Below are 228,348 nucleotides of genomic sequence, written 5' to 3' on the forward strand. Positions count from 1 at the left end.
GGAGGCGCGCAGGATCCGCTCGCGGACGGAGCGATCGCGCAGGCGGGCGAGCCACGGGTGCCCGGAGTAGAGCGGCAGCGTCACGAGGTAGCCGTCGGCACCGCGGTCCGCGGCGGCCCGAGCGGCGGCGGAGACCTCGGACGCGTCGAGGCCGTCGAGCTGCTCGGCGCGCTCCAGCAGGACGGCCCGCTCGTTGGTGTCGGCGAGCAGGTTCTTGTCGAACCGGGTGGTCAGGCTCGACAGCCGCTCGTTCAGCGCGCTGAGCCGGGTCTTGCCGGCGTCGTCGAGGAGGGCGCCCGCGCGCTCGAAGCGCAGGAGGACGCGCTCGAGCAGGTAGGCGGTCTCGTCGTCCAGGTCGAGCATCGCTGCCCGGTCGGCGAGGGACCGGACGCGTGCGTAGAGGCGCGGGTCGAGGGTGATCGCGTCGTCGTGCGCGGAGAGCAGGGGAGCGAGCTCCTCCTCCACCGCGTCGGTGAGCGGCGTGCGATCGGAGGCGCCGACGGTGAAGAAGACCGCACTGACCCGGCGCAGCTCCCGCCCGGAGCGCTCGAGCGCCACCAGCGTGTTCTCGACCGTCGGCTCGTCGGGGGAGGAGGCGATCGCCTCGATCTCGGCCCGGTGGCGGCGCAGCGCCTCGTCGAAGGCAGGGCGGTACGCCTCCGGCTCGACCGCCGCGAAGTCGGGCAGCCCGTGCGGCAGCCCGCTCGGCTCGATCAGGACGGCGACGGCGGCGGAAGTGCTCATCCAGCGAGCCTAGGGGCGCCGCCGCTGCGCGCTGCATCCGCAGTCCCACCCTGCTGGAGACGGTGGGTCTCGATACGCCGCTGCGCGGCTACTCGACCAGCATGGAACGTCATGCTGATCGAGCAGCCCGCGCAGCGGCCCACTCATGCTGATCGAGCAGCCCGCGCAGCGGGCCACAAATGCTGATCGAGTAGCGCGCGCAGCGCGCGTATCGAGATCGACGCCGTCAGCGGCTCAGCCCCAGTCGTCGTCCTCGCCCTCGACGCGGCCCTGCGGCTGGGTGATGTAGGCGGCGTCCTCGTCCGGGCGGTAGGTGATGGTGGTGCCGTCGTCGAGCTCGAGCACGGGCTTGCCCTCGAGCCAGGTCAGGGTCCAGCGCCAGGCGGAGCTGTCGGTGCCGGCGGAGGCGAGCTCGCCCTCCACGTCGCGGACGGCGGTGACGACGATCTCGGGCAGGGTGGACGGCGTGTCTCCGCCGACCGGCCAGCGCGTTCCGAGCTGCATGGGGTGTTCCTCTCGAGAGAAGGCAAGCGGAGCGGACCATCGCCCGCTCCCCGGGTGATCAGGCGGTCGGCTCGGTCTCGAGCTCGATCTGGACGGCCAGCGCGTCGCCCTCGGCGAAGTCGAGCGCCGCGATCCGGCCGACGGCCGCGAGGTCGCCCGCGGCGAGCCGCAGCGACGCCACCAGCTCGGCCGGTGCGGTGACGACGGCGGAGCGGGCCGGCGTCTTCTGCGAGGCCTTCGCGTCGGTCTTCGCCCGGCGGATCGCGGTCAGCACGGTGCTGGCCGCGCTGAGAACGGCCGGGTCGCCGCCGAGAGCGGCCTGCTCCGGCCAGGGCTGCACGTGCACCGAGCCGTCGTGCGACCAGGACCAGGTCTCCTCGACCGCGAACGGGATGAACGGCGCGAACAGCCGCTGCAGCACGTCGAGCGCGCGGTGCAGGGCGGCGGCCGCGGAGGCCCCGTCCTCGCCGTAGGCGCGCTCCTTCACCAGCTCCAGGTAGTCGTCGCAGAACGTCCAGAAGAACGCCTCGGTGGTCTCGAGCGCCCGGGCGTGGTCGTAGTTCTCCAGCGCGGTCGTGGCGTCCGCCACCACACCGTCGAGCGCGGCGAGCATGCTCAGGTCGAGCGGGTCGCTGACCGTCGCGCCCTCCGGCAGCGGGAAGCCGTGGATGAACTTCGCCGCGTTCAGCACCTTGATCGCCAGGCGGCGGCCGATCTTGATCTGCGTCGGGTTCTGCGGGTCGAACGCCGCGTCCGTGCCCAGGCGCGAGGAGGCCGCCCAGTAGCGCACCGCGTCCGAGCCGTGCTGCTCGAGCATGCCGGCCGGCGTGACGACGTTGCCCTTCGACTTCGACATCTTCTTCCGGTCGGGGTCGACGATGAAGCCGGAGACCGTCGCGGTGCTCCACGGCGCGCGGCCGTCCTCGAGCTGCGAGCGCAGCAGGGTCGAGAAGAGCCAGGTGCGGATGATGTCCTGTCCCTGGGGGCGCAGGTCGTAGGGCGCGACTAGCTGCCAGAGCTCGTCGTCGCGCTCCCAGCCGCCGGCGAGCTGCGGGGTGAGCGAGGAGGTCGCCCAGGTGTCCATCACGTCGAGCTCGCCCTGGAAGCCGCCGGCCACGCCGCGCTGGTCCTCCGAGTAGCCGGGGGCGGCGTCCGAGGACGGGTCGACGGGCAGCGCCGACTCGTCGGGCACGATCGGCGCGTCGAAGACCGGGTTGCCGTCGCCGTCGAGCGGGTACCAGACCGGGATCGGCACGCCGAAGAAGCGCTGGCGCGAGATCAGCCAGTCGCCGGCGAGGCCGTTCACCCAGTTCTCGTAGCGGACGCGCATGAACTCGGGCACGAACCGCACGTCGCGGCCGAGCTCCAGCAGGCGCTCCTTGAGCGCCGCGTCGCGGGCGCCGTTGACGATGTACCACTGGCGGGTCGAGACGATCTCGAGCGGCTTGTCGCCCTTCTCGAAGAACTTCACCGGGTGCACGATCGGGCGGGGCTCGCCGACCATCTCGCCCGACTCGGTGAGCAGCGCGACCACGGTCTGCTTCGCGGAGAACACGGTCTTGCCGGCGAGCTGCGCGTACGCGGCCCGGCCGGCCTCGCTCTCGATGGCGGCGGGCGCCTCGGAGATCAGGCGGCCGTCGAAGCCGATGACCGCGCGATTGGGCAGGTCGAGCTCGCGCCACCAGACGACGTCGGTCAGGTCGCCGAAGGTGCAGATCATCGCGATGCCCGAGCCCTTGTCCTTCTGCGCGAGGTGGTGCGCGAGCACCGGCACCTCGACGTCGAAGAGCGGGGTGCGCACGGTCGTGCCGAAGAGCGCCTGGTAGCGCTCGTCGTCCGGGTGCGCGACGAGGGCGACGCAGGCGGGCAGCAGCTCGGGGCGGGTCGTCTCGATGAAGACGTCCTCCGCGCCGTCGCGGTGGAAGCCGATGCGGTGGTAGGCGCCGGGCTGGTCCTTGTCCTCCAGCTCGGCCTGCGCGACCGCGGTCCGGAAGGTGATGTCCCAGAGGGTCGGCGCCTGCGCCTGGTAGGCCTCGCCGCGCGCCAGGTTGCGGAGGAAGGCGCGCTGCGACGCGGCCTGCGACTCCTCGCCGATGGTGCGGTAGCTCTGCGTCCAGTCGACCGAGAGGCCGAGGGTGCGCCAGAGGTCCTCGAACTGCTTCTCGTCCTCGACGGTGAGGCGCTCGCACAGCTCGATGAAGTTGCGGCGCGAGATCGGCTTCTGGTCGGCCGCCTTGCTGCTCTTGTTGTCGCCGCCCTCGAACGGCGGCACGAAGTCCGGCGTGTAGGGGAGGGTCGGGTCGCAGCGGACGCCGTAGTAGTTCTGCACGCGGCGCTCGGTGGGCAGGCCGTTGTCGTCCCAGCCCATCGGGTAGAAGACGCTCTTGCCGCGCATGCGCTGGAAGCGCGCGACGACGTCGGTGTGCGTGTAGGAGAAGACGTGCCCGATGTGCAGCGAGCCGGAGGCGGTCGGCGGCGGGGTGTCGATCGAGTAGACGTCCGCGCGGGAGAGGCCGGTGCGATCGAACCGGTAGGTGCCGTCCGTCTGCCAGACGAGGCCCCACTTGCTCTCGAGGCCCTCGAGGGCGGGCTTGGCGGGGAGGCGGTCGGCGACGGTCATGGTTCTCCGGTTCGATATGGGCGGCACCGCGTCGGTGGTGATGATGCCTGGGTGGGGGCTCTCGGAGCGTGTCGCTCACCGGCCGCGACGATCCTACCGCGGGGCCGGGAAGCCGTGACGGGCGGGCGCGGTCAGCCGACGACGGGCGCGAATCCGCGGCAGACCGGCGTCAGCGCCTCGTCGAGATAGGGCACCAGCTCCCCGCGGGTCGGCCCCGCGGCCGCCCAGGCCTGCACCGCGGCGACCGCCGCCCCGACGCTCGCGTAGGCGATCGCGTGCGCCACGTGGGCCGGCAGCGGACGCCCGGCGCGGGCGCGCACGAATGCCGCGACGATCGCCGCCTGCCGAGCGAGCCGCGAGAGAGCCGACGCCTGCAGCTCGTGCACGCTCCCGATCAGCTCGGTCTGGGTCAGCGCCCACGGCACGCTCGACGGACCGAAGCCCGCGCCGACCGCGAGCAGCGCGCCGCGCAGAGCGTCCATCGTCGACGCGTCCGGGGAGGCCGCCTCGAGCGCCGCCGGCAGCTCGGCCAGCCGGTCGTCGACCAGCACCCAGAAGACGTCGCTCTTCGAGGCGAAGTAGTTGAAGAAGGTGTTGCGCGAGACGCCGGCGCGCTGGGCGATCTGCTCGACCGTCGTGCCCGCGTAGCTCTGCTCCACGAAGAGATCGAGAGCCGCGTCCTCGAGCATGGAGCGCGACGACGCCCGCGGCCGTCCGCGACCCGCTCCCGCTGTCCGCGCCATGACCGCCTCCGCCCCTGTCCGGCGACCGCCGACGCGCTAGGATAACGGCTGGACGACTTCGACCCGGCCATCACCGGTGAGTCTCCGGAAGAACAGCCCGGCCCCGGCCGCGGCCCAGTAGACCCGGACGGGTACGGCCCGTGACAGCCGATCGAGTGGGAGCGACCAGGGAGAGCCCGTGAGGGCCGGTCCTGGGCGGTTCAAGCGAGGTGGTACCGCGACCCGGCCCGGGGTCTGAGATCCGGGCGGGCCGTCCTCGTGCAGACCAGCAGCACTGCCAGGAGACCGCACGTGACCTACCCCCTGACCCCGCCCACCCCCCGCGACGCCGAGAGCGCCGGAGACGACCCGAGCACCGGCGTCCCCGAGAGCACCGGCTCCGCCTTCGGCCGCGGCGTCCCCGCGTCGCCGCGGTTCCCGCAGATCGAGGAGAAGGTCCTCGCCTACTGGAAGGCCGACGACACCTTCCAGGAGTCGATCCGCTCCCGCGAGGGCGCCCAGGAGTGGGTGTTCTACGACGGCCCGCCCTTCGCCAACGGTCTGCCGCACTACGGGCACCTGCTGACCGGCTACGCCAAGGACGTCTTCCCCCGCTTCCAGACGATGCGCGGCAAGCAGGTGCACCGCCGCTTCGGCTGGGACACCCACGGCCTCCCCGCCGAGCTCGAGGCGGAGCGGCAGCTCGGCATCACCGACAAGTCGCAGATCGAGGAGATGGGCGTCGCCGCCTTCAACGCGGCCGCCAAGGAGTCGGTGCTGCGCTACACGGGGGAGTGGCAGGACTACGTCACCCGCCAGGCGCGCTGGGTCGACTTCGACAACGACTACAAGACCCTCGACCCCACCTTCATGGAGTCCGTGATCTGGGCCTTCAAGCGGCTCTACGACAAGGGCCTCGCCTACGAGGGCCACCGCGTGCTGCCCTACTGCTGGCGCGACCAGACGCCGCTCTCGAACCACGAGCTGCGGATGGACGACGACGTCTACAAGATGCGCCAGGACCAGACGGTCACGGTCACCTTCCCCCTCGTCGGCGAGACCGCCGAGGCGCTGAACCTCACCGCCGTCCGCGCCCTCGCCTGGACGACGACCCCGTGGACCCTGCCCACCAACGCCGCGCTCGCCGTCGGCCCCGACATCGAGTACGCCGTGCTGGCGGCCGGCCCGAACGGCGCCGCCGACGGCAAGGGCGAGCCGGAGGAGCGCGAGCTCTCGGCCGAGTACCTGCTCGCCATCGACCAGGTCGGCGCCTACGCGAAGGACCTCGGCTACGAGGACGCGGAGTCGGCGCTGGCCGCGGTCTCGCGCACGCACCGCGGCAGCGAGCTCGAGGGCATCAGCTACGACCGCCTCTGGGACCACTACGCCGACACCGAGCAGTGGGGCACGCAGAACGCGTGGCGCATCCTCGTCGCCGACTACGTGACCACCAGCGAGGGCACCGGCATCGTGCACCAGGCGCCGGCCTACGGCGAGGACGACCAGAAGGTCTGCGAGGCGGCGGGGATCCCCGTCATCATCTCCGTCGACGACGGCGGTCGCTTCCTGCCGCAGATCAGCGAGGTCGCCGGCCTGCAGGTCTTCGAGGCCAACAAGCCGCTGACGCAGCTCCTCAAGGCGCAGCACCGCCTGCTCCGCCAGGCCAGCTACGAGCACAGCTACCCGCACTGCTGGCGCTGCCGCAACCCGCTGATCTACAAGGCCGTCTCGAGCTGGTTCGTCCGCGTCACCGCGATCCGCGACCGGATGGAGGAGCTGAACCAGGAGATCACCTGGGTGCCCGAGAACGTCAAGGACGGCCAGTTCGGCAAGTGGCTCTCCGGAGCGCGCGACTGGTCGATCAGCCGCAACCGCTACTTCGGCTCGCCGATCCCGGTCTGGAAGAGCGACGACCCCGACTACCCGCGCATCGACGTCTACGGCTCGCTCGACGAGCTCGAGCGCGACTTCGGCGTGCGTCCGGAGGACCTGCACCGTCCGTACATCGACGAGCTCACCCGCCCGAACCCCGACGACCCGACCGGCCGCTCGACGATGCGCCGCATCAGCGACGTGCTCGACGTCTGGTTCGACTCCGGCTCGATGCCGTTCGCGCAGGTGCACTACCCGTTCGAGAACTCCGACTGGTTCGACTCGCACAACCCGGCCGACTTCATCGTCGAGTACATCGGGCAGACCCGAGGCTGGTTCTACACGCTGCACGTGCTCTCGACCGCGCTCTTCGACCGCCCGGCCTTCCGCAACGTCGTCAGCCACGGCATCGTCCTCGGCAACGACGGGCAGAAGATGTCCAAGTCGCTGCGCAACTACCCGGACGTCGCCGAGGTCTTCGACCGCGACGGCTCCGACGCCATGCGCTGGTTCCTGATGTCGAGCCCGGTGCTGCGCGGCGGCAACCTCGTCGTCACCGAGGAGGGGATCCGCGAGGGCGTGCGCCAGGTGCTGCTGCCGCTCTGGAACACCTGGTACTTCTTCTCGCTCTACGCGAACGCCTCCGTCGACGCCGCGGGCGAGGGCTACAGCGCGACCCGCCGCACCGACTCCGAGGATGTGCTCGACCGCTATCTGCTGGCCAAGACGCACGACCTGATCGAGACCGTCACCGGCCACCTCGAGGCGCTCGACTCGACCCTCGCGGCGGCGGCGCTCCGCGACTTCGCCGACGTGCTGACCAACTGGTACGTCCGCCGCTCGCGCGACCGCTTCTGGCAGGGCGTCGACGCCGAGGGCCGCGGCACGGAGGCGTTCGACACGCTCTTCACCGTGCTCGAGACCGTCTGCCGGGTCGCCGCGCCGCTGCTCCCGCTGATGACCGAGGAGATCTGGCAGGGCCTGACCGGCGGCCGGAGCGTGCACCTGGCCGACTGGCCGGACGCCGCCGAGTTCCCGGTCGACGAGTCGCTCGTGCACGCGATGGACGCCGTCCGCGGCATCTCGTCCACGGCACTGTCGCTGCGCAAGCAGGCCGGCCTCCGGGTCCGCCTGCCGCTCGCGCGGCTCACGGTCGTCGTCGACGACGCCGCCGAGCTGGCGCTGTTCGAGGCGATCCTGCGCGACGAGCTGAACGTCAAGGAGGTGTCGCTGGTCCCGCTGGTCGAGTCGAGCGCCGCCGACTACGGCGTCACCTCGCGCCTCTCCGTCAACGCGCGCGCCGCGGGCCCCCGCCTCGGCAAGGGCGTGCAGACCGTCATCAAGGCCGCGAAGGCCGGCGACTGGAGCGAGACCGACGGCGTCGTCACCGCCGGCGGCGTCGAGCTGGTCGAGGGCGAGTACGAGCTGACCCTGGAGGTCGGCGGTTCGGGAGCCGACGACCGCGCGATCGCGCTGCTGCCGCGCGGCGGCTTCGTGCTGCTCGACACGGCGACCACGCCGGAGCTGGAGGCCGAGGGCCTGGCCCGCGACCTGATCCGCGCCGTGCAGGACGCTCGCAAGGCCGCCGGCTTCGAGGTCAGCGACCGCATCGAGCTCGAGATCGTCCTCGACGAGATGAGCATGGCGGCCCTCGAGCCGCACGCGCTCTGGATCGCCGAGGAGACCCTCGCGACCGGCTTCGGGTTCGCCGCGCTCACCACTGCGCTGGAGGGCGGCGAGGGTGCGATCACCTTCGGGCCCGCCGGCACCGCCATCATCCGCGTCGAGAAGGTGGAGGCCTCCGATGTCTGACAAGGACCGCTACTCCGAGGAGGACGCCCGGCTCGCGCGTGAGGCGGCCGACGCCGTCTACGCGAAACTGTTGAAGCGGCTCGGCGAGGCGAGCCCCCGCCCGCGGCTCGCACCGACGCGGCGGGCCGTCGACTACATGGGCGACCCGCAGCAGGCCTACCCCGTCATCCAGGTCGCCGGCACCAACGGCAAGACCTCGACCAGCCGGATGATCGAGAGCCTGCTCCGCGCCCACGGGCTGCGCGTCGGCCTCTTCACCAGCCCCCACCTCGAGCGCTTCAACGAGCGGATCGTCATCGACGGCGCGCCGATCTCCGACCTCAGCCTCGCCACGAACTGGCTCGACGTCGAGCCCTACCTCACCATGACCGACGCCGAGCTCGTCGGCCGGGGCGAGAGCACGCTCTCGTTCTTCGAGGCGCTCACCGTGCTGGCCTACGCGGCCTTCGCGGACGCTCCCGTCGACGTCGCGGTCATCGAGGTCGGCATGGGCGGCGAGTGGGACTCGACGAACGTCGCGGACGCGCAGGTCGCGGTCTTCACGCCGATCGCGCTCGACCACACCCGGCAGCTCGGAGCGACGATCGAGGAGATCGCGCGCACCAAGTCCGGCATCGTGAAGCCCGCGGCCGCCGTGGTGTCGGCGAAGCAGACCCCGGAGGCGGAGGCGGTGCTGCGGCAGGCGGCCGAGCTGACCGAGTCGACGATCGTCTTCGAGGGCGCCGACTTCGACGTCGAGTCGACCACGGTCGCCGTGGGCGGCCAGCTCGTCTCCGTCCGCGGTCTCGTCACCCGCTACGAGCAGCTTCTGCTGCCGTTCTTCGGCGACCACCAGGCCGAGAACGCGGCGGTCGCGATCGCCGCGGTCGAGACGTTCCTCGGCGGCGGCACGCAGGAGCTGACCGGGAACGTCCTCGAGGAGGGCTTCGCCGCGGCGACCTCCCCGGGCCGCCTCCAGATCGTCGGCCAGTCGCCGCGCACGGTCGTCGATGCGGCGCACAACCCGCACGGCGCGGCCTCCCTGGCCTCCGCGATCGAGCGCTACTTCGACTTCGACCGCGTCACCGCGGTCCTCGGCGTCCTCGCCGAGAAGGACGCGGAGGGCATCCTGCGCGCGCTCCTGCCGGTCGTCGACGAGCTCATCGTCACGACCGCTCCGAGCGAACGCGGAGTCCCGGCCGAGGAGCTCGCCGAGCTGGCCCGCACCGTCTTCCCCGCGGAGTCGGTCCGCGTCGCCGAGGATCCGGACGGCGCGCTCACCGCCGGCCGCCTCCTCGCCGCCCGCACGGACAAGGGCGCACTGCTCGTGACCGGATCGATCACCCTCGTCGGACGGACGATGACGGTCGCGCGCGACGAGAACTGGCTCGGCGCGTGAGGGCCGGCCGCCCGCGCCGGAACCGGACTGTCCGCGAGAGCCTCGGCTCGATCGTCCTCGGCTTCGAGGCCGTCATCGTCTTCCTCGCGACGCTCGTCGCCTTCGGCCTGAAGGCCGCCGATCCGGTGATCGTCCTGGTCGGGGGAGCGGTCGTCTGCCTCGCCCTCGTCGCGACGCTCGGCCTGCTCAACCGGCCGGTCGGCTTCCGGATCGGCTGGGTCCTCCAGTTCGTTATCGTGGCCACCGGTGTCCTGGTGCCGATCATGTTCGTCATCGGCGCGGCGTTCGTCGCGCTGTGGACGTACTGCATGGTCACCGGCACCAAGCTCGACACCCAGGACCGCCGCGCGGCGGACGGGCCCACCGACCCCACCCCCACCTAAGGAGACCGCTGAACCATGGCCATCCAGGAGACCCTCGTCCTCGTCAAGCCCGACGGCGTCGCCCGCAACCTCACCGGCGAGATCCTCCGCCGCATCGAGGCGAAGGGCTACTCGCTCGTCGACATCAAGCTCGTCGAGGCCGACCGCGAGCTGCTCGCCGCCCACTACGCCGAGCACGAGGGCAAGCCGTTCTACGAGCCCCTCGTCGAGTTCATGGAGAGCGGCCCCATCGTCGCCCTCCGCATCGCCGGCGACCGCGTCATCGAGGGCTTCCGCTCCCTCGCCGGCACGACCGACCCCACCACCGCCGCTCCCGGCACCATCCGCGGCGACCTCGGCCGCGACTGGGGCCTCAAGGTCCAGCAGAACCTCGTGCACGGCAGCGACTCCGCTGAATCCGCGGAGCGCGAGCTCTCGCTCTGGTTCGCGTAGCGAACCGCCGCGGTGCCGTCTTGCGCCGCGGTAATCCGCGACGCCGCGGTCGGCTCTCGTAGGCGGGCGCGTTCCGCAGAGCGTCCTGCGTTCGGCGACGGGAAAGCGCTGACACGCGCTTTCCCGGATGCGCCTCCGAGGCGGTCCATGCTGATCGAGTAGCCCTCGGAGAGGGCGTATCGAGATCCACCGGGTCGGCAGGCGGGTCTGCAAACTCCTGTCCTGACGACGGTGCGTCTCGATACGCCGCTGTGCGGCTACTCGACCAGCAATGAACGGCGCGCCCCGCGGCCCGGGATTCCGTGCATGCTGTCGGCAGTGGGCTGGCCCCCACGCATGCTGATCGAGTAGCCCGCGGAGCGGGCGTATCGAGATCCTCCCCTCCCGGGGGCGGCGTCGGCCGTCAGCGTCAGAGGTAGGACAGCACGTCCAGGCGCACCTGGGCCATCACGGCGATCGCCAGGTAGCAGACGATCGTGATGAACGGCACCCAGCCGTACGCGGCGCCGGCGAAGCGGCGGACCGCGGCAGGGACCGGGAAGACGCCCTCGCGGAGGTTGCGCAGGGTCACCAGCCAGAAGCCGGGGATGACGACGGCCCAGGTGAGCATGCACCAGGGGCAGAGCGTTCCGAGGGCGAAGATGCTCGTCGCGATCAGCCAGCCGACGAAGGCGAGGGCGAAGACGAAGCCGAGGTTGAACAGCGCCCAGAACCAGCGGTCGAAGCGCGCCCCCGCGAGCAGCCCGGCACCGACGACGATCGGGGCGATCCATGCGGCGACGCCGATCAGCGGATTCGGAAAGCCGAAGATCGCGCCCTGCGCCGACTTGAGGTTGGCGCTGCACTGCACGAGCAGGCTGAAGTCGCAGCCGAGGGCCTCCGACGATCCGCTGAGCGACGTGAACTTGTCGAGCGTCAGCGTGAACGCGGCGATCCAGCCGACCACGCCGAGAACGATCAGGAGCACCGCGAAGAGGACCGGACGCTGCTGGGTGGGGGCGCTCGGCACCTCGGGATCGCTGGACACCGGGGGATTATGGCACGCGGCGAATCGGCGGCTCTGGGAATGCGTGCGATAATCGGAGCCGTCGGCCCGGAAGATCCCGCACCGACGCGAAGAAGGTTTACCGGGCGAGCACCGGGCCACAGGAGATCGACAGCGTTCCGCGAATGAGCGCGACGCATCTCCACGTGTCGGATAGTCAGTTCCGAGGAGAAGCTGCAACCGGAGTCCTGCGCCACGTGAGCGACGGGACCGGGGGAGCGGAAGGATTCGCGGCGGGCCGAGGCCCGTCGCTCGAGAACAGCATCCGGGTCGACGGCGCGGCGCACGACCCGGCCGAGGAGTGCACCAGGAATGGTGGAAGACAACAGCACGGGCGGATCCGAACCGGACCGCGACGAGCCCCGCAGCGGGGCCAGGAAGATCAGTCGCCTCTTCGGTGGCCGTCGGACGAACCGACGGGCCGGATCGAGCGCATCAGCGACAGGGGAAACGATCATCGACACGAACGACGCCGAGCAGAACGGGTCGGACACCGCCGCCCCGGACACGGCCGCCCAGGACACCGAGCAGACCACCGCGCCGGACGCGAGCGCCGAGCCCGGCGAGACGGAAGGGCCGGCCTCGACCGGTGCCGCCTTCTTCACCGCCGGCCCGGAGTCGCCGGCCGACGCCGAGCAATCCGCGACGGAGGAGTCCGCTCCCCGCCGCCCGCCGCTGCCGAGCACGTCGCTGCTCTTCCAGGCGCCGATCCTGCCGGACTACGTCCAGCTGACCCCGCTGCCGCCTCGAGGCGCCCCGCTCGGCGTCCGCGAGGAGCGCGACGAGCCGGAGGAGGAGCAGGGCTCCGTCCGCCGCCGCTCGCGTCGCCGCAGCGGCGAGAGCGACCGCGGCGGCTCCGACGACCCCGAGAACACCGTCGTCCGGGTCCGTCAGCCGCGCGAGCAGCGCGAGCAGCGCGAGCCCCGCGAGGCCCGCGAGCCGGAGCTGATCACCGAGCCGCAGCGCATCAAGGGCTCGACCCGCCTCGAGGCCAAGAAGCAGCGCCGCCGCGACGGCCGCGACGCCGGCCGCCGCCGCACGGTGGTCACCGAGTCCGAGTTCCTCGCCCGCCGGGAGGCCGTCGACCGCGTCATGGTCGTCCGCTCGAAGGAGGACAGCATCCGCATCGGCGTGCTCGAGGACGGCGTCCTCGCCGAGCACTACGTCGCCCGCTCGCAGGAGGCGTCGCTGATCGGCAACGTCTACCTCGGCCGCGTGCAGAACGTCCTCCCCAGCATGGAGGCGGCGTTCGTCGACATCGGGCGCGGCCGCAACGCCGTGCTCTACTCCGGCGAGGTCGACTGGGACGCGGCGAACAACGCCGGCGGCCCGCGCCGCATCGAGCTCGCCCTCAAGCCGGGCGACCGCGTGCTCGTCCAGGTGACCAAGGACCCGGTCGGCCACAAGGGCGCCCGCCTCACCAGCCAGATCTCGCTCCCGGGCCGCTACCTCGTCTACGTGCCGAACGGCTCGATGAACGGCATCTCCCGCAAGCTCCCGGACACCGAGCGCGCGCGCCTCAAGAAGATCCTCAAGGAGGTCCTCCCCGAGAACGTGGGCGTCATCGTCCGCACGGCCGCCGAGGGCGCCACGGAGGAGCAGCTCACCGTCGACGTCGAGCGCCTCACCGCGCAGTGGACCGCGCTCAGCACCAAGGCCGCCACCGGCCAGGCGCCCGCGCTCCTGCACAGCGAGCCCGACCTGCTGATCAAGATCGTCCGCGACGTCTTCAACGAGGACTTCGAGAAGATGGTGATCGCCGGCGACGACGCCCGCGAGACCATCGAGCTGTACCTCAGCCAGGTCGCCCCCGACCTGCTCGAGCGGGTCCAGGTCTACTCGGGCGAGCAGGACGCGTTCGACGAGTTCCGCATCACCGAGCAGATCGAGAAGGCCCTCGAGCGGAAGGTCTGGCTGCCCAGCGGCGGCTCGCTCGTGATCGACCGCACCGAGGCCATGACGGTCGTCGACGTGAACACCGGCAAGTTCGTCGGCTCCGGCGGCAACCTCGAGGAGACGGTCACCAAGAACAACCTCGAGGCGGCGGAGGAGATCGTCCGCCAGCTCCGGCTGCGCGACATCGGCGGCATCATCGTCGTCGACTTCATCGACATGGTCCTCGAGTCCAACCGCGACCTCGTGCTCCGGCGCCTGGTCGAGTGCCTGAGCCGCGACCGGACCAAGCACCAGGTCGCCGAGGTCACCTCGCTCGGCCTCGTGCAGATGACCCGCAAGAAGCTCGGCCTCGGCCTCCTGGAGACCTTCAGCGAGAACTGCGAGGTCTGCGCGGGCCGCGGCGTGATCGTCCAGCACGACCCCGTGGTCAAGCACCGCTCGACGGCCGCCCCGCAGCAGGAGCGCCGCCGCGGCGGCAAGCCGGCGAACGAGCAGCCCTCGAACGGCCGCTCGGCGCAGAACGGCGCTACCGGGCAGAACGGCAACGGCTCCAAGCCGGTCAGCACCCACGCCATCACCGACGACGCCAAGAACGCGCTCGCGCAGATCGCCGCGAGCACGATCCACCCGGCCGCCGTCCGCCACGCGGCCGAGGAGGCCGTCGCGCTCGTCGACGACGCCACCACCACCGCGGCCGAGTCGGAGCCGACCGGGCAGTCCTCCGAGCGGGGCGAGCAGCCGGTCGAGCAGTCCGCGGAGCGTCAGGGTGACTCGTCCGGCCGCCGCGAGCGTCCCGCCCGGGGCGAGCGCCGTCGCCGCGGTCGCGACCGCGAGCCGCGCCAGGAGACGCCGGAGTCCGGCGAGCAGCAGGAGTCCGCTCCCGCCGCCCGCGAGGCGACGCAGGAGAGCGCACAGGAGCCCGCGCAGGCCCCCGCGGCTCAGGCCCCGGCTGCTCAGGCTCCGGTCGTCCCGATCCTCGACATCCCGATCCCGCCCGCGCCGGTCGTCGAGCGCCGGGTCCCGAGCGCGGTCGCCGAGCACCTGCTCGACTCCGTCCTGGATGCGCTGCCCGCGCCCAAGCAGCCCGGCCAGGGCCGTGCGAAGAGCCGTCGCGTCACCACGGCGGCGCTCACCGGGATCGCGGTCGTTCCCGAGCAGACGCCGCGCCGCGCGCAGTAGCGCGGTCCGCGAGGATCAGTGGGGCCCGGTGCCCGGCGAGAGCCGGCGCCGGGCCCTCTCCGCGTCCCGGTCGCGGCCTTTCACCCGCAGCCCGCTGTCGCGGAGCCGCTCGACGAGCTCCCGGCTGCTCACGGGCACAGCACCCGCCGCGAGCAGCTCCTCGCGACGCGCGGCGGGCACGTCGTAGTGATCGAGGTCGAAGCCGCGCTCCGGCAGCCCGACCCGGCGGGCGAAGGCGTGCAGCTCCTCCAGGGAGGAGTCGCTGACGAGGTGGGCCCAGAGCGTGTCGTGGGCGGGCCAGCGCGCCGCGTCGAGGAGGATCGCCATCCGTCGATCGTAGGCGGCGCGCCTGCCCGATCAGCGGCACGGCCTGCACTATCGTGACGGGGTCGTCGGTCGGACGGCACCCCCTCCGGGGCGGTGCGCGTTTGACCGGGGAGCACGGATCCCGTACTCTTGACCGTTGGTGTGGCGCGATCCATGTGCTCACGCAGATTTCCGTTGCCGCTCGGCCCCTCACGGGGTGCGAGCCGCGGTGCCGGTCTCCTCGTCTCGTACGAGAGACGGGTACGACCGGGAAGACCGGGGTCCGACCCCGTCCTTACAAGCCCCGGACAGCGCTCACGCGCCGTCCAGATGAGAAAACAGGTACGAGAAGTGGTTTACGCAGTTGTGCGCGCCGGTGGCCGGCAGGAGAAGGTCGAGGTCGGCACCATCGTGACGATGGACCGCATCAAGGCCGACGAGAACGGCACCGTGCAGCTGGCTGCCGTGCTCCTCGTCGACGGGGACTCCATCACCTCGGACGCCGCGGCGCTCGAGAAGGTGTCGGTCACGGCCGAGGTGCTCGAGGAGCTCCGCGGTCCGAAGATCATCATCCAGAAGTTCAAGAACAAGACCGGGTACAAGAAGCGCCAGGGGCACCGTCAGGACCTCACGCGCGTCAAGGTCACGGGCATCAAGTAACACCCACACTTCGCTGATCTGCGGCGGGAGCCATCGCTCCGCAGAGCATCAGCACGGGGCTGCGGCCCCCCGGTCTCGAGGAGATGAGAAATGGCACACAAGAAGGGCGCAAGCTCCACCCGCAACGGTCGCGACTCGAACGCGCAGCGCCTCGGCGTGAAGCGCTTCGGCGGTCAGGTCGTCAGCGCGGGCGAGATCATCGTCCGCCAGCGCGGCACCCACTTCCACCCCGGCGTCAACGTCGGCCGTGGCGGCGACGACACCCTGTTCGCCCTCTCGGCCGGTGCGGTCGAGTTCGGCCAGAAGGGCGGCCGCAAGGTCGTCAACATCGTGGTGGCCGCCGCTTAGGCAGCTCTCCTCGGCCGAGCAGGCACAGGACGCAAGGGGCGGGCTTCGGCTCGCCCCTTGCGCGTTGCTGCGGCACCCTCACCGCGAGCCCCGAGCTCGTGAGCGCCGCGCTCCTCGGCATCCGGCGTCGGACACTCCGACGCCGCAACCTCCCCATCGGACGGAACACACCATGGTCACCTTCGTCGACAACGTCACGCTGCACCTGCGCGCCGGGCACGGCGGCAACGGCTGCGTCTCCGTCCGCCGCGAGAAGTTCAAGCCGCTGGCCGGCCCGGACGGCGGCAACGGCGGTCACGGCGGCGACATCGTCCTCGTCGCCGATGCGCAGACCACCACGCTGCTCGCCTTCCACCGGCACCCGCACCGCTCCTCGGCCAACGGCGGCCCCGGGATGGGCGACCACCGCGCCGGCGGCAACGGCGACCTCCTCGAGCTGATGGTCCCGGTCGGGACCGTCGTCAAGTCGCCCACGGGCGAGGAGCTGCTCGACATGGACGAGCCGGGGCTCCGCTTCGTCATCGCCCCCGGCGGCCAGGGCGGCCTCGGCAACGCCTCGCTCGCGACCACCAAGCGCAAGGCCCCCGGCTTCGCGCTGCTCGGCACTCCCGGCTGGGAGGGCGACGTCATCCTCGAGCTGAAGACCGTCGCCGACGTCGCGCTCGTGGGCTTCCCCTCGGCCGGCAAGTCCAGCCTCGTCGCGGCCATCTCCGCGGCGAAGCCGAAGATCGCCGACTACCCGTTCACCACCCTCGCCCCCAACCTCGGCGTCGTCCAGGCGGGGGAGTCGCGCTACACCGTCGCCGACGTCCCCGGCCTGATCGAGGGCGCGAGCGAGGGCAAGGGCCTGGGCCTGGAGTTCCTCCGCCACGTCGAGCGCTGCACCGCTCTCGTGCACGTGCTCGACTGCGCCACGCTCGAGCCGGGCCGCGACCCGCTGACCGACCTCGACATCATCCTCGGCGAGCTGGCCGCGTACCCGGTCGGCGACGGCCAGGTGCCGCTCCTCGAGCGCCCGCAGCTGATCGCCCTGAACAAGGTCGACGTGCCGGAGGCCCAGGAGCTCGCCGACTTCGTCCGCGCCGACCTCGAGGCCCGCGGCTACCGCGTCTTCGAGATCTCGACCGTCTCCCACTCGGGACTGCGCCAGCTGACCTTCGCCCTCGGCGAGATCGTCGAGCAGCACCGTCTCGCCCTCGCGGCCGAGCCCAAGGTCGAGCGGATCACGATCCGCCCACGCGCGGTCGACGAGAAGGACTACGAGATCCGCGTCGAGGGCGGCTCCTACGGCAACGTCTACCGCGTGCTCGGCACCAAGCCGCAGCGCTGGGTCGCGCAGACCGACTTCACCAACGACGAGGCCGTCGGCTTCCTCGCCGACCGCCTCGCGAAGCTCGGCGTCGAGAACGGCCTCTTCTCGGCCGGGGCCGTCGCCGGCTCCACCGTCGTCATCGGCCCGGGCGACGGCGTCGTCTTCGACTGGGAGCCCACGCTCACCTCGACGGCGGAGCTGATCACCGCCCCGCGCGGCACCGACCTCCGCCTCGAGGAGAACAACCGCAAGACCCGCGCCGAGCGCCGCGACAACTACCTCGAGCGGATGGACGCCAAGGCGGCCGCCCGCGCCGAGCTGGACCGCGAGCGCCAGGGCGGCGTCTGGCGCGTCTCGGACGAGGACGACCTGGTGGGCGACGCCGAGGAGGTCTGACTCCTCGGCTCCGCCCTCGGTGAGGGGTCGTCGGCGAATACACTGGCCGGATGCCGCAGACGACCCTCGACAGCACCCCCCTCGACCAGACCGCCGGCCAGGCCGGGACGGTTCTGACCGAGCGCTTCGCCGCCTCCCGCACGGCCTCGCGGTCGCTGCGCAGCGCGACGACCGACCTCAAGAACCGCGCCCTGCTCGCGATCGCCGACGCCGTCCGCGGGTCCGTCGAGCGGATCGTCCCGGCGAACGAGCTGGACCTCGCGAACGGTCGCGAGAACGGCATGAGCACCGGCCTGCAGGACCGCCTCCGCCTCGACGAGGCGCGATTGGGCTCGCTGGCGGACGCCGTGGTCGCGGTCGCCGGTCTCGTCGACCCGGTCGGCCAGACGGTCCGCGGCTCGAACCTGCCCAACGGCGCCTCGCTCACTCAAGTGCGCGTGCCCTTCGGCGTCGTCGGCGCCATCTACGAGGCGCGCCCCAACGTCACGATCGACATCGCCGCCCTCGCCATCAAGAGCGGCAACGCGGTGATCCTCCGCGGTGGCAGCGCCGCGGAGAACACCAACCGCGTCCTGGTCGAGCTGCTGCAGGAGGCGGTCGCCTCGGTCGGCCTGCCCGCCGGGCTGATCCAGACGGTCGACGACTTCGGCCGCGAGGGCGCCAAGGCCCTGATGCGCGCCCGCGGCTACGTCGACGTGCTCGTGCCCCGCGGCAGCGCCGGCCTGATCGAGTCGGTCGTCACCGAGTCGACCGTGCCGGTCATCGAGACGGGTGCCGGAGTGGTGCACGTCTTCCTCGACGCCAGTGCGGACGAGCAGTGGGCCGTCGACATCGTGCACAACGCCAAGACCCAGCGCCCGAGCACCTGCAACGCCCTCGAGACGCTGCTCGTGCACCGCGACGCCGCCGAGCGTCTCCTGCCGCCGGTCCTCGGCCGCCTCGCCGCCGCCGGCGTGACCGTGCACGGCGACGAGCGGGTCCGCGCGATCATCGCGGACGCCGTACCGGCGACCGAGGAGGACTGGTCGGCCGAGTACTACTCGCTCGACATCGCGGTCGCCGTCGTCGACGACCTCGACGCGGCGATGGACCACATCGCCCGCTACTCCACCCACCACACCGAGTCGATCGTCACGAACGACCTGCGCAGCGCCGAGCGCTTCCTCGCCGAAGTCGACTCCGCGGTGGTGATGGTGAACGCGTCCACCCGCTTCACCGACGGCGGCGAGTTCGGCTTCGGCGCCGAGGTCGGAATCTCGACCCAGAAGCTGCACGCCCGCGGCCCGATGGGACTGCCCGAGCTGACGAGCACCAAGTGGCTCCTGCGCGGGTCCGGTCAGGTCCGCGCCTAGCCTCGCACCCGGCTCGCGGCGGTGTCCGGGTAGACTCGACGACGCCCTGAGTGGGCGATCCCGATTCCAAGGAGCACCGCATGTCCCTCGTGACGACCGTCCTCGCTGAAGCAGCGCACACCGAGCTGCCGATGCCGACCATCGTCTACGGGCTCATCGCCGTCGTCGCCTTCACCGCGCTCGGCTTCGTCACGTGGAGCTACCGCGACGTCGCCAACCGCCACTCGCACAAGACCGGCGCCGGCTCGCACGACTCCCACGGCCACGGCCACTAGTCCGGCGGCCCTGCGATCGTGACGTCCGCCGCGAGCGGAGACCCGCGGCGTCCGCGCATCGGCGTGATGGGTGGCACCTTCGACCCGATCCACCACGGACACCTCGTCGCCGCCTCCGAGGTGGCGCAGTCCTTCGACCTCGACGAGGTCGTCTTCGTGCCGACCGGCCGGCCGTGGCACAAGAAGACGGTCACGCCCCCGGAGCACCGCTATCTGATGACGGTCATCGCGACCGCGTCCAACCCGCGCTTCACCGTCAGCCGCGTCGACATCGACCGCATCGGAACGACTTACACGATCGACACGCTCCGCGACATCCACCTCGCGCACCCCGATGCCGAGCTCTTCTTCATCACGGGAGCCGACGCCGTCGAGCAGATCCTGAGCTGGAAGGACTACGACGAGCTCTGGGAGCTGGCGCACTTCGTCGCCGTCAGCCGGCCGGGTCACGCCCTGTCCGTTTCGGGATTGCCGGCTCAGGACGTATCCTTGTTGGAAATTCCGGCGCTAGCGATTTCCTCGACGGACTGTCGGAGCCGCGTGAACCGGGGTGATCCGGTCTGGTATCTGGTTCCCGACGGTGTCGTCCAGTACATCTCGAAGCACCACCTGTATCGGAGCACGCCATGACAGTTCAGCACGAGGGCGCGCCGCTCACCCGGCGCGAGATCCGCGAGCGCGAGCGAGCCGCGGCCGGCGCCGCGCCCGCCGCCGCACCAACGACCTCGCGCCGCGCCGCGACCGCGTCGGTCACCGCCGCGGGCGAGATGCCCGTGCTCACCGCGACCCAGGCCCTCCGCGTCCCCGTCGTCGCTCCGACCCCGGCCGCCGAGCCCGAGCTGAGCACCTCCGCCATCGAGGTGGTGCTCCCCGCGGGCGTCGACCGCAGCACGCTCACCCGTCGAGAGCTCCGTGCGCTGCTCGCGCAGCAGCAGGCCGAGCAGGTCGCCGCGACGCCCGAGGTCGCGCCGGCCGAGGCCGAGCAGGACGCCGAGCCCGCGGCCGTCGCCGAGGCGTCCGCTCCGGAGCCGACGGACGAGGTCGAGCCCGAGCAGCCGCTCGACGAGCCCGAGCAGCCGCTCGACGAGCCCGAGCAGCCCAAGCTCAACACCGCCCTCTTCGCCACCGTCGGCACGCTCGACATCGCGGACGAGAAGGCCACCGAGATCACCGGCAGCTTCCAGCCGCCGATCGAGCACCTCGCCATCACCGACGAGCTCGACAGCAAGTCCAAGGAGGAGGTCGACGCCTCCTTCGACTCCCTCATCGCGAGCGGAGTCGCCGCGACCGGCGCCGTCACCACGACGAACGCCCTCATCCTGCCGACCGCGGGCGACGCCTCACCCGTCCGCACGGACACGGGGGAGGTGCTCGTCACTGGCTCCTTCGACCTGCCGCGGAGCCTCGGCTCCACCGGTCAGCACCCGAACCTCTACGACTCGCCCGATGTCGACCGCTACGTCGACCGCATCGACCGCGAGCAGCCCGCCTCCGACTCGGAGCCCGTCCGGGCGTCGAGCGCCGTCTCCACCCACGCCGCGGGCACCGCGATGATCGCCCCGCAGAAGCGCCGCGCCGTCAGCGTCCCCGTCGTGCTGGCCATCACCGCCGCCGTGCTGCTGGTCGCCTCGATCGCGCTGTTCATCGGCGGCTTCGTCCTCAACATCTTCTGATCCACCACCGACACTGAAGGCTTCATGACTGCGACCGCTTCCGCCCGCGCCCTGCTCGACCTCGCGGCCACCGCCGCCGACTCCAAGGGCGGGGAGGACCTCGTCGCGCTGGACGTCTCGGGACCGCTGCCGCTCGTCGACATCTTCTTCCTGGTGACGGGGCGCTCCGAGCGCAACGTCGTCGCCATCGCCAACGAGATGGAGGACCGCCTCAACGAATCCGGCGCCAAGCTCCTGCGCCGCGAGGGCCGCGCCGAGGGGCGCTGGATCCTGCTCGACTTCGGCGACCTCGTCGTCCACGTCTTCCACGAGGAGGACCGGATGTACTACTCGCTGGAGCGCCTCTGGAAGGACTGCCCGGTCGTCCCGATCACGGTGGCGAACGCCGTTCCCGCCGACTCCGCGGCCTCCTCGAACTGAGGAACACGCCCGGCGGCGCCGCTCGATTTCACTCCACGCGCTTCGTGTTGTAGTTTATTCGAGTTGCTTCCGCCGGGCGGAGGAGCGGGCCGCAAGGTCGGTACCTCCCGTTCGAGAAGTGCACCAAGGGTCCGTGGCGCAGCTGGTAGCGCACCTGCATGGCATGCAGGGGGTCAGGGGTTCGAATCCCCTCGGATCCACCGCACGACAGAAAGCCCCGCACTTCTCCGGAAGCGCGGGGCTTCTCTCGTTTCCGCATGGCGCGCGAGCGGTATCGGCTGGCGCTGGAGAGCTGAGTGCTCCGCCAGAATGGCGGGATGCCGACTCCGACCGCGCCGCGCGGCCTCATCACCCAGTTCTCGATCGTCGACGCGCTGCTGGCAGGTCTGTTCGACGGCGTCGTCACGCGCGCCGAGGCCGACGAGGCCGGCGACTTCGGACTGGGCTGCGGCGACCACATGGAGGGCGAGCTGGTCGTGCTCGACGGCGTGCACCGGCTGTTCCGCGGCGACGGCTCGGTCGTCGTCCTCGAGCCGGAGGACACGATCGCCTTCGCCGAGCTGGCCCGGTTCGCTCCGGACAGCACGGAGACGGTCGAGGCGGTGCCGTCGCTCGACGCCCTGCTGACGGCGGTGCGGCGGACCGCGCCGAGCCCGAACGTGTTCGTCGGCGTCCGTCTCCGCGGCCGCGTCGAGCACCTGACGCTGCGGCAGCCGATCGCCCAGGTGAAGCCGTACCTCCGCCTGGCGGACGCGATGCGCGACCAGCGCGAGGTGCACCTGCACGACGTCGAGGGCACGATCGTCGGCTTCTACGGCCCGAAGCCGTTCCAGGGGATCAGCGTCGCAGGCCTGCACACCCACTTCGTCGACTCGAGCGGCACCGTCGGCGGCCACGTCCTCGCGGCGTCCGGGCTGAGCGGCGAGCTGGCGGTCGAGCAGTACGCCGGGCTGACCGTGCGCCTCCCCGAGTCGGAGGACTTCCTCGCCGCGGACCTCGACGACGAGGTCGGCAGCTCCGACGCCGCCATCCGCGCCGTCGAGACCGACCACGCGCACTGAGACGCGCACTGAGGCGCACTCCGGCGGGGGAGCGGCGGCCTACCCTGGAGCCATGCCCACGCTGCGCGACGTCCACGCCGTCATCGACCGTCTCTGGCCCGAGGGTGCCGCGGAGGACTGGGACGCCCCCGGTCTGGTCACCGGTGACCCGGCCGCGCAGGTCGAGCGGATCCTCCTCACGGTCGACGTCGTCGCCGACACCGTCTCCGAGGCCGTCGGCGGCGGCTACCAGCTCCTCCTGGCCCACCACCCGCTCCTGCTCCGCGGGGTCACCTCGATCGCGGAGGACGGCTACAAGGGCCGCCTGCTCGCCGAGCTGATCCGGCACGGCTGCGCCCTCGTCTCCGCGCACACCAACGCGGACATCGTCGCGGACGGGGTCTCCGACGTCATCGCGACCCGGCTCGGCCTCACCGGTACGACGCCCCTCGTCCCGGGTGAGGACCCGTCGGTCGGCCTCGGCCGCGTCGGCGACCTCGCCGAGGAGGTCACGCTCGGACGCCTGGCCCGCGCCGTCGCCGAGCTGCTGCCCGCCACCGCCGGGGGAGTGCGCGCCGCCGGCGACTACGAGGCGCCCGTGCGCCGGGTCTCGCTCTGCGGCGGAGCGGGGGACTCCCTCCTCGACAGCCCTGCCGTCCGCACGAGCGACGTCTACATCACGGCCGACCTCCGGCACCACCCGGCATCGGAGGCGCGCGAGAAGGCCCGCCACGGCACCGGACCGGCGCTCCTCGACGTCTCGCACTGGGCGAGCGAGTGGCTCTGGCTCGACGTCGCCGCCGCGGCGTTGCGCACGGCGCTGCCCGGGGTCGTCGTCGACGTCAGTGAGACCCGCACCGACCCCTGGGATTTCGCCATCGTCCACTGACGCTCCGCGAGCGCGCGAGAATGGAGCCGGCACGCCCACCCTCCGTGCCGGGAACGAGGACCGCGACGTGATTGCCAGCCCCGCCGACCAGCGAGAGCTCCTGACTCTGCAGAGTCTCGACACGAGGGGCAACCAGCTCCGTCACGCCGTCGCCACCCTGCCGCAGATCGCGGCGATCAAGGCGATGCAGACCCGCGACAACGAGACCCGCCGCACCCTCGCGGAGCGCAACGGGCGGCTGGAGGACGCCCGGACCGAGCTCGGCCGGATCGAGTCCGACGTCGAGGTCGTCGACAAGCGCCTCGCCCGCGACCGCGACCGGCTGCAGACCGCGTCGTCCGCGAAGGACATCGCCGCGCTCGAGGGCGAGATCACCTCGTTGGTCAAGCGCCGCGGCGACCTCGAGGACATCGAGCTGACGCTGATGGAGCGGATCGAGGGCATCGAGGCCGAGGTCGCCGCCGCCCAGGCCGAGCGCGACGAGGTCGTCGCGGGCATCGCGACCCTCGCCGAGGAGCGCGACGCCCAGGCGGAGAAGCTCGCCGGCAAGCAGGAGGCGCTCGCCCGCGACCGCGCCTCGCTCGTCGAGAAGATCCCGGCCGACCTGGTGGAGCTCTACGAGAAGCAGCGCGCCCGCTACGGCGTCGGCGCGGCGCTCCTGCGCGGCAAGGTGTCGGAGGGGAGCGGCGTCGCTCTCACCGAGTCCGACCTCGCCTGGATCCGCACCACCGCGCCCGACCAGGTCGTGCTCTGCCCCGACAGCGGCTGCATCCTCGTCCGCGGCGACGAGTCGACGCTCGCCTGACCCGGCCCGTACACTGGTTCCGCGAACGGGCCGGCAAGACGGTCGCGTCGCCGGGGTGAGAGCCCCGGCGCCGAGGAACGTCCGGGCTCCGCAGAGCAGGGCGGTGGGTAACACCCACCCGGGGCGACCCGCGAGACAGTGCCACAGAGAACAGACCGCCACGGGCTCCGGCCCGCGGTAAGGGTGAAACGGTGGTGTAAGAGACCACCAGGGGCCGGAGTGATCCGGTCCGCTCGGTAAACCTCGCCCGGAGCAAGGTCAGACAGAGGACGATGCGGCTGCTCGTCGGGTCCTCGGGTAGACCGCTGGAGGGTCACGGCGACGTGCCCCCGAGAGAGATGGCCGTCCAGCGCCCGCCGAGAGGCGCGGCGTGAACAGAACCCGGCGTAATAGCCGACCCCTTCGCCTAAAAAGGCCCCGCTCTGCGGGGCCTTTTTCGGCGATGCCCTTCTTGCGCCGCGGTCCCCGCCCGCCGCGCCGCGGTCGGCCTGGGTGCGTGGTCGCGTTCTGCAGAGCGTGTCGCGTCCGTCTCCGGAGAAACGCTGGCACGCGTTTCTCCGGCTCGCCTCGGCCCTGCTTCCGCATGCTCCTGAAGAGTGTCGTCCTGGCGCGCATGCTGATCGAGTAGCTCTCGCTGAGGGCGTATCGAGATCCGCCCCTGCTGGACGCGGGCTCGGGGCCGCCGTTCGGTGCCGTGGGTCTCGATACGCCGCTGCGCGGCTACTCGACCAGCGAAGAGTGGCGGGCCTGCTCAGGCGGGTGCGGCATCGCGCTGCTCATGCGGTAGGTGCGCCGTTGTCGCGCGCATGCTGATCGAGTAGCCCTCGTAGAGGGCGTATCGAGATCCGCCCCTGCTGGACGCGGGCTCGGGGTCGCCGTTCGGTGATGTGGGTCTCGATACGCCGCTGCGCGGTTACTCGACCACCAAGAAGGGGAGGGCACCCGATCGCAAGGGGGGGTGTCAGGGACGCGGGCCCTCCAGACCGCTCTCGCGCAGCGAGGCGAACCGGCGAAACGCGTGCCAGCGTTTCGTCGTAGCCGAAGGCGAGACGCTCTGCGGAACGCGGCCATCTGTCGGAGCCGACCGCGCCGCGGCGGGCGGGGACCGCCGCGGAATGGGCTCAGCGGCGCACGCCGCCGCCCGCCAGGGCCGCGGCGCCGAGGATGCCCGCGTTGTTGCGCAGGGCGGCCGGGACGATCGGGGTGCGCAGGTCGAGCAGGGGCAGGAACTCCTCGTGGTGCTTGGAGATGCCGCCGCCGACGATGATCAGGTCCGGCCAGAGGAGCGCCTCGAGGTGGGAGTAGTAGCGCTGCAGGCGCTTGGCCCAGTGCTTGTAGTCCAGGTCGTCCCGCTCCTTCGCGGCGAAGGACGCCTTCTTCTCGTAGTCGCCGCCGTGGATCTCGAGGTGGCCGAGCTCGGCGTTGGGGATGAGGACGCCGTCGTAGATCTGCGCGGTGCCGATGCCGGTGCCGAGCGTGGTCATCAGGACCAGGCCCTTCTTGTCCTTCGCCGCGCCGAAGCGCGATTCGGCGTAGCCGGCGGCGTCGGCGTCGTTCACGAAGAAGATGTCGCGGCCGATGGCGTCCTCGAACATCTTCTCGGCCTCGAGGCCGATCCACTCGTCCGAGACGTTCGCGGCGGACATGGTGCGTCCGTGCACCACGGCGGCCGGGAAGCAGATCCCGACGGGGGTGTCGGACGGTGCGTCCGGGAGCATGCCCAGGATCTGCTGCACCGTGGCGACGATGTCCTTCGGGCGTCCGCCCTCGGGGGTGGCGACCTTCATCCGGTCGCTGAGGAGGGCGCCCTCGCCGAGGTCGACGTACGCCCCCTTGATGCCGGTCCCTCCGATGTCGATTCCGATCGCGGTCGCAGCAGCAGTCATACCGGCCATGCTAGCGAGGCGCGAGGGGGAGCGACCGGCGACCGGCCCCGGCGTAGGATCGCGGCATGTCTGACGGTGATGCGAACTCCTGGTGGTACAACCTCAAGTCCGGCGCGGTGGAGCAGGGCTTCCAGTCCCCGTCCGTCGATCGCGCGGGCCCCTACTCGTCCCGCGAGGAGGCGTCCCACGCTCTCGAGAAGATGCGCGAGAACACCCGCCGCTGGGACGAGGAGGACGCGGAGGACCGCTGATCGCGCGCTGACCCGGGTCCCGCCCCGCTACTCGTAGCTGTGCTCGGCTCCGGGATACGCACCGGCCTCGACGTCCTCGCGGAACGCGGTCACCGCGCCGGTGAGGACACCGCGCAGGTCGGCGTACTGCTTGACGAAGCGCGGCACTCGGCCGGTGGTCAGCCCGGCGAAGTCGGTCCACACGAGCAGCTGACCGTCCACGTGCGGGCCGGCACCGACGCCGATCGTCGGGATGCTGAGCTCCTCGGTGACTCGGCGGGCGGCCTCGCTCGGCACCATCTCGAGGACGACGGCGAACGCTCCCGCCTCCTGCACCGCGCGGGCGTCGGCGAGCAGCTGCTCGATCCCCTCGCCGCGGCCCTGGATCATGTGCCCGCCGAGGCCGTGCTCGCTCTGCGGGGTGAAGCCGATGTGCGCCATCACCGGGATGCCGGCCTCGACGATCCGCCGGATCTGCTCCGCGGAGCGGACGCCGCCCTCGAGCTTCACCGCGTGGGCGTGCGTCTCCTTCATGAAGCGGAAGGCGGTGTGCAGTGCGTCGTCCGCGCCCGACTCGTAGGACCCGAAGGGCAGGTCGGCGACGACGAACGCGCGCTCGACGGCGCCCGCGACGGCCCGGGCCAGCGGGATCAGCTCGTCCACGGTGACCGGCAGGGTCGTGTCGTAGCCCAGCACCGTGTTGCCGGCGGAGTCGCCCACGAGCAGGAAGTCGATGCCCGCCTGGTCGAAGATGCGGGCCGTGAGCACGTCGTAGCTGGTGAGCCCGGTGATCCGCACCCCCGAGTCCTTCGCGGTCTGGAAGTGGCGGGTTCTCACGCGTTTCACGGGCTGCGCTGACATGCGGTCGAGTCTATCCGCGCCCCGTCGGGGCTCAGCGGGGAACGGCCGGGCGCCCAGCAGGGGAGGGGCGGAGCCACTAGCCTGGGAGCGAAACAGGAAGGGCCTTGATGGACAAGCAACGGGACTTCGTTCTTCGCACCATTGAAGAGCGAGGGATCAAATTCGTTCGCCTCTGGTTCACGGACGTCGTCGGCACGCTCAAGTCGGTCGCGATCGCTCCGGCCGAGGTCGAGGGGGCGTTCGCCGAGGGTCTCGGCTTCGACGGCTCGGCCATCGAGGGACTCACTCGCTCGTTCGAGGCCGATGTCCTCGCGCACCCGGACCCGTCGACCTTCCAGATCCTGCCGTGGCGCGGCGAGATCGACCCGACGGCGCGGATGTTCTGCGACATCACCACTCCGGACGGCCAGCCCGCCGTCGCCGACCCGCGGAACGTGCTCAAGCGCACGCTCGCGAAGGCGGCCGAGCGCGGCTTCACGTTCTACACGCACCCCGAGATCGAGTTCTACCTGCTGAAGTCGTCGACCTTCGGCGCCGAGGGCCCCGAGCCCGTCGACTCCGCCGGCTACTTCGACAACGTCCCCGGCGGCACGGCGCACGACTTCCGCCGCCGCTCGGTCCGGATGCTCGAGGACCTCGGCATCTCGGTCGAGTTCAGCCACCACGAGGCGGGCCCCGGCCAGAACGAGATCGACCTCCGCTACGCGGACGCGCTGACCACGGCCGACAACATCATGACCTTCCGCACGGTCATCAAGGAGGTGGCGATCGAGCAGGGCGTCTACGCGACCTTCATGCCCAAGCCGCTCTCCGGCCACCCCGGCTCGGGTATGCACACGCACCTCTCGCTCTTCGAGGGCGACATGAACGTGTTCTACGAGCAGGGCGCGCAGTACCAGCTGTCCAAGCTCGGCCGCCAGTTCATCGCCGGTCTGCTCAAGCACGCCCCCGAGATCACCGCGGTGACGAACCAGTTCGTCAACTCGTACAAGCGCCTCTGGGGCGGCGACGAGGCGCCCAGCTACGTGTCCTGGGGCCACAACAACCGCTCCGCGCTCGTCCGCGTGCCACTGTACAAGCCCAACAAGGGCCAGTCCTCGCGCATCGAGTACCGCGCGCTCGACTCGGCAGCCAACCCCTACCTCGCCTACTCGCTGCTGCTGGCCGCGGGACTCAAGGGCATCGAGGAGGGCTACGAGCTCCCCGCCGAGGCCGAGGACAACGTCTGGACGCTGTCGGACGCCGAGCGCCGCGCCCTGGGCTACAGCCCGCTGCCGGCGAGCCTCGACCGCGCGATCTCGCTGATGGAGGAGTCGGAGCTCGTCGCCGAGACCCTCGGCGAGCAGGTGTTCAACTTCGTGCTGCTCAACAAGCGGAAGGACTGGGCCGAGTACCGCGCCCAGGTCACCCCGTACGAGCTGCGCAGCAACCTCGAGATGCTCTGACCCCTCCCGCCATGCCCCGCGAACGCACGCTGAGCGAGGTCGCCCGCCTCGGTTTCGCCGCCCTCGGCGAGACCGGGGCACGGCTCGCGGAGGCGGAGGAGCTCGCGGGCCGGTCGCTCGAGTCGGTCGTCCCGGCGTTCGCGTCGGTGGCCGATCCGGATGCGGCGCTCGGCGCGCTGCTCGATCTGCTGCGCAGCCATCGCGACCGGATGGACGCCGTCCTCGCGGACGACGCCGCGATCACGCGCCTGCTGCTCGTGCTGGGGGCGTCCTCCGGTCTCGCGGACTTCCTGCAGCGCCGGCCCGACGAGCTCGCCGGCTTCCTCGAGCCGGTCCGCGTTCTTCCGGGTCGCGGTGAGCTCAAGCAGGAGCTGCTCGACTCGGTCGGCGCCGTCGACGGCGTCGCGGCGCTGCACGAGGAGGACGGCTGGACGGCCCTGCGGGTCCGCTACCGCCGACTGCTCACCCGCGTCGTCGTGCACGATCTCGGCCAGGCGGATCCTGTCGCGGCGATCGATAGGGTGGCCCGGACCCTCGCCGACCTGGCGGGGGCGGCCCTGGAGGCGTCGCTCGCGGTGGCGCGAGCCGACCTGATCGCGGGGTCCGGTCCCGGTCGCTTCTCCCGCGAGGAGGTCGTGGCGACCCGTTTCGCGGTCATCGGGATGGGCAAGGCCGGCGCCTCCGAGCTCAACTACGTCAGTGACGTCGACGTCATCTTCGTGGCCGAGGGCGACCCCGAGCACGGCCTCTCGAACGCCCGCGCGATCGACATCGCGACCCGGCTCGCGGTCCTGCTGATGCGCGGCACCTCCGCGCTCGCGCTCGAGCCGGAGCTCTGGGAGGTCGACCCCAACCTGCGGCCGGAGGGGAAGCAGGGGGCGCTCGTGCGGACCCTGGAGTCGCACATCACCTACTACGACCGCTGGGCGAAGAGCTGGGAGTTCCAGGCCCTGCTGAAGGCCCGCCCGCTCGCGGGAGACCTCGAGCTCGGCCGCGCCTACGTCGACGCCGTCGCGCCGAAGGTCTGGTCGAGCGCCTCGCGGGAGAACTTCGTCGAGTCGGTGCAGCGGATGCGCGAGCGGGTCACCGAGAACATCCCGCAGAACGACGTGCATTACCAGATCAAGCTCGGGCCGGGCGGGCTGCGCGACATCGAGTTCACGGTCCAGCTGCTCCAGCTCGTGCACGGCCAGACCGACGACGAGATCCACATGCCCGGCACGCTGCTGGCCCTGGGCGCTCTCGCCGACCGCGGCTACATCGGCCGCGCGGCGGCGGAGGAGTTCGCGCAGGACTACCGGGCGCTGCGCCTGCTCGAGCACCGGCTCCAGCTGCGCAGGCTCCGGCGCACCCACCTGATGCCGCGGGACGAGCACGAGCTGCGGACCCTGGCGCGGGCCAGCGGTCTCGCCCGCAGCGCCGAGGAGCTCCTCACCGTCTGGAACTCGATCAAGCATCGCGTCCGAGGGCTGCACGAGCGGCTGTTCTACCGCCCGCTGCTCTCCGCGGTGGCGGCGCTGCCCGACGGCGGGATCGAGCTGTCGACCGGCCAGGCGGAGGCGCGGCTGGCGGCGATCGGCTTCGCGGACGCCCGCGGCGCCCTCGGCCACATCGCCGCGATGACCTCGGGCGTCTCGCGGCGCGCGAGCATCCAGCGCCACCTCGTCCCCGTCATGCTGCAGTGGTTCGCCGACGGGGCGGACCCCGACTACGGGCTCCTCGCCTTCCGGCGCCTCAGCGACACCCTCGGCGGCACGCCCTGGTTCCTCCGGATGCTGCGCGACTCCTCCGGGGCCGCGAAGCGCCTGACGACGGTCCTGTCGGGCTCGCGCTTCGTCGGCGAGCTGCTCGACCGCATCCCGGAGTCGGCGGCGTGGCTCGAGGACGACGACGCGCTGCGTCCGCGCAGTGCCGAGGGGCTGGCGGAGGAGGTGCGCGCGGTCCTCGCTCGCCACGACACTCCCGAGGCCGTCGCCACGGCGCTGCGGGGGATGCGCCGCCGGGAGGTGCTCCGCACCGCGATGGGCGGCGTCCTCGGTCTCAGCACCATCGAGGAGATCGCGACCAGCCTCTCCGACATCATCTCCGCGCTCCTGGGTGGCGTGCTCGCGGCCGTCCGCCGCTCGAGCACCGGTCGCCGCGGATCCGCCGCGGAGTTCGCCGTGATCGGCATGGGGCGCTACGGGGGAGCGGAGCTGGGCTTCGGCTCCGACGCGGACGTGATGTACGTGCAGCGACCGGGCGAGGCGGACCCGCACGAGGCGCAGCTCTACGCGCAGTTCCTGGTCGCCGAGCTCGTGCGCCTCACCGAGGACTCGCGCCTCCCGCTCGACCTCGACGCCGATCTGCGCCCCGAGGGCAAGAACGGCCCGCTGGTGCGCTCCCTCGACTCCTACCGCGCCTACTACGCCCGCTGGTCGCTGACGTGGGAGGCGCAGGCGCTTCTGCGCGCTCGAGGGGTGGCCGGCGATGCGGCGCTGATCGCCGCCTTCGAGGAGCTGGCCGACGGCGTCCGCTACCCGTCCGCGATCTCGGACCGCGACATCCGCGAGGTGAAGCGGATCAAGGCCCGCGTCGAGAGCGAGCGGCTGCCGCAGGGCGCCGACCCGAAGCGCCACCTCAAGCTCGGCCGCGGCTCGCTGAGCGACGTCGAGTGGCTGGTGCAGCTGCTGCAGCTGCAGCACGCGCGGACGATCCCCGCGCTGCGGACGACCTCGACATTGACCGCGCTGAGCGTGGCGGAGGAGGCGGAGCTGATCTCGCCGCCCGACGCCGAGCGCCTGCGCGCGGCCTGGCTCCTCGCGTCGCGGGTGCGCTCGGCGATGACCCTGTTCACCGACCGCACGGCCGACGTGCTGCCCGCCGACCGTCGCCAGCTGGACGGCGTCGCACGGCTCCTGGAGTATCCCGCCGACTCGGCGACGCAGCTCGAGGACGACTACCTCGGCGTCACCCGCCGGGCCCGCGCCGTCTTCGAGCGCCGCTTCTACGGCCCCGTCGAGGTCGACGCGCCGACCTACCGCTGACGCCCGCGGGTCCGCCCGGGAACGCGGAAGGGCCGCTCCTCCGGAGAGGAACGGCCCTTCGTGCAGTGCGCGAGCCCTGCGGTGCGTCGGATCAGACGCCGTAGTACAGCTCGAACTCTCCGTCCGGTGTTGTGCCCCGTTGGGGAGTGTCGGAATCCGCGTAATCCCGGCAATTCGATGATGGCTGGCGGTTGGCGCTGACGGTGCCTGATTGGACTTCTTGCGGACTGACTGCGGACTGAGGGCGAGGATCAAGGCCACCCCAGGCCGGGCCAATAGACACCCCTGGGGCGTGCAGAGCTCGCGCCCCCTCACGAGATCTCGGCCAGGCGAAGACCTCTTACAAGTGACCTCGCTGCTGTCCGTTCGTGGGAGAAAACGACACCTTCTCGTTGTCTACGAGACGGTGTCGGCCGGCGGCCAGGAAATATGCTCCGCGTCTCGCACTCTACCTCCTGGCCTGTGATGCTGTTCGGGTCTCGAACGAAACTCCGCTTGTAAGGGTTTTCGTCGGGGGGGACGACGCCTGCAGCCCCGCCATGTCTCCCGTGTCGGGTGGCCGATGCTCCCGTGCGATCTTCCAGTGGAGAAGTCCGGGCGTCTATTCTATGCCCTGGTCCCGTACCTCGGCTGGTTCGTCGTCGGCTTCTCCTGGCTGGTGGTCGCGCGAGCGGTCGCGATCATGCACCATATTAACAGGTACCTCTCCGGCTTCCTCCTCGTCCTGGGGCTCTGCCTGGTGGCCGGCCGGCGCATCGAGTCGACTTCGTAGCTCTGCGCCTCTCTGACGAGTCGGCCCACCTACGACGAGCATGGTGAGTTAATTTGCCCGCATGGACTACTCGGCGCCCGGCGAACGTGATGACCTCGAACTCGCACTTCGCGCGCTCGCGGCGCAGGTAATCGAGCTCGAGATGAGCTTGTGCCTGGCTCTAGACCCCGAGGGATGGCGCCACCCGGCGTCCGCATCCGAAAGGCTTTTTGAGGAGGGCGGTGACCCGAGCTTTGTCGAAGTGGTCAAGCGCCTGGAACAGCGTCTCCTCGCTTCTTGAACATCGGGTACATGCTCGTGCCTGCCACCTCCTCGCTTGGATGAGCCATCCGCCCCAGCAGTAGGCTCGAGATCCGGTTAATCTCTCGGATGAGATCGTTCATGTCTTCGATTAGCGGCCGGATCTCAGCCGGGCTGAGGACGGCAAGATCGGGGTCGAGCAGGTCTCCGAGGTTCGAGTACTCGCCATCAGGACCCTGAGCGAGAATGAGGTGCGTCAGCGAGTTTCGCCGCACCCGAACTGACTCGGTCCTATTCGCCCATGCCGTGAGTGCACCCGCCGTCGCGTCGTGTCTTGCAATTACCGACGGGAGTTTACTGATCGACCGCAGCTTGTTGACCACCTCCCCGAACCGCATGCGGGCGAGCGTGATTCGAACGATGTCCTGGTCTGAGTCTCGGAGGAAGACGACCAGCGTTGACAGGGCAGCGGTCTCGAGCCCGGAGAACGCGATCAACATACGACCGATCTCGGTGGCGATCTGGTCGAGAGACGCGTGCTCTTCGGCGGGGGGCATGCTCGGCACTCTATACACCTCGTCGACTGGACGCGGCCGTCGACACCCCCTCGTCCTTCGGAAGAAGCGGCGAAGGGCCGGCATTCGACGCGGTGGTTCAGTGGTGCGAGGCGCGGCCGGCCGCCGACAGGTTGCATGTCACGTGTTCGGGTCCTCGGTGCACGGTGCGGTTCGTGTGGTAGCGACCGAGGTGCCACGCCCCCGCGCATCTCAGACGGTTGAGGGCCGCAACAAGACTATCTTCTCGTTCGCGGCTTCGCGGAGCCAGTCCTTCGCCAGACTGTGCTCGTGTACCGATTGCCCTCGACTTTGAACGACAGGCAGGTGAAGACCCTTTGCTAGGTCATGGAGGGATGTCCGTCCGATCGCTACCGGGAGGACGACAACGGCTCCCGAATCGCGGCACGGGCGCTCGGGTGACCGGGCACGGAGAACAGGAGCACCACGGACTAGCTCGCGGTAGTCGGCACGTCAAGTCCACGTTCGAGATCGGTGGCCAGAAGAATCGAGACGGGGATTGGTCACCCTCGTGCTGGGTCAGGCCTTCGAGGAACGGCGTCTGGTGGCGGAGGCGGCGCTCTTCGCGTCGGTCGGCTGGTCGATAACGGTGTAGTTGTCGAGTCCGTCGAGGTCGACGGTGGGCTCGGTGTCGCTGTCGGTGGTGAAGCTGGCGTTGGTGAGGTACTCGGCAGCACCGGTGCTGACGTCGATGGTATGGCCGACGTCGTGTCCGCCGGTCTTCTTGGTAAGCGTGATCTCGGTCATGGTGACCGCTTCCGGGGTGGGCTTCTGTGGGTCTGCGCTAGATGCGTGCGTTGGCTGTGTTCCGCACGGCTGTCTCGCCTGCCGTCTTGGCGCGATGGCACGGTTCGCTGAGACACTGCAGATTGCCGAGTGAGTGGTCGTCACCTGCGTGGATGTCGTCAGCGTCGGAGCCCGTCCCATTGCAGCCGTCCACGTGAGTGGTGTACCCGCATCGCCCGTGAGCGCGCTGCTTAACGCGGCGGCGGATCTCGATCCAGTAGGAAGGCGGGCGCTCGCGGCGGTCAGATGTAGATCAGGCCATCGATTGGGCCTCACCGTCGTAGATCCGGTCGAGCAGCCGTTGTCGCGTGTCGACGTCGATGGCCCTTCGCGTATCGCGGGTTGATGGACACCATGGCTAACCGTTGAGGTTGGGTGTCTTGCGAATTTTCACCGCTGGCCTCCCCTACGCTCCAAGTGTGAGATTCGCCATTGACGAGGACTGGTACTGGCTACGGAGGATCTATGGATCTCTCGAAGATCCCGTTCTGGACGTGTGGTCTCTATTAGTCATCCCCTCGGCTGTCGGCGTGGCTTCTGTCGGCATCGCACTTGCTGCCGTCTTCGCCTCCCGGGAAGCAACGCACATTGCCCAGCGGTCCGAAGCTGCGCGTGTGCTGGCGGAAAATAGGCGAGACGCCCTGGAGGAGAGCCGACTGAAGGCGGAGGTTGATCGGCAGTACCAGGATAGGCTCGACGATTCGCTCGTTGTCATGTTTCGCGCTATTGGCGATCAACTTGATGAGCTCTCGCAATGGGACAGGGCAACGAGCGACGCGATCAGCTACGGTTCGCTCAATTCACTGACCGACCCGCCTGTTCTCGAACACTTTCCGCCGCTGAATCAAGTTCGAGCTTGCCTGGACGCCGTTCGATTGATTGCACGAGATGATGACCGCAGTGTTGCGTTGTCCGTCGAAAGGGCGCTAGGGCGCATACAGGCTCTCGAGCAGCCAAAAGCTGTTGCGAGCGTCAAGAGGTTGATAGTCAGTATCCGTCGATGGCGCGATGGGACAAAGCAACCGGACGCCGTTGTTGAGCAACTAGACAAAATCGGCCAGACCTTGAACGAGTAATCAGCTGCAACCGCGCAACGATGGCGGCACCTTGACCCGAGCGACCACCGAGGGTGTTGCCTCGTGCTCGCGTCGCGTGCGTGTGCGCGCGGCCGCTGTGTCGACGGCCGAGGCAAGTGTCAGAGCGATGGTGTACTGCGAACGGGGGATGCGGACCGGCGGCGGAGTTATGCGAGGGTGTCCCAATGCAGACCCAGTTAGAGATCTGGACTTCGAACGTTCAGGCGGCCAACAAACTTATCGACTACGAGGCCGTCACAGAAAAGGAGATCGCCGCGAGCATCGTGGCTTACACCAAGTCGGGCCCGAACGTGCAGAAGATCGCGAGGGCCAGGGTGGCGGCGGATCAGGTGCAATTCTCGTCGGGCGTCTCTGCCACCGTTTGGGCGACCGTGTCCGCAGTCTTGGCCGCCCTCATTGGTCTGGTGCTGAGCGACTCGGAGACTGCCGCCCCCTACGTACCCGTGGCAATTACAGCGACTGTCTTGGTCGCGGTCGCGGGTGCGATTGTCGCATTCCTCAATCTGAAGAAGCTGCGCAGGATCTCCTTCTGGCTCCGCTTATGCGAGGAGAACCTCTCGCAGGAGGTTCCTCAGGAATAAGTAAAAGTACGCAACCTGACCCTTCTGACGACGAAGGCGCCTCACCCCGAAACCGGGGAGGCGCCTTCTCGTGCGTTAGTGGGATGCACTTCGATGTCTGAGGACATCAGACACTTTTACAACCGCTTTGTAAGGCAACTCGGTACCGCCACAATCGAGTCAGCGCGTGAAGTGCTAGGTTCTCGTGCCGGAACAGCCAACGATCACCTCGTGGTGCGGGGCGAGCGGGCCGAGGAGTTCGCCGCCGATGAGGAGCTTGTAGCCGGGCATACCGTTCGCCCTGATGGCGGGGTCGATGCGCTTAAGCGTCCCGGCGATGCGCTTTCGCTCCTGCGTCACCGACGCGCGCGAAGCTGACCCGTGCGCCGATGTGCCCCTGCGTGAGTGTCGCGGCGGTAAAGCGTCGGGCGCTGGTTCGCACGGCTGGCATGGCCTCGAACTGAACCGTTGGTTCGTCGAGGATGAGCCACTCCGCGAGTGCGGCGGCGGCGGTGCCACTGCCACAGGGAGCGGCCTTGACGGGAGCCGAGAATCTCCGGCTGGTCGATCTTCTCGGTACAGCGGCGGGTACTGCAGGAACGTGGACGAAATTGCCCGCCCTGAGGACTCGTCCTTGTCCGCCCACATGTGGTCGTAGGTATCGAGGGTGGTCTTCGCTGACGCGTGCCGGAGGCGGGTCTGCACAACCTTCACGTCGAGCCCCGAAGCGATCAGCAGTGACGCGAAGTAGTGCCGGCAGTCTTCGATGCCGAAACCTTTGGGCAGCCCTGCGGTCGCGGTCCGCGGCCAACCCGTCCGCCGTGGCCGTGACCGTCGCGAATTCCTCCTAGTCCTGCGGTCCGCCGGACGACGCGAAAGAGCCCCCGAGCGCGATGCTCAGGGGGCTCTTTCGGTCTTCTTGCGGACTATCCGCGGGCTACACCCGCTTCTGGCCCGTGATCCGTCTAGACGCCGTAGTACAGCTCGAACTCGAAGGGGTGCGGGCGCTGCGCGAGGGGCTTGATCTCCTTCTCGCGCTTGTAGTCGATCCAGGTCTCGATGAGCTCCTGTGTGAACACGCCGCCCTGGAGCAGGAAGTCGTGGTCGGCCTCGAGGGCGGCCAGGGCCTCCTCGAGCGAGGCGGGGACCTGCGGGATGAGCTTGGCCTCCTCCGGGGGCAGCTCGTACAGGTCCTTGTCGACGGGCTCGTGCGGCTCGATGCGGTTCTTGATGCCGTCGAGGCCCGCCATCAGCTGCGCGGCGAACGCGAGGTACGGGTTGCCCGAGGCGTCGGGCGCGCGGAACTCGATGCGCTTGGCCTTCGGGTTCGTGCCGGTGATCGGGATGCGGATCGACGCGGAGCGGTTGCCGGCCGAGTAGACCAGGTTGACCGGCGCCTCGAAGCCCGGGATCAGGCGGTGGTACGAGTTGACCGTCGGGTTCGTGAACGCGAGGACCGCGGGGGCGTGCTTGAGCAGGCCGCCGATGTACCAGCGCGCGACGTCCGAGAGCCCGCCGTAGCCGTTCTCGTCGTAGAACAGGGGCTTGCCGTCGTTCCAGAGCGACTGGTGGGTGTGCATGCCCGAGCCGTTGTCGCCGAAGAGGGGCTTCGGCATGAACGTGGCGGTCTTGCCCCACTGCTCGGCCGTGTTCTTGACGATGTACTTGAACTTCAGGATGTCGTCCGCGGAGTGGACCATCGTGTCGAAGCGGTAGTTGATCTCCGCCTGGCCGCCGGTGCCCACCTCGTGGTGCGAGCGCTCGAGGATCAGGCCGGCGTCGATCAGCTTGAGGCAGATGTCGTCGCGGAGGTCGGCCTGCTTGTCGACCGGGCTGACCGGGAAGTAGCCGCCCTTGTAGGGGGTCTTGTTGCCGAGGTTGCCGCCCTCTTCGACGCGGCCCGAGTTCCAGGCGCCCTCGACGGAGTCGACGGAGTGGAACGCGGAGTTCTGGGTGACCTCGTAGCGCACGTCGTCGAAGATGTAGAACTCGGCCTCGGGGGCGAAGAACGCGGTGTCGGCGATGCCGGTCGACGCGAGGTACTTCTCGGCCTTCTTGGCGACCTGGCGGGGGTCCTTCGAGTAGATCTCGCCGTTGCGCGGGTTGTAGATGTCGAAGACGATGATCAGCGTGCGCTCCACGCGGAACGGGTCCACGTAGGCGGTGGTCACGTCAGGGATCAGCTGCATGTCCGATTCGTGGATGTTCGCGAATCCGCGGATCGAGGACCCGTCGAAGAGCTGGCCGACGGAGAAGAACTCCTCGTCGACCGTCGAGGCGGGGATGTTGAAGTGCTGCTGGACACCGGGGAGATCGGTGAACCGGATGTCGAGGAACTTGACGTCCGTGTCCTTGATGAACTTGAGCACCTCGGAAGAATCTTTAAACATGCAAAGGTCTCCAATGGCGTAACGGGTGGCTGCAGACGCAGCCGTTCCACAGTAGTCACCGGCGGTTACCCCGCCGTGTCCCTCGTGTTTCGGGCGTGTTACACGGGGTCCCGCCGAGCGGGTCGCAGCCGGCCTCCGCTCCCGGCGGGCGCGCGGGCGGCGCGGGTAGCATCGGAGGATGCCAGCACCCGAGCGCAGGACCTTCGCCGATGTCGCCCCGAGCACGCGGCCGGGGGAGCGGCTCGGGCTCCCCGAGACCGGCCGGATGTCGATCGCCCGGCCCGGACGCCGCTTCGCCGCCCTCGCCGTCGACTTCGCGATCGTCGCGCTGCTGTCCTTCGTCTTCTTCGGCTACGACCGCTGGGCGAGCATCGTCCTCTTCGTGGTGCTGCAGGCGGTCTTCATCCCGACCATCGGCGGGAGCATCGGCCACCGGCTGCTGGGCTTGCGCGTCGTCCGCCTCGGCGGCGGCTGGGTCGGCGTCTGGCGTCCGCTAGTGCGCTCGGTGCTCCTCGCCGTGCTCGTCCCGGCCCTCGTCTGGGACTCGGACCAGCGCGGCTTCCACGACAAGGTCGCGGGCACGGTGCTCGTCCGCTACTGATCGGGCAGCCGTCCGGGAACGACGAACGGGCCGGCGGGAGTGATCCCCCGACCGGCCCGTTCGTGTGCTCGTCCCGCGCGTCAGCGGGAGCGCTGCGGCCGCACCTTGAAGGGGTCGACGCCCTTGGGGATCGGCAGCGAGGTGTTCAGCGAGGCGAGGCGGTTCTTGACGGCGAGCACCTCCGCCTTGGTCAGCACCTTCTTCGTCTTCGCGAGGGCACGGGGAACCTTGTGCAGCGGAACGGCGCCCTCGTCCGGGCCGACGTTCACGAAGGTGACGGGGACGTTGGGGAGGATGCGGGTCACCTTGCGGCGCTCGTCCTCGAGCATGCGCTTGGTGCGGCCGGTCGGGCCCTCCGCGATCAGCACGACACCGCCGCGGCCGACGGCGCGGTAGACCGCGTCCTGCGTCTTGCCATTGACGGCGACCGGCATCTCGCCGCCGGTCCAGGTGCCGCGGAGGCCGCTGCGCAGGACGGCGCCGACGGCGCCCGGCTGCCCGGCGATCTGCCCGTAGGCGGCGCGCTCGGCGCGGCGGGAGAGCACCGCGAGGCCGGCGACGAGTCCGGCCATCACGCCGACGACGATCCAGAGCGCGATGACGAAGCCGTTGCCGTCCCCGAGGAGGACGCCGAGGAGGACGCCGATCAGGATCGGGACCAGCAGCGCCAGCAGGATGATCCAGACCGCGCTGCTGTCGTAGCGGCGGGTCATCTGGAACACCTGCCACATCTGCTTGAGACGTCCGGGTTCCTTGACCGCCTTCGTCGACGGTTCCGTGCTGCGTGCCATTCCTCCAGGATACCGAGCGGACCCGGTGGGGGAGACCGATCCGAGCGGATCCGCCGGACCTCCCCTCCTCCCCAGCGACAGGACGGCCGATCCGTCCACCGATCGGGCTTTCGCCGTCCCGGTGCGCCGGCTCGAGCGGCACCCTCGGAGCATGGCAGCGAGCGGTGAGAGCGAACGGGGCGGCGAGCGGCCGCTCGAGTGGATCGCCGGTCACGCCGTGGTGGGCTCCGGGGCGCTCGGGCCGGTCGTCCGCGACGGCGACGGCCGGCTCCTGAACGCTCTCCTGCTCTCGCAGGAGCGGGCGGAGTGCGCGCTGCGGTCGGGGATCGAGCGGCTCCTGCCGCACGAGCATCGGCAGCACCTCGTCGATGTCGGGCTGCACGCCGGCGGGGCCGTCCTCCTCACCACCCCGGCCGTCGTCTCGACACTCGAGCAGGTGCTCGAGTCCGGTGCGGTGCTGCCGCCGGGGGTCGTCGTCACTCTCCTCGCGCCGGTCGTCGGCGCCCTGCGGGATGCGACGGCGGCGGGAGTCCACCCGCTCCCCGGTGCGGAGGCGATCGGGCTGACGGAGGAGGGGCGTCCGGTGCTGCTGCTCACCGAGGCGTCGACGGGATCGGCCGAGGCCGACGTCGTGGCCGCGGTGATCGGACTCCTCGGCCGCTGCCGCAGGAGCTGCCCTGCCTGGCGGGGGAGCCCGCGGGACGACGACGACCTCGCGGCGCTGGAGGCGCTCCTCTACCGCTCCGCGGCGCCGTTGCCCCTCCGCGCGGTTCACCGGACAGAGACGGCGGCCGACCGGGAGCGGTCGAGCGGGGTCGTCGAGAGCCCGCCCGCACGACACCGCCGCACTCATCCGCTGGACGGCTGGCGCGATCGGGTGCGCACGTCGGCGGTCCGCCGCCGCGGCCCCCTCGTGACCGCGGCCGTCGTCCTCGTCGGCGCGCTGGTGATGACGGGTCTCGGTCCCGATCGGAGCACGGGAGCGGAGACGGCCGCATCGACGCGGACACCGGCGCCGAGTCCTGTCGCGCCGACGAGGGCGGCACCGGCGGCCGCGACCGCGCCGGCGACAGCGACAGCGACAGTGACGCCGCCGGCGACCGCCGTGGCGCTGCCTACAGGGTCATCGGCACCGGCGCCGCCGAGCGCCGCGCCGCCGACGGTCCGGCCGCCGGGCGCGGAGCTCGCGGCGGAGGAGGCGGCGACGGCCCTGCTCGCGGCGGCCCGGCACTGCTCCGGCTCGGACAGCGCCTGCGCGGAGGCGCTGACCACCCCCGACTCGCCGATCCGCGTCGACGGGGGCTCCGCGCTCGCGGCGCTCCGCACGCCGGCCTCCGCCGTCACCGCGGTACGCGTGGACGTGAACGGCGCCTCCGCCGTGGTCGCCGTCGGTCCGGATCCGGGAACGACGACGGCCTCCGTCCTGATGATCAGGACGGAGGCCGCATGGCTTCTCCGCGACGTCTTCACCGACGGCGGCCGCTAGTGCGGCGCGTCAGCGTGGCGGCGTCAGATGCCGAGGTCGTTCTCGAACGAGCCCTCCTCGAGGCGCTCCTTGATGGCCACCAGGAAGCGGGCCGCGTCGGCGCCGTCGACCGTGCGGTGGTCGTAGGAGAGGGCGAGGAACACGGTCGAGCGGATCGCGATCGCGTCGCTGCCGTCGACCTGCACGACGGCCGGCTTCTTCGTGACGATGCCGGTGCCGAGGATCGCGGTCTGCGGCAGGAACACGACGGGCGTGTCGAACAGCGCACCGCGCGAGCCGGTGTTCGTCAGGGTGAAGGTGCCGCCGGCCAGCTCATCGGGCTTGAGCTTGTTGTTGCGGGTGCGCTCCGCGAGGTCGCCGATGGTGCTGGCGATCTGGGCGAGGGTGAGCTCCGACGCGTTCTTCAGGACCGGCGTGAGCAGTCCGCGCTCGGTGTCGACCGCGATGCTGATGTTCTCGTGGTCCGGGTAGACGATCGAGTCGCCGTCGAGAGTCGAGTTGATCACCGGGTAGGCCTTGAGGGCCTCGGCGGCCGCGAGGGCGAAGAACGGCAGGAAGGACAGCTTGGCGCGGGTCTTCTCGTTGAAGGTCTTCTTGACCGAGTCGCGGAAGCGGGCGACGGCGGTGACGTCGACCTCGACGACCGAGGTGAGCTGGGCGGTCGACTGCATCGACTCGACGGCGCGCTGCGCGAGCACCTTGCGCAGGCGGGTCATCGGCTGCGTCGTGCCGCGCAGAGGCGAGGTCTCGAGCGGCGTGCGAGCGGCCTTCGCGGCGGCGGCGGCCGGAGCCGAGACCGGCGCGGGAGCCGACTTGGCGGCCTCGACGGCGTCGAGCACGTCCTGCTTGCGGATGCGCCCGCCGACACCGGTGCCGGTGAGGGTGGAGAGGTCGATGCCGTTCTCGCCGGCGAGCTTGCGCACCAGCGGGGTGACGTAGCCGGGGTTCGAGTCGGTGGGCTCGGGGGTCGCGGCCGGCGTGGGCGCGGCGGCAGCGGGGGCCGGGGAGGCGGGAGCCGGGACCGACGGAGCGGGGGCGGACGGCTCCGGAGCGGCGGGCTTCTCGGCGGCGGGGGCCGGCTCGGGCTCGGCGGGGGCCGGAGCCTCCTCCTCGGTCTCCGCGTCGACGGACGGGGTGACCTCGTCGGTCGGCTCGGTCTCGGCGGCCTCGGCCTCGGGCGACTCCTCGGCGGCCGGCTCCTCGGCGGGGGCCTCGGGCGCGGACGCGGCTCCGGAGCCGTCGCCGATGCGCACCAGCTCGGCGCCGACCTCGACGGTCTCGTCCTCCTGGACGAGGATCTCCTCGATGACACCGGCGACGGGCGAAGGGATCTCGGTGTCGACCTTGTCGGTCGAGACCTCGAGCAGCGGCTCGTCGACCTCGACGCGGTCGCCGACGTTCTTCAGCCAGCGGGTGACCGTTCCTTCCGTGACACTCTCTCCGAGTGCCGGGAGGCTGACGGATTCGCTCATGAGCCTGTCTCCTTAAGACGCTTGTGTACGTGGTTTCAGTTTAGTGAGGCGGGAACGGCCGGTCGCCGTCCCGCGATGGTCCTAGAGGGCGTGCAGCGGCTTCCCCGCCAGCGCGAGGTGCGCCTCGCCGAGCGCCTCGTTCTGGGTCGGGTGCGCGTGCACGAAGGGGGCGACGTCCTCGGGGTGCGCCTCCCAGTTCACGATGAGCTGGGCCTCGCCGATCAGCTCGCCGACGCGGGCGCCGATCATGTGCACGCCGACGACGGGCCCGTCGACGACGCGGACGACCTTGACGGAGCCGGCGGTGCCGATGATCGTGCTCTTCGCGTTGCCGCCCAGACCGTAGTCGTAGCTCGCGACACGCTCGGCGCCGTACTCGGCGACGGCCCGCGCCTCGGTCAGACCGACGGACGCCACCTCGGGGTCGCTGTAGGTGACCTTCGGGATGTTGAGGTCGGCCACCGTCTGCGGCTTCAGGCCGGCGATCTCCTCGGCGACGAAGACCCCCTGCTGGAAGCTGCGGTGCGCGAGCTGCAGGCCGGGCACGATGTCGCCGACGGCGTAGACGCCGGGAACCGAGGTCTGCAGGCGCTCGTCGGTGATCACGTAGCCGCGGTCGAGCGTGACGCCGATCTCCTCGAGGCCGAGCCCCGCGGTGACCGGGCCGCGGCCGACCGCGACGAGGAGGAGGTCGCCCTCGACGCTCGCCCCGCTCTCGAGCGAGACCGAGACGCCGTCGTCGGTCTGGACGACGCCGGTGACGCGCGAGCCGAGGGTGAAGGAGATGCCGCGCTTGCGGAAGGCGCGCTCGAACTGCTTGCTGACGCTCTCGTCCTCGTTCGGCACGAGGTGGGGGAGCGCCTCGACGATCGACACCTCGGCACCGAAGGAGCGCCAGACGCTGGCGAACTCGACTCCGATGACACCGCCGCCGAGCACGACGACCCGCTCCGGCACGTGATCCAGCTCGAGGGCCTGGTCGCTGGTGATCACGCGGCCGCCGATCTCGATGCCCGGGAGGGTGCGCGAGGCGGAGCCGGTCGCGACGACGATCGAGCCGCCGTGCAGCACGTGCTCGCCGACCGTGACGGTCGTCGGCCCGGTCAGCCGGCCCTCGCCGGAGACGACGGTGATGCCGCGGGCGGAGACGAGGCTCTGCAGTCCCTTGTACTTGCCGGCGACGACGCCCTCGCGGTAGCGCGTGACCCCGGGGACGTCGATGCCCTGGAAGCCGGCGAGGACGCCGTACTTCTGCGCGTCCCGGGCGCCGTCGGCGAGCTCGGCGGCGTGCAGGAGGGCCTTGGTCGGGACGCAGCCGCGGTGCAGGCAGGTGCCGCCGAGCTTGTCGCGCTCGACGATCGCCACGCTCATGCCGAGCTGGGTCGCGCGCAGAGCCGCCGCGTACCCGCCGCTGCCACCTCCGAGCACGACCAGGTCGTAGCGCTCTTCCGACACCCAGTGACTCCCTTGCGACGTGCGGTTCCCCTCGCCTCCGCGGATCTCCACGCCTGTGCGCGGGCCGGTCGGAGGGGGGACGAGGCGGGAGATCCCGCCCCGTCGACCCTACTACGCGCTCGCCAGGCCCTCGGCCAGGGCGAGGAGGGTGCGGACCGAGACCCCGGTGGGGCCGGTGCCGGTGAAGCCGTACCCGCCGCCGCCGTTGTTCGCCGGGCCGGCGATGTCGAGGTGCACCCAGGGGATGCGCGCCGCGTCCGGGCCCTCGCCACGGGTGCCGACGAACTCCTGGAGGAAGTGCGCGGCGATCAGCATGCCGCCGGCGGTGTTGCCCGGCTTGATGTTGGCGATGTCGGCGATCTCGGAGTTGAGCAGCGGGCGGAGCTCCGCGGGGAGCGGCATGTGCCAGAAGAGCTCGCCCGTGCTGCGCGCCGACTCCAGCACGGAGGCGACCAGCTCGTCGTCGCCGAACACGCCCGTGTAGCGGTTGCCGAGCGCGACGACGGCGGCGCCGGTCAGCGTCGCGACGTCGACGATCGCGTCGGGCTGCTCCTCGCTCGCGGCGACGAGGCCGTCGGCGAGCACGAGGCGGCCCTCGGCGTCCGTGTTGAGGACCTCGACGGTCTTCCCGCCGCGGATCGTGAGCACGTCGTTCGGGCGGATGGCCGTGCCGGAGGGCATGTTCTCGGCGATGCAGAGCCAGGCGGTGACCCGCACCGGCAGGCGGAGCTCGGCGACCGCGCGCACGACCGCGTAGACCGTCGCCGCGCCGGTCATGTCGTCCTTCATGCCGATCATCGAGGCCGGCGGCTTGAGGGAGAGTCCGCCGCTGTCGAAGGTGATGCCCTTGCCGACCAGCGCGAGGTGCTTCGGCGCCGTCCGCTCGTCCGTCCCCGCGGGGGAGGAGGCGCCATCGGGCGTGTAGGCGATCTTGACGAGGCGCGGCGGGCGGGACGAGCCGCTGCCGACGCCGAGGATGCCGCCGAAGCCGTCGCGCTCGAGCGCCGACTCGTCCCAGACCGTGACCTCGAGGGGGAGCCCTTCGACGCCCTCCTGCACGGCCTCGGCCAGGGTCTGCGGGTAGAGGTGCGACGGCGGGGCGTTGACCAGGTCCTTCACGGCGGACACGGCGCGACCGACGACCAGGGCGCGCTCGAGGACGGCCGCGTCGGCGGACTCGTCGGAGGTCACGAGGAGCACGCGCTCGACGGGAGCCTTCGCGGCGTCGAGGGTGCTGTGCCGGAAGGCGGTGTAGCTGTAGGAGCCGAGCGCGGCTCCCTCGGCGACGGCCGCGAGCGCGTCCTCGTCTCCGGTGGGCAGGGCGAGGGCGACCGAGGCGGTGCCGGCGAGGCTGCGGACCGCGAGTCCGGCGGCGGTGCGCAGCACGGTGGCGCTCGGCTCCGCGGAGCCCAGGCCGACGAGGACGACCACGCCGGCGCGGACGGAGGAGGGGACCCGCGTCAGCGACTCCGCGGAGCCGGTGACCCCGAGCGCGGGGAGCGCGGCGACCAGGTCGTCGAAGCCGTCGACCCCGACGAGACGGGGGCCGTCCGGTCCGGGCGCGACGCCGAGGACGAGAGCGCCGGTGTCGAGATCGGAGGCGGGGACGGTCGTGTACTCGAGAGAGGAGAGGGGCATGAGCGCAATGCTAAGCGCGGCCGGGACGGCGCTCGGCCGCCCCGTCGCGGCTGTTCGCTCAGGGCTCAGCGCCGCCGGGGAGCCGCCCGGGTGGGCCGTCTAGGCTGGATCGCATGCCGGATCCTGCAGACCTCTTCGCGATCGAGGGCGACCTCTCCGACGTCCCGCGGGGCCTCCACCTCGTGGCCGGCCTCACCGGATTCGCCGATGCCGGAGGTGCGGTCGGCCAGCTCGCCGAGCACCTGCACGGCACTCTCGAGCACCGGACCGTCGTCGAGTTCGATCCCGACCAGCTGCTCGACTACCGCGCACGCCGGCCGATCATCACCTTCGATCAGGACCACCTCACCGACTACACCCCGGCGAGCCTCCGCCTCTCGCTCGCGCACGACGAGCTGCACCAGCCGTTTCTCCTGCTCACCGGCTTCGAGCCGGACTACCAGTGGGAGCGTTTCACCCGGGCCGTGCTCGAGCTCATCGACCGGCTCGAGGTCGCGAGCACCACCTGGGTGCACGCGATCCCGATGCCCGTCCCGCACACCCGACCGGTCGGCGTGACCGTCAGCGGCAACCGCGAGGACCTGATCGAGGCCATGTCGGTCTGGAAGCCGGTCACCCAGGTGCCCGCGAACGTCCTGCACCTGCTCGAGCTCCGCCTCTACGACCGGGCGCTCCCGGCCGTCGGCTTCGCCCTGCTGATCCCGCACTACCTCTCCGACACCGCCTACCCCCAGGCGGCCGTCGCCGCGCTCGAGAGCATCTCGGCGTCGACCGGGCTGATCTTCCCGACCGACAGCCTCCGCGAGAGCGGCCGCGAGTTCCTCTCGAAGGTCGACGAGCAGGTCGGCTCGAACGAGGAGCTGCAGAAGCTCGTCGCGGCGCTCGAGTCGCGCCACGACACCTACATGGAGGGGACGAGCCTGCGCTCGCCGCTCACCGACGAGGACGGCTTCGTCCCGACCGCCGACGCGCTCGCGGCCGAGCTGGAGAAGTTCCTCGCGATCAAGCGCCCGGGCGAGGAGCCCACCGCTCCGTAGCAGGCGGGCGGCGCTTGGTAGTCTCTGCCGAGTGCGATCTCGTCGAGCCTGGTTCGTCTTCGGTGCCGGTGCCTTCGCGTACCTGGTGGCCGTCCTCGACCGCACGACGCTCGGAGTAGCGGGCGTCGACGCGGCGGAGCGGTTCGGCATCTCGGCCGCGATGCTCTCCTCGCTCGCCGTCGTCCAGCTGATCGTCTACGCCGGCATGCAGATCCCGGTCGGCATCCTGATCGACCGCTTCGGCCCGAAGACGCTGATCCTCAGCGGCACCGCTCTGATGATGGTCGGCCAGATCGTCCTGGCCTTCGCGCCGTCCCTCGGCGTCGCGATCGTCGGCCGGATCCTGGTGGGCGCGGGCGACGCGGCGATCTTCACCTCGGTGATCCGGCTGACCGTGACCTGGTTCAGCGGACCGATCGTCCCGCAGCTCTCGCAGTGGATCGGCAACATCGGCCAGGTCGGGCAGATCCTCTCCGCCCTGCCGTTCGCCGCGATCCTGCACGCGGCGGGCTGGACGCCGGCCTTCCTCTCCGTCGCCGGGATCGGCGCCGTCGCGTTCCTCGGCGTGCTCCTGCTGATCACCGACGTCCCCCCGCGGACCGAGCCGATCGTCCTGGTGCCGCCGACGCTCCGGGCGACGATCACGCAACTGGGCGTGAGCCTGCGCCGGCCGGGCACGCAGCTCGGCTTCTGGTCGCACTTCGTGACGCAGTCGTCCGGCACCGTGTTCACACTGCTCTGGGGCTACCCGTTCCTCGTGTACGCCATCGGCCTCGAGCCGGGCGTCGCCGCTCCGACGCTGACGATCGTCGTGGTCGCCGGCATCGTCGTCGGCCCGATCCTCGGCGTCCTCACCGCCCGGCACCCGATGCGGCGGAGCAACCTCGTGCTCGGCATCGTCTCGGCGATGGCGGTGGCGTGGACCGTCGTCCTGCTCTGGCCCGGCGTGCCGCCGTACTGGCTGATCGTCCTGCTGCTGATCGTCATCGGCGCCGGCGGGCCTGGCTCGATGATCGGCTTCGACTTCGCGCGCACCTTCAACCCGTCCCGGAGCCTCGGCGCCGCGAACGGCGTGGTGAACGTCGGCGGCTTCCTCGCGAGCTTCACGATGATGTTCCTGATGGGGCTGCTGCTCGACTCGCTGGCAGGGCCGGGCGCGGACTCCGCCCGGCTCTACTCGATGGACCACTTCCGGCTCGCCTGGTGCATCCAGTACGTCGTCGTCGGCGCGGGCGTGATCGGGCTGATCACGGCGCGCCGCAGGACCCGGCGCCGGCTCGCCGAGGACGAGGGAATAACGGTGGCCCCTCTGTGGGTTGCATTGAACGACCGTCTCCGTCGTGGCCGCGCAGGACGCTGACCGTCGGACCCGCCCTTCCCCGTCCTCCCGCGAGGCCCCGCATGGTCTCGCGTCGGACTCCTCCCGGAGTGCCGAAGCCCTGAGCGCACGGCCGCACTACTCAGGCGTGCAATAATTGTCAATAGGACCCGTTCGGGTCGAGGAGCACGGCGCCCACGTCGGGCGTGCGATCCCCTCGACTTGACATGGGTCCTCGTAATGCCCACCGACGGACGACGCCTCCCGGCCTCGCCCGCAGCCGGGACGCAACGGATGGAGAGGTGCCGCCATGGCCACCAGAGCTACCAAGACCGCAACGCTCGACGCCGTCGACGACGACGTGACGACGACCAAGAAGCCCGCCGCGCGCAAGCCGGCGGCGAAGACCACCCGCGCCCGCGCGACCACCAAGGCCGCGGCTCCCGCCGCGACGGAGGAGGAGCCCACCGAGCCCGAGGACGTCGACGGCGACGCCGACGCCGAGGAGGAGCCCGCGGTCGTGGTCGAGGAGACCGAGACCGAGGCCAAGGACGACACCGAGACGCCGGTCGTCGCGGCCGCCGCTCCGGCCGAGCCGCTGCCCAGCGGCGCGCTCGTCCTCTCCTTCGGCGGCGACGACGACGAGGTCCCCGTCTACTCGACGGCGATCACCGGCGCCACGGCCGACCCGGTCAAGGACTACCTGAAGCAGATCGGCAAGGTCGCGCTCCTGAACGCGGCCGAGGAGGTCGAGCTCGCGATGCGCATCGAGGCGGGCCTCTTCGCCGAGGACAAGCTCGCGAACTCGAGCGACCTCAGCCCCGAGCTCGTCCGCGAGCTGCGCTGGGTCGCGAAGGACGGGCAGCGCGCCAAGAGCCACCTGCTCGGCGCGAACCTCCGCCTCGTGGTCAGCCTCGCCAAGCGCTACACCGGCCGCGGCATGCAGTTCCTGGACCTGATCCAGGAGGGCAACCTCGGTCTGATCCGCGCGGTCGAGAAGTTCGACTACACCAAGGGCTTCAAGTTCTCGACCTACGCGACGTGGTGGATCCGCCAGGCGATCACCCGCGCGATGGCCGACCAGGCCCGCACCATCCGCATCCCGGTGCACATGGTCGAGGTCATCAACAAGCTCGCCCGCGTCCAGCGCCAGATGCTGCAGGACCTGGGCCGCGAGCCCACGCCCGAGGAGCTCTCCCGCGAGCTCGACATGACCCCCGAGAAGGTCATCGAGGTGCAGAAGTACGGCCGCGAGCCGATCTCGCTGCACACCCCCCTCGGTGAGGACGGCGACAGCGAGTTCGGCGACCTCATCGAGGACACCGAGGCGGTCGTGCCGGCCGACGCGGTGGGCTTCACGATGCTGCAGAAGCAGCTCGAGTCGCTGCTCGACTCCCTCTCCGAGCGCGAGGCCGGCGTGATCCGCATGCGCTTCGGCCTGGGCGACGGCATGCCCAAGACGCTCGACCAGATCGGCGACACCTTCGGCGTGACGCGCGAGCGCATCCGCCAGATCGAGTCCAAGACGATGGCCAAGCTCCGCCACCCGTCCCGCTCGCAGTCGCTCCGCGACTACCTCGAGTAAGCCGGTGATCCGCTACGCGCCGGCGGTCCTCCTCGGGAGGGCCGCCCGGTTCGCAGCGCGCGTCCGCAAGCCCGGCGGAGGCTCCGCCGTGCCCGGACTCGTCGTGAACCGCCTCGCGCCGGGCTTCCTCCCGGCCGTGCTCGACGGCTTCACCGACGGCCTCGTCGTCGTCACCGGCTCGGCCGGGAAGTCCACGACGACGAAGATGCTCGTCGCGGTCCTGCGTGCCCACGGGCTGCGCGTCTTCACCAACCCCTCGACCGCGAACATCGCGCAGGGGCTGACCTCGGCGCTGCTCGAGCGCACCGACCTCCGCGGGCGGATCGACGCCGACATCGCCGTCCTCGAGATGGACGAGGGCCACGGCGCCCGGCTCGCGCCGCGGATGAGTCCGCGCGTCGTGCTGCTCACCAACGTGGTCGTCGATCAGATCGACCGCTTCTTCGACCCGGCCATGGTCGCCCGCATGCTGGCGACCATCGCCAGCCGGGCCACGGGCCCCGTCGTCCTCAACGCGGACGACCGCCACGTCGCCGACATCGCGACGAGCCTGCCGAGCGATCGCCTCCGCTGGTACGGCACCTCGTCCGCCGTCCGCGGCGCGGCTGTCGGCGGGCTCGGCTACGCGGCCGATGCCGAGGGCCAGGAGGGTCGAGCGACGACCGTCGTCGAGACCACGGCCGGTGCCGCCGCGACGATCCGAAGCGACGCCGACGTCCTCGATGTCCGCCTCCCCGCCCGCGGTGTGCACTACGCGGTCGACGCCGCCTCGGCGGTCTCCGCGGCGCGCGCGATCCTCGGCACCCGCTTCCGCGCCGCGACCACCGCGGAGGCGCTCTCCTCGATCGACCCCGTCTTCGGGCGCGGCGAGATCGTGACGGTGCGCGGCCAGGAGGTCGAGTTCGTCCTGGTGCAGAACCCGGCGAGCTACCGCCTGAACATCGCGGAGATCCCCGAGGGCACCGAGCAGATCATGCTCGCCATCGGCTCCGACGTCCGCGACCCGTCCTACTTCTGGCCGGTCGACACCGCCCGCCTCGGGCGGGTCCGGGTCGTCTCCGGCTCGAAGGCGCACGAGGCCGCGCTGCAGCTGCGCTACGACGGGGTCGCGATCGACGCGGTCGACGACGACCTCGGTCGTGCGCTCGACGCCTTCCTCGCGCTGCCCGCTCCGAGCCACGGGCGGAAGACGATCGTCTTCTCCGCCGACTCGATGCGGCGCACCCGCGCCCACCTCCAGCTCGCCTCCAACCGCGAGGAGACCGCGTGACGACCCTGCTGATCGGCGTGCTCGCCCCCGACGTCCTGGACAGCAACGGCGACGCGGCGAACGCCCGCGTCCTCGCGGCACGCGCCGGCTGGGCCGGTCTCGACGCCCGGGTCCTGGCGCTGCGCGAGGAGGCCGACTTCGCCGAGCGCCCCGACGTGCTCGTGGCCGGCACGGGAGCGGACGAGGACCTGCCCGCCGTGCTCGACCTCCTCCGCGCCGTCGGCGACACGGTCCACGGCTGGGTGCGCGACGAGACCGAGGTCGTCGCCGTCGGCGCGGGCTGGGAGCTGCTCGCCGAGTCGTTCGCGACCCCTCAGGCCGTCATCGCGGGCATCGGGGTGCTGCCGGGTCGTGCGGTGACCGCCGAGCGGTCGACGGACGACCTCGTCGTCGAGTCGAGCGCGGGGATCCTCGTCGGCTTCGAGAACCACGCCCGGCGCTTCGACGGCATCGACCCCGCTCACGTCCTCGGCCGGGTGCTGCACGGCACCGGCGACGGCGGGGGAGTGGAAGGCTACGCCGCGGGGTCGTTGCTCGGCACGCACCTGCACGGTCCCATGCTGGCGAAGAACCCCGTCCTCGCCGACGCGATCCTGCACCGGGTGGTCGAGCGGCGCGGGCTGCTCTACTCGACCCGGGACGAGCGGATCCGCGCGGCGGATGAGACAGCTCGAGCCGCCCGCGAAGTGATCGCGAAGCGGCTCGGAGTCGGCCGGTAGGGAGTCCCGCTCCCCACCGGCGAGGTGAGCGGACTGACTAGGGGCGCTGCTCCTCGAAGAGGCGCGCCGACTCGTCGTGCCAGCTCTGGGCGATGCTGGAGAGCTTCTCCTGGTACTTCTTGCCGTGGTGCGCGCAGAACAGCAGTTCTCCGCTGTTCACCACGACACGGATGTAGGCCTGGGCTCCGCAGCTGTCGCAGCGGTCTGCCGCGGAGAGCTGCTGCGATCCAGCGAGCTCGTCCACGCCGTTCTGGGTTGCTGTGGTCGACATGACGTGGCCTCCTGCGCTCGGGTCTTCGACTTCGGTGGACTCGGCCTCTCGGCTCCGTCCTTCCCTTGGTCCAACCATCAAAGCACGCGGATGTTTCCCGGCAGAGTCGATCCCGTGGCATTTCGCTCTGCGCGTAGGTCCCCCGGCGCACTTCCCAGGCCCTGAGCACCGTGATCGCGCTCCGCCGCGCCGCGGCCGGGGTGTCGGCCCTCGAACCTAGACTGAGCGGATGGCCTCCACCGACTACTCCGCACGGCACCTCTCCGTCCTCGAGGGCCTCGAGGCGGTGCGCAAGCGCCCCGGCATGTACATCGGCTCGACGGACTCCCGCGGACTGATGCACTGCCTCTGGGAGGTCATCGACAACTCTGTCGACGAGGCCCTCGCCGGGCACGGCACCGAGATCAGCGTGGTGCTGCACAGGGACGACAGCGTCGAGGTCCGCGACCGCGCCCGCGGCATCCCGGTGGACATCGAGCCCAAGACCGGTCTCACCGGCGTCGAGGTCGTCTTCACCAAGCTGCACGCGGGCGGCAAGTTCGGCTCCGGCTCGTACGCCGCCTCGGGCGGCCTGCACGGCGTGGGCGCCTCGGTCGTGAACGCGCTGTCGGAGCGGCTGGACGTCGAGGTCGACCGCGACGGCCGCACCTACCGGATGTCCTTCCATCGCGGCGAGCCCGGCCGCTTCGCGGACTCGGGCGAGCCGACCCCGGACGCCCCGTTCTCGCCGTTCGAGAACGGCTCCGAGCTGGAGATCGTCGGCAAGGTGAAGAAGGGCGTCACCGGGACGCGGGTCCGCTACTGGGCCGACCGGCAGATCTTCACGAAGGGCGCCGCCTTCCAGACCGACGACCTCGTCACCCGCGCCCGGCAGACCGCCTTCCTGGTGCCGGGACTCACGATCGACATCGTCGACGACCGCGAGGAGGAGCGCCGCGCCGAGATGTTCCGCTACGACGGCGGCATCTCGGAGTTCGTCGAGTTCCTCGCTCCGGACGCGGCCGTCACCGACGTGCTGCGGCTCACCGGCAGCGGCACCTTCACCGAGACCGTGCCGGTGCTCACCGCCGGCGGCGCGATGGTGCCCACCGAGGTCGAGCGCACCTGCGAGGTCGACATCGCACTGCGCTGGGGCACGGGCTACGAGACGGTGCTGCGCAGCTTCGTCAACATCATCTCGACGCCCAAGGGCGGGACGCACCAGACCGGCTTCGAGCAGGGGCTGCTGAAGCTGCTCCGTGCGCAGGTCGAGGCGAACGCCCGGAAGCTCAAGGCCGGCTCGGACAAGCTGGAGAAGGACGACGCGCTCGCGGGTCTCACCGCGGTGCTGACCGTGCGCCTCCCCGAGCCGCAGTTCGAGGGGCAGACGAAGGAGATCCTCGGCACGCCGGCCGTCCGCGCGATCGTCGCGCAGACGATCACCTCGACGCTCGGCGCCGTGTTCGCCTCGACGAAGCGCGAGGACAAGGCGCAGATGTCGCAGCTGCTCGAGAAGCTCGTCGCCGAGATGAAGTCGCGGATCTCGGCGAGGGCGCACAAGGAGACCCAGCGCCGCAAGAACGCGCTCGAGTCCTCCTCGCTGCCGGCCAAGCTCGTCGACTGCCGCAGCAACGACGTCGAGAACAGCGAGCTGTTCATCGTCGAGGGCGACTCGGCGCTGGGCACCGCGAAGCTCGCCCGCAACAGCGAGTACCAGGCGCTGCTGCCGATCCGCGGCAAGATCCTCAACGTGCAGAAGGCGAGCATCGCCGACATGCTCTCGAACACCGAGTGCGCCTCGATGATCCAGGTGATCGGGGCGGGGTCGGGCCGCTCGTTCGAGCTGCCGGCGGCGCGCTACGGGAAGATCATCCTGATGAGCGACGCCGACGTCGACGGCGCGCACATCCGCACGCTGCTGCTCACCCTGTTCTTCCGCTACATGCGGCCGCTGGTCGAGGCCGGCCGCGTGTTCGCCGCCGTGCCGCCGCTGCACCGGGTCGTGGTGATGAACTCGGGGAAGAAGCCGAACGAGACGATCTACACCTACTCCGAGAAGGAGCTGCAGGGCGTCCTCGCCGGTCTGTCGAAGGCGAACCGGCGCTACCAGGACCCGATCCAGCGCTACAAAGGACTCGGCGAGATGGACGCCGACCAGCTCGCGCTGACGACGATGGACCGCTCGCGGCGGACGCTGCGCCGGGTGAAGGTCTCGGACGCCGAGAACGCGGGCCGGGTCTTCGAGCTGCTGATGGGCAACGAGGTGGCGCCGCGCAAGGAGTTCATCGTCCGCGGCTCCGAGACGCTCTCGCGCGACCGCATCGACGTCTGAGGCCCGTCCCGCGCCGGGGCGGCGCGGGACGACGGTCTAGAACTGCTCGGGAGCCGCGCCGATGCTGGCGACCGGGGCCGCGAGGGCGACGCCGGAGCCGTCGCGCTTCATCCCGGAGTCGGGCAGCGCGGCGACGCTGCCGTCGGCCTCGAGCGCGTGCGCCGGGCCGGGGCCGACCCAGGCGACGCCGAGGGCGGTCTCGCCCTTGAGGAAGCGCTGGGCGCGGACGCCGCCGGTCGCGCGGCCCTTCGGCGGGAACTCCGAGAACGCCGACACCTTGGCGCTGCCGGTGTCGGTGCCGGTCAGTGCCCAGCTGTCGACGGCGACGGTCGCGACGACCGTCTCGTCGCGCTCGGATTCCGGAACCACCGCGAAGGAGACGACCTCGTCGGTCTCGCTGATCTTGACGCCGGCCATGCCCGCCGCGGTCCGGCCCTGCGGACGCACCGCCGAGGCGGAGAAGCGCAGCAGCTGGGCCTCGCCGGTGACGAAGACGAGCTCGTCCTCGTCGGCCGACGGCGCGGCGCCGACGACCGCGTCCTTCGGCCGCAGGGCGATCAGCTCGATGTCCGGGCGGTTGGGCAGGTCGCCCGGGGCGACGCGCTTCACCGTGCCCTGCAGGGTGCCCAGCGCGATCGGGCGCGGGTCGTCGAGGGCGACCAGGGCGAGGACGCGCTCGTCCTTCGCGAGGTGGCTGAGGTAGTCGCTCATCCGCACGCCCGCGCCGAGCTGCACCGAGGAGGAGGGGACGGACGGGACGTCGACGGGGGAGAAGCGCAGCAGGCGGCCGGCGGTGGTCACCGCGCCGATCTCGGCGCGCGTGGTGGTGTCGATCGTGCTGAGCACCGCGTCGTGCTTGCTGCGGCGGGTCGCGCGCTCGGGGTGCGGCGCGGCCTCCGGGTCGCGGTCGATGCGCACCATCCGCCCGGTGGTGCTCAGCAGCACGCGGCAGGGCAGGTCGGCGATCTCGAGCACGGCGGCGGTCTTGCGGCCGGTCGTGGCGACGGAGGGACGCGCCTCGGTGAGCAGCGTCCGGCGCGGCGTGCCGAGGCGCTGCGCGACGTCGTCGAGCTCGTCGGACACGAGCGCCTCGAGGCGGCTGCGGCTGGCCAGCAGCGCCTCGAGCTCGGCGATCTCGGCGAGCAGGGTGTCGCGCTCGGTCTCGAGCTCGATCCGGGAGAACCTCGTCAGGCGGCGCAGCTGCAGCTCGAGGATGTAGTCGGCCTGGATCGTGCTGAGGTCGAAGACCTCGATCAGGCGGGCCCGAGCCGCGGCGGTGTCGTCGCTCGCGCGGATCAGCTGGATGACCTCGTCGATGTCGAGGATCGCGATCAGCAGTCCCTCGACCAGGTGCAGCCGCTCCTGGCGCTTGCGCAGCCGGTAGCGGGAGCGCCGGGTCACCACGGTCAGCCGGTGGCCGACGTAGACCTGCAGCAGCTCCTTGAGGCCGAGCGTGCGGGGCTGGCCGTCGACAAGGGCGACGTTGTTGATCGAGAAGGCGTCCTCGAGCGGGGTGTAGCGGTACAGCTGCTCGAGCACCGCCTCCGGGCTGAAGCCGGTCTTGATCCCGATCACGAGGCGCAGGCCGTTGTCGCGGTCGGTGAGATCGGTGACGTCGGCGATGCCGCTGAGCTTCTTGTTCTGGACGCCGTCCTTGATCTTGTCGATGACCTTCTCGGCGCCGACGAGGTAGGGCAGCTCGGTGACGACGAGGCCGGACTTGCGGGCGGTGATGCTCTCGACCGAGACGCGCGCGCGGGTCTTGAAGCTGCCGCGGCCGGTCGCGTAGGCGTCGCGGACGCCGGCGAGCCCGACGATCGTGCCGCCGCTGGGGAAGTCGGGGCCGGGGACGAACGACATCAGGTCGTCCAGCGAGGCGTCGGGGTGCGCGATCAGGTGCCGCGCCGCTCCGATGACCTCGATCAGGTTGTGCGGGGCCATGTTGGTGGCCATGCCGACCGCGATGCCGCTCGCACCGTTGACCAGGAGGTTCGGGAACGCGGCGGGGAGCACCTCGGGCTGGTCGTGCGAGTTGTCGTAGTTGGGGACGAAGTCGACGACGTCCTCGTCGAGGTGCTCGGTCATCGCCGTCGCCGCGGCGGCGAGGCGGGCCTCGGTGTAGCGGGCGGCGGCGGGGCCGTCGTCGAGCGAGCCGAAGTTGCCGTGGCCGTCGACGAGCGGGACCCGGAGCGTGAACGGCTGCGCGAGGCGCACGAGCGAGTCGTAGATGGAGGCGTCGCCGTGCGGGTGCAGCTTGCCCATCACCTCGCCGACGACGCGGGCCGACTTCACGTGGCCGCGATCGGGGCGCAGGCCCATCTCGCTCATCATGTAGAGGATGCGGCGCTGCACGGGCTTCAGGCCGTCACGGGCGTCGGGCAGGGCGCGGGAGTAGATCACCGAGTAGGCGTACTCGAGGAACGACCCCTCCATCTCGGCCGAGACGTCGACGTCCTCGATGCGCTCGGTCAGGGAGGATCCGGAGGGAGGGGGTGCAGCGTTCATGTCTCACTTCGGTAGCGGGCGCGGGCACGGCGGGGCACGCTCCGCGGAAGGGCGCAGCGTGCGAAACTGGGCGCGATGACCCCCATGCTACCGGCCGTCCCCGCCGGGCGGCGGAGCCTCGCCGACGTCCTCCCCGGCGCTCTCGACGCCCTCCTCGGCCGCCCGGGGACCTTCGGCTCGCCGCGCGTCGAGCGGATCGTCATCGTCCTGGTCGACGGGCTCGGAGCGGCCAACCTGCGCCAGCGCGCCGGGCACGCGCGCACGCTCGCGCCCGCGCTCACGAAGGCCACGACCCTCGTCTCCGGCTTCCCGACGACGACCGCGGCGGCCCTCGCGAGCCTCACCACGGGCCGGCGCCCGGGGGAGCACGGGATGGTCGGCTACCGCGTGCTCGATCGCGCGCACGACCGCCTGGTGAACCAGCTCTCCGGCTGGGACGACCGGATGGTCCCCGAGCAGTGGCAGCCGCACCCCACCGTCTTCGAGCGCGCCGTCGGGGCGGGTGTCGCGGCCAGCGTCATCGGCGCCGCCCGCTACGCGCACTCGGGGCTCACCCGGGCGATCCTGCGCGGCGCGGAGTACCGGGTCGCCGGGGGAGTCGCCGAGCGGTTCGCCGCGGCGCGCGATCTGCTCGACCGCGGCGGCCGGCAGCTGGTCTACCTCTACGTCCCCGAGCTCGACATGACCGCGCACACCCGCGGCTGGGAGTCGCCGGAGTGGACGACGGCCCTGGAGCAGCTCGACGGCGAGGTCGCGGCGTTCGTCCGCGGACTCTCCGGGCGCGAGGGCGTGCTCGTCACCGCCGACCACGGCGTGCTCGACGTGCCCGCCTCGTCGCATGTCCTCGTGCGGGAGCCCGCGCTGCTCGAGGGCGTCCGCCACCTGGCCGGGGAACCGCGCTGCCTGCAGCTGCACCTCGAGGCCGGGGTCGATCCCGCGGCGGTCGCGGCGCGCTGGAGCGAGGCGGAGGGCTCCCGGGCCTGGATCGCGACGCGCGACGAGGTCGCGGCGAGCGGCTGGTTCGGCGAGATCGGTGCGCCGGCGGCCGAGCGGATGGGCGACGTCTTCGTCGCCGCTCGGAAGGCGATCGCCTACTACTCGGCGGAGGACGCCTCCGGCCGGTCGATGATCGGCCAGCACGGCTCGCTCACCCCCGAGGAGACCCAGGTGCCGCTGCTCGGCTTCGGCGCGCTCTCCGGGATCTGAGTCCCGGGAGCGCGCTCGCCCGATCGGCCGCAGCTCGGTCAATCGTCGCTGCGGGCTCCGAAGACGATCTCGTCCCAGCTGGGGATGGCGGCGCGGCCGCGGCGCATCGAGGTGCGTCCGCTCGCGGCGGGGTGCTCGGCGGCGGGTGCCGCGGGGCGCTCGGGCTCGGGCGCCTTCGGGGCGACGACCGCGGGGGCCTCCGGCTGCGGCTCCTCGCGCACCCGCGCCGAGGAGGCGTGGTCGCGCTCGCCGCGCCGGCGCCGGAGCGCGTCGAGGAGATCGGCCGTGTCGTTCAGGTTGCGCTCGCGCTGCTCGGTCGTGCTGGTCACCGGGCGGGGGAGCGTCGAGACCGGACGCGGCGTGTCCGAGAGGGCCGGCTGCGGCTCGGTGTCGGAGGGCCGGGAGGCGGCGGGACGGGAGTGCGGGAGGCGCGAGGGCCCGGGGCGCTCGGAGCCCGCTCGCTCGGAGCCCGCACGCTCGGAGCCCGCTCGCTCGGGGCGCGACGGCTCCGCGGGCTTCGCGAACGCGTCGGTGTCGAAGCGGGTCGCCAGCTCGTCGACCGCGGCGGGGATGACGGCGCGCAGGCGCGGGATGAGCGTCGGCCGGATCTCGCCCTGCTGGGAGAGCGTGGTCGCCTCGGCGGTGAGGGGGGAGAGGAGCGCCTTCTTGGGGTCGAACCGCCAGCGGGCGTCGTGGTCGATCTCGTCGGAGCGGAAGAGGAGCTTGACGACCCAGCCCTCCTCCTCCTTCCAGCTCGACCACTGCTCGCCGTCGGCGCCGAGGGCGCCCAGGCGCTCGCGGATGACGTCGCCGAAGGGCGTGCCCTCCTCGAGCGGGTCGGGGTCGGCACTGGTGTAGACGCGGACCGCCAGGGCGGAGGCGACGATGTGCTCGCGCTCGGCCGTGACCGGGCCCTCGAAGCGCGCGACGTAGTCGAGGTCGGCGCCGGTGAGCTCGGCGACCTCCTCGGCGGAGAGGCCCGAGCGGATGTGCGACTGGATCTCGCGGGGGGACACGCGCTTCTCTCGCGGGGGCAGCGAGTGCACGCGCGGGCGCAGCTGGCTCTGCAGCGTCTCGTCGATGCGGACGGAGAACCGCTCACCGCCGTCCGAGACGAGGACGAGCGATCCGCTCTCGACGCCGATCACCTTCAGTTCCATCATCGTGCTGGACCTCCTTCTGGCCGCGGACGAGCCCGTGCCTGCCGCGAACCGGCTCAGGATCGCACGCCGACGGGCCGTTCCCCGGGAATACCGCGGGCGGGTCGAAAGTTGGTGCGGAGGAGGGCGCGGCAGCGGCTGTCAAGACGCGTTCGAAGCGGTTTGCGCATCGATACTTCTTGATGCACACTGTCCCCGCCGATTTGTTGAACGACTGAATTTAAGAAGTGGATGGGAATGGCTACGGACTACGACGCCCCCCGCAAGACCGATGACGACTCCGAGTCGATCGAGGCCCTGAAGGAGCGAGTCCCCGACAAGATGTCCGGTGTCGTCGACGTCGATGACGCCGACAACCCGGGCGGATTCGAACTGCCCGGTGCCGATCTGTCCGACCTCGATCTGGACGTCGTGGTCCTTCCGCCGCAGGCGGACGAGTTCACGTGCGTCAGCTGCTTCCTGGTGAAGCACCGCTCGCAGATCGACCACGAGGAGAAGCTCGGCCCGATCTGCCTGGAGTGCGCCGCCTAGGCCTCTCCCGGCTCCGAAAGACCAGCGCCCCGTCGCCGTGATCCCTCCCGGATCGCGGCGACGACGTCGTTGGGGCGCCTGCTCGACAGCAGCCAGTACGGCGTCGGGTCGGCGGGGTCCTCGATCGGGACCCGGACGACGTCGCGCACCCAGCCGCGGATGACGAGGAACGCCCTGGCGTCCAATCGCGGTCCGCGCTGAGCGAACGCCCGCTCGCCGGTGAAGGCGACCGCGTCGCCCACCAGCTCGAGCGGGATGTGCGCGCGGCCGGCCCGCAGCTCGCCGTCGACGACCTCGATGGTCGGCGACGTGGCCAGCAGCGTGCCGACGGTGCCGCCGTAGAGCACCAGCGCGACGAGGAAGCCGACGGACAGGTTGATCGGCGCGAAGACCAGGATGCTGGCGGGGATCACGAGGGCGGTGGAGACGAAGAGCCAGGGCGCGGGCCACAGCCTCTCTCGGTAGGACGGCATGTCCCTATTGCATCAGACGATTGGTCTACCCTCGTCACGTGAACGAAACCGTCGACGTCCCGATCCGCGCGGACGAGGTCCCGTTCTACGCCCACCCCGGTGACGCCGGAGCCGATCTGCGCTCCACGGAGGAGCTCGTGCTCGCTCCCGGCGAGCGGGCGAGCGTCGGCACCGGAGTCTCGATCGCCCTGCCCGACGGTCACGTCGGCTTCGTCGTGCCGCGCAGCGGGCTGGCCTTCAAGCACGGCCTCACGATCGTGAACGCGCCTGGCACCATCGACGCCGGCTACCGCGGCGAGATCCGCGTGGCGCTCCTGAACACCGACGCGCGCGAGCCGTACCGGATCGCCGCGGGCGACCGGATCGCACAGCTCGTCATCCTGCCCGTCGTCCGGGCCCGCTTCACCGCCGTCGAGGAGCTGCCGGACTCCGTCCGCGGCACCGGCGGCTTCGGCTCGACCGGCTACGCCACCGCAGCACCAGCAGACGCCCGCACCAACGAGGAGAACGCATGAGCGACATCCAGCCCGCCGGCACCGAGGACGCGGCCGTCGAGACCGCCGCGCAGGACTTCGAGAAGTCCGCGCCCGCCGACCGCGCCGAGGCCGGCCCGCTCGACGAGCGCGAGGCCAACCCGGTCCGCCCCTACATCGACCTCGGCGGGGTGAAGGTGCTGCCCCGCGAGGGCATGCACATCCGCCTCGAGGTCGAGGAGGCGACCAAGCGCGTCATCGCCGTCGGCCTCGACTACGCCGGGTCCACCCTCCAGGTGCAGCCGTTCGCGGCGCCGCGCTCCTCGGGCCTCTGGCACGAGATCCGCGGGCAGATCGCGGAGCAGATCGGCCGCCAGGGCGGCAGCACCGAGGAGCGCGAGGGCGTCTTCGGCCCGGAGATCGTCGCGCAGCTCCCGCTGGCCGGCGGCGGCGTGCGCGTCGCGCGCTTCGTCGGCGTCGACGGTCCGCGCTGGTTCCTCCGCGGCGTGATCGCCGGCGCGGGGGCCACCGACGAGCAGGCCGCGGCCGCCGTCGAGGACCTCTTCCGCAGTGTCGTCGTGGTGCGCGGCTCCGGCCCGATGCCCCCGCGCGACCTCATCCCGCTCAAGATGCCGGACAGCGGCCAGACCCAGCAGAGCGCGAGCTGAGCGGGATGGGCGCCGAGGGCGACCAGCAGCCCGAGCGCGCCGATCAGCCCGAGCGGCCCGAGCGTGCTGTCCAGCCGGAGGTCGGCGACGCGATCGCGAAGGCCGCCCGCCGCTCCGGACTCGGCGTGGTCGCCGACGGCGAGCCGTTCGACGGCCGCGCACTGCTCGGCTCGATGGGCGGCGTCCGCGGGATCCTCGAGGCCGTCGTGCCCGGGGTCGCCTTCGTCCTCCTCTTCACGATCACCGGCGAGCTGGTGCTCTCGCTCGTCGCCTCCGTCGGGATGGCCGTGCTGTTCACCGTCGCGCGGATCCTCGGGCGCACCCCGGTCATCCAGGCGGTCGGCGGTCTGCTCGGCGTCGTGATCTCTGCCGCCCTCGCGCTGATCACCGGCCGCGCGGTCGACAACTTCGTGCCCGGCCTGATCACCAACCTCGTCTACGGCCTCGTCTTCCTGGTGTCGGTGCTCGCGCGCTGGCCCCTGATCGGCGTCGCGGCCGGCTACCTGATGGGCGACGGCACGGCCTGGCGGGACGACCGCCGGAAGCGCCGGCTGTTCTCGCTGCTGACGCTCGCCTGGGCGGCGCTGTTCTTCGTCCGGCTCGCGGTGCAGTACCCGCTCTTCCTCGCCGGCGACGCGACGGCGCTGGGCACCTGGAAGCTCGTGCTCGGCCTGCCCCTCTACGCACCGCTGCTGGTGCTCACCGTCCTGGCCGTGCGCGCGGAGTACCGCGGCGCGGCGGAGCGGGACGACGCGGCTCCGCCCGCCGAACGCGCGTAGAGTTGTCTCGACGTCAAGATAAATAGTTAGGTCCTCCTTGGTGGCGGGGCGCTGTGCGCGGTCGCCAAGATGGAGACGGATATGTGGGTGCGCCCGTCGGCGGAGCCCACGTCAGCGAAGGAGAGGGCGACGTGTCCGCGGTAGACAGCTTTGGATCGAAAGACAACCTGAAGGTCGGCTCGACCGACTACGAGGTGTTCCGCATCGACCGGGTCCCCGGTCACGAGAAGCTCCCGTTCAGCCTCAAGGTGCTGCTCGAGAACCTGCTCCGCACGGAGGACGGCGCCAACATCACGGCCGACCACATCCGCGCCCTGGGCGAGTGGGTCCCGGAGTCGGAGCCCGACACCGAGATCCAGTTCACGCCCGCGCGCGTCGTGATGCAGGACTTCACCGGTGTGCCCTGCATCGTCGACCTCGCCACCATGCGCGAGGCCGTCGCGGCCCTCGGTGGAGATGCGAACCGGATCAACCCGCTCGCGCCCGCCGAGATGGTCATCGACCACTCGGTCATCGCGGACCTCTTCGGCACCCCCGACGCCCTCGAGCGCAACGTCGAGCTCGAGTACGAGCGGAACGGCGAGCGCTACCAGTTCCTCCGCTGGGGCCAGACCGCGTTCGACGACTTCAAGGTCGTCCCGCCCGGAACGGGCATCGTCCACCAGGTCAACATCGAGTACCTGGCGCGCGTCACCATGACCCGCGAGGTCGGCGGCGTCCTCCGCGCCTACCCCGACACCTGCGTCGGCACCGACTCGCACACCACCATGGTGAACGGCCTCGGCGTGCTCGGCTGGGGCGTCGGCGGCATCGAGGCCGAGGCGGCCATGCTCGGCCAGCCCGTCTCGATGCTCATCCCCAAGGTCGTCGGCTTCAAGCTCGCCGGGGCGATCCCGGCCGGCGTGACCGCCACCGACGTCGTCCTCACGATCACCGAGATGCTGCGCAAGCACGGCGTCGTCGGCAAGTTCGTCGAGTTCTACGGCGCCGGCGTCGCCCAGGTGCCGCTCGCCAACCGCGCGACCATCGGCAACATGAGCCCCGAGTTCGGCTCCACCGCCGCGATGTTCCCCATCGACGACGTGACCCTCGACTACCTGCGCCTCACCGGCCGCAGCGACGAGCAGATCGCCCTGGTCGAGCAGTACTCCAAGCTGCAGAAGCTCTGGCACGACCCCGCGGTCGAGCCGGTCTTCAGCGAGTACCTCGAGCTGGACCTCAGCACGGTCGTCCCCTCGATCGCCGGGCCGAAGCGCCCGCAGGACCGCATCGAGCTCACCTCGGCGAAGACGCAGTTCGAGTCGGACCTCAACAACTACACCGACGTCACCCACGACATCGTCGACCTCACCCTCGCCGAGTCGTTCCCCGCGTCGGACCCGGGCGAGCTCCAGCCGCAGGACGAGTACAGCTCGCACTCGCACACCCACCGCTCGCACGCGCCGACCACCGCGTCCAAGCCGACCACCGTCGAGCTGGGCGAGGGCCACGAGAGCTTCACCATCGACCACGGCGCCGTCGCGATCGCGGCGATCACCTCCTGCACCAACACGTCGAACCCCTCGGTGATGCTCGCGGCCGGCCTGCTGGCCCGCAACGCCGCTCAGAAGGGCCTCAAGGCCAAGCCGTGGGTCAAGACCACGCTGGCGCCGGGCTCGAAGGTCGTCACCGACTACTACGAGAAGGCCGGGCTCACCGAGTCGCTCGAGGCCCTCGGCTTCTTCACGGTCGGCTACGGCTGCACCACCTGCATCGGCAACTCCGGCCCGCTGCTCGAGGAGATCTCGACCGCCGTGCAGGAGAACGACCTCGCCGTCACGGCCGTCCTCTCGGGCAACCGCAACTTCGAGGGCCGCATCAACCCCGACGTGAAGATGAACTACCTGGCGAGCCCGCCGCTGGTCATCGCCTACGCGCTCGCCGGCTCGATGAACTTCGACTTCGAGGTCGACGCGCTCGGCACCGACACCGAGGGCAACGACGTCTTCCTCAAGGACATCTGGCCCGACGCGGCCGAGGTCCAGGCGACGATCGACTCCTCGATCGACAAGTCGATGTTCGACACGCAGTACGCCGGCGTGTTCGACGGCGACGAGCGCTGGCGCTCGCTGCAGACCCCCGAGGGCTCGATCTTCGAGTGGGACGAGGACTCCACCTACGTGCGGAAGCCCCCGTACTTCGACGGCATGACGATGGAGACGACCCCGGTCACCGACATCGCCGACGCCCGGGTGCTCGCCAAGCTGGGCGACTCGGTCACCACCGACCACATCAGCCCCGCCGGCTCGATCAAGGCGGACAGCCCGGCCGGCCAGTACCTCGCCGAGCACAGCGTGGACCGCAAGGACTACAACTCCTACGGCTCGCGCCGCGGCAACCACGAGGTGATGATCCGCGGCACGTTCGCGAACATCCGCCTGCGCAACCAGCTCCTGGACAACGTGGAGGGCGGCTACACCCGCGACTTCACGCAGGAGGGCGGCCCGCAGTCGTTCATCTACGACGCGTCGCAGAACTACCAGGCGCAGGGCACCCCGCTGGTGATCCTCGGCGGCAAGGAGTACGGCTCCGGGTCGTCGCGCGACTGGGCGGCCAAGGGCACCAGCCTCCTGGGCGTCAAGGCGGTCATCGTCGAGAGCTTCGAGCGGATCCACCGCTCGAACCTGATCGGCATGGGCGTCGTCCCGCTGCAGTTCCCGCAGGGCGAGACCTGGGCCTCGCTCGGGCTCGACGGCACCGAGTCGATCAGCATCTCGGGCATCGAGGCGCTGAACGAGGGCGTGACCCCGAAGACGGTGCACGTCGTCGCCTCGCCGACGTCCGACTCGCCCGAGGGCAAGCAGCCGATCGAGTTCGACGCGGTCGTCCGCATCGACACCCCCGGTGAGGCGGACTACTACCGCAACGGCGGGATCCTGCAGTACGTGCTGCGCTCCCTGGTCTGATTCCGAGCAGATCTGCGCGCCTCCCTGCAAGCCGGGGAGGCGCGCACCTGTTCCACCGGACCCCGTGCGTAGACTCGGGAGACGTCCACACCCCTCAGACATCCCCCGGAAAGGCGGCGCGAATGGCTGTTCTCGAGACCATCTCCGGACCGCGCGACCTCGACCGCCTGACCCGGACCGAGCTCGAGACGCTGGCGCTGGAGATCCGCGACTTCCTCGTGCGCGAGGTGTCCAAGACCGGCGGCCACCTCGGCCCGAACCTCGGCGTCGTCGAGACGACCATCGCGATCCACCGGGTCTTCGACTCGCCGCACGACGCGATCATCTTCGACACGGGGCACCAGTCCTACGTGCACAAGCTGCTGACGGGTCGCCAGGACTTCTCCGGCCTCCGCCAGCGCGGCGGTCTCGCCGGCTACCCGCAGCGCTCCGAGTCGCCGCACGACATCGTCGAGAGCTCGCACGCGTCGAGCTCGCTCTCCTGGGCGGACGGCATCTCCCGCGCCTTCACGATGACCGGCCAGACGGACCGCCACGTGGTCGCCGTCGTCGGCGACGGCGCGCTCACCGGCGGGATGACCTGGGAGGCGCTGAACAACATCAGCGACGACAACTCCCGCGGGCTCGTCATCGTCGTCAACGACAACGGCCGCTCCTACGCCCCGACCATCGGCGGCATGGCACGCTTCCTCAACGGCGTCCGCACCCGGCGCACCTATCGGACGCTGCACCGCGGCTCCCGCGCCGTCTCCGAGCGCCTGGGCGGCCCCGCGGCCGCGGTCTACCGCGGTGTGCGCGGCGGCCTGCACGGCTTCCTCAGCCGCTTCATCAACAACGAGGCGCTGTACTCCAACCTCGACATCAAGTACCTCGGCCCGATCGACGGACACGACCTCACCGCGATGGAGGAGGCGCTCCAGCAGGCCAAGGACTACGGCACGCCGGTGATCGTGCACGCGATCACGCAGAAGGGCAAGGGCTTCGAGCCCGCCGTCCAGGACCTCGCCGACCAGTTCCACGCGGTCGGCCAGATCGACCCGGAGACCGGCGAGCCGCTCAGCGCGAGCGGTGCCCGCTCCTGGACCTCGGTCTTCGCGGAGGAGATCGTCACCCTCGCGGACGAGGACCCGACGATCGTCGGCATCACCGCCGCGATGCTCCGCCCGGTCGGCCTCGATCGCCTCGCCGAGAAGTACCCGGACCGCGTGTTCGACGTCGGGATCGCCGAGCAGCACGCCGTGACCTCGGCCGCCGGCCTCGCCTTCGGCGGTCTGCACCCGGTCGTCGCGCTCTACGCGACCTTCGTGAACCGCGCCTTCGACCAGGTCCTGATGGACGTGGCGCTGCACCGCGCCGGCGTCACCTTCGTGCTCGACCGCGCCGGGGTCACCGGCCCCGACGGCCCGAGCCACCACGGCATGTGGGACCTCGCGATCCTCCAGGTCGTCCCGAACATCCGCCTCGCCGCGCCCCGCGACTCCGTCCGGCTGCGCGAGGAGCTGCGCGAGGCCGTCGGCGTGAAGGACGCTCCCACGGTCGTGCGCTTCTCCAAGGGCAACGTCGGCGACGAGATCGACGCGCTCGAGCGCCTCGACGACGGTGTGGACGTGCTGCTGCGCTCGGAGCGGCAGGACGTGCTGATCGTCACCGTCGGCCCGATGGCGGCGATGGGCCTCGACGTCGCGCAGCGGCTCGCCGCGCAGGGCATCGGCGCCACCGTCGTCGACCCGCGCTGGGTCGTGCCGGTCCCGCGCAGCGTCATCGACCTCGCGGCCGAGCACCGCCTCGTGATCTCGATCGAGGACGGCGTCCGCGTCGGCGGCATCGGCACCCGGATCCGCCAGGACCTCCGCGAGGCCGGCGTCGACACGGCCGTCACCGAGCTGGGGCTGCCGGACCAGTTCCTCGACCACGCCAAGCGCGAGGAGATCCTCGAGGACGTCGGACTGACTCCGCAGCACATCGCCCGCGACGTCGTCGCCCAGGTGCTCGGCAGCAAGATCCCGGTCGCGCGCCCGCTGCCCGAAGAGGTCGCGGCGCACGACGACGCGCGCAAGGACTGACCGCGCACCACGCACGGGAGAGGGCGCCCACCGGACCGGTGGGCGCCCTCCTGCGTTCTCGCCGTCCCTGCGGCTACTGGACCCCGCGGATGGCCGGGTCGTGGAACGTGCCGCCGAAGGCGCGCTCGCTCGCGCCGACGCGGTCGAGGTAGGGCGTCAGGCCGCCCATCTGGAACGGATAGCCGGCGCCGAGGATGAGGCAGAGGTCGATGTCCTCCGCGGCGTGCACCACGTCGTCGTCCAGCATCCGCTTCACCTCGTCGGCGAGGCCGGTCTCGACGCGCAGCCGCAGCTCCTCGGCCGTCATCGGGTCCGAGCCGCCCTTGACGATGGCGACGGCGCGCTTGTCCACGCCCTTCACCCGGCCCTTGGCGTCGCGCTCGAAGACGTGCCCGAGCTCCGCCAGGCGGTGCAGGTTGGCGCTGTCGTAGAAGCGGTCCGGGAAGGCGGCGTGGTGGGTGTCGAGCACGTGCGCACCGACCTTGAGGCCGACGAGCTCGAGCAGCTCGAACGGCGTCATCGGCAGGCCGAACGGCTCGAGCGACGCCTCGACGACCTCGAACGGGGTGCCGGTGTCGACGGCGTGCATCGCCTCGCCGAGGACCTTGGCCAGCACGCGGTTGACCACGAAGCCGGGGGTGTCGCGGGTGATGACCGCGTTCTTCTTCAGCTTCGCGGCCGTGACCATCGCCGTCGACAGCGTCTCGTCGTCGGTCTGCGGCGTGTTCACGACCTCGATCAGCGGCATCACCGCGACCGGGTTGAAGAAGTGGAAGCCGACCAGGCGCTCCGGGTGCTGCAGCCGCTCGCCGATCCGCTCGACCGAGAGCGAGGAGGTGTTGGTCGCGAGGACAGCGGTGGGGGAGACGTAGCGCTCGATGTCGGCGAAGACCTCCTGCTTGACGGAGAGCTCCTCGAAGACGGCCTCGATCACCCAGTCGGCGTCGGCGAAGTCGGCGCGGTCGGTGGTGCCGGTGACGAGACCGCGGAGGCGGTTCGCGTCGTCCGGCGAGAGGCGGCCCTTGGCGAGCAGGGTGTCGATCTCGCCGACGATGCTCGCGACGCCGCGGTCGACGCGCTCCTGGTCGAGGTCGGTGATGACGACCGGGACCTGGAGGCGGCGGACGAAGAGCAGCGCGAACTGCGTGGCCATGAGGCCCGCGCCGATGACGCCGACCTTGGTGACCGGCTTGGCGAGGCTCTTGTCCGGGGCGCCGGCGGGGCGCTTCGCCCGCTTCTGCACCAGGTCGAAGGCGTAGATGCTCGCGCGGAACTGATCCCCGGAGACGAGGTCGGCCAGCGCCTCGTCCTCGGCGGCGAAGCCCTCCTCGCGGGTGCTGGTCTTGGCGGCCTTCAGCAGGTCGAGCGCGCGGTAGGGCGACGCGGCGACGGTGCCGATCTTGGACTCGAGCTGCTTGCGGGCGATCGCGATCGCGGCGTCCCACTTGACCAGGCGCTCGATCTTCCCGGGGACGTTCGGCCGCTTCACCTCGACGGTCCCGCCGAGGACGCCGTCTGCCCAGACCAGCGAGTTCTCGAGGAAGCTCGCGGAGGGGAAGATCGCGTCGGCGATGCCGAGATCGAAGACGTCCTGGCCCTTGAGGGTCCGGTTGTTCTTCAGCGGGTTCTCGACGATCACCTTGAGGGCGTTCTCGATGCCGATCAGGTTCGGCAGCAGCCAGGCGCCGCCCCAGCCGGGGATGATGCCGAGGAAGACCTCGGGCAGCCCGAGCGCGGGGATCGAGGCGTCGACGGTGCGGTAGTCGGCGTTCAGCGCGATCTCGGTGCCGCCGCCGAGCGCGAGCCCGTTGATGAAGACGAACGAGGGGACGCCGAGCTCGGAGAGCAGGCCGAGGGTCCTGTGGCCCAGGCGAGCGAGCTGGCGGCCGGTCTCGTGACTCGGGATGCTGCCGACCTTGCTGAGGTCGGCGCCGGCGGCGAGGATGAACGGCTTGCCCGTCACTCCGACCGCCTGGATCTCGCCGGCCTTCGCGCGCGCCTGCTGGGCGAGCAGCACGTCGGCCAGCTCGAACAGCCCGGCGGGGCCGAAGGTGCTCGGCCGGGTGTGGTCGCGGTCGTTGTCGAGCGTGATCAGCGCCAGGACGCGGCCGCTCGGGAGCGGGACGTCGCGGACGTAGGAGTGGGTGACGACCTCGCCCTCGGCGAGTTCGACCAGGTCCTCGAATCCTTCGAGCATGGGTCAGCGTCCCTTCCGTCGTGCGCGCTTGCCGTCGAAGTGCGGGTTCTCCCAGATGACCGAGCCGCCCTGGCCGAGACCGACGCACATCGCGGTCAGGCCGTAGCGGACCTCGGGGTGCGCCTCGAACTGGCGGGCGAGCTGGATCATCAGCCGGACGCCGGAGGAGGCGAGTGGGTGGCCGATCGCGATCGCGCCGCCGTACTCGTTGACCCGCGGATCGTCGTCGTCGATGCCGAAGTGGTCGAGGAAGGAGAGCACCTGCACGGCGAACGCCTCGTTGAGCTCGAAGAGGCCGATGTCCTCGATGCCGAGCCCGGCCTTCTTCAGCGCCTTCTCGGTCGAGGGGACCGGACCGATGCCCATGATCTCGGGCTCGACGCCGGCGAAGGCGAAGCTGACGAGCCGCATCTTCTCGGGGAGGCCCAGCTCCTTCGCGGCGTCGGCGCTGGCGAGCAGCGAGACGGCGGCGCCGTCGTTCAGACCGGAGGAGTTGCCGGCGGTCACGCGGCCGTGCGGGCGGAACGGGGTGCGCAGGGTCGCCAGGCCCTCGAGCGTGGTCTCTGGGCGGGGCGCCTCGTCGGCGGTGGCGAGACCCCAGCCGGCGGCGCTGCGGGTGGCGACCGGGACGAGATCGGGCTGGATGTCGCCGTTCCGGTAGGCCTCGGCCAGCTTCTGCTGGCTGCGCAGGGCGTAGTGGTCGGAGCGGCTCTTGGTGAGCTGCGGGAAGCGGTCGTGGATCTTCTCCGCGGTCTTGCCCATGTTGAGGGCCTCCTCGCCGACCAGGCGCTCGGAGAGGAAGCGCGGGTTGGGGTCGGCGTTGAAGCCCATCGGGTGGCGGCCCATGTGCTCGACGCCGCCGGCGATCACGACGTCGTAGGCACCGAAGGCGATGCCGCCGGCGGTCGTGGTGACCGAGGTCATCGCTCCCGCGCACATCCGGTCGATCGCGTAGCCGGGGACCGAGCGCGGCAGGCCCGCGAGGAGCGCGGCGGTGCGGCCGAGGGTCAGGCCCTGGTCGCCCTGCTGGGTGGTCGCGGCGATGGCGACCTCGTCCACGCGCTCCTTGGGCAGGGCGGTGTTGCGCTCCAGCAGCCCGATCATGGCCTTGACGACGAGGTCGTCGGCCCGGGTCTGCCAGTACATGCCCTTCTCACCGGCTCGCCCGAACGGAGTACGGACTCCGTCGACGAACACGACTTCGGATCTCTCGGCCACAGTGCCTCCTGAAAACGGGACGCCCTCTTGGAAACCGGACGTCCTTCCGATCGTAGGAAGGCGGCGACGGGCGCCGGAATCCTTTGCTTCTTCCTACGAAGCGGGTTCCGTGCCCTCGACGGGTGCTTGCCCGGCTTCCACAAACGCGGTGGCGAGCGAGCCGGCGGTCGCGTCGATCTGCCAGGAGCGGGCGCCGGCGCGCTCCAGCTCGGCGGCGACGGAGTCCCGGTCGAGCGGCTCCGGCGGGTTCCAGGCGAGGCGGCGGACCAGCTCGGGCGTGAGCAGGTTCTCGACCGGGAGCGAGAGCAGCTCGGCGATCTCGCCGACGACGGCGCGCGCGGCCTTCAGCCTCGCGTCGGCGGCCGGGTTGCGGTCGCCCCAGGCGCGCGGCGGCGGCAGGGTGTCGGCGGCGGGACGGACGGGGCCGGGCAGGTCCTCGGTGCTCTGGCCGCGCTCGATCGCGGCCCACCAGCGCTCGACCTCGCCGCGGCTGGCGCGGCCGGTGAAGTCGCGGCGGCCGGAGAGCTGGCCGAGGCTCGTGGGGACGTTGCGAGCGACGGCGATGATCGAGGAGTCGGGGATCAGCCGGCCGGGCGCGATGTCGCGCTCGCGGGCGAAGGCGTCGCGGGTCAGCCAGAGCTCGCGGGCGATGGCGAGGGCGCGGGGTCCGCGCAGGGCGTGCATGCCGGAGAGGCGGCGCCAGGGCTCGGCCGGGACCGGCTTGGGCTGCCGGGCCAGGGTCGCCTCGAACTCCTCGCGGGCGATCCGGGTCTTGCGGGCCTCGACGAGCATCTCGGCCATCCGGTCGCGCAGGTCGGGCAGCAGCTCGACGTCCTTCGCGGCATAGACCAGCCAGCTCTGCGGGAGGGGGCGGGTCGACCAGTCGGCGGCCGAGTGCTCCTTGGCGAGGTGGATGCCGAGCAGGTCCTCGACGACGGCGCCGAGACCGACCTTGGGCAGGCCGAGCAGGCGGGCGGCGAGCTCGGTGTCGAAGATGCGCACCGGGTCGAGGCCGACCTCGCGCAGGCAGGCGAGGTCCTGGCTGGCGGCGTGCAGGATCCACTCCTCCTCGCCGATCACGGCCTGGAGGGCGTCCATCCGGCCGATCGCGGGCGGGTCGAAGAGGAACGCTCCGGCGCCGCGGCGGTAGACCTGGATCAGGTACGCGCGCTGCGAGTAGGTGAAGCCGGAGGCGCGCTCGGCGTCGACGGCGACGGGACCCTCGCCGGCGGCGAGGGCGTCGACCGCGGCGAGGAACTCGTCGGGGGTGGAGAGGACACGGTAATCAGTCACGGTTGTTCCGTCGGAAGGCGAGCGAGGTCACACCGTCGCCCGATACGGGCGGGAGGCCCGCGAGCATGCACAACAGCTCCCCCCAGCCTTCCACGTGGGGAGCGAGCTGCGCATCCTCGGGGCTCCAGGAGGCCCGGATCTCGATCTGCGCGCCGTCTCCCTGGGCGGCGAGCTCGCCGAATCCGGTGGAGAGGACCTTGGTCGCGGTGCCGGAGGCGGCGGTGTAGAAGGCGCCGCGGACCTCGAGGGCGTCCATCAGCCAGGACCAGGCGACCTCGGCGAGGAAGGGATCGGTGCCGATCTCGATCTCGAGCGGGGCCTGGGCGAAGCAGACGACCCGGAACGGGCCGCCCCACTGCTCCGGCTCCTCGGGGTCGTAGAGCAGGATGAACCGCCCGGTGCCCAGCTCGGAGTCGCGGCCGTGGGCGCGCGGCGAGACGTCGCCGGAGAGGGCGACGGCGTACGGCGCGAGTCCGGCCGGCGACGCGATCTCGGAGACGGTGAGCTCGGAGCGGGTCGTCGCCCGGCGCAGGGAGTCGACCGCGGCGCGGAACTCCTCCGGGAGCTGGGACGGCGCTGGGAATTCGGGCACGGTCGCAGACTAGAGTTCCCGCATGCTCGAAGCCCGCAGGCACGCCGCGGAGAGCGCGCACACCGGTGTCGTCCTCGCTGCGGTCCTCGCGGCCCCCGCCCTCGCCGCTCTGACGGCCCTCGGCGGGGCCGCGCTCGGGACGGCCTTCCTCCGCGGGGTGGTCACTCCGCCCTCCCGGCGTGCGCAGGACGTCCGGGTCCTCGCCGTGCGGCCGGACGTGCACGAGATCGAGCTGTCGGCCTCGGTCGACACGGCGGTCCGCGGCGGCTTCAGCCTCTGGTTCGACCACGGGCGCGGGCACGCGCGGATCGGGCGGCTGCTCGCGACCGGGCGCGGCCGGGTCGTGCGGGAGCTCGGCGCCGTCGATCGCGGGACGCTGCGGCCCGGCGCCCGCGGCCGGCTGAACGGGTGGCTGCTGCTCTCGCCGCGCGAGACCGGGCTGCCCTTCACGGCGGAGGAGGTGCCGACGCAGTTCGGCGCCGCTCCGGCCTGGCTCTTCCCGGCCGAGGAGGACGGCGGCGTCTGGGCGATCCACGTGCACGGCCGCGCGACGACCCGCGAGGAGACGCTGCGCGGGATCGCCGCGTTCCACCGGGCGGGGCTCACCTCGCTGGTGGTCTCGTACCGCAACGACGGCGACGCTCCGGAGAGCCCGGACCGGCGCTACGCGCTGGGGGAGACGGAGTGGCGCGACGTCGACGCCGCGATCCGGTTCGCCGAGCGGCGCGGCGCGCGCCGGGTCGTGCTCGTCGGCTGGTCGATGGGCGGCGCGATCGTCCTGCAGACCGCGCTGCGCTCGAGCCGCCGCGGGCTGATCGTGGGGCTGGTGCTCGACTCGCCGGTGATCGACTGGCGGGTGACCCTGCGGAAGCAGGCCCGGCTGAACCGGATCCCGGCGCCGATCGCGGCGCTCGCGCTCACGGCGATGCAGCGGCCGTGGTCGGCCGCGCTGACCGGCCAGAGCAGTCACGTCCCGCTGGCGGCGATGGACCTGGTCGAGCGGGCCGCCGAGCTGACCGTGCCGGTCCTGCTGCTGCACAGCGTCGACGACGACTTCGTGCCGAGCGGACCGTCCGAGGCCCTGGCGGCGGCGCGGCCCGATCTGGTCGAGCTCGTGCTCTTCCACGGGGCGGGGCACACCCGGCTCTGGAACGACGACCCGGAGCTCTGGGAGTCGTCGGTCGAGCGCTGGCTGGCGGAGCGGGCGCTCAGCCGGTCCGGGTCCAGCGCGCGTAGGTGAAGCCGGCGTCGTCCGCGGCGAGCGACGTCAGGGAGTAGGTGTCGTCGACCCGCTGGCCCATCGATGCGACGGGGAGGCCCGGCAGCACCACGCGGGGCGCGGTGGTCAGGCAGAGCTCGTCGACGCGGCCGGAGGCGAGGAACTGGCCCGAGAGCGAGGCGCCGCCCTCGCAGACCACGCGCTCGAGTCCGAGGGCGCGCAGGGCCGCGAGGATCGCGTCGACGCTCATCCGCCCGCCGGTCGCGGGCACCGGGACGACCTCGACGCCGCGGGGGAGGTCGCCCGGAGCCTCCCGCCCCTCCGGCAGCAGCAGGAGCACGCGGGCGCCCTCCTGCACCTCGAGGCGGTGGCCGGCCAGGTCGCCGGAGGAGGAGACGATGGCGAGCGGCGCGCGGTGGGGCACGCGGTAGCCCTCCGCGCGGACGCTCGCGGCGCCGACGAGGACGACGTCGGCCTGCGCGCGGATGACCCCGAGGATCGTGCGGTCGACGCGGTTGGTCAGCGTCTCGCTGGTGCCGTCGGAGCCGATGCTCGAGCCGTTGACGCTCGCGATCATGTTGAGCCGCACGCGGACACCGGCGCCGGGGAGGTAGGCCGCCTCGATCGCCGCTCGGGCGCCGTCGTCACCGAGGCGGATCGGCTCGCCGGCGGGGACGAGCGGCTGCAGGATCACGGTGCCGGGCTCTCGCGCGGGGCTCAGGCGGCCAGGTGGGCGCGGATCTGGCGCTTGGTGCGACCCAGCAGCGCGCTCATCCCGCGCAGCCGGAGCGGCGAGACCGCCTCGGACAGGCCGATGGTCTGCGGGAAGTCGTCGGGAACGGCGAGCACCTGCTCGGGCGTCAGACCGTCCAGGCCCTGGGCGAGGATCGAGGCGAAGCCGCGGGTGGTCGGCGCCTCGCGCGGCGCGGTCGCGTGCAGGTGGATCACGTCGCCGTCGAACTCGACGACGATGAAGACCGGCGACTGGCACTCCTCGACCCGCTCGAACAGGTCGGGGTGATCGCGGTAGCGCTCGGGCAGCTCGGGGAGGTCGTTCGAGAACTCGAGGAGGAGCTGGAGGCGCTCCGGCTTCTCGAGGGCGAGGAACTCGTCGCGGATCTCGCGGAGCGCGGGGCCGAGCAGGTCGGTGGCGGGGGTGTCGGTGGTCATCGCTTCCATTCTTCCCTACGCGGGGACGACGGGGCAGGACGCCGAGGGCCCCGGCACAGGTGTGCACGGGGCCCTCGGGTCACGGTCGGAGCGGGCCGGTCAGCGGGGCGCGGGGGCCTCGCCGGGCTCGGCGCCCTGGACGATCGGGACGCGGACGGCGCTGCCCCACTCGGTCCAGGAGCCGTCGTAGTTCTTGACGCCCTCGAAGCCGAGGAGGTGGGTGAGCACGAACCAGGTGTGCGAGGAGCGCTCGCCGATCCGGCAGTAGGCGATGACGGTGTCGCCGTCGGCGAGGCCCGCGCCGTCGCGGTAGATGCCGTTCAGCTCGTCGAGGGAGCGGAAGGTGCCGTCCTCCGCCGCGGCCTTGCCCCACGGCACGTTCTGCGCGCTGGGGATGTGGCCGGCGCGCAGGGCGCCCTCCTCCGGGTAGGCCGGCGCGGTCGTGCGGGCGCCGGAGAACTCCTCGGGCGAGCGGACGTCGATCAGCGGGTTGCCGAAGTGGGCGAGCACGTCCTCCTTGAAGGCGCGGATGTCGCCGTCGTGGCGCTCGACCGCCGGGTACTCGGCCGTGGCCGGGCTCGAGGCGTCGGTGGTGGTCGGCCGGCCGTCGGCGATCCACTTGTCGCGGCCGCCGTCGAGCAGGCGGACGTCCTCGTGGCCGAAGAGGGTGAAGACCCAGAGGGCGTAGGCGGCCCACCAGTTGTTCTTGTCGCCGTAGATGACGACGGTGCTGTCGCGGGCGATGCCCTTGGCGCCGACGAGCGCGGCGAAGGCGGCGCCGTCGATGTAGTCGCGCTGCACCGGGTCGTTGAGGTCGGTGTGCCAGTCGATCTTGACCGAGCCGGGGATGTGGCCGGTCTCGTAGAGCAGGACGTCCTCGTCGGACTCCACGACCACGAGGCCGGGGGTGCCGAGGCGCTGCTCGAGCCACTCGCCGCTGACGAGCCGTTCGGGGTGCGCGTAGGCGGCGAACTTCGGCGACGGATCGAGTTCAACGGGCAAGGGGGACCTCCAGGATGGTGCGCGGGGCGCAGACGTGGTTCTCGGATGGGCGGCGGTGCGGGCGGGCTACGCTGGAGACCGCCCTCAGCGACAGTACGCGCCCTCGTGCGCGGGTGCACGGACGGCCCCGTAAGAGTTCGACACAGTGCCGCCGGCGTCCGCCGCCGTGCGGCTCGACACAGTACTGCGACCCTGGATGCGAGACCGCGTGACCCCCGACGACGTCCGTTCGACGAGCAGCCTGACCGCGCGCTCGCCGCAGATCAGCGGCCACGAGATCGCCTCGACCCTGGTGCCGCCGCGGCAGTTCGAGGGCGCGACCTTCGAGAGCTACCGGCCGGACCCGGAGTACCCCTCGCAGGCGGAGGCCGTCGAGGCGCTGCGGGCGTTCGCGGCCGGTGGCGGCTCGAAGGGCGGCGGCGGCGGGTTCCTCGGCTTCGGCCGCAAGAAAGCGCCGGCCGTGAAGCCGGGCGTCTACCTCGACGGCGGCTTCGGCGTCGGCAAGACCCACCTGCTCGCGGCGATCTGGCACGCGGTGCCGGGCCGCACCTACTTCGGCACCTTCATCGAGTACACCGCCCTGGTCGGCGCCCTCGGCTACGCGGCGACCGTGTCCCTGCTCAAGGGCTCGGCGCTGCTCTGCATCGACGAGTTCGAGCTGGACGACCCGGGCGACACGATGCTGATGACCCGGCTGCTGGGCGAGCTGGTCGCCTCCGGCACCCGCATCGCGGCGACCTCGAACACCCCGCCGAACGCGCTGGGCGAGGGGCGCTTCGCCGCCGCGGACTTCCTCCGCGAGATCCACGCGATGGCCGAGCACTTCCAGACGATGCGGATCGACGGCACCGACTATCGCCGCCGCGACATCGAGGGCCACGCGGTCACCCGTTCGGACAGCGCGATCGACGAGCTCGTCGCAACGGCCCCCTCCGGTGCCGTCGTCACCGACGACTCCTTCCGCGCCGCGGTCGACCACCTCGGCTCCGTGCACCCCTCGCGCTACATCAAGGTGATCGACGGGGTCGACGCCATCGTGCTCCGCGACGTCGCCACGCTGACCGACCAGACGGACGCGCTGCGCCTCGTCGCCTTCATCGACCGCGTCTACGACGCGCAGATCCCGGTCCTCGCCTCCGGCGTCGCGCTCGACGAGGTCTTCGGCGGCGACATGCTCAGCGGCGGCTACCGCAAGAAGTACCTCCGCTCGATGTCGCGCCTGATCGCGCTGACCTCGATGCGGCCGTTCTCCTGACGACGGACCGGCTCCTGACGACGGACCGGCTCCTGACGACGGACCGGCTCCAGACGGCGGACCGGCGCCCGACGACGCGACGGCGCGCGGCGTCGGTCCTCCGCGGCATCTCCCCGGCTCGTGCGCGGGGGATCCGCGGCGCGCTGTAACGCACTGTTCACACGGGAGCCGCGCTCGTAACATCCGCGAAACCTCGTGCCGCACGGGTCGTAACGTCGCGCGGCCAGACTGTCGGCTACCCGAGGTGACCCGACACCCCGCGTCCTCCGAGACGCCGTGTCTTCGGGGTCGTGCAGCGACTGCCGGCCCGCATCGGGCTCTGCACTGCCCTCACTCACGACTCCTGCACGACTCTGCTTACTCACGAGAGGTTCAACAATGGATCAAGGCAATACCGCGTTCCTGCTCCTGGCGGCGGCGCTGGTCCTGCTCATGACCCCCGGGCTCGCCTTCTTCTACGGCGGTCTGGTCCGAGCGAAGAGCGTCATCAGCATGATGATGCTGAGCTTCGGCGCGATGGGCCTGATCGGCGTGCTGTGGGTGCTCTACGGCTACGCGATCACCTTCTCCAACGCCGGCGTGGGCGACTTCGTCGGCATCGACGGCGTCCTCGGCATCGACCTCAGCCAGCTCGGCCTCGCCGGTGCCTACGCCGAGGCCCGCGGTGACATCGAGTCCGCGTACCCGACGCTCGCCTTCGCGGCCTTCCAGGCCACCTTCGCGATCATCACCGTCGCGCTCATCTCGGGTGCCATCGCCGACCGCGCCAAGTTCGGCGCGTGGATGGTCTTCGCCGGCGTCTGGGCGACCATCGTCTACTTCCCGGTCGCCTCCTGGGTCTTCAACTTCGCCCTCGACCCCGAGACCGGCGCCACCTCGGACGGCGGCTGGATCGCCTACAACGTCGGTGCGATCGACTTCGCCGGCGGCACCGCGGTGCACATCAACGCCGGTGCGGCGGCCCTCGCCCTCGCCCTGGTCCTCGGCAAGCGCGTGAACTTCACCAAGGGCGCGCACCAGCCGCACAACCCGCCGTTCGTGCTCCTCGGCGCCGGCCTCCTCTGGTTCGGCTGGTTCGGCTTCAACGCCGGCTCCGAGCTCGCCGCCGACGGCATCGCCGCGATCGCCTTCCTCAACACCATCGCCGCACCGGCCGCCGCCATCATCGGCTGGCTGATCATCGAGAAGATCAAGGACGGCAAGCCCACCTCGATCGGCGCCGCCTCCGGTGCCGTCGCGGGTCTCGTCGCGATCACCCCGGCCTGCGCCGTGCTCTCGCCCTTCTGGGCGATCGTGCTCGGCCTGATCACCGGTGCCGTCTGCGCCCTGGCGATCGACCTCAAGTACAAGCTCGGCTACGACGACTCGCTCGACGTGGTCGGCGTGCACCTCGTCGGCGGTCTGATCGGAACGCTCTACATCGGCTTCTTCGGCACCGATGTCGGCCTCTTCCTCACCGGCGACGCCAGCCAGCTCGGCAAGCAGGCCCTCGCGGCCTTCACCGTCCTGATCTACTCCTTCGTCCTCACCTACGCGATCGGCTGGGTCATCCAGAAGACGATCGGCTTCCGCGTGAAGAACGAGGACGAGATCGCCGGCATCGACACCGCCATCCACGGCGAGGCGGGCTACGTCCTCGCGGACTAGTCCTCGCACGCCCCGTCGCGCTCGGCGCGACACCCCGGTGGAGCCGGCTCTTCGGAGCCGGCTCCTTCCGTTTCCGGGCTAGGGTCGTCGCGTGCCCTCCTCACGCTCCGTCGTGTCCCTGCTCCTCCGACTGCTCGGCCGCGCGAGCGCCCCGCGCGCCGACGCCGGCGCTCCGGCGCAGCGGCCGTACCTGAGCACCACGGCGCCCACTCCGGGCGCGAACGGGATCGGCAGGACCTCCGAGGTCGACCCGACCCGGCTGCGCGGCGTGCACCTCGGCTACGCGCCGACGCCGGACGGCGATCCCGATCCGGGCGAGGTCGTCTGGACCTGGGTGCCCTACGAGGAGGACGACGGCCGCGGCAAGGACCGCCCCGTCCTCGTCCTCGCGGTCGAGAAGGCCGGCACGGCGCTGGCGATCCGGTTGAGCTCGAAGGAGCACGACGGCTACCTCGCGGTCGGCGCAGGGCCCTGGGATCCGGAGGGGCGGCCGAGCTTCGCGGACCCGGAGCGGGTCTTCCGCGTGCACCCCGCGGGGATGCGGCGCGAGGGCGCGGCGCTCGAGCGCGCGCGGTTCGACGCGGTCGCGCGGGTCGTCTCGGCGCGGTACGGCTGGCGCTGAGCCGGCGCCGACCCCCGGCGGTCCCGCCTACGCGCTCGGGGCGATGCGCACGAGCTCCGGGTACTTGGCCGTCCGGCCGTCGCCGGAGGACGTCCCGGTGAGCCGGCGGCGCAGCCACGGCGCGACGTGGGTGCGGTAGTACTGCGCGGAGCCTCCGCTCGCTGCGGCGGTCCGCTCGGGCGCCTCTCGGGCGGCGGGCGGGACGGGGAGGCCGAGGGAGGAGAGCACGCGGGCGCTGACGCGGTGATGACCGCGCGGGCCGAGGTGCAGGCGGTCCTCGGACCAGAGCGACGGGTCGGCGAAGGCCGGATCGGTCCAGTTGTCGGCGACGACGATGTCCTGGCGCTGCCGCGTGCGGCGCAGGACGGCCGAGGTGAGGGCGTCGCCGCGACGCTTGATCAGGCGGCCTAGCGGCAGCCGCGCGGACGGGTCCGGGGCGGAGAGGGCGATCAGAACGACGCCCTCGGCGTCGCAGCGGGCGAGGACCTCGAGGTAGCGGTCGGCGATGCGTTCGATGTCGGCGCGCGGTCTGAGCATGTCGTTGCCACCTCCGTTGAAGGAGAGGTGCGTCGGCCGCAGGGCGAGCGCGGGCTCGAGCTGCTCGTCGACGATCGGGTCGATGAGGCGGCCGCGGATGGCGAGGTTGGCGTACTCGATCGGCTCGCCGAGCGCATCCGCCCAGCCCTGCGCGGTGAGGTCGGCCCAGCCGCGGGCGGTGCCGTCGGGGAGCTCGTCGCCGACGCCCTCCGAGAAGGAGTCGCCGATCGAGACGAAGCGGACGGCGGTCATCGGCGCGGCGATCGGGGCGGGGTTCCGGTGCGGGGCATCGTCGCACTGTAGCCCGGGAAAGCGTGTACCGTCGGCCGCATGGATCAGGACTCGCCGACCTCCGTCGAACTGCCGGACGGGGTCGGACGCCTCGTCCTCGTCGATCCGGACACGCCGCCGAAGGACTCGCCGCGGCCGTATCTGCATCCGCTGCGGACGCCCGCCGGGCGCGTCGTCAGCGATCTGCGGCCCGCGGACCACGACTGGCATCTCGGGCTGTCGCTCGCCGTGTCGAACATCACGATCGGCGAGGACGAGCGCGACACGAACCTGTGGGGCGGGCCGACCTGGCTGACCGGGACGGGCTACCGGCAGGTGGACAACAACGGCTCGCAGCGGCCGGAGGGCGTGGACCCGGGGGACCTCGCCCTCGGGTGGTTCGATGCGCGCGGGCGGCGCTTCCTCGACGAGCGGCGGCGGCTGAGCGTCCGGCGGCTCGGCGACGTGACGGTGCTGCGGATCGAGAGCCGCTGGCGCGCGCTCGGGGAGCGGCTGGTCTTCGGGTCGCCGACCACGGCGGGGCGGCCGGACGCGGGCTACGGCGGGCTGTTCCTGCGGCTGGACCCGTCGTTCGAGGGGAGTGCGGTGAGCGGGCCGGACGGCGCGGTCGCGGAGCCGATGGGGGTCGCGTCGCGCTGGCTCGCGGTGGCGGACGGGAGCGCGACGGTGGCGCTGCGGGCGGACGAGGGGAGTCCCGTCGATCCGTCGACGTGGTTCGTGCGGACGAGCGGGACGCCGATGCTGTGCGCGGCGCCGTTCTTCGGCGCGACGTGGACGCTGGACGCGGGGGCGGAGGCGAGCTGGAGCTGGCAGGTGCTGCTCGCGGACCGGGTACTGGGTGCGGAGGAGATCGAGGCGAGCTGGGGGCGGGGCGGCTGAGTGCTGGCGGGGCGGGTCTCGATACGCCGCTGCGCGGCTACTCGACCAGCATGAACGGCCGCTGCGCCGGTGGTCGGCCAGCATGAGTTGCGCGGGTGGTCGGCCAGCATGAGCCGAGGGGGCGGTGGCCCCGGGACGAGGAGGAGCGGACATGGAGCGGACCGGGAGGCGGGTGCTGCACGGCGCGCGGAAGGTCGACGCGGGCGGGACGGTCGAGGACTTCTGGCTGGTCGCGGACGACGGCGTGATCGTCGAGGTCGGGGCCGGGGGCGGCTGGGAGCGGGCGGCGGAGGGTGCGCGGGTGCACGACGCGGCCGGGCTGACGGCGACGCCCGGGTTCGTCGATCTGCACGTGCACGGCGGGGCGGGCCGCAGCTTCGACGAGGGCGCGGACGGGATGCGGGCGGGACTCGCTCTGCACCGCGCGCACGGGACGACGCGCTCGCTGGTGAGCCTGGTGTCGGCGCCGCTCGCGCAGCTGGAGGCGTCGCTCGACGTGGTCGCCTCGCTGGCGGCGGAGGATCCGCTCGTCCTCGGGGCGCACCTGGAGGGGCCGTTCCTCGCGCCGTCGCGCCGCGGGGCGCACGATCCGGACGCCCTGATCGCGCCGGCGCCAGAGGCGGTCGGGCGGCTGCTCGACGCGGCGCGCGGGAGCCTCCGGCAGATCACGATCGCTCCCGAGCTGCCGGGAGCCCTCGCGGCGATCGAGCGGCTGACCGGCGCGGGGGTCGTCGTCGCGGTCGGCCACACCGAGGCGGACGCGACGACGACGCGGGCGGCGATCGAGCGCGGGGCGCGGCTGGTCACCCACGCCTTCAACGCGATGCCGGGCATCGGGCACCGCGCGCCGGGGCCGATCCCGGTGGCGCTGGCCGACGAGCGGGTGGTGCTCGAGCTGATCCTGGACGGCGAGCACGTGGACGCGGACGTGGCGCGCATCGCATTCGCGTCGGCGCCCGGACGGATCGCGCTGGTCACCGACGCGATGGCGGCGGCGGGAGCGGGCGACGGCGCGCACCGGATCGGCCGGCTGCGCGTCGACGTGCGGGACGGCGTCGCCCGGCTGGAGGGCACGGAGACACTCGCCGGCTCCACGCTGACGCTCGACGCGGCACTCCGCCGCGCGGTCGCGTCGGTCGGTCTGGGGCTCGAGGCCGCGGTCGGCGCCGTCAGTGCGACGCCGGCGCGCGTGCTGGGCGCCGAGGGCGCGCTCGGCACACTCGCGGTCGGCCGGGCGGCCGACGTGGTCCTGCTGGACGACGCCCTGCAGGTGCGGGCGGTGTGGGCCGCGGGCGAGCCGGTGGTGACGGCCTAGAGCCTTCGCAGGGCGAGGTGCAGGTGCGCGCCGTGCCGCAGGTCCACCGACAGCGTGCGCGGGTCGATCTGGAGCGCTCCGGGCGTGCCCTCCTCGAGCTCGATGTCGAACGGCAGCCGCACGAGCACGCGCTCGCCCAGTCGCGCCGCCGCCGCGTCGAGGGGACTGCGGAGCAGGCACTCGACGGACTCCGGGCTCCAGGAGAGCGACTCGACCCGCAGGGCGCCGCGCAGGTGCAGGCCGGTGATCCGTCCCTCCGCCCAGCGGTCGGGCAGGGCGGGCAGCAGGTGCAGTGTCGTGCCGTCCGAGCGGGCGAGCATCTGCGCGACCAGGGCGGGCAGTCCGCCCGCGGCGTCGACGTTGACGATCGCGTCGGCGTCGTGGGTGGGCATCATGTTCGGGCGCCAGTGCAGGCGGGCGAGCCAGTCGACGCACTGCAGCGCCGCCTCGGCGTCGCCGAGCGTGGCGGCGGCGACGCCGGCCTGCACGAGTCCGAACGCCATCTCCATCCGGCCGGGCGGGGCGGTCGGCTCCTCGGCGCGCCAGCGCAGCCGGGCGCGGACCGCCTCCAGGGCCGCAGCGCCGAGGGCGGGGTCGGCGGTCGCCGGGTCGCCCTCGTACCACCAGGGGTGCAGGTGCGAGGCGTGCCGGTGCTCCGGCCGGTCGGAGAGCGCCGGGTCCTGCCACTCCGCCAGCTGCCCGTCGGGGCTGACGCGGTAGCCGGGGAGCCGGGAGGCGAGTGCCTCCCACTCGGCGGCGTCCTCGTCCGTGCCGAGCAGCCGCTCGATGCGCGCGGCGATCAGCAGCGCGTCCCGGATCATCGCGACCTCGGACGTGGCGTCGCGGGTGATCGGCGTCTCCTGGTCACCGGGGTGATTCTCGGGGGAGTAGCCGGGGGAGACGTGCGCGGTCCCGTCCGCGTCGATCACCAGGGCGTGCCGGTAGCAGGTGACGACCTCGTGGGCGAAGGGCCGGGCCCAGCCGCGCAGGAACTCCTCGTCGCCGGTGCTCGACCAGTGGTCCCAGGCGAGCCGGAGGATCCAGCCGCCGCCGCCGAGCCAGTACTGCAGCGGGTACTCGGCGGTGAAGTGGTTGGCGCGGCCGTGCCCGGAGATGCGGGTGGGCAGCAGGAAGCCGGGCGCGCCGAGGATCCGCTCGGCGTTGAGGCGGTAGTCGTCCTCGAACTCGGCGACGGCGGTGAAGAACGAGCGCAGCAGCTCGGGCGTGCCGGTCGTGCCGAGCGAGGCGACGCCGCCGTTCTGCACGTTCCCGTTGAGCGTGTAGTCGGAGGACCAGGCCGGCGCCCAGGAGCCGGCCCAGACGCCCTGCAGGCTGGCGGGCAGCTCGCCCGTCGCCGCGATGATCGCGTGCCGGCCGGCGGCGAAGGCGCGCTCGACGAGCTCGTCGCTCGCCGCGGGGTCGGCGCGCACCTCCTCGATGCTGCGCGGGGTCGCGGCGCCGAGGGAGAAGGAGCAGGCGCCGACGAGCCGCTCGTGCGGGGTGGTCGCGGCGGGGTAGCGGGCGAGGACCGGCGGAGTGACGGGCGCGGGCGCGGTCGAGGTCACCGAGACGCGCAGCTCCAGCTCCAGCTCGCGGGCGCCGGAGACGCGCCAGGCGGGCCAGGTCGCGTCGCGCTCCCTCACGGCGGACTCCTGGCCCCGCAGCAGGCGCGCGACGACGAGGGCGGAGCGGAAACCGGTGGGGCGCGGGTGGCGGGGCACGGTCTCGAGGGCGAGGGTCTCGCCGCCGTCGACGGCGCGGACGAGGGCGTGCTCGCGGTGGTCGCGCGGGGCGTCGGGGCCGAGATCGGGCTCGGTCGGCTCGTCGGCCGGGGCGAGCCGGAGCAGGCCGGAGAAGGGCGAGTCGGCGCGCACCGTGACGAGGAGCCGGTCGGCGCCGCGGTCGGCGCGGACGCTGACCGTGAGTCCCGTCGGAAGGGTCAGGGCAGCGGTGCCCGTCGGGTAGTCGACCGAGCGCTCGCGGATGCCGCCGGACGACCCGGTGGCCAGCTCGAGCCGGAGGACTCCCGCGGGCACCAGCGGGTCGGCGTCGAGGAGCGAGCCGTCGTGCCCCTCCTCGGCCCAGGCGCGGGTGTGCCACTCCTCGATCCGCTCCGCGTCCGCGTCGCTCACGGGCGCCCGGTCGAGCAGCGCGCGGATCGCCGGCAGCAGGGGAGCGAGCAGCGGCGGCCCGACCAGCGGGTCGACCGGCAGACGGAGCCGCTCGTGCGAGAGCGAGACGACCGCGCCGCCGCCGCCGTCTCCCTCGCCGCCGTCTCCCTCGCCGTCGGGGCCCTCGTACAGCGCCGCGCCGGTCGTCCCGGTGCCGACCATCACCCCGGTCTCCCATGTCCTGGCCTCGGTGCTGCCGTGGAAGCCTCCGGCGCCATCGGCGGTGCTCATCGGGTTGCTCATCGGGGCGCGATCGCGAGCCGCAGGCGGCGCGGCTCGGTCGTGGAGCCGCCGAGCAGGATCCGGGTGCCGGCGACGCGATCGGCGCCGCCGACGTACGTGAACATCTCGCCGTCGTCGAAGACCGGCGGAACGCCGTCGCCGGGATCGGTGTCGATCGAGAGCACGGCGGCGTCGGTGGCGACGGTCGCGACGGCTCCGTCGAGCCACCAGCCGTCCTCGAGCACCGCGGCGCCCGACACGAGTGCGTCGCCGTCGACGACGAGCTCCAGCGCGTAGCGCGTCTCGAGGCCGGTGAAGGAGACCGTGACGTCGATGCCCGTCTCGTCGATCTCGACCGCCACCTCCGTCCGCAGCTCGACGTCGAAGCGCTCACGCCGGGCGAAGTCCATCACCGAGAAGAAGCGGCCCTCGCTGTCCGGGACGGCGGTGGCCGCGGGCGCGTCGGCGCCGAGCGTGTCGTAGTAGCCCGAGACCCGCCGCTCGACGAGCACCGCGCCGCGCTCGGTCGGCTCGAGGGTCTGCGGTCGGGCGCAGCCGAGCGAGAAGAACGCGGGGGAGACGCGCAGCGAGCGGAGGACGAGCCCGTGCGCGCGCGCCCGGAGCAGGGTCGCGGAGTTGGCGAGGCCGGAGCCGATCCGGCCGGTGCTCGCGAAGTCGCTGCCGGCCGAGACGGACACGGAGAGCGCGCCCTCGCGGCGGCGGAGCAGCCGGCTGACCGGATAGCCGCGCGTGACCGAGCCGGGTGTCGCGGCCGGCTCGGGCAGGAGTCCGCCGATCTCCGGGCGGCGCAGCAGCTCGGCGAGGTGCCGCTCCGGCTCGCGCAGCGTGCGACCGAGGATCTGCCCGACGATCCGGGCGGCGTCGCCGTCGCCGTCCTCCAGCGCGAGCAGGCGGTAGGGCGAGAGCAGGTTCTCGACGTCGTAGGCAATGGTCTGGTCCTGCCGGCGGGAGTGCACGCACTCGATCTCGCCGTCGTCCTCGACCAGGCCGGCGATCGCGCGGAGGTTCCGCCGCACCGGCTCGAGCAGGGACGGCCGGTCGAGGCCGTGCGCCAGCGTCAGCAGGCTCGGGTTCGTGACCTCGGTGGCGTAGACGGCGCTGCGCTCGCTGTACTGCCCGTCGGCGTCGATGTCGATGCCCTCGGCCAGCCAGGCGTCGGCGCGGTCCAGCAGCGCGGCGGCGAGGGCCCCGGACGCGCCGTCCGCCGAGCGCCCGCCGTGCACGTGGACCGCGAGGGCGGCGAGGGCGCTCGCCAGCTCCCAGCGGTGGTTCGGCGTGTGCACGCCGCCGGCCAGCATCGCGGGCGAGGCGGCGACGGCGATCGCGGCGAGACCCTCCCGGACCGCGTCGAAACCGGCGGGCAGGTGGCGGTCGAGCAGCTCGACGCAGCCGCAGAGGTCGTTGATCGTGAACGCCGTGTCGGGCGGGGAGGCGAGGTTGCCGCTGCTCGAGAACAGACCGCTGTCGAGCTGCTGGGCGGCGAGGTGCCGGAGGTAGGTCTCGGCGGCGTCCCGCGATTCCGGACCCTCGTCGCCCTCGGCGATCGCCAGGGCGACCAGGGAGGTGATGGCGCGCATGGTGGGTCGCGGGCCGAGCCCGGTCAGCGGCCGCCGGGCGCGCGCGACGAACTCGTCGCCGCGCACGCGGGCGTCCGCGATCAGCCGGGCGGCGTAGGGGGCGTCGTCGACGGTGATCACGGGGTCTCCTCGGGGTAAGGAACGGAAGCGGGGGAGAGGCGCAGGCTCACGACCTCGAACGGCCGCAGCTCGAGCGCGATCCGGCCGGAGTCGACGCCCCGCAGCGCCGTCCCCTCGGCGTCGCGGTCGAGCAGGTCGACCTCGCAGACGCCGCTGAGCGGATGCGCGACGACCAGCGCCGTGCGGACGCGTCCGCCGAGCGCCTCGTGCAGCCGGACGATCACGTCGCCGCTGCGGTCGGCGGCGAGCGTGACCGTGTCGACGACCACGGCCGGGTCCTCGACGGTGACGAGCGCCTCCGGGATCGAGCCGCCGAGGACGACGCGCGGCGCCGTGCTCGCGGCGAAGCCGGCCCGGACGGCGTCGGCGATGCCGGGGGCGACCGTGAGCGTGCTGAGGAACTCGTGCTCGCCCTGGTCCGCCTCCGGATCGGGGAAGGTCGGCGCGCGCAGCAGCGACTGGCGGACCACGGTGCTCACGCGGCCGTCGTCGATCGTGCGCTGCACGTCGTAGCCGTAGACCGCGTCGGAGGCCACGGCGACGCCGAAGCCCGGCTCGCCGACGTGCAGCCAGCGGTGCGCGCAGATCTCGTACTTCGCCGCCTCCCAGCTGGTGTTGGTGTGCACCGGGCGGCGGACGTGGCCGAACTGCGTCTCGGCCGAGGACTGCTCGGCGTGCACGTCGAGCGGGAAGGCGAGCTTCAGCAGCTTCCGCCGCTCGTGCCAGTCGACGACCGTGCGGATCCGGACCGCGGGCTCGCGCGGATCGAGGGCGATCGTCTGGACGACCGAGCTGCCCCCGCGCCCGACGCTCCGGCGGACGACGACGCTCGCGCCGTCCTCGCCGAGCTCGACCGTGCCGTCGACGAGGTCGACGACGGTGTCGCGGTAGGCGGCGTCGAGGTCCCAGGCGTCCCACTGGTTGGGCTCGTCGCGGTGCAGCTGCAGCAGGTTCCCGACGCGACCCCTGGGCAGCAGCTCGCGCCCGGAGTCGCGGTCGAGGACGCTCGAGAGGAGCCCCTGCGCGGTGACGGCGACGACGAGGCGCGGCGACTCGAGCACGAAGCCCTCGCCGTCGGCGCGCACGGAGAGCCCCTCGGCAGCCTCCACGTCGGCCCCGCCCCGCGCCGGCACCCCGCCGACGACGACCGGCGCCGCGTTCAGCGCGATCCGCCGCTCGCCCGGCCCGACGAGCACCGCGAGCCGCTCGGCGATCATCCGCTCCAGCGCCGTGCTCACCTCGGCGTGCGTGCGCTCGGCCTCGCGGTGCACCCAGGCGATCGCGGTGCCGGGGAGGATGTCGTGGAACTGCAGCAGCAGCACCCGCCGCCAGAGCGCGTCGAGCTCGTCGAACGGGAACGGCACGCCGTGCCGCAGGAACGCGACGCTCGCCCAGTGCTCGGCCTCGGCCAGCAGCCGCTCGTTGCGGCGGTTGCCCTGCTTGGTGCGGGCCTGCGAGGTGAGGATGCCGCGGTGGAACTCGAGGTACATCTCGCCGGACCAGACCGGCGGGTCGGCGTACTCGGCCTCGGCGGCCGCGAAGAAGTCGTGCGCGGAGGAGAACTCGAGGCGCGGTGAGCCCTCGAGATCGGACTGCAGCCGGGCGAGCGCCATCATCTCGCGGGTCGGCCCGCCGCCGCCGTCGCCGTAGCCGAACGGCATCAGCGAGCGCGTCGCCCGCCCGTGCTCCTGGAAGTTGCGGACGATGCGCGCCAGCTCGGTCGGCCGCAGGTCGCCGCTGTAGGTGTTCGAGGGCGGGAAGTGGGTGAAGATCCGCGAGCCGTCGAGCCCCTCCCAGACGAAGGAGTGGTGCGGCATCGCATTGGTCTCGTTCCAGCACATCTTCTGCGTGAAGAACCAGCGCAGGCCCGCCTTCCGCAGCAGCTGCGGCAGCGCGGCCGGATAGCCGAACGAGTCCGGCAGCCAGCCGACCTCGCTGATCGCGCCGAACTCCTCCTGGAAGAACCGCGCGCCCTGCTGCAGCTGGCGCACCAGCGACTCGCCGGAGGGCATGGTGACGTCGGACTCGACCCACATGTTGCCGACCGGGACGAAGCGGCCCTCGCGGACCCGCTCGACGATGCGGGCGAAGATCCCGGGGTGGTGCTCCTTCATCCAGGCGAACTGCTGGGCGGAGGAGCAGGTGAAGACGGCGTCCGGGTCGCGGTCCATCAGATCGAGCACGTTGGAGAAGGTGCGCGCGCACTTGCGGACGGTCTCGCGGGTGGGCCAGAGCCAGGCGGAGTCGATGTGCGCGTGGCCGGTCGCCGAGATCCGGTGCGCGGAGTGCGCGGCCGGTGCGGCGAGCAGCGGCGCGATCACCGCGCGCGCGTCGGCGACGGTGCCGGCGAGGTCGTCGGGGTCCAGGGCGTTCAGGGCCCGGGTCAGCCCGGCGAGGATCTCGTGCCTCCGCGGTTCGGTGACCGGCAGCTCGTCGTGCAGCCCGCGGAGGACGCCGAGCTCGAGGCCGAGCCGCTCGGCGACGGTGTCGACCAGCACGACGCAGAAGCGGCCGAGCCGGTAGAGCGGCTCGACGGGCGCAGTGGCGCGGTCGCCGAACGGGGTGGGCGAGAAGCCGCCAGGGCCGGCGAAGTCGTTCCCGCCGGTGAGGTCCGGGTTCGAGGCGCCCTCCACCCAGACGAGGAACTCCTCGCCGGGAGCCGCGTCGAGCGGCACGTGATGGTTGCGCGGCTCGAGGCCCTTGAGCACCCGGCCGTCGGCGGCGCGGGCGAGGCCTTCGCACTGGAAGCCGGGCTTGGCCCGGTCGAAGCCGAGGTCGAGGGAGAGCTCGATCCGGAACCGATCGCCCGCCTCGACCCGGCCCGTGTGGCCCCACCTCTCCGGCACCGTCCCGGTCACCCGGAACCAGGTGGTGTCCCAGGCGGCGCCCCACGGCGCTCCCGGCTCGATCGTCTCGTACGTGTTCCGCGGGTCGGTCGCGGTCTCGACGCCGACCGGCTCGCCGACCGCCGTCCACGCGGCGACGGCGAGCGGGAGGTGCTCGGCCGTCACCGCGAGGGGGAGGCGCTCGGCGAGGAAGCGGTCGACGCGGGCGGCGGCCTTCAGGTCTTCGGGGCGCATCTCGTCGTGGTGCATCTCTAGTCGCGCAGCCCCGCATTGATGTCGGACCCGGTGATGTACTTCTGGAACACCAGGTAGATCGCCACCAGCGGCAGCATCGAGAGCACCGAGGCCGAGAGCAGGATCGCCCAGTCGATGTTCTGCGCGCCGATCAGCTGGCGCAGTGCGATCTGCAGGGTGAAGTTCTTCGGGTCGCTGAGGATGATCAGCGGGAAGATGTAGTCGTTCCAGCGCCACTGGAACGAGATGATCGACAGCGTCAGGATGATCGGCTTCGACAGCGGCAGCATGATCCGGAAGAAGATCGAGAGCTCGCGCGCCCCGTCGATCCGGGCGGCGTCGAGCAGCTCGTCCGGCACCGTGATGAAGAACTGCCGGAACATGAAGACGCCGGTCGGGGTGAGGATCGACGGCATGATGATGCCCATCAGCGTGTTGTACATGCCGAGGTCGCGGACCACGGTGAAGACCGGGTTGAGGATGACCTCGCCGGGCAGCATCGTCGTGGCGAGGATGCAGAGCGCCAGCACGCTCAGCCACGGCGACTTGTACTTCGCCAGGGCGTAGCCGGTCGTCGCGCTGAAGAAGACGGTGAGCAGCGTGGTCAGCGTCGCGACCACGAACGTGTTCGAGAAGTAGCGGACGAAGTCGACCCGCTCCAGCGCGCGCTGGTAGCCGTCGAGGGTCCACTCGCGCGGCAGCAGCGAGAGCGGGTAGGTGAAGAGGTCGCCGCCGCCCTTGAACGAGCTGAGCAGGAACCAGAGCAGTGGGAAGAGCGTGAGGATCGCGATCGCCCAGAGCATCGCGGTCGGGCCGATCGAGCGGCGGAACTCGCCGGTCTTCTTCCGGGTCATCGGCGCGGGCGCGGCCGGCGTGCGCTTCGGGCGGGTGGTGCGGGCGGGGGCGGGGGTCGTGGTCACCATGCCTGGCTCCTCTTGCTGATGGCGAGCTGAATGGCGGCGATGATCAGCAGGATCACCAGCAGCACCATCGAGGCGGCGCTGGCGTAGCCGACGTTCGACTGCGCGAATCCGGTCTGGAAGATGTACTGGACGATGAGCTGGTTCTCGGTGCCCGGGCCGCCGTTGTTGAGGGCCTGGATCATCGCGAACTCCTTCATATGGCCGAGCGTCGAGAGCAGGACCACGAGCAGCGTGGTCGGCGCGATGCCGGGGAGGGTGATCGAGACGAAGCGCTGCCAGGGGTTCGCGCCGTCGAGCTCGGCCGCCTCGTACTGCGAGACCGGCACGTTGTTCAGCGCCGCGATGAACAACAGCATGTTGAAGGCCGCGCCGCCCCAGGCGGAGGCGAGGATCACGACGAAGAGCGAGAGGTCGGCGTTCGAGGACCACGGCACGGCGCCGCCGCCGAGCGAGGTGATCGCGAAGTTGACGAAGCCGAAGCTCTCGCCGAACATCCAGCGCCAGATGACGCCCGCGACGATGGGGGAGACCAGCCAGGGCAGGAAGAAGATGATGCGGGCGCCGATCTTGCCCTTGGCCCGCGCGTTGTTCAGCGCGACGGCCATCAGCAGCGAGAGGCCGCAGGCGAACGGCACGGAGAACAGCGCGTAGACGAGCGTGCGGCCGACCGCGGCGTAGAACACCGGGTCCTGCGCGAGCGCCGTGTAGTTGTCGAGGCCGACGAACTCGATGTCGCCGAAGCCCCGGTACGAGGTGAAGGAGTACATCACGCCGAGGGCGCCGGGCCAGACGAAGAAGAGGGCGAAGAGGATCGCGACGCCGACCGTCAGCAGCACGGTGCTGACGACGTAGCGGGGGCGGCGCACGGGGCGCTTGCGCGAGCCCTTCGATCCGCGACCTGCGCCGGGGACCGTGAGGACCGTCTCCGGTGGTGAGGACGGAGTGACGAGCGGCTGGACGGTCATGATGCTCTCCTGATCGGGTGATCCTGCGAGGTGGAGGGCGGTGCGGGGAGAGGACCCCGCACCGCCGGGGGGACCTACTCGCCGAGAGCGGCCTGGGTCGTCGACAGGATGTTGTCGATGGTCTCGTCGACGCTCTGCTGGTCGTTGAGGTACTTGATCGTCTCGTCCTTGAGCGGCTCCGACTGGAGGAACTTGCCCTCGTAGCCGCCGATCAGCTGGTCGACGGTCTGCAGCGAGGAGACGGCGGGCGAGGCCGCGATCTCGGCGTTGTAGAGCGCGAACGCGTCCTGGTTGGCCGGGTAGTTCATCTCGAGGCCGGTGACGGCGGGCAGGCAGCCGGCGATCTCGCAGTATGCGGAGTACTGCTCGGGCTGGTAGAGCCAGTCGATGAACTTCTGGGCCTCCTCCTCCTGGCCGGTGCCGTCGAAGGCGACGATCCACGAGGCGGCGCCGTAGTTGGTCGCCTTGACGGGCTGCTGCGGGGTCGGCACCGAGGCCCACTCGAACTCGGTGATGTTGGACTGGAAGTCCGCGATCTGCCAGACGCCGGAGTAGTAGGAGACGACCTGGCCGCTCTTGAAGGTCGCGCTGGCGTCCTCGCCCGCGGTCCAGACCGACTTGGGCATGAAGCCGTCGTCGTTGAGCTTCTTGAAGTACTCCAGCGCCGTCTTCGTCTCGGCGTTGGCGGTGAAGGTGCCGCCGTCGTCGACGATGCCCTCGCTGCCGAACTCGTAGAGGAAGGAGCGGAGGCGGTGCGCGGAGTTGTCCATCACCATGCCGTACTGCGCGCCGGTGGCCGCCTGGACCTCCTCGGACTTGGCGACGAACTCGTCCCAGGTCCAGCTCTGCGTCGCATCGGTGGGGTACGAGACGCCCGCCTCGTCGAAGAGCGACTTGTTGATGAACATGCCGACCGAGGTGAGGCTGGTGGGCAGCGCCTTGACCTTGCCGTCCTCGGGGTCCGGCACGGCGAGCAGCGGCAGGATGTCCTGGTCGGTCGCGATCTGCGACAGGTCGAGGATCTGGTCCTTCCACAGCGGGTCGACGTTCGCCGCCGCGGCGAGGGCCGGCAGGTCGTTCGCCTGGGCGCTGTTGCGCAGGCGGGTCGTCAGGTCGTCGCCGGGCACATCGACGATCTCGACTTCGACACCGGTCTGCTCCTGGTAGAGATCGGCCATCTTCTGGTAGCCGCCGCCCTGGGTCCCGTCGCCGGAGAGGACGAACTGGAGCGGGTCGGAGGCGCCGGCTCCGGAGGAGCCGTTCGCGCACCCGGCGAGAGAAGCGATCAGCACTCCCGTGCCGAGGAGCGCCAGGGTGGCGCGTGCTGTCTTCTTCAACGGAACACCTTTCATGTGTCTGTCAGTCGACGAGGCGCGGGCGCTTCGTCGTCGAGGCGGTAGTGCTTTCTTATCAATACGACCCATATAGGTCAACAAGAATCTTCCGGGGGCCGGAAGTCGTGATCGGGCCGTAACTCGCGGAAACAGCGCCGTAACGCGGAGGTGTGCGAGGGGCTGCATCCCGCGCCAGCCGCCTTGTCCCGCGGGGCCGGAGATGCTTTCATGCCACTGTGACGCAAAATCCTCCGCAGGCCGCAGCCCATCTCGTCGGTGTCGACGTGGGCGGCACCAAGACCCACGTCCGCCTCCTCGACACGGTCGGGGCGGAGGAGGACCTGGTCCTCCCCTCGAGCGCCTGGCGCACGGGCGAGCTCTTCGCCGACCCCCAGAACCTGCCCCGGCTCGCCGACGTGCTGCTGCGCCTGCGCCCGCTCGCCGAGGACGCCGTGGTGGTCCTCGGCGTGCACGGCTGCGACACTCCGGGGCAGATGCGCGAGGCGACGGCGACGCTGTCGCTCCGCCTCGGCCGGCCCGTGACGGTCGTCAACGACGCCGAGCTGCTCGGCTTCGCGGAGCAGGAGGAACCGAGCATCCAGATGATCGTCGGCACCGGCGCCGTGATCTGCGGGACGACCGCGAGCGGCGTCCGGATCACCGTCGACGGCCACGGCTGGCCGCTCGGCGACCGCGGCAGCGCGCACGATCTCGTGTCGACGGCGCTGCGCGAGACCCTCGTGGCCTGCGACCGCGGCATCGCCCCCGGCGGTGGGGCGTCGGACCCGCTGATCGGCGCCGTCCTCACCGCGTTCGGCGCGAGCGACGCCGCGACCCTGGCCGCCGAGGCGACGCGCATCGCCGGCGGCGCGGCCTGGGGCGCATTCGCCCCGCTCGTCTTCGAGCAGGCGGCCGCCGGCTCGGCTCTCGCCGGGCGGATCGTCGAGGACGCCGCGCAGGCGCTCGCCACGGGCGTCGCCTCGCTGGTGCGCCGCGGCGCGATCGGCTCGCTCGTCGTCGCGGGCGGCGGCGTGATCGTGAACCAGCCCGCCTACGAGCGGCGGATCCGCGAGCGGCTGGCCGAGGAAGCGCCGCAGCTGGCCTTCGTCGTGGTGCGGCGGCCACCGGTGGTGGGCGCGATGGCGCACGCCAGGGCCCTCGCCGCCGCCGAGCGCACCCTCTCGGAGGTGGCCTCGTGAGCCTCACCGGAACGCGCGGGAGCACCGCGTTCGCGCCCGGCACCACCGTCCGCGTCTTCGACTCCTTCGCCGAGGCCTCGCACGCCGCGGCCGACCTCGTCGCCGAGCGCGTCCTCGCCGACCCGCGGGCGGTGCTCGGCGTCGCGACCGGCTCGACGCCCTCGCTGCTGTACCGCGAGCTCGCCGGCCGGGTCGCGGCGGACCGGATCGACGTCTCCGGGGTGAGCGCCTTCGCGCTCGACGAGTACGTCGGCATCGATTCCGGGCACCCCGAGAGCTACCGCGCGGTCCTCGACCGCGAGGTGCGCGTCCCCTTGCGGATGGGCGCCGTGCACGTGCCCGACGGCACCCGCGCGGACGGCGAGCAGGCGGGCCGGGACTACGACGCCGCGATCCGCGCGGCCGGCGGCGTCGAGCTGCAGATCCTCGGCATCGGCGGCAACGGCCACATCGGCTTCAACGAGCCCGGCACCCCGCACGACGTCGGCACGCACGTCGTCCGGCTCGAGCGGAGCACCCGCGAGGCGAACGCGCGCTTCTTCGACGGTCGTCTCGAGCTGGTGCCGGAGTCGGCGATCACGCAGGGGATCGCGACGATCCTCGCCGCGCGCTCGCTGGTGCTCCTCGCCTCGGGCGCGGCCAAGGCGGACGCCGTCGCCCGCGCGCTGCTCGGCCCGGTCGACGTCGACTGCCCGGCCTCGGCGCTGCAGGGCCATCCGGACGTCACGGTGCTGCTCGACCGCGAGGCGGCCTCGGCGTTCGAGCGGCCCCTCAGCTGAGGTAGGTCGCCGTCCGCGAGCGGGCGATGATCAGCTGCGCGACGCCGACGAGCGCCGCGTCGGTGCCCAGCTCGGCGGTGGCGATGCGCGGCGGGATGGTGATCCGGCCGACGAGGCGACGGGTCACCTCCTGGATCGCGTACTCGGGCTGGCGTGAGAGGTGGCCGGCCAGGACGATCAGCTCGGGGTCCAGCACGGTGCAGAGCGCGATGCAGGACAGGCCGATGTAGTCGAAGACCTCGGCGGCGGGCGCCCGGGCGGACTCCTCGCCGGCCGCGGCCGCGTCGAGCAGGGCGCCGAGCGGGTTCGCCGCATCGGCCGCGTGCTCCCGCGCGTAGCTCCGGGAGATCCCGGCGATCCGCGACTCCAGGTCACCCTGGGTCGTGTACGGCCGCTCCAGGTGCGAGCGCTCGGTGACCAGGTAGCCGATCTCGCCCGCGGCCGAGCGCGACCCGCGCAGCAGCACTCCGTCGTGCACGATGCCGGCGCCGACTCCGACGCCGAGGACGTAGGTGGCCAGGCTCTGCGCGCCGCGGCCGGCGCCGCGGGACCACTCGCCGAAGCCGATGGCGTTCGCATCGTTCTCGACCAGCACCGGCACGCCGACGCGGGCCTGGAGGATGCTGCCGAGCATGACGTCGCTCCAGCCGAGCTCGATCGTGTTGGTGACCCGGCCCTCCGGACCGTGCACGATGCCCGGGATGGTGACGCCGACGCCGGCGCAGGGCTTGCGGATCCGCTTCGACGCGGCCATCAGCAGGTCGACCATCTCGATGGTGCCGGCGAGGCGGCGGTCGGCGTCGGAGCCGTCGCCGGAGAGGTCGAAGGCGAGGACCTCGTCGCGCACGGTCTTGCCGTCGAAGTCGACGAGGCGGCCGTGCGCCTGCGTCTCGGAGACCTCGATCGCGGCGACCACGCGGGCGTCGCCGGCGTAGCGGTAGAGCGAGGACGGCCGGCCGCCGGAGGAGCGCTCGCGGCCGTCGAGCACGATGACGCCCTCGCCGAGCAGGGCCGAGCAGAGCCGCTCGACCGTGGCGGGGCTGAGGCCGGTGTGCCGGGCGATGGCGCTGCGGGAGGAGGGGCCGTGCAGGCGGAGGGCGTCGACGATCGCCGTCCGGTTGATCTCGGTGACGACGCGGGTCGTCGCGGTGCGCGGAACCTTCATCCGACCCTCCCTCGCGGAGTTTCCCAGCATAGTGATGCGGATCGGCGCGCTCGTGCGCGGAGCGGTCAGCGCCGGCGCCACCACCACCGGCGGCGGGGCCGCGCGGGCTCCTGCGGCTCGGGCGCTGCGAACCGCGCGTTCCGGCGCTCGGTCCAGGCGGAGACCTCCGCGTCGATGTCGCGGAGCGGCGTGACCACCGGCGGGCCGCCGAGCAGCTGGCGGCGCGCCTCGACGACGCGCTTGTTGAAGTCGGCGAGCACCGCGCGCACCTCGGACTCGCGGATCAGGCGGTCGAGCTGCTCGTCCAGCCGCCGGTCCTCGGCGCGGAGCAGGAAGGCGGCGGGACCGATGCCGGTGAGGTTCTCGCGCTCGATCTTGCGGCGGATCCACCAGTCCGGGTCGTGGTGCTCGCCGAGGCCCTCGAGCGGCTTGCCCGCGCCCGGCAGGCCGTCGAACTCGCCCCGGCGGATCGCCTGCTGGATCGACGTCTCGATGAACGCGGCACGGTCCTCGGGGTTCTCGGGGAGGGAGCCGGTGCTCTCGTCGCCGGTCTCCGGACGGCCACCGGCAGCGCGCTCCGCGGCGTACCGGGCGGCGCGATCCCTGGCTTCGGACATGGGGCCTCCTCTCCCTCCAGGCTAGAAGACCCCCGCCGACGAGGGGTACCGTGCGGTGGCATGCGCGACCTCGTCTACTACATCGCCACCTCGCTCGACGGCTTCCTCGCGGATCCCGAGGGGGACGTCTCCGCGTTCCCGACCGCGCCGGAGACCCTCGCCGACCTCTTCGAGCGCTATCCGGAGACCTGCCCGGCGCACCTGCGCGCGGCGCTCGGCGTCACGGCGTCGCCCCGCCGGTTCGACACCGTGCTGCTCGGCCGTCGGACGCACGCCCCGGCGGTGGACGCCGGGCTCGTCGACGGTGCGTACCCGCACCTGCGCCAGATCGTGGTGACCCACGGACGCCTGCCCACCTCCGACCGGGTGGAGACGATGGCGGGCGACGTGCGGGCGCAGGTCGCGGCGCTCAAGCGGGAGCCCGGGCGCGATGTCTGGCTCTGCGGCGGCGGCGACCTCGCCGCGCAGCTGATCGGGGAGATCGACGAGATCCAGGTGAAGATCTCGCCGCTGCTGCTGGGCGCGGGGGTCCCCCTCTTCGGCGGGCTCCCGCAGCCGGTGGCGCTCGAGGCCGTCGACCTGCGCGCGCTGCCCGGCGGAGTGGCGCTGGCGACCTACCGCAGGCGGGACAGCGGTCAGTTGTAGGACCGCACCGACACGTTCTGGCCGAGGGCCGTCCAGTCGAGACCGGGGGAGTCCTCCGGCACGACGCCGTCGGGATGCACCTGCACGACGACCGAGGTGCGCTGCGACACCTCCAGGTCGCCCGAACCGCTGCAGCCGCTCATGGGACCGTCGTCGCCGCCGTCGACGATGACGCAGTGGTCGTCGCCGCGGATCGACGAGCCGAGGTACACGTCGACGCCCTCGGCGGTGCCGACGAAGCGCACGGAGTCGGGATCGATTTGCTCGCTCACCACACCGAGATCCGGGAGCACGTCGCGGTCGTCCCGCGTCCGGTCGAAGTCCGAGTAGGGCGTCGGTCCCGCGCACCCGGCGAGCAGCGGCAGGGCGAGCAGAGCGATCGCCGCACCGATGGCGGCTCTTCGGCGGTTCCGTGGCATCGCGTCCCCCTCGTGCTGCGGTCTGCTCACCCTAGGCGCGCCGCACGGTGATCAGCCAGCCGGACAGCTCCTCGTCGCCCTCGCTCCGCCGCGCGAAGCCCATCGCGTAGGCGTGCCCCTCGGCGTCGGGCTCCGAGTGCGGCCCCCAGTCGATCTCGGGGACCGGCCTGCGCGTGTCCGCGGTGGAGCGCAGCGGCTCGAGCACCGCGGAGCCGGGCCGGACCGTCCAGACGCCGTCGTCGCGCCGGCTCATGCGGGTCCGGATCGCCGCGACGGACTCGACGACGCCCTCGATCCACACCGTGTCGGCGGCTCCGATCGCGTCGCCGTAGCGGTCGAGCATCCACGGCGTCTCGTCGAGGTCGCCGCCGAAGTAGCCGCCGCGGTGTGGGACGGCGAGCCGCCGGATCCGGTCGCCGACGGCGACGACCTCGCCGTCCTCGTCCAGCTCGGAGGTCGTGCAGAGCGCCTGGAGCAGCGCCTCGCCCTCGACGGGCTGCGCGTTCACGGGCCGCCGAGCCAGTGGTCGATGCGGTGGTGGTCGGGGGTGAAGCCGTGCTCGACGCCCCAGAGGACGGCCTGGGTGCGGCTGGAGGCGCCGATCTTGCCGTAGACGCTGCGGATGTAGGACTTGACCGTGTTGGGGCTGAGGTAGGTGAGGGCGGCGACGTCGGCGTTGCTCTTGCCCTGGGTGATCAGAGCGAGGATCTCGGACTCGCGGTCGGTGATGCCCTCGTGGCGCCCGGGCCAGTCGAGGCCGGGGGCGGTGCCGGCGCGGCGGGGCGGCTCGCTGACGACGAGCTCGCCGGAGCGCACGGCCTCGAGGGCGGCGACGAGCTCGCGGGCGGGCAGGGTCTTGGAGAGGTAGCCGCGCACGCCCTGGTCGAGGGCGTCGGCGACGAGGTCGGGGTGGAAGTTCCAGGTGTAGACGACGACGTGCTCGGCGCGCGGGTTGCGGACGAGGTCGGCGAGCTCCTGCAGGTCCGACTCCGGCTGGGCGAACGAGTCGTAGAGGACGATGTCGATGCGGTCGGAGAGCGCGGCGTTGGCGTCGATCTCGGCGACGACGACGCGGTCGCGGTAGTGGTCGAACATGTGCGCGAGGCCCTTGAGGACGACGTCGTAGTCGTCGACCAGGGCGACGGTCAGGGGCGCCGGCATGCTCTGTCCATCCACGGACCGTACCGCGCGACCGGACTCCGTGACTACACCCCCAGGGGTGTACCGGCCACCCCTCCGCGACTGCTTGGGTTGCTCATCGGCTCAGCGACCGCAGAGCCCCACCGCACGGTCCGCCGTGCTCGACAGGAAGGTGACTCCCGTGCTCGGACTCATCATCAGCCTCATCGTCGTCGGCCTCATCGCCGGCGCTCTCGCCCGCCTCATCGTCCCCGGGCGGCAGAACATCAGCATCCTGATGACCATCGTGCTGGGGATCGTCGGATCCTTCGTCGGCGGCTTCCTCGGCTTCCTGATCTTCCAGCACGACCCGATGGAGGGCTTCCTCCAGCCGGCCGGGATCATCGGCTCCATCATCGGCGCGATCATCGTGCTGTTCCTCTACACCCGCTTCGGCGGACGCGCCCGCAGCCGCGCCTGATCGGATGCGGAACGACACGACGCCGGCCCGGGAACGCTCCCGAGCCGGCGTCGTCGTGCGCGCTGAGCGCGAGCGGTGCCGCTACTCGAGCAGCTTGCCCGCGGTGGCGACCTCGCGGATCAGCGCCTGGATCTCCTCCGGGACCGCGGGGATCTCCTCGCGGGTGATGCCGGTGGACGGCGACCAGACCAGGTTCACCTGGAGCGCCGGGTCGATCTCCGGGTAGTCGCTGCGGTTGTGGCAGCCGCGGCTCTCGCGGCGCTCCAGCGCGGCCTCGAGGGTCGCCCGCGCGGCCATCGCGGCGGACTTCAGGTCGAAGGCGTGCGCCAGGTCCTGGAACCCCGCGATGTCCGGGTGGATGCCGATGCCGGCGATGCGCGCCTCGATCGCGTCCAGCTCGGCGAGACCGGCGAGCAGGCCCGCCTCGTCGCGGACGACGCCGGCGTGCTCGGTCATGGTGTTGCGGATCGCGCGCTGCAGGGCCCGCACGTTCTCCTCGCCGTCGGCGGCGAGCAGGTCGGCGATCTCGTCGCGGGCGACCTGCACCGACGCGGCGGAGCGGGTCTGCGCGGTCAGCGACGCGGAGTACTCCGCCGCCGCCTGGCCGACGATGCGGCCGAAGACGAGCAGCTCGATCAGCGAGTTGCCGCCGAGCCGGTTCGCGCCGTGCAGTCCGCTGGACGCCTCGCCGATGGCGTAGAGGCCGGGGACGTCGGTGCTGTGGTCGTCCGAGCGGACCCAGACGCCGCCCATCGAGTAGTGCGCGGTCGGCGCGATCTCGATCGGGTCCTTCGTGATGTCGAGCATCTGCAGCTCGAGCATCGTCTGGTAGACGCGGGGGAGGCGGGTCATGATCGTCTCGCGGGGAAGGTGCGAGACGTCGAGCCAGACGCCGCCGTTCGGCGTGCCGCGGCCCTCCTTGATCTCGGTGTAGCAGGCGAGCGCGACGCGGTCGCGAGTCGAGAGCTCCATCCGCTCCGGGTCGTACTTCCCCATGAAGCGCTCGCCGAGGCCGTTGCGGAGGATGCCGCCCTCGCCGCGGGCCGCCTCGGAGATCAGCGTGCCGGCCGCGTTCTCGGGCTCGATGATGCCCGACGGGTGGAACTGCACGAGCTCGGGGTCGCGGAGGCGCCCGCCGGCCTCGACGGCCAGGCGGAACGAGTCGCCGGTGTTCTCGTCGCGGCGCGAGGAGGTGCGGCGCCAGATGCGGTTGTGGCCGCCGGCGGCGAGGACGACCGCGTCGGCGTGGATGAGGTAGCGGGTGCCGTCGACGAGGTCGAAGCCGTAGGCGCCGAAGACGGCGCCGTCCTCGTTGACGAGGATGCGCGTGACGTAGACGGTGTCCAGGATCGGGACGTCGAGCTGCGCTGCCCGGTTGACCAGCGTGCGCTGGATCTCGAGGCCGGTGTAGTCGCCGGCGAAGGCGGTGCGGCGGTAGGTGTGCGCGCCGAAGAAGCGCTGCGAGATGCGGCCGTCGTCCTCGCGGGCGAACGGCATGCCGTAGCGCTCGAGGTCCTGGATGCCGCGGGCGGCGTTGGAGGTGACGATCTCGACCGTGTGCGGGTTGGCGAGCTGGTAGGACTCGGTGATGGTGTCGGCCGCGTGCTGCTGCCAGCTGTCGTCGGGGTCCATCGTGGCGAGGGCGGCGTTGATGCCGCCGGCGGCGAGCGAGGTGTGCGCGTCCGACTTCGAGCGCTTGCCCAGCGCGAGGACGTCGACGCCGGCCTCGGCCAGCTCGATCGCGGCGCGGAGGCCCGAGCCGCCGGTGCCGATGACGAGGACGGAGGTGGAGATCCGGCGCTCCGGGGTCGTGGTGGTCGCTGAAGGGGTCATGACTCCACGCTAGGCAGGGCGCTTCGATTACTCCAATGCATAATGCTGGGGCCGGTTATGCACTTACGCTATGGACATGAACTTCGAGCAGCTGGCCGGATTCGTCGAGGTCGCGCGCCTGGGCAGCTTCACCCGCGCTGCCGAGGAGCTGCACCTCGCGCAGCCCTCGCTGAGCCGGCAGATCTCCTCGCTCGAGCAGGACCTCGGCTCCGAGCTGTTCCAGCGGGCGCGCTCCGGCAGCACGCTCACCCCGGCCGGTGAGCTGCTGCTGCCGCTCGCGCGGCGCATGCTCGCCGACGCCGAATCGGTGCGCCGGGAGCTGGCCGAGCTCGCCGGGCTCGAGCGCGGGCGGGTCCGCTTCGGCGCGACGCCGACGCTCTGCATCAGCCTCGTGGCGGAGGTTCTGCACGCCTTCCACGCGGCGCACCCGGCGATCGAGCTGCACCTGGCCGAGGACGGCTCGCGCAGCCTGCTCGACCGGCTCGCGCGCGGCGAGCTCGACCTCGCGCTGGTGACGACCTCGACGGCGGCGGCCGTCGGTGCGTTCACGGTGACACCGCTGCTCGTCGAGGAGCTGGTGGTGGTCTCCTCCGCGGCCGAGCCGGCGCTCGCCGGCGGCGACGCCCTCGGACTGGCGGCCGTGGCGGGGCTCCCGCAGATCGTCTTCAACTCCAGCTACGACCTGCGCCGGACGACCGATGCCGCCTTCGCGGCCGCGGGCCTGGTGCCCGACGTGGTGCTCGAGGGCGCCGAGATGGACGCGGTGCTGCGCTTCGCCGAGCGCGGTCTCGGCGTCGCGATCGTACCGGCGATGGTGCTGCAGGGCCGCCCCGGGCTGCGCTCGGTCCGGCTCGAGGAGTCGACGCTCAGCCGGACGATCAGCCTCGCGCGCCCGGCGGACCTCGTGCCGACGGCGGCGGTGCGGGTCATGCAGCGCACGATCGCGGCGACGGCGCGGGCGTTCGCGGCGCGGGCGGGCGGCACGATGCGGCTGGCGGAGGGTCAGTCCCCGACGACTCCGGTCCGCGCGTAGCGGCGGCTGCGGATCGAGAGGACCGCCGCTCCCAGCACCGCGGCGATCACCGAGCCGGCCAGCACGCCGACCTTCACGTGCTCGTCGGCCTCGCTTCCGACGCCGAAGGACAGCTCGCCGACGAGCAGCGAGACGGTGAAGCCGATGCCGGCGAGCATCGACATGCCGACCAGGTCCGGCCAGCGCAGCGCGGGGTCGAGGCGGAGGCCGGGCAGACGGGTGATCAGGAAGGTGGTCGCGAGGATGCCGAGCGGCTTGCCGACCACCAGACCGACGACGATGCCGAGCGCGATGGAGTCCTGGAACGACTCGACGAGGCCGGTGAATCCGCCGATCGTCACTCCGGCCGAGAAGAAGGCGAAGACCGGGACGGCGACGCCGGCCGACACGCCGCTCCAGCGGTCGGCGAAGTGCGCGGCGAGTCCGTCGTACTCGGGCTCGCCGTCGCTGCCGGTTCCGGAGCGGACGCGGGCGCGGGCGGTCGCGACGACCGGGACCGCGAAGCCGAGCAGCACGCCGGCGACGGTCGCGTGGATGCCGGAGGCGTGCACGAGCGCCCAGGTGGCGACGCCGAGCGGGATGAGGATCCACCAGGTGCGGACGCCCCGCTGGACGAGGACGGCGAAGATCCCGAGCGGGACGAGTGCGAGCAGCAGCGGCAGGAAGGCGATGGCCGAGGTGTAGAAGACGGCGATGATCGTGATGGCGAGCAGGTCGTCGACGACGGCGAGGGTGAGCAGGAAGGTGCGCAGGGCGACCGGGAGGCTCTTGCCGACGACCGCGATCACGGCGACCGCGAAGGCGATGTCGGTGGCGACCGGGATCGCCCAGCCCTGCAGGGCGTCGGGGCCGGCGGTCGCGTTGATCGCGACGTAGATCAGGGCGGGGACGGCGACGCCGCCGAACGCGGCGGCGACCGGGAGTGCGGCGGTGCGCGGGTCGCGGAGCTTGCCGACGACGAACTCCTCCTTGAGCTCGAGGCCCACGACGAAGAAGAAGATCGCGAGCAGTCCGTCGGCCGCCCAGGCGCCGACGCTGAGGTTCAGGTGGAGCGCCTCGGGGCCGAACTCGTAGTCGCGGACGGTCTCGTAGAAGCCGGCCGCGGGCGAGTTGGCGAGCACGAGCGCGAGGACGGTCGCGCCGAGCAGCAGGGCGCCGCCGACGGCGTCGGAGCGCAACGTCTGGCGCAGGCCCCGCCAGATCGCGTGGGGTGCCTGGTGGACGGGCTCGGAGGCAGGAGTGTGGGGCACGGAGGGGCTTCCTTCGGGAGGTCGTCGGATCGCGTGAGAACGCGGCAGAGGGCCGCGTCCGCCGACCAGACTTCCCGGCACACCGCCGACCATCGTACCGGGCCGTCCTGACCGGCCGTCCGTGCAGGGTCCTTCCTCCCTACACTCGGACGATGCGACACGGCATCGTCATCCTCCCGCAGGAGCACTGGTCCACCGTCCGGCGCAAGTGGCAGTCCGCGGAGGGGCTCGGCTTCGACCACGCCTGGACCTACGACCACCTCTCCTGGCGCTCGCTCGCCGACCAGGTCTGGCACGCGACGATCCCGACGCTGACGGCCGCCGCGGTGGTCACCGAGACGCTGCGGCTGGGCACCTTCGTCGCCTCGCCGAACTTCCGGCACCCGGTGCCGTTCGCGAAGGAGATCGCGACGGTCGACGAGATCTCGGGCGGCCGCTTCGTCCTCGGGGTCGGCTCGGGCGGGACGGGCTTCGACGCGACGGTGCTGGGCCAGGAGCTGCACTCGCCGCGGGAGCGGCACGAGCGCTACGTCGAGTTCGTCACAGCGCTCGACGTGCTGCTGCGGCACGAGGAGCCGGGCTCGGGCGGGATCGACCTCGACGGCGCCTGGTTCACGGCGCGGGGCGCCCGGATGGTGGGAGAGCCGGTGCAGTCGCCGCGCGTGCCGTTCGTGCTCGCGGCGAACGGGCCGAAGGGCCTCGCGCTCGTGGCCGAGCGGGCGCAGGGCTGGGTGACGACGGGTCCGGAGGGGCGCAGCACCGAGGAGTGGTGGGCCGCGGTCGCCGATCTCTCGAAGCGCCTCGACGACGCGCTCGAGGCCGCCGGGCGCGACCCGCGCTCGATCGAGCGGCACCTCTCGCTCGATTCCGGGCCGGACTACTCGCTCGAGAGCGTCGACCGCTTCGCCGACTCGGCGGGCCGCGCCGAGGAGCTGGGCTTCACCGACGTGATCGCGCACTGGCCGCGGACGGAGGGCCTGTACGCCGGCGACGAGGACGTGCTCTACGAGGTCGCGGCGCGGTTCTAGCGCTCCCGGCGCTCGAAGACGAGGTGCACGACCCCGGACGGCGAGGGTGTCGCCTCGATGCGGAAGCGCTGCTCCAGGCCCTCGAGCCCGTCCCACAGCCGCTCGCCGCGGCCGAGGACGATCGGGACGAGCACGACGTGCATCCGGTCGACGAGATCGGCGGCGAGGAACTGCCGCACTGTCGCCGCGCCGCCGCCGATGCGCACGTCGCCGCCGCCGGCCAGCTCGCGGGCCCGCTCGAGGGCGGTCACCGGGTCGGCGTCGACGAAGTGGAAGCTGGTGCCGCCGGCCATCGTGACGGTCGGGCGCGGGTGGTGCGTGAGGACCACGACCGGCGTGTGGAAGACCGGGTCCTCGCCCCACCAGCCGGTCCACTCCTCGTCCTCCCAGGGACCGCGCTGCGGCCCGAACTTGTTGCGGCCCATGATCTCGGCGCCGATGCCGTCCGCCCAGGCGCTCGCGAACGCCTCGTCGACGCCCTGCGAGCCCTCGCCCGGACCTGGCATGCCCATCCTGCGGAAGGTGCGGGTCCCCATCGCCCACTCGACCAGCCGGGAGCCGGCGTGGCCGAACGGGGTCTCGAGCGACTGGCCCTCCCCGGCGGCGAAGCCGTCGAGCGAGACGGAGAAGTTGTGGACGCGGACCTTCGACACGGGGTCTCCTTCGGGCGGGCGGCGGTTCAGCCGAGCGTAGGCGCGGGCGGGCGTCGCAGTCCACGGGCCGCGAGCGCGACGCAGGCGAGGATCGCGAGCGCGGTCGCCGCGAGCAGCAGCGGCATCGGCAGGGCGACGGCCAGCGCCGCGAGGATCGCCGGCACGAGGAAGCCGGCGTAGGTGACGGAGTAGTAGACGGCGGTGACGCTCGCCAGGTCGCGCGTCTCGACGAGGGCCTGCGAGGCGGTCAGTCCGGAGACCATCGCGAGGCCGTAGCCGCAGCCGAAGACCGGCGCGGCGACGAGGACCGGCCAGAGCTGCTGTCCGACGGCGGCGGGGATCAGCAGCAGAGCGCCGAGGGCGGTGAGCGCGCCGCCGACGAGGGCGCCGCGGCCGCGCAGCAGCGCGAGAAGCGGGCCGGAGTAGAGCTGGGTGACCCAGCCGCAGCCGAGGGTGATCACGGTGACGAGGGTCGCGAAGCCTACTGTGACGCCGGGCAGGCGGTCGGCGACCAGGCTCGGTCCGACCGCGAAGGACAGGGCGGGTGCCGCGAACACCCAGGGGGCGAGCGGCAGGACGACGGCGGCGAAGCGGGCGCGGGCGGGGCGCGGGATGCTCAGCTCACCGGTCAGGCGGCCGGCGGACGGATCGTAGGCCCGGGTCTCGGGTGCGCGGAGGAGCACGAGGACGGCCGCGACGCAGGCGGCGGACTGGACGATGTAGGGGAGCACGGTCGGCCAGGGGCCGAACTGCGCAAGCGCACCGCCGACTCCCGCGCCGCCGCCGAAGCCGATGGTGAGCATCGCGGAGGCGCGGCGGGCGCCGGCCGAGGACGCTCCGGTCGCGATCGAGAGCTCCTTGATCCAGGCCGTGCCGACGACCATCCCCGCCGCGACGCTCAGCCCGCTGATGAAGCGGCCGACGCCGAGCCCGAGCACCGAGGCGGGGGAGCAGGCGAGCACGATGCTGCCGAGGATCCCCATGACGAGGCCGGCCAGCAGCACCGGGCGGCGGCCGAAGCGGTCGGACCAGCCGCCGGCCAGGGCGAAGCCGGGCACGATGCCGAGGACGTAGGCGGCGAGCAGGATCGTGACCTGCGTCTGCGTGTAGCCCTCGAGCTGGCGGTAGAGCTGCATCAGCGGCAGGAACTGGTTGCCGCCCCAGCCGAGGACGACGAGCGACGGCGCGACGAGGAGCCAGGAGCGCGCGGAGGGAGCGGACGGTCCGGCGGGGGAGGGGAGCGGCACGGTCCATAGTGGCGCACCCGAGCGGCTCGCGGTCAGAGCAGCACGACGAGCTTCCGCGCGGACACGCCCGCGTGCAGCCGGTCGAGCGCGCCCTGCACCGCGCCCAGACCGGTGCCGACGACCTCGGGCTCGGGCGCGCAGCGGTGACGGCCGTCGGCGAGCGCGCTCGGCAGGTGGTCGCGCCAGAGCATCGGCCCGACCTCGTTGCTCATCAGCGTGGCGCCCCAGACGTAGCGGGCGCGGATGCCGCGACGCCGGGCGGCGAGCTGGAGGCGGAGGTTCGCGCCGACCAGGCGCGACATCGTCCGCACGAAGGGGAGCGAGAGCCCCGCCCTGCGCGGCAGCGAGCCGAAGGAGACCGAGGGGCTGGCGAGGGCGACCCGGCGGGCTCCGGTGGCGGCCGCGACGGCCACGCAGGGCTCGGCGGAGCCGGTGCCGACCGCGAGGACGCCCGCCACCTCCGCGCCGCCGATCGCGGCGACGACGTCGGCGACCGCGCTCGGGCTGCGGTAGTCGACGACGACGTCGGCGCCGAGCTCTCGGAGGCGGGCGTGGTTGCCGGGCGAGGCGGTGGCGACCACGCGGTGGCCGGAGGCGACGGCGAGCTGGATCGCGTTGCTGCCGACGCTGGTGGCGCCGCCCCAGACGAGGACGGTCCGGCCGGTGGCGACCGGGTCGGCCGACGGGTGGGGCAGCGCCAGGTGGTCCTTCTGGAAGAGCGCGGTCGCGGCGGTGGAGACGGCGAGCGGCAGCACCACGGCCTGCTCGTCCGTCAGCTGCGGCGGGATCGGCGCGGCGAGGTCCGCGCGGACGACCGTGTACTCCTGGAAGCCGCCCTCGGCGTCGTGCCGGCGGCCGCGCTCCATGCCGACCGCGTAGGCGACGACGCGGTCGCCGACGGCGAAGCGGTCGACGCCGGGCCCGACGGCCGCGACCTCGCCGGCGACGTCCTCGCCGAGGATCGAGGGGTAGGGGAGCCAGCGGTACATCAGGTCGCCGGTCCACTGCTTGAGCTCGTCGAGCGGGTTCACGGCGACGGCGCGGTTGCGCACCAGCAGCTCGCCGGGCCCGGGCTCGTGCAGCGCCGCGGGACCGACGACCAGGTCGGCGCGGGCGGAGGGGAGGCGGGCGGCGGAGTTGGTGAGAGCGGCGGGGTTCGAGGGCAAGGGTTCTCCAGTGCTCGACGGCATGACGTGTCATCACTCTAGCCCTGATGACACGTCGTGTCATCAGCTAGCCTGGCTGCATGTCACGCTGGGCTCCCGACGCCGCACTGCGCCTCGAGCGCGCCGCGATGGAGCTGTTCACCGAGCACGGCTACTCCGCGACGACGGTGCCGTCGATCGCCGAGCGGGCCGGGCTCACGACCCGCACCTTCTTCCGGCACTTCGCCGACAAGCGCGACGTGCTGTTCCTCCGCGAGTGGGAGTTCCCGCAGGTGGTGGCGCGGCTGATCGCGGACGCTCCCGAGGGCCTCGCTCCGCTGGGCCTGCTGATGCACGGGCTCGAGACGGTCGCGGCCGGCGACCTGGAGGGCTGGCGCAGCGAGATCGCGGCGCGGCGGGCGGTCGTGCTGTCCGAGCCGGCGCTGCGCGAGCGCGAGCTGCTGAAGGCGGCGCTGCTCGCGGACGCGATGCGCGACGCGCTGCTGGACGCGGCGGTGCCGGCCGTCGAGGCGGCGCTCGCCGCGCGCACGGCGTCCGCGCTGTTCGACGCCGCGCTCGACGAGTGGCTCCGCGGCTCGGACGGGGTCGCGCTGGTCGTGGTGCTCCGCGAGCAGTGCGCGCTCCTGCGGAGCCTGGTGGCTGCGGCGGAGCAGGCGGGCTCGCCGGAGTAGGCGAGCCCGCCGCGACTCATGCCTTCGAGGTGGCCGTCGCGTTGCCGACGACGCCCTGGGGGGTGGACGTGGTGTCGGTCAGCACGAAGCGGATCTCCTGCGGGACGGCGGTGGGCTTGACGCGCACCCAGGTCGTCTCCGCCGCGCGGGTCAGGGTCCAGGAGTAGGTGTAGAGGCCGTCGGTCAGGACGCCCTGCACGCCCGGGGCGAGGCTGGTGGTGTCGTAGGTGATCGTGGACACCGGCTTCGCGGAGGTGATGACGTACGTCCAGCCGGTCTTGTACGAGGCGTACTCGCCGTCGTCGGGGACGGCAGTGAAGTCGGTGCGCGCGTAGCCGGTGTTGTTGGTCGCCTTGAGACTCGGGTCGCCGACCGACTGGCGGGTCGCGGAGAAGGTCGGGTTCGGGTAGGTGTCCGGCTGACCGGGGACGACCTCCACGGTGGAGGCGCTCGCGAGCGGCGCCGCGGCGGCGACGGCGATCACGGGCAGCGACCAGGCCGCGGCGACGGCGACGGAGCGACGGGAGGGGGAGAGGGGGGAGGTGGGAGACACGGGGTCCTTTCGAGGGGGAGTTTTCCGTGCAGAAATTAGCGACAGCCGCCCCGTCCTTCCGCGCCAGCGCCCGTCCCGCCACGGCCCCTCTCAGGGGGAGGAGGCACGCCGTTCCTGGGCTCCGGCTGACACGACCACGTAGAACCACCTAGTCCGGAAGAGGTCCTCGTTAGCCTGGTCCGCATGGCCAGAACCGTCTCCACCACCACCATCGTCGACCGCGACGGCATGCTCGACTTCGTGCGACCGCGGCACCGGATGCTCGTCGCGACGACCCGGGCGGACGGACGCCCGCAGATGTCGCCGGTGTCCGGCGGCGTCGACGCCGAGGGCCGCCTGGTGATCTCGACCTACCCCGGCCGGGCGAAGACCCGCAACGCCGAACGGCGCTCCGCGGCGTCGGTCCTCGTGCTCTCCGACGACTGGAACGACGCGTGGATCCAGGTCGACGGCGAGGCCGAGGTCCTGCACATGCCCGAGGCGGAGGACGCGCTCGTCGACTACTACCGCAGCATCTCGGGGGAGCACCCGGACTGGGACGAGTACCGCGCGGCGATGCGGCTGCAGGACAAGTCGCTGCTGCGCATCACGCCGACGCGCTGGAGCCCGATCGCGACCGGCGGCTTCCCGGCCGACGTCGCGGCGCGGCTCGACGCTCCGCGCCTCGACAGCCTGAACTCCGACAGCCAGGCGTGATCCGCCCCCGCCTCGCCCGGGCCGCCCGCGCCTGGCGCGACGCGGTCGCCGGCCCGCGGCTGCTGCTCGCGCTGAAGACCGCGGTGGCGGTGGGCATCGCCTGGGCCGTCGCGCCGCACGTGCCCGGCGTCGCCGAGCAGTACCCGTACTACGCGCCGCTCGGCGCGCTGGTCAGCATGTACCCGACGCTGATGGGCTCGGCGAAGACCGGGCTGCAGACGCTGCTGGGGCTCGCGGCCGGCATCGGGCTGGCGGTGCTGGTCGTGGTGACGGTCGGCCCGACCTGGTGGACGATCCCGCTGATCGTCGGCATCGGCGTGGTGCTCTCGGGGACCGGCTGGTTCGGTGCGGGGCGCGAGTACGTGCCGATGGCGGCGCTCTTCGTGCTGATCATCGGCGGTGCGAAGGCGGAGGACTACTCGCTCGGCTACCTCGTGCAGATGGCGGTCGGCGTCGTGGTCGGGCTGCTGGTCAACCTGCTGGTCGCGCCGGGGCTGACCTCCGAGGCGGCGTCCGCGCGGGTGGACGAGTTCGAGCGCCAGCTCGGGCGCCACCTGCACGACATGGGCGCGGCCCTCGAGGAGACCTGGCCGCCCGAGCACGAGGCCTGGTCGACCAACGGCGAGCAGTTGGCGGCGACCGCGACCGAGGTGCGGCGGGCGCTGGTCGACGGCGACGAGAGCCGGAAGGGCAACCCGCGCGCGCTGCTGCACCGGCACAGCTCGCAGACCGACCACCTCCGGCTGGCGACCCTGGACGGGTCGCTCTTCCACGTCCGGGACATGACGGCGGCGCTCGCCGACACGATCTGGAACCGACCGGGTGCCCTGCCGTTCGACGCGGAGCTCGCGGCGCCGCTGAGCGCGGCCTGCCACGCGGTCGGCGACGCGGTGGTGACGGGCGGCTCGCCCAATAGGCGCTCCCTGGAGCCGGCGGAGAGGGCGGTCGACGAGCTCGCGCGCGCCGTCGACGCCCGCGCTGCGGCGACCGGAACGAGCATGGGCCCGGGTGTGCTGGTCGCGATCCACCTGCGCCGCATCCTCGTGGAGCTGCGCAGGGACGACCCCCTGCGAGCTCCAGGGGCGAATGCTCAGGGATCGCGTGCGGAAGGATGAGGGGATGACTCCGGAGCTCCTCGACCGATTCGCGCACTGGTTCGACGAGGGGGCGCCGGTCGCGCCGTCGCTGAGCTGGGCGCTGTTCGACCGCGACGGGCTGATCGCCCGGCACGGTCGCGGGGAGCACCGGCTCGACGGTGCGACGCCCGGGGTCGGCACCGTGCACCGCATCGCCTCGATGTCGAAGAGCTTCGAGGCGGCGGCGGTGCTGATCCTCCGCGACCGCGGGCTCCTCGACCTCGACGACCGCGTCAGCGCGCACGTGCCCGAGTTCGCGGATCCGGTCGACGCCGCGGGCCGGGAGCTGCCGGTGACGCTCCGGATGCTGCTCAGCAACTGCTCGGGGCTGCCCGAGGACAACGGCTGGGCCGACCACGTGATGGCGATGCCGCGCGCCGAGTTCCTCGCGCTGATCGCGCGCGGGCTGACCTTCACCGAGCGGCCGGGCGAGGTCTACCAGTACTCGAACATCGGCTTCTGGCTGCTCGGGGTGATCGTCGAGAACGTCTCCGGCGAGGACTTCGTCGCCTTCGCGACCCGGACGATCCTCGAGCCGCTCGGCCTCGCGCACACGCGCTACGACGTGAACGCCTACCCCGAGGGCACCGACCTCGCGCAGGGCTTCAGCAGCTTCGACGAGGGCGCCACCTGGACCGCCCGCCCGTACACCGGCACCGGCGTGGGCGCCTGTGCCGCGAGCATGTACAGCACCGTCGGCGACATCGCGCGCTGGAGCGGCTGGCTGTCGTCGGCGTTCGAGGGCGCCGACGGCGGTACCGACGACGGGGACGCCGACGACGCCGTCCTCAGCCGCGCCTCCCGCCGCGAGATGCAGCGCGGCTGGACCCCGGTGCCCGCGCTCAGCCCGCGAGCCGGGGAGAGCACCCTGGACGGCTCCGCCTACGGGCTCGGCCTCGTGATCGAGCAGGACGTCCGCTTCGGCGCGATCGCGCACCACTCCGGCGGGCTGCCCGGCTGGTCCTCGAACATGCGCTGGCACCTCGAGTCGGGCCTGGGAGTCGTGGTCTTCGCGACCACGAACGGCGCCAAGCTCGCCGCCGCGGCCACGGGCCTGCTCCGCGCGGCGCTCGAGGACGCGGAGCCGCCGGCGCGCACCATCGCGGTGCACCCGTCGACGCTGGCGGCCGCGGCGGCCGTCGAGGCGGCGATCGTCGGTCCCGGCGACCCCGCGCGGGCCGAGGAGCTCTCCGGCGGCGTGCTGTTCAGCCCGAACCTCCTGAGCGACGTGCCCGCCGAGGTGCGCGCCCGCCGCGTCGCCGCGGTGCTGGCGGAGGTCGGCGGACTCGCGGAGGAGCCGACCGCGCGGCCCCTGCGCGAGCGGCTGCTCTGGAGCGCCTCCGCGGCCCAGGTCGCCTTCACGCTGCCCGGCCGGGACGGCGAGCTGGAGGTCCGGCTGGAGATGACGCCGACGCTCCCGGCGCTGCTGCAGCGCCTCGACGTCGTGAAGCGGGAGGCGCTCGCGTCGCCGCCGGTCGTCCGCGGGTACCGCCCCCTCCTGGACTGAGCGCACATCGGGACAGCGCGCATCGGGACAGGGCAGGCTGGTCCGATGACTGCGCGCACTCCCGACGACCACCGCCTCGACCGGGTCCGCGTCCGCGGCGCCCGCGAGAACAACCTCCGCGACGTGGACGTGGACATCCCGCGCGACGCGCTGGTCGCCTTCACCGGCGTCTCCGGCTCGGGCAAGAGCTCGCTCGCGTTCGGCACGCTCTACGCGGAGGCGCAGCGCCGCTACTTCGAGTCGGTCGCGCCGTACGCGCGGCGGCTGATCGACCAGGTCGGGGTGCCGGACGTCGACGCGATCGACGGACTGCCGCCCGCGGTCGCGCTGCCGCAGCGGCGCTCCGGTGGCTCGGCGCGCTCGACGCTCGGCAGCGCGACCACGCTCTCCTCCGTGGTGCGGATGGTCTTCTCCCGGGTCGGGACCTACCCCGAGGGCGCGCCGATGCTCCTCGCGGAGGACTTCTCCGCGAACACCGTCCAGGGCGCCTGCCCCGCCTGCCACGGGATCGGCCGCGTCTACGACGTGCCCGAGGAGCTGATGGTGCCGGACGACTCGCTCTCGATCCGCGACGGCGCGCTCGCGGCCTGGCCGACCGCCTGGCACGGCAAGCAGCTGCGCGACAGCCTGATCTCGCTGGGCTACGACATCGACGTGCCGTGGGCGACGCTGCCGGCCGAGGAGCGCGAGTGGATCCTGTACACGCAGGAGTCGCCGCAGGTGCCGGTCTGGACGGATCGCGGGCCGGCCGAGGTGCGGGCGGCCGTGGCGGCGGGGGCCGAGCCGAGGTACATGAGCACGTTCCTCGGGGTGAAGCGCTACGTGATGGACACCTTCGCGGGGTCCAAGAGCGCCCGGATGCGCGAGCGCGCGGCCACGTTCCTCGTCAGCGTCCCCTGCCCGGACTGCCACGGCAAGCGGGTGAAGCCCGAGGCGCTGGCGGTGAGCTTCGAGGGCTTCGACATCACGGAGCTCTCGGCGCTGCCGCTGGAGGAGCTCGCGGCGCTGCTGGCCCGCGTGCTCGAGCGGGACTGGGTGCCGGTGGGCGGCGCGCCCCTCCCTCCGGAGACCCGGCTCGCCGCCCAGCGCCTGGTCTCGGATCTGCTCGGCCGGATGGCGCCGATCGTCGACCTCGGCCTCGGCTACCTGTCGCTGGACCGCTCGACGCCGACGCTGTCCTCGGGCGAGCTGCAGCGGATGCGCCTCGCGACCCAGGTGCTCTCGCGCCTGTTCGGGGTGGTGTTCGTCCTGGACGAGCCGTCGACGGGGCTGCACCCGGCCGACACGGAGGCGCTGCTCGGCATCCTGCGCTCGCTGAAGGACAGCGGCAACACGGTCTTCTTCGTCGAGCACTCGCTCGACGTGATCCGCGAGGCCGACTGGATCGTCGACATCGGCCCGGCGGCCGGCTCGGGCGGCGGCACCGTCGTCTACTCGGGCGAGCTCGACGGGCTGCGCGAGGTGGGCGACTCGATCACCCGGCGCTACCTCTTCCCCGAGACCGCAGAGCCGACGCCGCCGCTGCCCGAGCGGCGGACGCCCGACGCGCGGGTCCGGCTGGTCGACGTGGCGCGCAACAACCTCCGCGGGCTCGACGTCGCGTTCCCGCTCGGCGCGCTGACCGCGGTGACGGGGGTGTCCGGGTCGGGGAAGTCCACGCTGGTCAATCAGGCGCTGCCCGATCTGCTCCGCGCGAGCCTGCAGGCGGATCTCGCGGGGGAGAGCCCGGAGCCGGACGAGTCGTCCTCCGACGACCCGCTGCTCGACGCCGACACCGCCGTCACCACCGGCAGCGCGACCGGGCCGGCGGAGCGGCTGCGCCGGGTGGTGCAGGTCGGCCAGACGCCGATCGGGCGCACCTCGCGCTCGAACGTCGCGACCTACACCGGGCTCTTCGACCGCGTCCGCGCGCTGTTCGCGGCGACTCCCGAGGCGAAGCGGCGCCGCTACGGGGCCGGCCGCTTCTCCTTCAACATGCCCAGCGGCCGCTGCCCGGTCTGCAAGGGCGAGGGGACCATGGAGGTCGAGCTGCTCTTCCTGCCGACGGTGCAGGCGCCGTGCACGGAGTGCGGCGGCACGCGCTACAACGCCGAGACCCTCGAGGTGACCTGGGGCGGGCGCTCGATCGCCGAGGTCCTCGCGCTGAGCGTGACGGAGGCGCGCGAGGTCTTCGCCGAGGAGACGGAGATCGGCCGGCACCTCGATGCGCTGCTCGACGTGGGCCTCGGCTACGTCGCGCTCGGGCAGCAGGCGCCGGAGCTGTCCGGCGGCGAGGCGCAGCGGGTGAAGCTCGCGTCGGAGCTGCGGCGGGCCCAGCGCGGCGACACGCTCTACCTGCTCGACGAGCCGACGTCGGGACTGCACCCGGCCGACGCGGACCGGCTGCTCGGCCACCTGCAGCACCTCGTCGACGCGGGCAACACGGTGATCGTCGTCGAGCACGACATGCGGATCGTCGCCGACGCGGACTGGGTGATCGACCTCGGGCCCGGCGCCGGGGACGCGGGCGGCGCGATCGTCGCGACCGGCACGCCGGAGCAGGTCGCGCGGGCGGAGGGCAGCCGGACGGCGCCGTACCTGCTGGCCGCGCTGGAGCGGCGCTCGTAGGGCTTCGACGGCTCTCGCCGCGAGGCGCGGGCCAGTACCGAGGCCGCGCTCGCGCGCCAGGGCGAGATCATCGACTACTTCACGGGTTCAACGGATGAGGTCGTGTCCTTCGGGATGCGCGGTGAGGTCTCCGCCAGAGCGCGGCGCGCGGCGGCCTCGGCATCGAACGCGTCGGTCTTGCCTCGCCGGCGGCGCTGCGCTTTGTCTCCCGGCGGGACCTCGATGACGTCCACGTTCTCGGCGAGCAGATACCGGGTCAGGGCCGCTCCATAGGAGCTGGTGCCCTCGACCCCGACGCGCACCAGCATCCCGAAGACGCCGACCCAGGACAGCAGCTCGATGAAACCGGCGCTCGTCGCGGGGAACGCCTTATCGCCGAGGAAGCGGCCCGCGGAGTCCAGGACAGCCACGTGGTGGCTGTTCTCGTGGGTGTCGATGCCCGCGACGATCTCCCGGTCGGGCTGGGCTTGGACCGTGTTCGTTGTCATGCTGGATGCATCCCTTCATCGGGTCACGCATCCGGCCAGTGGACAGACAAATCGGTGATGAGACCACAGGACGGTCAGGCTTCTATCAAGTCATGACCAGCCGACCGGATGCATACGGTGTCGCGGGGTTCGACAGTTCGAGATCCAGACAGCCCTGCCAGGCGTCAGATACGCAGACGAGTCAGAACCCCGCGACACACCAAGGCAATCACCGATACGCCCTCTGCGAGGGCTACCCGATCAGCATGAATCGGCCCGGGCGCAGAGCGTGCGTGAGCGGGCCTGCGCAGCATGAAGCGGCGCATGGGCAGGCGCAGGCGCGGGCGCGGGCGCGCTCATTTCATGCTGGTCGAGTAGCGCGGAGCGCGTATCGAGACCCACCCATCAGGTGACGGTGGATCTCGCTACGCCCTCTCCGAGGGCTACTCGATCAGCATGAATCTGCCCGGGCGCAGAGCATGCGTGTGCGTGCCGGCGCAGCCTGAAGCGCTGCAAGCGCATACCCATCCACATGTGCGGGCATGCGCAACCCATGCTGGTCGAGTAGCGCGGAGCGCGTATCGAGACCCACCCTCCGGACGGTGGTGGATCTCGATACGCCCTCTGCGAGGGCTACTCGATCAGCAGGGGCGGCGCGGGGTCAGACCCGCGTTCGTCAGAACGGGGGCGGTGCGTCCTCGAAGCGCGGGCCTGGCGGGGCGCCGGCGAGCGCGGGTGGGCGGATCGTGATGCGGCGGCCGGTGGGGGTGGTCCAGACGATGCTGCCGTCCGGGCGGGGGACGTAGGTCCAGCGGTCGCCGTGGCGGACGTGGTGGTGGGACGTGCAGAGGCAGACGAGGTTCTCCAGGGACGTCTCGCCGCCGTTGCGCCACTCGATGGTGTGGTCGGCCTCTGCTCGGGAGGCGGTGCGGGTGCAGCCGGGGAAGCGGCAGGTCTGGTCCCGGAGCTGCAGGTGCAGGCGCATCTGCGGCGGTGGGACTCGGTGGGTGCGGCCGACGGAGACGACGGCGCGGGTGTCCGGGTCGGTGAGCACGCGGGTGAACGACGCGCCGGTCGCGACCAGTTCGCGGGCGAGGTCGGCGGGGATGAGGCCGTAGCCGTCGAGGTCAGCGGGCGCGTCGTCGAGACCGACAGCAGTCGACGCGGCGAGCGTGAGGCGCACCTCGGCACGGATCCCGGGCACGAACGACGGAGACAGCTGCGGGCCATCTCCTGCGGGGGTGGTCCCGGCGATGTCGCCGTCGCGGAGGAGATCCGTGAGTACGTCCGCCTTCAGCTGGCTCAGGGTGCGCTCGTCGCCACCGTCGCGGAGGCTGCGGGCGATGCGGTCGACGCGCTCGGCGATGCCCATCGCGTCCGGCGCGGGCAGCAGCGCACAGAGCGTCGCCATCCCGTCGACCTCGGGGGAAACCCAGACGGCGCGGTCCTGCCGGGCGCGGACGTGCCGTTGGGCGAGGGGCTCCTCGTGGAGTTCGTCGCGGAGTCGGGCGACGATCCGCCTCAGCTGCGTCGGGGTCACGTCCGGGGCGACCTCCGCGGCGCGCTCGTCGAACCGGGCGCGGGAGGCGGGAGTCAGGGTGGCGGCGGTCGCGCAGACGATCTCGCTCGAGTCCCAGAGCAGCCGGCCCTCGGCCAGCAGGGCGCGGATGCAGGGGAGGTCCTCGACGAGCAGCCGGGCGTGCTCGAGGACCGTCTCGGTGGCCCGCTCGGACAGGCGGAGCCTCGCCGCGAACTCGGCCCGGATCGACCGCTCGACCAGGGCGCGCGCCTCGCTCTTCGCGAGCGACTTCCCGCGGGCGAACGCGTCCGGGACGGTGACGGCCGCGCGGTAGGCGAGGTGCAGGGTCTGCGCGCGGGTGAGGAGCAGCTGAGCGGAGGTGCGTCCGATCTCCGCGGCGATGTCGGTCAGCGCGTCGACGGCGGCGAGCGCGCTCGACGGTCCTGCCGCTCCCGGGTCGCTGTGGTCATCCATACGCGTATTGAACCAGGGACCACCGACACCCGAGCGGCCGTCGAGCGAAACCCTCGGACAACTCCGCGAGATCGGATCTGTGGAGGAGCTATGCCCCCACGTCGGTCGCCGCACCGGCGGTCCGCCCGCGCAGGGTGACGATCGGCGCCACCTCCGTCCAGCCGAGACTCGTGTAGAGCGCGCGCCCGCCGACGCTCGCCATCAGGAGTCCCGTGGTCGCGCCGTTCTCCGCCGCCCAGGCGCTGAGGCCGGTTATCACCAGGCCGCCGAGGCCGCGGCGGCGGAACCGCGTAGTCGTCTCGATCCGGTCGAAGACGGCGTCACCGCCGCTCAACGCCGCCTGCCCGCGCGCCGCGACCTCGCCCTCCGCCTCGATGCTGGCGTGCGCGACGCGACCGTTCACCGCGATCCGCACCTGCGCCGGCCTCGCCGACCTTCGGAGCCGGGTGGTCATCATCCGCTCGTCGCAGGTCACGGCGTCGAGGCCGGCCACCGCGTCGCGACCGCGCTCGTCGAGCTCGCCGACGATCGTCAGCCAGACGTCGGGCGCGGTGACGGCGGCGGCCAGGCGGTGCAGCTCGGGCAGCGACGGCTTCGGCGATCACGTACTCGCGGGAGCGGGTCTCCGCCGCGACCTCGACGAGCCGGCCGTCCCCGTCGCGCCGCGCGAGCATCCCGCGCGACTCGCACCACCCCGCCACCCAGCGGTCCACCAGCTCTCGCGACACGACCATCACGGCACCGTACCCGGACGCCCGGCGCTCCGGCCGGGCGCTCACCGGATCGAGACGACGAGAGCGAGGCCGACGAGGGTGACGGGCAGGGCGAGGAGGCTCCAGAGGATCTCCCACCCGTGACGGCGCTGCGGAGCGATCGCCAGGCGGACGAGGGTGAGGACCCAGACGGCGAGGGCGCTCGACAGCGCGACGACCCCCGCGGAGAGGAGGAGCGCGTCTCCTGCGGCGTCCTCCTCCTCTGTCGGCGACTCTCCGAAGAAGGTGAGCTTCGAGGCGAAGCCGAGGTACGCCAGCACCAGGGGTGCGGCGATCATCCCGAGGATGGCGATCGCCGCGATGATGAGGCGGAGGGGGAGTCGCGGGGTCGGCGGCCTGTGCGAGGTGGTGGGATCGCTCTGAGGGGGATCAATGGGGCGGGCGCGCGGCTGCTCCACGGTGTCCTCCTCGGGTCGGCGTCTCGGTTCGACGCGGCCCGAACCTAGCCGCCGCGGCGGGAGACCGTGCGGCTGGCGCGATCCGTCGCTCGGCGGGGTCCATCTCGTGGAGGAGGCACCAGCGGACCCCACGGTCGGGGGTGTGGCGAGGGCTGCCGTCGTTGCGTGCGTGGATCTCGATACGCCCTCTGCGAGGGCTACTCGATCAGCATGCTCGTGCGCGACGTCAGCAGGACGAAGTGGGCCCGCCCCATGCTGGTCGAGTAGCGCGCAGCGCGTATCGAGACCCACGCTGCGGGACGGTGGGTCTCGATGCGCCCTCTGCGGGGCTTGCTCGATCAGCGGGGAGCCCGGGTCACTCCTCCGGGGTGACGACGAGGCCGACGCCGCCGCCGCGGCGGACGGGCTCGGCGGCGGCGGTCATCAGGCCGGAGGGGCCGACCTCGATGGCGGCCACCGCGCCGATCTGCGCGGCCGAGGTGAAGGTGTCGCCGGAGGGCGTCAGCTGCTGGCCGAAGGGCGCGAGGTCGTCGGCGTAGGCCTCGATGAAGCCGGGCTCGGCCGAGGTGGACGCGGTGTTCCGCTGCGACGCCCGGGGCGCGGCCACCGCCTCCGGCAGCGTCATGCCGAGGTCGATGCGGTTGACCAGCGTCTGCAGCACGGTCGTGATGATCGTCGCTCCGCCCGGCGAGCCGACGACGAACTTCACCGCGCCGTCCTCGAGCACGATCGTCGGCGACATCGAGGAGCGCGGGCGCTTGCCGGGCTCGATCCGGTTCGGGTCGCCCTCGACGGGGGTCGCGGAGAAGTCGGTCAGCTCGTTGTTGAGCAGGAAGCCGCGGCCGGGGACGGTCATCGCCGAGCCGCCGGTCTGCTCGATCGTCAGCGTGTAGGACACCGCGTTGCCCCACTTGTCGACGACGGAGAGGTGCGTGGTCGAGACGTTCTCGGTGTCCGGCTGCTCCGCGGTGAGGGCGGTCGCGCAGCCGACTCCGTCGAGCGCGCCCGGGGCGACCGGCCGCGTGGAGGCGGCCGCCGGGTCGATGGTGCAGTCGCGGGAGTCCGCGAACTCCTGGCTGAGCAGCGTCTCGGTCGGCACGTCGACGAAGGCCGGGTCGCCGACGTACGCGCCGCGGTCGGCGAAGGCGCGGGCCGACGCCTCGAGATAGAGGTGCAGGGCGCTGCCGGTGTCCTCGGCGGCGAGGTCGTGGTTCTCGAGGATGTTCAGCGCCTCGCCGATCGCGATCCCGCCCGAGGAGGACGGCGCCATGCCGTAGACGTCGAGCCCGCGGTAGGAGGTGTGCGTGGGCGCCTGCTCGCCGACCGAGTAGCCGGCGAGGTCGTCCTCGGTCATCGAGCCGGCCGGGGCGGGGAGGGTCGAGCCCTCCGCGAGGCGCGGGTTCTGCACCGTGTCGGCGATCTCGGCCGCGAGCGGTCCGTCGTAGAACGCGCTCGGCCCGCGGGCGGCGATCCGGGCGAGGGTCTTCGCGAGGTCCGGGTTGCGGAAGGTGCTGCCGACCGCCGGGGCGTCGCCGCCGGGGAGGAACAGCTCCGCGGTGTCGGGGAACTGCTGGAAGCGCTCGAGGTTGTCGAGCGTCTGGCTGCGGAAGGTCTCGTCGACCGGGAAGCCCTTGGCCGCGAGCACGATCGACGGGGCCAGCACGACCGGGAGCGGGAGGGTGCCGAAGCGGTCGACCGCCGCGTCCCAGGTCGCGACGGTGCCGGGGACGCCGACCGCGACTCCGGACGAGACGAGCTGCGGGGTGAAGGGGTACGGGGCACCCGTCGCCGGGTCGAGGAAGGCGTCCGGAGTGATGCCGGCCGGCGCCGTCTCGCGGCCGTCGATGGTGCTCACCTCGCCCGTCTTCGCATCGAAGTAGACGAAGTAGCCGCCGCCGCCGATCCCGGTGCTGTACGGCTCGGTCACGCCGAGGGCCGACGCCGTCGCGACGGCGGCGTCCGCCGCGTTGCCGCCGCGCTTGAGCACCTCGAGGCCGACCCGGCTGGCGAGAGCGTCGACGGAGGAGACCGCGCCGCCGTAGCCGACCGAGGTCGACGGCGAGACGACCGGACCGCCGAGCGCGTCGCGGAGCTCCTGCGCCGTGGGGAGACCGCGGCTCGGGACGTCGGGGAACGGCCAGTCGAGCGCGGCGGCGGGAGCGGCGCCCGCCACTCCGAGGGAGGCGACGGCGACCAGCGCGAGCGCTGCCCGTCGGAGACTGCGGATCGTGGCCATGGGGTTCCTCCATCGGAACTCAGTGCGGGCGGAGCAGGTGCCTCCAACCTAGGCCGGAGGCGGGCCGAGGGGCCAGGGCTCCGCGCCTCCGAGAGGGGCGAGAAAGGGTCCGGGGACGGCGGAAGGGCCGCCCCGGCGGGGACGGCCCTTCTGCGATCAGTGCCCGAGGATCAGTGCCCGAGGATCAGCGCTTCACGGTGAAGGCGAGGGTGATCGCCTTGCCCGACTGCGCACCGGTGACCGTCACGCTGTAGTCCCCGGGGGTGGTGGGGGCCTTCGCGGTGGCGGTCAGCGCGCCGTCGTTGAGATCGCGCGTCGCCGTGCGCTCGGTGAAGAGCGGCGCCGAGCCGATGAGCTGCGTGTCGCCCTGGAAGCCCTCCGCCGTCAGGGTGATCCGGGCTCCGGGGGCGAAGGTGCTGCCCGAGAGCTCGGCGGTGGCGCCGAAGCTCAGGTTCCGGATGTCGCGGTCGAGGCCGAGCGCGTTCGAGATGGTGAAGAACGTGTCGGTCTGGTCGGTGAGGCCCGCGACGTTGGCCGCGCCGGGTCCGTAGGCCGCGATGCGGAGCTGTGTGCCGGTGTGCTGCTGCGAGCCGCCCTCGGCGGCCGTGCCGTAGGACACCTTCATCGTGCTGCCGTCGACCGTCTTCAGCGCGGTGCTGAGCGAGGTGGGCGGGGTGGAGTCGACGATCTGGCTGGAGTGCGCGTGGTCGGCGGTGACGATGACGAGGGTGTTCCCGTCCGCCTCGGCGAACGCGAGCGCGGCCTGGACGGCCTCGTCGAGGTCGACGGTCTCGCCGATCTGGCCGCAGGCGTTCGCGGCGTGGTCCTGCTTGTCGATGCTCGCGCCCTCGACCTGGAGGAAGAAGCCCTCGTCGCCGGTGTCGAGCAGGTCGATCGCCTTCTCGGTCATCGCGCGCAGGGTGGGCTGCTCGGCGGGACGCGCGGGGTTCGCCACGCAGGTCTGCGGCGCGGCGTCGGCGCCGCCGACGGTCGCGGGGGTCGGCGCGTAGCGCACGGGCAGGTTGCCGGAGTTGAACAGGCCGAGCACCGGCGCGTCCTGGTCGGCGACGGTCAGCGCGTCGAGCTGGTCCGCGGTGGCGGCCGTCGTCGCGTCGCCGAGCACCTGGTAGCCGCGCTCGTCGGCCTGCTGGAACAGGGTCTGGCCGGCCCAGTCGCCCGCCTTCGCGGTCTGCGCGAACGTGGCGGAGCCGCCGCCGAGGGTGAGGTCGGCGCGGGTGTCGAGGATCTGCTCGCTGATCGAGCCGAGCCCGCCGTTCTCGAGCGCGTCGTTGCCGCAGCTGGCGCTGTCGGGTCCGTAGCAGCTGCGCGCGTCGACGTGCGCGGTCTGCACGGCCGGGGTGGCGTCCTGGATCTCGGCGGTGGTGACGTTGCCGGTCTTCAGGCCGTTCGCCTTCGCGATCTCGAGGAGGGTGTCTTTGCGCTCCTGGTCGATGTCGACCGAGATCGCGTTGTCGTAGGTCTTGGTGCCGGTCGCCCAGGCGCTGCCGGTGGCGGCGGAGTCGGGCACGTAGTCCGGGGCGCCCTTGACGGCGCCGGTGGCGGGGTCGTCGGCGCGGTAGAGCGAGTAGGTCGTGTACTGACCGGTGATCGGCAGGGCGTCGATGCCGGGGAAGCGGCCGGCCGCGCCGTAGGCGTAGTTGCGGGCGACTGTGATCTCGGAGTCTCCCATGCCGTCGCCGATGAGGAGGATGACGTTCTTCGCGTCCTGCTCCTTCACGGCCGCGTGCAGCGAGTCGGAGAGGTCGGCGTCGACGGGGGAGATGCGGGCGGCGCCACCGGTGGCGGCGAGGTCGGCGGCGCCGATGGCGGTGGCCGCGCCGGGGGCGGCCAGCGCGGCGGCGCCGACCAGGGCGACGGCCGTGAGGGCCAGTGCGGTGCGTCCGCGGTGCGCGGAGCGGGGCAGTCGTGTCACGTCGGAGACTCCTTGGGGTGAGGGCCCCTGAGAAGGGGCTCACCCAGCACACTCCTGATTCCCGCTCCCGTGGGTGAACTGAGATGCATAGCCGGGTGAACTTTCCGCGCGCCGGTCCCCGTGGCGACCGCGTGCGGCGACCGCGTGCGGTGACCCCGTGCGGGGGGCAACTCTGGCGGATCCGGCACCGGCCTGACCGGCGGGCGCTAGCGTGACGCCCGGTGTCCCCCGCACCGCCGAACCCGCCGAGAGGACCCCATGACCACGCCCCGCCCCGTCTCGCGCCGCACCGCGACGACCGCCGCCCTGTGGAGCGCCCCGGTCCTCCTCGCCGCCTCCGCCGCCCCGCTCGCCGCGGCCTCCGGAGAGGTCGGCGCCGCGCTCGGCGTCTCCGGCGGCCTCTCGAACGGCGGCGGCGACCTCTACGCCGGCCAGTTCACCCCGGTGGTCTCGGCCTCGCAGGGCAGCGAGCCCGTGCGCGACATCGTCGCCCGGGTGACGTTCGACACGGGCGACAGCGATGTCGTGCTGTCCGACTTCGTCCTCGAGGAGGGCCCCTGGGTCGTCGTGGAGCCGCTCGGCTCCCGCACGCCGGGCGTCGTCGTCCTCGCCTGGTCGGACGCGACCGGCCTCCGCGACGGGGAGTCTCCGGTCCCGCCGCAGTTCAGCGTCCACGCGTCGGGCTACATCGTCAGCTGCCTCGTTGAGCTGTCGAGCACCTCGGCCGCTCCGGCCAGCGACTACCTGATCATCGCGGTCGTCTGACCGGCGGCCCTCAGAGCGTGACCGCCGGCCCTCAGAGCGCCCGCGGCCGGTAGGTCTCGATCAGCGCGTCGAAGAGCCGGTCCATCCGCTCGTCGACGGTCCGCCGGGCCGGGTCCGCGTCGTACCACTCGACGATCTCGCGCGCGCCGTCACTGAAGCGGGTCGAGGGCGCGAACGCCGGCACCAGGCTCCGGATCTTGGCGTTGTCGAAGACCATCGAGTGGGCCTTGTCGCCGACGATGCCCGCGCCCAGCTCCGGGTCGGCGGCGGCGATCGCGTCGGAGGTGACGTGCACGATCCGCGCCTCGGTGCCGGCGGCGGCCGCGAGGTCGTGGTGGATGCGGTCCCAGGTGGGCGTCTCGTCTCCGGTGATGTGGAACGCCTCGCCGATCGCCGCCGGCGCGCCGAGCAGCCCGACCAGGCCGACCGCGACGTCGCGGCTGTGGGTGATCGTCCAGAGCGAGGTGCCGTCGCCGGGCACGACCACCTCGAGGCCGCGCCGCATCCGGTCGATGACGGTCCAGCCGCCGTCCACCGGGAGCGCGGTGCGGTCGTAGGTGTGCGAGGGGCGGACGATCGTCACCGGGAAGCCGGTGCGCCGGTACTCGCCGACCAGCAGGTCCTCGCAGGCGATCTTGTCCTGCGAGTAGCTCCAGTACGGGTTCCGCAGCGGCGTCGACTCCGTCACCGGAACGCGCGCCGGCGGCTTCTGGTATGCCGAGGCCGAGCTGATGAAGACGTACTGGCCGGTGCGCCCGGCGAACAGGTCGATGTCCTGCTGCACGTGCTCCGGAGTGAACGCGGCGAACTCGATCACCGCGTCGAAGCGCTCGTCGCCGAGAGCCTCGCGCACGGAGGCCGGATCGCGGACGTCGGCGGTCAGCGTCCGGACGCCCTCGGGCAGCGGGCGGCTCGAGGTGCGGCCGCGGTTCAGCACGGTCACCTCGTGCCCGACGGCGAGAGCGCGGCGGACGCCCTCGGAGCTGATGATGCCCGTTCCTCCGATGAACAGCACGCTGAGGGACACGGCGGACCCGACCTTTCCGGATGAGGGCTGCGCGCTCCGTTCCGGAAGCGGAGGGACGTCGTCGAGCACCGCCTCCATCAGCGCACACATCGGCGCTCCCGTCGAGGGGGTGGCGGGACCCTCCCTCGGGCGGCGATCGCGTCCTAGCGTGGAGGCATGACCCTGCAGCTCACCCTCAACAACGGCGTCACCCTTCCCGCTCTCGGGCTCGGCGTCTTCCAGAGCGCGCCCGAGGAGACGACCGCCGCCGTGCAGTCCGCCCTCGAGGCCGGCTACCGCCACATCGACACGGCCGCCGCGTACGGCAACGAGCGCGAGGTCGGCGAGGGGATCCGCCGCTCGGGCCTGGACCGTTCGGAGGTCTTCGTCGAGACGAAGATCTGGGTCACCGACTACGGCTACGACGAGACCCTGCACGCGTTCGAGAAGGCGACCGGCAAGCTCGGCGTCGAGCAGCTCGACCTGCTGATCCTGCACCAGCCCGTCCCGTCGCGCTTCGACACCACCGTCGCCGCCTACCGGGCGCTGGAGAAGCTCCTCGCCGACGGCGGCGTGCGCGCGATCGGCGTCAGCAACTTCACGCCCGCGCACCTGGCACGCCTCCTCGCCGAGGTCGACGTCATCCCCGCCGTCAACCAGGTCGAGCTGCACCCGTACTTCGCGCAGCCCGACCTCCGCCGCGAGCACGCCGAGCGCGGGATCCTCACCCAGGCCTGGTCGCCGATCGGCGGCATCACCTTCTACCCCGGCTGGGGCGACGAGCGCCGCAGCGTGATGGACGACTCGACGATCGGCGCGATCGCAGCCGAGCACGGCAAGAGCCCGGCGCAGGTGATGCTCCGCTGGCACCTGCAGCAGGGCCGCTCCGCGATCCCCAAGTCGACGAACCCCGAGCGGATCGCGGCGAACATCGACGTCTTCGACTTCGAGCTCTCCGACGACGAGCTCGCCCGGATCGACGCCCTCGACACCGGCGTCCGCAGCGGCCCCGACCCCGACGTGGAGCGGCCGGCGCTCTTCGAGCGCACGATCCCCGAGGCGTGAGCCGTGACGACGCCTCCCGACGCCCAGCACCCCGACCTGCACCACGCCCCGCACCCCGCACAGGAGGAGACACCATGACCGACCCGATCGGCATCCCCGAGGCCACCGCTCTCGAGAGCACCCGCCGCACCATCGCGATCCTCGGTGCGGGCGGCGACCTCACCGAGCGGCTGCTCCTGCCGGGGCTCGGCCGCGTCGCCGAGCTCGCCCGCGACTCCGAGCTGACCCTGATCGGCGCCGCCCGCACCCCGCAGTCCGACGACGAGTGGCAGGGGCTCGTCCGCCGCAGTCTCCAGGCCGCCGGGATCGCGGCGCACACCGTCGACGACCTCGCCTCGCGCGCCCGCTTCGTCGCGACCGACGCCTCCGACCCGGAGCAGCTGAAGGCCCTGCTCGACGCCTGCCCGACGACGCCCGTGCTCTACGTCGCGCTGCCGCCGGCGATGGGCCACAAGGTCGCCGACTCGCTCTCGAAGCTGGATCTCCCGGAGGACCTCGTCGTCGCGATCGAGAAGCCGTTCGGCGAGGACCTCGACGACGCGATCGCGCTGAACGCCGCCTTCGCGCCCGTGATCTCCGAGGACCGGCTCTGGCGCATCGACCACTTCCTCGGCAACGCGACCGTCATGGGCATGCTCGGACTGCGCTTCGGCAACCGCCTGCTCGAGGCGAGCTGGAGCGCCGAGCAGATCGAGAAGATCGAGATCGTCTACGACGAGACGCTCGGGATCGAGGGGCGCGCCGCCTTCTACGACGGCACCGGCGCCCTGCGGGACATGCTGCAGAGCCACCTGCTGATGGTGCTCGCGCTCACGACGATGGAGCGCCCCGAGGAGGTCTCGCCCGACGACGTCCACGAGCGGATGGCCGAGGCGCTCGGCGCCGTCCGCCTCTGGCGCGACGACCCCGCCACCGCGCGCCGCGCCCGCTACACCGAGGGCCGGGTCGACGGCCGGTTCTTCCCCTCCTACGTCGACGAGCCCGACGTCGATCCGGAGGCCGGCACCGAGACGCTCGCGCAGCTGCTGCTCCAGGTCGACACGCCCCGCTGGGCCGGCGTGCCGTTCGTGCTCCGCTCCGGCAAGGCGATCGGCGAGCCGCGCCACGAGGTCGCGGTGCACTTCCGCGCCGCGACGCCGCCGCGCGGCCTGGCCGGCGCCGACGACGGCGCGAGCACCGTCCTGCGGATGTCGCTCAAGGGCGGCGACGTCAGCCTCGACCTGCTGGTGAACAGCGCCGACGACCTGACCGACCTCGAGCGCACGACGCTCCAGGCGCAGCCCGGCGCCGCCACGCTCGACCCCTACGCGCAGGTGCTCGCCGGCATCCTCCAGGGCGACACCCTGCTGTCGGTGCCGGGCGCCGTCGCCGAGCAGTGCTGGCGCATCATCACCCCGGTGCTCTCGCACTGGGCCGAGGGCGGCACCCCGCTCGACGAGTACGAGGCCGGAAGCGCGGGCCCCGAGGGCTGGTAGCGCGCGAGCAGCCCCGCAGGGCAGAGCCCTCCATGCTGGTCGAGTGGCCCCGCAGGGGCGTATCGAGACCCGCCGTCGTCGGCACGGTGGATCTCGATACGCCCGCGGCGCGGGCTACTCGATCAACATGCCTCCCTCATACGTACGAGGTACCGTTCGAAGGAGCCCCGCCGTCGCCGCTCTCAGACGTCGACGCGGATCGTCCTGGACGGGAGGCCGAGGAACGCGGGGGCCTCGCCCTTCGTCTCGGGGGAGACCGGGCCTCGCGTCACGGTGGCCGTGACGCGGAAGCCGCCCGGGGGGACCGGCGTCAGTGCGCAGTACATCCGTCCCGGGCCGAGGGGTGCCACCTGCATCACCCGCCCGTCCCGGTCCGTGTACGTCCCGCGGCTCCGGTAGCTCCCGGCCGGGACCACGAGGTGGGCGGAGCGCGGGCGGTCGACGACGAGCCACTCCGACCAGTGCTCGACGTCGTGCTCGGCGGTCACGTCCATCCGGGCGTCGCTGAGGAGCTCGACCGGTGCTCCGGACTCCCCGCTGCACGCTGCCCGGAGCTCGACGATGAAGTTCCCCGAGGACAGGGAGTCCAGGAAGAGACCGACGTACGGTCCGGCCTCGAGAGGTCGCGGCGCGGACGCGGCGGCTCCGGGGGCGCCGGCCGCCGCGGCCATGACGGGCGCCGCGAAAGCCATCGCCAGCGCGGCCCTGCGGGTAATTCGTCGATCGTCGCGACGGCTGTCGGTCATGAGATGTCCCTGCACTCGGACGGCTCCTCGCGACCCGTCGGACCGCGACCCGTCGGTCGCTGACGCCGGACGGCTTCCGCCATCGTCCGTCGCCTGTCCGGGTCCGTCGAATCGGTGGCGTGATGCGGTGAACCTGGCGCCGGGGATGTCGATGCGTGGGGTCGAGGGGCGGGCGAGGTGCTTGCTGGTCGAGCAGGGGAGTATCGCGACCCATCGTCCTCAGCAAGGTCGATCTCGATACGCTCGCTGCGCGGGCTACTCGATCAGCAGGCAGAGACGCCGGCGCCGCGGGCTGCTCGACCAGCATGCAGAGAGGCCCGCAGCGCGAGCTGCTCGATCAGCAGGAGAGGTTGTCCGCTCAGGTCACGAGGCTGACGGTCTGGGTCCCGAAGCCGAGCGCGGTCTGCGCCTTCGGATCGCTGCCGGGGTGTACGCGACCCCGCGTCACGGTCGCCGTCACGGAGAACCGTCCCCGGGGTTCCCTGGTGAAGTTGGTGTACCCGCTTCCCACGATCCTCGCGACCTGGAGGGTCACTCCGTCCTTGCCGGTGTAAGTCCCCGCGGAGGGGTAGGTGCCGGCCGGGAGCAGGAGGTGCCCGGCGCGCAGGCCTTCGACGACGATCCCGCCGGACCAGCTCTCGATGTCGTGCTCCGACGCGATGTCCACCCTCGCCTCGTCGGCGAGCAGGACGGGGGCTCCGGCCGCGCCGCTCCTCGCCACCCGCAGATCGACCCGGAACTCGCCCGCACGCCAGGGGATGAGGAAGAGCCCGACGTAGGGTCCCTCATCGACCGGGACCGGCGCGGACGCGGCCGCACCGGGTGCCGCGACCGCGGCCGAGACCACCGGAGTGGTCCACGCGGCCGCCACCACGGCGGTCCGGCGCGTCACCCCCCGCTCGGCGCCGTCCCTCTCCTCGAAGCGTGCATCGTCCCGTCGAGCGTCCGACATCGTCTCTCCCTGATCGCGCCGGTGCTCGTGTCAGGCGGGAGCCGAGCACCGATCATCCGCTGGAAGTCCGAAGTCTCGTGCCCCGCGGTCGGCACCGCCCCATCGGTGGCACGATGCAGTCGATCTGGCGGGTCCGCCGCGTGTCGAGACGCGGCGGGGTCTGCTGCGGTCAGGGCGTCGCGGAGGCGGACGCGGGAGCCCCCACCGCCTGCTGGCTGTGTCGTTCCCCGTCGCCGTGCAGTGCCGGCGCACCATCACCCCGATGCTCCCGCGCTGGCCGAGGGCGGTACTCCGCTCGAAAAGCACGAAGCGGGAAGCGCGGGCCGCCGAGCGCTGGTGACGGCCGGCGATCTCCGGCGACAAGGCACAGAGCTGGCCCCTCGCCTGAGTCAGACTTGAGAAGCGGACCCGCCCCACACACGTGGACAGGCGGGTCTTGCTGTGTCTCCCGACGCCTTCTCGAGCGGCTGACCCCGTTCGTTTCTCGGTGGTGAGGGAAAGGACGCGGCGGCGCCGCGTCGTGGTGGTCGAGTAGCCCTGCGGGGGCGTATCGAGACCCGCCACCACCAGCAGTGCGGGTCTGCAGACTCGCGTTCTGACGGTGGTGGATCTCGATACGCCCGCGATGCGGGCTACTCGATCAGCATGGTTCTCGAAACGTCTGAGGTGATCTTTCCAAGGAGGCCCGCCGTCGTCTGCTGGGCGGGTCTGCGAACTCGTCCTTCCGACGCTGGTGGATCTCGATACGCCCGCGATGCGGGCTACTCGATCAGCATGGGTGCCCGATGCGCGGGCTGCTCGATCGGCAAGCGACGGGGTCAGCTCGCGGTCAGGGCGTCGCGGAGGCGGACGCGGGAGCCCATCCGCAGCAGCGAGTTGGTGTAGATGCGGCTCGCGACGGCCATCACGGCGGCGGTGGCGACGACGAGGAGGCCGAGCGAGACCAGCGGTTCCCACCACTCCGCCTCGCCGAAGAAGAGCCGCACCGGCATCGCGACCGGGGCGCTGAAGGGCACGTAGGACAGGATCGTCATCACCAGAGGGTTGTCGCCGAAGATGACGACGCCGAAGTAGGGCACCATCACGAGCATCATCGCGGGGGTCATCACCGAGCCGGTGTCCTCCTGGCGGGAGACGAGCGCGGCGCCGGCCGCGAAGACGCTCGCGACCAGAACGAAGCCGAAGACGAAGAACACGACGAACCAGATCAGCGGCGCGGAGAGCAGGTCGAGCAGCTCGGTCTGCCCCGTGATCGCCAGCCCGAGGGCGGACGCGGCGGCGATCGCGGCGGCCGTGCCCACACCGATCACCGAGTTGCCGAGGATCTTGCCGGCCAGCAGCGCCCGGGCGGGCACCGCGGCGAGCAGGATCTCGACGATGCGCGACTGCTTCTCCTGCACCGTGTTCTGCATGATCGTCGCACCCGAGCCGAGCACGGCGAGCATGAACACCAGGCCGAACGCCAGGCCGATCAGCGTGCGCAGGCCGGTGGGAGTCTCGGAGGGCTCGAGCAGCTCGACCGCGGGGCTGACGGAGAGCGCCGCGACCAGGCCCTCCGGCGCCTCGTCGAGGGCGAGCACGGAGAAGCCGACCGCGTCGTCGCTCGGGACGAGCGCGGCGTCGACCTCGCCCGAGCGCACCAGCTCCTCCGCCTCCGCGGCCGTTCCGACCTCGGTGACGTCGAGGCTGTCCGCGGCGGCCAGGGAGGACGCGGCGGGGCCGACGACCGCGACCGGGGTCGCGTCGGCGGTGCGGCTGCCGAGCACGTTCGAGAGCACGATCCCGCCGATGACCAGCACGAGCGTGATGACCGTCGACACGAGGAACGCCTTCGACCGGATCTGGGAGAGGATCTCGCGCTCGGCGACCAGGAGCGTCGCGCCCCAGGTGCTCAGCCGGCCGTCCTGGGCACCGGTGCCGCTCGCGCTCCTCGTGCTGCTCGTCGTCATCGGACCGCCTCCGTCTTCTTCTCGGCGCCCGCGGGCGCGCTCACCACGATGTCCCGGAAGATCTCCCCGAGGGTCGGCCGCACGGGCCGGAACGACGCCACGGTGCCGCGCTCGACGGCGGCCCGCAGCACGGCGTCGGCCGCCGCCCGGTCCGCGTGGAAGAGCACCGACGTGCCGGCCAGCTCCGCGACCTCGACGCCGGGGACGCCGCGGACCCAGCCCGCGTCGCCGTCGGTCTCGAGGGACCAGCGGTCGCCGGAGTACTGCTCGCGCAGCGCCTCGCGCTCGCCCGCGGCCTTCACCTGGCCGCCGGCGATGATCACGAGGTCGTCGCAGAGCCGCTCGACCACGTCCAGCTGGTGCGAGGAGAACAGCACCGGGATGCCCCGGGCCGCGTGCTCGGCGATCACCGTGACCACGTCGTCGACGGCCAGCGGGTCGAGCCCGGAGAACGGCTCGTCCATGATCAGGACGTCCGGGTCGTGCACGAGGGCGGCCGCCACCTGCACGCGCTGCTGGTTGCCGAGCGAGAGCGCCTCGAGCTTGTCGCGGCGGCGCTCGATCAGTCCGAGGCGCTCGAGCAGGTCGTCCGCCCGCTGGACGGCGGTGGCCTTGTCGATGCCGTGCAGCCGGGCGAGGTAGGCGAGCTGCTCGCCGATCTCCATCTTCGGGTAGAGGCCGCGCTCCTCGGGCATGTAGCCGAAGCCGTGCAGCGCGGCCTGGCCGACCGGCGTGCCGTCCAGGGTCACCTCGCCGGAGTCCGGCCGGAGGACGCCCAGGATCATCCGCATGGTCGTGGTCTTCCCGGCGCCGTTCCCGCCGACGAAGCCGGTGAGCCGGCCCCGACCGACATCGAAGCTGACGTCGTCGACGGCGCGATGGGCACCGAAGCTGCGACTGATGTTCTGCACGCTGAGCATGCGACCTCCTCGGATCCGACTGACCCCGCCACGCTACGGAGGGCGCGTCTCCGGCACCTCCGGCGCGGGGGTGAACGGCGGTCTCCACCTCAGGACGGAGGAGCCTCCGACGGCCGCCGCGGGTCGACCAGGCCGGAGCGGTAGGCGAAGGCCACGGCCTGGACGCGGTCGCGGAGCGAGAGCTTGGCAAGCACGTTCGACACGTGCGTCTTGACCGTCGCGCGGCCGACGACCAGCAGCTCGGCGATCTCGTCGTTGGAGAGGCCCTGCGCGAGCAGGCGGAGCACCTCGGTCTCGCGGGCGGTCAAGTTCTCGGGCGCGGTGCCGGGCTGCGCGCTGTGCCCCACGGGCGGCTCCGGGAGCGGCGTGCGCTCCCGCTCGCGGGCGACGGCTCGCTCGATCACCGTGCGGGTCAGCTCGGGCGCGAGCAGGGCGTCGCCCGCCGCGATCGCACGGACGCCCGCGACGAGGCGCTCCGGCGGCGAGTTCTTGAGCAGGAAGCCGCTGGCGCCGGCCTCGAGCGCCGCCAGCAGGTAGTCCTCGCGCTCGAAGGTGGTCAGCACGAGCACCTGGGCCGTCGCTCCGGGCTCCGCGAGGATCCGCCGGGTCGCCTCGAGCCCGCCGATGCCGGGCATCTCCACGTCCATGCAGACGACGTCGGGCCGGGTGCGCGCGACCACCTCGACGGCCTCCTCGCCGCTGGACGCCTCGCCCACGACCTCGATGCCGGCCTGCAGCGAGAGGATCGTGCGGATGCCCTGCCGCATCAGCGCGTGGTCGTCGACGAGGACGACGCGCACGCCGCCCGCAGCGCCGCTCGTGCCCGGACCACCGCTCATGCCCGGACCGCCAGGGGCACGGTGACGCGGACGACCCAGCCGGAGCCGGCCCGCGGCCCCGCCTCCACCGTGCCGTCGAGGGTCGCCGCGCGCTCGCGCATCCCGAGCAGGCCGAGCCCGCCGCCGCGCGGGCGCGGACCCGGCCGCCCGAGTCCGTCGTCCGCGATCTCGAGCTCCACCGACTCGCCCTGGTAGCGCAGGTGGACGCGCGCCCGGGTGCCGGGTCCGGCGTGCTTGAGGACGTTCGTCAGCGACTCCTGCGCGATGCGGTAGAGGTTCAGCCCCACCAGCGCGGGGACCTCGACGGGCTCGCCGACCACCTCGAGCGTCACGCGCAGGCCGGAGGACTCGGCGTCGCGGACCAGCGCCGGCAACCCGCTCAGATCGAGCGAGGCCGTGACCGGGTCGAGCGCGGACTCCTCGTCGCGGAGAGTGCCGAGCAGCTGGTAGAGCTCGCCGACCGCCGCGCGGGAGGTGCCCTCCAGCGCCTGGAGCTGCTCGTGCGCCTTCGCAGGGTCGGCGTCGACGAGCATCCGCGCCGCTCCGGCCTGGACCCCCATCAGCGAGACGTGGTGCGCGACCGCGTCGTGCAGCTCGCGGGCGATCCGCAGGCGCTCGATCGTGATCGCCTGGCGCGCGACGGTCGACTGCTCCTCCTCGAGCTGGCGGGTGCGCAGGTCGGTGAGGGCGCGCTGGCGGGCCGAGGCCCAGGCGTGGTCGCCGAACCACCAGGCGCCGGCGAAGTAGAGGACGTTGATCAGGATCTGCTGCAGCATGTAGGCCGCGATCGGCGTGAGTGCGCCGATGCCGGCACCCTCGAAGTCGAGGTCCTGGGTACTCGCGCGGAAGAACGTGATCAGCAGCCAGACCGCCATCACGGCGACCAGCACGCCGCGCGCCCAGCCCGCCCGCGTCCGGTTCTGCTCCCAGGCGCCGACGCTGTAGAGGGCCATGAACAGGGCGATGTTGCTGATCGTCAGCTCCGGCACCTTCAGCTCGCCGACCAGCAGGAACGCCGCCCCGATGACGGCGAGGACCGCGACGGGCGCCGTCCGCCGGAACGCGAGCGGGAGGATGACGACGGCGAGCACCGCGGCGCTCAGCGCGGGCGACGCGGGATCGGTGAACAGCCCGATCGCGCGGCCGAGGACCAGCGAGAGCACGGCGGCGCCGAAGAGCACGGCGGCGGTCGCGACGTCGGCCCGGCGCTGGTCGGACGTGGCGGGCGACCGCCGCCAGGCGCGGGAGTCCGGGGCGGCAGTCATCCCGTCAATCTAGCCGCGGGGCTCAGGCGTGCGGGTGCGGGTGGCTCCGCTCGAGCGCGGCGCCCTCGAGGTCGACGTCCGGGAGGAGCCGGTCGAGCCAGCGGGGGAGCCACCAGGCCGAGCGGCCGAGCAGGTGCATCAGCGCCGGCATCAGCAGCATCCGGACGACGAACGCGTCGAGCAGGACGCCGAAGGCGAGGCCGAAGCCCATCGAGCGGATGATGGTCGACTCGGAGAAGATGAAGCCGCCGAAGACCGCCACCATGATCAGCGCCGCCGCGATCACGACCGCCTTGCCGGCCTGGAAGCCCTGCGCGACAGCGAGCCGCGCGTTCGCTCCGTGCACGTAGGCCTCGCGCATCCCCGAGGCGAGGAAGAGCTGGTAGTCCATCGCCAGCCCGAACAGGATGCCGACCAGGATCACCGGCAGGAAGCTCAGGATCGGCCCGGTCGAGTGCAACCCGATCAGGTCGGCGCCCCAGCCGAACTGGAAGACCGCGACGATCAGCCCGTAGGTCGCGAACAGCGACAGGATGAAGCCGCCGGTCGCGATCAGCGGCACGAGCAGCGAGCGGAACACCAGGATCATGATCAGCAGCGAGAGCCCGACGACGACCGCGAGGTAGGTCGGCAGGACGTCGTTCAGCCCCTCGGAGATGTCGATGTTGGTGGCCGCCTGGCCGGCGACGCCGAGGACGATGTCGTCGTCCACCGGCGGGAGGGCGCGGAGGTCCTGCACGAGGGCCTCGGTCGAGGCGCTGTTCGGGCCCTCGGTCGGCAGCACCTGGAAGGCGAGCAGCGTGCCGTCGTCGGAGGCGGCGACGGGCGCCACCGCGACGACGTCGTCCTGCTCGGCGATCGTCCGGGCGACGTCGACCTGGGTGGCGAGCAGCGCGTCGTCGGCGACCCCGCCGGGGACCGACGCCGTCACGAGCAGCGGGCCGTTCGCGCCGGCACCGAACTCGTCGCCGACGATCTCGAAGGTGCGGGCGCTGGTCGAGCCCTCGGGCTCGCTCGCTCCGTCCGGCAGGCCGAGGCGCATCGAGAGCGCGGGGATCGCGATGACGAGCAGCACGGCGACGGTGCCGACGACGGTGAGGACCGCGCGCAGGGTGGACATCGGCGCGACCGTCTTGACCGCCGCGTGGTGCACGACGGCCGAGCGGGCCTTGCGACGCAGCAGCCGGGTGCCGAGCAGGCCGAGGATCGCCGGGGCGAGCGTGACCGCGATCAGCACGGCGACCGCGACGCAGACCGCGCCGACCGTGCCCATCAGCCCGAGGAACGGGATGCCGGTGACGTTCAGGGCGAGCAGCGCGACGACGACCGTCGAGCCGGCGAAGACGACGGCCGTGCCGGAGGTGCCGTTGGCGAGTCCGATCGACTCGCGCACCTCGACACCCGAGAGCAGCTGCTTGCGGTGCCGGTTGACGATGAAGAGGGAGTAGTCGATGCCGACCGCGAGGCCGAGCATCACGCCGAGCACGGGGGTGACCGAGGCCATGTCGATGACGCCCGAGAAGGAGAGCGAGGCGGTGACGCCGACCCCGACGCCGACGAGGGCGGTGACGATCGGGAGCGCGGCGGCGACGAGCGAGCCGAGCATCACGATCAGGACGACGCCCGCGAAGACCAGGCCCACAGCCTCGCCGACGCCGAAGATCTGCGGCACGCCCTGGGCGAGATCGGTCGCGAACGTGACGTCGGCGCCGGCGACCGGCGCGGACTCGAAGTGGTCGATGACGCCCTGCTTGACCTCCTCCGGGAGCTCCAGGCGCGGCTCGGTGAAGGACACGTTGACGATGGCGGTCGAGCCGTCCGCCGAGACGACGCCGATGCCGTTCGCGAGGGCGAGGAGCTCCTCGCCCTGGTCGAGCGGGGCCGCGCCGGCCTCGAGCTCGGTGCGCGAGGCGTCGAGCGCCGCCTGCTGCGCGGTCAGCTCGGCCTGCTGGGTGTCGAGCTGCGCCTGCTGGGCGTCGAGCGCGGCGAGCTGCTGCTCCGGAGCGCCGGCGGCGACGGCCTGCTCGCGGGCCGCGGTCAGCTGCTGCTGGCCCGCCGTGAGCTGGGCCTGGCCCGCGTCGAGCTGCGCCTGCCCGGCATCGATCTGCTCCTTCCCGGCCTGGAGCTGCGCCCGGCCGTCGGCGAGCTGCTGCGCGCCGTCGAGCTGAGACTGGCGCGCGGCGAAGGGATCGACGACGGCGGCGACGCCCTCGAGATCCTCGGCGGAGGCGGCCAGCGCCGAGATCGCCGACTCCTGCTCCGCCGTCAGCGCGGAGCCGTCGGCGGTGCGGTAGACGACGGTGCCGGTGCCGCCGGCGGTGTCCGGCAGCTTCTCGGCCAGCTGGTCGGTGACGGCGCCGGACGCGGTGCCCGGGATGTCGAAGCTGTTGGTGAGCGTGCCGCCGACCGCGAGGAAGGTGCCGACCGCGACGCCGAGGATCACGACCCAGGCGACGATCACCGCCCAGGCGCGGCGAGCGGCGAAGGTGCCCAGACGGAACAGCAGGGAGGCCAAGGGGATGTCCGATCGAGAGGAGGTCAGGCGTGGGCGGTGGCGGCGGTCGCTAGATCATACGGTACGTCTCGTCTAGAGCCGCTGTACGCTCGTCGCATGACGGAGCACCGGAGCGGACCGGTCCGCAGCGCCGCGGCACGCGAGTCGGTCCTCGAGGCGACCGCCCGGCTGTTCCTGCAGCGGGGCTGGGACCACCTCACGATGGAGGGCATCGCGAAGGACGCCGGGGTCTCCAAGCAGACCGTCTACCGCTGGTGGCCCTCCCGCGGCGCGCTGATCGCCGACTGCATGATCGAGGGCCGGCTCGTCGCGATCGAGGTGCAGCTCCCGGACACCGGCGACCTCCGCCGCGACCTCGGGGTCTGGCTCGCGCCCATCCTGGAGCTCGCGGGCAGTGAGCCCGGCGCGTCGCTGGTGCGCTCGCTGATCGCCGCCGGCGCGGAGGACGCCGCCGTGGGGGAGCGACTGGGCCGCGCGTTCGGCGTGGACCAGACGCTCTCGGACCGCTTCGCGAAGGCGGTCGAGGCGGGGCAGCTCCCGGCCGACGCCCCGGTCGACGAGCTCGGGCTCTCGATCCTCGGGGCGATCATCCTGCCGGTCGTCGGGCGGCGGCCGCTCGTCGCCGCGTCCGTGCTCGGGCACGTCGACTTCCTGCTCCGGCCGCGCGGCTGAGGCGGCGGCCGGAGCAGGCTCACATCGGGATCAGGCTCACGTCAGGATCAGGCCCAGGCCCAGGAGGCGAGGACCGACTCGGCGACGGCCTCGCGCTGGTCGTCGTCCACGGTGGGGCTGAACGAGAAGGTGACGACGTAGGTCTGGCCCTCGTCGGTGACGTAGTACTGCTCGACGGCGTAGCTGGTGCCCGACGCGCTGAGGTTCGCGCTGAGGTGCGCGGACTCGGCTCCCGCGACGACGACGCGGTCGTTGGCCTCGACGTCGGTGGCCCCGGCGTTCTCGAGCTCGGTGACTCCCGCGCCCTCGACCTGCTCGGCGGAGACCTCGCCGGCGGGGCTGAGCACGACGTTCACGTTGTCGGCGAAGCCGTCGGTGTCGGTGAGGTCGGCGGCGAGGGTGTCCGCGCCCATGCTCGCGGGGTCGGCGTCGGGGGTGCCCCAGCCCTCGGGCACGGAGTAGGAGTAGCCGTCGCCGGTGATCGTGTCGCCGGTCGCGGCGGCCGTGTCGATGGAGTCGGCGTCGCTGCCGGAGTCGGTGCCGGCGGGGGAGGAGCAGCCGGCGAGGAGGACGAGGAGGGCGGCGGCGGTGGCCGTGGTGGCGGTGGCGCCGAGGCGCGCGGGAGCGCCGTGGCGCGTGATTCGTGACATCCCTGCACGCTAGCGACGACGATCGAGCCGCCGCATCCCCCTCGCCGGGGAGGACGGCGCTCCGGCTACGCTGGTGGCCCTATGGCATCCGACAGCGAACCCTCCGTCACCCTCACCGATCCGCTCGAGGAGCGCCTGCGCGCCCAGGTCGCCCGCGAGGGCGAGCGCGCGGTCGCCCTGCGCTCGGCCGCGCTGCTGACCGGCGGCTACGAGGGCGAGGCCTTCCTGCTCACCGTCGGCGGCGAGCACGCGGCGGGCGTCCTGCAGGGGGCGCCCTCGCTGTACTGGCCGGAGCTGTGGGGCGCGCGCGCCATGCTCTACGTCTGGGACGACACGGCGGCCGACGCGGTCCTCGCCGGGCTGGCCAACCCGGCCTGGCGCGTGCGCGAGATGTGCGCCCGGGTCTGCGCCGAGCGGGTCCTCGGCGGGCAGAAGAAGCTGGCGCGGCTCACCACCGACGAGCACGCGCGGGTCCGCGCGGCCGGTGCGCGGGCGCTCGTCGCCGCCGCGGTCGCCGGGATCGGCTCGGGGCGCGACGCGAAGGGCGAGTTCGCGGCGAGCGTCGAGCAGACGCTGACCTCGATGGTCCGCGACCCGGACAAGGACGTGCGGCGCGACGTGCGGGCCGCACTGGACCAGCTCCGCGACGCCCGCAGCTGAGGAGCCTCCCCTCGGAGGTGCTGCTCAGCCGCCGACGTGCGAGCCGAAGCCGGACTTGCCCGTGCCGCCGAAGCCGCCCGCGAGGGTGGCCTTCGAGCCGGGAGTCGCTCCCGCCGGCGCCTTCTGCACCACGTCGGGCTGGGTCGCCCCGCGCGCCGCGAAGCCGCCGCTCGTGACCGGGGCCCAGCTGGTGGCGCGGGTCGAGTTCCAGCGCGACGACGCGAAGATCAGCGGGCCGACCCAGAAGCCGCCGGCGTAGTGCCCGCGGTACTCGTCGGTCGCCTCGCAGAGCTGCTCCGGATCGTCGCCGACCTCCTCGCCCTGGGCCTGCAGCTGCGCGATCTGCTCCCGGACGTCCGCCAGGCAGTCTTCGCGGCTCGCGTAGACCGGGCGCTCGGCGTTCTCGGGGATGACGTAGTCCTGGCCGTCGGCGCCGGTGGTGACCACGCCGTCGGTGGAGGGGTTCGCGGAGTTCAAGGCGACCGCGAGACCGAGCACGCCGACGGCGACCACGCCGCCGATGACGAGCCCGCGGCGCTTGGAGGCGATGCCGCTGATGCCGACGTCGCCGGAGCGGCGGCGGGTGCGGGTGGTGCCCGGGTCGCCGGCGGGGGAGTCCTGCGGAGCGTCCTGGGGGCGGTGGTCGGGCCGGTCGTCGGGGGTGGTCATCGGGTCTCCTCGTCCTGCGGGCGGTTCTCCCGCGCGTCCTGGGGTCGCGTGTCCTGGGGTCGGCCGTGCTCGGCGCCGCCCTGCTCGGGGCCGCCCTGCTCGGGTCGGCCCTGTTCGGGACGGCCGAAGAGGGGCTCGTCGCGGGCGGTCCGGCCCTCCTCGATGAAGTGCGGCACGAACTCCGCGAGGTCCCCGGTGATCGGTCCGCCGGTCTCGCGGACGTCGATGCCGGCCGGCGTCTCGCCGACGATCCAGCTGCCGATCACGACCGTCCGGCCGTCGATCCGGGCGAGATCGGCCCGGGCCTGGTGCACGAAGCCCTCCTCTCCGTAGGAGCCGCCGTTCTCGGCGACGAGCGCGCCGTCCGCGTCGAGGATCGTCACGTTCGCGCCCTCCCGGCCGAGCCGGGGCTTGCGCACCTGCGCCGTGCCGACCAGCGGCTCGACGGAGGCGGGGAGCAGGTTCGGATGGCCCGGGAACAGCTCCCAGAGCACCACGAGCAGCTGCTTGTTGCTGAGCAGCAGCTTCCAGGCCGGCTCGACCCAGCGGGTGCGCTCGCGCCGGTCGAGCAGGAGCCCGCCGAACTGCTCGCCGAGCATCCACTCCCAGGGGTAGAGCTTGAAGATCCGCCGGATCGGCTCGCCGTCGGCGTCGAGAAAGCCGGCGCCGTCGAGCTCGTAGCGGATGTCCTCCACGAAGATCAGCTTCGGGTCGAAACCCGCCTGCGCCGCGGTCTCGGCCATGTAGGCGACGGTGTCCGCGTCCTCGACGATCAGCTCGCCGTCGCCGGAGTCGTGCAGCGAGGCGAGGTGCAGCCGTGCGCCCTCGTCCAGCTGCCAGCGGTCGACGCGGAGGTGCCGCCACTGCTCGACGAGCTGCTCGTGCAGGCCGTTGAACTGGTCGGCCTCGGGGCCGCGCGTCTCCTCCAGCCACTGCCACTGCGCGGCGGCCGTCTCGACCAGCGAGGTCGGGGTGTCGGCGTTGAACTCGAGGAGCTTCACCGCGCCCTCGCCGTCGTAGGCGAGGTCGAACCGCCCGTAGACCGTGGGGTCGTCCTCGTCCCAGGAGGTGCGGACCAGCTCGTGGAAGCGCTCCGGGATGCCGAACTCGGCGAGGCGGCCGGTGCGGACGACGTGCTCGCAGGCGTCCATGCAGCGGTCGAAGAGCTCCTGGGTCGCCGTCTCGAGCAGCTCGATCTCGGCGAGCGCGAAGCCGTAGGCCGCCGACTCGTTCCAGTAGGGCCGGCCGCCCTCGGAGGGGAGGTCGTAGAAGCTGAAGCCGACCTCGTCGCAGCGGGCTCGCCAGTCGGGACGCGGGGTCAGGCTGTGTCTGCGCATGGGGGATCCAGTCTACGACCGGCCTCCGACACGGCACCGGGGCCGGTCGCACCGGGCCGCGCACCGCGGCGGGTCAGAGGTAGTCGACGCCGTAGAGGTCGTCGTAGTCCGGCGCCGCATCGCCGTGCGGGGCCGTCGGGAGCGGAGCCTCGTCGTGCAGCTCGAGCACGACCGAGCTGGCCGCGGTCAGCAGCACCTCGACCCGCCCGCCGAGCACGGTCGTGAGGGACAGGAAGGCCGGGGCGGTGCGCATCGCCTCGAGCACGTCCTGCTTCGTCCGCTCCATCGTCGCGTCCGCGGCGAGGAGGTACGTCCGCTCGGACACCGTCACCTGCAGCATGGTTCCCCCGTCTCGTGGGGCCTCTCGGCCCGGGTCCTCAGCGTACGGAGCGGAGCGGATCGGGATGACCGCGTTGACCGGCCGACGGCCGTCGGCTAGGGCGCGCTCTCGCGGCCGGTGCCAGCGGGGGGACGGAGCGGTGATCCTCATGCGCTGTCCCGCCACTCCGGCCACGGCGTGACGACCGTCATCGGACCCGCGGCATCCGCACCGCCCGCGCCGCCGGGGGACAGCAGCTCCGCCAGCCGGAGCGCCGCCGCCCGGGCGATCAGCGCGCGGTCGATGGTGAGCGAGGTCAGGCTCGGGAGCATCGCCGCGCCCAGGCTCAGGCCGTCGATCCCCGCGATGCGGACGTCGCGCGGAACCTCGAGCCCGAGGCGGCTCGCCCGCTGCAGGGCGCCGAGCGCCATCATGTCGTTGAACGCGATGACGGCGTCGACCTCGGGGTGCGCGGCCAGCAGCTCGCCGAAGGCGTCGGCTCCACCCGCGATGGTCTCGCCGCCGGTCGCGACGAGCGCGGCCTCGCCGGGCGCGAGGCACTCCTCGAACCGCAGCCGGCGCGCGCTCGGGGCGTACTCGTCCGGTTCGGCGTGGTCGAGCATCCCGATGGTGCGCGCCCCGCGCTCGCGCAGCCCGGCGACCAGCGCGCGCATCCCGGGTGCGAAGTCCACGGCGATGGCGTGCACGCCCGGCAGCTCGTCGTCGCGCTCGATCAGCAGGACCGGCACCCCGCGCGCCGCCCGGCGGATCGACTCCAGGCTCTCCCGGGCGAGATAGCCGACGATGACGTCGACCTGGGTGGCCAGGTCCGCGACGATCTGCTCCTCGGACTCGTTCGTCTCGGCGACGACGACGACCTGCCAGCCGCGCGCGGCGAACTCCTCCAGCAGGTCGGCGGCGAGATCGGTGTAGTACGGGTTCCGCAGCGAGGTGATCACCAGGCCGACCGCGATGCTCTTCTGCCGGGCCATGTTGGCGGCGAACCGGCTGGGGACGTAGCCGAGGGCCTCGCTCACGGCGAGCACGCGCTCGCGGGTGGCGGCGCTGATCTCGGACATGCCGTTCATCGCGCGCGTCACGGTCTGCCGCGAGACGCCGGCCTCCCGGGCGACGTCGCGGATGGTGGCGCGGCGACCCGGCTGGTCTCTCGGCGGACGAGGGGGCATCGGCGGTTCGCCGGAGCGGTCCACGGCGGCCCTCTCTTTCTCAGTCTCGTCTGGCAACACGCATATGGCGTCAGCGCCTCGCGTCTTCGGCGACAGCTGCCTTGACAGGTCGACGGCCGCCAGCTTAGCGTGTGGGCACTCGTGGTCCGTGACCGTTCACGTGAACGGTCACGGTCGCTGCAATCCCCTGCCGCTCACCCTTCGATGGAGAAGAACACCATGCCCCTCGTCACGAACACCCTGGTCCGGCGATCGCTCGCCGGCGCGACCGCGCTCGCGCTGACGGCGGGCCTGGCGGCCTGCACGGACAGCGGTCCGGCCGCGGACGACGGCGCCGTCGACGTCCTCGTCGCGCAGAGCACGGCGCAGGTGCCGGTCGGCGAGACCCCCTGGGCCGCGGCGCTCGCGGCGGAGACCGGCTGCACGGTGAACTGGAGCACGATCGACGACACCGCGTGGAACCAGCAGAAGAACCCCTCGCTCGCCGCGGGGGACGTGCCGGACATCGCGCTCCGGGCCGTCGGCGCGAACGACGCGGTGCAGTACCCGGGCCTCTTCGAGGACATCGCGCCGCACCTGGACGATCTGCCGAACGTGCGGCGGTTCTTCGAGGAGAAGCCCGACGCGCGCCGGCTGGTCGAGAACGAGAAGGGCGAGATCCACTCGCTCTCCTCGTCCCGCGGCAGCGGCTACCGCGGCTCCGGTCAGCACATGATGATCAACCGGGCATGGCTCGACGCCCTCGGCCTCGAGGTCCCGCGGACCTGGGACGAGCTGACGACGGTGCTGCAGGCGTTCAAGACGCAGGACCCGAACGGCAACGGGCAGGCGGACGAGGTCCCGTTCAACGTCCGCCGCCTCGAGACGGCCGGCTTCGGCTGGTACAGCCCGTTCCTGCTGCTGAACTCCACCGGCATCGCGACCTCGTTCAACAAGGGCCCGTCGGCGCAGGGGATCCACGTCTCCGACGGACGGGTCGCCAACTTCCTCGTCTCGGACGAGTACCGCCGGGTGGTCGCGTACCTGCACGAGCTGCTCGCGGCCGGCCTCATCCCGGCCGACGCGCTCACCAAGGACGATTCGGCGTACTACGCCGCTCAGGCGGGGGACGGGGAGACCGCGCAGATCGGCCTGATCTTCGGCTGGTCGCTCGCCGACTTCGGAGATCTCCGCGACCAGTACGTGGCGATGCCCGCTCCCGCCGCCTCCGCGAGCATGTCCGCGGAGGACGTGGTGTGGGACGGCTCGGACAACGAGTACGAGGGCGGGAAGCTCGCCGTCTCGGCGGCCGCGGCGGGCGACGAGTGCGTGTGGAAGGTGGTCGACGCCCTCTACAGCGAGAAGTACTCGATCCAGCAGTTCACCGGATCGATCCCCGAGTTCGTCACGGACGACGGGAACAGCACGTACTCGGTCACCGAGGCGTACCGGGCCGCCGTCGCGGACGGTCGCGACCCCGCGCTCGCCGACCGTCTGGCAGGCTGGATCCCCGACTCCGTCACCCTGAACGGCGACTGGAACCGGGACGATCTCCGCGAGGTGGACGACGTCTACACCGAGCAGTACTCGCACTACGACCACGTGCGCGATCTGATGCCCGACTACGTCCGGCTGTCCGCCGAGGACGCGATCACCGCCGCCAACAACGACACCGCCGTGCTCAACTTCGCGCTGCAGAAGACGTCGCAGTGGATCGCGGAGGGCGGGGTCGACGAGGAGTGGGACGAGTACGTCGCCCAGCTCGAGTCGATCGGCCTCGTGCAGAACGTCGAGCTCTGGCAGAAGGCCTACGACCTCGCCACCGCGACGTCATGACACGGACGGCTCTCGACGCATCCGCTGCCGGGGCACCCGTCGCCCCGGCCGCCGGGGCGACGCTCCCGGTCCCGGTCCCGCCCCGGCCGCTGCGCGCCCTCCGGAGCGTGCGGAACCAGTGGCAGCTCTGGCTGATGGTGCTGCCGGCGCTGGTCTTCACCGCCGTCTTCGCCTACGTGCCGCTCTACGGGCTCCAGCTCGCCTTCCGGACCTACGTCCCGGCGCGCGGGCTCAGCGGCGGGGAGTGGGTCGGCCTCGACTACTTCGTGCAGTTCTTCGAGTCGCCGCTGTTCTCGACGATCGTGCTGAACACCGTGCAGATCAGCCTCTGGACGCTCGCGATGGGATTCGTCGCGCCGATCGTGCTGGCGCTCCTGATCAACCAGATCAGCGCCGGCCGCCTCAAGAGCTTCGTGCAGACGATCACCTACATGCCGCACTTCATCTCGGTCGTGGTGATCGTCGCGATGATCAACATCTTCCTGCGGCCCGAGAACGGGCTCCTCGGCCGGTTCCTGCCGGGTCAGAACCTCCTCGCCGAGCCGGACGCCTTCTCGACGATCTACTGGGTGAGCGAGGTCTGGCAGCACTGCGGCTGGAACGCGATCATCTACCTCGCCGCGCTCTCGACCGTCGACACGTCGCTCTACGAGGCCGCGAAGATCGACGGCGCCGGGCGGCTCCGTCTCATCCGCTACGTCGACATCCCCACGATCCTGCCGACCGCGGCCATCCTGCTCATCCTCAACATGGGGTCGGTGCTGAGCGTCGGCTTCGAGAAGGTCTACCTGATGCAGAACTCGCTCAACCTCTCCTCCGCGGAGGTCATCGCGACCTACACCTACAAGATCGGCATCCTCAGCAATCAGTTCTCCTACTCCACCGCCATCGGCCTCTTCAACACGGTGATCAACTTCTCCCTGCTGATCGTGGCCAACCAGCTCGCCAAGCGCGCCACGGGTTCCAGTGTCTTCTGAGCGCGGAGGGTCTTCTGAGCGCGGAGGGTCGTCGGAGCGTGGAGGCCCGAGCCGCCGCTGGGACCCCTGGACCCCGAGGGAGAGATCGTCCATGACCCCCGCACCGGACACCCGCGGCATCGCCGTCGCCGACGCCCGAGCCGACGGCGGCGCACCCCTCCCGCCGCGCCGACGGCGCCGGACGGTGCCGAAGCGCCCGCTCGACCGGGTGATCGACGCCGTCGCCGGCCTCCTGATCGCGATCGTCGTGCTCGCCGTGCTCTACCCGCTCTGGTTCATCGTGGTGGCGTCGTTCTCCGATCCGGGTGCGGTCTCCTCGGGGCGGCTCACGCTGATCCCGGAGGGGTTCCGGCTCTCGGGCTACGATCGGCTGCTGCAGGACGAGCGGATCTGGAACGGCTACCGGAACTCCGTCGTCTACGCCGTTCTCGGGACGGCGCTGAACCTCCTCGTCACCATCCCGGCGGCGTTCGCGCTCTCCCGGCCCGAGTTCCGTCCGCGGCGGGTGCTGCTGCTGGTGTTCGCGGTCACGCTGTTCTTCTCCGGCGGGCTGATCCCGAACTACCTGCTCTACCGCGATCTCGGGCTGCTGAACTCGATGTGGGTGTTCGTGCTCCCGGGCGCCCTCAGCGTGTTCAACCTGATCATCGCCCGGTCGTTCTTCGAGACCTCGATCCCCGAGGAGCTGCACGACGCGGCCCGCATCGACGGGGTGACCTACCTCGGCTTCTTCCTGCGGATCGTGCTCCCGCTCTCCGCCGCGATCATCGCCGTGATCGGGCTGTACTACTTCGTCGGGCACTGGAACGACTACTTCACGGGCCTGGTCTTCGTCCGCGACGCCTCGCTCCTGCCGCTGCAGAACGTGCTGCAGAGCATCCTGCTCGCGAACCAGTCGGTCGCGGGCCAGGGCGGCAGCGGCGGTCAGTCCGCGCAGCAGCTGCAGGAGACCGCCGATCAGATCAAGTACGGCGTGATCATCGTCTCGACGCTGCCGCTGCTCGTGCTCTACCCGTTCCTGCAGCGCTACTTCGACAAGGGCGTCCTGGTCGGGGCGGTGAAGGGCTGATGGCGTCGCTCGCCGAGCGCTACGAGGCGGCCTGCCGGGTCGTGCTGCTGATCGTGGTCGTCTCGGCGGCGATGCTGCTCTTCACGCTGCGCGGCGCGGTGGTCGCCGGATTCTTCCCCTCGGTGGCCGCCGCGCACGCGGTGCACCGCGCCCGGCTGCTCGACCCGGACGGTCCGTGGTCGCTCCGGCAGACCGTCTCGCTGTTCGCGCGGTCCTGGCGCGACGAGTTCCCGCGGGCGAACCTGCCGGGGTACGTCCTTCTCGGCGTCGGCGCGGTCCTCTGGGTCGACCACCGGATCCTCGGCGGCGTCGAGGTCGACGGACTCGGCGTGGCGGTGACCGGTGTCCTCCTCGTGGTCTCGACCCTCTTCGCGCTGTTCGCCGTGGAGTTCTGGGTGGTCCGCGCGCACTTCGCGGAGCGGACGCGCTGGCAGCTGCGCACCACGGCGCAGCTGCTGCTCGCGCGGCCGCTCTGCACCCTGATGCTGGGCGCGGTGCTGCTCCTGCTGCTGGCACTCGCGACGAGCCTCCCCGGGCTCGGCCTCGTCGCCGCCGGAGCCGTGCTCCCGTTCGCCGCGACCGTCGTCGTCGCCGCCTTCGGCCGGCTGCCGGGCCTCAGCCGATCCGCGGCTCCGTGCTGAGGGAACGGACGCGGTGTCGCCCCACCCTGCTGGTCGAGCAGCCCCGCGGGAGCGAAAGCATGCTGGTTGAAGAACCCCACAGGGGCGAAAGCATGCTGGTCGAGTAGCCCCGCAGGGGCGTATCGAGACCCGCCGTCGGCAGCAGGGCGGTCAGAAGCGGGGCGGGAGGGCGGCGAGCAGCGTGTCGGGCTGCACGGGGAGGTCGCGGACGCGGACGCCGGTGGCGTGGAAGACGGCGTTGGCGACGGCCGCGGCGGTGCCCACGTTGCCGATCTCGCCGATGCCCTTGCCGCCCATCGGCGCGAGGTGCGGGTCCTCCTCGTCCAGCCACTCCGCGCGCAGGTCGAGCACGTCGGCGTTCGCCGCCACGTGGTAGGTCGCGAAGTCGTGGTTGGCGTAGTCGCCGAGCACCGGGTCCAGTGCTCCGTGCTCGTGCAGCGCCATCGAGAGGCCCATGGTCATGCCGCCGAGGAACTGCGAGCGGGCGGTGCGCGGATTGAGGATCCGGCCCGCGGCGAAGACGCCGAGCATCCGCGGCACCTGGATCTCGCCCGAGTCGAGGTCCACCCGCGCCTCGACGAAGTGGGCGCCGTAGGCGTAGCGGGCGAAGTCGCCCATCCCGGCGACGTCCTCCGTGGTGTCGACGACGACGTCGAGGCCCTCCGGGGGCAGCGGCTGCCCGTCGGCGAGCAGGGCGAGCAGGCGGTGGCAGGCCTTGGTGACGGCCCAGCCCCAGGAGCCGGTGCCCGAGGAGCCGCCGGCGACCGGGCCCTGCGGCAGCGCGCTGTCGGCGATGACGATCCCGATCCGGTCGACCGGCACGTCCAGCGCGTCGGCGGCGACCTGGGTGAGCACCGTGCGGGCGCCCTGGCCGATGTCGGTCGCGTTGACCGCGATCACGAAGCGGCCGCCGGGCAGCGCGGTGGCCCGCGCTCCGCTCGGCGAGGTGAGCACGGGGTAGGTGGCGCCGGCGACCCCGGTGCCGACCAGCCAGCGGCCGCGGCGGTCGGCGCCGGCCCGCGGATCGCGGTCCTCCCAGCCGAACAGCTCCGCTCCCCGGCGGAAGCACTCGAGGTAGTGCCGGCTGGAGAACGGCGAGCCCGAATCGGGGTCGACGTCCGGCTCGTTGCGCACCCGCAGCTCGATCGGGTCGATCCCCGCGGCGACCGCGAGCTCGTCCATCGCCGACTCGAGGGCGTACATGCCGGGGCACTCGCCGGGGGCGCGCATCCAGCGCGGCGTCGGCACGTCGAGGGCCGCGACCCGGTGGGTGACCAGCCGGTTGGGCGCCGCGTAGAGGTGGCGGGTGGCCTCACCGGTCTGCTCGGCGAACTCCTGGATCGTGGAGGTGTGCGAGAACGCCTCGTGCGCGATCGCGGTGAGCCGCCCCGCCGCGTCGGCCGCGAGCCGGACGTGCGAGATCGTCGGCGTGCGGTAGCCGGCCAGCGCGAACATCATCTGCCGGGTGTAGGCGATCTTGATCGGCCGGCCGGTGAGGAGGGCCGCCATCGTGGCGAGTACCACGTTCGGTCGCGGCGAGCCCTTCGAGCCGAAGCCGCCGCCGACGTGCTCGCTGCGCACCCGGATGACGGAGGGATCGAGTGAGAACAGCGTCGCCAGGGTCGACTGCACCGAGCTCGTGCCCTGCGAGGAGTCGAGGACGTCGAGGCGGCCGTCGGACCAGGTGACGACCGAGGCGTGCGGCTCCATCGGCGAGTTGAACAGCGCCGGCGTGGAGTAGCGCGCGTCGATCGAGAAAGCCGCTGCCGCGATCGCCGCGTCGACGTCGCCGTCGGAGCTGTCGGTCGGGAAGCCGGCGTTGACCTGCTCCGGCGCGTAGAGCTTCGGCTGGTCCTCGGTGAGCACGACGTCGGTCCCGGAGTCGACGTACTCGACCCGCAGCGCGGCGGCCGCCTCGCGGGCGGTCTCGAGCGTCTCGGCGAGGACGAGCGCGATCACCTGACCGCGGTAGGCGACGGCGTGCGACTGCAGGACCTGCAGCTCCCCGTCCTCCGCGTCCTCGAGCGGCAGCGCGGAGTCGGGGGTGATCACCGAGTGCACGCCGGGCAGCGCGAGCACGGCCTCGACGTCGATCCGCCGCACCATGCCCGTCGCGACGGTCGACTGCACCGGCCAGGCGTGCAGCAGTCCCTCCGGCGAGTGCTCGAAGGCGTAGCGGGCCGCGCCGGTGACCTTCTCGCGGCCCTCCAGCCGGGCCAGCGGTGTGCCCAGCGGTGTGCCGAGCGCGGTCATGCCGCCACCTCCTCGTCGAGTCCGGCGAGCTCGGCGAGGACGCCGACGATCAGCCTGGTGAGCAGCGGGACCTTGAAGGCGTTCTGCTCGGTCGGCGTCGCGGCGGCGAGCTCCTCCTCCGCGGCGCGCGTGAAGGCCTCGACGGTCGCGGGGCCGCCGCGGAGCAGGTCCTCCGCGACCCGCGCCCGCCACGGGAGGTGGGCGGCGGCGCCGAGCGCCAGACGGAGGTCGGTCACGGTCCCGTCGGTCACCTCGAGGGCCGCGGCGACCGAGCCGAGCGCGAAGGCGTAGGAGCGGCGGTCGCGGGCCTTGCGGTAGGTCGAGGTCGCGGCGAACGGCAGCGGCGGCAGCTCGACGGCGGTGATCAGCGCACCGGCCGGCAGGTTCGTGTCCCGTTCGGGGTGCTCGCCGGGGAGCCGGAAGAAGTCGGTGATCGGCAGGCTCGACGGACCGTCGACGGTCTCGACGCGGAGGACGGCGTCGAGCGCGGTGAGCGCGACGGCCATGTCGCCGGGATGGGTCGCGATGCAGACGTGCCCGGGGTCGGCGTCGGTGGCGATGCCGAGGATCGCGAGCTCGCGGGAGACGCCCTTCAGTGCGGAGCAGCCGGTGCCCGGCTCGCGCTTGTTGCACGGCTTCGAGACGTCGGTGAAGGAGGTGCAGCGGGTGCGCTGCAGCAGGTTGCCGCCGGTCGAGGCCTGGTTGCGCAGCTGACCGGAGGCGCCGGCGAGCAGGGCACGGCTGAGGGCCGGGTAGCGGCGCCGGACGAGCGGGTGCGCGGCGAGGTCGCTATTGGCGACTCCCGCGCCGATCAGGAGTCCGCCCTCGGCCGTCTCCTCGACGCCGCCGAAGTCGACGCGGCTGACGTCGACGAGACCCGCCGGGCGCTCGACGCCGAGCTTCATCAGGTCGACGAGGTTGGTGCCGCCGGCGAGCGGCCTCGCCTCGGGCGACGCGGCGAGCAGGCGCACGGCGTCGGCGACGTCCGCGGCCCGCTGGTACTCGAAGGTCCTCATCGCGCGGTCTCCGTCTCGCTCGGGTGCTCCGCCGCGTCGTGGACGGCGGGCACGATGTTCGCGTAGGCGCCGCAGCGGCAGAGGTTGCCGCTCATCCGCTCGCGCACCTCCTCGTCGTCGAGCACGACGTCGTCGGGCACGTCGTCGGCGCCCAGCTCGGCGGTGACGTGGCTGGGCATGCCCGCGCGCGCCTCGGCGAGCATCCCGACCACCGAGCAGATCTGCCCCGGGGTGCAGTAGCCGCACTGGTAGGCGTCGCGCTCGAGGAACGCCCGCTGCACCGGATGCAGGTCGTCACCATCGGCCAGGCCCTCGATCGTGGTCACCTCGCGGCCGTCGAGCGACACCGCCAGCACGAGGCAGCTGTTGGTCCGGCGTCCGTCGAGCAGCACGGTGCAGGCGCCGCACTGGCCGTGATCGCAGCCCTTCTTCGAGCCGGTGAGGTCGAGCCGCTCCCGAAGCAGATCGAGGAGGGTGGTGCGGTTGTCGACCTCGACCGCTCTCGACTCGCCGTTCACGGTGACGTCGATCGCGGTCGACGGCACGGACCTGGTCTCGCTGCGCTGCGCCATGGCTGAAAGCTACCCGCGGGAGGGGCTGCGGAAGGGGGCCCTTCTCGGGCGGGCTCCGGAGGGCTACCCTCCGCCCGCGACGCCGCGCGCCGGGTAGAGCGCGACCGCCTCCGGATCGATCACGAAGTCGACCTCGTCGTCGATCCCCGCGCCGAGGGCGGCGAGCTGCGCGGGGGAGAGGTCGGCCGCGATGCCGGCGGCGCGCACCCGCACGAGGTCGCCGCGCCGCTCGAGGTCGCGGATGCGGGCGCGGACGCGGCCGGCGGCGGGCGATCCCGGCAGGGCCGGCGCGACCGTCACGGAGGCCGGCCGGAACGCGGCCGCGGCCCGCGCGCCCGCGGCGACGGAGCCCGCCGCCCGCAGCTCCACGCCGTCGTCCGTCCGCAGCCCGGTGCCGGTCGCCGTGCCCGTCAGCAGATTGAGCGCGGCGAGCTCCGCGGTGAAGGGGCTCTGCGGGCGCTCCAGCACCTCGTGGGTGGGGCCGTCCTCGATCACGCGACCGCCATGCAGCACCACGACGCGGTCGGCCAGCGTGTAGGCGTCGAGCACGTCGTGGGTGATCAGGATCGTGGTCCGCCCGGGCAGGACGCGGCGGAGCATCCGCCGCAGCAGCGGGGCGACCGCGACGTCCAGGGCCGCCATCGGCTCGTCGAGCAGCAGCAGCTCCGGACTCGGTGCGAGCGCCCGGGCGAGCGCCACCCGCTGCGCCTGCCCGCCCGAGAGCTGTGCCGGGCGGCGGTCGGCGAGGTCGACGGCATCGACGGCCTCGAGCCAGGTGCGCGCGGTCTCGGCCGCGGCGGAGCGTCCGGCGCCGGTGCTCCGTGGCCCGAAGGCGACGTTGTCGAGCACGCTGAGGTGCGGGAAGAGCAGCGGGTCCTGGGCGAGCAGCGCGACACTGCGGCGGTGCGGCGGCAGGTGCAGGCGGCGAGCGGCGTCGAACAGGGTCGCTCCGGCCAGGACCGCGCGTCCGTCGTCGGCGCGGAGGAGGCCGGCGAGCAGCCCGACGAGCGTGGACTTGCCGGCGCCGTTCGGGCCGAGGACGGCCGTGGTCGTCCCGGTCTCGACCCGCAGCGCGACGTCGACGCCGCGGGCGTGCAGCCGCGCGTCGATCTCGAGCGTCACGGACGCACCTCCGCTCGGGCGGCGCGCGGCCGCCGATGCGCGAGCCCGATCACGAGGACGGCGACGACGACCAGCACCAGCGAGAGGGCGACCGCGGCGTCCGGATCGGTCTCGCGCTGCAGGTAGATCTCGAGCGGGAGGGTGCGGGTCACGCCCTGCAGGCTGCCCGCGAAGGTCAGCGTCGCGCCGAACTCGCCGAGCGCGCGGGCGAAGGAGAGGATCGCGCCGGAGAGCAGCCCGGGCAGGATCAGAGGGAGGGTGACCCGGCGCAGCACGGTCGAGGGCCGGGCGCCGAGGGTCGCGGCGACGCTCTCGTAGCGGTCGCCGGCCGAGCGGAGCGCCCCCTCGAGGCTGAGCACGAGGAACGGGAGGGCGACGAAGGTCTGCGCGAGGATCACCGCGGTGGTGGAGAACGCGATCCGGATCCCGAGCGCCTCGAGGGCGCCGCCGAGCAGGCCGAGCCGGCCGAAGGTGTAGAGCAGGGCGATGCCGCCGACGACCGGGGGCAGCACGAGCGGGAGCAGCACGAGGGCGCGCACCAGGCCCTGGCCGGGGAAGGAGGTGCGTGCGAGCGTCAGTGCCATCGGCACGCCGATCACGACGCAGAGTGCGGTGGCGGCGGCGGCGGTGCGCAGACTCAGCAGGAGCGCCGCGATCGAGGAGTCCGAGGTGATCAGCGGGACGAACCCGGCCCAGTCGACGCGGGAGAGGACGCCGACCAGCGGCAGCAGGACGAAGGCACCGCCGACGACCGCGACGGCGACGACCCAGCGGGGGACTCCGGCGGAGAGCGTCACCGGCCGGCGGGTCACGGGCGAGCGGGTCACGGGCGAGCGGGTCACGCCTTCCCGCTCGGGGTCTCCACCACGACCATCGTCGCCTTGACGATCGCGATCGCGGGCGAGCCCGGCTCGAGGCCGAGCTCGCGGACGGCCTCGGCGGACATCAGCGAGACGACGCGGTGCGGGCCGCACTGCAGCTCGACCTGCGCCATCACGGTGTCGGAGACGACCTCGGTGACGATGCCGACGAAGCGGTTGCGCGCCGAGCGGCCCACCTCGCTCGGGTCGACGGGGAGGATCGCGTTCTGCCGGGCGAGCCGGGCGAGGTCGAGCCCCTCGACGACGCTGCGGCCGGCGGCGTCCTTGCTGCTCGCGAGGGTGCCGTTCTCGATCCAGCGGCGGACGGTGTCGTCGCTGACGCCGAGGTAGTCGGCGGCGTTCCTGATCCGGATCTGCGGCATGGTCAGGGTGCTCCTGTCTCGGGGGCCCCGAATCCTGCAGCCGCGAGGACACGGCGGCCCTCGTCACCGGCGACGTACGCGGTGAAGGCGGCGGCGAGGTCCGGGTTCGCGGAGCCGGCGACCGGGGCGATCGGGTAGGTGTTCACGGCCTGCGACGATTCGGGGAACTCGATGCCGGTCACCGCGTCGCCGGCGGCGGCGACGTCGGTGACGTAGACCAGGCCGGCGTCGGCCTCCCCCGAGGTGACCTTGCCGAGGACGTCGGTGACCGACGACTCCTCGCTGACCGGCTGGAGGTCGACGCCGGTCGCGGTCTCCACGGTGACCGTCGCCGCGCCGCACGGGACCTGCGCCGCGCAGACGACCGTCTTCACGCCCTCGCGGGCGAGGTCGGCGAACGAGGCGATGCCCGCCGGGTTGGCCGGCGGGACGGCGATCTCGAGGGTGTTGGTCGCGAAGTCGACGGGCTCGCCCTCGATGAGGTCGGCGTCGGTGAGCTTCGCCATGTTCTTCTCGTCGGCCGAGGCGAACACGTCGGCGGGCGCGCCGTTGGTGATCTGGGTCACCAGGTCGGAGGAGCCGGCGAAGGTGAGCTCGACGGCGGTACCCGGGTGCTCGGCCTCGAAGGCCGTCGCGATCTCGGTGAAGGTGCTTTTCAGCGACGCGGCGGCGTAGACGGTGATCGATCCGGAGAGCGCGCCCGGGGAGCCGGTCGGGGCGGGCGCCGCGGAAGCGGAGCAGCCCGTCAGCGCGAGGACCGCGGCTGCGGCGGCGAGGGCCGCCGCGGCGGTGCGGGGGAGTGGCATGGGAGAGACCTTCCGGCGCGCGGGTGCGGGGAGGTTCTCCGCATTCGCGTCTTCAGGATCACTCTACTGCCGCAGAACGGGAAGCACCTGCTGAGCGAGCGGCCCGCGGAGCGGGCGTTCCGAGACCCTCGCGTCCGGTAGGGCGGGGTCTCGATACGCCGCCGTCGGCGGCTGCTCGACCAGCATGAGCTGCTCGCCCGGCGGGGTGGGTCCACCGCGAAGACGCGCCCCCGCCTTGGACGGTGCTCGCGCCCCTCCCGCAGGCTCAGTGCTGCGGCGCCAGTACGTCCGCGTAGCGCTCGGCCGGGTCGAGGGCGAGGCCGGGCTTCACCGCGCGGGCGGTGTCGTCGGCGAGGACCTCGGCGGCGCCGCGCTCGAGGCCGTCGAGGGCGGCCGTCACGATCGCCTCGGGGCTCGACTTCGGAGCGTCCGACCACGAGGCCATGTCGGTGTCGACGAGGCCCATGTGCAGGCCGAGCACATGGGTGCCCTGCGGGGCGAGGGCCAGGCGCAGGCCGTCGGTGACGCTCCAGGCCGCGGCCTTGGACATCGAGTACGACTCCGAGCCCGGGAACGAGACGAAGGCCGACACGGAGAGCACGTTGAGCACGGCGCCGCCACCCGCGCGGCCGAGGCTCCCGGCGAAGGCGCGCGCGAGCATCAGGGGCGCGAAGGCGTTGGTCTCGACGGTGCGGCGGATCTCGTCGAGGTCGCCGGCGATGAAGTCGACGGTGGGGGCGATGCCGGCGTTGTTGACGACGATCGACACGTCGCCGAGGGCCGCTGCGAGCTCGGCGATGCGGTCCTGATCGGTCACGTCGAGCGCGATCGGCACGACGCCCGGCGCGGCGGCGATCGTCGAGGCGTCGCGCGCCGCGGCGTAGACGGTGCGGGCGCCGCGGGCCGTCAGCTGCCGGACGAACTCGGCGCCGATGCCGCGGTTGGCGCCGGTCACGAGCACGACGGAGTCCTGGATCTGCATGGGAGTGCCTTTCTGTAGTGGACGATAAAGAACTGCTGCGGGGCACGCTAGCACGTTCCGTAGCGACTGTTATAGAATCGGAGCATGGCAGGACGACCGAGGGGCTTCGACCGCGACGAGGCGCTCGATACGGCGATGCGCCGCTTCTGGAGCGACGGCTACGACGAGACGACGGTCGCCGTGCTCACTCGCGAGATCGGCATCTCGGCGCCGAGCCTCTACGCGGCCTTCGGCGACAAGGACGAGCTCTTCCGGGCCGCGGCGAGCTGCTACGCCGACACCGCCGACGCCGCCCTCGCCCGGCTCCTCGACGCGCCGACGGCCTGGGACGCGCTGGCCGCCGTCGTCCGCTCGAGCGCCGCGGGCTACTCCGACCCGGGCACGCCCTCCGGCTGCTTCGTGCTGAGCGAACCGCGCCTCGCTGAGCGCCGCCGTTCGATGGAGGACGTCATCGCCGCCCGCATCGAGCGGGGAATCGCGGAGCGGGATGTGCCGGCCGGCACCGACGCGGCGCGGACGGCGGCCTTCGTCGTCGCGGTGCTGACGGGGATGTCGACGCAGGCCCGCGACGGCGGCAGCGCCGAGCGCGTCGCCGAGATCGGCGAGCTCGCCCTCGCGGCGCTGCCCCGCTCGTGACCGCCGCGCCAGGGAGCGCCCGGCAGCACCTCGCCGCCGCCGCCGATCTCGCCCGCCGGCACCTGGAGCATCCGGAGCGCGCCGCCGCGCTGGACCTGCGGCTGCACCGGGTCACGGCGCCGACCTCGCTGGTCTACACGCGCTTCCCGCCGACGCTGAGCCTCGTCCTCTCCGGCCGCAAGCGCTCGATCGTCGGCGACTCGGACGAGCAGTGGGGCGCCGGCCGCTTCCTGATCACGCCGGTCGACCTGCCGGTGATCGCGGCCGTCGTCGAGACCGGCGAGCAGGGCGACTTCGTCTCGGCCAATTGGCACCTCGATCCGGTGCTCGTCGCCGAGGTCGCCGGGCTCGTCGCGCACCGCCCCGCCGCGGCGATCCCGGAACGGATCGGCACGATCACCCCGGAGCTCGCCGACGCGCTGCACCGCCTGTTCCGGCTCCTCGACGCGCCCGAGGAGATCCCGGTGCTCGGGCCGGCGGTGTCGCGCGAGCTGGTGCTCCGCCTGCTGCAGAGCGACCAGGCGCCGCGCCTGCTGTCGGCGTCGTCCGCCGTCCGCTCGGCCGCGGTGACCCGGGCGGTCGACGCGATGACCGCCGCTCTCGCGCACGGCTGGACGCTCGACGCGCTGGCCGCGGAGGCGAGCACGAGCGTGCCGACGCTCACTCGGCGGTTCCGCGAGCTGACCGGGATGTCCCCGCTCGGCTACCTGCGCCGACTGCGGCTGGGCGAGGCGCGGCGTCTCCTGCTGGTGCGCGGCGAGACGGCCGCGGGCGCGGCGGCGGCCGTCGGCTACGCGAGCGCGTCGCACTTCGGCCGCGACTACCGCCGTGCATACGAGACGACCCCCGCCGCCGACGCCGCCCTGCACCCGGGCCGGCTGGTGCAGGTCGACTGACCTGCTCCCCGGCGACGGCTCCGGTCAGCGCCGCGCGCCGACGATACCGCCGTCGACCAGCAGGGTCGTGCCGTGCACGTAGGACGCCTCGTCGGTCGCGAGCCAGCGCACGGCCTGGGCGATCTCGTCCGGGCGGCCGGGGCGGCCGGCAGGGGTCGGGGCGGTCATCGCGTCGAGGATCGCCGAGGCGTGCTCGTTGCCGGGGGTGAGCGTCGCGCCGGGGGCGACCGCGACGACGCGCACGCCGTCCGCGCCGTACTCCGCCGCCCAGGCTCGAGTCAGGTGGTCGAGCGCGGCCTTGGTCGCCGGGTAGAGGGCGGTGCCGAGAGTGCCGACGCGCCCCATCCACGAGGTGATGTTGATGATCACGCCGGAGCCGCGCTCGGCCATCGTCGGCGCGATCGCTCCGACGAGCTGGTGCGGAACCCGGATGTTGGTGACGAGTAGCGCGTCGACGTCGGCGTCGCTCAGCTCGGCGGTCGGGCCGACGGGGAACACGCCGGCGTTGTTGACGAGCACGTCGATCCGGCCGCCGAGCAGGCGCAGCGCCTCGGCGGCGACGGCGCGGGTAGCGTCGGGCGTGCCTCCGAGGTCGGCGACGAGCACGGAGGCGGTGCCGCCGGCCGCGGTGATCGCCTGCGCGACCGCCTCGGTGCGCGCGCGGTCGCGGCCGTGCACGAGGACGTGCGCGCCGGACGAGGCGAGCCGGTGCGCGATGGCCTCGCCGAGCCCGCTGGAGGAGCCGGTGACGAGGGCGGTGCGTCCGGCGAGCCGGTCGTCCGTGAGGAGGGGGACTGTGGTGGTGTCGGTCATGGATCCAGCCTCGCGGCGGGGGCCGACGGCGGGTGTCCCGATCGGATCGAGGGCTGTCGCGATCCGATCACGGAGCCGCCCCTGGTTCGGACGTCTGCTGATCGGGCAGCCCCTGCATGCTGATCGAGTAGCCCGCCACGCGGGCGGATCGAGCGGAGGGGGCGCCTCCGGCGCCAGCGCAGGGCGGGTAAGAGACCGACGTCCTTGGGGTGGGTGGGTCTCGATACGCCCCTGCGGGGCTACTCGACCAGCATTTTTGCGGGCGTCCCTTCCATGTAGATCCACCGTGCGGGCCTGGGCGGGTCTCGATACGCCCCCCGGGTCTGCTCGACCAGCATGTGCGGGCCGGGAGCGCACGCCTGCATCGCGCGCGCTTCCTGCTGATCGAGTAGCCCGCCTCGCGGGCGTATCGAGATCCACCGTCGTCAGAACGGCGCGGGAACGTCGATGAAGCGGGGCTTCGGCGGTGGGTCTGGCGGTCGGCCGGGGAGCGGGGGCGGGCGGTTGCTGATCCGCCGACCGGTCGGGCTCGTCCAGACGATCGTCCCGTCACCGCTCCCGATGTACGTCCACTGGTCGCCGTGCCGCAGATGGTGATGCGAAGTGCAGAGCGAGACGAGGTTCTCCAAGGACGTCTCTCCGCCGTTGCGCCATTCGAGGGTGTGGTCGGCCTCGCTGGTCGCGGCGGGGCGGGTGCAGCCGGCGAAGCGGCAGGTCTGGTCCCGCAGTTGCAGGTGCAGGCGCATCTGCGGCGGCGGGACACGGTGGGTGCGGCCCACGGAGACGACCGCGCCGGTGTCCGGATCGGTGAGGACCCGGGTGAAGGAGGCGGCGGTGCGGACCAGCTCGCGGGCGATCGGCGCGGGGACGGGTCCGTAGCCGTCGAGGTCCGCGGGTGCGTCGTCCAGGCCGACTGCGGTGGAGGCGGCGAGGGTCAGCCGGACTTCGGCGCGCACTCCGGGGACGAAGGTCGGGTCCGGCTGGTGCTCGGGGTCGGGTGTCGTTCCTGCGATGTCGCCGTCGCAGAGGAGATCGACGGCCGCGTCGGCGCTGAGCTGCTGCAGGGTGCGCGGATCGCCGTCGTCGCGGAGGGTGCGGGCGATGCGGCGCAGCCGGTCGTACGCGCCCGTCACCGCCGGCGCGGGAGCGTGGACGCAGAGCGTGGCCATGCCGTCGACATCGGGTGTGATCCAGACCGCGCGGTCCAGCGTGGCGCGGGCGTGGCGCTCGCTCAGGGGCTGCTCGTGCAGCTCTTCGCGCCAGCGACTCAGGGCGCGGCGCAGCTGGGTCGTCGTCAGCGTGAGCGCGGCGTCGGCCGCGCGCTCGTCGAGTGCAGCGCGGGAGGCCTCAGGGAGACTGCTCGCCGTCCTGCAGATCGCCTCGCCGACCTCCCAGAGGATCCGGCCGTCGCGGAGCAGCGCACGGGTGAGCGGCAGGTGCTCCATCAGCATCTGCGCGGTCTCGAGCCGTCGGCAGACCTCCCGCTCGGACACGCCGAGCGTCACCGCGAGCTCGGCACGGATGGAGCGCTCGACGAGATCGCGGGTCTCGCTCCGGGAGGCGCCGCGGGCGAACGCTTCCGGGACGGTGAGGGCGACGCGGTAGCCGCGGTGGATGCGTTCTGCGGCTCTCAGGCGCGTCGGGGACGCGGCGCGCTCAGCGGACGCGGCGTCGTAGAAGCAGTCGCGCACCTCCGCGAGTGCTGCCGCGTTCTCATCTTCTGACATACGCGTATTGAAGCAGGAGATACCGACACCGGAGTCGGAACCATGGGCTGATCGGGGACAACGCCGTCGGATCGCGAGTGTGGAGGAGGCTCGCTCCCGGATGCCTTGGTGATGGTGGGTCTCGATACGCCGCCGGAGGCGGCTACTCGACCAGCATGCACGGGTCGCCGGAGGCGGCTACTCGACCAGCATGAGGAGGCGCCGGTGGCGGCTCCTCGACCAGCATGAGGAGGCGCCGGAGGCGGCTACTCGACCGGCATGAAGCCCACGACCCGCATCGCGGCTGCGGACGGCGACCCCACCCTGATCGAGCAGCCCGCGGAGCGGGCGTATCGAGATCCACCGTGCTGAGCTGGGCGGGTCTCGATACGCCCCTCCGGGGCTACTCGACCAGCATGAACGGCGCCGGAGGCGGCTGCTCGACCAGCATGAACGGCGCAGGAGGCGGCTGCTCGACCGGCACGAAGGGCGGCGAGGGCGAGAAGGAGGGCGGCCGAGGCGGCTACTCGGCCGGCGCGGGGGCACGCCCGCGGACCGCGGCGACGACGGCCGCGACCGCGCGGTCGACGCTCGCCGCGCGGGCGACGGCGTCCTCCTGCTCGGAGTCGTGGACGAAGGCCGTCGTGCCGCGGACCGCGCCGCAGTAGTCGACGACGCCGTGCTCGATCTGGGTACGCAGGGACTGCTCGTAGCCGTGCCGCTCGTACACCCCGGCGCTGTCGCCGGCGATCGGCACGAGGTGGACGGTGAGCCCGCCGAGCTTCCGGCGCATCCCGTCGGCCGGGTCGATCTCGAAGGCCCAGCCGTTGACGAAGACACGGTCGATCCAGCCCTTCAGCAGCGCCGGCATCGACCACCAGTAGACGGGGAAGACCAGCACGAGGTGCTCGGCGGCGTCGAGCCTGCGCTGCTCGCTCGCGACGTCGGCCGGGTACTCGCCCGCGACGCGGTAGCTGTGCCGGTCGGCCGCACTGAAGCGCGGGTCGAAGCCCTCCGCGGCGAGATCCGCGAGCTCGGCCGGCGGCAGCTCCTCCGCGAGCCGTCGGGCCAGAGCGAGGGTGAACGAGTCCCGATCGGGGTGGGCGGCGACGATGAGCGCGGTCATCCGTCCATCCAAGCGCAGCCGGCCGGCTCGGCGTGCGGCGATCCGGCGTGCGACGATGCGCCATGCGACAGCACGACCGCGGAGGAGACCGATGACCGACCCGGACCCGCAGGAGGTGCTGCACCGCGACGGCAGCCTCCGCGCTCGCGGCGCCACGCTCGAGGGTGAGCTGCACGGGTACTGGGAGTGGTTCCGCCTGGACGGCACCCGCCTGCGCAGCGGGTCGTTCGACCGCGGGCGCCAGGTCGGAGTCTGGACCACCTACGACCGCACCGGCGCTCCCCACAGGGAGACCCGCTTCGGCGACTGAGGGTGCTGCGCCTCGGATCGCGCGTCTCAGGACCCGCCGCGCGCCAGGACACCGGTGACGAGCAGCTGCACGAGGGCGTCCGTGTCGTAGCGCGGGTCGCCCGCGCCGCCGAGGCAGAGGTTGCCGATGCCGCGCAGCAGACCGTACGCCTGGACGGGCGGGGCGTCCGGCGCGATCGCCGCGTCGAGCAGCGTCGCGCAGACCGGCACCAGCCGATCGACGAAGAACGCGTGCAGGGCGTCCGAGCCGGCGCCGTCGCCCTGCAGCGCATCGGGCAGACCGTGCTTGGTCACCAGGAAGTCGACGAACAGCGCCAGCCACTCGCGCAGCGCCGCCTCGGGGGAGTCGCTCTCGGCGAGGAGTCGCGGCCCGGCCTCGGCGCAGGCCTCGACCTGGTGCCGGTAGACGGCGACCACGAGGTCGGCCCGGGTGGGGAAGTGCCGGTAGATCGTGCCCGTGCCCACGCCGGCGCGCGTCGCGATCTCGCGGACCGGGGCGTCGACGCCGGACTCGACGAAGACCGTCGCGGCCGCGTCGAGGAGCGCCTGCGAGTCGCGCCGAGGTCGGCCGACGCGGGGGACTGCCGAGCCGGTGCCGCCATGATCCGTCACTGCCGCTCCTCCTCCGAACGCTCCGCTTGCTTAACGGAACAGCGCTCCGTATTGTTGCGGAACGTTGCTCCGATAACCAGTATCGCAGAGCGCGGACCGGAAGGCACCAGCATGACCAGCACCGTCCCCACCTCTCTCCCCGAAGCACTCCCCGAAGCACTCCCCGAAGCACTACCCGTCGTCTCGGTCGCCCCCGTCGAGCTCGACGCTCCCGGCCGTCCCGTCCCGCTCACCGTGCGGATCTCCGCCCCGGCGACCGGCACGGACCTCCCCGTCGTGCTCTTCTCGCACGGCAACGGCTGGAACCACGACGGCTACGCGCCGCTCACCGCTTTCTGGGCCTCGCGCGGCTTCGTCGTGATCCAGCCGACGCACCTCGACTCGAGGCGTCACGGCTTCGGCTTCGACCATCCCGTCTTCCCGACGATCGGGGAGCAGCGGATCGCCGATCTCATCCGCGTGCTCGACCGGCTCGACGTCCTCGAGGCGGCCGTGCCCGGTCTCGCCGGCCGGGTCGACTCGAGCCGCATCGCGGTCGCCGGGCACTCCTGGGGCGCGCAGACGGCGCAGTCGCTGCTCGGCGCCCGCATCGTCGAGGAGGACGGCTCGCTCAGCGCCGACCGCTCGGACGGGCGGGTGCGCGCCGGCGTCCTTCTCGCCGCGACGGGGGTCGCCGGCGACGACCTCGAGCCGTTCGCGCAGACGGCCTTCCCCTTCCTCCGCCCCTCCTTCGCGCAGCTGAGCACGCCGACCCTCGTCGTCGCGGGCGACCGCGATCAGTCGCGGCTCTCCCGGCGCGGGCCGGACTGGTTCACCGACGCCTTCACGCAGAGCCCGGGCGCGACCGACCTGCTCACCCTGCACGGCGGCGAGCACTCACTCGGCGGCATCGTCGGCGAGGAGGTCGCCGAGACGACGGATGCGGATCCCGCGCGCCTGAGCGCGATCCAGCAGCTGACCACGGCCTACCTCCGCACCGCGCTCGGCGTCGACGCGAGCAGCTGGACCGCCGCGCGCGCGGCGTTCCACGAGGACGGAGCGGTCGGCCGCATCGACAGCAAGTGATGCCGCCCACTGCCGCCGGGCGTCAGTCCTTCGCCGCCGCGGCCCCTCCGGCGAGGTCGTCCTCCGTCGGCTCGGTCACCCCGATCGTGCTGACGATCGGCATCGTGCCCGTCCGCGCGAGCGGCTCCTCGGCGGTCGGCGCCGGCTCCGGTTGCGGGGAGCGGCGCGCCCGGACCGGCGCCACCGCGCGGACGACCGGAGTGCGCAGCCGCCGGTACGCGATGCGGCCGAGGGTGACGCCGCCCGCGAGCCCGATCGCGATCATGCCCGCCTGGAGCAGCAGCTCGATCCCGCCCTCGGGGCCGCGACCGGAGGTGAGGTCGAGCACGCCGCGGTAGAGGGTGAGGCCGGGGAGCAGCGGCACGATGCCGCAGGCCGTGGTCACCACGGCGGGCACGCGCCAGCGCTCGGCCAGGGTCTCGCCGAGCAGGCCGATCACGATCGCGGGCACGGCGCTGGCGAGCAGCGGCGCGGCGCCCAGCCCGCTCAGCGCGTCGGAGGCGACCCATGCTCCAGCACCGGTGAGCGCGGCGACGAGCGCCGGCCGCGGGGGAGTGTGCGACGAGAGCGCCCAGGCTCCCGCGGCGATGCCCGCGCCGATCACCTGCACGCTGGCCGGCCAGGGGCGGGCGTAGGAGTCGACCAGCACCAGCTCGACGCCGAGGGTGCGCGCGCCGTCGAGCACGGCGGCGATGCCGACGACGATGCCGAGGGTCAGCAGCCCGACCTCGAGCAGCCGGCCGCCGGCCGTGATCGGGAAGCCGTTGATGGCGTCGTCCGCCGCTCCGACGAAGGAGAGCCCGGCGAGCAGCACGACGACCCCGGAGGCGACCACCAGTGCCGGCGGCAGCACGGCGAACTCGACCGGCAGCTGCGGCACGACCGCGAGCAGCAGCACCGCGACGCCGGTCGCGAGCGCGGCTCCGGCGATCTGCTGGAAGAAGGCGGGCAGCCCCCAGCGGCCGAGCAGCTGGTTGACGCCGTCGATCGCGGCGGTCGTGAGCGCGGCGAGGAGGACGATGAGCGGCCCGCCGCCGAGCAGGATCGCGACGCCCGCGGCCATCACCGCGAGGGTGAGCGTCACGACGCTCCGCCGGTAGCGGTGAGGCTGGACGAGGATCGCGTCGAGCCGCTCGTGCGCCGCCTCGAACTGCTGCCGGGCCTCGTCGCGCGCGGCCGTCGAGTCGACGGTGTCGGCGACCCGCACCTCGGGGGAGCCGTCGGTGATCGCGGTGACCAGCGTCGTCACGCGGGCGAGCCGCTCGTAGTCGGCGCTGCGGGAGGCGACGACGCGCAGCACGCTCACGCTGGGCGAGTCCTCGCTGCCGTCGTGCACGACCAGGATCGAGGTGAAGGTGAGGTCGACCTGCACCTCGATGCCGTAGGCGCGGCAGACCCGCTCGATGGTCTCGGTGACCTCCGCGGCCGCGGACCCCAGCGAGAGCAGGGTCTCGCCGAGCCGCACCGCCAGCTCGAGCACGCCGCGCACGGTCTGCTCGGCGAGGACGGCGCGCTGCGAGCGCCGGCTCACCGGCGCGGCGGGGCGCTGGCCGCTCAGCGTGCCGACGAGCTGCCGGAGGAGTCGCTGCTGGAAGGGTCGAGGAGAGGGCACCCCCCGAGCGTACGGAAGACCACCGTCACCGGAGGACCGGCTCCGGAGGAGCGCCATCGCAGGCTCGGCGCCGCAGGACCTGAGTCGCAGGACCGGCGCCGCACCGCTTTCACCAGGGCACCACCTCGCCGCGGAAGTCGCGGTAGGCGATCCCGGGCGTGCCGAGGCGGCCGATCAGCACGTCGACCACCTTCGGCACGTTCTCCTCGATCGTGAACGGCGCGTCGTCGCCACCGAGCGCGGTCCGGATCCAGCCCGGCGCGATCAGGACGATCGCCCGGCCCGTGCCGGACTGCCGCACCGCGAAGCTCTTCAGGAACTGGTTGAGCGCCGCCTTGCTGCCGCGGTAGACCTCCCGCCCGCCGCCGGTGTTGTTCGCGATGCTGCCCTGCCCCGACGACATCGCGCCGATCAGGCCGTCGCCAGCGACGAGGTCCTGCAGCGTCTCGATCACGCGCATCGGACTGAGCGCGTTGGTGACGAAGACCTCGACGAAGTCCTCCGTCGAGACCCGGCCGATGGGGGTGTCCTCGCTCGTCGTGGTGCCGGCGTTCACGAAGAGCAGGTCGAGCCCGCGACCCGTCAGGCGCTCCCGAAGCGCCCGCGTCCCCTCCTCGTCGGTGATGTCGAGCCGCTCGATCGCCAGGCGGTCCGCGCCGACCTCGTCCTGGAGCTCGTGCAGAGGGGTGCGCCGGCCGGGATCGCGGACGGTGCCGATCACGTCCCAGCCGCGGCCGAGGAACTCCGCTGCGAGGGCGTGGCCCAGCCCGCGGGAGGCTCCGACGAGGAGGGCGGTGCGGGCGGTGCCGGACGGGGGAGTCGGTGTGGTCGATGTCGTGGTCATCACGTCACTCTCACCCTGCCGCAGGTCGATCCGCGCGGTCTGTCAGCGAACCGTGCGCTGCGCGGCGCCGGTTCTCAGAGTCGGGCAGGCGGACCCGTGGTCACCGGGAGTCCCGCCACCGCTCCCAGCATCGGAAGAGCTGGAACAGTCCAGCGAGAGCCGTGACGACCCCCGCCAGCACCAGGATCAGCGTGAGCGGCTCAAGGGACCCGCCGATCTGCTCCCGATCCGCAGAAACTCCGGCCTCCAGTAAGTGCTGAACGGCGAGAGCGGCGAGCAAGGTCCCTACGACGACGAGCGCGATGCCCGCTAGCACTCTCATAAGTCGACCGGTGTCATGTCGGGTTGCACAGTGCTGCAGCGGTCGCAGCGTAACCGACGTCCGGCCGCCATGAATCGAGGTTCCACGGGGTCTTGAAGTACACGGCGTTAGCCAAGTGGCAGACGAGCTGGTCGTGGAACTTCGCGCCCTCATAGCTCGAAGGCACGAGAGCGTCGTATGCAGGCAGCCCTGTGCTTCGCGGCATTCTCCCCCAGTTGATATTCGGAGCCGGGGTCACGGACACGACATTCTTCGCAGTTGCCATATCGATGTTCAGGGTGACATTCGAGTAGAGGGAGTTGCCACCGAAGTCTTGCGTCGGGTCTGCGACGATCGGGTACTCGAACGAGTCGGTCGTGTGATCCACAACCTGCGTCAACGTGCTGCCGGAGACCTCGTAATGAGTGGGCACCGAGGTTCCTGCGGCATCGATCGCCCAGGGTTCTAGAAAGTACCCCACCATGTCCTGGCCCCGCCATATCGTCACTCCGCCGTCGTCGGCCTGCTTCAGGGTACCGACGTCGCTGTAGCCGTAGCTGTAGCGCGATGGCGCCCGTGGACTGTCAAGGATTGAAACGAAGGTGACTGAATCGTCGGAATTCGCGAGGACGACCGTGGTGGACTCGTCTCCATTCCGATAGGTGATACCTGCGCCGGACGTCCCGGACTGGACGGCCGAATCGGCTGCGGGCAGTGCGACACTCGCAGTGATGTCACCCACGGTGATGGTCACTCCGTCCTTCGCGTCCTGGGGTGTTCTGACCGAACCCGACGGCAGGGCCAACACGGCGCCATCAGGCATGGCTGTCACGCGCGAAGGCTCGGCCAGCTCGATGACGTCCGGCGCAACAGCCGCGATGATAGCGGTGGATGCGCTCGGCGCCTCTTTCGCTTCGACGGTGGAGGCGTCGAGAAGTGCACTGCCGCTGGCTGATACCAGAATTGCAACGGCTACTGCAGTCCCTAGCTTCTTTACATGGGGCAAAGATATCCCTTTCGATTTCAACTCTGGGGAGAGTCCTCGAGAACCACCTCGGTGTGGTTCTTGCAAGGGAATAGTGCACCTGCGTCTCGTGGGAATCAAACGCGTTCGCTGTACGTCGGGTATCTCGCGCCAGGACGCCATGGTCAGCCGGCGTGTGAACGGCACTGTCGGGGCGCGGGCATGCAGGCGGGGAGGCCTCGGGTCTGGTCCCGCACGAGGAGGCCTAGGTGCCTCCGAGGAGGCGGATGTGCGCCAGACCGGACGGACGGCTTCGGGTCACGGCCCGACGGTGATCGGCCCCGAGGCGCCCGGTGGGCTACTCGACCAGCACAGAGGGCGGTGCGCGTCGATCGAGGTTCGCGGGCTGCTCCACCGGGGTCAGGAGGCGAGGCTGCCGCCCAGCCTCCTGACGGCGGTGGGTCTCGATACGCCCCTGCGGGGCTGCTCGACCAGCAAGAACGGGTGACCGACCGGCAGCGGCTGCGCAGGTGCTCAAAATCGTTGCTGGGGCGACGTTCGGGCCGTCGTGTCGCGCCAGAGCGGCCCCTCGGGCCATCCGCTCCCAGGTCTGCTCCGAATCATGCGTACACATCAACCTCACGACCGGAGCCCGCATGCTCGCCACCGCCACCGCCACCGCCACCACTACCGCCGCCCGCCGCTCGCGGACCGTCCTCGCGCTCGCCCTGCCGCTGCTCCCGCCCGACTCCGACCGGATGCTCGTCATCCGATCGGCGTCGGGCGACGACCGCGCGTTCGCCGAGATCGTCCGACGGCACACCTCTCTGCTGCGCGCGACGGCGCTGCGCCTCCTGCGTGCCTCGAGCGAGGCGGACGACGTGGTGCAGGAGACGTTCCTCGCCGCCTGGACGCACATGGACAGCGTGATCGACGGCGAGACGATCGTCGGCTGGCTGCTGACCACGGTGCGCCGGCGCTGCTACGACCGGCTGCGCTCGAGCGACCACCAGAACCGCGCCGAGCTGGAGCAGGACCTGCCCGAGTCGCTCGACCACTGCCCGACCGCGGTGTCGGAGCGCGCGGCGCTCGTCGCTGAGGCGCGCGCCGTGCTCGGCCGGATGCCCGAGCTGCAGCGCCGCTGCTGGGAGCTCCGCCAGCTGCAGCAGCGCAGCTACGACGACATCGGCGCCGAGCTCGGCGTCAGCGCGACCGTCGTCCGCGGGCAGCTCTCCCGAGCCCGCCTGCTGATGGAGGCCACGCTCTCGCACTGGCGCTGAGGCTTCGAAGCGCGCCCCGCGGGCGGTCGATTCGTCGCGGACGGCTCTCGCCGACGCGCTGAGGGAGCCGTTCGTGACGGGTCGATCGGCGGATCGCCGCGGCTTCGGGGAGGGGCGGACTCGGCTCAGGACGGATTCGGCGGTTAGCGTGGAGGGCATGGAACCCAGCTTCGGAGCCCTGCTCACCGGTCTCGTGATCAACCTCTTCTGGTTCGCGCTCGTCCTCGTCGCGGTCTACTTCGTCGTCCGGGCGGCGGTGACGAGCGCGCTGCGGCGGGCCGGAGTCATCACTCCGGCGAGCGCCGCCGCCCTCGATCGCGAGGACGAGGCGCACCGCCGCGCGATCGAGGACGAGCGGCGTCCGGAGGCCTGACCCCGGCGCACGTGAGCCCGGCGCACCTGAGCCCGGCGCACCTGAGCCCGGCGCACCCGAGCCCGGCGCACCCGAACCCGGCGCACCGCCGCGGCCTCAGCTCCCGAGGATCGCGAGCACCGTCGACAGGATCCCACAGACGGCGCCGGTGCCGACCAGGATCAGGCCGGTCAGCCGCAGCGCCCGCACCGGATCCGCGCGCCGGTGCAGCCGGATCCGCTCCGGGTCCTCCTCGCGGTAGTAGACCTCCCGCTGGTCCGAGCCGACCGGCGTCAGCGGGTCGTCGGCGGCGAGCGGCCGCGAGCGGACCTCGCCCGCGCGGGTGACCCAGTGCAGAGCGCGCGGGGGACCGTCCTCGAGATAGGCGGTCGTCGTCGACCACCGCCCGTCGATCAGCAGCCCCACGAACGCCGCGAACAGGAACAGCAGCCCCAGCGGGAGCGTGATGAGGGAGAGGGCCTCCAGGATCGTCTCCAGCACCGGTCGCCTCCCTCACGGATCCGCTGACGAGCGTACCGGGCCGAACCGGCGCCGGCTGTGCCGTGCGGCCACCGTTCCCCGCCGATGCCGGGCGGGCGGCAACGCTTCCGTACACTGGCGGGCGACCGCGGCTGCTTCGCTGCGGGGCGGATCGACGAGCTGCGGGGGTGGCGTGGACCGATGGCGACGACGGGTGGCGCACGGCACGGACGGCTCAGGCCGCGCTCGGGCGTTCGGACCCTGCTCCGCGGCGCTGCCGCCGCCGTCGCGGTCCTCGCGGTGAGCGGCGCCTGCCTGGTCGGGATCGCGACGGCGAGCATCACGAGCAACGTCGCCGGCAACGCGGTCGAACTCGGGATCGCGCCGTCCGCGGAGCCGCGGGCCGTGCAGCTCGGTGCGATCGAGGGCGGCTTCAACGTGCTCATCGTGGGCACCGACAACGACGCGGTGCAGGGCGACGCCTTCGGGGTCCGCGACGGCACGCTCAACGACGTCACGATCCTGCTGCACGTCTCCGCCGACCACCGCAGCGCCACGGTGATCAGTTTCCCGCGCGACCTCGTCCTGGACCGACCGGCCTGCACCGATCCGGAGACCGGCGAGGTCACGGAGGCGACCGCCGACGTCCCGCTGAACTCCGCGTTCGGGGCCGGCGGGCTCTCCTGCGTCAACGACACGGTGCAGCAGTTCACCGGCCTGACCGTGCCGTATGCGGGCTGGGTCTCCTTCAACGGCGTGATCGAGATGAGCAACGCCGTCGGGGGAGTGCCGATCTGCCTCACCGGGCCGATCCGCGACACCGACTCCGGGCTCGACCTGCCCGCCGGCACCAGCACCGTCTCGGGAGCGACCGCGCTCGCGTTCCTGCGCACCCGGCACGGCGTCGGCGACGAGAGCGACCTCAGCCGGATCTCCTCGCAGCAGCAGTACCTCGCCTCGCTGATGCGCACGGTCCGCTCGGCGGACACGCTGTCGAACGTCCCCGCCCTCTACGGACTCGCGCAGGCGGTGTCCTCGAACGTGCACCTCTCCACCACGCTGACGAACCCGTCGACGATGATCTCGCTCGCGCTGGCCCTCGAGGACGTCGACCTCGCGCAGATGGTGTTCGTGCAGTACCCGGCGCTGGACGACCCTGACCGGCCGGGCAAGGTCGTGCCGGACACCGTGCTCGGCGGCGAGCTGATGGCGCGGGTGCTGAACGACGAGCCGGTCGTGCTCGCGTCGACGCCCGCGGAGGAGCAGCCCGCTCCGCCGGTCGAAGCGGGCGCCTCCGCTCCTGCGGCGACCGACCCCGCCGCCGCGCAGCCCGCTCCGGAACCGCTCGACGCCCCCGGGCAGACCGCCGCCGAGGAGACCTGCGCCGTCCCGTCGGAGTGACGCGCGGGACCGGCCGCGAGCGGGTCCTCAGGCCGTCGCGTCCGCGCCGGTGTCCCGCACGTTCCTGACGACGCGGGCCGGGGCGCCGACGACGACCGCTCCCGCCGGGACGTCCTTCGTGACGACCGCGGCGGCGGCGATCACCGCGTCGTCGCCGACCGTGACGCCGGCGAGCAGGACGGCCTTCGCGCCGATCCAGACGTTCGAGCCGACGACGATCGGAGCGGGGTGCAGGTCGCCGCGGCGCGCCGGATCCAGGTCGTGGTTCAGGGTCGCGAAGACGACGTCGTGCCCGATGAGGCAGTCGTCGCCGATCGTGATGCCGCCCTGGTCCTGGAAGGCGCAGCCGGAGTTGATGAAGACCCGGGCGCCGATCCGGAGGTTGCGGCCGAAGTCGGCGCGCAGCGGCGGGAAGAGGGTCACCGACTCGTCGATCGGCCGGCCGGTCAGCTCCGCGAGCAGCTCGCGCACGCGCTCCGGCGGGTGGTAGCCGCTGTTCAGCTCGCCGGTGATGCGCAGCGCCTCCTGGCTCGCCGCGTGCAGGACGGCGTGCAGCGGGGAGCCGCCCTCGATCGTCCGCCGCGCGTCGAACGCGGCGATCAGGTCGTCCAGGTCCAGGTCCGGGTCCGGGTCCATGTCGTCGTCCTCTCCTCGGGTCCGCCCAGGCTAGGAGCGCCGGGCGCACGGCTGGGACTCCCTGCCGGGGCACCCCTGCCGCGGGTCGGCCCGCCGTCCGCCGTCACGCCTCCATGAGGCGTCCCTCGACGGTCGAGACGTCCCGCTGGAACGGGCTGCCTCGACCGCTCGGGGACGCCTCGCGCGTCACGCCCCGACGCCGCGGGGGAGACTCCGCTCCAGGAGGGTGGCCCGGCGGGCGGCCAGGGCGAGTGCGAGCAGCACGGCGGCGATGACGGCGAGCGGCAGGACCACCCGGGCGGCCGGGACGTCCGTGAGCACCGTCGCGCCGAGTGCGTCGACGGCGGTCAGCAGCGCCGACAGACCGACCAGCAGGAGGACCGACATCACGGCCGCCACCCGACCGCGCCAGGGCACGACCGCGAGGACCCCGAGCGCCGCCACCGGCCCCGCCGTCGACAGGTCGGGACCGAGCCAGCCAGCCGCCGCGGCGACGAGCGCGATGCTCAACTCTGTGGCGGAGGCGAGCAGGGCGGTGACCCGTGCGGCGCCGGTCCGGGCGGCGAGGGCGAGGCCGAGGGCGGTCGCGAAGAGCGCCCCGGCGAGGAAGGAGGGGTTGGTGAACGGTCCGATCGCACCGGGGTAGCTGACACCGGGGGACCAGTTGACGACGGCGTAGAAGACGAAGAACGCCGTGGCGAGGGCGAGGGGGACAATCGTCGACGAAGAGCGCCCGGGAGCGGATCGGAGGCGGTGGCGCAGACCGCCGACCGCGAGAGTGATCCGCTGCCCGATGCCCGGGCCGCGGTGCCCGCGGTCGTCGGCCTCGTCGAGCAGGATGCCCAGCAGGACCTCGCCGTGCTCGTCGCGCCAGGCGGCCGGGTACCAGCGCAGCGCGCGGCGGAAGCGGTCGGTGCGCCGCGCGTCCTCGTTCGTCGTCATGCCGTTCTCCTTCATCGAGTGGTCGGGTCAGAGCGCGGCGGACGGCGAGAGCCCGAGGTTGATCCGCGCCCGCACGGCGCTCGCCTCCATCCGGGCGACCTCCGCGCCGAGTGCGGATCGGCCGCTGTCCGTCAGCCGGAAGTAGCGGCGCACGCGGCCGGTGATCCGCTCGTCGCCGTCGGTTGCGATCAGGCCCGCCGACCCCAGTCGCTCGAGCGCCGCGTAGAGCGTGGTCACCCGCAGCCGCACGCGGCCCTCCGACTGCTCCTCGATCTCCTGCAGCAGCGCGTAGCCGTGGCGGCGCCCGAGAGCGAGCGCGGTCAGGATCCAGAAGGTCGTCTCTCGCATCTCCTCGGGCACGGGCGACACCATACTTCAACGGGAGGAGTATCGGGCGGCCGTCACTCCCGTCGGTCGTCTCCCGGGGCCGGCGAGGCCGCGAGGAACGCGCCGCGCTCCTCGAGAAGCCGACGCAGGTGTCGCGCGAGGACGAGCCGCTCGGCGATCCGGCCGAGGACGCCGAAGGGCGCGCGGAAGGTGAGCCGGTCGGTCATCACCGAGCCGCTGCCGTCCGGCTCGAAGCGGTGCTCGTGCCGGAAGGAGCGGAACGGGCCGCGGGTCTGCTCGTCCGTGAAGGAGTGCGGCGCGTCGAGGGCGGTGATCCGGCTGGTCAGCCGCAGGCGGACGCCGAAGTGACGGGCCCGCCAGGTCACCTCCTCGCCGAGGCCGATCCGGCCGCTGACCACCCCGGCGACCGCGCGCTCACCGGCCGCGGCCTGCGACTCCGTGTGCAGGTCGATGCTCCGCGCGCGGTCGAACAGGTCGTCGACCGACCGCTGGGAGCGGGTGACGACCTCGACCGACGCGACCATGACTCGATCATGGCGCAGTGCTGTCATGGCGCCGTGCCGTCATGGTGCAGGGCCGTGATGGTGCAGTGCCGTCCTGGTGCAGGTCCGTGATGGCGCGCGGCTCGAGGTCGCCGCGCGCGGTCGGTCCGGACGGTCAGCCCGTCGGGACCACCGGGACGAGGAAGCCGCCGGGGACGTCGGCGTCCGGCTCCCGGTACTCGTCGGGGAGGGTGAAGTCCGCGGTCCCGATCGAGGAGACGGTGAAGACGTCGGAGTCCCTCGTGCCGACGAGGAAGAGCGAGTACACCCGGGTGCCGTCCTCGAGGGTGCGCACGAGGCCGCCGGGGGAGGTCGACCGCTCACCTCGGGGGGAGACGACGACCGTCTCGCCGGGCGTGCTCGCGAGAGACGCCCGGTCGATCCCCGCCGTCGGGACGCCGTCGCGGCAGTCCGTGCCGAAGCCGGTGTCGACGACCGCTTCGCAGAAGCGCGTCTCGCCGTCGGGGCTCACGTGCAGGTCGCCCGTGGCTCCGAAGAGCGCCGGCTCCGGTTCCGAGGAGCACCCGGAGAGCAGCAGCGCGACCGCGAAGGCGACCGCCAGTGCGCCGCCCGTCCCTCGCGCGATCGAGCTCCGCCGGTCAGTGGAAGTTCAGCGTGGACGGCGACGGCGCCTTCCACGCCTCCGACCGGTACGCGAGCGGATCGTGCGGCGCCCGCGGGGGCTCGCCGAAGGGGTCGACCGGCAGCTCGGCCGGAGTCCTCGAGACGGCGCTGCGCAGCGCCGCGGCGAGGGATCGGAGGCGATGGATCACGGCTTTCACGGCGTTCTCCCGTTCTCCGGTCAGGACTGACCGTCACGGTCGACGCTACCGGGATCCTGCGACATCGCGCTCGTCGACTCTCCGCGCCTCGGCGGCTCTCCGCGGCGCGTCCGCCGGGCCGGACGGGTCTGCCGCCCGTGGCGAGCACAGGCGAGCGCCGTGCTGCCGTCCAGGTGGTGCTCCCCGGGGGTGCGCCGGGCGCTCACGCCGGCGAGCTCGCCGGTCTCCTCGTCCGGGAGACCGCCGAGGACAGCGCGGCGTCGCCGGTTTCGTCGATGTCGCGGCCGCCGAGTGCGTCACCCGTGCGGTCAGCCGGTGCGCTCCCAGTGGTCGCGGCCGCTCCGGCGCCACTGCTGGCGGGGGCCGTCCGATTCCTGCGCGGTGTCCGTGAGCCACAGGGTGCTGTCCGGGGCCCAGCCGGCGATCACGGAGGCGAAGCCGTCGTCGACCGGGATCAGCCGGGTCGCGCTCGAGAGGTAGCCGAGCGCGGTGAGGTGCACGGCGTCCCACTCGGCGGCGACGCGCTGCCAGTCCGGGATCAGCCAGCGGCCCTCCCCGCCGGTCACCCGGTACCAGTCGTGCCGGCGGGAGGCGGTGACCTCGGCCGGGAAGGCGCGGCAGAGCGCGGCCCAGTCCTCGGCGCTGCCGATCTCGAGCGTGCGGCCGGCGCCGGTCACCGGGACCACGGTCGCGGTGTCGAGACCGGCGGCGTCCTCGACCAGCCCCAGCAGATCCTCGATCCGGGACTGCGTGCGCAGCAGCCGGAGGGGGAGCGACCACCACGAGCCGGAGAAGCTCGCGGCTGGGTCGGCCGGGCGCTCGCGCGCGGACTGCTCCTCGTCGGCGCGGCGGGCGGCGGACCACTCGTTCAGGAGCGCGGCGGCGCCGGTCGGAAGCGGGCGGGCGGTGTCGGGGCGCCAGTCGACGGCCCACTGCTCCCGGGTGGCGGGGCTCGTCCACGTCGCCGCGGCCGGGGAGGCGAGCACGCGCTCGGCGACAGGGAGCAGCGCGGCGCGGAGCTCCGGCAGTGCGGCGAGGACGTCCTCGGCGTCGGGCTCCTGCCAGGAGTACGCGACGTCGACGCTCCTGCGGAACGCGGCGCGGACGGCGTCGTCCTCCGCGAGGGTCGGCGGGAGTGCCGCGATCATCGCGGCGAGGCTCTCGGGAGTGGGGACCGGCAGATCGCGCGCGTGCGCGCCGTCCTCGGAGGCGTAGAGCAGGACCGACTCCCCGCCGCCGCCCGAGGCGTGCGCGAGCAGGAACGCCGCAGTGTGCAGCGCGGGATCCGCCGCCGTCGCGTACTCCCAGCAGAGGCGGCGCCCCCGGGGTCCGCTGAGGAGGACGTCGGCTGCAGCACTCATGTGCCCACTATGCCCGGCGGCGCCGCCGAGGCGTCCCCGAACGGTCGAGGCGTCCCGGAGCAGGTGGACGTCTCGACGGTTCGAGGACGCCTCGACTGCCGCCGGTGCGGGCGTCAGGCATCGGGGTTCATCCAGAACGGGGAGTAGTGGTAGCCGTCGGGGTCGTCGAACTGGCGCTGGTACATGAACGGGTACTCGTCGGTGTCGCCGATGCGGCCGCCCGCGGCGCCGGCGCGCTCGGTCAGCTCGTCGACGGCCTCACGGCTGCCGAGGTCGAAGGAGACGGTCATCTTGGACGGGGTGTCCGGGCCGCCGATCAGCTCCTCGGTGCCGCCGACACTCGCGTACATCTCGCGGCTGCTGAGCATCACGTACTGCTCGGGCGCGATCGCGAAGCAGGCGACGTTCTCGTTCGACATCGCCTCGTTGCGGCTCCAGCCGAGGGCGGTGTAGAAGGCGGTGGCGCGCTCGACGCTCGCGACGGGGCAGGAGAGGTAGAGGCTCATGCGGGCAACACTGCCCAGAAGCGCGCGGCACGACAAGAGGCGGAGGAGGATCCACGCCCGGAGCGACCGCCGGGCGTCTGGCAGAGTGCTGGCATGCCCTCTCCGCAGACCCTGACCGAGGAGGACCGCCGGCTCGTCGCCGCCTGGGCCGCCGACTGCGCCGAGCGGGTCCTGCCGCTCTTCGAGGCGGAGGCCCCCGACGACGACCGGGCCCGGGACGGGATCGCCCGGGCACGTGCCTTCGCCCGCGGCGAGCTGAGCGCGGCCGGGGAGATCCGGCGCCGCTTCGAGGCGGGCCGGGCGTCGCAGTCGGCGACGTCGCCCGCGGCGAAGGCGGCGGCCTGGTCGGCGGGGCAGGCGTCCGGAGTCGCGCACCTGGGCGCGCACGCCCTCGGCGCCGCGGCGTTCGCGGCGAAGGCGGCCGAGCTGGCCGACCCGGGGCACGGCGGCGCGGCCGAGATCGACCGGCAGCTGGCGGGGATGAGCGCCCCGGTGCGGACGGCCCTGGCGCGCCTGCCGCTGCTCGGCGAGGACCCGTCCGGTCCGCTCGGGCCGGGACTGCTGGCCTCCGGCGCGCTCGGCGCGTTCATCCGCACGCTGCAGGCGGCGCTCGCCGCGGGGGACGATCGGTAGCGAGGGACTCGGCGGCGGGGTCTCCGCCCGGCCAGCCGCACCGGAGCCTCAGCCCCTTGGGCGCAGTCGACACCGACAAGGGTGGATCTCGATCCGCCCGCTGCGCGGGCTACTCGATCAGCAAGTGCATGGTGGTCGAGTAGCCCCGCAGGGGCGTATCGAGACCCGCGCACCGCAGAGGCGTCGGGGGTGCAGGCTCTCGTGCCGGCACTGGCGGATCTCGATACGCCCGCTGCGCGGGCTACTCGATCAGCATGAAGTCCCGCTCCGGTCGGAGGAGTCGCCGGAGGCGCCTCAGCGGCGGCGACTCCGCAGGACGGCCGAGAGGAGGACCAACGCGGCGGCGGCCAGCGCCCACGGGCCGGTGAAGACCAGGGCGCGCTCGATCGGACGCCAGAACGGCGCGACGAGTCCGCCGAGGAGCAGCCCTGCCGCGCCGCCGACGAGGGCGTTCGCCACGACCTGCGCGGCCAGGCGCCCTCCGCTGCTGGTCCAGACGCGCTCGATCAGGCGGTCCAGCATGTACGTCGCGGCGCCGACCGGCAGACTCGCCACCGCCGCGCAGACGGCGAGCCCGCCGAGGGCGAGGAGGACGAAGCCCGGGTCGGCCGACAGGGGAGTGGCCGCGGTCCCGTTCGCGCTGTCGACGAGCGCCCCGATCGCGAGCGGCACGAGCGCCAGCATCGCGCTCACCACGGCTCGGACGGCGTGCTCGCGCCCGCGGGCTCCGGGCGGCCGGCCGGCCCCGCCGTCGGGATGGGCGCCGCTCACGAGCACCTCCGTGTCGCCGGCACCGAGGAGACCGCCGGGGCGAGGGCGGCGAGGATCTCGCGACCACCGGACAGGCCGGCGCCCAGCACGACCTCGACCACGGGGTCCCGGCCGTAGGTCGTCGCGACGACGACGGCCGCGTCGCTGTCGTCGATCGTCCAGTCGACGTCGCGCTCGGTGAGGCACGCGGCAGAGGGGCCGGGGGCCGGGACGACGCAGCGCAGCAGGACCAGGGCCGGCTCGCCCCAGGCCCCCGTGCCCTGGGCGTCCGTCTCCCGCTCGGCCAGACCGACGACGTCGGAGGGGAGCCGTGCCGCGATCTCTGCGCAGCCGACGGCCGCCGCGGTCGGCGCGGCCTGCATCGGAACGGTGCCCGTGCAGCCGGACGTCGCGAGAGCGACCAGCGCGACCACCGGCAGCGCGCGGCGGGATCGGTCGGCGGAGGAGGGCACCCGGCGATCCTGTCAGTCCTGCGCGGTCCGCCGCCGCACGCCGCCGTCGAGCACGCGGTCGAGCCAGTCGCGCAGCAGCTCGCGCTCGGCGGGCCGGAGGTCGGCGAGCTGCGGGGCGAGGGCGCGGACGGCGACGACGGCGGCGAGTGGCGCGTCGTCCGCGGCAAGCGGCTGCTCGGTCAGGATCCCGGCGAGCACCGCTTCGAACGCCGCGTCGGCGAGACCCGCGTCGCGCTCGCCCTTGGGGGAGGAGAGCAGGGTCGTCACGACGCCGGTCCCCGCCGTCTGGATCAGCCCGACGGCGCGCTCCTCGGGGACGCGGAGGCGACCGGCGGCCGCGACCCGGCGGATCCGCGCGGCGAGCACCCGCTTGCCCGACCGCGCCGCCGGTGAGGCCGCCGCGCGGGAAGGGTCGCTGAGCAGGCGGAAGAGCGCGGGATTCGCGAGGCCGAACTCGATCTGCGCCGCCCAGCCGGCGCTGAGGTCGTCGATCGGGTCGACGTCGCCGGCGGCGGCCTCCTCGACGACGGCCGACTTCTCGGCGACCCAGCTGCTCAGCACGTGCTCGGCCACCGCCTCGAGCAGGCCGTCCTTGTCGCCGAAGAGGCGGTAGATCGCCGGAGCCTGCAGGCCGGCCGCCTCCGCGACGCCGCGGGTGGTGACGGCCGCCGGGCCGGCGTCGCGCAGGAGGCGGGCCGCCGCGTCGACGATGCGGGCTCGGGTGTCCGTGGGGGGCGCGGTCATGGATCGACGATATCGCACGGTTGCTATCGTCGGTATTCCAGGGTTATCGTTCGAGCAGTATCACCGATACCCCGGTGGTCCCCTCTCGAAAGGCCCTCCATGATCATCGTCATCGGCGCGACCGGAGCGCTCAACGGCGCCACCGTCGACCACCTCCTCGACGCCCTGCCCGCCACCGAGATCGTCGTCGTCGCGCGCGACACCGCGAAGGCGGCGCGCTTCGCCGACCGGGGTGTCGTGGTGCGGCGCGGTGACTACGCCGATCCCGCGTCCCTGCCCGGCGCGTTCGCGGGCGCCGACCAGCTGCTGCTCGTCTCCTCGAACGACCCGGGGGCCGACGCGCCGGCCCTGCACCACGCCGCGGTCGAGGCCGCCGTCCAGGCCGGGGTCGGCCGCATCCTCTACACCAGCCACCAGGGCGCCTCGCCCGACACCCCGTTCGGCCCGGGCCGCGATCACGCCGCGACCGAGCAGCTGCTGGCGGAGTCGGGAGTCGCCTGGACCTCGCTGCGGAACGGCTTCTACGCCCACAGCCTCGCGTTCTTCCTCGGCGACTGGCGCTCGACCGGGGTCATCGAGGTGCCGTCCGACGGCCCCGTGTCGTGGACGGCGCGGGAGGACGCGGCGGAGGCCGCCGCGCGCCTCCTGCTCGCGGACGAGGCGCACGACGGACCGGTCACCCTCACCGCCCTCGAGGCGCCGACCTTCGCGGAGGTCGCGGAGCTCGCCGCGGACGTCGCGGGACGTCCGATCGAGTTCCGGATCCTCGGGGACGACGAGTGGCTCGCGCGCCGCGTCGCCGCCGGGCAGCCGGAGCCGCAGGCGCGGTTCCTGCTCGGCATGCACGAGGCGGCGGCGGCCGGCTTCTTCGCGGGGACGGACCCGACGCTCGCCGGCCTGCTGGGGCGCGAGCCGCGCACGGTCCGGGAGCTGCTGGCCGCGGTCGGCGGGCGCTGACCGGCCGGGGACTTCCGGCTCGTCGGAACCGCCTCGGCTCGTGGAACGGGCGTGCTCCGGAGAGCCGGAGCAGATTCGGCGAGCCGGAGCTCGGCGGTCACCGCTCCTCGGCACGCTTCCGAGGAGGCCCACGCACAGGAGGCAGATGGATCCCTCCCGGGCCGTGCACCGCTCGTTCTCCCGCCGTTGGCCGGACGACGCTAGCCTGCCGCCCATGGCGGAGCGAGAGACGGTGCGCACGTCCGCGGCGGACGCGCGGACTGGACAGGGATCGCCGCGCGGGGTGCTGCTCGCCGCGGCGCTTCTGCTCGGGGCGGCGCTGCTGCAGCTGCAGGCCTCGCTGCAGCGCTGGGTCACCGCGAGCGAGGGCTGGACGCGGACGGACCGGTCGGTCGAGGACCATCTCTTCGACTACATGATCCCCGCGGATCCGTGGGAGCCTCTCGGCACGGCGGCGCAGGTGCACGGAGTCGGCTTGCTGCTCGTCGCGATCGCCCTGCCGGTGTCGGCGCGGGCGATCGGCGGGGGCGGTCTCCTCCGCCTGTCGGCGCTCCTGGTCGCCGGTGTCCTCGGGCTGAGCGGGCTGCACGGAGTGCTGTCGGGGCTGATCGGCGCGCCCACTCCGCTCCAGCTCCCCTTCCTGCAGATGATGCTGGGGCTGGTGCCCGTCGTCGGCCTCGGAGCCCTCGCCGCGAAGGCCCACCGGAGGTCGGTAGGGGCCGCGCTGGCGTACGCCTGCCTGCTCGGCAGCACCCTGCCGGGACTGCTGATCGCGACCTTCGTCGTCGCGCCCGCGATCACCGGCTACCAGTCCTTCGACACCACCCCGTGGACCGAGACGGTGGTCGCCGCGACCGTCGCCGCTGCGGGCTGCGCGATGCTCGGCGCCGCCGCCGTGCTGGCGCTGCGCGGTCGCTCGCGGCGGGGCGGCGCCTGACTTCGAGTCACCCTCCGTCCGGAACGGCGAGGCGTCCCGTTGCGGTCGAGGCGTCCAGGTGGGATAGGACGCCTCGACGCCGGCGGGACGTCTCGCCGGGTGAGCGCCGCTGGCCGGCGGCGTCGCGCCTACCTCGACGCCGCCGCCTGCTGCGATGATCACCGAGTGAGCGACCCGCTCGGACGCGGGATTCACCGTCGCCTCCCGCTCGATCGCGGTGGCCTGGTCCGGCGAGCTCGACCCCGCCGCCCGCCTCGTCCGCTCGGCCCTGCACGCCGTCGCCGCCGAGATCGCCGCCGCGCACTCCGCCCCCCGCGAGATGCCACTTGTGAGCGCGACACGCCGATAGAAGCGTGCACAAGTGGCATCTCGCGGAGGGGGAGAGGGGGGCGGGCGTCAGGGGCGGAGGAGGGTCCAGGCGTAGGGGGCGAGGTGGACCGTGTCGACGGGGTGGCCGGTGACGAGGTCGGTGCCGGAGACGGCGACGTCGACGGGGTCCTGGCCGTGGTTGATCACCGTGAGAACGTCGCCGCGGCGGGCCGCCTCGACCCAGGGGCTCCCGGTCTGCAGCACGGGGGCGATGCCGGACTGCTCGGCGAGCCAGGCGGTCAGCGCGAGCATGCCCGCGTCGTCCGGGATCGTCGCGAGGTAGTGCGCCGTGCCCGTGCCGGTGCGCCGCGCGGTCAGTGCCGGGGTGCCCGCCGCGGGTCCGGAGGAGTAGCGGCCGAGGACCTCGACCGGCCGCTCGCCGGACGGGTCGACGAGCACGCCGAGCTCCTCCGCCAGCAGCTCGCCGCGCAGGACGCCGAAGGGAGCACCGGCGACCTCCGCGCCGGCCGCCCCGAGCCCGGCGAACTCGAGGACCGACACACCGAGCACCTCGCGGAGCCCGACCTGGAAGCCGCCCTCGCGGAAGGCGTCGTCCTCGTCGACCACGTCGCTGAACGCGGTGACCAGCAGCCGGCCGCCCCGCTCGACGAACGCCGTCAGGTTCTCCGCGGCCGCGTCGGTGAGCAGGTAGGAGTGGGCGAGCAGCACGAGGTCGTACGCGGCCAGGTCCGCCGTCGGCAGCACCAGGTCGACCGCGAGGTTCTGCCGGTGCAGCGCGGAGTACCAGCGCTGCACGAGCTCCAGGAGGTCGAGCACGACCGGGTGGTCCGGGTTGCCGATCGCCCACCAGTTCTCCCAGTCGAGGACGAGCGCGATGCGGGCACCGGAGCCGGTCGGGCCGGCGGCCGATCCGCCGACCGATCCGCCGGTCGGAACGCTGGACGACTCCGCCGACAGCTCCGGCAGCGCGCCGAGCACCCGGCCGAGCTCGACGACCTCGCGCCAGGTGCGCGTCCCGACGCCCGCCTGCGGCAGCATCGCGGAGTGGAACTTCTCGCTGCCCCGCCGCGACTGCCGCCACTGGAAGAACAGCACGCCGTCGGCCCCGCGCCCGACCGCCTGCATCGACAGCGCGGCCATCTGCCCGGGCGCCTTGACGGCGTTCGAGGGCCGCCAGCTGACGGCGCCGGTCGCCTGCTCCATCAGCAGCCACGGCACGCCCGGCTTGAGCGAGCGCATCAGGTCGCGGGTGAAGGCGGCGGTGCGGAACGACTCCGGGTCGGCGGGATCGACGTAGTTGTCGTCGCTGACGACGTCGACCTCGGCCGCCCACTTCCAGTAGTCGAGCGGCGGGAAGGCGCCCATGAAGTTGGTCGTGATCGGCTGCGTCGCGCCCGAGGCGCGGATGATGTCGCGCTCCATCGTGTAGAGCTCGAGGAGTGCGTCCGAGGTGAAGCGGCGGAAGTCGAGGAGCCCGGCCGGGTTGTGGCTGTAGGGCGCCTTCCGCGGCGGGACGATCTCGGCGAAGGACGCGTAGCGCTGGGACCAGAAGAAGGTGCCCCAGCGCCGGTTGAGCTCGTCGATCGAGCCGTACTTGCGCTCCAGCCAGACCCGGAAGGCGGCGGCCGCGTCGTCGGAGTAGTCGTGGTGCAGGTGGCAGGCGTACTCGTTGTTGACGTGCCAGAGCACGACCGCGGGGTGGTCGTGGTACCGCTCGGCGATCGCCGTCACCAGCCGGGCCGCGAGCCGGCGGTAGTCGGGGGAGGTGGGGCGGTAGGCCTGGCGGCTGCCCGGCCAGTAGGTCGCGCCGTTCTCGTCCTGCGGCAGGATTCCCGGGTAGCTGGTCGTGGCCCACGGCGGCGGCGAGGCCGTCGCGGTCGCCAGATCGACGGCGATGCCGTGCTCGTGCAGCAGGTCGAGGATCCGGTCGAGCCAGCCGAAGTCGAAGGTGTCCTCGTCGGGCTGGATCCGCGCCCAGGCGAAGATGCCCAGGCTGACGGTCGTGACGCCGGCCTCGCGCATCCGCCGCGCGTCCTCCGGCCAGACGCTCTCGTCCCACTGCTCCGGGTTGTAGTCGCCGCCGTAGTGGATCATCCGAGCCGTGGGCCTTCCGTGGTCGTCGTCGTCGAGTGGTGGTCGTCGAGTCGTGGTCGTCGAATCGTGGTGGTGATCGTCGCGGAGACGATCGTCGTGGGGTCGTGCTCAGCGGGCCGCGGGCGCCGTCCGCGACAGCCGCACCGCGAGCGCGGCGAACACCGTGCAGCCGAGCGCCGGCACCACCAAGGGTGCCAGCTGCCAGGTGACCACGGTGGCGAGCACCAGCGCCACCAGCAGCGCCCCGGAGCCGCGCAGGTCGCGGACCGCCAGCGTCGCGGCCTCGCCCAGGAGTGGGACCCAGCGCGAGTCGGGCATCCAGAGCGCCGACGCCGTCAGCACGACGACGAGCGCGGCCGCGAGGAGCGCCGCGCAGACCATTGCGACCGCGGTCGCTCCGGGCAGCGCGCCGGTCGAGGCGACCAGCAGATCGAGGCCGAGCACCGCGGACAGCGCCAGCAGCGCGAGACCGACCGGCAGCGAGCGCAGGACACCGGTGCGCGCCTCCGCCAGCGCCGTGCGCAGCGAGGACGGCTCGTCGAGGACGAAGCGGCGCAGGTGCCGCGCCCCGACCGCGAGGGCGAGCGGCAGCGTCACGAGCGGCAGCGCGAGGATCGTGACGAGGAGCCCCGTGAAGAGGACCTCGGCGAACAGCGCGAAGCGGTTGGCCGCCCCCGGCCAGCGCAGGGTCGTGCCGTCGGCGGCGGCGGCTCGCGCCTCGCGCTGCGCCCGTGACGCGCGGCTCATCCCTTGAGGCCCTGGGTGGCGACGCCGTCGACCAGGAAGCGCTGGAAGACGATGAAGAAGATCAGCACCGGCAGCAGCGCGAGCACCGAGACCGCGATCGTCGCGCCGTAGTCCGACGCCGAGGTCTGGTCGTTGTAGACGCGGAGCGCGAGCGGCAGCGGCTGCTGATCGGGCGTGTTCAGGTAGAGCAGCGGGCCGAGGAAGTCGTTCCAGCTCCAGATGAAGGCGAAGATCGACGAGGTGATCAGCGCCGGACGGATCAGCGGGATCGTGATCGAGCCGAAGATCCGCAGGTGGCCGGCGCCGTCGATCCGCGCCGCCTCGTCCAGCTCGCGGGGCAGGTTGCGGATGAATTGCACCATCAGGAAGACGAAGAACGCCTCGGTCGCGAGGAACTTGCCGATCAGCAGCGGCCAGTAGGTGTCCATCATCCCGAGGGTGCGGAAGATCGTGTACTGCGGGATGAGCAGGACGTGCATCGGCAGCAGGAGCGTGCCGATCATCAGCGCGAAGTAGAGCGGGCGGCCGCGGAAGTCGAGCCGGGCGAAGGCGTAGGCCGCCATCGAGGAGGAGATCACCACTCCGATGACCGAGCCGACCGCGAGGATCGTCGAGTTGAGGAAGAACCGCCAGAGCGGGACTCCGCCGACGCCGGCGAGCACCTTGACGAAGTTGTCGAGCGTCGGGTTCTGCGGCAGCAGCGAGGTCTGCCCGCCGAACTCGCTGTTCGGCTTGAACGCCGCGGCGCCCATCCAGACCAGCGGGTAGAGCACGATCGCGGTGAGCACGATCATCGCCGCGATCCAGACCAGCGTCGCGGTCTTCGGGCGCTTGCGGCGCGGGCGCCGGCGGGGTGCGGGCTCGGTCAGCACCTGCGTATCGGCCGAGGGGAGCGTGGTGTCGAAGGTCGTCATCGTGTGTCTCCCGAGTAGTGCACCCAGCTCTTCTGGGTCTTGAAGAGGACGAAGGCGAGGACGCCGACGAAGAGGAGGAGGACCCAGGCCATCGCCGAGGCGTAGCCCATCTGGTTGTTCGTGAAGGCGCGGGTGTAGAGGTACACCGTGTAGAAGTTCGTGGCGCCGGCCGGGCCGCCGGTACCGTTGCCGATGATGTACGCCGAGGCGAAGACCTGGAAGGCGTTGATCATCTCGAGCAGCAGATTGAAGAAGATCACCGGCGAGAGCATCGGCAGCGTGACGCTGCGGAACTTCCGCCACGGGCCCGCTCCGTCGACCATCGCGGCCTCGTAGAGCTCGGCCGGGACCTGCTTGAGGCCGGCCAGGAAGATCACCATCGGGGCGCCGAACTGCCAGACGGCCAGGATGATCATCATCGGCAGGATCAGGGCGGGCACGCCGACCCAGCCGCCGATCTGGATGCCGAAGATCTGCAGTCCCGAGTCGACCGGTCCGTCGGTCGAGAACATCGCGCGCCAGACGATCGCGATGCTGACGCTCGCGCCGATCAGCGACGGCGCGTAGAAGGCGGAGCGGAAGAAGCCGGTGCCCTTCGCGCTGTAGTTGAGGAGCATCGCCACGACGAGCGCGGCGGCCAGCTTCACCGGCGTGCCGATGAAGACGTAGGCGAGGGTGAGCTGCACCGACTGGAGGAACTTCGGGTCGCCGAACAGGCGCTCGAAGTTCCCGGTGCCGATCCACTCCGGCGCCCGGAAGAGGTTGTAGTCGGTGAAGGAGAAGTAGAGGGACATCAGCATCGGGCCGAGCGTGAGCCCGACGAAGCCGATCAGCCACGGCGAGAGGAACACGTAGCCGGCCAGGGTGTCCCGCTTGGGGCGTCGCCGCGCCTGAGGGCCGACCGGACGAGGGGTGCTCGTCCGGTCGGCGATCGGCGCGACGCGACCGTCCGCGGCGGTGCCGCTGGGGGTCGACGTCGTCGTCATGTGATGCCTTTCCTGGCCTGGATGAAGGGGATCAGTGGGGAGCGGTGCGGGGCGGCCGGGTCAGTTCTGGAGCGTGACGTCGGTCTCGTCGAAGAACTGCTGGACCGCCTCGTCGACGCTCACCGCGCCGAGGCCGAGGCTGGTGCCGAGGTCGAGGAAGTTCGCCTCGATGGCGCCGTAGCCGGCGACCGGGGCGGCCGGGGCCTCGCCGAGACGGTCCTCGACGGAGTCGAGGTAGTCGGCGACCTGCTTGTCCGGGCCCTCGAGGTTCGCGCCGGCGAGCTGCTCGGAGGAGGCGGGGATGCCGAGGGTGGCGCCGAAGATCTCGCCGACCTCGGGGCTGTTGATCAGGAAGTCGAGGAAGGTCGCGGCGGCCTCGGGGTGCTCGGTCGCCGAGGAGATCGCCTGCATCAGACCGACCTTCTGGTAGAGGTCCTTGCTGCCCTCGTCCGCGGTCGGGGGAGCGGTCATCACGATCTCGGAGGCGCCGCTGTCGCCGATGTAGCCGCCGAGGAAGTTGCTCCAGCTCATCTCGCTGGTCGCGATGCCGGCGCCGAAGCCGGACTTGGGCAGCAGCTCCTGGAGGCGCGCGGCCGGCACGCCGGTGCTGGTGCGCATCTCGTCGCCCTGCTCCCAGAACGCGGCGAGGTCGTCCTCGGTGAAGCCGAGCTCGCCGTCCTCGGTGAACAGCTCCTTGCCCTCGGCGCGCAGCTGCAGCTCGAAGTTCTGGATGCGGCCGGTGTAGTCGGTGCCGCCGTAGACGGCGCCGCCGGTCTTCGCGGTGACGTCGGCGACGTAGGCCGCGTAGTCCTCCCAGCTGCCGCCGCCGGCGTAGGGCTCGACGCCGTTCGCGGCGAGGAGGTCCTGGTTCTGGAAGACGGCCCAGGCGCTGTAGCCGGTGGGGATCGCGTAGGTCGCGCCGTCGAGCTCGCCGGTGGCGAGCAGCTCCGGGGAGATGGTGGTCTCGTCGACCACGCCGCCGAAGTACTCGGAGAGGTCGCCGAGCAGGCCGTTGTCGCCGTACTGGCGCAGGTAGGTGTAGTCGAACTGCATCACGTCGGGGAGTCCGCCGCCGGCCGCCTCGGTCTGGCGCTTCTCCCAGTAGCCGGGGTAGTCCGTGAAGGTCGAGTTGATGGTGATGTTCGGGTGCTCGTCCTCGAACAGGGCGATCGCCTTGTCATAGCGGGCGGCGCGGTCGTCGTTGCCCCAGAACGTGTAGTCGAGGGTGATCTCCTCGTCCGGGTCCAGGGTGGCGGAGGCCCCGGAGCCTCCACCGGAGCAGCCGGTCAGAGCGAGGGCGGCTACGGCCACGGCGGCCACCGCCGAGTAGCGCATGCTGTGTGAGCGGAACATCGTCGTCCTTTCGAGAACATCATCGTTTCGAGCCCCGAACTGCAATGAAACGTTTCGGGAAAGCGTTTGCCCCAAAATACGTGCCGGGGTCTCGCCCGTCAAGCCGGGCTCGCGGCCGGGTCTCGATCCGCCGCCTGCGGCGCCTGCTCGACCGGCATGGGGTGGCCGCCTACGGCGGCGGCCGCCGGGGCGGCTAGTCGACCGGCAGGCCCTCGGCGGAGCAGAGCAGCGCGCCGTCGACGACGGTGAGCACGGCCGCGCGGACGTGCGAGCGGCGCATCGCGGCGCCCGGAGGCATCGACGCGAGGTCGCTGCCGTCCCAGCCGGGGTGGGTGAAGTACACGATCAGGGCGCGGTCCTCGTCGAGCGGGACGACGTCCGCGTGCCGGGCGACGATCGGCGCACCGTCCAGCCGCTCCGGAGCGGTCAGGATCAGACCCTCCCGCTCGCTCTGCCGCTGCCAGTCGCCGACGCCGTCGGGGGAGTGGTGCACGGCCAGCCCGCGCCACTCATCGGTGATCAGCCAGTACCGGCCGGCCAGCGGGAACACCTTCGGCCCCTCGTGCGGGCGCCCGCCGACGGAGACGCCCTCGAGCCGCCAGGACGCCGGGTCGCCGGGATCGTCGCTGACGGCGACGACGGTGCTGCAGTCGCGCTGCTCGTCCTTCGCCCAGAGCCGGTGGCGTCCGTCGCCGGTGCGCGCGACGGCGGCGTCGATCACCCGCTCGGAGCCGAGGTCGATGTCGCCGAGGAGCCGCCAGGTCTCGAGGTCGTCGCTCTCGAACTGCGTGATCGTCGCCCGCCCGCTCCAGTCGTCGGGGGTGCCGTCGATCCGGGTGACGAACATCTGCCAGCGATCCCCGATCCGCACGACATCGGGCGCCCAGAGCGTCGGCAGCTCGGCCGACAGCCCGGCGTCGAGGCCGCGGACGGTGCCGCGGTACCGCCAGGTCGCCCCGCCGTCGCCCGACACCGCGACGCCGATCGCGCTGCCGTGCACCCACTCGACCCCGGGCAGATCGAGGGTCGCGCGCCGCTGGGTGTAGAACAGGCGCCACTCGCCGCGGAGGGTGTCGGCGACCAGCACCGGGTCGGTCGGTCCGTCGAAGACGGGATCGCAGTAGGGCGCGGCGAAGGCGTCCTCGCGCAGGGGTGTCGGCTCGGTCATCGGGATCCTCACGGGGTCTGGCGCACCGGCTCGCCCGCACGCAACGGTCGGCAGAACCCTAGTCAGGAAAACGCTTGCCCACGACCGCGCCGCCCGGGTAGCGTCGAGGGCGTCCCCGTCGGAGCGGTCGCTCCCGAAGGCGCTGCGGACACCCCGATCGGAGTCGACCGTCTCGTGAGAGAAGCCCGTCCCTCGCAGGCCCCGCTGCTGCTCGACCGCCGCCACCCCGGCCGCTCCGCCCTCCGGCTGCTCGGCCGCTACCGCCCGCGCGTGGTCGTCGCCGTGCTGTTCTTCGCGGTCAAGGACACCCCGCTCTGGCTGCTCCCGGTGGTCACCGGGGCGATCGTCGACGTCGTGGTCGCCGGCGGTCCGGAGTCGACGCTGTGGCTGTGGGCGGGCATCGCCCTGCTCGCGCTGCTGCAGAACTACCCGAACCACGTGATGTACACCCGGCTGTACATGAGCGCCGTGCGCCAGACCGGCACGGACCTCCGCAACGCGCTCGCCGCCCGGCTGCAGAACCTCTCCATCGGCTTCCACTCCCGCGCCAGCTCGTCGATCGTGCAGACCAAGGTCGTCCGCGACGTCGAGAACATCGAGACGATGTACCAGCAGGTCGGCCACCCGCTGCTCTCCGCGACGATGGTGGCGATCGGCGCGGTCGTGATGACCGCGATCGAGGTGCCCGCGTTCCTCCCGGTCTACGCCTGCGCCATCCCGCTCGCGGTTCTCCTGCGCGCCTTCCTGGGCCGCCGCTCGCGCCGCAGCAACGAGCAGTTCCGCCGCGAGGTGGAGCACTTCTCCGCCCGCGTCGGCGAGATGGCGACGCTCATTCCGATCACCCGAGCGCACGGTCTCGAGCAGACCGCGGTCGCCCGGGTCGCGGCCGGCGCCGAGGGCGTCCGCTCGGCCGGCTACAGCCTCGACCTGCTGAACGGCCGCTTCGCCTCGCTCTCCTGGGTGAGCCTGCAGCTGCTCGGCATCGGCTGCCTGGTGCTCGCCGCGTGGGTCTCGATCAGCGGCTGGCTGCCGATCACGCCCGGCCAGGTCGTGCTCCTGAGCTCCTACTTCGCGCTGCTGACCGGCGCGATGACCAACCTGCTGATGCTGCTGCCCGTCATCGCCCGCGGCACCGAGTCGATCCGCTCGATCGGCGAGCTGCTGGAGGACCCGGACCTGGAGCAGAACGAGGGCAAGGCCCGCGCGGCCGAGGTGCGCGGCCGCATCCGGCTCGAGGACGTGACGTACCGCTACGGCTCGGGGAACGCTGAGGCCGAGAGCGGCGCCGACGTCGCCAGCACCGTCGGCGTCCGGAGCATCGACCTGGACATCGAGCCCGGCCGGACCGTCGCCTTCGTCGGCTCCTCCGGCTCGGGCAAGTCGACGATGCTCAACCTGGTGCTGGGCTTCCTCCGCCCCACCGGCGGCCGCATCCTCCTGGACGGCGTCGACGCCGAGACCCTCGACCTGCGCACCTGGCGCCGCTCCGTCTCCGTCGTGCCGCAGGACTCGGTGCTCTTCGAGGGCTCGATCCGCGACAACGTGGCCTACGGGCTGACCGGCGTCGGGGAGGAGCGGATCCTCGCCGCCCTCCGCGACGCGAACGCCCTGGAGTTCGTCCGCGAGCTGCCGGACGGGCTCGACGCGGTCGTCGGCGAGCGCGGCGCCCGCCTCTCCGGCGGTCAGCGCCAGCGCATCGCCATCGCCCGCGCCCTGGTCCGCGACCCGCGCGTCCTGCTGCTCGACGAGGCGACCAGCGCGCTCGATCCGGAGTCGGAGGCGGCCGTCAAGGAGGCGCTGCTGCGGCTGATGCGCGGCCGCACCACCCTGGTCGTCGCGCACCGGCTGTCGACGATCCGCTCGGCCGACACGATCGTCGTGCTCGAGCGCGGGCGGATCGTCGAGACCGGCAGCCACGAGGAGCTGCTCGCGGCGGGCGGGCGCTACGCGACGCTGCACGCGGTGCAGGCGGGGCGCTGAGCCGGCCTCCCGCTCAGCCCTGCGGCCGCCCGACGCCGATCGACCAGGCGAGCGGCGGCGGCGTGCCGTTCAGCGCCCACTCGCCGACGATCCGCTGCTTGTAGATCACCGGGTTGTGCGCGCCGACCGTGCGCGCGTTGCGCCAGTGCCGGTCGAGCGCGGCTCCCGTCGCGACTCCGGAGGAGCCGAGCGCGTCGAAGAGCAGGGTCGCCGCGCGCGGCACCGATTCGGTGAGCAGCACCTGCGCCCGGTACACCTCGGCGCCGGCCGCGGGCACCAGCGACGGGTCCGCCGCCGCCTCGCCGACAGCCTCCGCCGCGACCAGCACCGCGGCCCTGGCGCCGAAGGCGATCGCCGAGATCGCGCCGACGACCTCCTGGATCTGCGCGTCGTCCCGCCCATGATCCGCCAGGCCGTGGCTGTAGACCCGCGAGCGGGCGCGGACGGCGGCCACGGCGTCCCGCTCGACCGCGGCGGCGATGCCGGCCAGCACCGCGAGCAGCTGGAGCTGGAAGAACGGCGTCTGGTGCGGCGCCCGCAGGACCGAGGCGAAGACGTGCTCCGGCTCGACGAGCGCGTCGGTGAAGACGGTGGTGCCGCTGCCCGAGAGCCGCTGGCCGAAGCCCGACCAGTCGTCGGTCGCGACCACGCCCGGCTGGTCGACGCGCACCACTACGGCGGTGTCCGTGCCGTCCTCGCGGCGCACGACGACGTCGGTCCAGTCCGCGAAGATCGTGCCGGTGGAGTAGTACTTGGTGCCGTTCACGACCAGCTCGTCGCCGCGGCGGGTGAGCGTGGTCTGCGTGACGCCGACCGCGGCCGTGCCGATCTCGCTCCAGGCGTTGCCGACCAGCTCGCCCGCCGCGAGCCGGCGCAGCCAGCCGTCGCGCTCCGGCGACGGCGGGAAGGACAGCTGGTCCTCGACGAAGGCGAAGTGACCGCGGAGCGCCTGGGCGACGTTCGAGTCCGCCGTCGCCAGCTCGATCAGCAGCGATGCGGTCTCGCGCAGGGTGAGCCCGCGGCCGCCGTGCTCGAGCGGCACCCGCAGACCGCCGAAGCGGGCCGCACGCAGCCGCGCGATCGGCTCGAAGGGCAGCTCGCGATCGAGCTCGCGCGGGACGGCGCCCGCCTGGATCTCGTCGAAGACCGGGCGGAACGCGGCCTGCGCCTCCGCGAGCCCCGACTGTCCGGTGCTGTTCACCTGTCCGGTGCCGCTCACGTGTCCGTCGCCGCTCATGTGCCCGGTCCCGCTCATGTGCCCGGTCCCGCTCATGTGTACAGGGAGAGCGGCTGGACGTCGCCGGTCAGGTAGTTCGCGCCGACCTCGAGCTTCTTGTAGTCGACGGGATCGTGCAGCGAGTGGGTGCGGACGTTGCGCCAGTAGAGGTCGAGCCCGATCGCGCTCTTCGCGGAGGAGGAGCCGGTCGCCTCGTAGATCCGGGTCGTCACGTCCAGCGCGAGCGCGTCCGTCACGATCTTCACCTTCGCGATCTCGATCGCCTGCGCGGCGCGCGACTCGGCCGTCACCGCCGCCCCGCGGGCGACCTCGGCGTCGTGCAGCGCGCCGACGCGGTCGGCCAGCGCCTCCGCAGCCGCCGTGTGCGCGACCAGCTCGCCGTAGAGGCGCCGCACGAACGGATCCTGCGCGTACGTCTCCACGCCGGAGAGGAACCAGGAGTTCTTCCGGCCGAGGGTCAGCCCCCGTCCCTTCGCCAGGGCGCCCTGCGCGATGCCGAGGTAGAGGTTGCCGAAGCCGAGCTGGATCGACGGCGTGATCAGGGTCGCGAACGGCTCGTCGACCAGCGCACCGAGGATCTCGGACGCGTCCACCCGCACGCCGGTGAAGCGGACGGACCCGGAGGCGCTCTGCCGCTGGCCGAGGAAGTCCCAGTCGCCGAGCGGCTCGATGCCCGCGCGGTCGCGGGGCAGCACGAAGGTCAGCGTCTCGCCGGCGCGGTCGCCCGTGGCGATCACCGCGTTCACCAGCACCGCGTCGCCCGAGGAGACCCCGGTCGAGAAGCGCTTGAGGCCGTTCAGCTCGAAGCCGTCACCGCGGGGCGTCAGCTCGAGGTCGGGGTCGACCGGGTTCACCGAGTCGCCCCAGAGCCACCGGCCCTCGATCGTCGCGCGGTAGAACCGCTCGCGCTCCGACTCCGGCGCCGAGAAGGCGATGTTGGCCGAGTTGACGTAGTGGTACAGCAGGATCTGCGCGAGCGAGGCGTCCGCGGCGGCGAGGATCCGGATCACCCGGAACGCCGTGCTCCAGACCGCGCCGCCGCCGCCGAACTCGGCCGGGTCGAGCAGGTTCACGAGGCCGGACGAGCGCAGCGGCTCGAGCTCGGTGGTCGGGTCGAGGTTGCCGCGGTCGCGCTCGAGGACGTCGGCCGCGAGGATCTCGGCGACGCCGGACGCGACGGCGTCCCAGTGCTGGTGCTCGGCGGCGGTCGCGACGCGGTCCCAGTGCGAGCGCGGACGCTCGGCTCGGGACTCGGGGCTGATCGGGGCAGTGGCGGTCTGGGTCATCGGACGGGCTCCGGGTCGAGGGCGGGCAGGACGGAGAGGACGCTGTCGGGCAGTCCGTCGGCGGCGCTGGGCGAGCCGGTGTACGCGCCGCGGTAGGCGGCCGCCGGGTGCGAGTCCTTCACGCGGGCACTGCCGGGGCCCTGGAGGTACTCGCGCAGGGTCGCGCCCTCGTACTCCTCCCAGACCCGGCCGCGCCGGCGCAGCTCGGGCACGGCGAGGTCGACGAAGTCCTCGAAGGTGCCGGGGGTGACCACGTAGGCGAGGTTGAAACCGTCGATCCCGGCGACGTCGACCCAGCGCTCCAGCTCGTCCGCGACGGTACTCGGCGAGCCGACGATCACCGGGCCGATGCCGCCGATGCCGAGGTACTCCGCGACGTCGTCCGGGGTCCAGGCGCGATCCGGGTCGGCCTTCGTGAAGATCGAGAGGGCGCTGCGCACCGCGTCGGTGTCGACGTAGTCCAGAGGCACGTCCGCCGGGAACTGCGAGAGGTCGAGTCCCGACCAGCCGCCGTAGAACGCGAGCGCGCCCTCCCGGGACGAGTAGGTCTTGAAGTCGGCGTACTTGGCCTGCGCCTCGGCGTCCGTCTCGGCGACGATCACGGTCGCGAGGATGAGGATCCTGGGGTCGGTGCGCGCGCGGCCGTGCTTCTCCGCGGCGTCCCGGATGGCGTCGGTGGTCCGCCGGGTCAGCTCCGGCCGGATCGCGTTGATGAAGACGGCCTCGCCGTGCTTCGCCGAGAAGTCGATGCCGCGCGGCGACGCTCCCGCCTGGAAGATCACCGGCGTCCGCTGCGGCGACGGCTCGGAGAGGTGGATGCCCGGCACGCGGTAGTGGGTGCCGGAGTGGCCGATCGGGTGCACCTTGCGCGGGTCGGTGAAGACGCCGCGCTCGCGGTCGCGCAGCACTGCGCCCTCCTCCCAGGAGCCCTCCCAGAGCTTGTAGCTCACGTCGAGGAACTCCTCGGCGATGTCGTAGCGCTCGTCGTGCGGGATCTGCCGCTCGAGGCCGAGGTTCTGCGCGGCACTGTCGAGGTAGGAGGTGACGACGTTCCAGCCGATCCGCCCCTTGGTCAGGTGGTCGAGCGTGGAGAGCCGGCGCGCGAGGGCGTACGGCTGCTCGTAGGTCGGCGAGATGGTGACGCCGAAGCCGAGGTGCTTCGTGGCGGCGGCCATCGCGGGGATCTGCAGCAGCGGGTCGTTGACCGGGACCTGCGCCGAGTCGATCAGCGCCGGCCCGACCGAGCCGCGGTAGACGTCGTACACGCCGAGCACGTCGGCGAGGAAGAGCGCGTCGAAGGTGCCGCGCTCGAGCGTCCTCGCGAGGTCGATCCAGTACTCGAGATCGTTGTAGCGGTCGGCCTGCGAGTCGGGGTGCCGCCAGAGGCCGGGCGCCTGGTGTCCGACACAGGTCATGTCGAAGGCGTTGAGGACGATGCGGGACGCCATGGGACTCCGTTCGGTTCGGGGCTGGTGCGCTTCGGACCCTAGGAGGGACGGCCGACACCGCGTCGCCGTCGGCGCAATCCGGCGTAACGAACGGGTGCCGTGTTGCGCCGTGTGACGCCGCGTTGCGGTGCGTGACCCGCGGGCGTGACGCGCCGCCGCGCCGCCGCCACGATGGCCAGCAGCGCCGCCCGGTCCACCTCGGATCCGGGCGCACCGCATCCCTCTCCCGCACCGACGTCCCACACCGAAGCAGGCCCTCCCATGCGATTCCGCTCCCTCACCTCCGCGGTGGCGCTCCTCGCCGCCGCGACGCTGGTCCTCACCGGCTGCTCGCTCAAGGAGGAGTCCTCCGGCGCGAACGGCGCGAACGCCGCGAACGCCGCCGCCGAGGCGACCACCGCCGCGGCCTCGACCGCCGACGTCGCCAGCCTCGAGGGCAAGACGGTCGGCGTCGCGGCGAAGGACATCGTCCACGACTTCTCGCGCATCGTGTACCAGTCGGTGCAGGACCGTGTGGAGGCGCTCGGCGGCACCGTCGTCGCCACCCAGGCCGAGGCCAAGGACGACAAGCACGTCTCGGACATCGAGAACCTCGTCGCGCAGAAGCCCGACGCGATCATCGTGATCCTCGGCGACGCGACGACCCTCGCGCCGGCGCTGAAGGAGGTGCACGACGCGGGCATCCCGCTGTTCACCATCGACAACGTGTCCGAGTACTCCGAGAACAACGTCACCAGCGACAACTGGCAGATCGGCTCGACCCTCGCCCGCACCATCGCCGAGGACATCGGCGGCTCCGGGCAGATCCTGGTCTTCAACGGCTTCCCGGGTGTCGCGCCCTGCCGCATCCGCTACAACGAGCTGAAGCTCGTGCTCGAGGACTACCCGAACATCTCGATCCTCCAGCCCGAGCTCCAGGACAAGTACGAGGGCACGATCGAGGACGCGAAGCAGCAGATCGGCGACGCGCTCTCGCGCTACCCGAAGGGTGAGATCTCGGCGATCTGGTCCTGCTGGGACACCCCGCAGATCGGCGCCGCGCAGGCCGTCGACGCGGCGGGCCGCGACGAGATCAAGATCTACGGCGTCGACGCCGACCAGGGCGCGCTCGACCTGATCGCCGACCCCGACTCCTCCTACACCGCGACCGTCGCGCAGCAGAACCTCGCCATCGGCGCCGGCTCGGCCGACAACGTGGCCCGCTTCCTCGGCGGCGAGGCGGACTCGGTCACGCCGACCACCTACTTCGCCCCGGTGCTCATCGACAAGGCGAACATCGCCGAGAAGACCGCGGAGCTCGGTCTCGGTGGCTAGTCCGTCTGCGGCCCCGGCCACCCGGCCCTCGGCCTCTCCGGCGCCCGCCCTCGAGATGGCGGGGATCTCGAAGTCCTTCGCCGGCGTCCCGGTGCTGCGCGACGTCGCTCTCACGGTCGGCCGCGGCGAGGTCGTCGCCCTGGTGGGCGAGAACGGCGCGGGCAAGTCCACGCTGATCAAGATCCTCACCGGCCTGTACTCGGCCGACGCGGGCTCGATCGCGATCGACGGAGCGCCGGTGGCGATCACCGCCCCGCGCGACGCCGAGCGGGCGGGCATCCGGGTCGTGCACCAGGACCGGCACCTCGCCGGCCGCCTGACCGTGGCCGAGCAGCTCTACCTCGGCCACGAGCGGCTGCGCCGCCGGGCCACCTCGGCCGAGGCCGTGCTCGCCGAGCTCGTCGGCCTCGTCGTCCGCGGCGGCACCCTGGTCGATGAGCTCACCGTCGCCGAGCAGCAGCAGCTGCAGATCGCCCGGGCGCTGCTGGTCGAGCCGCGGATCCTGGTGCTCGACGAGCCGACCGCGCCGCTCGCCGCCGAGGAGGTGGCGGCGCTCTTCGCCTCGATCCGCCGGCTGCAGGCGCGCGGCGTCGCCGTGATCTACATCTCGCACTACCTCCAGGAGGTGCAGCGCGTCGCGAGCCGCGTGGTGGTGCTCCGGAACGGCGCGAACGTCGGCGGGCTCGACCTGGTCGACGGCGACGCCGAGCAGGGCGCCCGGATCGTCGAGCTGATGCTCGGCCGCGACGTGGAGGAGTTCGCGCTCCGCTCCGACCGGGTGGTCGCCGCCGACGCCGCGCCGCTGCTCGAGCTCGAGGCGCTCACCGTGCCCGGCGCGCTCGACGCCCTCGACCTGACGGTCCGGCCGGGCGAGGTCGTCGGCGTCACCGGCCTCGTCGGCTCCGGGGTCGACGTGCTCGCGGACGCCGTGGTCGGCCTCGCCCGCCGCAGCGGCCGGGTGCGCGTGGCCGGCACCGCCACCTCCTCCGCCCGGGCCTTCGTCGCCGCGGGCGGCGGCTACGTGCCGAGCGACCGGCGCCGCGACGGCGTCCTGCTCGCGCACACCGTCCGGGAGAACCTCTCGATCGCGTCGCTCGGGCGGATCAGCCTCGGTGGCCTGCTGCCCAGCCGCCGCCGCGACCGGGTGCTCGCGCTCGAGCAGATCGCCGCACTGGACGTGCGGCCCGCCGATCCGGAGGCCGTGGTCGGCACGCTCTCCGGCGGCAACCAGCAGAAGGTCGCCGTCGGGAAGTGGCTGGCCGCCGGCTCGCGGGTGCTCGTCCTCGATCAGCCCACCGCGGGCGTCGACATCGGCAGCCGCGCCGCGGTCTACGCGCTCATCGACCGGCTCGTCGACGAGGGCGCCGGCATCCTCCTCGTCTCGCTCGATCTCGAGGAGCTCGTCGGCCTCGCCGACCGCGTCCTCGTGCTGCACCGCGGCGCCGTGCGCGCCGAGCTGCCCCGGAGCGAGCTGAGCGTCGACCGGGTCCTCGCGATCGCCTCCGGCGCCGTCGCCCCCGACACCCTGGAGAGTGCTCGATGACCCTCACCACCGCGCCCCCCGAGAAGGCGTCCCCGGCGGAGGCGCCCGCCGCCCCGCGCGCCCGCCGCCGCGGCATCGGCGCGCTCGCCCTGATCGGCTACCTCGTCGTCGTCCTCGAGATCGCGGTGTTCAGCGCCGCGTCGCCCGTCTTCGCGACCGGCGGCAACGTCTCGACGATCCTGATCCAGGCCGTGGTCCCCGCGATCGCCGGCTTCGGCCTCGCGATCGTGGTGATCACCGGGGGCGACGACGTCGTCCGCGGCGGGATCGACCTCGCCTCCGGACCGATCGTCGGCCTCTCCGGCGTCGTCGCGGCCGTCGCCCTGACCGCGGGGTTCGGGGCGCTGCCCGCCGTGCTGCTCGCCCTGCTCGTCTCGGTCGGCTTCGGCGCGATCAGCGGCACCGCCGTCGTGCTCGGCCTCCGCCCGCTGCTCGCCACGCTCGCCGTCTCCGGGATCGTCGGCTCCGTCGTCTTCCTCGCCACCGACAACGTCAAGGTGCCGGTCGCGGATCCGCTCTTCGACTGGCTGCGCGGCGGCAGCGTCCTCGGCCTCCCGGCACCGGTCGCGGTGCTCGCCGTCGTCACGGTGGCGACCGCCCTCGCCGTCGGCCGGACCTCCTGGGGCACCCGCAGCTACGCCGTCGGCCAGAACCCGACCGCGGCGAGCGTCGCGGGTGTCTCGGTCTGGCGCCACGTGCTCACCAGCTACCTGCTCTCCGGGCTCCTCGCCGGCATCGCCGGGCTGCTGCTCGCCGCGCGCCTCGCCGCCGCCGTGCCCGGGATCGGCAACCAGATCCTGCTCGACATCATCGTCACCGCCTACCTCTCGGTCGTGTTCTCGCGCCGCTTCGTCGTCACCATCGGCGGCACGCTGCTCGCCGCCGTCTTCGTGGCGGCGCTCGGCAACGGCTTCACCCTGATCGGCGTCGACAGCCAGTGGGTCGGCGCGATCAAGGGACTGCTCATCCTGCTCGTCCTCGGCCTCGCGGCCCTCCGCGAGAGAGGGGTCCGCTCGTGACCGCCGTCGCCCTGCCCGTGTCCGAGTCCCGCCGGGCCCTCGCCGTCCGCCTGCTCGCGCCCGCCGCGGTCGTGCTCCTGCTCGCCGTCTTCGGCGCGAGCGTGCCCGGCTACTTCGCGCCGACCAACCTGCTCAACGTCGCGAGCGCCGGGGCGCTGCTGCTGATCGCGGCCTGCGCGATGACGCTCGTCGTCCGGGCCGGCGGCATCGACCTCTCGATCGGCATCGCGATCGACCTCGCGGCCCTCGGCGCCACCGCGCTGATCGCCGACGGCTACGTGACCTGGTTCGCCGTGCTGATCGGCCTCGGCTTCGGGACGCTGGCGGGCGTGGTCAACGCGGTGCTGGTGATCGTGCTGAGGATCCGCGCCTTCCTCGCGACCCTCTCGGTCTGGTTCATCGGCACCAGCGCGCAGCAGCTGCTCACCGGCGGCGGCGCACCGATCTACCTGCGCCGCCAGGCGACGCCCGACGCCTTCGCCGCCTGGGGCAACGCCACCGTGCTCGGCGTCGGAGTCCCGGTGCTGCTGGCGATCGCGGTCGCCGTCGCGGTCTGGCTGCTGCTGGACCGCACCCGCTGGGGCCGCGTGCTCACCGCGGCGGGGGAGCAGCCCGGTGCCACCCGCATCGCCGGCCGCCGGGTCGGGATCTCGCTCGCCTCCGCGTTCGTCGTCGCGGCGCTGATCGGCGCTCTGGCCGGCATCGCGCTCGCCTCGCGCAGCTACGGCTACTCGCCGGCGAGCGGCCAGCTCTACGTGCTCGACGCGATCGGCGCCGTCTTCATCGGCGCGACGCTCTCCGCGCACGGCCGGCCGAACGTGCTCGGCACCGTGCTCGGCGTCCTGATCTTCGGCCTGATCAACAACGGGCTCGTGCTGCTCGGCGTCTCCTTCTACTGGCAGGGCCTCGTCCGCGGCTCGGTCCTGCTGCTGCTCCTGCTCGCGACCGCGCTGCTCCGTCGGGAGTCGATCGCGCCGCCGCTGCGGACGCTTCTGACATCGCGGCGGTGACGGGCGGGCATCGCGCGCCACCGACCTCCGCCGGACGTCCCCACTTCTCCGCGCATGCTGCTTCCGAACTAGGATCAGCAGTGCGCAGAGAGCAGGAGGAGACGACCATGACAGACCTCGCCACGAGTCCGCCGCCGGTCACGAGTTCGACCGGGCCCGGCAGCGAGTCCGCCCTCGAGGCTCGGCTGAGGATCATCGTCGGACTGGCCCAGGGCGCCTCGGAGTCTCAGCTGGCCGACGAGCTCGAGCTCGCGCCGGACGTCGTGCACGAGCATCTCCGCGGCGTTCTCGTCCAGCTCTCTCCCGAGCTGCTCGCCATGGTCGCTCACCCCGAGCTGACCGACGGGCTGGACGGGCTGTATCGAGCCGTCCGCGACAGGGGAGGCGATGAGCAGACGCTCGCCGCGCTCCTCACGGAGCAGGCCGCGCTCCTCTCGCGGCACCGGTCGCCGGGTGGCGGGCTGGCCCAGGGCGCGGCGGACTTCCTCGTCGAGTCCGGGTCGATGACCGCCGAGGATCTCGCCGAGGCCGAGGCCGAGATCGCGCGCGGAGAGCTCGCCGACCTCGAGCGGCGCACCCGGCTGCAGGCGATCGTCGACTCGTTCGGCACCGCCGAGGTGGCCTCGCGACTCAGGATCGACGAGACCCGCGTGCGCCACCGGAAGGCGAAGGACGGGCTGTACGCCTTCAAGGTCGGCTCGAAGCTGCGGTTCCCGGCCTGGCAGTTCACCGACGACCGGGAGCGGCCGATGCTGCCGGGCGTCCCCGCGCTCGTCAAGGCGATCCCGGACGACATGCATCCCGCGAGCGTGCTCGGCTTCATGACCACGCCGCAGGAGGAGCTCCTCATCGGCGAGACGCCGGTCACCCCGGTGCGGTGGCTCGCCGGGGGAGGCGATCCGCGGGAGGTCCTCGTCGCCCTGGCCGAGTTCGACGAGTCGTGAAGGTCCCGCTCACCCCGCCGACGACCTTCGTCACCGACCCGTCGCACCTGCGCGAGTACTCCGGATCACTCTGGCGCGTGTATCGCAGCGCGGGCGAGCACGTGGGCGCCTGGGACGCCCTGCGCCATCACGGGCCGGTGCCGGGGATGCGCTTCGACCCGCACCCGCCTCCTCCGGGGTACCACCCGACCGTCGGCGTCCTCTACGCCGCGGCGGACGCCGTCACGGCGATCGGCGAGACGTACCAGCGTCGACGGGTGGTCGACCGCGTGCAGAACGCTCCGCGGCTCGTGGGCTGGCGTCCGTCCCGTCCGCTGACGCTCCTCGATCTCACCGGTGAGTGGCCCGTCCGCAACGGTGCGGCTGCCGCCATCCAGATGGGGCCGAAGCGGGCCACACAGGCCTGGGCCTGGGCGATCGAGGAGCGCCTCGGCAGCATCGACGGGCTGTGGCACCTGTCGGCGATCACCGGGAACCCGATCGCCACGCTGTTCAGCCGTGTGGAGCGGGAGCCGGCCTTCCCGCCGCGGCCGAGCTTCCACACGGCGCTGAGCGACGTGACCGCCGATGCGGTGGTGCTCGTCGCCGCCCGGCGACTGGGCTTCGCGGTGCTCGGGGATCCGTAGCCGCTGCCCGCCGGGTCGCGGCCGGGCCGGCGCTCCTCAGCTCCCGCCGAGCACGGCTCGACCATCGCCGCCCGCCGGTCACAGCCCGCGGTAGGCCGCCGCGGTGGTCGTGCGCAGGCCGTCCGTCTGCGCGGTGACCTGTGCGCTGCCCGCCGGAACGGTGGATCGCCGGGTGGCGAACGCCCGCGACACCGTCGCGCCCGGAGCGACGCCGGCGATCGTCGAGGTGCCGTACGCGGTGACGATGGTGATCTCCGTCGCGGTCCTGCCGGTGTTCTTCGCCGTCACCGTGAGCACGACCGTCCCGAGGGTCTTGCGCGTGGCCGCGGTCGCCGTCACGGCGGGCGGTGCGGCGACCGTGGTGCGGGGCAGGGACACCGCCGGCAGCCCGGGGACGCGGGCGGCGATCGAGACGGTGCCGGTCGTCGCTCCCGTCCGGAGAGGGGGGAGCGCGGCCGTTCCCGTCGCCGCGGAGAGGACCGTCGCCGCCTTCGTGCCGTCGGTGAAGGTCGCCGGGCCGGTGAGGGTGAAGGAGACGGCGCGGCCCCCGAGCGCCCGGCCGCGCGCGTCGAGGACGTCCACACCGGCGGCGACGTCGCGCGTCGACGAGGTGGCGACGGTCGTCGCGGCGCCACGGGTGACGAGCGAGGCGATCGGGGCCACGCCGGTGGCGCTGAGCTCGGCGACGCTGGTCGAACCGCCGTACTCGGCGCTTCCCCAGGCCTGGAACACCGTGCGGAGGGCCGTCGTGGCCACCGGGGTGAAGGCGACCGTGTTCACTGCGTCCCGAGCGCGGCCGGCCGGGCTCGCTCCCGCGACCGGCACCCAGGCGCCGGCGGCGTCGAGGTAGTCGACGCGCCAGGACCGAGGCGGGATCACGCCCTGCTGCGCGCTGTCGGCCGCGTCGGCGGCGAAGCGCACTGACGCGCTGTCCACGGTCACCGTCGCCGGCCAGGTGAGCCCGAGCCACTGCTCGCCCACGCGGGGCCAGCTGCTCCACGCGGTTCCGGTCCTGCCGTCGACGGCGTCCCCGACGGACGACCAGCCCGAGGTGTACGAGGCGGAGGCCGCGGCGCGGCGGGTGATGTCGCCGACGTCCTCGGTGCAGGGCACGGTGACAGTGACGGTCGCCGTCCGCGCCGTCGCATCGAGGGCCTCCACGCGGAGCGACATGCCGGTGTTCAGGGCGACGGTCTCGCCGGCGAGGGCGAACTCGTTGCCGACGCTCGCGTCACCGGGCCGCTGCAGCAGCTCGGCGCTGCCGCCGGTGCTGCGCAGGATCTGCACGCCGGAGACCGTCCGCGGCGTCTGCCAGGGACTGCTGTAGGCGCCGCCGTCCGCTCGCGGATCGGCCTTGTCGTTGTACTGCGCCCAGTACCGCACCGCCGAGTCCTGCGGGTCGGTCCAGGTGAGGGCTCGAGGAGTGCCCGGACCGGCCCCCAGGGTGTCGATGACGGTCGTCCGCGGCGCGCCGCAGACGGGCTGCCGGGTGTCCGAGAGGATGCCGAGCTGCGCGAGGGTCGGTGCCGAGAGGGGCGTGAAGAGCCAGGAGTCGCCCATGACGTCGGTCAGGTTCCCGTACTCCTCCCGGGCGCACGAGGCACCGGGCGCGACGTCCCACGACGAGGCGCACTGGACACTCGCGGCGTGGAAGAGCGAGAGGTTGTGACCCAGCTCGTGGGCGAGCAGGATCGCGTCGGGACCGCCCTGGAACGTCCGCCCGCCATCGTCCGGGTCGCCCGGCTGCTCCCCGTTGGCCCAGTTCGGGCAGGGGTCGCCCGGGGGCACCATGGCGACGAGGTGCCGCGCCGGTCCGGGCTGCCAGCCCGTCGTGCGCGCGATCCAGTCGTGCAGGCCGCCCGTGTCGCTGCAGCCGATCGGCTCGTCGATGCTCCGCCAGTCGATCAGCCGCTCGAGCTCGAAGCGCACGGCTCCGCCGGTCTCGCGGTTGTAGAAGTCGTCCACGAGCTCGAGGGAGCGGCGCGCGTCCTCGGCGCTGAACGACGGAGTCGTGCCCTGCGGCGCCACGAGGGCGATGGTCACCTCGTGCACGACGATGTCGGCACGGGAGGGGATCGCCACGTCGGTGAAGTCCGCCGGCGCGGCCGCCGCCCGGAGGAGCGACGGCGAGCCGGGTTCTGCGACGGCGTCGCTCGCCGCGGGTGCGGAGTCGACTCCGCCGCCGTCGCGGGCCGGAGGCGTCGAGGTGCTCGCCGTCCCGGCCGGCGCGGCGACGGCCGAGTGCGGCGCGGCGACGAGCCCCGCTGCCAGGAGGAGCCCGCAAAGGGCTCCGGTGAACTGAGTAGCGCGGCGCATGGTGTCCCCTCGATGGAGTGCCCGGACGACGCCGAGCGGAGCGGGCCGGATCGGCAGGGCCGGGCAGCAGCCCGCCGGCTCGTCCACACTGGTTGTTACCGTGAACACTGCCGTGGATCCGCGGCGAGCGGGACCCCCCGTCGGGGTCGAGACCGGGGAGCCGCGGCCGTCCGGAAGCGTCGACGCGCCTCCGGACGGCCGTGTCGCTCAGCGCGTCAGCGTGATGCTGTCGAGCTCCGCGAAGCCGGAGCCGCCGGCGAAGAAGGGGGACCCCTTCGCGAGCCGGATCACGTTGAAGCCCGCCTTCAGATCGACCTGCCGCGAGACGGAGGAGCCGAAGGCGCCCCATGATCCCGTCGACGGGTAGGAGACGGTGCTGAAGGCGCTGCCGTTGACGGCGAGGCCCTGGGTCGAGGTGCTCGCTCCACCGTTGGCGTAGCGGATCCCGAGCCCGTAGCTGCCGGCGGTCGGCACCTCGACGACGAAGTCGACGAAGCTGTCGCTGCGGGCGTTCGACGAGCCGTCGATCCGGCCGACGTAGCCGCCGTTCGACGCCGTTCCGGCGGAGAGGAGCGAGGCGTTCACGACGGTCGCGTTCTCCGCCTCGTAGACCTGCTGGTAGCTCGTCGTCGGACCCGCCGCCGGGGTGACGACGAGCTGGTAGGCGCCGAGGTAGTCCTGGCTCGTCACCGGGACGGTGACGGTCCCGTTCGTGATCGGCAGGGTCTGCGTCGACACCGTCGTGGGCGCGTCGACGTTGGTCATGCGCCCGGACCGGGGCGTGTAGTTCAGGACGACCTTGGCCGAGGTCCCGAATCCGGTGAGGCCCTTCACCTGCACCTGGTTGTCGCCGAAGGTGCCGCCGAAGGCCGCGTTCACGATCTTCCGACTGGAGTCGTAGGACGCGAAGCCGTCGAGGTCGCCGGACGGCGTGACGGCGAGCATGTTCCCGGCCATCTCGCCGTACCACTTGTAGAGCCAGTAGGAGCCGGTCGGTCGGTTGTTCCAGACCAGGCCGCCGACGGTGCCGGACTCGTACCAGTAGGCGCGCTCGGCGTCGTGGATGCCGGTGCGCTCGAACTGCGCGATGAAGTGCGCGGCCACGCTCGGCGTGTCGATCTGGCTCGGCGAGCCGTACTCGTTGATGGAGATCGGCCGCGGCGAGATGCCGAGATCGCGCTCGATCGAGCGGTAGTCGGCGACGTGCTCGTCGATGTCGTTGTAGACGCCGTCCTCGAGCTCGTGCCAGACGACGACGTCGGGCAGAGTGCCGTCGGCCTTCGCGCGGGCCATGAACGAGCGCATCAGGTCGGGGTAGTAGCGGCTGTAGCTGGGGCCCACGATCGGAGTGATCGTGTCCTGGAGCTTCACCTGCCGGTAGGTGCGGGTCCAGCCGTCGAGGTATGGGCCGGCCTTCGCCGTGTCCCAGGTCCCGTCGGGCTCGTTCCACAGCTCCCAGCCGTTGATGTTCGTGGTGGCGGTGGCGTCGAGACGGGCCTTCACCATCGTGTCGATCTTCTGCGTCCAGTCCGCCCAGCTGATCCAGCGGTACGGGAAGTCGGGGTACACGTCGGGCATCCGCGCGTAGGACTGCGCTCCGTCCCGGGTGAAGGTGCCGGCCACCTTCAGCACGTCGCCGGTCGGCGTCGTCGCTCCGTTGCCGAGCTGGCCGACTCCGGGGGCCGGCTGCGTGTGCTGCTTGAGGCGCAGCGGCGTCAGCAGGCCGGGTGCCGGGTCGTTCGGCGTGGCCAGCGCGTACAGGCCGCCGGCGCCGACCCGCGTGACGGGTCCGATCGACGTGCTCGCATCGACGACGAGCGTGTTGCCCGCGGCGGACGCGGGCAGCGTCAGGGCGACGAGCGTCGCGGCGAGCGCAGCCGCCGCGGCCAGACCGAAAAGGCTACGAAATCTACTCACAGAGAGCTCCTTTGCAGTGTGAATCGCACCCAATGAAGCCGTCTTCGCTGGCCTCCGGGTGGTGAGATCGACCGTAGCCAGCCCGGGGAGTTAAAGAAAGTAGTTTCGGTGTTTCGGTCGCCGCGAGGCCGCGATACCTGCTCGCGGAGCGCGCGCGGGCGAGCCGGTGCCCTCCGACCCGAACGGAGGGCACCGGTGCTCGAGCGGGCGCCGGGCCCTGCGTCGAGCCGTCGCCGGCGGATCACCCCGGCCCCTGCGGGAGCGATGCCGTCCGGCCCCCGGACGCGCTCCTCGCACTGGGCGACGAGGCCGGTCCGGAGCTCCGGTCACCGGCGCGGAGCGCGGTGGACCCCTTCTTCGCCGGGCCCGCACGCGCGCACGTCGTCGGCAAGGGATGCAGATGTTCTCGGTAACACTTTCTGCACTCGGGACACTAATGAGGTCTGCCGCCGGTGTCAATGAAGTGACAGGGGTACGAGGAACTCCTGGCTTCCCGGCCATCCGTCGTCGAGAGCACGGTCCTCCACGAGATCGCGCACAGCCCGTACGCGGGCGGTCAGTCGGCGGCGTCGCGCGGGACGCGCAGCTCCCGGCTGATCGCGCGCAGTCCGGTCTCGAGGGCTTCGAGCTCCTCGAGCGAGAGGCGGGAGAGCACGTCCTCGCCGAGCTCCGGGCGCGCGGCCATCAGCTCGCGGACGACGGCCCGACCGAGATCGGTGGCGTGGATGCGGCGGACGCGCTGATCGGCGCGGTCGGTCTCGCGGACGACCAGGCCGCTCGCGGCGAGGCGGTCGATGAGCTTCGACATCGAGGGCATCGAGACGCCGAAGCTCTGCGCGAGGCCCGCGCCGGTCGCGCCCTCCTCGGTCGTGACGATCACCGAGAGCGCCTTGAGCTGCTGGATGGTGAGGTCGGTCGTCAGCAGCGGCGCGAGCACGCGGGGGATCGACCGGATCGTGATCGCGATCGAGAGGCGCTCGATGTCCGAGAGGGTGCGGGCGCGGGGATCCATGGGACCACCGTAGGACTGGGCGGATCCCCAGGTCGATCACTTAGTTCGAAGCTAACCTTCTGGGAGAGCAAGAAACCGATCCGGAGTCGTGTCGGCGCCCGCGGGGGAGTCCCGCCGTCGCCCCGTCACGGGGTACGCCGTCGCGCCGATGCGCGTGACGAGAGCGAGCCGCCATGACCGACCGAACGCTGACCGACCGAACGCCGACCGACAGCAACCTCCCCGACGACGAGCGCCGCCTCGAGGCCGCCCGCGAGAGGTACCGCACCGAGCGGGACCGCCGGGCCCGTCCGGACGCCGCGAGCCAGTACCGCCGTGCCGCGGGGAAGTTCGGCTACTACGCGAAGGATCCCTACACGGAGCGCGTCGAGCGCGAGCCGGTGACGGACCGGGTCGAGGCGCTCGTGATCGGCGCCGGCTTCGGCGGTCTGCTGACCGCGTCTCGGCTGCGCGAGGCGGGCGTCGACTCGCTGCGCCTGATGGACGAGGCGGGCGACGTCGGCGGCACCTGGTACTGGAACCGCTACCCGGGCGTGCGCTGCGACGTGGAGTCCTCCGTCTACCTCCCGCTGCTCGAGGAGGTCGGCACGATCCCGTCCGAGCGCTACGCGCCGGGCGAGGAGATCCGCCGGCACGCGGTCGCGATCGCCGAGCACTACGGCCTCTACCGCGACACCCTCTTCCAGACCCGTGCCACCGCGCTGACCTGGGACCAGGACGCGGAGGAGTGGTTCGTGGAGACCGACCGCGGCGACGCCTTCCGCACCCGCTTCGTCGTGACCTCCTCCGGCACCCTGACCCAGCCGAAGCTGCCGGGCATCCCGGGCATCGAGACCTTCCGCGGGCACACCTTCCACACCTCGCGCTGGGACTACGGCTACACCGGCGGCACCCCGGACGGCGGGCTGACCGGCCTCGCCGACAAGCGCGTCGCCGTCGTCGGCACCGGTGCGACGGGACTCCAGGTGATCCCGCACGTCGGCGCGGACGCCCGGGAGCTGATCGTCTTCCAGCGCACACCCTCCACCGTCGACGTCCGCGACAACCGGCCGACGGACCCGGCGTGGGTCGCGTCGCTGCGTCCGGGCTGGCAGCGCGAGCGGATGGAGAACTTCCTCGCCGTGCTCGCCGGCGAACCGGTCGACGAATCGCTCGTGCAGGACGGCTGGACGAAGACCGTCGAGCTGCAGCGCCAGATCCTCTCCGGCGCCGTCGACACCTCGCTCACGGTCGAGGAGCGCGAGCGGCGCGACGAGCTCGCCGACCTCGACACCATGGACCGCCTCCGCGCCCGCGTCGACGCGACGGTGGAGGACCCGGCGACGGCCGCGGCACTCAAGCCCTGGTACCGCTACATGTGCAAGCGCCCCGGCTTCAGCGACACCTACCTGCCCACCTTCAATCGCCCGAACGTCCACCTCGTCGACACCGCCGACACCGGCGGCATCACCCGGATGACCGAGACCGAGGTCGTCGTCGGCGACACCGCCTACGAGGTCGACTGCGTCGTCTTCGCCACCGGCTTCGAGGTCGGCATCTCCGGCGTCCTGTCCGGCACCCTGCCCGTCGTCGGCCGCGACGGCCGGACGCTCCTGGAGGCGTGGGCCCGCGGTCCGCGCACCCTGCACGGCTTCTCGACGCACGGCTTCCCGAACCTCTTCCACCTCAGCGGCATCCAGAACGCCAACTCCGTCAACTTCGCGCACATCCTGCTCGAGCAGGCCGAGCACATCGCCGCCGTCATCGCCCGCGGCCGCGAGGTCGGCGCCCGCTACCTCGAGCCCAGCGCCGAGGCGGAGGAGGCGTGGGTCCGCACGATCCAGGAGACCGCCGCCGACACCCGAGCGTTCCAGGCCGAGTGCACGCCCGGCTACTACAACGGCGAGGGCACCCGCTCGATCGGCGGCGCCAGCTACAGCCCCGGACCGATCGCGTTCCACCGCCTGCTCCGCGCCTGGCGCGAGGACGGGATGGGCGACGTGCTCGTCGACGCCGGCGTCGGAGCCTCGCGATGAGGCGGCCGGCGATCGCCGTCCCGGTGCTGCTCGCCGGTGCCCTGGCGGGCTGCACCGACGCGGGCGACCCCGCAGCCGCACCCGTGTCGGCGACTCCGTCGGTCGTCACCGCCGAGCGGGTGCTGCAGGTGACGGAGGTGCACGAGACGACCGGCATGACCCTGCTCGAGGGCCCGACCTTCGGCCCCGACGGCAGCCTCTCCGTCGTCGACGTCACCGCCCCGCCCGGCGCCGGCAAGGTGCTCCGGATCGATCTGGAGGAGGAGAGCGTCGAGCCCGTCTGGACCGACGACGCCTCCGCGCTCACCTCCGCGCAGTTCCACCCCGGGGACGGGCGGCTCTACGTCTCCGACTTCCTCAGCGGTTCCGTGCGGAGCATGACCGCCGAGGGCGAGGACGTCCGCGACGTCGTCACCGGCCCGGTCGAGGGCGTCCCGATGCAGCCGGACGACATCGCGTTCGGCGAGGACGGCGCCCTCTACGTCACCGACGCCGCCGGCGCCCAGGACCCGTACTGGGAGGCGTCGGGCCGCGTCGTCCGCGTCGACTCGGCGACCGGAGCAGCGACCGTGCTGGCGAGCGAGCTGCCGTCCCCGAACGGCATCGCCTTCTCGCCCGGCCACGGCGAGCTGTGGGTCAGCCTCAACACCGGCAACCGCATCGACCGGCTCACCCTCGCCGAGGGCGGCACCGAGGTCGCCACCGCGTTCCCGACGATCCACGCCTCACCCGGGATCGGCCAGGTCGACTCGATCGCGGTCGACGCCGACGGCAACCTCTACGTCGGCCTGCACAGCCGCCCGGAGATCCTCGTCTACGACACGTCCGGCGCGCTGCTGCAGACCGTCTCGGTTCCGGCGGACGAGTCGACCGGGCTGAGCTCTGCGACGAACATCGCGATCGAGCCCGGCACGACGCGGGCCTACGCGACGATCAGCGGCACCGACGGCGGCTTCGTCTACGAGTTCCAGGCCCTCGCGGAGGGCGTCCCGCAGTGAGCACGCGACCGCCGCGATCGTCGTCTCGCGACTCGGTGGTGAGGGAGAGGACGCGGCCTCGCCCCGTCATGCTGGTCGAGTAGCCCCGAAGGGGCGTACCGAGCGGCGAAGCCGCTTCGCGTCTCGGTGGTCAGGGAAAGGGACGCGGCTGCGCCACATCATGCTGGTCGAGTAGCCCCGCCAGGGGCGTATCGAGACCCGCCGTCACCAGCAGGGCGGGTCTGCAGACTCAGGTGCTGACGGCGGTGGATCTCGATACGCCCGCTTCCGAGGGCTACTCGATCAGCATGATGCGCGCGCCCGGAGGCTACTTCAGGGTGACGGTGACCGGTGCGCTGACGGTGCTGTTGCCGGCGGCGTCGGTCGCGCGGGCGGTGAGCGGGAAGGTCCCGTGCTTGCCCGCGGTGCGGGTGGTCAGCGACCAGGTGCCGTCGGCGTTCTGCGCGGCGTCGCCGACCTCGGTGCCGCCGAGGAGGAAGGTGACGCGGCTGACGACGGTGTCGTCCGTCGCGGTGACGGTGGCGGTCGTCGAGCCGCCCAGCACCGTGCCGGTGCGCGGCGAGGTGATCGCGACGGTCGGCGCGGTCCGGTCGACGGCGGCCTTCTTCGGAGCGGGCTTCGCAGCGGCCGACGCAGGGGTGGCAGCGGGCGCGGGCGTTGCGGGAGCCTTCGGGGCGGTCGCGGCCTGCGGAGCGCTGGTCTTCGGAGTGGAGGTCGACTTCGGAGCCGGCGTTGCCGACTTCGGCGCGGCCGAGGCTGCGTGCGCCGGAGCCGCCGTCCGCGTGGCGACCTTTGCGGACGCGGCGGTCGTGCCGCCCGAGACGGTCACCCGATCCCACGCGCCGGTGAGGAGGGCGGTGGTCGGCCGCGGAGCCAGCGCGTCGAGGCCGGCGGCGGTCAGCGCGCTGAGCGCCGTGTCGACGGAGAAGCCGCCGCTGCGGGCGACCTTGCCGGTCAGGGTGGTCCGGGAACCGGAGACGGCGTTCCAGGTGGGCTGCAGCGAGCCGGTGAAGACCGAGTCGGTCGCATCGACGTTGCCGCCGCCCTTGCCCTGGATCGCGCTGACGCTGCCCTTGCCGTTGACGGCCCCGGGGTAGCCGGCGCCGCCCTGGAGGAACGGGTAGCGCTGCGCCGCGACGTCGCCGCCGAGGATGAGCGCGTGGTCGAAGAGGACGTTCTTCACGCCACCGACGATGACGGCGCTGTTGTTCGAGCTGAACACGGCGGTATCGCGGACGGTGACCTGGCCGACGATGCCGGCGCCCTCGATCTGGAGGCTGTCCGTGTGCGGGCGAGCGGGGTTCGCGCCGCCGCCGTACTGCTTGTCGAGGTAGTAGGAGGGCGCGATGTAGTCGCCCGCGACCAGGACGTCGCTCACTGTGTTCGGGGAGTAGGCCTTGATCTGCGCCGAGTCGCCGCTCTTGAGCTTCGACTCCGGCTCGACGATCTCGAGCAGCTCGACGTCGCGCACCGGGATCCCCGACGAGGCGGCGAGGCCGATCCAGTTGTTCGCGATCCGCAGCCAGGCGAACGAGGAGTGCGTCGCGCCCTTCACATCGATCGAGCCGATATCGAAGCGCATCAGCGTGATGCCGGTGACGCCCTTCAGCATCCAGCTGCCGCCGGTCACCGACTGGAAGCCGTCGCGCGCCGTGATCAGCACCTTGAGCGGGCCGTCGTTCGTGTAGCCGTCGAGGGCGGAGAGGTCGTCGATGCGTCCCGGGGCGACGCGGACCACGGCGCCGGCAGCGATCTGGCCGGGCGTGAGGGCGTCGAGCGCGGCGCGGATCGCGGGGCCCGAGGCCGCGACGTCGACGACGGTCGTGCCGGCGGGGAGTGCGGAGCGGATGTCGGGGGTGTCGGAGGGGTAGTGCGTGCCGTCCGGGCCGAAGGTCGAGGCGCTCGCGGCGGCCGCGGCCGGAGCGGCGGAGGCGGCCGGCGCGATCTGGAACGAGGCACCGGTGGCGGCGATCCCGACGGCGGCGGTGACCGCGAGGGAGCGGAGGAGTGCGCGGGTGCGGCGGGTGGACGGGGTGGCGGAGGTGATGCGTGACATGGCGGTGTCTTTCGATCGGAGGGCGGAGTGACGGATCGCCGACGCAGGGGGTCGAGGACTCCGAGGCGCGACGGACCGGGGACCTCGCACGGGGGAGGAGCCCCGGAGACACGCAGCGGTGCGTTCCGGGCGGCTCAGCAGCGGCCGGGCCGCTCCCGTCCGAACTCGATGAGCATCGGCGGGGCGGCGGCACTCGGTCGAACCGAGCGGTGCGCTGAGCAACAGGGGGAAACGTACGGCGCCACGTCTGCCGCCCGACAGAAAGTGGCGCGAATTGTGCTGTTTGGCCGAGAAGATCGCGCGCCGTGGTCTTCTCCGCCCCCGCTCCGTGGGGCAGGCCTCGGGGCCGACCACCCCGGTCCGGGTGGGAGGAGAGGAGCCGGCGGGTGACCGCCATCACCCGCCGGCTCGTCGTGGTGACTACTCGGTGGCGGTGCCGTTGCGCCGGCGGCGGCGTCCGAGGAGCACGCCGATCGCGCCGAGGAGTCCGAGGACTCCGGCGGCGGGCAGCACTGCGGCGGCGTCGGATCCGGTCGAGGCGAGGTGGCCCGTGGTCGACTGCTTCGACGACGACGACGCTGCTGCGGGGGTGGTCGGGACCGCGATCTCCTTGCCTGCACGACTCGCTGTTCCGGCGGGAGGCGCGACGGCGCCGCCGCTCGGCGGGACGTCGGGGCCGACCGGAGTGGGGCCCGCCGTGGGGGTCGCGGTCGGGCTGGGCGTCGGCGTCGGGGTGGGCGTCGGCGTCGGCGCGGGCGTCGGCGTCACCGTGGGGATGGCGAGGGTGCCGAGGGTCTGCTTGCTGAACGCGGTCCCGTCGGGCGTCGTGGCGGTGGCGGGGGATGCGACCCAGATCGAGTGGTTGAAGACGTCGCGCTCGGTGACGGTGGTCTCGAAGGAGACCACGCCGGTCTCACCCACGGGCAGCTCGGCGAGCTTGTCGCTGTCCGAGACCTGCACGTCGCGCAGTGCGACGTTGCCGGTGTTGGTGAGCTGGGCGACCCACTTCACCTTCGTGCCGGCGACGACGGGCTCGCCCTCCTTCACCTGGAACGTTCCGGCGATCGTCACGTCCAGATCCGGCGCCGGCACCGGGATCGGCGGCTTCTCCGGAATGGGCAGCTTGTACTCGAACGGCGCCGAGACCGTCACGCGCGAACCGTCCGGGAGCGTTCCCCGGACCAGCTTCGACTGCGCCGAGACGAAGCCGTCCTTGAGGTTCTGCGCACTGACCACGGCCTCCGTCGTGTTCAGCAGGAAGGACTCGCCGACCTTGAGCGTCTTGTGCCCGAGGACGTCCTTCAGATCGACCCCGCCCGTGTTCTTCACGTCGTACGTGAACTCGACACGAGTGCCCTCCTTCACCAGCTCACCCGGCTCCGTCAAGAACTTCCCCGTGATCGTCACCGTCACCGCAGGATCGGCGCTGGCCGGCGCCATCGAAGGACCCGGCGTCGGCGTGCTCGGCACAGCGGGCTGCGTCGGTGCAGGAGTCGGCGTGGCGGGCTGCGTCGGCGTGGGCGTCGGTACGGGCAAAATCCCTTGTGGAACAGGAATCGAGGTGTCGATGCCTGCATCGATGCGAGCTCCCTTCGGGGTGTAAGCCGTCCCCCCGGTAGTGAAGCGCCATGAACCACTCGCCAGCTTGCTCACCCCAACGAAGTCGTTGTCTTGGTCGAGGTCCTTGGATTCGCCCACCGCAAGTGGGATTGGACCAACGCCCGGCCGGCTGTAGCGGTCGAGGAACACGTTCAGTGGGACGTCGCCGGTGTTCTTGAGGTGGATCGTGAACCCGATCTCGACGGCAGGCTCGCTTCCATCGGTGGTGGGTTGAAGGATGAAAGTGGCGGTGACCGTCCGCTCCAGGGCGGGGTGCTCGACCGCCGGCGCCGACGTGGGTGCAGGAGTGGCGGGCTGCGTCGGAGACGGCGTGGCGGGCTGCGTGGGTGCGGGGGTCGGCGTGGCCGGCTGCGCACCGGGGACGGGGATCGTGGCGCTCACGCTCGCGTCGATGCGGAATCCGTCGGGGGCGTAGGCGTCTCCGGCGGTGGAGAAGGACCAGACGCCGCTGCGCAGCTCGTCATCGGTGAGCATGGAGGGCCGGGTGACGTCCTTGGTCTCCCCGACGGCGACCTTGATCGGTGCGTTCCCGGGCTGCGGGATCTCCTTGAGGAAGACGTTCAGCGGGACGTCGCCGGTGTTCTTGAGGCGCACCGTGTACTTCACCCGGACGCCCTTCTGACCGGGGTTCCCGGTGTCGAACGGCTCGAACACGGCGGTGACCGACCGCTCGAGGGCGGGCTTCACGGCGACCGTCGCCGGCGAGGACGGTGCGGCCTGAGGCTGGGCGGCCGGCGCCGCGTCGGCCGCGAAGGCGGCGGGCGCGGCGAAGCCGAGCAGACCGACGGTGAGGACGAGGGAGGCCGCGACGTCGAGCGGTCTGCTGCTCGATCGGCGCGGGCCGTGCGGGCGAGGTGAGGGTGTGAGCATCTTCGATTCCTGTCGGGGCTCGGCGGAGCAACGTGGACGCGAGAAAGTCTCACACCGCTCTCGTGGTCGGGTCCGCTCTCCGCATCGACTGGCGCGCGACGTCGGGTCGCCGGGCGCGCAGAAGGGCCGCCGTGCAGTGTGCACGGCGGCCCTTCCCTGAGCGCGGGAGCCGAGTCGGTGGAGGAGGGTGTCGACCCGCCGACCCGGCACGATCGTCACTCGGTGACGGTGCGGCTCCTGCGGCGGCGGCCCAGGAAGACGCCGACGGCGCCGAGCAGGGCGAGGACTCCCGCTGCGGGCAGCACGGCGGCGGCGTCGGAACCGGTGGAGGCGAGGTGACCGGCCGTCGACCGAGTCGCCCCCGCGGCGGCCGAGGTGGCGACCTCACCGCGGTTCGAGGAGGTGGCGACCTCGGTGGCCGACCGGGCTGCCGTGGCGCTGGACGGCGTCGCGGCGGGCTGACCGTCGGCGCCGACTGCAGCGGGGGATGCGGGTCCCGCCGACGCGGGGGCATCGGGACCGGCCGGGTCAGGAGTCGTCGCGGGGATGGCGAGGGTACCGAGGGTCTGCTTCGAGTAGTCGTAGCCGTCCCTCGTGATCGCCGTGGCCGCAGCGGCGACGGAGATCGAGTGATCGAGCACGTCGCGCTCGCTGACGGTGCTCTCGAAGGAGACCACGCCGGTCTTGCCGACGGGCAGCTCGGCGAGCTTCTCGCTGTCGGCGACCTGGACGTCGCGGAGAGCGGTGTCCCCGGTGTTCGTGAGCGCGGCGACCCACTCCACCTTCGTGCCGGCGACGACGGGCTCGCCCTCCTTCACCTGGAACGTGCCGGAGACCTTCACCTCGAGATCCGGCTTCTCCGTGGACACCGGAGCCTTGGCGGGGATGGGCAGCTTCGGCGCCGACACGATGACCCGGGTGCCGCCTGGAAGGATCTCGTTCGAGGACTCCGCCTCCGGCGTCACGAACCCGTCCTTCAGGTTCTGCGCGGTGACGACGGCCTCGGTCGTGGTCAGGTGGAACGACTCGCCGACCGCGAGCTTCTCGCGACCGAGGACCTTCGTGATGTCGACCGGTCCCGTGTTCTTCACGTCCTGCGAGAACTCGACGCGAGTGCCCTCCTTCACGAGCTCACCCGGCTCCGTCAGGAACTTCCCCGTGACGGTCACCGTGATCTCCTGGGTGGCGACGGTCGGCACCGGGAGGGGTGCCGGGTCCGGCGTGCTGGCCGTCGGCGTGGGCGTGGGCGTCGGGGTCGGCTCCGGCACGATCGGATCCCAGAACGACGGGACGCGCTTCTCCACCTGGGCGCTCGGGAGGGGGATGTCGGGAACGACCGTCACCGGAGTCCTCTCCCCGAACGGGGTGTTCCACGTCTCGAGCTTGATCGGGTCCGACCACGTGCCCTTGCGCAGCGAGTCACCGCCGAGGAACACGCTCTCGGAGAAGACCTTCGACTCGCCGGGAAGGAGGTCGAGCGTGTTTCCGAAGCCGGGCCACTCGACGAGGTTCACGCCGAGCACTCCGTCGGTGATGTTCGTCACGGTGAGAACGAAGTGGACCCTCGAGTAGATGTTGAGGATGTCGTCGGGTGCGCTGCCGAAGGTCGCCGTGATCGACGTCTTCAGCCCCCCGTTCTGCTGCGGAGCGGGTGTCGGGGTGGCGGCGGGCGTCGGGGCTGCCGCGGCCGTCGGCATCGTCTCCGCTTGAGCGACGGGGGCGGCCGCACCGAGCAGACCGACGGTGAGGACGAGGGACGCCGCGACGTCGAGCGGCCTGCTGCTCGGTCGGCGCTGTCCGTGGGATTGCGGTGGGCGTGTGTGCATCTGCGACTCCTGTAGGGGGCTCGGCGGAGCAAAGCGGTGACGTGAGGAAGTGTCACACCCTTCTCCCAGCCGCGCAGTGCCGGCGGCGCGGATGGCGCGGGCCGTCGCGTCGCTCGGGCGCAGAACGAAGGGCCGCCGTGCGCTCAGCACCGCGGCCCTTCGTCGGTCTGCTTGCGCTACTGCAGCGTCACGGAGACCGGGGCGCTCTCGGTCGTGTTGCCCGCCGCGTCCGTCGCCCGGGCGGTGAGCGCGAAGGTCCCCTGCAGTCCCGCGGTGTCGGAGGCCAGCGACCAGGTGTCCTCGTCGGTCTGGACGCCGTCGCCGATCTCGACACCCTCGACGAGGAACACGACCCCGGTCACGGCGACGTCGTCGGTCGCCGTGACGGTGGCGATCGCCGGGCCGCCGAGCACGTCACCGGGCTCCGGCGCGGTGATCTCGACCTCGGGGGCGGAGGAGTCCTCGGCGGGCGTCTCCGGCTCCGCGGGCGAATCGGGCCCATCGGGCGCGGACGGGGTCGCCGTCGGTGCCGGAGCGGGGGTCGCCGGGGCGGTCGTGGGCGTCGACGTCGGCGCGGCGCTCGGAGTCGCGGTCACTGCCGGGGTGCTGCCGCTGCCGCGGAGGTCGACGTCGTCCCAGATGCCGGTGAGGTAGGCCGTGGTCGGCCGGGGGCTGCGCGCGTCGAGGTCGGCGGCGGTCAGCGAGCCGAGGCTCTGGTCGACCGTGAAGCCGCCCGATCGCGCCGTCTTGCCGGGCAGGTTCGTCCGCGTGTTCGTGACCGAGTCCCAGCTGGGCTGCAGCGAGCCGATGAAGGTCGAACCGGACGCGTCGACGTTGCCGCCGCCCGACCCCTGGATCGCGCTCAGGCTGCCGGGGCCGTTCTGCGCTCCCGCGGAGCCGGCACCGCCCCGGAGGAACGGGTAGCGCTGCACGGCCGTGCTTCCGCCCACGACGAAGGTCTCGTCGAAGGCGACGTTCCGGACGCCGCCGATGATCACGGCGCTGTTGTTGGAGGCGAACACCACGGTGTCGCGGAGCGTGACCTGGCCGGTGATCCCGGAGCCCTCGATCTGCAGGGTGTCGGTGTGCGGGCGCGGCTCGCGGTTGCCGCCGTACCTCGCGTCGACGTAGTAGGAGGGCGCGAAGTAGCCGCCCTCGACCAGGACGTCGCTCAGCTGGTCGGGAGCGTAGGCCTTGATCTGCGCCGAGTCGGCGTTCTTGACCGTCGAGTCGGGCTCGACGACCTCGATCAGCTCGACGTCCCGCACGGGCAGTCCGGCCGACGCGGCGAGGCCGAGCCAGTTGTCGGCGATGCGGAGCCAGGCGAAGGAGGCGTGCTTCGCGCCCTTGACGTCGAGCGAGTCGATGTCGAAGCGCATCAGCGTGATGCCCGTGACTCCGCGCAGCGCCCAGTCGCCGCCGGTCACCGAGCGGAAGCCGTCGCGCGCGGTGATCAGGACCTTGACGGCACCGCTGTTGGTGTAGCCGTTCAGGGCCGAGAGGTCGGCGACGCGGCCGGGGGCGACGCGGACGACGGCGCCGTTCGCGATCTGGTTCGCGGTGAGCCGGTCGAGTGCGGTGCGGATCGCCGGGCCCGAGGCCGCGACATCCACGACGGTGGCGCCGCGGGGGAGCCCGGAGCGGATGTCGGGGGTGTCCGAGGGGTAGTGCGTGCCGTCGGGCCCGGAGGTGGTGACGGAGACGGCGGCGGAGGCGGCCGGTGCGTCCTGGAGCACTGTCGCGCCGATGACGATCCCGACGGCGGCGGTGATCGCGAGGAGGCGGGCGAGGGCGGTCCTCGCTCGGGGGCGTGCGTGGCGCGCGGCGGGGCGGAGCGGACGGGAGGGGGACGACCTGGGGGGAGTGGCTGGTGCCATGGGGTGTCTTCCGATCGGGTCGGGCAGCGGGGGAAGGGGTGCCCGGAGCACGGCGCGGCAGAAGCCTCGAGGCGCTGAACGGTCCGGGGTCCTCAAGGGGCCTCGGAGTCCCGCGGCGGTGCGGTCCGGGCGGTCGGTGCGGGGAGAGCAGGGCGGGTGGTGCGCGGAGGAGGGTCGGGGACGGAGGTCCGTCGGAGTCGACGGGGGAGGTGGAGGCAGCGCGGCAGGGAAAAGGGGGAGGGGTGGCGTGCTTCCACGGCCAATGTACGGGACGTGCCCCGTCAGTGGGGCACTGGCGCTGACGCCGATTCGGGCTCTACTATGCCGCGGCCGGCGAGGGGCTGGGGACGGTGGGTCTCGATACGCCGCTGCGCGGCTACTCGACCAGCATGGTGGGCCGCTGCGCGGCTGCTCGACCAGCATGAATCGCGGGGGCGCTGCTCGGTTGCTCGACCGGCGGGGGTGGCTGCGCAATCAGTGGGGACGGCGAAGGGCCGGCGCCTCGTCGCGGAGGGGCCGGCCCTTCAGGGCTGAGCGCGGGGAGCTAGCGCAGCGTCACCGTCACGGGAGCGCTCGCGGCGACGTTGCCCGCCGCGTCCGTCGCCCGGGCTGTGAGCGGGAAGGTGCCGCGCATGCCGGCGGTGCTGGTGGTCAGCGACCAGGTGCTGCCGCCGGTCTTCGTGCCGTCGCCGACCTTGAGGTTGCCGAGGTAGAACGCCACGCCGGTGACGGCGGTGTCGTCGGTCGCGGTGACGGTGGCGGTGGTCGAGCCGCTGATCACGGCGCCGGCCGACGGCGAGGTGATCGCGACCTTCGGGGCGGTGGTGTCGGCGACGGGTCCGCTTCCGCCGTCCTCACCGTCGGGCGTCTCCGCGGGGAGCTCCGGGGTCTTGGTCGGCGTCGGGGTCGACGTCGGCTCGGGGGTCGCGGTCGGCTCGGGCGTCGCGGTCGGGGTCGCCGTCGGCGTCGCGGTCGGCTCCGGCGTCGCCGTGGGAGTCGCCGTCGGCGTCGCGGTCGGGGTGGGCGTCGGCGTGGGCGTCGAGGTGTCGACGTCGTCCCAGATCCCGATCAGGCGGGACGTGGTGGGGCGGGGCGTCCTCGAGTCGAGCTCGTCGACGCTCATCGAGCTCAGCGTGCTGTCGAGCGTGAAGCCGCCGCGGGTCGCGGTCTTGCCCGCGATGTTCGTGACGGTGTTCGTCACGGTGTCCCACTTCGGCTGGAGCGAGCCGGCGAGCATCGAGTCGGAGGCGTCGATGTTGCCGCCTCCCGTGCCCTGGATCGCGCTGACGCTGCCCGCGCCGTTGATCGCACCGGCGTAGCCGGCACCGCCGCGCAGGAAGGGGTAGCGCTTCATCGCGAGCGGTCCGCCGACGATGAACGAGTCCTCGAACGCCACGTTCCGGACGCCGCCGACGATGACGGCGCTGTTGTTGGAGGTGAACACGACCGTGTCGCGGAGGGTGATCTGGCCGGTGACGCCGCTGCCCTCGATCTGGAGGGTGTCGGTGTGCGGTCGCGCCGGGTTCGACCCGCCGTAGACGGCGTCGACGTAGTAGGACGGCGCCAGGTAGCTGCCCTCGACCAGGACGTCGCCCATCACGTCCGGTGAGAACGCCTTGATCTGCGCCGAGTCGGCGCTCTTGACCGTCGAGTCCGGCACCACGACCTCGATCAGCTCGACGTCGCGCACCGGCACGCCCGCCGACGCGGCGAGTCCGAGCCAGTTCTTGTTGATCCGCAGCCAGGCGAACGAGGCGTTCGTGGCCCCCTTCACGTCGAGCGAGTCGATGTCGAAGCGCATCAGCGTGATGCCGGTGACCGAGCGCAGCGCCCAGTTGCCGCCGGTGACCGACTGGAAGCCGTCGCGGGCGGTGACCAGCACCTTCTCGCTGCCGGTGTTGCGGTAGCCGTTGAGCGCGGACAGATCGGAGATGTGACCGGGGGCGACCCGGACGACGGCTCCCTCCGCGATCTGGGTGCGGGTGAGCGAGTCGAGGGCCTTGCGGATCGCCGAGCCGGACGCGGCCGCGTCGACGACGGTGTAGTCCGCGACACCGGAGCGGATGTCGGGGGTGGCCGAGGGGTAGTGCGTGCCGTCCGGCCCGTGGGAGGCGCTGCCCTCCGCGGCCGACGCGGCCGGGATCGAGACTCCGGTGACGCCGATCGCCACGGCGGCGGCGATCGCCAGGACGCGCAGGGCGTCCTTGGGGCGGCGGAGGAGAGGGAGGGCGGTTCTGGAGCGGGTGGTCGGGGGCATGTGGTGTCGTCCGATCGACTCGTGCTGTGCGGGGAGGGGACTGGTGCGGTGCGGAGGTCGCCCGGAGCACGTCGACGAGGGAGCCTCGAAGCGGGCGGCGGATCGGTGCCGCGCCGGGGAGCGGTGCCGAAGGACGCGTCGCTGCGGTCCGGGCTGATGGAGTGCGGCACTGCCGCGGTGACGCCGCCGCGGCGCGGACGCCGGAGCGGCCGTGCATCGGGTTGTCGGATAGGCGCTTCTCGACCCTCCCGAGGGAGGGCGAACCGCGTGCTCGCGGACCTCCGAGGGCGAACCTCCGGAGCGGGTGCCGAGCCTGTGGAAGGATTCAGGGAGCCTCCCAGCTTCGTCAGGATAGGGAACAGCCGACGAGCGACACACCACCCCGAGGGGGGTCGGAGCGGCAGACAGACGCTCACCTTCGTGCGGCTACCGCAGAGCTCCCAGCACGACAGCGGCCGCCCGCGCGACGAGGGCGTCGTCGTAGTCCGCCTCCGGGTCGTTGCGGGAGGTCAGGACGGACAGCACGATCGGGTCTCGGCCGGGAGGCGTGACGACGGCGGCGTCGTTGCGGAGGCCGCCCGCTCCACCCGACTTGTCCGCGACCGTCCAGCCCTCGGGAGCGCCCGCGCGGATCAGCGCGTCGCCGGTCGCGTTGCCGCTCATCCAGTCCAGGAGCAGCGCGCGATCCGCGGCGGGAAGGGCGTCGCCGAGTGCGACGGCGGTGAGATCGGCGGTGAACGCCGCCGGAGTCGTGGTGTTCGCGGTGCTGCCTGAGGCGATCGTGTTGAGGGCGGGCTCGTCGTCGACGACGTCGGTCGTCGTGTCGCCGAGCTGCTCGAGGGCACGGTCGAGGGCGACAGGCCCGCCGAGGCGGTCGAGCACCAGGTTCAGCGCCGTGTTGTCGCTGCGGCGGACCGCGGCCTCGGCCAGCTGCGCCAGCGGCAGCCCGCCGTCGATGCTCTCGCCCGTGACGGGGGAGTAGCCGGCGGCCTCGACGTCGGCCGCGGTCCAGGTGACGACCTCGTCGCGCTCGTCCGCGGGGACGCTGCGCAGGAACTCCGCGGCGGCCAGAGCCTTGATGCTCGACGCGTAGCCGAAGCGCTCGTCCTGCCGGTGCAGGACCTGCCGGCCGCTGCCGGTGTCGACGGCGCTGACGCCGATCCGCGCGTCGAACTCGGCCTCGAGGGCCGCGAGCTCGGCGGAGACGTCGACGGGGGCGGGTTCCGGAGAGGATGCGGCGGAGATCGACGGGAGCGGCGTCGGCGGACGCGAGGCGGCGGGCGCGCTCGGTGCCGAGCAGCCGGAGAGCACGAGTGCGAGGCCGGCGGCGAGGACGGGCAGGGATCGGGCGGGCGATCCGGGATGGCGGGGGCTCACAGGACGGAGTAGACGACGACGAAGACGAGCGCGGCCACTGCCGTGACCGCGACGGCGGCGAGGGCGATCGGCCACCGCGGTCGCCTCCGGACCACCGCGAGAGCGAGGAACGCCGCGCCGAGGACGATCTCGAGCCACCAGTAGACCGGGCTGGTGGTGTCGGCGACGTTCGCCAGGGCCCAGGCGCCCTCGCCGATCAGGACGCCGGACAGCGGGGCGACCGCGAGCACGCGCCAGGGCGTCGTGCCGTGCAGCGTCAGTGCGGCGGCGGCGCCGAGGATCGGCCCGGCCGGCACGGCCAGCAGCCAGAACACGTCGGTGAAGGGCGGGGAGTAGCCGAAGCCGCGCGCGGCGGTCACCAGGTCGTAGCCCTCGAGCAGGGCCCAGAAGGTCAGGAGGCCGAGCGCCGCCGCCGCCACGGGCCGCGCGCCGCCGAGCCGCATCAGCGCGAAGACCAGCATGGACCAGCCGCCCGAGGAGTTGGCGAAGGAGTTCACCGGCCCGGGCAGCGAGCCCTGCAGGAGGCTGGTGAGCCCGCCCATAAGCAGGCCGCCGACCAGGGCGACGAGGAGGGCGCGCACGAGGCGCGGGCGCGACGGGGCAGGAGGCATGAGTCGATTCTCGGAGGTCGTGGGCGGGACGGCATCGGGGATGACCCTGATCGGGGTGCTGGGGGGCTGAGTGCTGGCGCGGGCGGGTCTCTGAGGAAAGATCACCTCGTACGTGTGGGGAGAACTCTGTTGATCGAGTAGCCCGCGGAGCGGGCGTATCGAGCGGAGGAGGCGCCTTCGGCGCCATCGCAGGGCGGGGAAGAGGCCGACGTGCATGCGGTGGTGGGTCTCGATACGCCCCTGCGGGGCTACTCGACCAGCATGCGTGCGGGCGTCTCTTCCAAGGAGAACGGGTCGGCTCCACTCTCGGTCGGACGCGGACGCTGCGGTGTCGTGATCCTGCGCACCAGGAGCGCGATCCTGCGGAGTCGAACGGCTTGTTACCGTGAACAATCTGCAATAGGTTCAGCGTGTCGACGAGGATTCCCCGTCCTCCCACTAGCTCGACAGGTGTTGCGCAACTCGCGCTCTCCGCCTTCCCCACATCGGATTCAGAGGCGAATCCGGAGAGGAACCGTCAATGTCGACGTCCCCCCACCTGAAGAGTCCGGATGCGAGAAGACCGGATTCGAGAAGACCGGATTCCAGACGATCCGACCCGAGGGCGATGCGCGCACTCGTCACCGCCGCGGCGGCGTCGGTCGCGCTGCTCGCGTCCTGCGCGGTCCCGGTGACAGCCGCTGCGGCAGCCGATGCGGTCCCGTCTCCCGAGCAGAGCCTGCTCGCGGACTTCACCTTCGATGCCGCCCCGAGCAACGGCGCGTTCGTCGATCGCAGCACCCGCGCTGCCGTCCAGGGAGCGGCGAACCTGGTCCCCGGGAACACGGGCCAGGGCACAGCCGCGCGCCTCTCGTCGGCCTCGTGGCTCGACCTGACCGCCACGGACGGCAAGGCGCTCCTGGCCGGCCGGCAGAACGTGACCATCTCCTACGACAGCAAGCCCGATGCAGCGGCGAACACCGGCTGGGCCGTCTTCGCCGCCCGCTCCACCACGCGTCAGGAGTACGCCCAGGAGCACTACCTCGGCGTCCTCGATCGGACCTCGGGGATCACGGTCGAGCGGTACGACAACACGAACGGCCGGAACACGGCCGGGAACCTGGCCACGACGGCGACGAACGCCGAGTGGAAGCACGTCGATCTGGTCGTCACGGAGACGACGACGCGTCTCTTCGTCGACAGGAAGCCGGTCGCCGTCAACGGCTCCGGGGTCCCGCTGAGCCAGATCCTCGGCTCGTCCGGCGGAGTCCTCCAGGTGGGCAAGGCGAACTGGGGCGGGGGAGAGTACTTCTCCGGCCTGATCGACAACCTGCGCATCTACAACCGGGCGCTCTCCGGCGCGGAGCTGGGCGCGGAGAACCCGGCGGTCACCTCCGACGCGGGCGCCGCACTGGCCGTGCCGGCCACCGTGCTCGGCGACCTCCCGTCCCGCGTCCTCGGCAAGCAGGTCACCTGGAGCGCCACCGGCGCCGGAGCGGGCCGCGTGCAGTCGAACGGAGCGATCGACACGTCGGGCCTCGGCACCGGGACCGCCGCCGTGACGCTCACCGCCACCGTCGAGGGCAGCAGCCAGACCTTCCGCTGGGACAGCCGCATCGCCGCTCCCGGCGGACGGATCGCGACCTACGTCAAGACGGTGACCACCACCGCCGGGACGAAGGACGACCCGCTGGCCTACAACGACGACCGCCGCGCCGACGCGCTGTACGCCGCGGCACTGCCCGCCGGCGGCAGCAGCTGGGAGCCGCTGAACCGCTCCCAGGCGATCCTGTACGTCGCCAACGACGGCGATCAGGGCGCGAAGCCGAACGCCCAGGTCGGGTCGCCGAGCCTCTTCCGGACCGCGAACGGGGCGCTCGGCGCGGTGTCCGCGCAGAACAACGCGACCGATTCCGTCTACGTGTGGACCTCGCCCGAGGGCAGCACGTTCTCGCAGCAGCGCGCCGTGCGGATCGCTCCCGGCTCGGTCGTGACCGACCCGCGGATCGTGTTCGACGCCACGGCGCAGAAGTACAAGGTGTTCTGGACGGACCTGCTCACCGGTGAGGGACGGGTGACGGTCCTCGCCGACCTGACCGCGAGCACTCCTCTCGGCGTCACGTCGAAGGCGGACACCCGGGTCCTCGGCGTCCAGGGCGCAGGACTCCCGTCCTGGGCCGCGCAGAGCCAGGCGAGCGACCTCGCGCTGACGGCCGCCGAGTTCGACGTCTTCTACAAGAACTACGTCGACCTGCAGAACACGGGCGTCGAGAGGATCGACGCCACGGTCGCCCAGGGAGCCGGAGCCGCCGGAGTCGCGGCCGCGCTTCCGAAGCAGGCCACGCTGGACTACAACGACGGATCGAAGAAGAGCCTCAACGTCGACTGGCAGGACGACCTCTCCGCAGTGGACACCACGAAGCCGGGCAGCTACCAGGTCTCGGGCACCGTCCAGCAGGACCCCGAGGAGATGGTGAGCGACGCCCGCGCCGATCCGCACGTCTTCTTCAACCCGGACGACGGCTACTACTACCTCACCGGATCGCACTACGGCCAGTCCTCCCTCGGACCGATCGAGGAGAGCTCGAGCTACCGCAAGATCGGCCTCAAGCGGGCCACGACGCTCGCGGGGCTGCAGGACGCGCCGGAGCAGATCGTCATCGACCCGGACAAGGGCACGCCCGGCAAGGAGGGGCAGTATCCGAACACGTTCTACGGCTGGGGCGGCTTCATCTGGGCGCAGGAGTTCCACAAGATCAACGGCACCTGGTGGATCGTCGCCGGGATGAACAAGGGCTACGCACCCGTCGGCGGCTTCTGCGACAACACCGTCCTCATTCCGTACACGGGCACCGACGTATCGATCGCCGCGGGCGGCTTCTTCGACCAGACCAAGTGGGGCGAGCCCGTCGTCCTCGACGGAGCCGCGTTCGACGTCAGCTACTTCGAGCGCACCGAGGCCGGCAAGCAGCAGGGCTACTGGATCATGCCCTCCGGCGGCCAGATCCTGATCGGAAAGGCCGTCTCCGGCCCGAAGGGGACAGTGCCCCTAGTCGACGGCGAGCTCACGCGCGTGTACGGCGAGAGCCAGCCGTGGGAGATCGGCAAGCTCGCGCCCACTCCCAGCGACACGACCGAAGGACGCGACCAGGGAGTCGTCGAGGCGCCCTTCATGGTGCAGCAGGGCGACACCATCTCGATCACCTACTCAGGCGGCACGGTGGACAAGTACTACAGCCTCGGACTCCTGAGCACGACCGCGACGGCGAACCTGCAGGATCCCGCGAGCTGGAAGCAGACCGCGTTCCCGGTCCTCGACACCAACGACACCTTCACCGGTCGTCTGGGAGCGGACGAGACGAGCTACTACACGAAGCAGCAGGCCGGAACGGGTCACAACTCGTTCGCGAAGGACGAGTCCGGCAATCTCGTCCTCGCCTACCACGCCCGCCCGTACCAGGACCCTCACCTGGCGACGGACCCGGTGAACGCCGGTGGCCTCTTCGACTCCGACCGCAACACCTGGTTCAAGGGCGTCAACGTCCGGGCAAACGGCAGCCTCGATCTGTCGCTGACGAAGAACCAGGAGGTGGCGCCGGGGAACCGGACCGTCACCGCCACCGTCGTCGTCCGGGGAACGACCCCGACGGTGACCGCCACCGCCACGTCGCGGTGCGTCGCAGGGAAGGCCGTCGTCACGGTCGTCACGAAGAACACCGGTACCGCCGCCGCGGTGGTCACCTGGACGACGCCCTGGGGTGAGCGCTCGCAGAGCGTCGGTGCGCAGAAGACCGCCTCTCTCGCGATCACGACCCGGGCAGCCGCCATCACGGCGGGGACCCTCACCGGGACGTCCGTCGCAGCAGGCACGAGCACGCCCGTCACGGCGACCTACCCCGCAGCTCGCTGCGGATAGGGCGCCGGGGGAGTGGGGCCGGCCCGCGGGCCCGCCCCACTCCCCGCGACCCATCCACCCTCTGATTTCGATCCTTTCCGGATCAGGGCAGGCAGCGCTGCCTCGCCCGAACGACAAGGAGTTCCCATGAAACCCACCACACGGTGGCGCGCCGCCCTGGTCGGTGCGCTCGCCTCGGTGGTCGTCGCAGCCGGCGTCGCGCTGCCGGCCGTCCCGGCGACCGCCGCCGACGATCTCCTCGTCCGCTACGACTTCTCCCAGCTCTCCGGCACGACGGTCCCCGATTCCTCCGGCGGCGGGCGCACCGCGATCCTCCGCGGCTCCGGAGCACAGGTCTCGGGGAGCGAGCTCGTCCTTCCGGGAGGCGCGAGCGGCAGCGCCGCGGCCTACCTCGAACTGCCGCGCGGCCTCATCGACGGTCGCGACACCCTCACCATCCAGACCTGGCTGCGCAACGACACCGGAGCGGGCAACTACGCCGCCGTGTTCTTCGGGACGGCCGAGAGCCCGCCGTCCCAGTACTGGCTGCTCAACCCCCGCGACCCCGGCGGGCGCTTCAAATCGGTCATCACCGCGAGCCGCAACGCGCAGGCGCCCTGGACGACCGAAGCGGGCATCCCCGCGAGCGGACCGACCGGACCCGGCACCGACGCCTCCTGGGGCCTCTACACCACCGTCCTGCAGCCCGGGAAGCTGACCGGCTACTACAACGGCCGCCTCATCGCCGAGACCGTGACGAACCGATCGGTCAGCGATCTGGGCACCGACCTCGTCGGCTACATCGGCCGCTCGTCCTACCCCGACCCCTACTACAAGGGAGGCGTGCGGGACTTCCAGATCCGCACCAGCGCTCTCTCCGCCCAGCAAGTGGCGGACAGCTACTGGACGGGCGTCGACGCCGGTGTCCGCACCGCGGCCCTCGCCTCCGACGCGGCGGCCATCGACCTCGGACCCTCCCGCGTGAGCTCCGACCTCGCACTCCCCACCACCGGCGCGCAGGGCTCGAGCATCCGGTGGACGAGCTCCGACCCGGCGCGTATCAGCAGCACGGGAGCGGTCACCCGGCCCTCCGGCAGCGCCGACGCCGCCGTCACGCTGACCGCGACCATCACCCTCGGCGGCGCCTCGACCACTCGCGACTTCCCGCTCACCGTCGCCGCGCAGAACGCCCAAGCCGACCTCGACGCTCTCGCCGAGAGCATCGTCCTCCGCCCGACGCTCGCCGACGGCGAGCTGCTCCCCACCGCTCCCGCCGGCGCGACGCTCACCTGGCGCACCACCACCTCGGGCGTGAGCATCGCAGCGGGCGCGGTGCGCACGAGCGGCACGACGGCCGTCTCGGCAACCATCGCGGGGGAGCTCCGCGCCGGAACGGCCACCACGACGAGGACCTTCTCCGTCCGCGTCCTTCCGACGGGCCGGGCCCGCTACCTCCTCGCCTACGAGCGCACGGCGCTGGGATCGCAGGAGTACGGCAGCAACGTCGCGTACAGCATGCACCTCGGCCTCGGTACGACCCGCACCAGCACCGAGGCGCTCAACGACAACACCGGAGTCCTGTTCGCCGACGCTCAGCCCACCGGCGTGCTCGATGTCGTGCAGACCCGGACGCTCCGCGACCCCTACGTCTTCCAGCTCGCGACCGGCGGCTACGGCGTCCTCGCCACCCGCACGCTCACCAACGGCGACGTCGACTCCGAACGCCGCGGAACGCCGCTCTTCTTCACCACCCAGGACCTCGTCTCCTACGAACCGCGTGGCTTCGTCGACCTCGGGGTGACCGTGGCCTCCGAGCCGCGCGCCGTCTGGGACTCGGCGGCCAAGCAGTACCGAGTGACCTGGAAGGACGCGGCGGGAGCGGACTTCTCGCGGTCCTTCACCGACCTCGCCGACGCGGGAACCCGCGGCGACCTGCGCCGAGGCGCGATCTCGCTGCCCGATGCCGCCGTCTCCACCTCGATCACCGGAGCCGTGCCGTCCAACCTGCTGGTCGTCCCCACCGACACCGCCTCTTCTCTCGAGAAGCGACTGGGCCGTATTCGGAACACCACCGTGGCCGTCGACGCCGCGACCGTCCCGCAGGGGGCGGCGGTGCCCGCGCTCGGTGCAGCGACGCTCGGCTACTCGGACGGCTCCACGAAGAAGCTCCCGGTCGACTGGTCTGCCGCCGATCTCGCCGCCGTCGACACGTCCACGCCGGGGACCTACCAGGTCAGTGGAACCGTGCGACAGCGCGACTACGCGGCACCCTTCATCCGTGCCGAGGCCGACCCGAACATCCTCCGCTGGAAGGACCGGTACCTCTTCATCTCCACGGACGACCGCGGCGACGACCAGCCCGGCATGTTCCTGCGGAGCTCACCGACCATCGACGGCCTTCGCACCGCGGCCGACAGCATGGTCGTGGCACAAGGCACAGCCGGCATCGCCGGCTGCTACTGGGCGCCCGAGCTGCACGATCTCAATGGAGAGCTCTACATCTTCTACTCGCCCTGCATCGGCGCCATCGACTGGCAGCGAGTGACGTCCTACGTGCAGAAGCTCAAGACCGGCGGCGACCCGACACGTCTCGCTGACTGGGAGACGCCTCGCCCCGTCCTCAAGCAGGACGGCACGGCGCTCCAGCGCGATGCTCAGCACCCCGGCATCAGCCTCGACATGACGGTCTTCCAGGACGGCGGCCGCACCTACGTGTCCTGGTCGCAGCGCTACGTCACCGGCGGTGTCATCGGCGACGCCGAGCTCTGGATCGCCACCATCGATCCCGCGAACCCGTGGCGCCTCACCAGCGAACCGCGCAAGCTCGTCACCGCCTCCTACGGCTGGGAGACCAACCTCACGAACGTCGCGGAAGGAGCGACGGCCATCACTCACGACGGGAAGGTCTACCTGACCTACTCGGGATCGGGAACCGACCGCACGTACGCCGTCGGCCTCCTGACCGCCCCGTCCGGCGCCGATCTCACCGACCAGACGGTCTGGGCCAAGTCCGACGCTCCGCTCCTGAAGAGCGACCCGGCCGCGAACCTGTGGGGCCCCGGACACAACAGCTTCACGGTCGACGAGGACGGCAACGAGGTCCTGGTGTTCCACGCCCGCTCGAACGGAAGCAGCAACCGCGACACCTACCTCCGCCGGATCCACTGGGCCGCCGACGGGGGACCGGTCCTCGACATGAGCGCCGCGGAAGAGGTGCTCACCGCGAATCGCACGGTCCGCACCACCATCACCGTCCAGGCGTCGGCCGTCACCGTGACCGCGACCGCCACGACGCGCTGCATCTCCGGCAGGGCCGTCGTCACGATCACCACCCGCAACGCCGGCGCCGGCACCGCGGACGTCGCCTGGGTCACCCCCTGGGGCGCGCGCAGCCAGCAGATCGGTGCACAGAGGACGGGCACGCTGGCGATCACCACCCGGGCCGCCTCCCTGTCGGCCGGGACGCTCGGGGGAACCGCCACGGTGAACGGGGCCGCCACTCCGGTCACGGCGACCTACCCCGCAGCACGCTGCAGCTGAGCCGACCGAGAGGGGGTCCGTCCACGTCGAGTGGGCGGGCCCCCTCTCGGCGTTCCCGGACACCGCGCGCGCCGGTGGCACCGCGCAGCGAATGACGACTCGGACCGGAGCTGCAGGGACACGCGTGATGCTTCTCCGCTCTCCTGTCCGAGTCGGTCGGCGAGGCCCTCTCGAGAGGCGGCAGGAGAGACACCGAGAATCGGAGGACGAGCGTGATCTCGCGTCGATTCTCGGACGGGACGCAATGACGATGGCAATAGCAAGGCAAATGGCAATGGCGGTGAAGGATGTCGAGCATCCGAGTGATTCCGGAATGCGCCGCGGGCGCGGCCTCGACTCTTCCGGAATCGTGACGTGGCAGGAGAAGACGGAAGGCCCCGGCCCGGCGAGGCGACCTCGTGCTGAGGTCGCTCGCCGGGCCGGGGCCCGCAGGTGGATCTCTCGGACTACATTCCGTCGGACAGCATCGACTGCACGAGTTTCACGTGGCGCTCGAAGCCGAGCTCGGTGTACTCGGGGTTGTAGTTCAGGCCGTAGGGCCACATGTGGCCGCCGCCGCAGTTGATGGTCGCGGTGGGGCCGTCCCAGGTGCGCAGCAGCGGAAGGGCAGAGGTCCAGCCGTTGTTCTGGCAGCGGTCGACGAAGGCGTCGTAGCCGACTCCGACGGTGTGCGAGAGCTCGTGCAGCGCCGTCCCCTCCTGCATGTAGCCGCGGTCGGCGCCGAAGCGAATGGTGCCGTTCGGGTTCGCGTCGGCGGTGGGCACACCGGGCACGTAGTAGACGGTGTAGAACCGGTCGATGTTCGAGAGGCGGTTGTAGCGCGCGACCGCCCGATCCATCGCATCGGTGATCCGGGCGTAGGCGTCGAGCTCGTCGGCGGAGGGGTTCGCTGAGCGGACGAGGGCGTAGGTCATCTTCTGCACGGTCGGGTCGGTGATGCTCCACCGCTGCACCTTCGAACCGGTGCAGGTCCACTGCTGGATCGCGGCGCCGTCGGTCTGAGCGAAGTCCCTGTCGTCGAGGCAGAGATTGCTGTGGCGGTTGAGGATCTGGCTGGATCCGCCGCCGACGTCCGTGATCTGCCACTGCTGATTGGGGGCTCCGGTGCAGGTCCACTGCCGCACCTCGGCGCCGGGAGTGGTTCCGAAGTTGTAGTCGTCCAAGCAGAGGTTGCTGAAGACGTTCTTGATCTCGGCATACCCGGTTCCCAGATCACGGATCTGCCAGCGCTGATTGCTCGCTTCCGAGCAGCTCCACTGGCGGACTTCGGCACCCGGCTGAGTGACGAAGTCGAAATCGTCCAGACACATGCTGCTGTGCTGATTGCGGATCTCCTGGGCAGCGCCGACCCCGACGGGCGCAGTCGCGGCCTCGGCAGGAGCGGCGAAGCCGAGGGTGGTCAGGCTCGCGATCAGCGCGGCCGTCATCGTTCCGAGTAGGCGTGCCTTGATGGTGGACTTCACTGTCCTGGACATGCAATGCCTTTCAGGTTCTTCGGCCGCCCTATCGGGTGGTCGACGTACTGATCCGGTCCACCGCGGATACGGTGAGAAGATCATTGATCCGGCTTTCCGGCGCATTCTTCAGAAGGTCGAAAGACGCGACTCGACGCGATGGAGAGGCCGGCCTCCGGGTCTTTCGAGGACGAGCGGATTGTTATCGTGAACACTCCTCCTGGTCCGATCTTGTGCGTGTCGGACGACTGCTGTCAAGCCGGAATGACGCCCCGACTGGGGGACAAAGCTTCATTCCGAGCGCCATTCGGCTTTGTGGCCGATGAGCGTCCGATACGAGTTCCGAATGCCGACAAGTGTCCGTTATTGGCGGGACGGATATTTAACTTGTTACCGTGAACATTTTGTTGCTACGGTGAAGCCGCCGCCACCGGGACGACACTCCTCCGTCCGCGGCCGGCCGATGGTTCGAAGCAGAGCCCGAGAGGATGCGTCACTGATGACGTCACGACTTCCGCGTCCCGGACGCCCCTCCGCCGAGTCGACCCGCGGCCGACGACGCAGGGCCGGCTGGCCGACCCTGGCGATCGCCGCACTGCTGCTGACCGGGGCGATGGCCCCGCTCGGAGCGGCCGGCGCGGCGACCACCGTGCCGGAGCCGCTCCTGCGCTACAGCTTCGACGAGAGCGGGACCTCGTCTGCCGTCGGGTCGGCGATCCCTGATGGGGCGATCGTCGCGGACGGAGCCTCGAGTCCGCACCCCGGAACCGTCGTCGGGTCCGGAGCCCGCTCGGTCGCCGGGCCCTCCGGTTCCGCCTCCGATCGCGCGCTCTCCCTCCCCGGAGGCGCGAGCGGATCGACCGCCGCCTCCGTCCGGATCGCCCCGGGGCTGATCCCGGCCGGCACGGTGGACGTCACGATGTCCGCGTGGCTGCTCTGGAGCGGCTCGCCGGAGTGCACCTGGCCCTTCACCCTCGGGTCGGGCGTCTCCGCGCACCTGCTCGCGACCACGCAGTGCGGCGCGTCCGCGTACGGGGCCCTCACGAACGGCACCGAGGTGCGCGCGTCCGCTCCGGCTCCGGTCCCCGCCGCCCGCTGGGTCCACATGGCCGTCGTCGTCGACGGCGGCGACTCCGTCTCGACCTACCTCGACGGCAGCCTCGTCGGGCGTGGGGTGACGACCTCCACCGCGGTGGCCGCGATCGGCTCCAGCACCTTCTCGGGCTACCTCGGCAAGTCGTTCTACGGCGCCGACGCCTTCTGGGCCGGTGCACTCGACGACGTCCGAGTGT

Annotated in this window: 198 protein-coding genes, 1 tRNA gene and 1 other RNA gene (2 of these 200 running past the window's edge); 89 read left to right on the forward strand and 111 right to left on the reverse strand. The window is 72.4% G+C overall.

Features of this window, described 5'->3' with window-relative positions; translation table 11 throughout:
• The 4 genes from EDF35_RS09850 to EDF35_RS09865 form a co-directional block, all read right to left on the reverse strand.
• Positions 1-744: the 5' end (the start) of a M3 family metallopeptidase gene (locus EDF35_RS09850; RefSeq protein WP_133962196.1), read on the reverse strand. It extends 1,320 nt beyond the left edge of the window; 744 of the gene's 2,064 nt are visible here — the first part of the coding sequence; the start codon lies at positions 742-744; the stop codon falls past the left edge of the window.
• Between the two features lie 234 nt (positions 745-978).
• Complete coding sequence (locus tag EDF35_RS09855) at positions 979-1,248, reverse strand: hypothetical protein (RefSeq protein ID WP_123703503.1); 270 nt, start codon at positions 1,246-1,248, stop codon at positions 979-981.
• A gap of 58 nt (positions 1,249-1,306) precedes the next feature.
• Positions 1,307-3,868 (reverse strand): valine--tRNA ligase, encoded by a 2,562-nt coding sequence (valS, locus tag EDF35_RS09860; RefSeq protein WP_133962198.1) that lies wholly within the window; start codon positions 3,866-3,868, stop codon positions 1,307-1,309.
• Positions 3,869-3,999: 131 nt separating this feature from the next.
• Positions 4,000-4,611 carry a TetR/AcrR family transcriptional regulator gene (locus EDF35_RS09865; protein ID WP_133962200.1) on the reverse strand — a complete coding sequence of 204 codons (612 nt, stop codon included), beginning with the start codon at positions 4,609-4,611 and terminating at the stop codon, positions 4,000-4,002.
• A 303-nt stretch (positions 4,612-4,914) separates the two neighbouring features.
• Here EDF35_RS09865 and ileS point away from each other — a divergent pair, with 303 nt between their 5' ends.
• Genes ileS through ndk form a run of 4 tightly spaced genes read left to right on the forward strand, consistent with a single transcriptional unit; the run spans position 4,915 to position 10,467 of the window.
• Positions 4,915-8,274, forward strand: coding sequence for an isoleucine--tRNA ligase (gene ileS, locus EDF35_RS09870; RefSeq protein ID WP_133962715.1), 3,360 nt, complete (start codon positions 4,915-4,917; stop codon positions 8,272-8,274).
• Positions 8,267-9,652 carry a folylpolyglutamate synthase/dihydrofolate synthase family protein gene (locus EDF35_RS09875; protein ID WP_133962202.1) on the forward strand — a complete coding sequence of 462 codons (1,386 nt, stop codon included), beginning with the start codon at positions 8,267-8,269 and terminating at the stop codon, positions 9,650-9,652. Before ileS ends, EDF35_RS09875 begins: the two co-directional genes overlap by 8 nt.
• Positions 9,649-10,035, forward strand: coding sequence for a DUF4233 domain-containing protein (locus EDF35_RS09880; RefSeq protein ID WP_243839916.1), 387 nt, complete (start codon positions 9,649-9,651; stop codon positions 10,033-10,035). Before EDF35_RS09875 ends, EDF35_RS09880 begins: the two co-directional genes overlap by 4 nt.
• Positions 10,036-10,050: 15 nt before the next feature.
• Positions 10,051-10,467 (forward strand): nucleoside-diphosphate kinase, encoded by a 417-nt coding sequence (ndk, locus tag EDF35_RS09885; protein WP_133962204.1) that lies wholly within the window; start codon positions 10,051-10,053, stop codon positions 10,465-10,467.
• 409 nt (positions 10,468-10,876) lie between these two features.
• Here ndk and EDF35_RS09890 read toward each other — a convergent pair whose 3' ends face one another.
• The gene (locus EDF35_RS09890) at positions 10,877-11,494 is read right to left on the reverse strand and encodes a vitamin K epoxide reductase family protein (RefSeq protein WP_243586729.1); all 618 of its coding nucleotides are present in this window, start codon (positions 11,492-11,494) and stop codon (positions 10,877-10,879) included.
• Between the two features lie 330 nt (positions 11,495-11,824).
• Here EDF35_RS09890 and EDF35_RS09895 point away from each other — a divergent pair, with 330 nt between their 5' ends.
• A complete protein-coding gene (locus tag EDF35_RS09895) occupies positions 11,825-14,587 on the forward strand; it encodes an Rne/Rng family ribonuclease (RefSeq protein WP_133962206.1) in 2,763 nt (920 codons plus the stop codon).
• Between the two features lie 15 nt (positions 14,588-14,602).
• Here EDF35_RS09895 and EDF35_RS09900 read toward each other — a convergent pair whose 3' ends face one another.
• Positions 14,603-14,914, reverse strand: a complete 312-nt coding sequence (locus EDF35_RS09900) for a DUF4031 domain-containing protein (protein WP_133962208.1) — start codon at positions 14,912-14,914, stop codon at positions 14,603-14,605.
• 330 nt (positions 14,915-15,244) lie between these two features.
• Between EDF35_RS09900 and rplU the strand changes: the two genes are divergently transcribed.
• The 13 genes from rplU to rnpB all read left to right on the forward strand — a co-directional run bounded on the left by rplU (position 15,245) and on the right by rnpB (position 24,468).
• On the forward strand, positions 15,245-15,553 hold the full coding sequence (rplU, locus tag EDF35_RS09905; protein WP_123445822.1) for a 50S ribosomal protein L21: 309 nt from the start codon (positions 15,245-15,247) through the stop codon (positions 15,551-15,553).
• Positions 15,554-15,643: 90 nt separating this feature from the next.
• Positions 15,644-15,901: a 50S ribosomal protein L27 gene (gene rpmA / locus EDF35_RS09910; protein WP_123445823.1), complete on the forward strand. Its 258-nt coding sequence runs from the start codon at positions 15,644-15,646 to the stop codon at positions 15,899-15,901.
• Positions 15,902-16,073: 172 nt separating this feature from the next.
• Positions 16,074-17,609 (forward strand): GTPase ObgE, encoded by a 1,536-nt coding sequence (gene obgE, locus EDF35_RS09915; RefSeq protein ID WP_133962209.1) that lies wholly within the window; start codon positions 16,074-16,076, stop codon positions 17,607-17,609.
• Positions 17,610-17,659: 50 nt separating this feature from the next.
• Positions 17,660-18,961 (forward strand): glutamate-5-semialdehyde dehydrogenase, encoded by a 1,302-nt coding sequence (locus EDF35_RS09920; RefSeq protein WP_133962210.1) that lies wholly within the window; start codon positions 17,660-17,662, stop codon positions 18,959-18,961.
• An 80-nt stretch (positions 18,962-19,041) separates the two neighbouring features.
• A complete protein-coding gene (locus EDF35_RS09925) occupies positions 19,042-19,236 on the forward strand; it encodes a hypothetical protein (protein WP_123445826.1) in 195 nt (64 codons plus the stop codon).
• 18 nt (positions 19,237-19,254) lie between these two features.
• The gene (nadD, locus tag EDF35_RS09930) at positions 19,255-19,866 is read left to right on the forward strand and encodes a nicotinate-nucleotide adenylyltransferase (RefSeq protein ID WP_123732279.1); all 612 of its coding nucleotides are present in this window, start codon (positions 19,255-19,257) and stop codon (positions 19,864-19,866) included.
• Entirely contained in the window at positions 19,863-20,909 is a 1,047-nt protein-coding gene (locus EDF35_RS09935; RefSeq protein ID WP_133962211.1) for a hypothetical protein, read from the forward strand. The genes nadD and EDF35_RS09935 overlap by 4 nt, the downstream gene beginning before the upstream one ends.
• 24 nt (positions 20,910-20,933) lie before the next feature.
• Positions 20,934-21,329 (forward strand): ribosome silencing factor, encoded by a 396-nt coding sequence (gene rsfS, locus EDF35_RS09940; RefSeq protein ID WP_133962212.1) that lies wholly within the window; start codon positions 20,934-20,936, stop codon positions 21,327-21,329.
• A 127-nt stretch (positions 21,330-21,456) separates the two neighbouring features.
• Positions 21,457-21,529, forward strand: a tRNA-Ala gene (locus EDF35_RS09945).
• 117 nt (positions 21,530-21,646) lie between these two features.
• The gene (locus tag EDF35_RS09950; RefSeq protein WP_133962213.1) at positions 21,647-22,390 is read left to right on the forward strand and encodes an acetolactate decarboxylase; all 744 of its coding nucleotides are present in this window, start codon (positions 21,647-21,649) and stop codon (positions 22,388-22,390) included.
• A gap of 52 nt (positions 22,391-22,442) precedes the next feature.
• Entirely contained in the window at positions 22,443-23,258 is an 816-nt protein-coding gene (locus tag EDF35_RS09955; RefSeq protein ID WP_133962214.1) for a Nif3-like dinuclear metal center hexameric protein, read from the forward strand.
• Positions 23,259-23,325: 67 nt separating this feature from the next.
• Positions 23,326-24,063: a hypothetical protein gene (locus EDF35_RS09960; RefSeq protein ID WP_123445833.1), complete on the forward strand. Its 738-nt coding sequence runs from the start codon at positions 23,326-23,328 to the stop codon at positions 24,061-24,063.
• Between the two features lie 26 nt (positions 24,064-24,089).
• Positions 24,090-24,468: RNase P RNA component class A (gene rnpB / locus EDF35_RS09965), an RNA gene on the forward strand.
• A gap of 716 nt (positions 24,469-25,184) precedes the next feature.
• Here the strand turns inward: rnpB and ppgK are convergent.
• Positions 25,185-25,949 carry a polyphosphate--glucose phosphotransferase gene (ppgK, locus tag EDF35_RS09970; RefSeq protein WP_133962215.1) on the reverse strand — a complete coding sequence of 255 codons (765 nt, stop codon included), beginning with the start codon at positions 25,947-25,949 and terminating at the stop codon, positions 25,185-25,187.
• Positions 25,950-26,014: 65 nt separating this feature from the next.
• Here ppgK and EDF35_RS09975 point away from each other — a divergent pair, with 65 nt between their 5' ends.
• Positions 26,015-26,200 carry an SPOR domain-containing protein gene (locus EDF35_RS09975; RefSeq protein WP_123445835.1) on the forward strand — a complete coding sequence of 62 codons (186 nt, stop codon included), beginning with the start codon at positions 26,015-26,017 and terminating at the stop codon, positions 26,198-26,200.
• A gap of 27 nt (positions 26,201-26,227) precedes the next feature.
• Here the strand turns inward: EDF35_RS09975 and panB are convergent, their stop codons facing one another.
• On the reverse strand, positions 26,228-27,040 hold the full coding sequence (gene panB, locus EDF35_RS09980; protein WP_123703541.1) for a 3-methyl-2-oxobutanoate hydroxymethyltransferase: 813 nt from the start codon (positions 27,038-27,040) through the stop codon (positions 26,228-26,230).
• A gap of 107 nt (positions 27,041-27,147) precedes the next feature.
• Between panB and EDF35_RS09985 the strand changes: the two genes are divergently transcribed.
• The 4 genes from EDF35_RS09985 to EDF35_RS10000 all read left to right on the forward strand — a co-directional run bounded on the left by EDF35_RS09985 (position 27,148) and on the right by EDF35_RS10000 (position 32,563).
• Complete coding sequence (locus EDF35_RS09985) at positions 27,148-28,485, forward strand: glutamine synthetase family protein (protein WP_123445837.1); 1,338 nt, start codon at positions 27,148-27,150, stop codon at positions 28,483-28,485.
• 11 nt (positions 28,486-28,496) lie between these two features.
• Positions 28,497-31,511, forward strand: coding sequence for a bifunctional [glutamine synthetase] adenylyltransferase/[glutamine synthetase]-adenylyl-L-tyrosine phosphorylase (locus EDF35_RS09990; RefSeq protein WP_133962216.1), 3,015 nt, complete (start codon positions 28,497-28,499; stop codon positions 31,509-31,511).
• Positions 31,512-32,094: 583 nt separating this feature from the next.
• Entirely contained in the window at positions 32,095-32,283 is a 189-nt protein-coding gene (locus EDF35_RS09995) for a hypothetical protein (RefSeq protein WP_133962217.1), read from the forward strand.
• Between the two features lie 61 nt (positions 32,284-32,344).
• Positions 32,345-32,563: a hypothetical protein gene (locus tag EDF35_RS10000; protein ID WP_133962218.1), complete on the forward strand. Its 219-nt coding sequence runs from the start codon at positions 32,345-32,347 to the stop codon at positions 32,561-32,563.
• Here the strand turns inward: EDF35_RS10000 and EDF35_RS10005 are convergent.
• Both EDF35_RS10005 and EDF35_RS10010 read right to left on the reverse strand, forming a co-directional pair.
• Positions 32,529-33,080, reverse strand: coding sequence for a hypothetical protein (locus tag EDF35_RS10005; protein WP_133962219.1), 552 nt, complete (start codon positions 33,078-33,080; stop codon positions 32,529-32,531). The genes EDF35_RS10000 and EDF35_RS10005 overlap by 35 nt on opposite strands.
• 537 nt (positions 33,081-33,617) lie before the next feature.
• The gene (locus tag EDF35_RS10010) at positions 33,618-33,845 is read right to left on the reverse strand and encodes a hypothetical protein (RefSeq protein WP_133962220.1); all 228 of its coding nucleotides are present in this window, start codon (positions 33,843-33,845) and stop codon (positions 33,618-33,620) included.
• 458 nt (positions 33,846-34,303) lie between these two features.
• On the opposite strand from EDF35_RS10010, the gene EDF35_RS10015 reads away from it, so the two are divergent.
• The gene (locus EDF35_RS10015; RefSeq protein WP_133962221.1) at positions 34,304-34,960 is read left to right on the forward strand and encodes a hypothetical protein; all 657 of its coding nucleotides are present in this window, start codon (positions 34,304-34,306) and stop codon (positions 34,958-34,960) included.
• A 185-nt stretch (positions 34,961-35,145) separates the two neighbouring features.
• Positions 35,146-35,562: a hypothetical protein gene (locus EDF35_RS10020; RefSeq protein WP_133962222.1), complete on the forward strand. Its 417-nt coding sequence runs from the start codon at positions 35,146-35,148 to the stop codon at positions 35,560-35,562.
• A 174-nt stretch (positions 35,563-35,736) separates the two neighbouring features.
• Here the strand turns inward: EDF35_RS10020 and EDF35_RS20805 are convergent, their stop codons facing one another.
• Positions 35,737-35,901, reverse strand: a complete 165-nt coding sequence (locus tag EDF35_RS20805; RefSeq protein WP_166674065.1) for a hypothetical protein — start codon at positions 35,899-35,901, stop codon at positions 35,737-35,739.
• A gap of 605 nt (positions 35,902-36,506) precedes the next feature.
• Positions 36,507-37,931, reverse strand: a complete 1,425-nt coding sequence (glnA, locus tag EDF35_RS10030) for a type I glutamate--ammonia ligase (protein ID WP_123445839.1) — start codon at positions 37,929-37,931, stop codon at positions 36,507-36,509.
• A 178-nt stretch (positions 37,932-38,109) separates the two neighbouring features.
• On the opposite strand from glnA, the gene EDF35_RS10035 reads away from it, so the two are divergent.
• Complete coding sequence (locus tag EDF35_RS10035; protein ID WP_123703545.1) at positions 38,110-38,532, forward strand: RDD family protein; 423 nt, start codon at positions 38,110-38,112, stop codon at positions 38,530-38,532.
• Between the two features lie 80 nt (positions 38,533-38,612).
• On the opposite strand, the gene EDF35_RS10040 is transcribed toward EDF35_RS10035, so the two are convergent.
• On the reverse strand, positions 38,613-39,323 hold the full coding sequence (locus EDF35_RS10040) for a DUF4191 domain-containing protein (protein WP_133962223.1): 711 nt from the start codon (positions 39,321-39,323) through the stop codon (positions 38,613-38,615).
• A gap of 151 nt (positions 39,324-39,474) precedes the next feature.
• Here EDF35_RS10040 and EDF35_RS10045 point away from each other — a divergent pair, with 151 nt between their 5' ends.
• Positions 39,475-40,809, forward strand: coding sequence for a hypothetical protein (locus tag EDF35_RS10045; protein ID WP_133962224.1), 1,335 nt, complete (start codon positions 39,475-39,477; stop codon positions 40,807-40,809).
• Between the two features lie 23 nt (positions 40,810-40,832).
• Here the strand turns inward: EDF35_RS10045 and sucB are convergent, their stop codons facing one another.
• The 3 genes from sucB to EDF35_RS10060 form a co-directional block, all read right to left on the reverse strand.
• Positions 40,833-42,281 (reverse strand): 2-oxoglutarate dehydrogenase, E2 component, dihydrolipoamide succinyltransferase, encoded by a 1,449-nt coding sequence (sucB, locus tag EDF35_RS10050; RefSeq protein ID WP_133962225.1) that lies wholly within the window; start codon positions 42,279-42,281, stop codon positions 40,833-40,835.
• Between the two features lie 81 nt (positions 42,282-42,362).
• On the reverse strand, positions 42,363-43,736 hold the full coding sequence (lpdA, locus tag EDF35_RS10055) for a dihydrolipoyl dehydrogenase (RefSeq protein ID WP_133962226.1): 1,374 nt from the start codon (positions 43,734-43,736) through the stop codon (positions 42,363-42,365).
• A gap of 111 nt (positions 43,737-43,847) precedes the next feature.
• Positions 43,848-45,374 (reverse strand): leucyl aminopeptidase, encoded by a 1,527-nt coding sequence (locus tag EDF35_RS10060; protein WP_133962227.1) that lies wholly within the window; start codon positions 45,372-45,374, stop codon positions 43,848-43,850.
• A 113-nt stretch (positions 45,375-45,487) separates the two neighbouring features.
• Between EDF35_RS10060 and EDF35_RS10065 the strand changes: the two genes are divergently transcribed.
• From EDF35_RS10065 to EDF35_RS10085, 5 genes are all read left to right on the forward strand, one after another.
• Positions 45,488-46,411: a PAC2 family protein gene (locus EDF35_RS10065; RefSeq protein WP_123703555.1), complete on the forward strand. Its 924-nt coding sequence runs from the start codon at positions 45,488-45,490 to the stop codon at positions 46,409-46,411.
• Positions 46,412-46,442: 31 nt separating this feature from the next.
• Positions 46,443-47,771, forward strand: a complete 1,329-nt coding sequence (locus EDF35_RS10070; protein ID WP_123732292.1) for an MFS transporter — start codon at positions 46,443-46,445, stop codon at positions 47,769-47,771.
• A gap of 268 nt (positions 47,772-48,039) precedes the next feature.
• Positions 48,040-49,314, forward strand: a complete 1,275-nt coding sequence (locus EDF35_RS10075; RefSeq protein ID WP_133962228.1) for an RNA polymerase sigma factor — start codon at positions 48,040-48,042, stop codon at positions 49,312-49,314.
• Positions 49,315-49,402: 88 nt separating this feature from the next.
• Entirely contained in the window at positions 49,403-50,584 is a 1,182-nt protein-coding gene (locus EDF35_RS10080; protein WP_133962229.1) for a Mur ligase family protein, read from the forward strand.
• Positions 50,581-51,303 (forward strand): cobyric acid synthase, encoded by a 723-nt coding sequence (locus tag EDF35_RS10085; protein WP_133962230.1) that lies wholly within the window; start codon positions 50,581-50,583, stop codon positions 51,301-51,303. The genes EDF35_RS10080 and EDF35_RS10085 overlap by 4 nt, the downstream gene beginning before the upstream one ends.
• Before the next feature lie 37 nt (positions 51,304-51,340).
• On the opposite strand, the gene EDF35_RS10090 is transcribed toward EDF35_RS10085, so the two are convergent.
• Positions 51,341-51,574 (reverse strand): hypothetical protein, encoded by a 234-nt coding sequence (locus EDF35_RS10090; RefSeq protein WP_123445851.1) that lies wholly within the window; start codon positions 51,572-51,574, stop codon positions 51,341-51,343.
• 229 nt (positions 51,575-51,803) lie between these two features.
• Between EDF35_RS10090 and EDF35_RS10095 the strand changes: the two genes are divergently transcribed.
• Positions 51,804-53,885, forward strand: a complete 2,082-nt coding sequence (locus EDF35_RS10095; protein WP_133962231.1) for a DNA topoisomerase IV subunit B — start codon at positions 51,804-51,806, stop codon at positions 53,883-53,885.
• A 36-nt stretch (positions 53,886-53,921) separates the two neighbouring features.
• On the opposite strand, the gene EDF35_RS10100 is transcribed toward EDF35_RS10095, so the two are convergent.
• Positions 53,922-56,390 carry a DNA topoisomerase (ATP-hydrolyzing) gene (locus tag EDF35_RS10100; protein ID WP_123703567.1) on the reverse strand — a complete coding sequence of 823 codons (2,469 nt, stop codon included), beginning with the start codon at positions 56,388-56,390 and terminating at the stop codon, positions 53,922-53,924.
• A gap of 75 nt (positions 56,391-56,465) precedes the next feature.
• Here EDF35_RS10100 and EDF35_RS10105 point away from each other — a divergent pair, with 75 nt between their 5' ends.
• Positions 56,466-57,596 (forward strand): nucleotide pyrophosphatase/phosphodiesterase family protein, encoded by a 1,131-nt coding sequence (locus EDF35_RS10105; protein WP_208323048.1) that lies wholly within the window; start codon positions 56,466-56,468, stop codon positions 57,594-57,596.
• Positions 57,597-57,634: 38 nt separating this feature from the next.
• Here EDF35_RS10105 and sepH read toward each other — a convergent pair whose 3' ends face one another.
• Positions 57,635-58,759: a septation protein SepH gene (sepH, locus tag EDF35_RS10110; RefSeq protein ID WP_133962232.1), complete on the reverse strand. Its 1,125-nt coding sequence runs from the start codon at positions 58,757-58,759 to the stop codon at positions 57,635-57,637.
• A 234-nt stretch (positions 58,760-58,993) separates the two neighbouring features.
• Between sepH and EDF35_RS10115 the strand changes: the two genes are divergently transcribed.
• On the forward strand, positions 58,994-59,287 hold the full coding sequence (locus EDF35_RS10115; RefSeq protein ID WP_055792269.1) for a DUF4193 domain-containing protein: 294 nt from the start codon (positions 58,994-58,996) through the stop codon (positions 59,285-59,287).
• Here EDF35_RS10115 and EDF35_RS10120 read toward each other — a convergent pair.
• Positions 59,284-59,760 carry a DUF3093 domain-containing protein gene (locus EDF35_RS10120; RefSeq protein ID WP_123445856.1) on the reverse strand — a complete coding sequence of 159 codons (477 nt, stop codon included), beginning with the start codon at positions 59,758-59,760 and terminating at the stop codon, positions 59,284-59,286. The genes EDF35_RS10115 and EDF35_RS10120 overlap by 4 nt on opposite strands.
• Positions 59,761-59,798: 38 nt before the next feature.
• Here EDF35_RS10120 and dut point away from each other — a divergent pair, with 38 nt between their 5' ends.
• From dut to dxs, 5 genes are all read left to right on the forward strand, one after another.
• Positions 59,799-60,275 carry a dUTP diphosphatase gene (gene dut, locus EDF35_RS10125; protein WP_123445857.1) on the forward strand — a complete coding sequence of 159 codons (477 nt, stop codon included), beginning with the start codon at positions 59,799-59,801 and terminating at the stop codon, positions 60,273-60,275.
• Complete coding sequence (locus EDF35_RS10130; RefSeq protein WP_123445858.1) at positions 60,272-60,901, forward strand: DUF3710 domain-containing protein; 630 nt, start codon at positions 60,272-60,274, stop codon at positions 60,899-60,901. Before dut ends, EDF35_RS10130 begins: the two co-directional genes overlap by 4 nt.
• Positions 60,902-60,906: 5 nt before the next feature.
• A complete protein-coding gene (locus EDF35_RS10135; protein ID WP_133962233.1) occupies positions 60,907-61,680 on the forward strand; it encodes a DUF3159 domain-containing protein in 774 nt (257 codons plus the stop codon).
• Between the two features lie 131 nt (positions 61,681-61,811).
• Entirely contained in the window at positions 61,812-64,625 is a 2,814-nt protein-coding gene (gene acnA, locus EDF35_RS10140; RefSeq protein WP_133962234.1) for an aconitate hydratase AcnA, read from the forward strand.
• 122 nt (positions 64,626-64,747) lie between these two features.
• On the forward strand, positions 64,748-66,688 hold the full coding sequence (gene dxs / locus EDF35_RS10145; RefSeq protein WP_123703583.1) for a 1-deoxy-D-xylulose-5-phosphate synthase: 1,941 nt from the start codon (positions 64,748-64,750) through the stop codon (positions 66,686-66,688).
• 73 nt (positions 66,689-66,761) lie between these two features.
• Here the strand turns inward: dxs and EDF35_RS10150 are convergent, their stop codons facing one another.
• The 4 genes from EDF35_RS10150 to EDF35_RS10165 all read right to left on the reverse strand — a co-directional run bounded on the left by EDF35_RS10150 (position 66,762) and on the right by EDF35_RS10165 (position 71,988).
• Positions 66,762-68,885, reverse strand: coding sequence for a 3-hydroxyacyl-CoA dehydrogenase NAD-binding domain-containing protein (locus EDF35_RS10150; RefSeq protein ID WP_133962235.1), 2,124 nt, complete (start codon positions 68,883-68,885; stop codon positions 66,762-66,764).
• Positions 68,886-68,888: 3 nt separating this feature from the next.
• Positions 68,889-70,103: a thiolase family protein gene (locus EDF35_RS10155; RefSeq protein WP_123732303.1), complete on the reverse strand. Its 1,215-nt coding sequence runs from the start codon at positions 70,101-70,103 to the stop codon at positions 68,889-68,891.
• Between the two features lie 93 nt (positions 70,104-70,196).
• A complete protein-coding gene (locus EDF35_RS10160; RefSeq protein WP_133962236.1) occupies positions 70,197-71,396 on the reverse strand; it encodes a ribonuclease D in 1,200 nt (399 codons plus the stop codon).
• A complete protein-coding gene (locus tag EDF35_RS10165; protein WP_123445865.1) occupies positions 71,389-71,988 on the reverse strand; it encodes a DUF3000 domain-containing protein in 600 nt (199 codons plus the stop codon). Before EDF35_RS10165 ends, EDF35_RS10160 begins: the two co-directional genes overlap by 8 nt.
• Positions 71,989-72,010: 22 nt before the next feature.
• Between EDF35_RS10165 and EDF35_RS10170 the strand changes: the two genes are divergently transcribed.
• Complete coding sequence (locus EDF35_RS10170) at positions 72,011-73,228, forward strand: alpha/beta fold hydrolase (protein ID WP_133962237.1); 1,218 nt, start codon at positions 72,011-72,013, stop codon at positions 73,226-73,228.
• Here EDF35_RS10170 and EDF35_RS10175 read toward each other — a convergent pair.
• The 3 genes from EDF35_RS10175 to EDF35_RS10185 all read right to left on the reverse strand — a co-directional run bounded on the left by EDF35_RS10175 (position 73,197) and on the right by EDF35_RS10185 (position 75,379).
• Entirely contained in the window at positions 73,197-73,901 is a 705-nt protein-coding gene (locus EDF35_RS10175; protein WP_133962238.1) for a dihydrofolate reductase family protein, read from the reverse strand. The genes EDF35_RS10170 and EDF35_RS10175 overlap by 32 nt on opposite strands.
• Positions 73,902-73,924: 23 nt before the next feature.
• Entirely contained in the window at positions 73,925-74,377 is a 453-nt protein-coding gene (locus EDF35_RS10180) for a SufE family protein (RefSeq protein WP_123445868.1), read from the reverse strand.
• 99 nt (positions 74,378-74,476) lie between these two features.
• On the reverse strand, positions 74,477-75,379 hold the full coding sequence (locus EDF35_RS10185; protein WP_123703598.1) for a sulfurtransferase: 903 nt from the start codon (positions 75,377-75,379) through the stop codon (positions 74,477-74,479).
• 208 nt (positions 75,380-75,587) lie between these two features.
• On the opposite strand from EDF35_RS10185, the gene zapE reads away from it, so the two are divergent.
• The 3 genes from zapE to EDF35_RS10205 all read left to right on the forward strand — a co-directional run bounded on the left by zapE (position 75,588) and on the right by EDF35_RS10205 (position 78,903).
• Positions 75,588-76,634, forward strand: coding sequence for a cell division protein ZapE (zapE, locus tag EDF35_RS10190; protein ID WP_243839917.1), 1,047 nt, complete (start codon positions 75,588-75,590; stop codon positions 76,632-76,634).
• A gap of 378 nt (positions 76,635-77,012) precedes the next feature.
• On the forward strand, positions 77,013-78,281 hold the full coding sequence (locus EDF35_RS10200; RefSeq protein ID WP_123445871.1) for an ammonium transporter: 1,269 nt from the start codon (positions 77,013-77,015) through the stop codon (positions 78,279-78,281).
• 91 nt (positions 78,282-78,372) lie between these two features.
• Positions 78,373-78,903, forward strand: a complete 531-nt coding sequence (locus tag EDF35_RS10205; protein ID WP_166649619.1) for a type II toxin-antitoxin system PemK/MazF family toxin — start codon at positions 78,373-78,375, stop codon at positions 78,901-78,903.
• A 27-nt stretch (positions 78,904-78,930) separates the two neighbouring features.
• Here EDF35_RS10205 and EDF35_RS10210 read toward each other — a convergent pair whose 3' ends face one another.
• Complete coding sequence (locus tag EDF35_RS10210) at positions 78,931-79,692, reverse strand: SGNH/GDSL hydrolase family protein (protein ID WP_133962240.1); 762 nt, start codon at positions 79,690-79,692, stop codon at positions 78,931-78,933.
• Between the two features lie 78 nt (positions 79,693-79,770).
• Between EDF35_RS10210 and EDF35_RS10215 the strand changes: the two genes are divergently transcribed.
• A complete protein-coding gene (locus EDF35_RS10215) occupies positions 79,771-80,610 on the forward strand; it encodes a DUF6807 family protein (protein WP_133962241.1) in 840 nt (279 codons plus the stop codon).
• Positions 80,611-80,761: 151 nt separating this feature from the next.
• Complete coding sequence (locus EDF35_RS10220) at positions 80,762-81,925, forward strand: amidohydrolase family protein (RefSeq protein ID WP_133962242.1); 1,164 nt, start codon at positions 80,762-80,764, stop codon at positions 81,923-81,925.
• Here EDF35_RS10220 and EDF35_RS10225 read toward each other — a convergent pair.
• The 6 genes from EDF35_RS10225 to EDF35_RS10250 all read right to left on the reverse strand — a co-directional run bounded on the left by EDF35_RS10225 (position 81,922) and on the right by EDF35_RS10250 (position 92,341).
• Entirely contained in the window at positions 81,922-84,327 is a 2,406-nt protein-coding gene (locus EDF35_RS10225; protein ID WP_133962243.1) for a glycoside hydrolase family 95-like protein, read from the reverse strand. The two genes, EDF35_RS10220 and EDF35_RS10225, sit on opposite strands and share 4 nt — an antisense overlap.
• Before the next feature lie 8 nt (positions 84,328-84,335).
• Complete coding sequence (locus EDF35_RS10230; protein WP_133962244.1) at positions 84,336-86,036, reverse strand: hypothetical protein; 1,701 nt, start codon at positions 86,034-86,036, stop codon at positions 84,336-84,338.
• Positions 86,033-89,116 carry a glycoside hydrolase family 38 C-terminal domain-containing protein gene (locus EDF35_RS10235; RefSeq protein ID WP_133962245.1) on the reverse strand — a complete coding sequence of 1,028 codons (3,084 nt, stop codon included), beginning with the start codon at positions 89,114-89,116 and terminating at the stop codon, positions 86,033-86,035. Before EDF35_RS10235 ends, EDF35_RS10230 begins: the two co-directional genes overlap by 4 nt.
• Positions 89,117-89,133: 17 nt before the next feature.
• Positions 89,134-90,039 carry a carbohydrate ABC transporter permease gene (locus tag EDF35_RS10240; RefSeq protein ID WP_243839918.1) on the reverse strand — a complete coding sequence of 302 codons (906 nt, stop codon included), beginning with the start codon at positions 90,037-90,039 and terminating at the stop codon, positions 89,134-89,136.
• Positions 90,033-91,004 carry a sugar ABC transporter permease gene (locus EDF35_RS10245; protein ID WP_133962246.1) on the reverse strand — a complete coding sequence of 324 codons (972 nt, stop codon included), beginning with the start codon at positions 91,002-91,004 and terminating at the stop codon, positions 90,033-90,035. Before EDF35_RS10245 ends, EDF35_RS10240 begins: the two co-directional genes overlap by 7 nt.
• 74 nt (positions 91,005-91,078) lie before the next feature.
• Positions 91,079-92,341, reverse strand: a complete 1,263-nt coding sequence (locus EDF35_RS10250) for an extracellular solute-binding protein (protein WP_243839919.1) — start codon at positions 92,339-92,341, stop codon at positions 91,079-91,081.
• 233 nt (positions 92,342-92,574) lie between these two features.
• Between EDF35_RS10250 and EDF35_RS10255 the strand changes: the two genes are divergently transcribed.
• Positions 92,575-93,537, forward strand: coding sequence for a BadF/BadG/BcrA/BcrD ATPase family protein (locus tag EDF35_RS10255; protein ID WP_166674066.1), 963 nt, complete (start codon positions 92,575-92,577; stop codon positions 93,535-93,537).
• The gene (locus tag EDF35_RS10260; RefSeq protein ID WP_133962248.1) at positions 93,534-94,316 is read left to right on the forward strand and encodes a glucosamine-6-phosphate deaminase; all 783 of its coding nucleotides are present in this window, start codon (positions 93,534-93,536) and stop codon (positions 94,314-94,316) included. Before EDF35_RS10255 ends, EDF35_RS10260 begins: the two co-directional genes overlap by 4 nt.
• Here the strand turns inward: EDF35_RS10260 and EDF35_RS10265 are convergent.
• Entirely contained in the window at positions 94,309-95,481 is a 1,173-nt protein-coding gene (locus tag EDF35_RS10265) for an ROK family transcriptional regulator (protein WP_166674067.1), read from the reverse strand. The genes EDF35_RS10260 and EDF35_RS10265 overlap by 8 nt on opposite strands.
• 65 nt (positions 95,482-95,546) lie before the next feature.
• On the reverse strand, positions 95,547-96,098 hold the full coding sequence (locus tag EDF35_RS10270) for a DUF1992 domain-containing protein (RefSeq protein ID WP_133962250.1): 552 nt from the start codon (positions 96,096-96,098) through the stop codon (positions 95,547-95,549).
• Between the two features lie 60 nt (positions 96,099-96,158).
• On the opposite strand from EDF35_RS10270, the gene EDF35_RS10275 reads away from it, so the two are divergent.
• Positions 96,159-96,743 carry a dihydrofolate reductase family protein gene (locus tag EDF35_RS10275; protein ID WP_133962251.1) on the forward strand — a complete coding sequence of 195 codons (585 nt, stop codon included), beginning with the start codon at positions 96,159-96,161 and terminating at the stop codon, positions 96,741-96,743.
• Here the strand turns inward: EDF35_RS10275 and EDF35_RS10280 are convergent.
• The 3 genes from EDF35_RS10280 to EDF35_RS10290 are packed head-to-tail and all read right to left on the reverse strand — an operon-like array spanning position 96,734 to position 98,323.
• A complete protein-coding gene (locus EDF35_RS10280; RefSeq protein WP_133962252.1) occupies positions 96,734-97,162 on the reverse strand; it encodes a hypothetical protein in 429 nt (142 codons plus the stop codon). The two genes, EDF35_RS10275 and EDF35_RS10280, sit on opposite strands and share 10 nt — an antisense overlap.
• A gap of 31 nt (positions 97,163-97,193) precedes the next feature.
• On the reverse strand, positions 97,194-97,670 hold the full coding sequence (locus EDF35_RS10285) for a hypothetical protein (protein WP_133962253.1): 477 nt from the start codon (positions 97,668-97,670) through the stop codon (positions 97,194-97,196).
• The gene (locus tag EDF35_RS10290; RefSeq protein WP_123445882.1) at positions 97,667-98,323 is read right to left on the reverse strand and encodes a response regulator transcription factor; all 657 of its coding nucleotides are present in this window, start codon (positions 98,321-98,323) and stop codon (positions 97,667-97,669) included. The genes EDF35_RS10285 and EDF35_RS10290 overlap by 4 nt, the downstream gene beginning before the upstream one ends.
• A gap of 160 nt (positions 98,324-98,483) precedes the next feature.
• Here EDF35_RS10290 and EDF35_RS10295 point away from each other — a divergent pair, with 160 nt between their 5' ends.
• On the forward strand, positions 98,484-98,762 hold the full coding sequence (locus EDF35_RS10295) for a GlsB/YeaQ/YmgE family stress response membrane protein (protein WP_123445883.1): 279 nt from the start codon (positions 98,484-98,486) through the stop codon (positions 98,760-98,762).
• 81 nt (positions 98,763-98,843) lie between these two features.
• Here EDF35_RS10295 and EDF35_RS10300 read toward each other — a convergent pair whose 3' ends face one another.
• Positions 98,844-100,595, reverse strand: coding sequence for an FAD-dependent oxidoreductase (locus EDF35_RS10300; RefSeq protein ID WP_133962254.1), 1,752 nt, complete (start codon positions 100,593-100,595; stop codon positions 98,844-98,846).
• Positions 100,596-100,671: 76 nt separating this feature from the next.
• Here EDF35_RS10300 and EDF35_RS10305 point away from each other — a divergent pair, with 76 nt between their 5' ends.
• Positions 100,672-101,628: a LysR family transcriptional regulator gene (locus EDF35_RS10305; protein WP_166674068.1), complete on the forward strand. Its 957-nt coding sequence runs from the start codon at positions 100,672-100,674 to the stop codon at positions 101,626-101,628.
• Here the strand turns inward: EDF35_RS10305 and nhaA are convergent.
• Positions 101,598-102,818, reverse strand: a complete 1,221-nt coding sequence (gene nhaA, locus EDF35_RS10310) for a Na+/H+ antiporter NhaA (RefSeq protein WP_243839972.1) — start codon at positions 102,816-102,818, stop codon at positions 101,598-101,600. The two genes, EDF35_RS10305 and nhaA, sit on opposite strands and share 31 nt — an antisense overlap.
• A gap of 212 nt (positions 102,819-103,030) precedes the next feature.
• On the opposite strand from nhaA, the gene EDF35_RS10315 reads away from it, so the two are divergent.
• The gene (locus EDF35_RS10315; RefSeq protein WP_133962257.1) at positions 103,031-103,906 is read left to right on the forward strand and encodes an LLM class flavin-dependent oxidoreductase; all 876 of its coding nucleotides are present in this window, start codon (positions 103,031-103,033) and stop codon (positions 103,904-103,906) included.
• Here the strand turns inward: EDF35_RS10315 and EDF35_RS10320 are convergent.
• From EDF35_RS10320 to EDF35_RS10330, 3 genes are read right to left on the reverse strand one after another with little or no spacing between them, the layout of a single operon-like run.
• The gene (locus tag EDF35_RS10320; protein ID WP_133962258.1) at positions 103,903-104,559 is read right to left on the reverse strand and encodes a dihydrofolate reductase family protein; all 657 of its coding nucleotides are present in this window, start codon (positions 104,557-104,559) and stop codon (positions 103,903-103,905) included. The genes EDF35_RS10315 and EDF35_RS10320 overlap by 4 nt on opposite strands.
• A 26-nt stretch (positions 104,560-104,585) precedes the next feature.
• Complete coding sequence (locus EDF35_RS10325; protein ID WP_133962259.1) at positions 104,586-105,806, reverse strand: MFS transporter; 1,221 nt, start codon at positions 105,804-105,806, stop codon at positions 104,586-104,588.
• A gap of 32 nt (positions 105,807-105,838) precedes the next feature.
• On the reverse strand, positions 105,839-106,972 hold the full coding sequence (locus EDF35_RS10330; protein WP_243839920.1) for a zinc-binding alcohol dehydrogenase family protein: 1,134 nt from the start codon (positions 106,970-106,972) through the stop codon (positions 105,839-105,841).
• 80 nt (positions 106,973-107,052) lie between these two features.
• Here EDF35_RS10330 and EDF35_RS10335 point away from each other — a divergent pair, with 80 nt between their 5' ends.
• Positions 107,053-107,643 carry a TetR/AcrR family transcriptional regulator gene (locus EDF35_RS10335; RefSeq protein ID WP_133962261.1) on the forward strand — a complete coding sequence of 197 codons (591 nt, stop codon included), beginning with the start codon at positions 107,053-107,055 and terminating at the stop codon, positions 107,641-107,643.
• Between the two features lie 16 nt (positions 107,644-107,659).
• On the opposite strand, the gene EDF35_RS10340 is transcribed toward EDF35_RS10335, so the two are convergent.
• Entirely contained in the window at positions 107,660-108,196 is a 537-nt protein-coding gene (locus tag EDF35_RS10340; RefSeq protein WP_123703647.1) for a hypothetical protein, read from the reverse strand.
• 183 nt (positions 108,197-108,379) lie between these two features.
• Between EDF35_RS10340 and EDF35_RS10345 the strand changes: the two genes are divergently transcribed.
• The 4 genes from EDF35_RS10345 to EDF35_RS10360 are packed head-to-tail and all read left to right on the forward strand — an operon-like array spanning position 108,380 to position 114,142.
• The gene (locus tag EDF35_RS10345; protein ID WP_133962262.1) at positions 108,380-108,892 is read left to right on the forward strand and encodes a PPOX class F420-dependent oxidoreductase; all 513 of its coding nucleotides are present in this window, start codon (positions 108,380-108,382) and stop codon (positions 108,890-108,892) included.
• Positions 108,889-110,007, forward strand: a complete 1,119-nt coding sequence (locus EDF35_RS10350) for an aromatic acid exporter family protein (protein WP_243839921.1) — start codon at positions 108,889-108,891, stop codon at positions 110,005-110,007. The genes EDF35_RS10345 and EDF35_RS10350 overlap by 4 nt, the downstream gene beginning before the upstream one ends.
• 4 nt (positions 110,008-110,011) lie before the next feature.
• Positions 110,012-111,535, forward strand: coding sequence for a serine hydrolase domain-containing protein (locus EDF35_RS10355; RefSeq protein WP_166674069.1), 1,524 nt, complete (start codon positions 110,012-110,014; stop codon positions 111,533-111,535).
• Between the two features lie 45 nt (positions 111,536-111,580).
• Entirely contained in the window at positions 111,581-114,142 is a 2,562-nt protein-coding gene (locus tag EDF35_RS10360) for an excinuclease ABC subunit UvrA (RefSeq protein ID WP_133962264.1), read from the forward strand.
• A 74-nt stretch (positions 114,143-114,216) separates the two neighbouring features.
• On the opposite strand, the gene EDF35_RS10365 is transcribed toward EDF35_RS10360, so the two are convergent.
• The 6 genes from EDF35_RS10365 to phoA form a co-directional block, all read right to left on the reverse strand.
• Positions 114,217-114,630: a transposase gene (locus EDF35_RS10365; RefSeq protein ID WP_133962265.1), complete on the reverse strand. Its 414-nt coding sequence runs from the start codon at positions 114,628-114,630 to the stop codon at positions 114,217-114,219.
• Positions 114,631-115,285: 655 nt separating this feature from the next.
• Positions 115,286-116,602, reverse strand: coding sequence for an HNH endonuclease signature motif containing protein (locus EDF35_RS10370; protein ID WP_133962266.1), 1,317 nt, complete (start codon positions 116,600-116,602; stop codon positions 115,286-115,288).
• An 88-nt stretch (positions 116,603-116,690) separates the two neighbouring features.
• Positions 116,691-117,056: a hypothetical protein gene (locus EDF35_RS10375; protein WP_133962267.1), complete on the reverse strand. Its 366-nt coding sequence runs from the start codon at positions 117,054-117,056 to the stop codon at positions 116,691-116,693.
• A gap of 321 nt (positions 117,057-117,377) precedes the next feature.
• Entirely contained in the window at positions 117,378-117,773 is a 396-nt protein-coding gene (locus tag EDF35_RS10380; RefSeq protein ID WP_133962268.1) for a hypothetical protein, read from the reverse strand.
• Positions 117,774-118,128: 355 nt separating this feature from the next.
• Positions 118,129-120,009 carry a gamma-glutamyltransferase gene (gene ggt, locus EDF35_RS10385; protein WP_133962269.1) on the reverse strand — a complete coding sequence of 627 codons (1,881 nt, stop codon included), beginning with the start codon at positions 120,007-120,009 and terminating at the stop codon, positions 118,129-118,131.
• A gap of 184 nt (positions 120,010-120,193) precedes the next feature.
• On the reverse strand, positions 120,194-121,942 hold the full coding sequence (gene phoA, locus EDF35_RS10390; protein ID WP_243839922.1) for an alkaline phosphatase: 1,749 nt from the start codon (positions 121,940-121,942) through the stop codon (positions 120,194-120,196).
• Positions 121,943-122,200: 258 nt separating this feature from the next.
• Between phoA and EDF35_RS10395 the strand changes: the two genes are divergently transcribed.
• Positions 122,201-122,707 carry a hypothetical protein gene (locus EDF35_RS10395; protein ID WP_123445900.1) on the forward strand — a complete coding sequence of 169 codons (507 nt, stop codon included), beginning with the start codon at positions 122,201-122,203 and terminating at the stop codon, positions 122,705-122,707.
• A 31-nt stretch (positions 122,708-122,738) separates the two neighbouring features.
• Here EDF35_RS10395 and EDF35_RS10400 read toward each other — a convergent pair whose 3' ends face one another.
• Entirely contained in the window at positions 122,739-123,734 is a 996-nt protein-coding gene (locus EDF35_RS10400; RefSeq protein WP_243839923.1) for an SDR family oxidoreductase, read from the reverse strand.
• 156 nt (positions 123,735-123,890) lie between these two features.
• Between EDF35_RS10400 and EDF35_RS10405 the strand changes: the two genes are divergently transcribed.
• A complete protein-coding gene (locus EDF35_RS10405) occupies positions 123,891-124,778 on the forward strand; it encodes an aldo/keto reductase (protein WP_123703668.1) in 888 nt (295 codons plus the stop codon).
• Positions 124,779-124,852: 74 nt separating this feature from the next.
• Entirely contained in the window at positions 124,853-126,253 is a 1,401-nt protein-coding gene (locus EDF35_RS10410; RefSeq protein WP_208323049.1) for a glucose-6-phosphate dehydrogenase, read from the forward strand.
• A 182-nt stretch (positions 126,254-126,435) separates the two neighbouring features.
• Here the strand turns inward: EDF35_RS10410 and EDF35_RS10415 are convergent, their stop codons facing one another.
• The 7 genes from EDF35_RS10415 to EDF35_RS10445 form a co-directional block, all read right to left on the reverse strand.
• Complete coding sequence (locus EDF35_RS10415; protein ID WP_133962270.1) at positions 126,436-126,999, reverse strand: hypothetical protein; 564 nt, start codon at positions 126,997-126,999, stop codon at positions 126,436-126,438.
• 358 nt (positions 127,000-127,357) lie between these two features.
• On the reverse strand, positions 127,358-127,891 hold the full coding sequence (locus tag EDF35_RS10420) for a hypothetical protein (protein ID WP_133962271.1): 534 nt from the start codon (positions 127,889-127,891) through the stop codon (positions 127,358-127,360).
• Between the two features lie 878 nt (positions 127,892-128,769).
• Entirely contained in the window at positions 128,770-129,900 is a 1,131-nt protein-coding gene (locus EDF35_RS10425) for an ABC transporter permease (RefSeq protein WP_133962272.1), read from the reverse strand.
• On the reverse strand, positions 129,897-130,820 hold the full coding sequence (locus EDF35_RS10430) for an ATP-binding cassette domain-containing protein (protein ID WP_132437099.1): 924 nt from the start codon (positions 130,818-130,820) through the stop codon (positions 129,897-129,899). The genes EDF35_RS10425 and EDF35_RS10430 overlap by 4 nt, the downstream gene beginning before the upstream one ends.
• Before the next feature lie 89 nt (positions 130,821-130,909).
• Positions 130,910-131,659 carry a response regulator transcription factor gene (locus tag EDF35_RS10435; RefSeq protein ID WP_133962273.1) on the reverse strand — a complete coding sequence of 250 codons (750 nt, stop codon included), beginning with the start codon at positions 131,657-131,659 and terminating at the stop codon, positions 130,910-130,912.
• The gene (locus EDF35_RS10440) at positions 131,656-132,924 is read right to left on the reverse strand and encodes a histidine kinase (protein ID WP_133962274.1); all 1,269 of its coding nucleotides are present in this window, start codon (positions 132,922-132,924) and stop codon (positions 131,656-131,658) included. The genes EDF35_RS10435 and EDF35_RS10440 overlap by 4 nt, the downstream gene beginning before the upstream one ends.
• 22 nt (positions 132,925-132,946) lie before the next feature.
• Positions 132,947-135,439, reverse strand: coding sequence for an MMPL family transporter (locus EDF35_RS10445; protein WP_133962275.1), 2,493 nt, complete (start codon positions 135,437-135,439; stop codon positions 132,947-132,949).
• Between the two features lie 96 nt (positions 135,440-135,535).
• Here EDF35_RS10445 and EDF35_RS10450 point away from each other — a divergent pair, with 96 nt between their 5' ends.
• Complete coding sequence (locus tag EDF35_RS10450; RefSeq protein WP_123445909.1) at positions 135,536-136,111, forward strand: TetR/AcrR family transcriptional regulator; 576 nt, start codon at positions 135,536-135,538, stop codon at positions 136,109-136,111.
• Between the two features lie 47 nt (positions 136,112-136,158).
• On the opposite strand, the gene EDF35_RS10455 is transcribed toward EDF35_RS10450, so the two are convergent.
• Positions 136,159-136,761, reverse strand: a complete 603-nt coding sequence (locus EDF35_RS10455; protein ID WP_133962276.1) for a hypothetical protein — start codon at positions 136,759-136,761, stop codon at positions 136,159-136,161.
• Between the two features lie 81 nt (positions 136,762-136,842).
• Here EDF35_RS10455 and EDF35_RS10460 point away from each other — a divergent pair, with 81 nt between their 5' ends.
• Positions 136,843-137,421 carry a HEAT repeat domain-containing protein gene (locus EDF35_RS10460; RefSeq protein WP_243839924.1) on the forward strand — a complete coding sequence of 193 codons (579 nt, stop codon included), beginning with the start codon at positions 136,843-136,845 and terminating at the stop codon, positions 137,419-137,421.
• Between the two features lie 24 nt (positions 137,422-137,445).
• On the opposite strand, the gene EDF35_RS10465 is transcribed toward EDF35_RS10460, so the two are convergent.
• The 4 genes from EDF35_RS10465 to EDF35_RS10480 form a co-directional block, all read right to left on the reverse strand.
• Positions 137,446-138,090: a hypothetical protein gene (locus EDF35_RS10465; RefSeq protein ID WP_133962277.1), complete on the reverse strand. Its 645-nt coding sequence runs from the start codon at positions 138,088-138,090 to the stop codon at positions 137,446-137,448.
• The gene (locus tag EDF35_RS10470) at positions 138,087-139,427 is read right to left on the reverse strand and encodes a glutathionylspermidine synthase family protein (protein ID WP_133962278.1); all 1,341 of its coding nucleotides are present in this window, start codon (positions 139,425-139,427) and stop codon (positions 138,087-138,089) included. The genes EDF35_RS10465 and EDF35_RS10470 overlap by 4 nt, the downstream gene beginning before the upstream one ends.
• 73 nt (positions 139,428-139,500) lie before the next feature.
• On the reverse strand, positions 139,501-139,767 hold the full coding sequence (locus EDF35_RS10475; RefSeq protein ID WP_123445913.1) for a hypothetical protein: 267 nt from the start codon (positions 139,765-139,767) through the stop codon (positions 139,501-139,503).
• Positions 139,768-139,913: 146 nt separating this feature from the next.
• A complete protein-coding gene (locus EDF35_RS10480; protein ID WP_133962279.1) occupies positions 139,914-140,933 on the reverse strand; it encodes a LacI family DNA-binding transcriptional regulator in 1,020 nt (339 codons plus the stop codon).
• Between the two features lie 219 nt (positions 140,934-141,152).
• On the opposite strand from EDF35_RS10480, the gene EDF35_RS10485 reads away from it, so the two are divergent.
• From EDF35_RS10485 to EDF35_RS10500, 4 genes are all read left to right on the forward strand, one after another.
• Positions 141,153-142,748: an extracellular solute-binding protein gene (locus tag EDF35_RS10485; protein WP_208323050.1), complete on the forward strand. Its 1,596-nt coding sequence runs from the start codon at positions 141,153-141,155 to the stop codon at positions 142,746-142,748.
• On the forward strand, positions 142,745-143,725 hold the full coding sequence (locus tag EDF35_RS10490) for an ABC transporter permease subunit (protein ID WP_133962280.1): 981 nt from the start codon (positions 142,745-142,747) through the stop codon (positions 143,723-143,725). The genes EDF35_RS10485 and EDF35_RS10490 overlap by 4 nt, the downstream gene beginning before the upstream one ends.
• Before the next feature lie 91 nt (positions 143,726-143,816).
• Entirely contained in the window at positions 143,817-144,794 is a 978-nt protein-coding gene (locus EDF35_RS10495) for a carbohydrate ABC transporter permease (protein ID WP_133962281.1), read from the forward strand.
• Positions 144,794-145,435: a DUF624 domain-containing protein gene (locus tag EDF35_RS10500; RefSeq protein WP_133962282.1), complete on the forward strand. Its 642-nt coding sequence runs from the start codon at positions 144,794-144,796 to the stop codon at positions 145,433-145,435. Before EDF35_RS10495 ends, EDF35_RS10500 begins: the two co-directional genes overlap by 1 nt.
• Before the next feature lie 150 nt (positions 145,436-145,585).
• Here the strand turns inward: EDF35_RS10500 and EDF35_RS10505 are convergent, their stop codons facing one another.
• The 8 genes from EDF35_RS10505 to EDF35_RS10540 form a co-directional block, all read right to left on the reverse strand.
• Positions 145,586-147,688: a xanthine dehydrogenase family protein molybdopterin-binding subunit gene (locus EDF35_RS10505; protein WP_133962283.1), complete on the reverse strand. Its 2,103-nt coding sequence runs from the start codon at positions 147,686-147,688 to the stop codon at positions 145,586-145,588.
• Positions 147,685-148,704, reverse strand: coding sequence for a xanthine dehydrogenase family protein subunit M (locus EDF35_RS10510; RefSeq protein ID WP_133962284.1), 1,020 nt, complete (start codon positions 148,702-148,704; stop codon positions 147,685-147,687). Before EDF35_RS10510 ends, EDF35_RS10505 begins: the two co-directional genes overlap by 4 nt.
• Positions 148,701-149,276 carry a 2Fe-2S iron-sulfur cluster-binding protein gene (locus EDF35_RS10515; RefSeq protein ID WP_133962285.1) on the reverse strand — a complete coding sequence of 192 codons (576 nt, stop codon included), beginning with the start codon at positions 149,274-149,276 and terminating at the stop codon, positions 148,701-148,703. Before EDF35_RS10515 ends, EDF35_RS10510 begins: the two co-directional genes overlap by 4 nt.
• 63 nt (positions 149,277-149,339) lie before the next feature.
• Positions 149,340-150,398 carry an ABC transporter ATP-binding protein gene (locus EDF35_RS10520; protein WP_133962286.1) on the reverse strand — a complete coding sequence of 353 codons (1,059 nt, stop codon included), beginning with the start codon at positions 150,396-150,398 and terminating at the stop codon, positions 149,340-149,342.
• Positions 150,395-151,195 carry an ABC transporter permease gene (locus EDF35_RS10525; RefSeq protein ID WP_208323065.1) on the reverse strand — a complete coding sequence of 267 codons (801 nt, stop codon included), beginning with the start codon at positions 151,193-151,195 and terminating at the stop codon, positions 150,395-150,397. The genes EDF35_RS10520 and EDF35_RS10525 overlap by 4 nt, the downstream gene beginning before the upstream one ends.
• Before the next feature lie 41 nt (positions 151,196-151,236).
• A complete protein-coding gene (locus EDF35_RS10530) occupies positions 151,237-151,641 on the reverse strand; it encodes a TOBE domain-containing protein (protein ID WP_123703707.1) in 405 nt (134 codons plus the stop codon).
• A gap of 2 nt (positions 151,642-151,643) precedes the next feature.
• Positions 151,644-152,447 (reverse strand): molybdate ABC transporter substrate-binding protein, encoded by an 804-nt coding sequence (gene modA, locus EDF35_RS10535; protein WP_133962287.1) that lies wholly within the window; start codon positions 152,445-152,447, stop codon positions 151,644-151,646.
• A gap of 265 nt (positions 152,448-152,712) precedes the next feature.
• On the reverse strand, positions 152,713-153,429 hold the full coding sequence (locus tag EDF35_RS10540) for an SDR family oxidoreductase (RefSeq protein ID WP_133962288.1): 717 nt from the start codon (positions 153,427-153,429) through the stop codon (positions 152,713-152,715).
• Positions 153,430-153,513: 84 nt separating this feature from the next.
• Between EDF35_RS10540 and EDF35_RS10545 the strand changes: the two genes are divergently transcribed.
• Positions 153,514-154,065, forward strand: a complete 552-nt coding sequence (locus EDF35_RS10545) for a TetR/AcrR family transcriptional regulator (protein ID WP_123732358.1) — start codon at positions 153,514-153,516, stop codon at positions 154,063-154,065.
• Positions 154,062-154,961, forward strand: coding sequence for an AraC family transcriptional regulator (locus EDF35_RS10550; protein WP_133962289.1), 900 nt, complete (start codon positions 154,062-154,064; stop codon positions 154,959-154,961). Before EDF35_RS10545 ends, EDF35_RS10550 begins: the two co-directional genes overlap by 4 nt.
• A 24-nt stretch (positions 154,962-154,985) precedes the next feature.
• On the opposite strand, the gene EDF35_RS10555 is transcribed toward EDF35_RS10550, so the two are convergent.
• From EDF35_RS10555 to EDF35_RS10565, 3 genes are all read right to left on the reverse strand, one after another.
• Positions 154,986-155,774, reverse strand: coding sequence for an SDR family NAD(P)-dependent oxidoreductase (locus tag EDF35_RS10555; RefSeq protein ID WP_133962290.1), 789 nt, complete (start codon positions 155,772-155,774; stop codon positions 154,986-154,988).
• Between the two features lie 425 nt (positions 155,775-156,199).
• A complete protein-coding gene (locus tag EDF35_RS10560) occupies positions 156,200-157,501 on the reverse strand; it encodes an HNH endonuclease signature motif containing protein (RefSeq protein WP_133962291.1) in 1,302 nt (433 codons plus the stop codon).
• Between the two features lie 502 nt (positions 157,502-158,003).
• Complete coding sequence (locus tag EDF35_RS10565) at positions 158,004-158,606, reverse strand: NAD(P)H-dependent oxidoreductase (RefSeq protein ID WP_133962292.1); 603 nt, start codon at positions 158,604-158,606, stop codon at positions 158,004-158,006.
• Between the two features lie 91 nt (positions 158,607-158,697).
• Between EDF35_RS10565 and EDF35_RS10570 the strand changes: the two genes are divergently transcribed.
• Entirely contained in the window at positions 158,698-158,916 is a 219-nt protein-coding gene (locus EDF35_RS10570; protein ID WP_133962293.1) for a hypothetical protein, read from the forward strand.
• A 26-nt stretch (positions 158,917-158,942) separates the two neighbouring features.
• On the opposite strand, the gene EDF35_RS10575 is transcribed toward EDF35_RS10570, so the two are convergent.
• Positions 158,943-159,527, reverse strand: coding sequence for a TetR/AcrR family transcriptional regulator (locus EDF35_RS10575; protein WP_133962294.1), 585 nt, complete (start codon positions 159,525-159,527; stop codon positions 158,943-158,945).
• Between the two features lie 111 nt (positions 159,528-159,638).
• Here EDF35_RS10575 and EDF35_RS10580 point away from each other — a divergent pair, with 111 nt between their 5' ends.
• The gene (locus EDF35_RS10580; RefSeq protein WP_133962295.1) at positions 159,639-160,592 is read left to right on the forward strand and encodes an alpha/beta fold hydrolase; all 954 of its coding nucleotides are present in this window, start codon (positions 159,639-159,641) and stop codon (positions 160,590-160,592) included.
• A gap of 22 nt (positions 160,593-160,614) precedes the next feature.
• Here the strand turns inward: EDF35_RS10580 and EDF35_RS10585 are convergent, their stop codons facing one another.
• The 3 genes from EDF35_RS10585 to EDF35_RS10595 all read right to left on the reverse strand — a co-directional run bounded on the left by EDF35_RS10585 (position 160,615) and on the right by EDF35_RS10595 (position 164,376).
• Entirely contained in the window at positions 160,615-162,204 is a 1,590-nt protein-coding gene (locus EDF35_RS10585) for a threonine/serine exporter family protein (RefSeq protein WP_166674070.1), read from the reverse strand.
• Between the two features lie 109 nt (positions 162,205-162,313).
• On the reverse strand, positions 162,314-163,048 hold the full coding sequence (locus EDF35_RS10590; RefSeq protein ID WP_133962297.1) for an SDR family NAD(P)-dependent oxidoreductase: 735 nt from the start codon (positions 163,046-163,048) through the stop codon (positions 162,314-162,316).
• 335 nt (positions 163,049-163,383) lie between these two features.
• Positions 163,384-164,376, reverse strand: a complete 993-nt coding sequence (locus EDF35_RS10595) for a DUF2599 domain-containing protein (RefSeq protein WP_166674071.1) — start codon at positions 164,374-164,376, stop codon at positions 163,384-163,386.
• Between the two features lie 593 nt (positions 164,377-164,969).
• On the opposite strand from EDF35_RS10595, the gene EDF35_RS10600 reads away from it, so the two are divergent.
• Positions 164,970-165,593: a sigma-70 family RNA polymerase sigma factor gene (locus EDF35_RS10600; protein ID WP_133962299.1), complete on the forward strand. Its 624-nt coding sequence runs from the start codon at positions 164,970-164,972 to the stop codon at positions 165,591-165,593.
• Between the two features lie 157 nt (positions 165,594-165,750).
• A complete protein-coding gene (locus EDF35_RS10605; protein ID WP_123703738.1) occupies positions 165,751-165,966 on the forward strand; it encodes a hypothetical protein in 216 nt (71 codons plus the stop codon).
• Between the two features lie 96 nt (positions 165,967-166,062).
• Here EDF35_RS10605 and EDF35_RS10610 read toward each other — a convergent pair whose 3' ends face one another.
• A complete protein-coding gene (locus tag EDF35_RS10610) occupies positions 166,063-166,446 on the reverse strand; it encodes a hypothetical protein (RefSeq protein ID WP_127886561.1) in 384 nt (127 codons plus the stop codon).
• Between the two features lie 180 nt (positions 166,447-166,626).
• On the opposite strand from EDF35_RS10610, the gene EDF35_RS10615 reads away from it, so the two are divergent.
• Positions 166,627-167,826, forward strand: coding sequence for an LCP family protein (locus tag EDF35_RS10615; protein WP_166674072.1), 1,200 nt, complete (start codon positions 166,627-166,629; stop codon positions 167,824-167,826).
• Between the two features lie 27 nt (positions 167,827-167,853).
• On the opposite strand, the gene EDF35_RS10620 is transcribed toward EDF35_RS10615, so the two are convergent.
• The 8 genes from EDF35_RS10620 to EDF35_RS10655 all read right to left on the reverse strand — a co-directional run bounded on the left by EDF35_RS10620 (position 167,854) and on the right by EDF35_RS10655 (position 172,943).
• Complete coding sequence (locus EDF35_RS10620) at positions 167,854-168,462, reverse strand: DapH/DapD/GlmU-related protein (protein ID WP_243839925.1); 609 nt, start codon at positions 168,460-168,462, stop codon at positions 167,854-167,856.
• Between the two features lie 186 nt (positions 168,463-168,648).
• A complete protein-coding gene (locus tag EDF35_RS10625) occupies positions 168,649-169,404 on the reverse strand; it encodes a hypothetical protein (RefSeq protein WP_133962301.1) in 756 nt (251 codons plus the stop codon).
• A gap of 27 nt (positions 169,405-169,431) precedes the next feature.
• Positions 169,432-169,764, reverse strand: a complete 333-nt coding sequence (locus EDF35_RS10630) for a PadR family transcriptional regulator (protein WP_243839926.1) — start codon at positions 169,762-169,764, stop codon at positions 169,432-169,434.
• 41 nt (positions 169,765-169,805) lie between these two features.
• Positions 169,806-170,276 (reverse strand): SRPBCC family protein, encoded by a 471-nt coding sequence (locus EDF35_RS10635; RefSeq protein WP_123732370.1) that lies wholly within the window; start codon positions 170,274-170,276, stop codon positions 169,806-169,808.
• A 133-nt stretch (positions 170,277-170,409) separates the two neighbouring features.
• Entirely contained in the window at positions 170,410-170,766 is a 357-nt protein-coding gene (locus EDF35_RS10640) for a hypothetical protein (protein WP_133962302.1), read from the reverse strand.
• A 127-nt stretch (positions 170,767-170,893) separates the two neighbouring features.
• Positions 170,894-171,076: a hypothetical protein gene (locus tag EDF35_RS10645; RefSeq protein WP_133962303.1), complete on the reverse strand. Its 183-nt coding sequence runs from the start codon at positions 171,074-171,076 to the stop codon at positions 170,894-170,896.
• 308 nt (positions 171,077-171,384) lie between these two features.
• Positions 171,385-172,437: a hypothetical protein gene (locus EDF35_RS10650; protein WP_133962304.1), complete on the reverse strand. Its 1,053-nt coding sequence runs from the start codon at positions 172,435-172,437 to the stop codon at positions 171,385-171,387.
• Positions 172,438-172,550: 113 nt separating this feature from the next.
• Positions 172,551-172,943, reverse strand: a complete 393-nt coding sequence (locus EDF35_RS10655; RefSeq protein WP_133962305.1) for a VOC family protein — start codon at positions 172,941-172,943, stop codon at positions 172,551-172,553.
• A 93-nt stretch (positions 172,944-173,036) separates the two neighbouring features.
• On the opposite strand from EDF35_RS10655, the gene EDF35_RS10660 reads away from it, so the two are divergent.
• Positions 173,037-173,576: a putative immunity protein gene (locus EDF35_RS10660; protein ID WP_133962306.1), complete on the forward strand. Its 540-nt coding sequence runs from the start codon at positions 173,037-173,039 to the stop codon at positions 173,574-173,576.
• 294 nt (positions 173,577-173,870) lie between these two features.
• Here EDF35_RS10660 and EDF35_RS10665 read toward each other — a convergent pair whose 3' ends face one another.
• From EDF35_RS10665 to EDF35_RS10675, 3 genes are read right to left on the reverse strand one after another with little or no spacing between them, the layout of a single operon-like run.
• Positions 173,871-174,347 carry a hypothetical protein gene (locus EDF35_RS10665; protein ID WP_133962307.1) on the reverse strand — a complete coding sequence of 159 codons (477 nt, stop codon included), beginning with the start codon at positions 174,345-174,347 and terminating at the stop codon, positions 173,871-173,873.
• On the reverse strand, positions 174,344-174,799 hold the full coding sequence (locus EDF35_RS10670; RefSeq protein ID WP_208323051.1) for a DUF3515 family protein: 456 nt from the start codon (positions 174,797-174,799) through the stop codon (positions 174,344-174,346). Before EDF35_RS10670 ends, EDF35_RS10665 begins: the two co-directional genes overlap by 4 nt.
• Before the next feature lie 12 nt (positions 174,800-174,811).
• A complete protein-coding gene (locus EDF35_RS10675; protein WP_133962308.1) occupies positions 174,812-175,543 on the reverse strand; it encodes a TetR/AcrR family transcriptional regulator in 732 nt (243 codons plus the stop codon).
• A gap of 99 nt (positions 175,544-175,642) precedes the next feature.
• Between EDF35_RS10675 and EDF35_RS10680 the strand changes: the two genes are divergently transcribed.
• The 3 genes from EDF35_RS10680 (at position 175,643) to EDF35_RS21400 (ending at position 177,786) form a co-directional block, all read left to right on the forward strand.
• Positions 175,643-176,500, forward strand: coding sequence for an NAD(P)H-binding protein (locus EDF35_RS10680; RefSeq protein ID WP_133962309.1), 858 nt, complete (start codon positions 175,643-175,645; stop codon positions 176,498-176,500).
• A 214-nt stretch (positions 176,501-176,714) separates the two neighbouring features.
• The gene (locus tag EDF35_RS10685) at positions 176,715-177,437 is read left to right on the forward strand and encodes a hypothetical protein (RefSeq protein ID WP_133962310.1); all 723 of its coding nucleotides are present in this window, start codon (positions 176,715-176,717) and stop codon (positions 177,435-177,437) included.
• Positions 177,438-177,654: 217 nt separating this feature from the next.
• The gene (locus EDF35_RS21400; protein WP_279587522.1) at positions 177,655-177,786 is read left to right on the forward strand and encodes a hypothetical protein; all 132 of its coding nucleotides are present in this window, start codon (positions 177,655-177,657) and stop codon (positions 177,784-177,786) included.
• A gap of 47 nt (positions 177,787-177,833) precedes the next feature.
• On the opposite strand, the gene EDF35_RS10690 is transcribed toward EDF35_RS21400, so the two are convergent.
• The 6 genes from EDF35_RS10690 to EDF35_RS10715 all read right to left on the reverse strand — a co-directional run bounded on the left by EDF35_RS10690 (position 177,834) and on the right by EDF35_RS10715 (position 185,029).
• Positions 177,834-179,861: a beta-galactosidase gene (locus EDF35_RS10690; protein WP_123732380.1), complete on the reverse strand. Its 2,028-nt coding sequence runs from the start codon at positions 179,859-179,861 to the stop codon at positions 177,834-177,836.
• Between the two features lie 108 nt (positions 179,862-179,969).
• Positions 179,970-180,608: a hypothetical protein gene (locus EDF35_RS10695; RefSeq protein WP_123732381.1), complete on the reverse strand. Its 639-nt coding sequence runs from the start codon at positions 180,606-180,608 to the stop codon at positions 179,970-179,972.
• The gene (locus tag EDF35_RS10700; RefSeq protein WP_123703773.1) at positions 180,605-181,522 is read right to left on the reverse strand and encodes a carbohydrate ABC transporter permease; all 918 of its coding nucleotides are present in this window, start codon (positions 181,520-181,522) and stop codon (positions 180,605-180,607) included. Before EDF35_RS10700 ends, EDF35_RS10695 begins: the two co-directional genes overlap by 4 nt.
• Entirely contained in the window at positions 181,519-182,508 is a 990-nt protein-coding gene (locus EDF35_RS10705) for a sugar ABC transporter permease (RefSeq protein ID WP_123703775.1), read from the reverse strand. Before EDF35_RS10705 ends, EDF35_RS10700 begins: the two co-directional genes overlap by 4 nt.
• A 60-nt stretch (positions 182,509-182,568) precedes the next feature.
• A complete protein-coding gene (locus EDF35_RS10710) occupies positions 182,569-183,861 on the reverse strand; it encodes an extracellular solute-binding protein (RefSeq protein WP_243839927.1) in 1,293 nt (430 codons plus the stop codon).
• 193 nt (positions 183,862-184,054) lie between these two features.
• Complete coding sequence (locus tag EDF35_RS10715) at positions 184,055-185,029, reverse strand: glycoside hydrolase (protein ID WP_133962311.1); 975 nt, start codon at positions 185,027-185,029, stop codon at positions 184,055-184,057.
• A 174-nt stretch (positions 185,030-185,203) separates the two neighbouring features.
• Between EDF35_RS10715 and EDF35_RS10720 the strand changes: the two genes are divergently transcribed.
• A complete protein-coding gene (locus tag EDF35_RS10720; protein ID WP_133962312.1) occupies positions 185,204-187,009 on the forward strand; it encodes an ABC transporter ATP-binding protein in 1,806 nt (601 codons plus the stop codon).
• A 13-nt stretch (positions 187,010-187,022) separates the two neighbouring features.
• Here the strand turns inward: EDF35_RS10720 and EDF35_RS10725 are convergent, their stop codons facing one another.
• From EDF35_RS10725 to EDF35_RS10735, 3 genes are read right to left on the reverse strand one after another with little or no spacing between them, the layout of a single operon-like run.
• Positions 187,023-188,282, reverse strand: coding sequence for an acyl-CoA dehydrogenase family protein (locus EDF35_RS10725; protein ID WP_243839928.1), 1,260 nt, complete (start codon positions 188,280-188,282; stop codon positions 187,023-187,025).
• On the reverse strand, positions 188,279-189,532 hold the full coding sequence (locus tag EDF35_RS10730) for an acyl-CoA dehydrogenase (protein ID WP_133962313.1): 1,254 nt from the start codon (positions 189,530-189,532) through the stop codon (positions 188,279-188,281). The genes EDF35_RS10725 and EDF35_RS10730 overlap by 4 nt, the downstream gene beginning before the upstream one ends.
• Positions 189,529-190,980, reverse strand: a complete 1,452-nt coding sequence (locus tag EDF35_RS10735; RefSeq protein WP_133962314.1) for an LLM class flavin-dependent oxidoreductase — start codon at positions 190,978-190,980, stop codon at positions 189,529-189,531. The genes EDF35_RS10730 and EDF35_RS10735 overlap by 4 nt, the downstream gene beginning before the upstream one ends.
• Positions 190,981-191,241: 261 nt before the next feature.
• Here EDF35_RS10735 and EDF35_RS10740 point away from each other — a divergent pair, with 261 nt between their 5' ends.
• From EDF35_RS10740 to EDF35_RS10760, 6 genes are all read left to right on the forward strand, one after another.
• On the forward strand, positions 191,242-192,294 hold the full coding sequence (locus tag EDF35_RS10740; protein WP_166674073.1) for a sugar ABC transporter substrate-binding protein: 1,053 nt from the start codon (positions 191,242-191,244) through the stop codon (positions 192,292-192,294).
• The gene (locus EDF35_RS10745; protein WP_133962316.1) at positions 192,287-193,837 is read left to right on the forward strand and encodes a sugar ABC transporter ATP-binding protein; all 1,551 of its coding nucleotides are present in this window, start codon (positions 192,287-192,289) and stop codon (positions 193,835-193,837) included. The genes EDF35_RS10740 and EDF35_RS10745 overlap by 8 nt, the downstream gene beginning before the upstream one ends.
• A complete protein-coding gene (locus tag EDF35_RS10750) occupies positions 193,834-194,856 on the forward strand; it encodes an ABC transporter permease (protein ID WP_133962317.1) in 1,023 nt (340 codons plus the stop codon). The genes EDF35_RS10745 and EDF35_RS10750 overlap by 4 nt, the downstream gene beginning before the upstream one ends.
• Positions 194,853-195,866 (forward strand): ABC transporter permease, encoded by a 1,014-nt coding sequence (locus EDF35_RS10755; RefSeq protein WP_123703795.1) that lies wholly within the window; start codon positions 194,853-194,855, stop codon positions 195,864-195,866. Before EDF35_RS10750 ends, EDF35_RS10755 begins: the two co-directional genes overlap by 4 nt.
• Positions 195,867-195,973: 107 nt before the next feature.
• Positions 195,974-196,810, forward strand: a complete 837-nt coding sequence (locus tag EDF35_RS20810) for a hypothetical protein (protein WP_166674074.1) — start codon at positions 195,974-195,976, stop codon at positions 196,808-196,810.
• Complete coding sequence (locus tag EDF35_RS10760) at positions 196,807-197,436, forward strand: RES family NAD+ phosphorylase (protein ID WP_166674075.1); 630 nt, start codon at positions 196,807-196,809, stop codon at positions 197,434-197,436. The genes EDF35_RS20810 and EDF35_RS10760 overlap by 4 nt, the downstream gene beginning before the upstream one ends.
• Positions 197,437-197,514: 78 nt before the next feature.
• On the opposite strand, the gene EDF35_RS10765 is transcribed toward EDF35_RS10760, so the two are convergent.
• The 3 genes from EDF35_RS10765 to EDF35_RS10775 form a co-directional block, all read right to left on the reverse strand.
• Positions 197,515-199,752, reverse strand: a complete 2,238-nt coding sequence (locus tag EDF35_RS10765; RefSeq protein ID WP_133962320.1) for a discoidin domain-containing protein — start codon at positions 199,750-199,752, stop codon at positions 197,515-197,517.
• Between the two features lie 207 nt (positions 199,753-199,959).
• The gene (locus tag EDF35_RS10770; RefSeq protein WP_208323052.1) at positions 199,960-201,669 is read right to left on the reverse strand and encodes a CBM35 domain-containing protein; all 1,710 of its coding nucleotides are present in this window, start codon (positions 201,667-201,669) and stop codon (positions 199,960-199,962) included.
• A 556-nt stretch (positions 201,670-202,225) separates the two neighbouring features.
• On the reverse strand, positions 202,226-202,681 hold the full coding sequence (locus EDF35_RS10775) for a MarR family transcriptional regulator (protein ID WP_133962321.1): 456 nt from the start codon (positions 202,679-202,681) through the stop codon (positions 202,226-202,228).
• Positions 202,682-202,854: 173 nt separating this feature from the next.
• On the opposite strand from EDF35_RS10775, the gene EDF35_RS10780 reads away from it, so the two are divergent.
• The gene (locus EDF35_RS10780) at positions 202,855-204,696 is read left to right on the forward strand and encodes an NAD(P)/FAD-dependent oxidoreductase (protein ID WP_133962322.1); all 1,842 of its coding nucleotides are present in this window, start codon (positions 202,855-202,857) and stop codon (positions 204,694-204,696) included.
• Positions 204,693-205,694 (forward strand): SMP-30/gluconolactonase/LRE family protein, encoded by a 1,002-nt coding sequence (locus EDF35_RS10785; RefSeq protein ID WP_133962323.1) that lies wholly within the window; start codon positions 204,693-204,695, stop codon positions 205,692-205,694. Before EDF35_RS10780 ends, EDF35_RS10785 begins: the two co-directional genes overlap by 4 nt.
• Positions 205,695-206,001: 307 nt before the next feature.
• Here the strand turns inward: EDF35_RS10785 and EDF35_RS10790 are convergent, their stop codons facing one another.
• From EDF35_RS10790 to EDF35_RS21225, 7 genes are all read right to left on the reverse strand, one after another.
• Positions 206,002-207,750 carry an Ig-like domain-containing protein gene (locus EDF35_RS10790; RefSeq protein WP_133962324.1) on the reverse strand — a complete coding sequence of 583 codons (1,749 nt, stop codon included), beginning with the start codon at positions 207,748-207,750 and terminating at the stop codon, positions 206,002-206,004.
• A 420-nt stretch (positions 207,751-208,170) separates the two neighbouring features.
• Complete coding sequence (locus EDF35_RS21405; RefSeq protein ID WP_166674076.1) at positions 208,171-210,240, reverse strand: LPXTG cell wall anchor domain-containing protein; 2,070 nt, start codon at positions 210,238-210,240, stop codon at positions 208,171-208,173.
• Positions 210,241-210,455: 215 nt separating this feature from the next.
• On the reverse strand, positions 210,456-212,066 hold the full coding sequence (locus EDF35_RS10805; RefSeq protein WP_133962327.1) for an LPXTG cell wall anchor domain-containing protein: 1,611 nt from the start codon (positions 212,064-212,066) through the stop codon (positions 210,456-210,458).
• A 176-nt stretch (positions 212,067-212,242) separates the two neighbouring features.
• A complete protein-coding gene (locus EDF35_RS10810; protein ID WP_133962328.1) occupies positions 212,243-213,943 on the reverse strand; it encodes an Ig-like domain-containing protein in 1,701 nt (566 codons plus the stop codon).
• Positions 213,944-214,487: 544 nt separating this feature from the next.
• Positions 214,488-216,200, reverse strand: a complete 1,713-nt coding sequence (locus EDF35_RS20820) for an Ig-like domain-containing protein (RefSeq protein ID WP_166674077.1) — start codon at positions 216,198-216,200, stop codon at positions 214,488-214,490.
• A gap of 426 nt (positions 216,201-216,626) precedes the next feature.
• The gene (gene bla, locus EDF35_RS21220) at positions 216,627-217,577 is read right to left on the reverse strand and encodes a class A beta-lactamase (protein WP_243839929.1); all 951 of its coding nucleotides are present in this window, start codon (positions 217,575-217,577) and stop codon (positions 216,627-216,629) included.
• The gene (locus tag EDF35_RS21225; protein WP_243839930.1) at positions 217,574-218,188 is read right to left on the reverse strand and encodes a DUF6518 family protein; all 615 of its coding nucleotides are present in this window, start codon (positions 218,186-218,188) and stop codon (positions 217,574-217,576) included. Before EDF35_RS21225 ends, bla begins: the two co-directional genes overlap by 4 nt.
• 607 nt (positions 218,189-218,795) lie before the next feature.
• On the opposite strand from EDF35_RS21225, the gene EDF35_RS10825 reads away from it, so the two are divergent.
• Entirely contained in the window at positions 218,796-222,083 is a 3,288-nt protein-coding gene (locus EDF35_RS10825; RefSeq protein ID WP_166674078.1) for a LamG-like jellyroll fold domain-containing protein, read from the forward strand.
• A 126-nt stretch (positions 222,084-222,209) separates the two neighbouring features.
• A complete protein-coding gene (locus EDF35_RS10830) occupies positions 222,210-225,602 on the forward strand; it encodes a family 43 glycosylhydrolase (RefSeq protein WP_123703832.1) in 3,393 nt (1,130 codons plus the stop codon).
• 446 nt (positions 225,603-226,048) lie between these two features.
• On the opposite strand, the gene EDF35_RS10835 is transcribed toward EDF35_RS10830, so the two are convergent.
• Positions 226,049-227,077, reverse strand: coding sequence for an RICIN domain-containing protein (locus tag EDF35_RS10835; RefSeq protein WP_166674079.1), 1,029 nt, complete (start codon positions 227,075-227,077; stop codon positions 226,049-226,051).
• 478 nt (positions 227,078-227,555) lie between these two features.
• Here EDF35_RS10835 and EDF35_RS10840 point away from each other — a divergent pair, with 478 nt between their 5' ends.
• Positions 227,556-228,348, forward strand: partial view of a LamG-like jellyroll fold domain-containing protein gene (locus tag EDF35_RS10840; protein WP_166674080.1) — the 5' portion only. The gene runs 2,210 nt beyond the window's last position; only the first 793 of its 3,003 coding nucleotides appear in the window; the start codon lies at positions 227,556-227,558; its stop codon lies beyond the right edge, outside the window.

The sequence above is a fragment of the Rathayibacter sp. PhB151 genome (genome assembly GCF_004366415.1).
Classification (GTDB): Bacteria; Actinomycetota; Actinomycetes; order Actinomycetales; family Microbacteriaceae; genus Rathayibacter; species Rathayibacter festucae.

Excerpts from the sequence above, each read along its gene's own strand:
- EDF35_RS10335 (WP_133962261.1), top strand. The coding sequence starts at position 107,053 with ATGTCACGCTGGGCTCCCGACGCCGCACTGCGCCTCGAGCGCGCCGCG.
- EDF35_RS10830 (WP_123703832.1), top strand. The coding sequence starts at position 222,210 with ATGAAACCCACCACACGGTGGCGCGCCGCCCTGGTCGGTGCGCTCGCC.
- EDF35_RS21225 (WP_243839930.1), bottom strand. The coding sequence starts at position 218,188 with ATGCCTCCTGCCCCGTCGCGCCCGCGCCTCGTGCGCGCCCTCCTCGTC.
- EDF35_RS10275 (WP_133962251.1), top strand. The coding sequence starts at position 96,159 with ATGCGCGACCTCGTCTACTACATCGCCACCTCGCTCGACGGCTTCCTC.
- EDF35_RS10010 (WP_133962220.1), bottom strand. The coding sequence starts at position 33,845 with ATGACCGAGATCACGCTTACCAAGAAGACCGGCGGACACGACGTCGGC.
- EDF35_RS10825 (WP_166674078.1), top strand. The coding sequence starts at position 218,796 with ATGCGCGCACTCGTCACCGCCGCGGCGGCGTCGGTCGCGCTGCTCGCG.
- EDF35_RS10210 (WP_133962240.1), bottom strand. The coding sequence starts at position 79,692 with ATGACCGCCGTCCGCTTCGTCTCGATCGGCGACTCCTTCTCGGAGGGC.
- EDF35_RS10540 (WP_133962288.1), bottom strand. The coding sequence starts at position 153,429 with ATGCAGATCCAGGACTCCGTCGTGCTCGTGACCGGCGCCAACCGCGGC.
- EDF35_RS10555 (WP_133962290.1), bottom strand. The coding sequence starts at position 155,774 with ATGACCGACACCACCACAGTCCCCCTCCTCACGGACGACCGGCTCGCC.
- EDF35_RS10200 (WP_123445871.1), top strand. The coding sequence starts at position 77,013 with ATGGATCAAGGCAATACCGCGTTCCTGCTCCTGGCGGCGGCGCTGGTC.
- EDF35_RS10405 (WP_123703668.1), top strand. The coding sequence starts at position 123,891 with ATGACCCTGCAGCTCACCCTCAACAACGGCGTCACCCTTCCCGCTCTC.
- EDF35_RS10020 (WP_133962222.1), top strand. The coding sequence starts at position 35,146 with ATGCAGACCCAGTTAGAGATCTGGACTTCGAACGTTCAGGCGGCCAAC.
- EDF35_RS10570 (WP_133962293.1), top strand. The coding sequence starts at position 158,698 with ATGACCGACCCGGACCCGCAGGAGGTGCTGCACCGCGACGGCAGCCTC.
- EDF35_RS10315 (WP_133962257.1), top strand. The coding sequence starts at position 103,031 with ATGCGACACGGCATCGTCATCCTCCCGCAGGAGCACTGGTCCACCGTC.
- EDF35_RS10675 (WP_133962308.1), bottom strand. The coding sequence starts at position 175,543 with ATGACCGCGCCCCCCACGGACACCCGAGCCCGCATCGTCGACGCGGCG.
- EDF35_RS10430 (WP_132437099.1), bottom strand. The coding sequence starts at position 130,820 with ATGCTCAGCGTGCAGAACATCAGTCGCAGCTTCGGTGCCCATCGCGCC.
- EDF35_RS10425 (WP_133962272.1), bottom strand. The coding sequence starts at position 129,900 with ATGACGACGAGCAGCACGAGGAGCGCGAGCGGCACCGGTGCCCAGGAC.
- EDF35_RS10505 (WP_133962283.1), bottom strand. The coding sequence starts at position 147,688 with ATGACCGCGCTCGGCACACCGCTGGGCACACCGCTGGCCCGGCTGGAG.
- EDF35_RS10090 (WP_123445851.1), bottom strand. The coding sequence starts at position 51,574 with ATGTCGACCACAGCAACCCAGAACGGCGTGGACGAGCTCGCTGGATCG.
- EDF35_RS10060 (WP_133962227.1), bottom strand. The coding sequence starts at position 45,374 with ATGCCCCTCTCCTCTCTCGAGTACACGACCGTCCCCGCCTCCGATCTC.
- EDF35_RS10545 (WP_123732358.1), top strand. The coding sequence starts at position 153,514 with ATGGCAGGACGACCGAGGGGCTTCGACCGCGACGAGGCGCTCGATACG.
- EDF35_RS10790 (WP_133962324.1), bottom strand. The coding sequence starts at position 207,750 with ATGTCACGCATCACCTCCGCCACCCCGTCCACCCGCCGCACCCGCGCA.
- EDF35_RS10105 (WP_208323048.1), top strand. The coding sequence starts at position 56,466 with ATGACCCCCATGCTACCGGCCGTCCCCGCCGGGCGGCGGAGCCTCGCC.
- EDF35_RS09895 (WP_133962206.1), top strand. The coding sequence starts at position 11,825 with ATGGTGGAAGACAACAGCACGGGCGGATCCGAACCGGACCGCGACGAG.
- ggt (WP_133962269.1), bottom strand. The coding sequence starts at position 120,009 with ATGGCCACGATCCGCAGTCTCCGACGGGCAGCGCTCGCGCTGGTCGCC.
- obgE (WP_133962209.1), top strand. The coding sequence starts at position 16,074 with ATGGTCACCTTCGTCGACAACGTCACGCTGCACCTGCGCGCCGGGCAC.
- EDF35_RS10470 (WP_133962278.1), bottom strand. The coding sequence starts at position 139,427 with ATGCGCAGACACAGCCTGACCCCGCGTCCCGACTGGCGAGCCCGCTGC.
- ppgK (WP_133962215.1), bottom strand. The coding sequence starts at position 25,949 with ATGACTGCTGCTGCGACCGCGATCGGAATCGACATCGGAGGGACCGGC.
- EDF35_RS10375 (WP_133962267.1), bottom strand. The coding sequence starts at position 117,056 with ATGACCACCCGGCTCCGAAGGTCGGCGAGGCCGGCGCAGGTGCGGATC.
- EDF35_RS10740 (WP_166674073.1), top strand. The coding sequence starts at position 191,242 with ATGCGATTCCGCTCCCTCACCTCCGCGGTGGCGCTCCTCGCCGCCGCG.
- EDF35_RS10565 (WP_133962292.1), bottom strand. The coding sequence starts at position 158,606 with ATGACCGCGCTCATCGTCGCCGCCCACCCCGATCGGGACTCGTTCACC.
- EDF35_RS10785 (WP_133962323.1), top strand. The coding sequence starts at position 204,693 with ATGAGGCGGCCGGCGATCGCCGTCCCGGTGCTGCTCGCCGGTGCCCTG.
- EDF35_RS10775 (WP_133962321.1), bottom strand. The coding sequence starts at position 202,681 with ATGGATCCCCGCGCCCGCACCCTCTCGGACATCGAGCGCCTCTCGATC.
- EDF35_RS10370 (WP_133962266.1), bottom strand. The coding sequence starts at position 116,602 with ATGGATGACCACAGCGACCCGGGAGCGGCAGGACCGTCGAGCGCGCTC.
- EDF35_RS10455 (WP_133962276.1), bottom strand. The coding sequence starts at position 136,761 with ATGTCACGAATCACGCGCCACGGCGCTCCCGCGCGCCTCGGCGCCACC.
- EDF35_RS10835 (WP_166674079.1), bottom strand. The coding sequence starts at position 227,077 with ATGTCCAGGACAGTGAAGTCCACCATCAAGGCACGCCTACTCGGAACG.
- EDF35_RS10045 (WP_133962224.1), top strand. The coding sequence starts at position 39,475 with ATGGCAGCGAGCGGTGAGAGCGAACGGGGCGGCGAGCGGCCGCTCGAG.
- EDF35_RS10240 (WP_243839918.1), bottom strand. The coding sequence starts at position 90,039 with ATGGTGACCACGACCCCCGCCCCCGCCCGCACCACCCGCCCGAAGCGC.
- ndk (WP_133962204.1), top strand. The coding sequence starts at position 10,051 with ATGGCCATCCAGGAGACCCTCGTCCTCGTCAAGCCCGACGGCGTCGCC.
- EDF35_RS09920 (WP_133962210.1), top strand. The coding sequence starts at position 17,660 with ATGCCGCAGACGACCCTCGACAGCACCCCCCTCGACCAGACCGCCGGC.
- EDF35_RS09900 (WP_133962208.1), bottom strand. The coding sequence starts at position 14,914 with ATGGCGATCCTCCTCGACGCGGCGCGCTGGCCCGCCCACGACACGCTC.
- EDF35_RS10220 (WP_133962242.1), top strand. The coding sequence starts at position 80,762 with ATGGAGCGGACCGGGAGGCGGGTGCTGCACGGCGCGCGGAAGGTCGAC.
- EDF35_RS10005 (WP_133962219.1), bottom strand. The coding sequence starts at position 33,080 with ATGCCCCCCGCCGAAGAGCACGCGTCTCTCGACCAGATCGCCACCGAG.
- EDF35_RS10805 (WP_133962327.1), bottom strand. The coding sequence starts at position 212,066 with ATGCACACACGCCCACCGCAATCCCACGGACAGCGCCGACCGAGCAGC.
- EDF35_RS10475 (WP_123445913.1), bottom strand. The coding sequence starts at position 139,767 with ATGCTGCAGGTGACGGTGTCCGAGCGGACGTACCTCCTCGCCGCGGAC.
- EDF35_RS10460 (WP_243839924.1), top strand. The coding sequence starts at position 136,843 with ATGGCATCCGACAGCGAACCCTCCGTCACCCTCACCGATCCGCTCGAG.
- EDF35_RS10515 (WP_133962285.1), bottom strand. The coding sequence starts at position 149,276 with ATGGCGCAGCGCAGCGAGACCAGGTCCGTGCCGTCGACCGCGATCGAC.
- EDF35_RS10395 (WP_123445900.1), top strand. The coding sequence starts at position 122,201 with ATGACCACGCCCCGCCCCGTCTCGCGCCGCACCGCGACGACCGCCGCC.
- EDF35_RS10590 (WP_133962297.1), bottom strand. The coding sequence starts at position 163,048 with ATGACCACGACATCGACCACACCGACTCCCCCGTCCGGCACCGCCCGC.
- EDF35_RS10700 (WP_123703773.1), bottom strand. The coding sequence starts at position 181,522 with ATGACGACCTTCGACACCACGCTCCCCTCGGCCGATACGCAGGTGCTG.
- modA (WP_133962287.1), bottom strand. The coding sequence starts at position 152,447 with ATGCCACTCCCCCGCACCGCCGCGGCGGCCCTCGCCGCCGCAGCCGCG.
- EDF35_RS10495 (WP_133962281.1), top strand. The coding sequence starts at position 143,817 with ATGACCCCCGCACCGGACACCCGCGGCATCGCCGTCGCCGACGCCCGA.
- EDF35_RS10040 (WP_133962223.1), bottom strand. The coding sequence starts at position 39,323 with ATGGCACGCAGCACGGAACCGTCGACGAAGGCGGTCAAGGAACCCGGA.
- EDF35_RS10750 (WP_133962317.1), top strand. The coding sequence starts at position 193,834 with ATGACCCTCACCACCGCGCCCCCCGAGAAGGCGTCCCCGGCGGAGGCG.
- EDF35_RS10065 (WP_123703555.1), top strand. The coding sequence starts at position 45,488 with ATGCCGGATCCTGCAGACCTCTTCGCGATCGAGGGCGACCTCTCCGAC.
- EDF35_RS10235 (WP_133962245.1), bottom strand. The coding sequence starts at position 89,116 with ATGCGCCCCGAAGACCTGAAGGCCGCCGCCCGCGTCGACCGCTTCCTC.
- EDF35_RS10490 (WP_133962280.1), top strand. The coding sequence starts at position 142,745 with ATGACACGGACGGCTCTCGACGCATCCGCTGCCGGGGCACCCGTCGCC.
- EDF35_RS10410 (WP_208323049.1), top strand. The coding sequence starts at position 124,853 with ATGACCGACCCGATCGGCATCCCCGAGGCCACCGCTCTCGAGAGCACC.
- EDF35_RS10355 (WP_166674069.1), top strand. The coding sequence starts at position 110,012 with ATGACTCCGGAGCTCCTCGACCGATTCGCGCACTGGTTCGACGAGGGG.
- EDF35_RS10685 (WP_133962310.1), top strand. The coding sequence starts at position 176,715 with ATGGCGGAGCGAGAGACGGTGCGCACGTCCGCGGCGGACGCGCGGACT.
- EDF35_RS10465 (WP_133962277.1), bottom strand. The coding sequence starts at position 138,090 with ATGACCACCCCCGACGACCGGCCCGACCACCGCCCCCAGGACGCTCCG.
- EDF35_RS10625 (WP_133962301.1), bottom strand. The coding sequence starts at position 169,404 with ATGACGACGAACGAGGACGCGCGGCGCACCGACCGCTTCCGCCGCGCG.
- EDF35_RS09990 (WP_133962216.1), top strand. The coding sequence starts at position 28,497 with ATGCCCCGCGAACGCACGCTGAGCGAGGTCGCCCGCCTCGGTTTCGCC.
- EDF35_RS10650 (WP_133962304.1), bottom strand. The coding sequence starts at position 172,437 with ATGAGTGCTGCAGCCGACGTCCTCCTCAGCGGACCCCGGGGGCGCCGC.
- EDF35_RS10360 (WP_133962264.1), top strand. The coding sequence starts at position 111,581 with ATGACTGCGCGCACTCCCGACGACCACCGCCTCGACCGGGTCCGCGTC.
- glnA (WP_123445839.1), bottom strand. The coding sequence starts at position 37,931 with ATGTTTAAAGATTCTTCCGAGGTGCTCAAGTTCATCAAGGACACGGAC.
- EDF35_RS10075 (WP_133962228.1), top strand. The coding sequence starts at position 48,040 with ATGGCCACCAGAGCTACCAAGACCGCAACGCTCGACGCCGTCGACGAC.
- EDF35_RS10660 (WP_133962306.1), top strand. The coding sequence starts at position 173,037 with ATGCCCTCTCCGCAGACCCTGACCGAGGAGGACCGCCGGCTCGTCGCC.
- EDF35_RS10215 (WP_133962241.1), top strand. The coding sequence starts at position 79,771 with ATGGATCAGGACTCGCCGACCTCCGTCGAACTGCCGGACGGGGTCGGA.
- dxs (WP_123703583.1), top strand. The coding sequence starts at position 64,748 with ATGGCTGTTCTCGAGACCATCTCCGGACCGCGCGACCTCGACCGCCTG.
- EDF35_RS10765 (WP_133962320.1), bottom strand. The coding sequence starts at position 199,752 with ATGCGCCGCGCTACTCAGTTCACCGGAGCCCTTTGCGGGCTCCTCCTG.
- EDF35_RS20810 (WP_166674074.1), top strand. The coding sequence starts at position 195,974 with ATGACAGACCTCGCCACGAGTCCGCCGCCGGTCACGAGTTCGACCGGG.
- EDF35_RS10035 (WP_123703545.1), top strand. The coding sequence starts at position 38,110 with ATGCCAGCACCCGAGCGCAGGACCTTCGCCGATGTCGCCCCGAGCACG.
- EDF35_RS10580 (WP_133962295.1), top strand. The coding sequence starts at position 159,639 with ATGACCAGCACCGTCCCCACCTCTCTCCCCGAAGCACTCCCCGAAGCA.
- EDF35_RS10715 (WP_133962311.1), bottom strand. The coding sequence starts at position 185,029 with ATGACCGAGCCGACACCCCTGCGCGAGGACGCCTTCGCCGCGCCCTAC.
- EDF35_RS10735 (WP_133962314.1), bottom strand. The coding sequence starts at position 190,980 with ATGGCGTCCCGCATCGTCCTCAACGCCTTCGACATGACCTGTGTCGGA.
- EDF35_RS09975 (WP_123445835.1), top strand. The coding sequence starts at position 26,015 with ATGTCTGACGGTGATGCGAACTCCTGGTGGTACAACCTCAAGTCCGGC.
- EDF35_RS10000 (WP_133962218.1), top strand. The coding sequence starts at position 32,345 with ATGGACTACTCGGCGCCCGGCGAACGTGATGACCTCGAACTCGCACTT.
- EDF35_RS10435 (WP_133962273.1), bottom strand. The coding sequence starts at position 131,659 with ATGAGCGGTGGTCCGGGCACGAGCGGCGCTGCGGGCGGCGTGCGCGTC.
- EDF35_RS10730 (WP_133962313.1), bottom strand. The coding sequence starts at position 189,532 with ATGACCCAGACCGCCACTGCCCCGATCAGCCCCGAGTCCCGAGCCGAG.
- EDF35_RS10150 (WP_133962235.1), bottom strand. The coding sequence starts at position 68,885 with ATGCTCGAAGGATTCGAGGACCTGGTCGAACTCGCCGAGGGCGAGGTC.
- EDF35_RS10265 (WP_166674067.1), bottom strand. The coding sequence starts at position 95,481 with ATGAAGGTTCCGCGCACCGCGACGACCCGCGTCGTCACCGAGATCAAC.
- EDF35_RS10500 (WP_133962282.1), top strand. The coding sequence starts at position 144,794 with ATGGCGTCGCTCGCCGAGCGCTACGAGGCGGCCTGCCGGGTCGTGCTG.
- EDF35_RS10600 (WP_133962299.1), top strand. The coding sequence starts at position 164,970 with ATGCTCGCCACCGCCACCGCCACCGCCACCACTACCGCCGCCCGCCGC.
- EDF35_RS10225 (WP_133962243.1), bottom strand. The coding sequence starts at position 84,327 with ATGAGCACCGCCGATGGCGCCGGAGGCTTCCACGGCAGCACCGAGGCC.
- EDF35_RS10690 (WP_123732380.1), bottom strand. The coding sequence starts at position 179,861 with ATGATCCACTACGGCGGCGACTACAACCCGGAGCAGTGGGACGAGAGC.
- sucB (WP_133962225.1), bottom strand. The coding sequence starts at position 42,281 with ATGAGCGAATCCGTCAGCCTCCCGGCACTCGGAGAGAGTGTCACGGAA.
- panB (WP_123703541.1), bottom strand. The coding sequence starts at position 27,040 with ATGTCAGCGCAGCCCGTGAAACGCGTGAGAACCCGCCACTTCCAGACC.
- EDF35_RS10345 (WP_133962262.1), top strand. The coding sequence starts at position 108,380 with ATGGCCAGAACCGTCTCCACCACCACCATCGTCGACCGCGACGGCATG.
- EDF35_RS10130 (WP_123445858.1), top strand. The coding sequence starts at position 60,272 with ATGAGCGACATCCAGCCCGCCGGCACCGAGGACGCGGCCGTCGAGACC.
- EDF35_RS10635 (WP_123732370.1), bottom strand. The coding sequence starts at position 170,276 with ATGGTCGCGTCGGTCGAGGTCGTCACCCGCTCCCAGCGGTCGGTCGAC.
- EDF35_RS10710 (WP_243839927.1), bottom strand. The coding sequence starts at position 183,861 with ATGTTCCGCTCACACAGCATGCGCTACTCGGCGGTGGCCGCCGTGGCC.
- EDF35_RS10095 (WP_133962231.1), top strand. The coding sequence starts at position 51,804 with ATGGCCTCCACCGACTACTCCGCACGGCACCTCTCCGTCCTCGAGGGC.
- rsfS (WP_133962212.1), top strand. The coding sequence starts at position 20,934 with ATGACTGCGACCGCTTCCGCCCGCGCCCTGCTCGACCTCGCGGCCACC.
- EDF35_RS10695 (WP_123732381.1), bottom strand. The coding sequence starts at position 180,608 with ATGAGCCGCGCGTCACGGGCGCAGCGCGAGGCGCGAGCCGCCGCCGCC.
- EDF35_RS10245 (WP_133962246.1), bottom strand. The coding sequence starts at position 91,004 with ATGACCGTCCAGCCGCTCGTCACTCCGTCCTCACCACCGGAGACGGTC.
- EDF35_RS10605 (WP_123703738.1), top strand. The coding sequence starts at position 165,751 with ATGGAACCCAGCTTCGGAGCCCTGCTCACCGGTCTCGTGATCAACCTC.
- EDF35_RS10180 (WP_123445868.1), bottom strand. The coding sequence starts at position 74,377 with ATGACCACCGACACCCCCGCCACCGACCTGCTCGGCCCCGCGCTCCGC.
- EDF35_RS09865 (WP_133962200.1), bottom strand. The coding sequence starts at position 4,611 with ATGGCGCGGACAGCGGGAGCGGGTCGCGGACGGCCGCGGGCGTCGTCG.
- valS (WP_133962198.1), bottom strand. The coding sequence starts at position 3,868 with ATGACCGTCGCCGACCGCCTCCCCGCCAAGCCCGCCCTCGAGGGCCTC.
- EDF35_RS10290 (WP_123445882.1), bottom strand. The coding sequence starts at position 98,323 with ATGCCGGCGCCCCTGACCGTCGCCCTGGTCGACGACTACGACGTCGTC.
- EDF35_RS09955 (WP_133962214.1), top strand. The coding sequence starts at position 22,443 with ATGCCCACGCTGCGCGACGTCCACGCCGTCATCGACCGTCTCTGGCCC.
- EDF35_RS10530 (WP_123703707.1), bottom strand. The coding sequence starts at position 151,641 with ATGCCGCAGATCCGGATCAGGAACGCCGCCGACTACCTCGGCGTCAGC.
- EDF35_RS20820 (WP_166674077.1), bottom strand. The coding sequence starts at position 216,200 with ATGCCCCCGACCACCCGCTCCAGAACCGCCCTCCCTCTCCTCCGCCGC.
- EDF35_RS10620 (WP_243839925.1), bottom strand. The coding sequence starts at position 168,462 with ATGGACCCGGACCCGGACCTGGACCTGGACGACCTGATCGCCGCGTTC.
- EDF35_RS10305 (WP_166674068.1), top strand. The coding sequence starts at position 100,672 with ATGAACTTCGAGCAGCTGGCCGGATTCGTCGAGGTCGCGCGCCTGGGC.
- EDF35_RS09985 (WP_123445837.1), top strand. The coding sequence starts at position 27,148 with ATGGACAAGCAACGGGACTTCGTTCTTCGCACCATTGAAGAGCGAGGG.
- EDF35_RS09935 (WP_133962211.1), top strand. The coding sequence starts at position 19,863 with ATGACAGTTCAGCACGAGGGCGCGCCGCTCACCCGGCGCGAGATCCGC.
- rpmA (WP_123445823.1), top strand. The coding sequence starts at position 15,644 with ATGGCACACAAGAAGGGCGCAAGCTCCACCCGCAACGGTCGCGACTCG.
- EDF35_RS10510 (WP_133962284.1), bottom strand. The coding sequence starts at position 148,704 with ATGAGGACCTTCGAGTACCAGCGGGCCGCGGACGTCGCCGACGCCGTG.
- EDF35_RS10300 (WP_133962254.1), bottom strand. The coding sequence starts at position 100,595 with ATGACCCCTTCAGCGACCACCACGACCCCGGAGCGCCGGATCTCCACC.
- EDF35_RS10485 (WP_208323050.1), top strand. The coding sequence starts at position 141,153 with ATGCCCCTCGTCACGAACACCCTGGTCCGGCGATCGCTCGCCGGCGCG.
- EDF35_RS10100 (WP_123703567.1), bottom strand. The coding sequence starts at position 56,390 with ATGAACGCTGCACCCCCTCCCTCCGGATCCTCCCTGACCGAGCGCATC.
- EDF35_RS10120 (WP_123445856.1), bottom strand. The coding sequence starts at position 59,760 with ATGCCGTCCTACCGAGAGAGGCTGTGGCCCGCGCCCTGGCTCTTCGTC.
- EDF35_RS10270 (WP_133962250.1), bottom strand. The coding sequence starts at position 96,098 with ATGTCCGAAGCCAGGGATCGCGCCGCCCGGTACGCCGCGGAGCGCGCT.
- EDF35_RS09925 (WP_123445826.1), top strand. The coding sequence starts at position 19,042 with ATGTCCCTCGTGACGACCGTCCTCGCTGAAGCAGCGCACACCGAGCTG.
- EDF35_RS10615 (WP_166674072.1), top strand. The coding sequence starts at position 166,627 with ATGGCGACGACGGGTGGCGCACGGCACGGACGGCTCAGGCCGCGCTCG.
- EDF35_RS10450 (WP_123445909.1), top strand. The coding sequence starts at position 135,536 with ATGACGGAGCACCGGAGCGGACCGGTCCGCAGCGCCGCGGCACGCGAG.
- EDF35_RS10415 (WP_133962270.1), bottom strand. The coding sequence starts at position 126,999 with ATGACCGACAGCCGTCGCGACGATCGACGAATTACCCGCAGGGCCGCG.
- EDF35_RS10135 (WP_133962233.1), top strand. The coding sequence starts at position 60,907 with ATGGGCGCCGAGGGCGACCAGCAGCCCGAGCGCGCCGATCAGCCCGAG.
- EDF35_RS10725 (WP_243839928.1), bottom strand. The coding sequence starts at position 188,282 with ATGAGCGGGACCGGGCACATGAGCGGGACCGGGCACATGAGCGGCGAC.
- EDF35_RS10170 (WP_133962237.1), top strand. The coding sequence starts at position 72,011 with ATGCTCGAAGCCCGCAGGCACGCCGCGGAGAGCGCGCACACCGGTGTC.
- EDF35_RS10365 (WP_133962265.1), bottom strand. The coding sequence starts at position 114,630 with ATGACAACGAACACGGTCCAAGCCCAGCCCGACCGGGAGATCGTCGCG.
- sepH (WP_133962232.1), bottom strand. The coding sequence starts at position 58,759 with ATGATGGAACTGAAGGTGATCGGCGTCGAGAGCGGATCGCTCGTCCTC.
- EDF35_RS10560 (WP_133962291.1), bottom strand. The coding sequence starts at position 157,501 with ATGTCAGAAGATGAGAACGCGGCAGCACTCGCGGAGGTGCGCGACTGC.
- EDF35_RS10705 (WP_123703775.1), bottom strand. The coding sequence starts at position 182,508 with ATGACGACGACGTCGACCCCCAGCGGCACCGCCGCGGACGGTCGCGTC.
- EDF35_RS10655 (WP_133962305.1), bottom strand. The coding sequence starts at position 172,943 with ATGAGCCTCTACCTCTCCTGCCCCGTCGCGAGCGTCGAGCGCGCCACC.
- EDF35_RS10810 (WP_133962328.1), bottom strand. The coding sequence starts at position 213,943 with ATGGCACCAGCCACTCCCCCCAGGTCGTCCCCCTCCCGTCCGCTCCGC.
- EDF35_RS10680 (WP_133962309.1), top strand. The coding sequence starts at position 175,643 with ATGATCATCGTCATCGGCGCGACCGGAGCGCTCAACGGCGCCACCGTC.
- EDF35_RS09855 (WP_123703503.1), bottom strand. The coding sequence starts at position 1,248 with ATGCAGCTCGGAACGCGCTGGCCGGTCGGCGGAGACACGCCGTCCACC.
- EDF35_RS21405 (WP_166674076.1), bottom strand. The coding sequence starts at position 210,240 with ATGCTCACACCCTCACCTCGCCCGCACGGCCCGCGCCGATCGAGCAGC.
- EDF35_RS10480 (WP_133962279.1), bottom strand. The coding sequence starts at position 140,933 with ATGCCCCCTCGTCCGCCGAGAGACCAGCCGGGTCGCCGCGCCACCATC.
- EDF35_RS10440 (WP_133962274.1), bottom strand. The coding sequence starts at position 132,924 with ATGACTGCCGCCCCGGACTCCCGCGCCTGGCGGCGGTCGCCCGCCACG.
- EDF35_RS10780 (WP_133962322.1), top strand. The coding sequence starts at position 202,855 with ATGACCGACCGAACGCTGACCGACCGAACGCCGACCGACAGCAACCTC.
- EDF35_RS09875 (WP_133962202.1), top strand. The coding sequence starts at position 8,267 with ATGTCTGACAAGGACCGCTACTCCGAGGAGGACGCCCGGCTCGCGCGT.
- EDF35_RS10115 (WP_055792269.1), top strand. The coding sequence starts at position 58,994 with ATGGCTACGGACTACGACGCCCCCCGCAAGACCGATGACGACTCCGAG.
- EDF35_RS09950 (WP_133962213.1), top strand. The coding sequence starts at position 21,647 with ATGCCGACTCCGACCGCGCCGCGCGGCCTCATCACCCAGTTCTCGATC.
- EDF35_RS10280 (WP_133962252.1), bottom strand. The coding sequence starts at position 97,162 with ATGCCACGGAACCGCCGAAGAGCCGCCATCGGTGCGGCGATCGCTCTG.